Source organism: Enterococcus sp. S86.2, from assembly GCF_059834485.2.
Genome location: NZ_CM206813.1, coordinates 810,172 through 1,040,857 on the forward strand (window position 1 = coordinate 810,172; position 230,686 = coordinate 1,040,857).

General features: G+C 36.9%; 212 protein-coding genes, 2 tRNA genes, 2 pseudogenes and 4 other annotated features (2 of these 220 running past the window's edge). Of the genes and pseudogenes, 178 read left to right on the top strand and 38 right to left on the bottom strand.

The window, feature by feature from the left end; genetic code table 11:
* Window positions 1–305: the 5' portion of a MerR family DNA-binding transcriptional regulator gene (locus tag AC6R0T_RS03640; RefSeq protein WP_206903765.1), read on the bottom strand. The gene continues 529 nt to the left of window position 1, outside the view; 305 of the gene's 834 nt are visible here — the first part of the coding sequence; its start codon is at window positions 303–305; the stop codon falls past the left edge of the window.
* Between the two features lie 76 nt (window positions 306–381).
* On the opposite strand from AC6R0T_RS03640, the gene AC6R0T_RS03645 reads away from it, so the two are divergent.
* From AC6R0T_RS03645 to AC6R0T_RS03675, 7 genes are all read left to right on the top strand, one after another.
* Window positions 382–2,121, top strand: a complete 1,740-nt coding sequence (locus AC6R0T_RS03645) for an ABC transporter ATP-binding protein (RefSeq protein WP_303754517.1) — start codon at window positions 382–384, stop codon at window positions 2,119–2,121.
* Window positions 2,102–3,901, top strand: coding sequence for an ABC transporter ATP-binding protein (locus tag AC6R0T_RS03650; protein WP_303754516.1), 1,800 nt, complete (start codon window positions 2,102–2,104; stop codon window positions 3,899–3,901). Before AC6R0T_RS03645 ends, AC6R0T_RS03650 begins: the two co-directional genes overlap by 20 nt.
* 458 nt (window positions 3,902–4,359) lie before the next feature.
* Window positions 4,360–5,211: a BglG/SacY family antiterminator NagY gene (gene nagY / locus AC6R0T_RS03655; protein ID WP_016172674.1), complete on the top strand. Its 852-nt coding sequence runs from the start codon at window positions 4,360–4,362 to the stop codon at window positions 5,209–5,211.
* 2 nt (window positions 5,212–5,213) lie between these two features.
* Window positions 5,214–7,184 carry an N-acetylglucosamine-specific PTS transporter subunit IIBC gene (gene nagE, locus AC6R0T_RS03660; RefSeq protein WP_303754515.1) on the top strand — a complete coding sequence of 657 codons (1,971 nt, stop codon included), beginning with the start codon at window positions 5,214–5,216 and terminating at the stop codon, window positions 7,182–7,184.
* A 203-nt stretch (window positions 7,185–7,387) separates the two neighbouring features.
* Complete coding sequence (murA, locus tag AC6R0T_RS03665; protein WP_303754514.1) at window positions 7,388–8,665, top strand: UDP-N-acetylglucosamine 1-carboxyvinyltransferase; 1,278 nt, start codon at window positions 7,388–7,390, stop codon at window positions 8,663–8,665.
* On the top strand, window positions 8,662–9,960 hold the full coding sequence (gene rho / locus AC6R0T_RS03670) for a transcription termination factor Rho (protein ID WP_303754513.1): 1,299 nt from the start codon (window positions 8,662–8,664) through the stop codon (window positions 9,958–9,960). Before murA ends, rho begins: the two co-directional genes overlap by 4 nt.
* A 97-nt stretch (window positions 9,961–10,057) precedes the next feature.
* The gene (locus tag AC6R0T_RS03675) at window positions 10,058–10,321 is read left to right on the top strand and encodes a type B 50S ribosomal protein L31 (protein ID WP_071863514.1); all 264 of its coding nucleotides are present in this window, start codon (window positions 10,058–10,060) and stop codon (window positions 10,319–10,321) included.
* Window positions 10,322–10,352: 31 nt separating this feature from the next.
* Here the strand turns inward: AC6R0T_RS03675 and AC6R0T_RS03680 are convergent, their stop codons facing one another.
* The 4 genes from AC6R0T_RS03680 to AC6R0T_RS03695 form a co-directional block, all read right to left on the bottom strand.
* On the bottom strand, window positions 10,353–11,576 hold the full coding sequence (locus AC6R0T_RS03680; protein ID WP_303754512.1) for a site-specific integrase: 1,224 nt from the start codon (window positions 11,574–11,576) through the stop codon (window positions 10,353–10,355).
* A gap of 94 nt (window positions 11,577–11,670) precedes the next feature.
* Window positions 11,671–11,946 carry a DNA-binding protein gene (locus AC6R0T_RS03685; RefSeq protein WP_303754511.1) on the bottom strand — a complete coding sequence of 92 codons (276 nt, stop codon included), beginning with the start codon at window positions 11,944–11,946 and terminating at the stop codon, window positions 11,671–11,673.
* A 21-nt stretch (window positions 11,947–11,967) separates the two neighbouring features.
* Entirely contained in the window at window positions 11,968–12,813 is an 846-nt protein-coding gene (locus AC6R0T_RS03690) for a rolling circle replication-associated protein (protein ID WP_303754510.1), read from the bottom strand.
* Between the two features lie 205 nt (window positions 12,814–13,018).
* Entirely contained in the window at window positions 13,019–13,369 is a 351-nt protein-coding gene (locus AC6R0T_RS03695; protein WP_303754509.1) for a hypothetical protein, read from the bottom strand.
* A 178-nt stretch (window positions 13,370–13,547) separates the two neighbouring features.
* Between AC6R0T_RS03695 and AC6R0T_RS03700 the strand changes: the two are divergent.
* From AC6R0T_RS03700 to qatD, 16 genes and pseudogenes are all read left to right on the top strand, one after another.
* A pseudogene (locus AC6R0T_RS03700) lies at window positions 13,548–13,745 on the top strand (helix-turn-helix domain-containing protein); the annotation flags it as partial.
* Window positions 13,746–13,964: 219 nt separating this feature from the next.
* Window positions 13,965–14,333, top strand: a pseudogene (locus AC6R0T_RS03705) (Cro/Cl family transcriptional regulator); the annotation flags it as partial.
* 143 nt (window positions 14,334–14,476) lie between these two features.
* Window positions 14,477–15,694 carry a sensor histidine kinase gene (locus tag AC6R0T_RS03710; protein WP_526159707.1) on the top strand — a complete coding sequence of 406 codons (1,218 nt, stop codon included), beginning with the start codon at window positions 14,477–14,479 and terminating at the stop codon, window positions 15,692–15,694.
* A gap of 6 nt (window positions 15,695–15,700) precedes the next feature.
* Complete coding sequence (locus AC6R0T_RS03715) at window positions 15,701–16,441, top strand: LytR/AlgR family response regulator transcription factor (protein WP_303754507.1); 741 nt, start codon at window positions 15,701–15,703, stop codon at window positions 16,439–16,441.
* 60 nt (window positions 16,442–16,501) lie between these two features.
* A protein-coding gene (locus AC6R0T_RS03720; protein ID WP_303754506.1) for an IS3 family transposase occupies window positions 16,502–17,631 on the top strand; the annotation gives its coding sequence in 2 pieces (ribosomal slippage) (window positions 16,502–16,730 and window positions 16,730–17,631; 1,131 coding nt in all).
* A 313-nt stretch (window positions 17,632–17,944) separates the two neighbouring features.
* Window positions 17,945–18,538 (top strand): accessory gene regulator B family protein, encoded by a 594-nt coding sequence (locus AC6R0T_RS03725; protein ID WP_369598792.1) that lies wholly within the window; start codon window positions 17,945–17,947, stop codon window positions 18,536–18,538.
* Entirely contained in the window at window positions 18,535–18,690 is a 156-nt protein-coding gene (locus tag AC6R0T_RS03730) for a hypothetical protein (RefSeq protein WP_303754505.1), read from the top strand. The genes AC6R0T_RS03725 and AC6R0T_RS03730 overlap by 4 nt, the downstream gene beginning before the upstream one ends.
* The gene (locus tag AC6R0T_RS03735) at window positions 18,677–19,369 is read left to right on the top strand and encodes a cell division ATP-binding protein FtsE (protein WP_303754504.1); all 693 of its coding nucleotides are present in this window, start codon (window positions 18,677–18,679) and stop codon (window positions 19,367–19,369) included. Before AC6R0T_RS03730 ends, AC6R0T_RS03735 begins: the two co-directional genes overlap by 14 nt.
* A gap of 115 nt (window positions 19,370–19,484) precedes the next feature.
* Window positions 19,485–20,000 carry a hypothetical protein gene (locus AC6R0T_RS03740; protein ID WP_526159710.1) on the top strand — a complete coding sequence of 172 codons (516 nt, stop codon included), beginning with the start codon at window positions 19,485–19,487 and terminating at the stop codon, window positions 19,998–20,000.
* Window positions 20,001–20,070: 70 nt separating this feature from the next.
* Complete coding sequence (locus AC6R0T_RS03745) at window positions 20,071–20,220, top strand: hypothetical protein (protein ID WP_303754502.1); 150 nt, start codon at window positions 20,071–20,073, stop codon at window positions 20,218–20,220.
* A gap of 58 nt (window positions 20,221–20,278) precedes the next feature.
* On the top strand, window positions 20,279–22,447 hold the full coding sequence (locus tag AC6R0T_RS03750; protein WP_303754501.1) for a peptidase domain-containing ABC transporter: 2,169 nt from the start codon (window positions 20,279–20,281) through the stop codon (window positions 22,445–22,447).
* Complete coding sequence (locus tag AC6R0T_RS03755) at window positions 22,448–22,648, top strand: hypothetical protein (RefSeq protein WP_303754500.1); 201 nt, start codon at window positions 22,448–22,450, stop codon at window positions 22,646–22,648. It begins immediately after the preceding gene.
* 458 nt (window positions 22,649–23,106) lie between these two features.
* Window positions 23,107–24,942, top strand: coding sequence for a KAP family P-loop NTPase fold protein (locus AC6R0T_RS03760; RefSeq protein WP_303754499.1), 1,836 nt, complete (start codon window positions 23,107–23,109; stop codon window positions 24,940–24,942).
* Complete coding sequence (locus tag AC6R0T_RS03765) at window positions 24,943–25,665, top strand: Qat anti-phage system associated protein QatB (RefSeq protein ID WP_303754498.1); 723 nt, start codon at window positions 24,943–24,945, stop codon at window positions 25,663–25,665.
* Window positions 25,658–26,938, top strand: a complete 1,281-nt coding sequence (gene qatC, locus AC6R0T_RS03770; RefSeq protein ID WP_303754520.1) for a Qat anti-phage system QueC-like protein QatC — start codon at window positions 25,658–25,660, stop codon at window positions 26,936–26,938. The genes AC6R0T_RS03765 and qatC overlap by 8 nt, the downstream gene beginning before the upstream one ends.
* The gene (qatD, locus tag AC6R0T_RS03775) at window positions 26,925–27,656 is read left to right on the top strand and encodes a Qat anti-phage system TatD family nuclease QatD (RefSeq protein WP_303754497.1); all 732 of its coding nucleotides are present in this window, start codon (window positions 26,925–26,927) and stop codon (window positions 27,654–27,656) included. Before qatC ends, qatD begins: the two co-directional genes overlap by 14 nt.
* A 662-nt stretch (window positions 27,657–28,318) precedes the next feature.
* On the opposite strand, the gene AC6R0T_RS03780 is transcribed toward qatD, so the two are convergent.
* A complete protein-coding gene (locus AC6R0T_RS03780) occupies window positions 28,319–28,456 on the bottom strand; it encodes a hypothetical protein (RefSeq protein WP_526159714.1) in 138 nt (45 codons plus the stop codon).
* Window positions 28,457–28,608: 152 nt separating this feature from the next.
* On the opposite strand from AC6R0T_RS03780, the gene AC6R0T_RS03785 reads away from it, so the two are divergent.
* From AC6R0T_RS03785 to AC6R0T_RS03845, 13 genes are all read left to right on the top strand, one after another.
* Window positions 28,609–29,757 (top strand): cation:proton antiporter, encoded by a 1,149-nt coding sequence (locus AC6R0T_RS03785; protein ID WP_206903779.1) that lies wholly within the window; start codon window positions 28,609–28,611, stop codon window positions 29,755–29,757.
* 72 nt (window positions 29,758–29,829) lie between these two features.
* Window positions 29,830–30,147, top strand: a complete 318-nt coding sequence (locus AC6R0T_RS03790) for a DsrE family protein (protein WP_303754496.1) — start codon at window positions 29,830–29,832, stop codon at window positions 30,145–30,147.
* Window positions 30,148–30,352: 205 nt separating this feature from the next.
* On the top strand, window positions 30,353–31,384 hold the full coding sequence (locus AC6R0T_RS03795; RefSeq protein WP_407649799.1) for an SPFH domain-containing protein: 1,032 nt from the start codon (window positions 30,353–30,355) through the stop codon (window positions 31,382–31,384).
* A gap of 53 nt (window positions 31,385–31,437) precedes the next feature.
* Window positions 31,438–31,617: a type II toxin-antitoxin system antitoxin gene (locus AC6R0T_RS03800; protein WP_206903782.1), complete on the top strand. Its 180-nt coding sequence runs from the start codon at window positions 31,438–31,440 to the stop codon at window positions 31,615–31,617.
* Between the two features lie 171 nt (window positions 31,618–31,788).
* Window positions 31,789–32,775, top strand: coding sequence for a LacI family DNA-binding transcriptional regulator (locus AC6R0T_RS03805; RefSeq protein ID WP_303754495.1), 987 nt, complete (start codon window positions 31,789–31,791; stop codon window positions 32,773–32,775).
* 183 nt (window positions 32,776–32,958) lie between these two features.
* Entirely contained in the window at window positions 32,959–33,699 is a 741-nt protein-coding gene (locus AC6R0T_RS03810; RefSeq protein WP_303754494.1) for a sugar phosphate isomerase/epimerase family protein, read from the top strand.
* Window positions 33,696–33,941 (top strand): hypothetical protein, encoded by a 246-nt coding sequence (locus AC6R0T_RS03815; RefSeq protein ID WP_206903785.1) that lies wholly within the window; start codon window positions 33,696–33,698, stop codon window positions 33,939–33,941. Before AC6R0T_RS03810 ends, AC6R0T_RS03815 begins: the two co-directional genes overlap by 4 nt.
* Window positions 33,942–33,953: 12 nt before the next feature.
* Complete coding sequence (locus AC6R0T_RS03820) at window positions 33,954–35,225, top strand: gluconate:proton symporter (RefSeq protein WP_303754493.1); 1,272 nt, start codon at window positions 33,954–33,956, stop codon at window positions 35,223–35,225.
* Window positions 35,226–35,249: 24 nt separating this feature from the next.
* Window positions 35,250–36,209, top strand: coding sequence for a sugar kinase (locus AC6R0T_RS03825; RefSeq protein ID WP_303754492.1), 960 nt, complete (start codon window positions 35,250–35,252; stop codon window positions 36,207–36,209).
* Window positions 36,210–36,845 (top strand): orotidine 5'-phosphate decarboxylase / HUMPS family protein, encoded by a 636-nt coding sequence (locus tag AC6R0T_RS03830; protein WP_303754491.1) that lies wholly within the window; start codon window positions 36,210–36,212, stop codon window positions 36,843–36,845.
* The gene (hxlB, locus tag AC6R0T_RS03835; RefSeq protein ID WP_206903789.1) at window positions 36,832–37,374 is read left to right on the top strand and encodes a 6-phospho-3-hexuloisomerase; all 543 of its coding nucleotides are present in this window, start codon (window positions 36,832–36,834) and stop codon (window positions 37,372–37,374) included. Before AC6R0T_RS03830 ends, hxlB begins: the two co-directional genes overlap by 14 nt.
* 9 nt (window positions 37,375–37,383) lie before the next feature.
* Window positions 37,384–38,022: a bifunctional 2-keto-4-hydroxyglutarate aldolase/2-keto-3-deoxy-6-phosphogluconate aldolase gene (locus tag AC6R0T_RS03840; RefSeq protein WP_303754490.1), complete on the top strand. Its 639-nt coding sequence runs from the start codon at window positions 37,384–37,386 to the stop codon at window positions 38,020–38,022.
* Window positions 38,023–38,219: 197 nt separating this feature from the next.
* The gene (locus AC6R0T_RS03845) at window positions 38,220–38,690 is read left to right on the top strand and encodes a glutathione peroxidase (RefSeq protein ID WP_303754489.1); all 471 of its coding nucleotides are present in this window, start codon (window positions 38,220–38,222) and stop codon (window positions 38,688–38,690) included.
* A 203-nt stretch (window positions 38,691–38,893) separates the two neighbouring features.
* Here AC6R0T_RS03845 and AC6R0T_RS03850 read toward each other — a convergent pair whose 3' ends face one another.
* Complete coding sequence (locus AC6R0T_RS03850; protein ID WP_303754488.1) at window positions 38,894–40,399, bottom strand: helix-turn-helix domain-containing protein; 1,506 nt, start codon at window positions 40,397–40,399, stop codon at window positions 38,894–38,896.
* 175 nt (window positions 40,400–40,574) lie between these two features.
* On the opposite strand from AC6R0T_RS03850, the gene AC6R0T_RS03855 reads away from it, so the two are divergent.
* The 9 genes from AC6R0T_RS03855 to celB all read left to right on the top strand — a co-directional run bounded on the left by AC6R0T_RS03855 (window position 40,575) and on the right by celB (window position 51,383).
* On the top strand, window positions 40,575–41,624 hold the full coding sequence (locus tag AC6R0T_RS03855) for an LPXTG cell wall anchor domain-containing protein (protein ID WP_526159720.1): 1,050 nt from the start codon (window positions 40,575–40,577) through the stop codon (window positions 41,622–41,624).
* A gap of 500 nt (window positions 41,625–42,124) precedes the next feature.
* A complete protein-coding gene (locus AC6R0T_RS03860; protein WP_206903802.1) occupies window positions 42,125–43,447 on the top strand; it encodes a CHAP domain-containing protein in 1,323 nt (440 codons plus the stop codon).
* Window positions 43,448–43,677: 230 nt separating this feature from the next.
* The gene (locus AC6R0T_RS03865; RefSeq protein WP_303754486.1) at window positions 43,678–45,045 is read left to right on the top strand and encodes a gluconokinase; all 1,368 of its coding nucleotides are present in this window, start codon (window positions 43,678–43,680) and stop codon (window positions 45,043–45,045) included.
* Between the two features lie 321 nt (window positions 45,046–45,366).
* A complete protein-coding gene (locus tag AC6R0T_RS03870; protein WP_303754485.1) occupies window positions 45,367–46,800 on the top strand; it encodes a 6-phospho-beta-glucosidase in 1,434 nt (477 codons plus the stop codon).
* A gap of 23 nt (window positions 46,801–46,823) precedes the next feature.
* Window positions 46,824–47,138 carry a PTS cellobiose transporter subunit IIB gene (locus AC6R0T_RS03875; RefSeq protein WP_230708972.1) on the top strand — a complete coding sequence of 105 codons (315 nt, stop codon included), beginning with the start codon at window positions 46,824–46,826 and terminating at the stop codon, window positions 47,136–47,138.
* A 16-nt stretch (window positions 47,139–47,154) separates the two neighbouring features.
* Complete coding sequence (locus tag AC6R0T_RS03880; RefSeq protein WP_303754484.1) at window positions 47,155–49,137, top strand: BglG family transcription antiterminator; 1,983 nt, start codon at window positions 47,155–47,157, stop codon at window positions 49,135–49,137.
* Between the two features lie 19 nt (window positions 49,138–49,156).
* Window positions 49,157–49,510 carry a PTS cellobiose transporter subunit IIA gene (locus AC6R0T_RS03885; RefSeq protein ID WP_396139427.1) on the top strand — a complete coding sequence of 118 codons (354 nt, stop codon included), beginning with the start codon at window positions 49,157–49,159 and terminating at the stop codon, window positions 49,508–49,510.
* 14 nt (window positions 49,511–49,524) lie between these two features.
* Window positions 49,525–50,028, top strand: coding sequence for a hypothetical protein (locus tag AC6R0T_RS03890; protein ID WP_303754483.1), 504 nt, complete (start codon window positions 49,525–49,527; stop codon window positions 50,026–50,028).
* Between the two features lie 14 nt (window positions 50,029–50,042).
* Window positions 50,043–51,383: a PTS cellobiose transporter subunit IIC gene (celB, locus tag AC6R0T_RS03895; protein ID WP_303754482.1), complete on the top strand. Its 1,341-nt coding sequence runs from the start codon at window positions 50,043–50,045 to the stop codon at window positions 51,381–51,383.
* A 164-nt stretch (window positions 51,384–51,547) separates the two neighbouring features.
* On the opposite strand, the gene AC6R0T_RS03900 is transcribed toward celB, so the two are convergent.
* Window positions 51,548–52,657: an ABC transporter ATP-binding protein gene (locus AC6R0T_RS03900; protein WP_206903804.1), complete on the bottom strand. Its 1,110-nt coding sequence runs from the start codon at window positions 52,655–52,657 to the stop codon at window positions 51,548–51,550.
* Window positions 52,658–52,931: 274 nt separating this feature from the next.
* Window positions 52,932–53,174, top strand: a binding site (T-box leader).
* Between the two features lie 35 nt (window positions 53,175–53,209).
* Window positions 53,210–53,447, top strand: a binding site (T-box leader).
* A 132-nt stretch (window positions 53,448–53,579) separates the two neighbouring features.
* On the opposite strand from AC6R0T_RS03900, the gene AC6R0T_RS03905 reads away from it, so the two are divergent.
* From AC6R0T_RS03905 to AC6R0T_RS03920, 4 genes are all read left to right on the top strand, one after another.
* Entirely contained in the window at window positions 53,580–54,650 is a 1,071-nt protein-coding gene (locus AC6R0T_RS03905; protein WP_303754481.1) for a methionine ABC transporter ATP-binding protein, read from the top strand.
* A 1-nt stretch (window position 54,651) separates the two neighbouring features.
* Entirely contained in the window at window positions 54,652–55,332 is a 681-nt protein-coding gene (locus tag AC6R0T_RS03910) for a methionine ABC transporter permease (protein WP_303754480.1), read from the top strand.
* Window positions 55,333–55,360: 28 nt separating this feature from the next.
* On the top strand, window positions 55,361–56,203 hold the full coding sequence (locus tag AC6R0T_RS03915) for a MetQ/NlpA family ABC transporter substrate-binding protein (RefSeq protein ID WP_303754479.1): 843 nt from the start codon (window positions 55,361–55,363) through the stop codon (window positions 56,201–56,203).
* 84 nt (window positions 56,204–56,287) lie between these two features.
* Window positions 56,288–57,490, top strand: a complete 1,203-nt coding sequence (locus AC6R0T_RS03920) for a M20 family metallopeptidase (RefSeq protein ID WP_303754478.1) — start codon at window positions 56,288–56,290, stop codon at window positions 57,488–57,490.
* 59 nt (window positions 57,491–57,549) lie between these two features.
* Here the strand turns inward: AC6R0T_RS03920 and AC6R0T_RS03925 are convergent, their stop codons facing one another.
* Together AC6R0T_RS03925 and AC6R0T_RS03930 are read right to left on the bottom strand one after the other, a co-directional pair.
* Complete coding sequence (locus AC6R0T_RS03925) at window positions 57,550–58,419, bottom strand: helix-turn-helix domain-containing protein (RefSeq protein ID WP_303754477.1); 870 nt, start codon at window positions 58,417–58,419, stop codon at window positions 57,550–57,552.
* 55 nt (window positions 58,420–58,474) lie between these two features.
* Window positions 58,475–59,176, bottom strand: coding sequence for an MgtC/SapB family protein (locus AC6R0T_RS03930; RefSeq protein WP_230708951.1), 702 nt, complete (start codon window positions 59,174–59,176; stop codon window positions 58,475–58,477).
* Between the two features lie 394 nt (window positions 59,177–59,570).
* On the opposite strand from AC6R0T_RS03930, the gene ptcA reads away from it, so the two are divergent.
* The 7 genes from ptcA to AC6R0T_RS03965 all read left to right on the top strand — a co-directional run bounded on the left by ptcA (window position 59,571) and on the right by AC6R0T_RS03965 (window position 67,363).
* Entirely contained in the window at window positions 59,571–60,605 is a 1,035-nt protein-coding gene (ptcA, locus tag AC6R0T_RS03935; RefSeq protein ID WP_303754476.1) for a putrescine carbamoyltransferase, read from the top strand.
* 109 nt (window positions 60,606–60,714) lie between these two features.
* On the top strand, window positions 60,715–62,103 hold the full coding sequence (locus AC6R0T_RS03940) for an APC family permease (RefSeq protein WP_282461424.1): 1,389 nt from the start codon (window positions 60,715–60,717) through the stop codon (window positions 62,101–62,103).
* Window positions 62,090–63,190: an agmatine deiminase gene (gene aguA / locus AC6R0T_RS03945; protein ID WP_303754475.1), complete on the top strand. Its 1,101-nt coding sequence runs from the start codon at window positions 62,090–62,092 to the stop codon at window positions 63,188–63,190. Before AC6R0T_RS03940 ends, aguA (AC6R0T_RS03945) begins: the two co-directional genes overlap by 14 nt.
* A 2-nt stretch (window positions 63,191–63,192) precedes the next feature.
* Complete coding sequence (gene arcC / locus AC6R0T_RS03950; RefSeq protein ID WP_303754474.1) at window positions 63,193–64,179, top strand: carbamate kinase; 987 nt, start codon at window positions 63,193–63,195, stop codon at window positions 64,177–64,179.
* Between the two features lie 163 nt (window positions 64,180–64,342).
* Window positions 64,343–65,440 carry an agmatine deiminase gene (gene aguA / locus AC6R0T_RS03955; RefSeq protein ID WP_282461422.1) on the top strand — a complete coding sequence of 366 codons (1,098 nt, stop codon included), beginning with the start codon at window positions 64,343–64,345 and terminating at the stop codon, window positions 65,438–65,440.
* Between the two features lie 8 nt (window positions 65,441–65,448).
* A complete protein-coding gene (locus AC6R0T_RS03960) occupies window positions 65,449–66,246 on the top strand; it encodes a MurR/RpiR family transcriptional regulator (RefSeq protein ID WP_303754473.1) in 798 nt (265 codons plus the stop codon).
* 145 nt (window positions 66,247–66,391) lie between these two features.
* Complete coding sequence (locus AC6R0T_RS03965; protein ID WP_230708941.1) at window positions 66,392–67,363, top strand: pyridoxal-phosphate dependent enzyme; 972 nt, start codon at window positions 66,392–66,394, stop codon at window positions 67,361–67,363.
* 111 nt (window positions 67,364–67,474) lie between these two features.
* Here the strand turns inward: AC6R0T_RS03965 and AC6R0T_RS03970 are convergent, their stop codons facing one another.
* The 3 genes from AC6R0T_RS03970 to AC6R0T_RS03980 form a co-directional block, all read right to left on the bottom strand.
* Window positions 67,475–68,278 (bottom strand): TPM domain-containing protein, encoded by an 804-nt coding sequence (locus tag AC6R0T_RS03970; protein ID WP_303754472.1) that lies wholly within the window; start codon window positions 68,276–68,278, stop codon window positions 67,475–67,477.
* Complete coding sequence (locus AC6R0T_RS03975; protein ID WP_303754471.1) at window positions 68,275–69,423, bottom strand: TFIIB-type zinc ribbon-containing protein; 1,149 nt, start codon at window positions 69,421–69,423, stop codon at window positions 68,275–68,277. The genes AC6R0T_RS03970 and AC6R0T_RS03975 overlap by 4 nt, the downstream gene beginning before the upstream one ends.
* A 243-nt stretch (window positions 69,424–69,666) precedes the next feature.
* On the bottom strand, window positions 69,667–70,905 hold the full coding sequence (locus tag AC6R0T_RS03980) for a DUF7130 family rubredoxin-like protein (protein WP_303754470.1): 1,239 nt from the start codon (window positions 70,903–70,905) through the stop codon (window positions 69,667–69,669).
* 208 nt (window positions 70,906–71,113) lie between these two features.
* On the opposite strand from AC6R0T_RS03980, the gene dnaX reads away from it, so the two are divergent.
* The 10 genes from dnaX to dinB all read left to right on the top strand — a co-directional run bounded on the left by dnaX (window position 71,114) and on the right by dinB (window position 79,571).
* Complete coding sequence (gene dnaX / locus AC6R0T_RS03985) at window positions 71,114–72,988, top strand: DNA polymerase III subunit gamma/tau (RefSeq protein ID WP_206903822.1); 1,875 nt, start codon at window positions 71,114–71,116, stop codon at window positions 72,986–72,988.
* A 32-nt stretch (window positions 72,989–73,020) separates the two neighbouring features.
* Entirely contained in the window at window positions 73,021–73,335 is a 315-nt protein-coding gene (locus AC6R0T_RS03990) for a YbaB/EbfC family nucleoid-associated protein (RefSeq protein WP_206903823.1), read from the top strand.
* Window positions 73,336–73,376: 41 nt separating this feature from the next.
* Window positions 73,377–73,973 (top strand): recombination mediator RecR, encoded by a 597-nt coding sequence (gene recR, locus AC6R0T_RS03995; protein ID WP_206903824.1) that lies wholly within the window; start codon window positions 73,377–73,379, stop codon window positions 73,971–73,973.
* Between the two features lie 61 nt (window positions 73,974–74,034).
* Entirely contained in the window at window positions 74,035–74,673 is a 639-nt protein-coding gene (tmk, locus tag AC6R0T_RS04000) for a dTMP kinase (protein ID WP_206903825.1), read from the top strand.
* A gap of 150 nt (window positions 74,674–74,823) precedes the next feature.
* Entirely contained in the window at window positions 74,824–75,153 is a 330-nt protein-coding gene (gene darA, locus AC6R0T_RS04005; protein WP_206903826.1) for a cyclic di-AMP receptor DarA, read from the top strand.
* A gap of 12 nt (window positions 75,154–75,165) precedes the next feature.
* Entirely contained in the window at window positions 75,166–76,104 is a 939-nt protein-coding gene (gene holB / locus AC6R0T_RS04010; RefSeq protein ID WP_303754469.1) for a DNA polymerase III subunit delta', read from the top strand.
* Window positions 76,105–76,161: 57 nt separating this feature from the next.
* The gene (locus tag AC6R0T_RS04015; protein WP_206903828.1) at window positions 76,162–77,043 is read left to right on the top strand and encodes a PSP1 domain-containing protein; all 882 of its coding nucleotides are present in this window, start codon (window positions 76,162–76,164) and stop codon (window positions 77,041–77,043) included.
* Entirely contained in the window at window positions 77,030–77,371 is a 342-nt protein-coding gene (locus AC6R0T_RS04020) for a DNA replication initiation control protein YabA (RefSeq protein WP_034864815.1), read from the top strand. The genes AC6R0T_RS04015 and AC6R0T_RS04020 overlap by 14 nt, the downstream gene beginning before the upstream one ends.
* Before the next feature lie 77 nt (window positions 77,372–77,448).
* Window positions 77,449–78,336 carry a 16S rRNA (cytidine(1402)-2'-O)-methyltransferase gene (gene rsmI, locus AC6R0T_RS04025; protein ID WP_303754468.1) on the top strand — a complete coding sequence of 296 codons (888 nt, stop codon included), beginning with the start codon at window positions 77,449–77,451 and terminating at the stop codon, window positions 78,334–78,336.
* A 116-nt stretch (window positions 78,337–78,452) separates the two neighbouring features.
* Window positions 78,453–79,571, top strand: a complete 1,119-nt coding sequence (gene dinB / locus AC6R0T_RS04030) for a DNA polymerase IV (RefSeq protein WP_303754467.1) — start codon at window positions 78,453–78,455, stop codon at window positions 79,569–79,571.
* A 225-nt stretch (window positions 79,572–79,796) separates the two neighbouring features.
* Here the strand turns inward: dinB and nrdG are convergent, their stop codons facing one another.
* On the bottom strand, window positions 79,797–80,399 hold the full coding sequence (gene nrdG, locus AC6R0T_RS04035; protein WP_303754466.1) for an anaerobic ribonucleoside-triphosphate reductase activating protein: 603 nt from the start codon (window positions 80,397–80,399) through the stop codon (window positions 79,797–79,799).
* A gap of 121 nt (window positions 80,400–80,520) precedes the next feature.
* On the bottom strand, window positions 80,521–82,710 hold the full coding sequence (nrdD, locus tag AC6R0T_RS04040) for an anaerobic ribonucleoside-triphosphate reductase (protein ID WP_206903831.1): 2,190 nt from the start codon (window positions 82,708–82,710) through the stop codon (window positions 80,521–80,523).
* Between the two features lie 423 nt (window positions 82,711–83,133).
* Between nrdD and AC6R0T_RS04045 the strand changes: the two genes are divergently transcribed.
* The 10 genes from AC6R0T_RS04045 to lplA all read left to right on the top strand — a co-directional run bounded on the left by AC6R0T_RS04045 (window position 83,134) and on the right by lplA (window position 93,896).
* Window positions 83,134–83,901, top strand: a complete 768-nt coding sequence (locus AC6R0T_RS04045; protein ID WP_303754465.1) for an ABC transporter ATP-binding protein — start codon at window positions 83,134–83,136, stop codon at window positions 83,899–83,901.
* Window positions 83,891–85,939 (top strand): FtsX-like permease family protein, encoded by a 2,049-nt coding sequence (locus AC6R0T_RS04050; RefSeq protein WP_303754464.1) that lies wholly within the window; start codon window positions 83,891–83,893, stop codon window positions 85,937–85,939. Before AC6R0T_RS04045 ends, AC6R0T_RS04050 begins: the two co-directional genes overlap by 11 nt.
* A gap of 332 nt (window positions 85,940–86,271) precedes the next feature.
* The gene (dltX, locus tag AC6R0T_RS04055) at window positions 86,272–86,421 is read left to right on the top strand and encodes a teichoic acid D-Ala incorporation-associated protein DltX (protein ID WP_303754463.1); all 150 of its coding nucleotides are present in this window, start codon (window positions 86,272–86,274) and stop codon (window positions 86,419–86,421) included.
* A 13-nt stretch (window positions 86,422–86,434) separates the two neighbouring features.
* Window positions 86,435–87,946, top strand: coding sequence for a D-alanine--poly(phosphoribitol) ligase subunit DltA (gene dltA, locus AC6R0T_RS04060; protein WP_206903835.1), 1,512 nt, complete (start codon window positions 86,435–86,437; stop codon window positions 87,944–87,946).
* Window positions 87,946–89,142 carry a D-alanyl-lipoteichoic acid biosynthesis protein DltB gene (dltB, locus tag AC6R0T_RS04065; RefSeq protein ID WP_303754462.1) on the top strand — a complete coding sequence of 399 codons (1,197 nt, stop codon included), beginning with the start codon at window positions 87,946–87,948 and terminating at the stop codon, window positions 89,140–89,142. The genes dltA and dltB overlap by 1 nt, the downstream gene beginning before the upstream one ends.
* 16 nt (window positions 89,143–89,158) lie before the next feature.
* Window positions 89,159–89,395 carry a D-alanine--poly(phosphoribitol) ligase subunit DltC gene (gene dltC, locus AC6R0T_RS04070; protein WP_016172567.1) on the top strand — a complete coding sequence of 79 codons (237 nt, stop codon included), beginning with the start codon at window positions 89,159–89,161 and terminating at the stop codon, window positions 89,393–89,395.
* Between the two features lie 2 nt (window positions 89,396–89,397).
* Complete coding sequence (gene dltD, locus AC6R0T_RS04075) at window positions 89,398–90,657, top strand: D-alanyl-lipoteichoic acid biosynthesis protein DltD (RefSeq protein ID WP_303754461.1); 1,260 nt, start codon at window positions 89,398–89,400, stop codon at window positions 90,655–90,657.
* Window positions 90,658–90,807: 150 nt separating this feature from the next.
* Window positions 90,808–91,890 carry a M42 family metallopeptidase gene (locus tag AC6R0T_RS04080; protein ID WP_206903838.1) on the top strand — a complete coding sequence of 361 codons (1,083 nt, stop codon included), beginning with the start codon at window positions 90,808–90,810 and terminating at the stop codon, window positions 91,888–91,890.
* A gap of 212 nt (window positions 91,891–92,102) precedes the next feature.
* Complete coding sequence (locus AC6R0T_RS04085) at window positions 92,103–92,837, top strand: MBL fold metallo-hydrolase (protein ID WP_303754460.1); 735 nt, start codon at window positions 92,103–92,105, stop codon at window positions 92,835–92,837.
* Window positions 92,838–92,891: 54 nt separating this feature from the next.
* Window positions 92,892–93,896 (top strand): lipoate--protein ligase, encoded by a 1,005-nt coding sequence (lplA, locus tag AC6R0T_RS04090; protein WP_206903840.1) that lies wholly within the window; start codon window positions 92,892–92,894, stop codon window positions 93,894–93,896.
* 72 nt (window positions 93,897–93,968) lie between these two features.
* Here lplA and proS read toward each other — a convergent pair whose 3' ends face one another.
* Both proS and AC6R0T_RS04100 read right to left on the bottom strand, forming a co-directional pair.
* On the bottom strand, window positions 93,969–95,405 hold the full coding sequence (gene proS, locus AC6R0T_RS04095) for a proline--tRNA ligase (protein WP_303754459.1): 1,437 nt from the start codon (window positions 95,403–95,405) through the stop codon (window positions 93,969–93,971).
* Window positions 95,406–95,722: 317 nt separating this feature from the next.
* Window positions 95,723–97,570, bottom strand: coding sequence for an ATP-binding protein (locus AC6R0T_RS04100; protein ID WP_303754458.1), 1,848 nt, complete (start codon window positions 97,568–97,570; stop codon window positions 95,723–95,725).
* Between the two features lie 343 nt (window positions 97,571–97,913).
* Between AC6R0T_RS04100 and AC6R0T_RS04105 the strand changes: the two genes are divergently transcribed.
* The 4 genes from AC6R0T_RS04105 to AC6R0T_RS04120 all read left to right on the top strand — a co-directional run bounded on the left by AC6R0T_RS04105 (window position 97,914) and on the right by AC6R0T_RS04120 (window position 100,187).
* Window positions 97,914–98,423, top strand: a complete 510-nt coding sequence (locus tag AC6R0T_RS04105; protein ID WP_206903842.1) for a signal peptidase I — start codon at window positions 97,914–97,916, stop codon at window positions 98,421–98,423.
* 59 nt (window positions 98,424–98,482) lie between these two features.
* Window positions 98,483–99,163: an O-methyltransferase gene (locus AC6R0T_RS04110; protein WP_303754457.1), complete on the top strand. Its 681-nt coding sequence runs from the start codon at window positions 98,483–98,485 to the stop codon at window positions 99,161–99,163.
* A gap of 57 nt (window positions 99,164–99,220) precedes the next feature.
* Complete coding sequence (locus AC6R0T_RS04115) at window positions 99,221–100,048, top strand: alpha/beta hydrolase (RefSeq protein ID WP_303754456.1); 828 nt, start codon at window positions 99,221–99,223, stop codon at window positions 100,046–100,048.
* A 65-nt stretch (window positions 100,049–100,113) separates the two neighbouring features.
* Window positions 100,114–100,187, top strand: a tRNA-Arg gene (locus AC6R0T_RS04120).
* 107 nt (window positions 100,188–100,294) lie between these two features.
* Here AC6R0T_RS04120 and AC6R0T_RS04125 read toward each other — a convergent pair.
* The 3 genes from AC6R0T_RS04125 to AC6R0T_RS04135 form a co-directional block, all read right to left on the bottom strand.
* Window positions 100,295–100,447, bottom strand: coding sequence for a hypothetical protein (locus tag AC6R0T_RS04125; protein WP_206903844.1), 153 nt, complete (start codon window positions 100,445–100,447; stop codon window positions 100,295–100,297).
* Between the two features lie 164 nt (window positions 100,448–100,611).
* Entirely contained in the window at window positions 100,612–100,956 is a 345-nt protein-coding gene (locus tag AC6R0T_RS04130; protein ID WP_303754455.1) for an iron-sulfur cluster biosynthesis family protein, read from the bottom strand.
* Window positions 100,957–101,017: 61 nt separating this feature from the next.
* A complete protein-coding gene (locus AC6R0T_RS04135; protein ID WP_303754454.1) occupies window positions 101,018–101,665 on the bottom strand; it encodes a hypothetical protein in 648 nt (215 codons plus the stop codon).
* Window positions 101,666–101,943: 278 nt separating this feature from the next.
* On the opposite strand from AC6R0T_RS04135, the gene AC6R0T_RS04140 reads away from it, so the two are divergent.
* Entirely contained in the window at window positions 101,944–102,987 is a 1,044-nt protein-coding gene (locus AC6R0T_RS04140) for a glycosyltransferase family 4 protein (RefSeq protein ID WP_303754453.1), read from the top strand.
* A gap of 104 nt (window positions 102,988–103,091) precedes the next feature.
* Here the strand turns inward: AC6R0T_RS04140 and AC6R0T_RS04145 are convergent, their stop codons facing one another.
* Entirely contained in the window at window positions 103,092–103,742 is a 651-nt protein-coding gene (locus tag AC6R0T_RS04145; RefSeq protein WP_303754452.1) for a uracil-DNA glycosylase, read from the bottom strand.
* Between the two features lie 155 nt (window positions 103,743–103,897).
* Window positions 103,898–103,969: a sequence feature (ribosomal protein L21 leader region), on the top strand.
* Between the two features lie 19 nt (window positions 103,970–103,988).
* Between AC6R0T_RS04145 and rplU the strand changes: the two genes are divergently transcribed.
* From rplU to AC6R0T_RS04170, 5 genes are all read left to right on the top strand, one after another.
* Complete coding sequence (gene rplU / locus AC6R0T_RS04150) at window positions 103,989–104,297, top strand: 50S ribosomal protein L21 (RefSeq protein ID WP_016172553.1); 309 nt, start codon at window positions 103,989–103,991, stop codon at window positions 104,295–104,297.
* A 23-nt stretch (window positions 104,298–104,320) separates the two neighbouring features.
* Window positions 104,321–104,665 carry a ribosomal-processing cysteine protease Prp gene (locus AC6R0T_RS04155; RefSeq protein WP_303754451.1) on the top strand — a complete coding sequence of 115 codons (345 nt, stop codon included), beginning with the start codon at window positions 104,321–104,323 and terminating at the stop codon, window positions 104,663–104,665.
* 12 nt (window positions 104,666–104,677) lie between these two features.
* Window positions 104,678–104,971, top strand: coding sequence for a 50S ribosomal protein L27 (rpmA, locus tag AC6R0T_RS04160; RefSeq protein ID WP_016172551.1), 294 nt, complete (start codon window positions 104,678–104,680; stop codon window positions 104,969–104,971).
* A 99-nt stretch (window positions 104,972–105,070) separates the two neighbouring features.
* Window positions 105,071–105,274 (top strand): cold-shock protein, encoded by a 204-nt coding sequence (locus AC6R0T_RS04165; protein WP_206903849.1) that lies wholly within the window; start codon window positions 105,071–105,073, stop codon window positions 105,272–105,274.
* Window positions 105,275–105,352: 78 nt separating this feature from the next.
* Window positions 105,353–105,904 (top strand): GNAT family N-acetyltransferase, encoded by a 552-nt coding sequence (locus AC6R0T_RS04170; RefSeq protein WP_303754450.1) that lies wholly within the window; start codon window positions 105,353–105,355, stop codon window positions 105,902–105,904.
* Between the two features lie 22 nt (window positions 105,905–105,926).
* Here AC6R0T_RS04170 and AC6R0T_RS04175 read toward each other — a convergent pair.
* Window positions 105,927–105,999, bottom strand: a tRNA-Glu gene (locus AC6R0T_RS04175).
* Window positions 106,000–106,192: 193 nt separating this feature from the next.
* On the opposite strand from AC6R0T_RS04175, the gene AC6R0T_RS04180 reads away from it, so the two are divergent.
* The 26 genes from AC6R0T_RS04180 to recN all read left to right on the top strand — a co-directional run bounded on the left by AC6R0T_RS04180 (window position 106,193) and on the right by recN (window position 131,556).
* Window positions 106,193–106,366 (top strand): hypothetical protein, encoded by a 174-nt coding sequence (locus AC6R0T_RS04180; protein WP_206903851.1) that lies wholly within the window; start codon window positions 106,193–106,195, stop codon window positions 106,364–106,366.
* 138 nt (window positions 106,367–106,504) lie between these two features.
* Window positions 106,505–109,360, top strand: coding sequence for a sigma-54-dependent transcriptional regulator (locus AC6R0T_RS04185; protein WP_282461401.1), 2,856 nt, complete (start codon window positions 106,505–106,507; stop codon window positions 109,358–109,360).
* Between the two features lie 235 nt (window positions 109,361–109,595).
* A complete protein-coding gene (locus AC6R0T_RS04190; protein ID WP_206903913.1) occupies window positions 109,596–110,087 on the top strand; it encodes a mannose/fructose/sorbose PTS transporter subunit IIB in 492 nt (163 codons plus the stop codon).
* An 86-nt stretch (window positions 110,088–110,173) separates the two neighbouring features.
* A complete protein-coding gene (locus AC6R0T_RS04195) occupies window positions 110,174–111,166 on the top strand; it encodes a mannose/fructose/sorbose PTS transporter subunit IIB (protein WP_303754449.1) in 993 nt (330 codons plus the stop codon).
* 24 nt (window positions 111,167–111,190) lie between these two features.
* Window positions 111,191–112,000 carry a PTS mannose/fructose/sorbose transporter subunit IIC gene (locus tag AC6R0T_RS04200; RefSeq protein WP_303754448.1) on the top strand — a complete coding sequence of 270 codons (810 nt, stop codon included), beginning with the start codon at window positions 111,191–111,193 and terminating at the stop codon, window positions 111,998–112,000.
* A gap of 22 nt (window positions 112,001–112,022) precedes the next feature.
* On the top strand, window positions 112,023–112,934 hold the full coding sequence (locus AC6R0T_RS04205) for a PTS system mannose/fructose/sorbose family transporter subunit IID (RefSeq protein WP_206903855.1): 912 nt from the start codon (window positions 112,023–112,025) through the stop codon (window positions 112,932–112,934).
* Window positions 112,935–113,043: 109 nt separating this feature from the next.
* A complete protein-coding gene (locus AC6R0T_RS04210; protein ID WP_206903856.1) occupies window positions 113,044–113,433 on the top strand; it encodes a DUF956 family protein in 390 nt (129 codons plus the stop codon).
* 454 nt (window positions 113,434–113,887) lie between these two features.
* The gene (locus AC6R0T_RS04215) at window positions 113,888–114,121 is read left to right on the top strand and encodes a GlsB/YeaQ/YmgE family stress response membrane protein (protein ID WP_206903857.1); all 234 of its coding nucleotides are present in this window, start codon (window positions 113,888–113,890) and stop codon (window positions 114,119–114,121) included.
* A 177-nt stretch (window positions 114,122–114,298) separates the two neighbouring features.
* Entirely contained in the window at window positions 114,299–115,366 is a 1,068-nt protein-coding gene (locus tag AC6R0T_RS04220) for a M24 family metallopeptidase (RefSeq protein ID WP_206903914.1), read from the top strand.
* A gap of 170 nt (window positions 115,367–115,536) precedes the next feature.
* Window positions 115,537–116,340: a helix-turn-helix domain-containing protein gene (locus AC6R0T_RS04225; protein ID WP_282461398.1), complete on the top strand. Its 804-nt coding sequence runs from the start codon at window positions 115,537–115,539 to the stop codon at window positions 116,338–116,340.
* A gap of 122 nt (window positions 116,341–116,462) precedes the next feature.
* A complete protein-coding gene (locus AC6R0T_RS04230) occupies window positions 116,463–117,809 on the top strand; it encodes a carbohydrate ABC transporter substrate-binding protein (protein WP_303754447.1) in 1,347 nt (448 codons plus the stop codon).
* Between the two features lie 117 nt (window positions 117,810–117,926).
* The gene (locus tag AC6R0T_RS04235) at window positions 117,927–118,817 is read left to right on the top strand and encodes a carbohydrate ABC transporter permease (protein WP_303754446.1); all 891 of its coding nucleotides are present in this window, start codon (window positions 117,927–117,929) and stop codon (window positions 118,815–118,817) included.
* Window positions 118,818–118,829: 12 nt separating this feature from the next.
* Window positions 118,830–119,696, top strand: coding sequence for a carbohydrate ABC transporter permease (locus tag AC6R0T_RS04240; protein WP_206903861.1), 867 nt, complete (start codon window positions 118,830–118,832; stop codon window positions 119,694–119,696).
* 11 nt (window positions 119,697–119,707) lie between these two features.
* On the top strand, window positions 119,708–121,861 hold the full coding sequence (gene gnpA / locus AC6R0T_RS04245; RefSeq protein ID WP_303754445.1) for a 1,3-beta-galactosyl-N-acetylhexosamine phosphorylase: 2,154 nt from the start codon (window positions 119,708–119,710) through the stop codon (window positions 121,859–121,861).
* The gene (locus AC6R0T_RS04250) at window positions 121,854–122,018 is read left to right on the top strand and encodes a DUF6903 family protein (protein WP_282461396.1); all 165 of its coding nucleotides are present in this window, start codon (window positions 121,854–121,856) and stop codon (window positions 122,016–122,018) included. Before gnpA ends, AC6R0T_RS04250 begins: the two co-directional genes overlap by 8 nt.
* A gap of 11 nt (window positions 122,019–122,029) precedes the next feature.
* Window positions 122,030–122,923, top strand: a complete 894-nt coding sequence (locus AC6R0T_RS04255; protein WP_206903864.1) for an ROK family protein — start codon at window positions 122,030–122,032, stop codon at window positions 122,921–122,923.
* Window positions 122,924–123,122: 199 nt separating this feature from the next.
* A complete protein-coding gene (gene efp, locus AC6R0T_RS04260) occupies window positions 123,123–123,680 on the top strand; it encodes an elongation factor P (RefSeq protein ID WP_206903865.1) in 558 nt (185 codons plus the stop codon).
* A gap of 26 nt (window positions 123,681–123,706) precedes the next feature.
* Window positions 123,707–124,129, top strand: coding sequence for an Asp23/Gls24 family envelope stress response protein (locus AC6R0T_RS04265; protein WP_206903866.1), 423 nt, complete (start codon window positions 123,707–123,709; stop codon window positions 124,127–124,129).
* Window positions 124,122–124,589, top strand: coding sequence for a transcription antitermination factor NusB (gene nusB, locus AC6R0T_RS04270; protein WP_206903867.1), 468 nt, complete (start codon window positions 124,122–124,124; stop codon window positions 124,587–124,589). The genes AC6R0T_RS04265 and nusB overlap by 8 nt, the downstream gene beginning before the upstream one ends.
* Before the next feature lie 346 nt (window positions 124,590–124,935).
* A complete protein-coding gene (locus tag AC6R0T_RS04275) occupies window positions 124,936–125,793 on the top strand; it encodes a bifunctional methylenetetrahydrofolate dehydrogenase/methenyltetrahydrofolate cyclohydrolase (RefSeq protein ID WP_303754444.1) in 858 nt (285 codons plus the stop codon).
* Window positions 125,794–127,146: an exodeoxyribonuclease VII large subunit gene (gene xseA / locus AC6R0T_RS04280; RefSeq protein WP_303754443.1), complete on the top strand. Its 1,353-nt coding sequence runs from the start codon at window positions 125,794–125,796 to the stop codon at window positions 127,144–127,146.
* Between the two features lie 52 nt (window positions 127,147–127,198).
* The gene (locus AC6R0T_RS04285; RefSeq protein WP_206903870.1) at window positions 127,199–127,420 is read left to right on the top strand and encodes an exodeoxyribonuclease VII small subunit; all 222 of its coding nucleotides are present in this window, start codon (window positions 127,199–127,201) and stop codon (window positions 127,418–127,420) included.
* Window positions 127,417–128,313: a polyprenyl synthetase family protein gene (locus tag AC6R0T_RS04290; protein WP_303754442.1), complete on the top strand. Its 897-nt coding sequence runs from the start codon at window positions 127,417–127,419 to the stop codon at window positions 128,311–128,313. The genes AC6R0T_RS04285 and AC6R0T_RS04290 overlap by 4 nt, the downstream gene beginning before the upstream one ends.
* A gap of 1 nt (window position 128,314) precedes the next feature.
* Window positions 128,315–129,130, top strand: coding sequence for a TlyA family RNA methyltransferase (locus AC6R0T_RS04295; RefSeq protein ID WP_303754441.1), 816 nt, complete (start codon window positions 128,315–128,317; stop codon window positions 129,128–129,130).
* A gap of 281 nt (window positions 129,131–129,411) precedes the next feature.
* The gene (gene argR / locus AC6R0T_RS04300; RefSeq protein ID WP_206903873.1) at window positions 129,412–129,861 is read left to right on the top strand and encodes an arginine repressor; all 450 of its coding nucleotides are present in this window, start codon (window positions 129,412–129,414) and stop codon (window positions 129,859–129,861) included.
* Window positions 129,862–129,879: 18 nt separating this feature from the next.
* Window positions 129,880–131,556 (top strand): DNA repair protein RecN, encoded by a 1,677-nt coding sequence (recN, locus tag AC6R0T_RS04305; protein WP_206903874.1) that lies wholly within the window; start codon window positions 129,880–129,882, stop codon window positions 131,554–131,556.
* A gap of 190 nt (window positions 131,557–131,746) precedes the next feature.
* Here recN and AC6R0T_RS04310 read toward each other — a convergent pair whose 3' ends face one another.
* Together AC6R0T_RS04310 and AC6R0T_RS04315 are read right to left on the bottom strand one after the other, a co-directional pair.
* Complete coding sequence (locus AC6R0T_RS04310) at window positions 131,747–131,863, bottom strand: DUF4044 domain-containing protein (RefSeq protein ID WP_016172522.1); 117 nt, start codon at window positions 131,861–131,863, stop codon at window positions 131,747–131,749.
* Window positions 131,864–131,941: 78 nt separating this feature from the next.
* Window positions 131,942–132,895 carry a magnesium transporter CorA family protein gene (locus AC6R0T_RS04315; protein ID WP_206903876.1) on the bottom strand — a complete coding sequence of 318 codons (954 nt, stop codon included), beginning with the start codon at window positions 132,893–132,895 and terminating at the stop codon, window positions 131,942–131,944.
* Between the two features lie 173 nt (window positions 132,896–133,068).
* On the opposite strand from AC6R0T_RS04315, the gene AC6R0T_RS04320 reads away from it, so the two are divergent.
* From AC6R0T_RS04320 to gltD, 19 genes are all read left to right on the top strand, one after another.
* A complete protein-coding gene (locus AC6R0T_RS04320) occupies window positions 133,069–133,437 on the top strand; it encodes a DUF3397 domain-containing protein (protein ID WP_206903877.1) in 369 nt (122 codons plus the stop codon).
* 163 nt (window positions 133,438–133,600) lie between these two features.
* Window positions 133,601–134,032 carry a division/cell wall cluster transcriptional repressor MraZ gene (gene mraZ / locus AC6R0T_RS04325; RefSeq protein ID WP_206903878.1) on the top strand — a complete coding sequence of 144 codons (432 nt, stop codon included), beginning with the start codon at window positions 133,601–133,603 and terminating at the stop codon, window positions 134,030–134,032.
* 14 nt (window positions 134,033–134,046) lie between these two features.
* Window positions 134,047–135,000 (top strand): 16S rRNA (cytosine(1402)-N(4))-methyltransferase RsmH, encoded by a 954-nt coding sequence (rsmH, locus tag AC6R0T_RS04330; RefSeq protein ID WP_303754440.1) that lies wholly within the window; start codon window positions 134,047–134,049, stop codon window positions 134,998–135,000.
* 14 nt (window positions 135,001–135,014) lie between these two features.
* Window positions 135,015–135,425, top strand: a complete 411-nt coding sequence (ftsL, locus tag AC6R0T_RS04335; protein WP_206903880.1) for a cell division protein FtsL — start codon at window positions 135,015–135,017, stop codon at window positions 135,423–135,425.
* Window positions 135,426–137,630, top strand: a complete 2,205-nt coding sequence (locus tag AC6R0T_RS04340) for a penicillin-binding transpeptidase domain-containing protein (protein WP_303754439.1) — start codon at window positions 135,426–135,428, stop codon at window positions 137,628–137,630.
* Between the two features lie 216 nt (window positions 137,631–137,846).
* Window positions 137,847–138,809, top strand: a complete 963-nt coding sequence (gene mraY / locus AC6R0T_RS04345) for a phospho-N-acetylmuramoyl-pentapeptide-transferase (protein WP_206903882.1) — start codon at window positions 137,847–137,849, stop codon at window positions 138,807–138,809.
* Window positions 138,810–138,821: 12 nt separating this feature from the next.
* Window positions 138,822–140,186 (top strand): UDP-N-acetylmuramoyl-L-alanine--D-glutamate ligase, encoded by a 1,365-nt coding sequence (murD, locus tag AC6R0T_RS04350; RefSeq protein ID WP_303754438.1) that lies wholly within the window; start codon window positions 138,822–138,824, stop codon window positions 140,184–140,186.
* Window positions 140,187–140,201: 15 nt separating this feature from the next.
* Window positions 140,202–141,296, top strand: coding sequence for an undecaprenyldiphospho-muramoylpentapeptide beta-N-acetylglucosaminyltransferase (gene murG / locus AC6R0T_RS04355; protein ID WP_303754437.1), 1,095 nt, complete (start codon window positions 140,202–140,204; stop codon window positions 141,294–141,296).
* A 10-nt stretch (window positions 141,297–141,306) separates the two neighbouring features.
* Window positions 141,307–142,401, top strand: a complete 1,095-nt coding sequence (locus AC6R0T_RS04360; protein WP_347401461.1) for a cell division protein FtsQ/DivIB — start codon at window positions 141,307–141,309, stop codon at window positions 142,399–142,401.
* A gap of 148 nt (window positions 142,402–142,549) precedes the next feature.
* Complete coding sequence (gene ftsA, locus AC6R0T_RS04365) at window positions 142,550–143,878, top strand: cell division protein FtsA (RefSeq protein ID WP_206903886.1); 1,329 nt, start codon at window positions 142,550–142,552, stop codon at window positions 143,876–143,878.
* 24 nt (window positions 143,879–143,902) lie between these two features.
* Window positions 143,903–145,141: a cell division protein FtsZ gene (gene ftsZ, locus AC6R0T_RS04370; protein WP_206903887.1), complete on the top strand. Its 1,239-nt coding sequence runs from the start codon at window positions 143,903–143,905 to the stop codon at window positions 145,139–145,141.
* A 24-nt stretch (window positions 145,142–145,165) separates the two neighbouring features.
* On the top strand, window positions 145,166–145,843 hold the full coding sequence (locus AC6R0T_RS04375; RefSeq protein WP_303754434.1) for a YggS family pyridoxal phosphate-dependent enzyme: 678 nt from the start codon (window positions 145,166–145,168) through the stop codon (window positions 145,841–145,843).
* Between the two features lie 14 nt (window positions 145,844–145,857).
* On the top strand, window positions 145,858–146,394 hold the full coding sequence (locus tag AC6R0T_RS04380; RefSeq protein ID WP_303754432.1) for a cell division protein SepF: 537 nt from the start codon (window positions 145,858–145,860) through the stop codon (window positions 146,392–146,394).
* Between the two features lie 70 nt (window positions 146,395–146,464).
* On the top strand, window positions 146,465–146,674 hold the full coding sequence (locus AC6R0T_RS04385) for a YggT family protein (protein WP_051113726.1): 210 nt from the start codon (window positions 146,465–146,467) through the stop codon (window positions 146,672–146,674).
* 20 nt (window positions 146,675–146,694) lie between these two features.
* On the top strand, window positions 146,695–147,477 hold the full coding sequence (locus tag AC6R0T_RS04390; protein WP_230708891.1) for a YlmH family RNA-binding protein: 783 nt from the start codon (window positions 146,695–146,697) through the stop codon (window positions 147,475–147,477).
* A gap of 18 nt (window positions 147,478–147,495) precedes the next feature.
* Window positions 147,496–148,257 (top strand): DivIVA domain-containing protein, encoded by a 762-nt coding sequence (locus AC6R0T_RS04395; protein ID WP_206903892.1) that lies wholly within the window; start codon window positions 147,496–147,498, stop codon window positions 148,255–148,257.
* Window positions 148,241–148,451: a binding site (T-box leader), on the top strand. (Overlaps the previous gene by 17 nt.)
* Before the next feature lie 73 nt (window positions 148,452–148,524).
* On the top strand, window positions 148,525–151,317 hold the full coding sequence (ileS, locus tag AC6R0T_RS04400) for an isoleucine--tRNA ligase (protein ID WP_303754429.1): 2,793 nt from the start codon (window positions 148,525–148,527) through the stop codon (window positions 151,315–151,317).
* Between the two features lie 254 nt (window positions 151,318–151,571).
* Window positions 151,572–156,041: a glutamate synthase large subunit gene (gene gltB / locus AC6R0T_RS04405; RefSeq protein ID WP_303754519.1), complete on the top strand. Its 4,470-nt coding sequence runs from the start codon at window positions 151,572–151,574 to the stop codon at window positions 156,039–156,041.
* A gap of 1 nt (window position 156,042) precedes the next feature.
* Window positions 156,043–157,482, top strand: coding sequence for a glutamate synthase subunit beta (gene gltD / locus AC6R0T_RS04410; RefSeq protein WP_303754427.1), 1,440 nt, complete (start codon window positions 156,043–156,045; stop codon window positions 157,480–157,482).
* 86 nt (window positions 157,483–157,568) lie between these two features.
* Here the strand turns inward: gltD and zwf are convergent, their stop codons facing one another.
* The 3 genes from zwf to AC6R0T_RS04425 all read right to left on the bottom strand — a co-directional run bounded on the left by zwf (window position 157,569) and on the right by AC6R0T_RS04425 (window position 161,286).
* Window positions 157,569–159,092 carry a glucose-6-phosphate dehydrogenase gene (gene zwf, locus AC6R0T_RS04415; protein ID WP_206903895.1) on the bottom strand — a complete coding sequence of 508 codons (1,524 nt, stop codon included), beginning with the start codon at window positions 159,090–159,092 and terminating at the stop codon, window positions 157,569–157,571.
* 11 nt (window positions 159,093–159,103) lie between these two features.
* Window positions 159,104–159,751: a transcriptional regulator EfaR gene (gene efaR, locus AC6R0T_RS04420; protein ID WP_206903896.1), complete on the bottom strand. Its 648-nt coding sequence runs from the start codon at window positions 159,749–159,751 to the stop codon at window positions 159,104–159,106.
* Between the two features lie 305 nt (window positions 159,752–160,056).
* Window positions 160,057–161,286: an aminopeptidase gene (locus AC6R0T_RS04425; RefSeq protein WP_303754425.1), complete on the bottom strand. Its 1,230-nt coding sequence runs from the start codon at window positions 161,284–161,286 to the stop codon at window positions 160,057–160,059.
* A gap of 259 nt (window positions 161,287–161,545) precedes the next feature.
* Here AC6R0T_RS04425 and AC6R0T_RS04430 point away from each other — a divergent pair, with 259 nt between their 5' ends.
* Window positions 161,546–162,118, top strand: coding sequence for a TetR/AcrR family transcriptional regulator (locus AC6R0T_RS04430; protein WP_206903898.1), 573 nt, complete (start codon window positions 161,546–161,548; stop codon window positions 162,116–162,118).
* 266 nt (window positions 162,119–162,384) lie between these two features.
* On the opposite strand, the gene AC6R0T_RS04435 is transcribed toward AC6R0T_RS04430, so the two are convergent.
* Window positions 162,385–162,828, bottom strand: a complete 444-nt coding sequence (locus tag AC6R0T_RS04435; RefSeq protein ID WP_206903899.1) for a flavodoxin — start codon at window positions 162,826–162,828, stop codon at window positions 162,385–162,387.
* Between the two features lie 236 nt (window positions 162,829–163,064).
* On the opposite strand from AC6R0T_RS04435, the gene map reads away from it, so the two are divergent.
* The 5 genes from map to AC6R0T_RS04460 all read left to right on the top strand — a co-directional run bounded on the left by map (window position 163,065) and on the right by AC6R0T_RS04460 (window position 168,595).
* Window positions 163,065–163,829: a type I methionyl aminopeptidase gene (gene map / locus AC6R0T_RS04440; protein WP_303754421.1), complete on the top strand. Its 765-nt coding sequence runs from the start codon at window positions 163,065–163,067 to the stop codon at window positions 163,827–163,829.
* Between the two features lie 185 nt (window positions 163,830–164,014).
* Window positions 164,015–164,953, top strand: a complete 939-nt coding sequence (locus tag AC6R0T_RS04445; RefSeq protein ID WP_206903901.1) for a YihY/virulence factor BrkB family protein — start codon at window positions 164,015–164,017, stop codon at window positions 164,951–164,953.
* 18 nt (window positions 164,954–164,971) lie between these two features.
* Entirely contained in the window at window positions 164,972–166,102 is a 1,131-nt protein-coding gene (locus AC6R0T_RS04450) for a glycosyltransferase family 4 protein (protein ID WP_206903902.1), read from the top strand.
* 118 nt (window positions 166,103–166,220) lie between these two features.
* Window positions 166,221–168,305 (top strand): heavy metal translocating P-type ATPase, encoded by a 2,085-nt coding sequence (locus AC6R0T_RS04455; protein ID WP_303754420.1) that lies wholly within the window; start codon window positions 166,221–166,223, stop codon window positions 168,303–168,305.
* Window positions 168,306–168,427: 122 nt separating this feature from the next.
* Entirely contained in the window at window positions 168,428–168,595 is a 168-nt protein-coding gene (locus AC6R0T_RS04460) for a hypothetical protein (protein ID WP_303754419.1), read from the top strand.
* A gap of 68 nt (window positions 168,596–168,663) precedes the next feature.
* On the opposite strand, the gene AC6R0T_RS04465 is transcribed toward AC6R0T_RS04460, so the two are convergent.
* A complete protein-coding gene (locus AC6R0T_RS04465; RefSeq protein ID WP_303754417.1) occupies window positions 168,664–169,269 on the bottom strand; it encodes a TetR/AcrR family transcriptional regulator in 606 nt (201 codons plus the stop codon).
* A 173-nt stretch (window positions 169,270–169,442) separates the two neighbouring features.
* On the opposite strand from AC6R0T_RS04465, the gene AC6R0T_RS04470 reads away from it, so the two are divergent.
* On the top strand, window positions 169,443–173,687 hold the full coding sequence (locus AC6R0T_RS04470) for a 2-hydroxyacyl-CoA dehydratase (RefSeq protein ID WP_303754415.1): 4,245 nt from the start codon (window positions 169,443–169,445) through the stop codon (window positions 173,685–173,687).
* A 216-nt stretch (window positions 173,688–173,903) separates the two neighbouring features.
* Window positions 173,904–174,611 (top strand): GntR family transcriptional regulator, encoded by a 708-nt coding sequence (locus AC6R0T_RS04475; protein ID WP_303754414.1) that lies wholly within the window; start codon window positions 173,904–173,906, stop codon window positions 174,609–174,611.
* Between the two features lie 69 nt (window positions 174,612–174,680).
* Here AC6R0T_RS04475 and AC6R0T_RS04480 read toward each other — a convergent pair whose 3' ends face one another.
* Window positions 174,681–175,316: a YigZ family protein gene (locus tag AC6R0T_RS04480; RefSeq protein ID WP_303754413.1), complete on the bottom strand. Its 636-nt coding sequence runs from the start codon at window positions 175,314–175,316 to the stop codon at window positions 174,681–174,683.
* Window positions 175,317–175,434: 118 nt separating this feature from the next.
* Here AC6R0T_RS04480 and AC6R0T_RS04485 point away from each other — a divergent pair, with 118 nt between their 5' ends.
* The 5 genes from AC6R0T_RS04485 to hpf all read left to right on the top strand — a co-directional run bounded on the left by AC6R0T_RS04485 (window position 175,435) and on the right by hpf (window position 178,912).
* Window positions 175,435–175,722, top strand: a complete 288-nt coding sequence (locus AC6R0T_RS04485) for a DUF7662 domain-containing protein (RefSeq protein WP_230708874.1) — start codon at window positions 175,435–175,437, stop codon at window positions 175,720–175,722.
* Between the two features lie 82 nt (window positions 175,723–175,804).
* A complete protein-coding gene (locus AC6R0T_RS04490; RefSeq protein WP_230708872.1) occupies window positions 175,805–176,128 on the top strand; it encodes a PTS sugar transporter subunit IIB in 324 nt (107 codons plus the stop codon).
* Between the two features lie 90 nt (window positions 176,129–176,218).
* Window positions 176,219–177,529, top strand: a complete 1,311-nt coding sequence (locus AC6R0T_RS04495; RefSeq protein ID WP_303754412.1) for a DEAD/DEAH box helicase — start codon at window positions 176,219–176,221, stop codon at window positions 177,527–177,529.
* Window positions 177,519–178,199 (top strand): ComF family protein, encoded by a 681-nt coding sequence (locus tag AC6R0T_RS04500; protein ID WP_303754411.1) that lies wholly within the window; start codon window positions 177,519–177,521, stop codon window positions 178,197–178,199. The genes AC6R0T_RS04495 and AC6R0T_RS04500 overlap by 11 nt, the downstream gene beginning before the upstream one ends.
* A 158-nt stretch (window positions 178,200–178,357) precedes the next feature.
* Window positions 178,358–178,912, top strand: coding sequence for a ribosome hibernation-promoting factor, HPF/YfiA family (gene hpf, locus AC6R0T_RS04505; RefSeq protein WP_206903160.1), 555 nt, complete (start codon window positions 178,358–178,360; stop codon window positions 178,910–178,912).
* A 97-nt stretch (window positions 178,913–179,009) separates the two neighbouring features.
* Here the strand turns inward: hpf and AC6R0T_RS04510 are convergent, their stop codons facing one another.
* Window positions 179,010–179,507, bottom strand: coding sequence for a hypothetical protein (locus AC6R0T_RS04510; RefSeq protein WP_303754409.1), 498 nt, complete (start codon window positions 179,505–179,507; stop codon window positions 179,010–179,012).
* A 320-nt stretch (window positions 179,508–179,827) separates the two neighbouring features.
* Between AC6R0T_RS04510 and secA the strand changes: the two genes are divergently transcribed.
* The 11 genes from secA (at window position 179,828) to phoU (ending at window position 192,759) form a co-directional block, all read left to right on the top strand.
* Window positions 179,828–182,335, top strand: a complete 2,508-nt coding sequence (secA, locus tag AC6R0T_RS04515) for a preprotein translocase subunit SecA (protein ID WP_206903169.1) — start codon at window positions 179,828–179,830, stop codon at window positions 182,333–182,335.
* A gap of 133 nt (window positions 182,336–182,468) precedes the next feature.
* A protein-coding gene (prfB, locus tag AC6R0T_RS04520) for a peptide chain release factor 2 (protein WP_282461376.1) occupies window positions 182,469–183,582 on the top strand; the annotation gives its coding sequence in 2 pieces (ribosomal slippage) (window positions 182,469–182,540 and window positions 182,542–183,582; 1,113 coding nt in all).
* 102 nt (window positions 183,583–183,684) lie between these two features.
* Window positions 183,685–184,371, top strand: coding sequence for a cell division ATP-binding protein FtsE (gene ftsE, locus AC6R0T_RS04525; RefSeq protein ID WP_206903157.1), 687 nt, complete (start codon window positions 183,685–183,687; stop codon window positions 184,369–184,371).
* Entirely contained in the window at window positions 184,364–185,248 is an 885-nt protein-coding gene (gene ftsX, locus AC6R0T_RS04530) for a permease-like cell division protein FtsX (protein WP_206903156.1), read from the top strand. Before ftsE ends, ftsX begins: the two co-directional genes overlap by 8 nt.
* A gap of 168 nt (window positions 185,249–185,416) precedes the next feature.
* Window positions 185,417–186,868, top strand: coding sequence for a cardiolipin synthase (gene cls, locus AC6R0T_RS04535; protein ID WP_396139458.1), 1,452 nt, complete (start codon window positions 185,417–185,419; stop codon window positions 186,866–186,868).
* A gap of 497 nt (window positions 186,869–187,365) precedes the next feature.
* Complete coding sequence (locus AC6R0T_RS04540; RefSeq protein ID WP_206903155.1) at window positions 187,366–188,220, top strand: phosphate ABC transporter substrate-binding protein PstS; 855 nt, start codon at window positions 187,366–187,368, stop codon at window positions 188,218–188,220.
* Window positions 188,221–188,607: 387 nt separating this feature from the next.
* On the top strand, window positions 188,608–189,528 hold the full coding sequence (pstC, locus tag AC6R0T_RS04545; RefSeq protein WP_206903154.1) for a phosphate ABC transporter permease subunit PstC: 921 nt from the start codon (window positions 188,608–188,610) through the stop codon (window positions 189,526–189,528).
* On the top strand, window positions 189,528–190,412 hold the full coding sequence (gene pstA, locus AC6R0T_RS04550; RefSeq protein ID WP_206903153.1) for a phosphate ABC transporter permease PstA: 885 nt from the start codon (window positions 189,528–189,530) through the stop codon (window positions 190,410–190,412). Before pstC ends, pstA begins: the two co-directional genes overlap by 1 nt.
* 61 nt (window positions 190,413–190,473) lie before the next feature.
* Window positions 190,474–191,280, top strand: coding sequence for a phosphate ABC transporter ATP-binding protein PstB (pstB, locus tag AC6R0T_RS04555; protein ID WP_206903152.1), 807 nt, complete (start codon window positions 190,474–190,476; stop codon window positions 191,278–191,280).
* Window positions 191,281–191,312: 32 nt separating this feature from the next.
* Window positions 191,313–192,071: a phosphate ABC transporter ATP-binding protein PstB gene (pstB, locus tag AC6R0T_RS04560; RefSeq protein WP_206903151.1), complete on the top strand. Its 759-nt coding sequence runs from the start codon at window positions 191,313–191,315 to the stop codon at window positions 192,069–192,071.
* A 10-nt stretch (window positions 192,072–192,081) separates the two neighbouring features.
* Window positions 192,082–192,759: a phosphate signaling complex protein PhoU gene (gene phoU / locus AC6R0T_RS04565; RefSeq protein ID WP_206903150.1), complete on the top strand. Its 678-nt coding sequence runs from the start codon at window positions 192,082–192,084 to the stop codon at window positions 192,757–192,759.
* A gap of 186 nt (window positions 192,760–192,945) precedes the next feature.
* On the opposite strand, the gene AC6R0T_RS04570 is transcribed toward phoU, so the two are convergent.
* Window positions 192,946–194,232, bottom strand: coding sequence for an MFS transporter (locus AC6R0T_RS04570; protein WP_303754406.1), 1,287 nt, complete (start codon window positions 194,230–194,232; stop codon window positions 192,946–192,948).
* A 219-nt stretch (window positions 194,233–194,451) separates the two neighbouring features.
* On the opposite strand from AC6R0T_RS04570, the gene liaX reads away from it, so the two are divergent.
* Genes liaX through AC6R0T_RS04585 form a run of 3 tightly spaced genes read left to right on the top strand, consistent with a single transcriptional unit; the run spans window position 194,452 to window position 196,697 of the window.
* Complete coding sequence (gene liaX, locus AC6R0T_RS04575) at window positions 194,452–195,972, top strand: daptomycin-sensing surface protein LiaX (RefSeq protein WP_206903148.1); 1,521 nt, start codon at window positions 194,452–194,454, stop codon at window positions 195,970–195,972.
* Between the two features lie 57 nt (window positions 195,973–196,029).
* The gene (locus tag AC6R0T_RS04580; protein WP_206903147.1) at window positions 196,030–196,335 is read left to right on the top strand and encodes a PspC domain-containing protein; all 306 of its coding nucleotides are present in this window, start codon (window positions 196,030–196,032) and stop codon (window positions 196,333–196,335) included.
* Window positions 196,335–196,697 carry a phage holin family protein gene (locus AC6R0T_RS04585; RefSeq protein ID WP_206903146.1) on the top strand — a complete coding sequence of 121 codons (363 nt, stop codon included), beginning with the start codon at window positions 196,335–196,337 and terminating at the stop codon, window positions 196,695–196,697. Before AC6R0T_RS04580 ends, AC6R0T_RS04585 begins: the two co-directional genes overlap by 1 nt.
* Window positions 196,698–196,749: 52 nt before the next feature.
* Here AC6R0T_RS04585 and icd read toward each other — a convergent pair whose 3' ends face one another.
* Window positions 196,750–198,015 (bottom strand): NADP-dependent isocitrate dehydrogenase, encoded by a 1,266-nt coding sequence (icd, locus tag AC6R0T_RS04590; protein ID WP_303754402.1) that lies wholly within the window; start codon window positions 198,013–198,015, stop codon window positions 196,750–196,752.
* A gap of 21 nt (window positions 198,016–198,036) precedes the next feature.
* A complete protein-coding gene (acnA, locus tag AC6R0T_RS04595; RefSeq protein ID WP_303754401.1) occupies window positions 198,037–200,724 on the bottom strand; it encodes an aconitate hydratase AcnA in 2,688 nt (895 codons plus the stop codon).
* Window positions 200,725–200,877: 153 nt separating this feature from the next.
* Here acnA and AC6R0T_RS04600 point away from each other — a divergent pair, with 153 nt between their 5' ends.
* From AC6R0T_RS04600 to AC6R0T_RS04630, 7 genes are all read left to right on the top strand, one after another.
* Window positions 200,878–202,254 carry a citrate/2-methylcitrate synthase gene (locus tag AC6R0T_RS04600; protein WP_500559750.1) on the top strand — a complete coding sequence of 459 codons (1,377 nt, stop codon included), beginning with the start codon at window positions 200,878–200,880 and terminating at the stop codon, window positions 202,252–202,254.
* Window positions 202,255–202,426: 172 nt separating this feature from the next.
* Complete coding sequence (gene hprK, locus AC6R0T_RS04605; RefSeq protein ID WP_206903142.1) at window positions 202,427–203,362, top strand: HPr(Ser) kinase/phosphatase; 936 nt, start codon at window positions 202,427–202,429, stop codon at window positions 203,360–203,362.
* A 61-nt stretch (window positions 203,363–203,423) separates the two neighbouring features.
* Window positions 203,424–204,254 (top strand): prolipoprotein diacylglyceryl transferase, encoded by an 831-nt coding sequence (gene lgt, locus AC6R0T_RS04610; RefSeq protein ID WP_303754397.1) that lies wholly within the window; start codon window positions 203,424–203,426, stop codon window positions 204,252–204,254.
* Between the two features lie 119 nt (window positions 204,255–204,373).
* Window positions 204,374–205,393: an NAD(P)H-dependent glycerol-3-phosphate dehydrogenase gene (locus tag AC6R0T_RS04615; RefSeq protein WP_303754396.1), complete on the top strand. Its 1,020-nt coding sequence runs from the start codon at window positions 204,374–204,376 to the stop codon at window positions 205,391–205,393.
* 20 nt (window positions 205,394–205,413) lie between these two features.
* Window positions 205,414–206,304 (top strand): UTP--glucose-1-phosphate uridylyltransferase GalU, encoded by an 891-nt coding sequence (gene galU / locus AC6R0T_RS04620; RefSeq protein WP_230708852.1) that lies wholly within the window; start codon window positions 205,414–205,416, stop codon window positions 206,302–206,304.
* A 190-nt stretch (window positions 206,305–206,494) separates the two neighbouring features.
* Window positions 206,495–206,929 carry a DUF948 domain-containing protein gene (locus AC6R0T_RS04625; protein WP_206903138.1) on the top strand — a complete coding sequence of 145 codons (435 nt, stop codon included), beginning with the start codon at window positions 206,495–206,497 and terminating at the stop codon, window positions 206,927–206,929.
* A 24-nt stretch (window positions 206,930–206,953) separates the two neighbouring features.
* The gene (locus tag AC6R0T_RS04630) at window positions 206,954–207,631 is read left to right on the top strand and encodes a YtxH domain-containing protein (protein WP_230708850.1); all 678 of its coding nucleotides are present in this window, start codon (window positions 206,954–206,956) and stop codon (window positions 207,629–207,631) included.
* Between the two features lie 283 nt (window positions 207,632–207,914).
* On the opposite strand, the gene AC6R0T_RS04635 is transcribed toward AC6R0T_RS04630, so the two are convergent.
* On the bottom strand, window positions 207,915–209,021 hold the full coding sequence (locus tag AC6R0T_RS04635; RefSeq protein ID WP_230708849.1) for an aminopeptidase P family protein: 1,107 nt from the start codon (window positions 209,019–209,021) through the stop codon (window positions 207,915–207,917).
* Between the two features lie 198 nt (window positions 209,022–209,219).
* On the opposite strand from AC6R0T_RS04635, the gene ccpA reads away from it, so the two are divergent.
* Entirely contained in the window at window positions 209,220–210,221 is a 1,002-nt protein-coding gene (gene ccpA, locus AC6R0T_RS04640; protein ID WP_206903135.1) for a catabolite control protein A, read from the top strand.
* A 176-nt stretch (window positions 210,222–210,397) separates the two neighbouring features.
* On the opposite strand, the gene AC6R0T_RS04645 is transcribed toward ccpA, so the two are convergent.
* Window positions 210,398–212,899: a transglycosylase domain-containing protein gene (locus AC6R0T_RS04645; protein ID WP_303754393.1), complete on the bottom strand. Its 2,502-nt coding sequence runs from the start codon at window positions 212,897–212,899 to the stop codon at window positions 210,398–210,400.
* A 253-nt stretch (window positions 212,900–213,152) separates the two neighbouring features.
* Here AC6R0T_RS04645 and AC6R0T_RS04650 point away from each other — a divergent pair, with 253 nt between their 5' ends.
* Together AC6R0T_RS04650 and AC6R0T_RS04655 are read left to right on the top strand one after the other, a co-directional pair.
* The gene (locus AC6R0T_RS04650) at window positions 213,153–214,058 is read left to right on the top strand and encodes an AEC family transporter (protein WP_303754392.1); all 906 of its coding nucleotides are present in this window, start codon (window positions 213,153–213,155) and stop codon (window positions 214,056–214,058) included.
* Between the two features lie 75 nt (window positions 214,059–214,133).
* The gene (locus AC6R0T_RS04655; RefSeq protein ID WP_303754390.1) at window positions 214,134–215,024 is read left to right on the top strand and encodes a deoxyribonuclease IV; all 891 of its coding nucleotides are present in this window, start codon (window positions 214,134–214,136) and stop codon (window positions 215,022–215,024) included.
* A gap of 151 nt (window positions 215,025–215,175) precedes the next feature.
* Here AC6R0T_RS04655 and ndk read toward each other — a convergent pair whose 3' ends face one another.
* On the bottom strand, window positions 215,176–215,610 hold the full coding sequence (ndk, locus tag AC6R0T_RS04660) for a nucleoside-diphosphate kinase (protein ID WP_206903132.1): 435 nt from the start codon (window positions 215,608–215,610) through the stop codon (window positions 215,176–215,178).
* Between the two features lie 155 nt (window positions 215,611–215,765).
* Between ndk and AC6R0T_RS04665 the strand changes: the two genes are divergently transcribed.
* The 5 genes from AC6R0T_RS04665 (at window position 215,766) to AC6R0T_RS04685 (ending at window position 222,844) form a co-directional block, all read left to right on the top strand.
* A complete protein-coding gene (locus AC6R0T_RS04665) occupies window positions 215,766–215,987 on the top strand; it encodes a YneF family protein (protein WP_071863680.1) in 222 nt (73 codons plus the stop codon).
* Between the two features lie 145 nt (window positions 215,988–216,132).
* Complete coding sequence (locus AC6R0T_RS04670; RefSeq protein ID WP_303754387.1) at window positions 216,133–217,884, top strand: ABC transporter ATP-binding protein; 1,752 nt, start codon at window positions 216,133–216,135, stop codon at window positions 217,882–217,884.
* Window positions 217,884–219,659, top strand: coding sequence for an ABC transporter ATP-binding protein (locus tag AC6R0T_RS04675; protein WP_282461363.1), 1,776 nt, complete (start codon window positions 217,884–217,886; stop codon window positions 219,657–219,659). Before AC6R0T_RS04670 ends, AC6R0T_RS04675 begins: the two co-directional genes overlap by 1 nt.
* Before the next feature lie 390 nt (window positions 219,660–220,049).
* Entirely contained in the window at window positions 220,050–220,919 is an 870-nt protein-coding gene (gene licT / locus AC6R0T_RS04680; protein WP_303754385.1) for a BglG family transcription antiterminator LicT, read from the top strand.
* A 20-nt stretch (window positions 220,920–220,939) separates the two neighbouring features.
* On the top strand, window positions 220,940–222,844 hold the full coding sequence (locus AC6R0T_RS04685) for a beta-glucoside-specific PTS transporter subunit IIABC (RefSeq protein WP_303754383.1): 1,905 nt from the start codon (window positions 220,940–220,942) through the stop codon (window positions 222,842–222,844).
* 63 nt (window positions 222,845–222,907) lie between these two features.
* On the opposite strand, the gene AC6R0T_RS04690 is transcribed toward AC6R0T_RS04685, so the two are convergent.
* A complete protein-coding gene (locus AC6R0T_RS04690) occupies window positions 222,908–223,822 on the bottom strand; it encodes a MurR/RpiR family transcriptional regulator (protein ID WP_206903127.1) in 915 nt (304 codons plus the stop codon).
* 179 nt (window positions 223,823–224,001) lie between these two features.
* Between AC6R0T_RS04690 and AC6R0T_RS04695 the strand changes: the two genes are divergently transcribed.
* From AC6R0T_RS04695 to AC6R0T_RS04715, 5 genes are all read left to right on the top strand, one after another.
* Window positions 224,002–225,390: a 6-phospho-beta-glucosidase gene (locus AC6R0T_RS04695; RefSeq protein ID WP_206903126.1), complete on the top strand. Its 1,389-nt coding sequence runs from the start codon at window positions 224,002–224,004 to the stop codon at window positions 225,388–225,390.
* Between the two features lie 95 nt (window positions 225,391–225,485).
* Window positions 225,486–226,919 carry a 6-phospho-beta-glucosidase gene (locus AC6R0T_RS04700; RefSeq protein WP_206903125.1) on the top strand — a complete coding sequence of 478 codons (1,434 nt, stop codon included), beginning with the start codon at window positions 225,486–225,488 and terminating at the stop codon, window positions 226,917–226,919.
* A gap of 88 nt (window positions 226,920–227,007) precedes the next feature.
* Window positions 227,008–228,468, top strand: a complete 1,461-nt coding sequence (locus AC6R0T_RS04705) for a glycoside hydrolase family 1 protein (protein WP_282461361.1) — start codon at window positions 227,008–227,010, stop codon at window positions 228,466–228,468.
* Window positions 228,469–228,740: 272 nt separating this feature from the next.
* The gene (gene trxB, locus AC6R0T_RS04710; RefSeq protein ID WP_206903123.1) at window positions 228,741–229,676 is read left to right on the top strand and encodes a thioredoxin-disulfide reductase; all 936 of its coding nucleotides are present in this window, start codon (window positions 228,741–228,743) and stop codon (window positions 229,674–229,676) included.
* Between the two features lie 302 nt (window positions 229,677–229,978).
* Window positions 229,979–230,686: the 5' end (the start) of a phospho-sugar mutase gene (locus tag AC6R0T_RS04715; protein ID WP_206903122.1), read on the top strand. The gene runs 1,020 nt beyond the window's last position; 708 of the gene's 1,728 nt are visible here — the first part of the coding sequence; it begins with the start codon at window positions 229,979–229,981; its stop codon lies beyond the right edge, outside the window.

The window sequence follows — 230,686 nt, forward strand, 5'->3', positions numbered from 1 at the left end:
TTACGAATGCGTTTAAGTTTATTTATCTCTTCGTCGACTTTTTCTTTTTGGCGTTTGAAACCAGCTAAAACAGCAGTAACGTTTCTATTTTTCAAAAAAGTATCAATTTCATCAAGTGAAACGTCAAGATTTTTCAAAAGTAAGATAACGTCCAGTTCAAAATACTGTTCAATGCCGTAATAGCGATAGCCGTTTGGGCCAATTTTTGCAGGCTTGAAGAGATTTATTTGATCATAATAAATTAACGTTCGGCGGCTGATGCCGGCATAATTTGCCATTTCACTTACGGTTAAATATTTTTTCATCAAAAAGTTTCCTTTCCGTCTTGACTGTAACGTTACGTTACAGTTTATCCTACCATAGGAGAAGGAGGGAAAAAAGATGAAATTATTTAAAATCTTTTTTAAAGAGTATCACAAGATGTTCTTTGTCACCTTCATTTTAATGGTAGCACAAGCAGTTGGAACATTGTTGATTCCTTATTATGTCGCTGAAATTATTGATGAAGGTATTTTGACACAAAACCAAGGAGCAATTTGGAAAAACGGGCTGTTGATGTTAGCAATTGCCCTTATCACAGGCGTAGTTGCGATTGCCGCGAGTTATTACTCTGCTATTTTAGCTGGTCGATTTGGTTATTTTTTGAGAAAAAAATTAGTAGCTAAAACCCAGAAATTATCCTTAGCAGATTTGGATGCATTTGGGACGCCAACACTTTTGGCCAGAACCACAAGTGATATTACCAATATTCAACAAATTTTGATGATGGTTTTTCAAATGATTGTGCCAGCACCCCTTATTTGTTTGGCGTCAATTGTTTTGACAGGGATGATTTCATGGCAGTTTATTTGGATTCCCATTGCTTCGATCACTTTATTTTCACTTGTAGCACTGCTGGTTATTAAAAAAGCTATTCCTTTAGCAGATGTGATGCAGCAACGAATGGATAAAATGATGCAGATTTTGCGGGAATTTTATACCGGTGTTCGGGTGATTCGTGCGTTTAACAAAACAAATGATGAGAAAAAAAGAACGGATCAAACTTTTAGCAGTTATGCAGAAGTTATGATTGCGGTCAATAAACTTTTTGCAGTGTTAAATCCAACGGTAAATTTAGTGATGGGTTTAGGTATGACAGCTGTTTTAGCCTTTGGTGGTGTTTTTGTGATGCAAGGTATGGTGCCAATCGGCAGTTTAACTGCGATTAGTGAATATACGGTTTTAAGTTTATGGTTTTTGACTATGGCTGCAATGGTAATTGTGATGATACCAAAAGCACTCGCTTCATTAGAGCGGATTGGTGCAGTTTTAGCGGCAAATGAAGAAATCGTGGATGGTGATATAGCCGAATTTGTGCTGGCAGATAATAAACCGATTGTTTCTTTTAAACAGGTTGATTTCACATATAGAGGTGCACAAGAGCCGGTCTTATCTAATATTACCTTTGATATTTTTAAAGGCGTGACGGCAATTGTTGGTGGAACAGGCTCTGGTAAAAGTACAATTGCAAAAGCACTATTGCGCTTTAAAGATACGGCTGAAGGTGAAATCCTCTTTGGTGGAGTGCCGATTAAAAACGTCACGCAAGAAGCATTGCGACAAAAAATCAGTTATGTGCCACAAAAAGCTTTTCTATTTAGTGGTACGATTTTCGATAATTTCCTTTTTGGAAATCCTGCGGCAACAAAAGAGCAAGTGGCTAAAGCCGCTGAAGTTGCCCAAGCCGCTGACTTTATCACTTCTTTACCACAAAAGTATGAGGCCCCAATTGCTCAAAAAGGAAACAATTTTTCTGGTGGACAAAAACAACGCCTAAGTATTGCACGGGCATTGATTAAACCAGCAGCAGTATATTTCTTTGATGACAGTTTTTCAGCGCTGGATTATCAAACCGATGCTAAATTACGTCAAGCTTTAAAAACGTATTTAAAAGATGCAGCAATTGTGATCGTAGCACAACGCCTTTCGACTATTAAGGATGCGGACCAAATTATCGTATTAGATGAAGGAAAAATTGTGGGTCAAGGTACTCATGAGACGTTAATTACAACTTGCAGCGTTTATCAAGAATTTGCCAAATCCCAAGGAATGGAGGAAAAACATGAGCACAAAGCAGGTTGAGTTAAAGAATCGCGAAATGCCACAAGATTTCAAAAAAACGGCTCAGCGGCTATTTCGTTTATTATTAGAGCAAAAGCGCCGTTTTGTAGTGATTGTTATTTCTGCCATTTTCTTTGCAACATTAATGGCAATTACACCTTTAATTTTAGGCTGGGGGCTAGATGCCATTGTTGCTTTATTACGTGCGGGTGAAATAACAACAGCCAACTTAAGACGGGTATTGTGGCAGCCAGTCTTATTATTATTTTTAGCATGGGGGGGTATTGCGCTATTCTCGCTTTTGCAAGAATACACCATGGCAAGCGTAGCAGAAACATTAACATTACGCCTACGAAAACAATTGACACAAAAGATGAATCATTTACCAATCAAATTTTTTGACCAGTATAAAACAGGTGACATATTGACACGGACAACTCTTGATTTGGATAAAGTATCTGAAGTTTTACAAGTAGGACTGATGCAGATGATTTCAGCAATCTTATCTATTATCATCGGGGTGGGGTTAATGATTTATCTTAGTCCGTTACTGACCTTTGGTATCGTGATCATTTTGTTGTTTAGTTTAGCGCTAACGAATTTCTTAGCTCAGAAAAATCAAGATTATTTTTCGGAAAATCAGGCAGCTTTAGGTCACGTTGGAACAAAGGCCGAGGAAACATATTCAGGAAATTTGGTTATTAAAGCATATAACCGCCAGCAGCAAATAGAATCAGACTTAGACAAATTGAATGAAGCCCAATTTCAGGCTTTTAAAAAAGCTCAGTTTGTCAGTTTTGCTATTAATCCCTTGATTCGACTAATTAACCAGCTTGGCTTTGTGATTAGTGCAGTTGTCGGTGGGCTAATGGTTATTAACGGTCAGTTATCAATCGGTTTAGTTCAAGCTTATTTACAATATGTAAATCAAGTATCAGAACCGATTACACAAGTATCCTATGTAATCAACAGTTTGCAAAGTGCCTTTGCCGCTTTGGAGCGAATCTTTGAAATTCTTGATTTACCTTGCGAAAAGGAAAATGAACTAAATGCTACCCTACCATCCCAAATACGTGGAAAAGTAAGTTTCAAACACGTTTCTTTTGGCTATGAAAAAGACCAATTGTTAATGGAAGATGTCAATTTCACTGTAAAACCAAAGCAAATGGTAGCTATTGTAGGACCAACTGGTGCGGGTAAAACGACTATGATTAATTTATTGATGCGTTTTTACGAATTAAGTAAAGGACAAATTGAAGTTGACGGTAAAAATATTCGTCATTTTGCAAGGGGGGAGATTCGTCAAAAATTTGGTATGGTCTTGCAAGACACATGGCTCTTTGAAGGAACGGTGGCAGCTAATATTGCTTATGGACAACCAAATGCCAGTCGCACTGAAATTATTGCTGCGGCAAAAGCAGCGCAATGTCACCACTTTATTTTGACATTGCCAAAAGGCTATGACACGATAATTTCAACCGATGGCAGTCAAATTTCTCAAGGACAACAACAGCTTTTGACGATTGCGCGCGCAATTCTTGCCAATCCGCAACTGTTGATTTTGGACGAGGCAACTTCAAGCGTGGATACCCGTACCGAAGAAATGATTCAACAGGCAATGGATCGTTTAACGGCTGAGCGTACGAGTTTTGTGATTGCCCACCGCCTATCAACTATCAAAAATGCAGATTTGATTTTGGTGATGAAAGATGGTGCTATTATCGAGCAAGGCAGTCACGCTAGTCTAATGAAAAAAGGCGATTTTTACGCCAATCTTTATAATAGTCAGTTTGCAAGTTAATTATAATTACTACTAAAGAGCACAATCTGCTAAGGCTGTTGTGCTCTTTGGTGTAGTAAAAAAATTCTATTTTAACCCAAATAATGTAAATTATACTTACAACTTCTTTATACGCCAATGATTTATCCACTAACTTTTCTGAGAAATAAGCTGAGTAATTTTAACCTTAGAGTGCTTAAAAAAATACAAGAAAATAATAACATTTATGGAATTGTAATAGTTGTTTTTATCAGCTGCTTCATTTATTTTTTTAGGAATTGCGAATTTTTTTTAAAATTGGTATTGACCTTTGCGAACGTTTTCTTTATAATGACGAATGTAAATAATATTATTTCATGTGACTAGATAATACTAGGCGTGGAAAGACTTACTTCAAGCGATTGGTTGAAGTTGGTTTTTTCACGTCTATTTTATTTCTTTGGTTGCAAAATACTTTCTAAAATCTGCAGAGGTGAACCATGAAAGTTAAAAAATTATTGAATCAAAATGCAGTCTTAATCGATGACGACGGTCAGGAAAAAGTTGCAATTGGTAAAGGAATTGGCTTTAACAAAAAAAGGAATGATCTCATTTTTGCAAAAGAAGTCGAGCGGATGTTTGTCATGGAGCCAGACTCCCAGATGAAATTGCAAAATCTGCTAAATCAAATTGACGAGAAATTTTTATTTGCTGCAGAGCACATCGTCAATCATGCAGAAATGGTTTTAATGGAAAAATTAAATGAACACGTTTTAATTGCTTTAACAGATCATTTGGCATTTAGTGCAGAAAATATAAGTAACGGCATTATTGTACGCAATAAATTGCTAAAAGAAATTGAAGTACTCCACAAAGAAGAATTTGGGATTGCACAATGGGCAGTAGATTATTTAAATAGTGAGCTTAAAATTCCTTATAGTTATGATGAGGCAGGGTATATTGCTATCCATTTACACAGTGCGCGTAATGGCGAGCGGAATAACCATCGTAGCATTCGGGAAGTCACAATTGTTTCAGAAATTATGAATTTAATTGCCAAAGAGTTGCAAATTGATTTATATGCAGAAGCAATGGCACTGAACTACTCACGTTTGGCTAATCATTTGCGTTTGTTATTGCAACGTTATCAAAAACAGCAATATGCGGTTTTAGACGATGAAATTGTTGAAATGGTACGAGAAAAGTACCCGGAAAGTTATGAAATTGCCAAAAAAGTTCGGGTCATGCTGATTAAACAGTATCAATTGGCGACTTCCAGTGAAGAATTAGGCTATATTGCAATTCATATTGAAAGATTGAAGCGCGTAGCCCAAAAAGAAGAGGGGAATTAGAAATGAAAGCATATTTACAACGAATTGGTCGCTCTTTAATGTTGCCGGTCGCAACCTTACCAGTAGCAGCACTTTTTATGGGAATTGGTTATTGGATCGATCCGAGCGGTTGGGGTGGAAATAATATTTTGGCTGCTTTTTTAATTAAAGCAGGGGGCACAATTCTAGATAATCTAGGTATTTTGTTTGCCGTTGGCTTAGCTTATGGTATGTCAAAAGATAAAGATGGCGCTGCGGCATTAGCTGGTTTGGTAGCCTTTTTAACACCGATGACATTGGTAAATAGTCAAGCAGTTGCGCTATTTACCAAAGTAGACGTTGAAAAAGTCAACGTAGCTTTTGGTGCAATTAATAATAAAAATGTATTTATCGGGATTTTAGCCGGTTTAGTAGCTGCAGCGATGTATAACCGTTTTAGTGGCGTGAAATTGCCAATGGCGTTATCTTTTTTCAGTGGTAAACGAGCAGTTCCAATTGTGACTGCCGGTTTAATGGCAATTATTTCGGCATTATTAATTTTTATTTGGCCACCTGTTTATAACGCATTAGTAGCTTTTGGCGAAATGATTTCAAGCATGGGACCATTAGGAGCAGGATTATATGGCTTTTTCAATCGCTTGTTAATTCCAACAGGTTTACACCACGCGTTGAACAACGTATTCTGGTTTAACTTAGCTGGGATTGACGATATTGGTAAATTCTGGGCAAGTGAAGGAACAAAAGGAATTACAGGGATGTATCAAGCAGGATTCTTCCCGGTTATGATGTTTGGTTTACCAGCAGGAGCTTTAGCTATTTATCAATGTGCTAAACCGGAAAAGAAAAAAGTAACAGCTTCTTTAATGGTCGCTGCTGCTTTTGCCTCTTTTTTCACCGGGGTTACTGAACCATTAGAATTTTCATTTATGTTTGTTGCATGGCCTTTATATGTCGTTCATGCTGCTTTGACAGGAATTTCAATGTTTATAGCTGCGGCTTTCCATTGGACAGCTGGTTTTAACTTTAGTGCCGGTTTTATCGACTTCTTCTTGAGTTTGCGGGTGCCAATTGCAAACAAACCCTATATGTTAATTGTTTTAGGAATAATTATGGCTGTAATTTACTATGTAACGTTTATGTTTGTGATTAAGAAATTTAACTTAATGACGCCAGGTCGTGAAGAAGACGACGATGAAGCCACTGAGGATATTGATCAATTCGTTGCCTCTGGCGACGATAAGTTTGCTGCTATTGCCAATCAAATTTATAATGCATTGGGTGGGGCTGCAAATGTTACGGCAATTGATAATTGTACAACCCGCTTGCGTTTACAAGTAAAAGATACAGGATCTGTCGATCAAGGTAAGATTAAAAGAACAGGCATGCCAGGGGTCAAAGTTATTGATGGAAATAATATTCAAGTTATCGTGGGGACAGAAGTACAATTTGTTGCCGATGAAATGACACGCTTACATCACGGTGGAGCAAAACCAACCAATGCCGTAATAAAAGAAGCAGCCAGTGTAAAAACGGCTAGCAAAAAGCAAGATATTTTTGCAATTAGTGATGGAACAGTAAAAGATATTACTTTAGTAAGTGACGATGTTTTCTCGCAAAAGATGATGGGAGAAGGCTTTGCAGTTACACCGACTGATGATGCAGTATTTACACCAGTCGCTGGTGTTATCACTAGTGTTTTCCCAACAAAACATGCTGTAGGAATCAAAGCAGATAATGGCTTAGAAATTCTTGTTCATATGGGAATTGACACAGTCAGTCTAAAAGGAGAACCCTTCACTGTTTTTGTAACCGAAGGGCAACAAGTTGGCCATGGCCAAATGTTAGCTAAAATGGATCTCGCTAAAATAACAGCCAGCGGCAAAGATACAGATATCATGGTAGTTTGCACCAATAGTAATGAACTAGCTAAACTAGAAGTATCATCGCAAATTTCTAAAGCAAATGATGTGATTGGAACGATAACAAGTAAATAATTTTATTTAGGAGAAAAGACATATTCGGGTAATTGTAGTGATCTCAAAAGGTTGGATTTTTGATCTAACTTTTTGGGGATCGACACAAAAACCAGTATGTCTTTTTTGTAATTCTTTTAAGCTAGATGCCTCCGCTCTTTTGCAAAGACTGTCTCTGTGTTAAAATTAGCGAGTATGAATAAATTAGGAATAGGTGGCTTTTTATGAAAAAAATCATCATTAATGGGGGCCGTAAACTTCAAGGTGAAGTAACAATTAGCGGTGCCAAAAATAGTGCAGTTGCACTGATACCTGCTGCAATTTTAGCCGACTCCCCTGTTGTTTTAGAAGGTGTACCCGATATCAACGATGTTCATTCCTTGATGGAAATTTTAGAAATTATGGGCGTCAAAGTCCAATTTGAAAATAATACGATGACCATTGATCCAACTGGGATCATCTCCATTCCAATGCCAAGTGGTAAAATTAATAGCCTACGTGCTTCTTATTATTTTATGGGAGCTTTATTAGGTAAATTTGGGGAAGCCGTTGTCGGATTGCCTGGGGGCTGTTATCTAGGACCTCGGCCAATTGACCTTCACGTTAAAGGATTTGAAGCATTAGGTGCAAAAGTCACCAATGAACATGGCGCAATGTATTTAAGAACTGAAAATAAAGAATTAAAAGGTGAACGCATCTTTATGGATGTTGTCTCAATTGGTGCAACAATCAATGTGATGTTGGCAGCAGTGAAAGCTAAAGGGCGGACAATTATTGAAAATGCTGCACGAGAACCAGAAATTATTGATGTTGCAACTTTACTTAATAATATGGGGGCAAAAATTCGGGGTGCTGGCACCAACGAAATTAGAATTGATGGTGTAGAAAAATTACACGGCTGTCGTCATGCAATTATTCCTGATCGTATTGAAGCAGGAACTTATTTGGCTCTTGCAGCTGCTTGTGGTGATGGCATTAAAGTTCACAATGTTATCTACGAACATTTAGAAAGCTACATCGCCAAATTAGAAGAATTAGGTGTTCCAATGGAAATCAGTGAAGACACCATTGAAGTTTTCCCCGTTGAAAAATTAAATCCTGTCCACATTAAAACATATCCTTATCCAGGCTTTGCAACTGATTTGCAACAACCGATTACACCACTATTAATTAAAGCAAGTGGCACTTCAGAAATTATCGATACGATTTATTCCAAACGAATCAATCACATCCCTGAACTGGTCCGTATGGGTGCTGACGCCCAAATTGAAGGCAATATGATGATTTTAAATGGGCCCAAACAACTCCATGGCGCTGAAGTTATTGCTTCTGATCTAAGAGCAGGAGCTTGCTTAGTTATTGCAGGTTTAATGGCAGAAGGTACCACGACAATTACTAATGTTGAATATATTTTACGCGGCTATGACCATATTGTTGAAAAATTAACAGCGCTAGGTGCTGATGTTCAAATGGTAGAAACAGAACGTGAGGATCGGGCATGAAAAAAGATTATTTAACGATGGCGGAGCTAGAAAACAGCACGCTAAAAGATATTTACCAATATGCTAAACAGTTTAAAATTCCTTATTACAGCCAAATGAACAAAAAAGAATTGTCTTTAGCTGTCATTCGCGCACAAGCAGAGAAACAAGGTTTCTTTTACATGGAAGGTGTTTTGGACATCGTCGGTCAAGACGGCTATGGTTTTTTGCGCCCAATTAACTATGGCCCTAGTGCGGAAGATATTTATATTTCTTCTTCTCAAATTCGCCGTTTTGGCTTGCGTAATGGAGACAAAGTAGCTGGGAAAGCTAGACCACCAAAAGAATCCGAACGCTATTATGGTTTAATGCATGTGGAAAGTGTTAATGGCAAAGATCCTGAAGATGCAAAAGAGCGGCCACATTTTCCTGCGTTAACGCCACTTTATCCTGATCGCCAAGTGAAATTGGAAACAAAACCAGGGCGTTTGGCAACGCGGATGATTGATATTTTTGCCCCAGTAGGTTTTGGGCAACGTGGCTTGATTGTCGCGCCACCTAAAGCCGGTAAAACTAGTATTTTAAAAGAAATCGCCAATGGTATTACCGACAACTATCCAGAGGTGGAATTAATTGTTCTCTTAATTGATGAACGACCAGAAGAAGTAACCGATTTAGAACGTAGCGTAAAAGGCGATGTTGTTTCTTCAACTTTTGATTTACAACCACAAAACCATACCCGGGTTTCTGAGTTAGTTTTAGAACGGGCGATGCGTTTAGTAGAAGACAAACGGGATGTTGTAATTTTAATGGACTCCCTCACCCGTCTAGCTCGAGCGTATAATTTAGTCGTACCGCCAAGTGGCCGCACATTAAGTGGGGGGATTGATCCAGCCGCTTTATATAAGCCTAAAAAATTCTTTGGTGCTGCCCGTAACATCGAGGAGGGCGGTAGCTTAACGATTTTAGCAACTGCTTTAGTAGATACAGGCAGTCGCATGGACGATGTTATTTACGAAGAATTCAAAGGAACTGGCAATATGGAACTTCATCTTTCACGAGAATTAGCCGAACGCCGCATCTTCCCAGCGATTGATATTAAAAAATCAGGTACTCGTAAAGAAGAATTATTGATGGGGACGGAACAGTTAGAAGAAACATGGAAATTACGTAACAATATGGTCGGCGATTCCCTTGAATACACGGATCAGTTTGTTCAATTTCTAAAGAAAACAAAAAATAATCAAGCGCTTTTTGGCGCGTTTAAAGAAGTTTCCTTTGGTAAAAAAACACCCCGAAGAAATGTAAAAAGATAATTGCATCTATGTTTAAAACGTGATAGTATATTCTTGTTGTAAATTAGACAAATAACTCTGGCGCAGCAAATGAACCAGGGCAAAGGAGCGAAAGTAAATGAAAGCAGAAATCCATCCAGATTACCATCCAGTTGTATTCATGGACTCAACTACAGGTTTCAAATTCTTGTCAGGTTCTACTAAAACTTCACAAGAAACAGTTGAATGGGAAGATGGCAACACATACCCATTAATCCGGGTCGAAGTTACATCTGACTCACATCCATTTTATACTGGTCGTCAAAAATTCACGCAAGCCGACGGACGTGTGGACCGTTTCAACAAAAAATACGGTCTCAAAGACGCAAACGCTGCGGAATAGTAAAAACATTGATATATCAACGTTTTGCAGACTATCTAATAGGGATAGTCTGCTTTTTTTCGTTTTTGACCATACTTTTGACCTTCTGCAAACTTCCTTGTTTTTCCTCTGTAGAACTCATGAAATCAGCAAAACGATTTGCCGTTTCTTCTGTCTGTCGTTTCGTGACATGGGTGTAGATATCCATAGTCGTTTTAATATCTGTGTGACCTAACCGAACTTGAACTTCTTTCAGAGAAGCTCCGGATTCAAATAGCAGACTACAATGGGTATGACGAAAACCATGAGGTGTGATTCGTTTTAAGTTGTTCTCTTTTATAATGATTTTCAAGTTGTGATTTACATAGTCTAAATAAAGTGGTTTGTTCTCTTCTGATACAAATAAGAGTTGCGCACCATCTTTTGTAGGTTTAATTCCCATTTTTAGAAAATATTCTTTTTGCTTTAATTGCCATCGTTTGATTACTTGTAAGGTTTCAGAATCTATCGAGATTGTTCGAAGGCTCTTTTCTGTTTTGGGAACTTGAAATTTGATTTCCCATTTATCACATGTGGCTAACGTTTGTTTAACAGAGAGTGTACTTTTCTCAAAGTCAATATCTTTCCAACGTAAGGCTAGCAGTTCACCTTTCCGTAACCCAGTAAAAGCTAAGATTCGAAAAATCGGATAAATTGGATCAGGATAGTTTTTGGCAATTTCAAGCAATTCTAATAGTTCTTCTTTTTCATAGTAGGGGGCAGAATATCGTTCTTCGTCAATCCGTTTCTTGCGTTTAGGGCGAATCACAGCGTCCATGGGGTTACTTCGGATGAGCCGTAAACTCAAAGCATACTTGAAAACCGATGAAGTCAAACCGATTAGGTTGGAATATTTCTTGTAATAGCTATACCAGTGATTTACCTGTTTTTGACAATAAGGGATTGAAATTTTTGAGATTTTCAAATTTCCAAAAAGAGGTAAGATATGCTTTTTGTAAGCCAGTTTCTGGGCAACATACGTACTTTCGCGAACCGTATTTTTATATTGCTCAAACCATTCATCTGCCAATTCTGAAAAAAGACGTTGTGAATTTGTCACCACATCATTTTCTTCTACTTGTACCATCAAGCGATTATAAGCCTTCTTGGCTTCTTGTGGTGATTTAAAACCACGCTTGGTGGTATATTTCTTTTTTCCTGTAACAGGATCAATCCCAAGATATGCTTTAAACATATAGGCGACTGTGCCATTTTTCTTTTTATATTTTTTGATCATAATTCTCTCCTTTGATTCACTCGCCAGTATATCAAAGAGAAGATTTGCTCCTTTCTTATCGGTATCATAGTCAGCGAAAACAGGTAAGTCAAGGCTAGATTTTCAGACTATCTAAAAATAGTTTTACATCTTCACGATCAAAGCGAGTTTCTTTGCCAAAAGGAATGACTTTTAACCCATGATCAATCCAACTATTGAGGCGAGTATCCCCAATTTTTAGATGTTGCTTTAATTGTTTCCTTGTTGGATAGAGAGGTAACTCGTTTAAGTTTGGTTGTTGCGTTTGTTCTTCCTCAATTTTTTGCTTCGTTAATTGAACAAGTTCTTCAATTATTTCTTGATTAAATTCAATCGGTACAGTAACAGTCATATCTTTACCTACTTTCGAGATTTATTTTTTTATTTTTGTATAACGAACAATGCTTTCTTGAAAATCCATCACTTGTTCGGGATTTCCACCTTCATTTATCGCACTGTAAAATATCGGACGCCTTACAAGATACTCATTGGTATAAAGTACGTCTTGGTTTGTGGTATCAAAAGGTTGACCCACGAGTTGCTTCGTGACGTTGGGCACTTTGAGGTTGCGGGATTTGAAGAACGCCTTTTTCTTGTGTTCCTTCATGTTCAGGTCTTTGTCGAAGTATTTACTGATATAGCGCCCACGATTTTCGATGCTATCGACATCAATCTTGTTGATTTTGACAAATCCATGTCCCCAGATGGTAGTAAGGCGATTGACGGAGATAAAAGGAAAGTCAAACAGGATAATGTGATAATGGATAGCACCTCGTTCTTGTTTTTCCCACGTGGCAAGGTATTTTAGGTTTGCTTTTTTTGTATGGTAGAGTTCGTAGTTTAGTCGTTTGATAAATTTTTTAAATTCATTATTCGCATAGACAATGTCTTGAATGTTTTCTCTGAAAGTGAGGGTTAAAAATTTTGTCTGATTGTCAAAGTTCATATCTATGAGTCGTGCAATTTCAAAGCGCATATTTTGATAGTATTTTTGTTTTCGTTTTAAGCTGTCGTATTGTCCTTGAGCAGATAGTTCATCATAGTTTTTTCTTTTCTCGCAAGTTGGATTCTCTTCTTCATAAAGCCAAGCTAATTCTTTTTTTCGTTTTGGATTGGTTTCAATATTTCCTGTTTTTTGTTTAGGAGTAATGATTGCTTCATAATCATAAATTTCAAGGTATGTGGGAGTTTCAATGATTTTCTGATTATAAGCTTTCAAAAATCATCACTCCTTGGTGTGTATTCAGTTGTCAGAGAACCATCATTTTTCGCCTGATGTTGTTCTATAAATCAAGTTAAGGGGAAGTCCTGCTTCGCAGTCCTTCCAGCCTATGTGTTTATTGGGTGGTCTTAACGGACAAAAACGGCTCTGTGGGCGCTGCCCCGCCGTTTCGTCCTAACCACCCAACAAACCCATAGGGAAATTAGATTTGTGCAGTGTTACCTTGTTTTTTTGGAATCAAAGTTGCCGCATCTGCAGTGGCTGATAAGCCGTAGCTCACGAATTGACCGTTTGAACGTCCCCAAGGTGCAATTTCCAAATTGGTAAACGTAACCATGGCTAAACCTTGTTGGGTAAGCTCTTCTGGAGTAATTACAGGATGTTCAGATTTGACTTTGACACTGATTTTTTCATAGCGAAGTTTCGGTAGGATACATTCATAACTCCAGCCTAAAATTTCGCCCTCTTTTTGCCAGCGAGTGACATTAACAACTTGGTATTCTTTTTCGAGTTTTTCTTTTGGTAAAGTGAGATCATTGATTTTAATTGGCATAATAGCCCTCCTTTTTAATATACGATAATTTATACGTTTGGTTTAAAAAAATATAGATGGCCGTCTACAGGTTATATTATATACGAAAATTTATACAAGTCAAGGTTTTTTCGAAAAATATATACGAAAAATTATACGGATGGTATAATAGTAAAAAATGACAAGGAGGAAGCAAGGTATGTTTGGGATATTACAACCCGATAAAGTGAAAGTAGGGCAACGAATCAAGGAAATCAAAGAAAGTTTGAATCTGTCTTTTACAGAATTAGGCAATCGGCTAGGTTTAAAGAAACCTACTATTAGTTCTTACGTCCAAGGTTATGCATTAGCTCCGTTAACGGTTATTCAACAACTGGCTAGTTTCAGTGGAAAACCAGTGGGATGGTTTTATTTCGGGAGCGTAGAAGATTATATCCGAGACTATTTGGTTTTAACAGGACATAAACAACTAGTGGAGAATCATCCTGAAATTGCGGAGAAAATCAAACAAGAATTTTATACGGGTAATTTCAAAAATCCTGGTTGGGAAAACGAAGTGGGGTACCCAGTAGAAGAATTTATTCAAGATTGCTTTGCGGAGTATGCCGATGAAATAATGCGAGATTATGTAACAGATATAACGCAAGAAGTCATCAATCAATCCCCAGCATTAAAGGAACTCTCTGATAAAGCAAAAGAAGAAGCTGTTGCTATTATTTCATCTGGTATTAGTGACTACATTGATATAAGTGGTGAAATCAAGTATGGCGATAAAGATAAAATTGGACGCATGGTAAAAGCTGCGATCAAAACCTTTGATGTGAAGGAGGATCTCAAGTTTAACGAGACTTACCTAGTGGGAAAGTTAATTAATATTCTTGGGACAGAAGAAGATACGGAAACGTTTATTTCTTCTTTATCTTTGTTGTTTACAGATAAGCATTTTTCCACTCAGTTTGGTGGAGAAGAACTAGTGGAAATCTTTCAATCGATGCGCCCAGCGTTGATTAAACTCTATCGGAAGAAAACAACGGATGAATTTTATGAGTGGTTTAGAGAAGAGGTATAATTATGCACTTCGGGGTTGCTGTTCAACTTTTTATCATGTATCTAGCTAATATGTTTTTCATGGAAAGATTACGTAGTAGGCTTTTTATAATAGTAGCCTTATTATCAGTGGTTATATTTTCAATATTTTTTGAATTTATTCAAGTATATGTGACAGGTATGTTTTTTTTATTTTTATTTCTTGTGTCAATGAGTTTTACAAAAAAAATATTCTATACGCTCTATTATACTTTAATATCAGTAATGCTATATATATATTCTGATAATATTGTGATGGGTGCGGCCTCTTTCTTTCAAAAAGATTTTCCAAATATTTATAGATTTATTTATGGTACATTTGTATATATAGTATTGCTTTTTGTAGCTAAATATTTAACTATAAAAGTATTAAATTTTCTCGGGAATGAATCATCATTTTTTAAAGTCAGTTGTTTTATTATGATAGTAACTTTTCTGTTTTTCTACTTATCAATAATTTTTGAACGATCTGTTGATTTTGGACAATTACCTATTAAAACAATTAATAATATTTATGTCCTTTTCTATGGAGGAATCACAATCTTTACATGTGTTTTAATTGGATACTTATTTAGGAAAAAATCTCTTTTTGAAAAAAGTCAAAGAGAAATAGAATTTTTAGAAGAGTATACAAAAAATTTAGAAGAGAGATATGAAGAAATTAGGGGATTTAAACATGATTATCAAAATATCCTTTTATCGATTGAGAGTTTTATCAGAACAGATGACATGAGCTCATTGGAAAAATATTTTTATGAAGAACTAAGATTGCCCATGTTTACTACTAATGAGGAGTCTAGACTAGTTGATAGTTTAAGCAAAATCAATGATAGACCAATCAAAAGCCTGATTGCCCTAAAGATACTGTTAGCTCGAAATTTGAATATACAGGTGAATTTAGCGGTGCAGAATAATATTTCTATTCTGAATGTACATCAAGTAGTTTTAGTTAGAGTTTTGGGAATTATTTTAGATAATGCAATAGAAGAAGCAAAGACTATTTCCAATAGTTTAATTGATATAGATATTTACAGAGATAAAGAAAAGATTATTTTTACTATCTCAAATTCTACTAATCTAAAAAGAATTGACTGCTCGATGCTAAAACAAAAAGGATATACTACTAAAGGGGGGGAAGACAGAGGTCTGGGGCTAAGCAATATAGAAAAATTAATAAAGTCTAAACCTCAAAAAATTTTTATTGAAACTAAAGTTACTAAAGAGATATTTACTCAAATAATAACAATTAACATGAGGTGACTAATTATGGATATTTTGATTTGTGAAGATGATAAGAATCATAGGAATTTGATTGAACTAATAATCACGAAATATTTAACACACAATGATAGATCAATAAATTTAGCACTATCGGCAACTAATCCCTATCAATTAATTAAGTATCTTGAAAATAACAAGACTAGCCAGGCGTTGTATTTTTTAGATGTAGATTTAAAAAGTGATATGAATGGATTTGAACTAGCCAATAAGATACGAGATATCGATTTGGCAGCAAAAATCGTATTCATAACAAATCATGTGGAACTGACTTCTTTGACGTTTTCATATAAAGTTGAAGCTCTTGATTTTATTGTAAAAGACAAACTAGAACATATGAGTGTAAGGATAATTGACTGTATCATTGTTGCTTGCGAGCGGTATAAACTATCCTCACATTTAAAAGAAGTGATTCTTCTTGAAACTATTAATGAGACGTTAAGAGTAGACGCCGAAGATATCCTTTTTATTGAAACCTCTCCTACACCGCATAAAATCATTTATCATTTAAAAGATTCTAGTCTAGAAGTGTATGGGAAAATTAAAAATATTGAGTCTCTTAGTAATGATTTTTTGAGATGTCATCAATCTTTTGTTGTAAATATTAAAAATATTACATCAATAGACCGAAAGAATAAAATAGTTCATTTACGAGCTAATTCTAAGTGTTTTGTATCAAAAAGATATTTATCAAGACTGCTAGAGAAATGCTCGGTGGTGTTAGGATGATTTAGTGGACACATTTTGGGAGAGGACTATAATAGCCTCGAACGAAAGGAAGCTCACCAAATGAAAAAATACAGTCAAGAAAGAAAAGACATGATTCTTCAACTCGTCGCTACTGGAAAACCAGTCGCCGAAATTTCCCGTGAATATGGCATTGCAGAACAAGCGATTTACAAATGGAAGAAAAACAACACCCCTGTCGCTGGTAGTTCGATGACCCCGGCTCAGATTAAACAGATGGAAAAAGAAATGACTCGTCTGCGTCAGAAGAACGAAATCTTAAAAAAAGCAATGGCTATATTCACGAAGTAAACTTACACAGCAAAATCCTCTTCATCAAAAACGAAAGCGCTGAGTATCCAACTCGGATGCTTTTGCGCGTGATGAAAGTAGCGCCGAGCACCTATTACAAGGAGCTCAAACATAAACCCAGTCATCGCGAGCTTGAGAACGAACAAATCGATCAGGCAATCTTATCGATTTACACAGACAGCAAGAAACGTTATGGCGCATGGAAAATTCATCACCAGTTGATCGAACAAGGTTTTGATTTGTCGATCAAGCGTGTGCAAAAACGGATGCGTATCCTTGGCATCCATTCGATCACCGTAAAAAAATATCGACCAACCAAGGTTTCTAAAGAACGCGTTGAAGAGCGGACAAACCTGTTAAACCAAGATTTCTCCACAACCAGCATCAATCAGAAGTGGGCCGCTGATATCACGTACATCGCGACTGTAAAAGATGGTTGGACCTACTTAGCATCTGTGATTGATCTTTATTCGAAAAAAATTATCGGCTACACTTATGCCAAACAGATGACCACTGAAATCGTGATGAGCGCCCTAGATTCAGCGATTCAACATCAACAACCGACAGACGGACTGATCATCCAAACAGACCTTGGTTCGCAGTATACGAGCTCTGATTTTGAGGAAGCGTTGCGCACGAACAAGATGATGCATTCTTATAGTCGCAAGGGCACGCCTTATGACAATTCCTGTATCGAATCGTTTCACGCGGCATTAAAGAAAGAAGAAGTCTATCAAACGGCCTATCACTCCTTTGAAGAAGCCAGACTTGAACTGTTTCAATATATCGAAGGATGGTACAACCGCAAGCGGATACATGGCGCAATTGGCTATCTGACACCACAACAGGCAGAAGACCAAGCTCGGCAGCATGCGCAATAGCTACTCCTATTTTTTGAACGAATCCACGAGAATTTCTTTTCATGGTTTCAGAGAATGGTCAAACGGTTTTGGTTTGACGATTGTCTGAAATCATGAAACAACTCGAGAGTGGATTGGTTTCAAAAAACTCTCAAAAAATGTGTCCACTTTATTGACACAGATCCACGGTAATTTAGAGTTTCAAAAAGTAATTTCTGGTACTTAATGAGTCTTAATAGATAATATATTCCTAGTTATGATTGGTAAGCTACCATTTATGACTGGGATATTTTTTTGTGTATTTTCCAATGGTATACTTCACTCATAATTTTGAATGAGGTGTTTGGTTAAAGTGATTAATCAAAGAAAATCTTTTGAAGAAAAATTAGCTGAAAAGGTAGTTGAGTATATAGCATTAAATAATAATTTGACAAATATTGAGATCGTTAAAGCAAAATATGGATTATCAATTTTTTTTATTAACTTATTTAAAGTTTTGATAATCTATACGGTTAGCCTAGCATTGGGAGTTTTAATCGAAAGTATTTATCTACATATAACATTCGTAATGTTTCGAAAGTTTAGTTTCGGGTTTCATTTTAAAAAGAGCTTTGTCTGTACTATTATAAGTATATTTTTCTTTTCCATATTTCCACTAATTATAAAGAATCAAACATTTGATATTATCCCATTAATGTATGTACTAGTTGGATGTTTATTGCTAATAATTTCATTTATTAAAGCTCCTGCTATATCAAGATCTGTTTCACGACCAGTAATCAAAAGGAATATTTGTCTTACAATAATCTTTTTCTGCTATTTTATTTTAGGTTACAAATATAACTTTATTTATTGTAATTATATGTGTGTGGGTTTATTAATTGCTAATATTTTATTGTTACCCAAAATTGGAGGTTCAAACGTATGAAGGAAAAAAAGATATCAATAAATATGCTCTGTGGTTTCTTACTATATTTAGCAATTTGGATATGTGAAATTGCAATTCAGAGAGGCTGTTTGTGGGCAATTTACGAGCCTGACTTTCCTAAAGAACTAGAAGAGAAATATGATGAAAGATAGCTTTATTAAAGCAAGTAATCTTGGGATGGAGTATAAAAGTGACAAGATTTTGTCAAACATAGATGTTCAAATTAAATATGGAGAATTTGTCTTTTTGATAGGAAAGAGTGGTTCAGGGAAAACAGCATTTATTGAATTGATTCAAGGAAGACGTATGTATAATTCCGGTAATTTAGAAATCAATAATAAAGAATTAAGTCAATTCAATTATAAAGAGTTGCAAGCATTAAGAGGAAAAATGGGGATAGTTTTTCAAGAGACTAGGATGATTGAAGAATGGACTGTTTTTGAAAATATATCTTATAAATTAGAATATTTAGGTTATCAACGATTTCTGATACATCAAAGAGTGGAGGAAGTTACAACGGAATTAGGTATAAGTAAATATCTGAATGATTATCCTAGAAATTTATCTGGTGGTGAAAGGCAAAGGGTAAATATTGCAAGAGCTTTAATTACTAATCCGCAAATTATTATTGCAGATGAACCAACTTCAAATTTAGATAATGCTAATTCAAAAATAGTATTTGAGCTATTAAAAAAAATGAATCGTTGCGGAACTACAATTATTATGGCTACTCATAATCCTAAGTTTATAGAAGAATCCAACTTTAGAGTATTAAAGTTAGATGGAGGGGAGAAAATATATGACAAATATGAATCGAACTATTTTATCTAACCACTATCTAATACAAAGAACTATAAAAAGTATTTGTAGAACAGGCAAGAGGATAACTATGTCTGTTTGTCTTATTGTTAGTCTAATCTTAGAAGTTTTTTTTGTCCGAGAGTACTTGCAACGGTTTATTTCTACTATGGAACAAGAAATAATGAGTAGCGATTTAAGATCTGCACAAATAAATTTAGATGGAAATCAAATTTTGATTATGCAATTTTCTTTAGTAAGAGATATTTTATCTTTCTTAGTAATAATTATGGGCGCTTATTTGCTATTTGATTTCCGAAATAAATTTTCATTAATAAAAATAAGTAATAAGGAAGATGTTGAGACAAAAATATACTTAGGTGTATCACCTAAATATGTGTTACGAGAATTATTACTTAAAAATTTATTTAGCTATATGTTTGGATTATTTTTTAGTTATGTAGTGTGCGTCTGCATAAACATGAAGCTGTTTTCTTCGTTAAATTCTATTTTACCTTATATTGTTGGGGTGAGGGGGCGGACGTCAATTTTCTTTTCTATGTTATTGTTAATATTTTTCTTATTAATATTATTGATAATAGTTTCTGTGCTGATTGAGTTCAGCTCTATGCATAAATTTAGAAGAACTTTTTCATTCTACTAATATTAATATTTCTAGGTTGCAGAAATATTATATTATATTATATTTGATTCTTATATCGGAGGCGATTTTTATGAAATTAATGACTATTGAAGAAACAAAAAAAGTAAAAGCAGGTTGGACTTGCTGGTTTCCATTTTGCGGAAAAAAAGGTACGAATCCTGCTGATGGAATGAGACATGCACAGTTAAATCCATTCCACGCGCCATTTATTTCAATTTAATAAGTTACTTTAACTAGCATTGCAACCATGCTAGTTTTTTTAGAATAGGAGGATGGGGATGTTTCATTCAGGAATTATGCAGACAGACGAAAGAGATTGTGCGAGCGCTTGCCTTGCAACAATTTTTTTGGAATTTGGTCTGGTACTACCTAAACCGGAACTAAATGATTTAATAAAAATAGATCAAACAGGAGGAACTCTTTTTGGTCTGGTTGAAGCCTGTAATCAAATAGGGATTGACTCTATCCCTCTCAAAGGTTCATTTGAAGAGTTTCTAATGGGGGTTAATAATGACCAATTTAATCTACCTTGTATAGCAAATATTATAACGGATAATAATATGACACATTTTGTAGTTATAAATCAATTATATAAGGACTGTATAAAAATATTTGACCCTGCAAAAGGTGATCTTTCATTATCGCATGAACGTATTCTAAATATGTGGGGTGGAAGTATTCTTGTTATAAATAAGCCGAAGAATAATAGTGTGAAAAGAACTACATACAACCCATATTCAAAATATAAAAAGATACTTGCTAATAATAAAGGTCATCTGTTTTTACTATTTCTATTTTCTGTAGTTATATCTGCAATTACAATTTCTGTTTCTGTTTGTTATCAATATATTATTGACTATTTTACAAGTTCAAATATCCAACCGAATGATAGTTTTTCAAAAATTATATACCCATTCATTCAGAATTTTTGGTTAATATTTTTAAGTTTGAGTGCAATCTACCTTATACAAGCTGTATGTAATTACATTCGTGCACGATCTATTGCTAATTTTTCCAAAAAGATTTCATTAGACTTATTTAATCAATTTTGCAATTCTTTGTTGAAGTCGAAATATACTTTTTTAGAAAATAAGCAAATAGGGGAAATTTTAAGTAGAAGTCAAACCGTTATTGAATTGCAACAAAACTTCTCCAGTATTTTTTTAACTTTAGTTCTTGAAATTTTCTCATTAATAGTTTCAGGTGTAATATTGTTTTATATAAATTTGGAATTGTTCAAAATTGTAGTGATTATGGGAGTGTTATTATCAATACTTTCTTTATTATTTATTTCTCCGATTGACAAACTTAGTAAAATGAGAATCGAGCAAGGCGGTGAGCTTGTTACATCTATAAGTACAATTGTATCAAACAGCATAAACAGTCGTGTATATGAACAAGCTTATTTTTTTAGAACTTTCTTTTCTACTAAAGTTAAGCAACTGATTCAAACATTATATAGGGAAATTTTAATTAGAAATGTATCTCTTAGTATAAGTGCTACAATACAGAATATTTTTTTGTTATTGGTAGTTTTACGTGGTGGTTTTCTTGTTTTTGAAGGAGTTATTTCAATAGGACAATTAGTATCTTTTCAGATGATTATGCCATTTTTTATTTTGCCAATAAAAAATCTTTTATCTGTGCAAACAGATGTACAGAATCTTATTGTGGGTATGAACAAATTAAATGATATTTTAGATTGTCCGCCATCAAATCAAATAAGTAAAGAGTATCTAGATGAAGAACTCGTGTCACTAGAAAATGTAACTTATTCACATAATTATCAAACCACAGGTGTTGAAAAAATCACCTTGAAAATAAATCCAAATGAAAAAATATGCTTTTTTGGGGAGAATGGTTCTGGAAAGAGTACGTTATTAAAAATACTTATTGGTGCATACCCACCTGATTCCGGTAAAATATCGTTTAATAAAAAATTATTTACTGAAAAAATAAACATTAGCTTTGTTGAACAAGATCCGAATTTTTTTCCGGGTAGTCTGCTAGAAAATATTTGTTTTGATTCAAATAATTTTAATGAGCAACACTATAGTAATGTTTTATCAGAATGCGGTTTAATAGGATTTGCTGAGCAATTTTCCTTAGGCCTTAATACTCGAATTATTGAGAATGGAAATAATTTATCAGGGGGGCAAAAGCAACAATTATCCTTAATTAGAGCAATGTATAATCAACCGGACTTTCTGTTATTAGATGAACCAACGAGCAACATCGATAAGGTAAAAGAAAAACATATTTTTAGCAATTTGCTTATGAACTCTACAGAAAAATCTATAGTAGCAGTCATTCATAACAAAGAATTACTATCATATTTTGATAGAATAGTTTTTTTGAAGTCTGGAAAAATTGTCGCAGAGGGCAATTTGAAAGAATTGCTTTCTAATTGTAGTGAGTTTTCAGAATTATATTATGGAGGAGAATAGATGACGATTTTAGTAATAGTTTATAACTTAGCAAGCTTTTTATTATTATTGGGTATATTGATAGGAATATTTTCGTTTAGAAGAAAAATAGTAGCCCTTAGTTTAGGACAACGTATAAGTGTAGTGATGATTTTAATTGGGGTTTTTGTCCCCTATGTCATTAGTTTTATTACCGAGTTTTTTCTACCGCACGCTCATTGAGTAAAGTATAACTTTGAGCCTCTATAATTTAGTTAGAGATAGGAAATAAGTATGAATGGTGGTAACACGTATATACTAAAGTAGGATAATATTAATAAATATATATTATCTTGAAACATTGGTGAGTATGTTAACCATATTTCCAATCTACTCAATCAAATTTTACGAACAAGGAATTCTATTAATGGTTGAGCTAATCAGTCCTTAAAAAGTAGTGAATATAAGAAAAAGCCTTGTCAGTCGTTAATCTGACAAGGTTTTTTGGTAGGGAACCATCTTTATTTATCAATGAAAATCAAGCTCTTTAGTTATTGAAGAATGTTGATTTATAGGGATTCCCCCTCCATGTTATGTTGGCTCTTTATTCCCACTCAATAAATAAAATATTTTCTGTTATTCAATTATAACGAAAGTTCGTGATATAATTATTATTAATAATCAAGAAGGTGAGACATGCAATGTGGAAAGATAGTGAAACTGAAATTGACTATTTAAATTTTGGACACCTAACAAATTTATTAACGAATCTGATCGATAATGATAAATTACTTCCAGCGACAATTGGGGTATATGGTGACTGGGGTTCTGGGAAATCAAGTCTAATAAAAATGGCGATTAGAAATCTTAATGATCAAAATGATCAAGAAAAGATTGTAACCCTTAATTTTAATGGATGGATGTTTGAAGGGTATGAAGATGCTAAAACTGTATTACTAGAAAGTATTTTGGATACCATTGAGAAAAATGCAACATTAACTAGTAAAGGAAAACAAGTTTTAAAGGGATTATTTCGAAGTGTTGATAAGCTCAAACTAATGAGCAAAGGAATTAAATATTCTGTAGATTTAATAAATACTGGTGGAATAGGTATAATCGTTGATCAAGTTGCTTCCAAGTTTAAAGAAATTACGGGCGAAGAAATACCGGAATCTCAGATTGAAAAAACAGTGAATAGCATTCGTGAAGAGTTGAACCATACTGAGCTAAGGGAAGATCTAAAGTTATTTCAAGAGAATTTTGCAGAGTTATTAGAGGATAGCAAAATTGATAAATTAGTAATTTTTATTGATGAGTTGGATCGATGCAGTCCAGATACAATCATTGAAACTTTAGAAGCTATGAGACTTTTTGTGTTTACTGGAAATACTATTTTTATAATTGGAGCGGATGAGCGTCATATTTCTTATTCTGTAGAAAGAAAATTCTCCGAGATAAAAGGTAATCAGATAGATATTGGTAAAGAGTATCTAGAAAAACTTGTCCAATATCCAATTAAGATACCTCAACTAGACTCTAATGAAGTTGAATTTTACGTATTTTGCCTTTTATTGGAAGATACGTTTGATATTGGAGAGAGTATGTCTATTTTCGAAACCATTAATAAAAAACGAAGAAGCAATATACTTGATTTTACATTAAGTAATGCAATCAGTGAATTTTCAGAAAAAGATTACTATAACGTATTATCAGGGATTTATAGTACTGCTCAACAGCTTGCTGGATTGTTGGCCGTTGGGTTAAATGGTAATCCTCGACAATGTAAGAGATTTTTAAACTCTATGAGGATGCGTGAAATTATGGCCAAGTCTTATGGTATCGAATTAAATAGGAATGTATTGACAAAAATTATGCTGGTTGAGTATTTCAAGCCTGCCGCATATGAGCAAATCACAATTTTAGCAGGGAAATCATCAAATGGTATTGTTAATGAGTTTTCATTTTTGGAGAATGGTATGGGCAATGAAGATGAGAATGCATTGATGACCTTTTTCCAAGATGACTGGAGTGAAAAGTGGCTAAAAATAAATCCATCTTTAAATGATAAAGATTTGAGAGGATATCTATTTTTCACTAGAGATTCTCTTCGAAATCCTGTTAAACTTTCGTCTTTAAACTTAAGTAAAGACGCTCAAAAAACGTTACAAATGCTTACTTCAGGAGGCTCAGCAACTCTCGAAGCAGCTGTTAAAAGAAGAGATCAGTTATCTCTTTTTGATAGAGTTGAAATTTCAAAAATACTTTCTAGTGATATCAAAATAAATAATGGAAAATACAACTTTTCTCAATTTAAATCATTCTTTATTTGGATAACAAGCAATATTGATATTTTGGATGAAACAATTTTCTTCTTAAATAGCTTAGATGGAGAAAAGATAAATATCGGTGCTGGACCAGTGATTTTCCAGTATTTGTCGGAAAGTCATCCTGATAACCGAGTTATAAAAATAATTCAATCATGGAGAAATAAAAATGGAGAGCTTGATAAAGCAATTGAAAAATCGGAGGTGAAATAGATGGGAACATCTTCATCCTTTACTGGACCGGAAAAGAATCCGCTGTTACCAGAGGATTTCGATGATAATAGCTGGCAAAATACAAAAACAGAATTTGGAAAGTTTTTAAATAGTACTGGGGGAAATCCGTCAAGACTATTTGGAAAGTTTGTTAAGGCAAGCGGTGGACATGCTTCTCTTGCTAAATCAGCAACGGGGGGGAAGGCTGGCTTCATCGGATTAGTTGATTTGTTTAACCATATTAATACTGTGGGCCTCTTACAAACTTTGAGTGATTTTCGTATTTCATCTGAAGGAAAATCTTTAGTAGAGATTATCAGTGAGCTGGCAGGACAAATCTCTCCTAAGGGAAGTACAAAAGAAGAATCAGTTGCAAGACAAGCAACACTAGATACAATGTCCTCATTCTACATGGTTGTTGAGGAGTCGGGACTAGGTATAGAACAATTAGATAGTATATCTGGAGAAGTATTTGATGATTTACTATGTGAGTATTTCGTAAATTACATTACAGGCTTACTATTGAAGGATTTAGGATATGGTGTTGAAAAATTTGTAGATGATCCGTCAAAACTTGCAGCAAAAGAACAGGACTTACGAGATTATGTTGATGCTAAAATTTATGTACTATTGAAGAATTCAGAGTTAAATCAGGATCCAAGATCAATAGTGAACCAAGTTTTTAATGCAACGATGGAGATAGTAGGTGGAAATTATGAATGAGAATATTGGTTCGGTTTCGTCAAATAATTTTGAATTTGTGATAGATATGAACTCATCCGATTCTTATCGTGATACTTTTTTTGAAGGTATTTTACGCTTATCAAATGCGTCGGTTAATGAAATACGTTTGGACTTATTATATATTTCAGACTTTGTCTATGCCGCAGATAGACGTATCCCTAGAAATAGTGCCTTAGATTCATGGACGCGTAAAATTCAAATGAATATCCCAGTTCTACTTCCAGATTGTTGGAATAGTGTAAAGGCAACATTACAAGAAATTTTAGACTTCTTGACTGGCGACAAGTGGGATTTTGAATTCTCTCAAAGAGATTTAAATATTCAGGAGACTAAGTTACTTGAAAAAAATACAAAAGCTGAGAATACGCATGTATGTATGTTTTCCGGAGGGTTGGATTCATTTATAGGTGCTATTGATATTTTAAATTCTTCTAGAAACCCCCATCCTATTTTTGTGAGTCACTATGGAGGCGGTAGTAAAGGAACAAAAAGTTATCAAGAACTCTTAATTCATAATTTATGCGAGCGTTTTGAATCTCTGAGTACAGAGAATTTTGTTTCATTTTATTCAGCGGCACTTAAATCATTAACAGGAGAAGATGAACCAACCACGAGAAGTAGATCATTTATGTTTTTCTCGCATGCTATTGCATTAGTTCCAGAAGGGGGATGTCTGACAATACCAGAAAATGGTTTTGTATCCTTGAATGTCCCCTTATATTATTCTAGAAATGGAAGTAGCAGTACAAGAACGACTCATCCGCATTACATAAAATTATTTGGAGAACTTCTTTCTTTGATTGGGATAAATATAACGATTAATAATCCGTACCAATTCAGTACGAAAGGGGAAATGATTACTCATTGTAGTGATTTAGTTTTTTTAGAAAAAAATATTCAAAATACTATGTCGTGTTCGCATCCAGAACAAGGAAGATGGAGTGGTTTTTCTGAGCCCATTCATTGTGGGTATTGTGTTCCCTGCACTATAAGAAGAGCATCAATATTAGCGTCAGGGATACAGGATAGCACGCCGTACCGATACAAAAATTATGAAAATAAGGTTGGTAAAGAGACTTTCAATGCTTTGCGAATCTCAGAAAATAAATATAATAGTTCAAATTTATTGGCTAGAGTACAATATTCGGGACCGGTTGGATCTAACATCAAAGATTATGCTAGAGTCTATTCTGTTGGAATGAAAGAGATTCAACAATTGATATATGAGGTTGAAAAAAATGAAATATCTTGATACCCATTGTCATGTTGATTTAGCTAAAAATAGAAAAAATTTCATTAAAAATATTAATGAACAGCAAATTTATACAATCGCCGTTTCTAATTTACCTTCTCTATTCGAAAAAAATAGGGTAATAATTCCTGAATCAAAATACTTGAAACATGCTCTAGGATATCATCCCGAGTTAGTTGGGCAGTTCCCAAATCAACTGAATAAATTTGAAATCCAATTGACAAAAGCAAGGTATATAGGTGAGATAGGGATTGATGGAAGTAACCGATATAAGGCAAGTTTATCAAGACAAATAGAGATTTTTGAGAATATTTTATGGCTTTGTGATGAAATACCTAATAAAGTTTTAACTATCCATTCAAGAAAGTCAGAAAAATTGATTGCAGACATGATAATGAAGTATCCAAATAGCAAAAAAATATTGCATTGGTTTAATGGAGACATTAAGCAACTAGAAAAATTATTAGATTTAGGATGCTATTTTTCAATTAACAAGAGCATGCTCTCATCTTCAAATACTTTATCAGTTGTTCAGAAACTGCCTTTAGAAAGGATATTATTAGAATCTGATTTTCCATTTGCCTTTAGTAATGAGTCAATATATTTATCAGAGTATTTATTGGATGTTACAAAAACGATTGCATCAAAACTCCATGTAAATTTAGATGATTTTGTCAACCAATTAATGGTAAATCAAAGAAAATTACTGGAAGTATGAGTTTGCAATGAAATTGAAATGCTGGTAACTTCTAGCGAACATTGTTGAAGTCCAACTTTCAGAAAAACAAGAGGGATTTATTTCGAGAACTTATAAAAACGATTGCAATATATAACACTTTACCGATTCCTCTGAAATAGAAACTTATGGTATGAAATGATTCGAGCGTCAAAAGTATTTTCTATCTGTTATTGGTGAAAACGAAATAATTAGTTCCCAAAATATCGACCAATAGCTTAATAAAGTGGGCGCTACAGATGAATTATTGCTTGATTTTCACTGCTTAAATCCAAATGTTCAACTCGTAAAAAACTGAATTTCGAAGCCCCCCCTTTTTTTGACGCCCAAATCATGAAATATGGAGCTAACGATTTAGCAGATAATATTGCTAACCACACATTCAAAATTTTGAGCACAGCAACTGATAACTTAACAATGAAAAATAAACATAAAAGGAAAATTGAAATTGAATTTTGAAATCCGTCATTGAGTTATGAATAAAACTAAATACACTGGCGAGTATTTTTTGACCATACTTTTGACCTTCTCAATCAATTTTTACTGAGTTACATTAAATTTTCTAATTCCTTAATAATCCCGTATCTAAGCTTTTTTCTGCCTATCAGATACCACCAGAAAGCAATCCAGCTCTCAATACGGCCTCAAAGACGCAAACGCTGCGGAATAATTCTAACTTGGTTAGAACGTTGGCTTGCCAACGATTTAGAGATGTTTTCCTTTCTGGGGGACATCTCTTTTTTTGTGTTGGTTTCATTTTTAGTTGCGATATTTTTAATCATAAATTTAATAGTATCAAAAAAGTTAATTCGCAATAATTTGCTGCAAATAAGCACTAATATTTCTCATAATGCTTCTTTTTCGCTAGACTGATAGTGAATCCAATTGACATTTAATAAACCATATTGGATTTGGTAAAGAGAGGGTGGAAACGATGGAATTTATTGGGGTTTTATGTCTAATTTTAGCTAGTACAACAATTGCAAGTCATTTTTCAAGAAGAATTGGTATTCCAGCTGTAATTGGACAACTTCTAGTAGGAATTTTATTAGGCAATGCTGCTTTAAAATGGGTTCATCCAGATATTTTAGTAGAAGACTTTTCAGAAATTGGTGTCATACTGTTAATGTTTTTGGCTGGCATTGAAAGTGACTTATCTTTATTAAAAAAATATTTTAAACCGGGAATGTATGTGGCAATTTTAGGAATTTTATTACCTGTTATTTTAGGAACTGCTGGCGGAACACTTTTTCATATTTCCTTATCACAATCTTTTTTCTTAGGATTAATACTCGCTGCTACTTCTGTCAGCATCTCTGTCGAAGTATTAAAGGAATTAAATGTGATTAATACAAAAGAAGGTTCAACAATTTTGGGGGCTTCGGTAGTTGATGACATCTTAGTTGTACTGATTGTTAGCCTTAGTATGTCATTTGTTGGGACAAGTTCTAGCAGTAATACCTCGTTAGGTCTGATGTTATTAGAACAATTTCTATTTTTTATGGGAGTATTCTTTTTAATTCGTTGGGGTGCACCTTACTTAATGGAACTGAGTAAGAAATTAATGGCCGAGTCATCCATTATTATCGTTTCACTTGTTTTGTGTCTAGGAATGTCTTATTTAGCTGATTTTATTGGATTAAGCTCGGTCATTGGGGCTTTTTTTACGGGAGTAGCGATTGGACAGACAAAAGTTTGGCAAGAAGTTTCTCGTAATATTGAGGCAATTGGCTATGCCGTATTTATTCCAGTCTTTTTTGTTAGTATTGGTTTGGAGATATCTTTTGTTGGAATTGGATCACAGTTGACCTTGATCATAATTTTGACCGCGATTGCAATCTTTTCAAAACTTATTGGGGGCTTTCTTGGAAGCAAACTTGTAGGATTTGATAACAATAGTAGCCTCATGGTTGGCTCTGGCATGGTCTCAAGAGGTGAAATGGCATTGATTATCCTTCAATTAGGATTTCAAGCCAATATGGTAGCGGAAAATTATTATTCTGCATTTGTCTTAATAATTTTATTAACGACACTTTCTTCGCCATTTTTACTAAAATATTTTACAAAAAAGATTTATGACTAGAAGCTTTTTTACATGAGACAAGAAGATTTAATTAGTCTCACAAATTACATGAATAGCCAAGGAGGAATAAAAATGAAAGTAGTATTTCATGTTGATGAGATAAACAAATGGCAAGAGGCAACAAATAATATTTACAATTTACTAAAGTTACGCAGTGATGCCAAAATTGTCCTGCTCGTAAATGGAAGTGGCATTCAAAGCTATCAATTAAAACGTGCGCAAACTTTTATTGCTGAAAATCCTAATGTATCTTTTCATGCCTGTCAAAATGCTATGAATGCTTTTCATATGCTACAAGATGAATTGCCACTGGGAGTGGAAGTTGTTACTGCTGGTGTTTTAGATTTAATCGAACTTCAAGAGCAGGGCTACGCTTATATAAAACCATAAGAATTTGTAGCTTTCTGCCATAAGAATAGAATTTATAAAAAGATCAATTTTTTAAACCACAATTTTTGAAAAAAAGCGCCTTTTTAGGTGCTTTTTTGTTTGATTTTGTAAGCGACGTTACTTTAGTTTGCTCATTTTATCTTGTCATGATATTATTTGTATGAAGATTAAAGTGATATCAAAATGATATCAAAGGAGGAAGCAAATGAATAATGAAAAAGTAGCGTTAAAACAACCGACAGAAGAAAAGATTTTAAAAGCTCATAAGGGTATGCCGGTATTTTTAATGATGTTGTTGGGGATTGTTTTATCAATTGTTGCTTTTATTTGGGGGATTTTTATTTTAAGTGAAGGTAGTCAACCAGTTTTAGGTGGAATTTTACTGGGTTTAGGTATCTTCTATTGGGTATTACCTTTATGGTTACTTATAGCAGGATTAAAAGTTGTTCATCCCAATGAAGCTTTAGTAATGACCCTTTTTGGTAAATATGTGGGAACATTAAAAGGAGCAGGATTCTATTATGTTAATCCTTTTATGACAGCCGCACCCGTTGCTAAAAGTAGTTCACAAGAATTTACTACAGCAGATTCTGAAACGGATCCAGTTACAGGGGCGAAAAAAGCTGCTGGGAATTTACCAAAAAAACGTTTGTCATTAAAGACAATGGCTTTAAGTAACAATAAACAAAAAGTAAATGACAAGTTAGGAAATCCAATTATCATCTCCATCGTCGTTATCTGGCGGGTGCATGATACTGCCAAAGCCATGTTCGATGTGGATAATTTTGTTGATTATTTGTCTATTCAGTCTGATTCTGCTTTACGAAATATTGTGCGCCTATATCCTTATGATGCCACTGACGATGAAGATGCGAATGAAAAAAGTTTGAGAGGTTCAAGCTTAGAAGTTAGTGCTCGTCTGGCTGAAGAAATTCAAAGTAAAGTCAACGTTGCGGGAATAGAAATTTTAGAAGCCAAAATTACGCATTTAGCCTATGCCCCAGAAATCGCAGCCGCAATGTTACAACGTCAACAAGCAGCAGCGATTGTCGATGCGCGTCAGTTGATTGTTGAAGGAGCGGTTGGTATGGTAGAAATGGCAATAGAAAAATTAAATGAAAAAGACGTTGTTGACTTGGATGAAGAGCGAAAAGCAGCAATGGTAAGTAATTTAATGGTGGTCCTTTGCGGCAATCGTGATGCCCAGCCGATTGTAAATAGTGGTTCCTTATATTAGCAAGGTTCGCTATAATACTACTGGATAATAAAAATGAAAAAGGAGCGGTACTTGTGGATAATAAAAAAACAAAGGCAAAAAAACAAGTGCCGCTACGCCTTTCAGCAGATTTGTACGATGAATTAGCGAGTTGGGCAGAAGATGAATTTAGAAGTGTAAATGGGCAAATTGAGTATCTTTTAACGGCAGCAGTAAAAAAGCGCAAAAAAGGAAATAAGCAAGCAGAAAAATAATTTATATCGTAATCAAAGTAAGAGAGCAAAAGCGTTGGTTTACACCAGTGCTTTTTTGTTTAGACATTCATATGCAATGAAGCATAGCACAAGTGGAATTTAAATGAGTCTTTCTTTTCTTTATAAAAAAAGTTCGCTACAATAAGAAAAAAGACAGTTGGAGAAAGAAAAATGAAAAAAATTACCATTAATGATGTTGCCCAAGAAGCAGGGGTCTCAAAGACAACCATCTCACGTTTTTTAAATCATAATTATGGCAATATGTCCAAAGAAACAAAAGCCAGGATTAAAGAAGTCATTGAGCGCCTAGATTACAGGCCAAGTAAACAAGCACAAGCATTAAAATCAAAACACAGTTATTTGATAGGTGTTGTCGTTGCTGATATTTCCAATATGTATTCTTCATTGTTACTGAAAGGAATTGGCGAAATACTTGAAAAAAATGGCTATCAAATGATTATTATGGATGCAGGTAACTCGATTACCAGAGAAAAAGAGCTGTTACAACGGCTACTTGATCAGAGTGTTGAAGGCATTATTTTGCAGCCATCTTCACGGCAGTCAAAACAATATGAATTTATCAAGAAATCAAATATCCCACTACTATTAGTAGATCGCCAAACAGAACCAGAAGAATGGTCTTCTGTGTTAACCAATAATGTTGACGCCACAAAAGAAGTAGTAAAAAAGGCTTTACAAAAAGGATATGAAGATTTTTTTGTCCTAAGTGAACCAATTACCAATGTTAGTACCCGCGAATTGCGTTCGCAAACGGTTATTCAAAGTGTTTTAAAAGCTCGTAAACAAGGGCAAGTAATTGAAGTAAATAGTAAAGAAGAGTTGGAAAATGCGATTGCAACAATTCTTTTGAAACCACAAAAAAAATTACTATTTGCTTCAAATGGTCGTGTCTTAATGGATAGTTTGGCTATTTTAATTAATCAAAAAATTAATATGCCTGATACAATAGGAATTACAGGTTTTGATGATTGGAGTTTAACAGAACTTGTAGGACCTGGGATTACAAGCATTGAACAACCTTCGCAAAAAATTGGCGCAATTGCAGCAGAAAAATTGTTAAACGTATTACGCAATAAAAGTGACGATGTGGCAGAAATTATCGTGCCTTCGACAATTCGTTGGCGGAAATCTGTCTAGTTTAAGTTTTTTTTTAAAAAAATATATTCGTGAAAGCAGCCTTTGGAAATCGGTTTCTAAAGGCTGCTTTCATTTTTTTGATTGAAAGGGCTGTTCTTTTAAAATGTAACCGTTGACATTTTTTAGAAACCGGTTTACTATACGTGTATAGAAACCGGTTAACTAATTGAGAGGATGGGCTTTATGAAGAACAATCAAATCGTACTTAATTTTTTAGTTTTTGCAGAAAAAATTGAAAAAGGTATCCAACAAAATGAATTATTATCCCATATCGCTGCTTTAGGTTTTCAAGCTGTGGAAATCCGGCGCGAGTATTTTAAAGATGTAGCAAAAGAAATGCCGCTTATCAAAAAAGAGGCAGAACGTTTGCATCTTGATTTATTTTACAGTGTTCCAGATGAAGTCTATGTTAACGGTGAAGTTAATCCTAAATTAACAGAATATATTTCCGAAGCAAATCAAATGGGTGTGAAACAAATTAAATGGAATATTGGAGATTTTAAAGGAGAGCTTCATGTAGAAAAAATGAAAGCGCTTATTGAAGAAGGCGTAGTGATTACAATCGAAAATGATCAAACACAAACTTCTGGAACAATTGCAGCAATTAAAAAATATATGACGGCTGTTAAAGCTGCTGACTTAGCTATTGGCTATGTTTATGATTTAGGAAATTGGCGTTTTGTAGGAGCAGACGAACTAGAAGCTGCAAAAGAATTAGCAGAATATGTTCATTATATTCATGTCAAAGATGTCCTTTACAAAGAGGATAAACCACAAGCTACAGGCTTAGATCATGGTGTTATCAATTGGCGTAAAGTTTTATCTATTTTGCCAGATGATTGCCCCATCGCAATTGAATACCCAACAACAACCGATGAAGAAATTTTGGAAGCAAAAGCACTTTTAGAGGAGGAAGTAAAATGAGTGACCAACAAACAAAAATAGATGCCGAAAAATTTGCTTATCATTTCATGGATACGATTAATCGACCTGAAATTGATACAGAAAATATGCAAGATGCAGCCAAGGAAGCATTAGCTGCCTACTTAACAGCTTATTATTTAATTCAAAAATTTAATCATTTAGAAAATGACTTTTTCGTAGAAGATCATAAGAAACCTGTTTCCAATTATCAACGTATTTTGAGTGAGTTAAACAAATATTAGGAGGCGTAGAACATGGGTGGCGCAATAACTGGAATTTTACTTGCATTAACCTTTATCGTATTTGTCATTTACGCGATGAAAGGCGGAAACTTAACCGTCGGCTTCTTCGTTATGACAGTTTTATGGACGATTATTGGCTTGGTTCCTTTTAACCAAGCAATTAAAGAAATTTTTACTGAACCTGTTTTGAATTATGGGAAAACAGCAGCATATATTATTTTTGGTTCTTGGTTTGGACGTGTGCTAGTAGATACTGGTATTGCAGGAAGTATTAGTCGTCGGACTGAAAAAGTAGGAAAGAAAAGCCCGGTATTAGCGACAATTTTAATCGCTTTTGTAATCGCTTTAATATTTACCAGCTCTTACGGTGTAGGGTCTGCGATTGCTGTCGGCGTGATCTTGTTTCCAATTATGTTCTCCATTGGTGTACCACGAAATATTGCCGTTTCGGTTTTTACGATTGCAATTGGTGCAGCGATGTATGTGAACAATGTTTTGTTCGTTCAATTTCAAGTGTTCTTCCCTAAAGTTGCCTGGGGCCCACATTATCAACGTTTTGGTTTTGTTGCAATGGGCATTCAGATGGTTATTTTAGTGCTATTCATTTTATTTAATGCAAAAAAAATTCGCAATGGCAAACCTGAAATTATTGAAAGTGACAGTGAAGAAGAGATCGTGGAAGTACCAATTTGGACGTATGTTTTACCAGTATTACCAGTTGCTTTAAGCATTTTTGCTAAATGGGATGCCGTACCAGCTTTGCTGCTTTCAACGATTATTGCTTTTGCAGCAACTGGGAATATGAAGAAGTATACAAAGTTTGTCATGATGATGAATGAAACTGCAAAACATGCAATTAGTGATATTGCGGGATTGTTAATTATGTTGTTTGTCTTAACGATGTTCCAATCTGCAGCAGTTCATGCAATGTCTGGTTTTACGAGTGTGTTCCAACAAGTTATTCCAGATAGCAAACTAGCCTTAATCATCATTGTAGCGATTATTGCACCGCTTTCTTATTTCCGCGGTCCTTTGATGTTGTATGGTGCAGGTGCTGCTACGGCGGCAATTTTAGTAGGAACGGGAATGTTCGATCAATATTTCTTATACGGTTTACTGGTAGTTCCTTCTATGATGGGCGTTTCTGCCTGTATTACACAATCTTGGAACTTATGGTCAGTTCAATATGCAGGTTTGGATACAAAAACATTCTTATTAACGGGTCTGCCTTGGGCGTGGGCCGCAACAGTTTTGAATTTAATCGCAGCTTATATCTTACTTTAAAATAAAAGAAAAGAGGAATTTAACATGAGTGAATTTTTAACAATTGGTGAACCTATTGCATTATTTGGATCAGAAGAAGTAGATAAGTCTTTGAAAGATGCTCTGCATTTTCAAAAATTTTTAGCTGGAGCAGAAGTTAATGTAGCTGTTGGGGTGGCTCGTTTAGGTCATAGTAGTGAATATATTACACAAGTAGGAAAAGATCCGTTTGGCGAATTTATCATTGATCGACTACATGAAAATAAAATTGGGACTGATTATATTTCAGAGTCTGCAGATTTTTGGACAGCATTCCAATTAAAAGATAGAGTAAGTGATGGCGATCCAAGTATTTTCTATTTCCGTAAAGGTTCAGCAGCGGCCCATTTTGAAAAAGAGGTCCTAGATAAAATTGATTTTTCTGAAGTCAAAATGGCACACTTATCAGGTATTTTTCCAGCTATTTCACCAGAAGCACAAGAAGCATTTCGGTATTTAATTAAGCTTTTGGAAAAACATCAAATTCGGACAACCTTTGATCCAAATTTACGCCCACAATTATGGGCTAGCACTGAAGAAATGGTAAGTACAATCAATGACTTAGCTTCTCATGCGGAAATTGTTTTACCTGGTATTAATGAAGGTGAAATTTTAATGGGCAGTCGCGATCCCGAAAAAATTGCTGACTTTTACTTAAACAACGGCAACGCAACGAAAACAGTCATCGTGAAATTGGGAACAGAAGGTGCGTATGTCAAAGAAAAGAATGGTACAAGTTACACGGTTGCAGGCTTTAAGGTTGAAAAAGTAGTCGATACAGTTGGTGCAGGGGATGGCTTTGCCGTCGGATTAATCACTGCTTTAATTGAAGGCGAAGATCTAAAAGATGCAGTAGTCCGTGCCAATGCCATTGGTGCGATGGCTATTCAATCTCCTGGGGATAACGACGGCTATCCAACGCCAGAACAATTGCAGGAATTTTTACAAAATCAGAAGGTGAAATAAATGAAGTTACAAACCGCAATTGATCGTATTTCGATAGAAGAAGCAGAAAAATTAGCGCAACAGCTTAATGGGAAAACAGATATTTTAGAGATGGGCACTTCTTTAGTTAAAGATTATGGGAATGTTGCAATTTGGCGCATGCGCCAAAAATTGACTCAGACAACGTTATTAGTAGATAGTAAAACAATTGATGAAGGAGCCTATGAGTTTAATCAGGCTTTTCATTATGGTGGAGATATTGTCACGGTGATGGGGGCTGCGTCTTATGACACCCTTGTTGCTTGTTATAAGGTTGCACAAAAAGAAAACAAAACAATGATGATTGATTTATTAGAAGTAAGTGATGAAAAAATTGCAGCAATAAAAGATTTTCCCGAGGCAATTTATGCTTTGCATCATTCGATTGATCGCAAGGATAAATTGGATGCTGTGGCAACTGTAGCAGCATTCCACGAAAAATTTCCTACAATCAAACGCTTGGCTATTGCCGGAGGTATTGATTTAGAACAAACAAAAAAATTAGCGCAACAAGGATTATTGGAAGTGGTAATTGTAGGTTCAAAAATTGCCAAAGCACAAGATCCAATTAAGGCAGTAAATGAATTTATGGAGGCAATTCATTATGAAAACAATTGAAACAATTATGGCAGAAATTAATCACGTCATGGCATTAGTGGATGAAAAACAACTGGAAGATGCATTACCTTTGTTTCAAAAAAACAAACGTATCTTTGTTATTGGCGCAGGTCGAAGTGGCTTTCAAGCAAAAGGATTTGCTATGCGTCTAATGCATATTGGCTATACTGATTTTGTGATGGGAGAAACCATTACACCTTCAATTCAAAAAGGAGATACCTGGGTAGCTATTTCAGGTTCGGGGACCACCAAAGGAATTGTAGCAGATACACAAGCAGCTAAAAAGTTAGGTTTAGACATCGTTGTTTTGACTAGTGATTTGACATCTCCGCTGGCCGAATTAGCTGATAAAGTTATTGTTGTGCCTGGTGCAACTAAAACAGGTGCAGGGATTAAATCTGTTCAATTATTATCAAGTCTTTTTGACCAAACTGTGCATATTACATTAGATGCATTGACGTTGAAATTAGCCGCACGAGACGAAACTTCGAATGAAGATGCGCTACATGAACACGTCAATGTAGAGTAGAGGTTCGCGATGAAAAAAGGAGAAGTTTTAGCTCGCCTTGAAAAAACAGGAATTGTTGCAGTCATCAGAGAAGAAACGGCGCAACAGGCACTAAATGCGGCAAAAGCAGTTGTTGCAGGTGGAATTTTTGGATTAGAAGTGACGTTTTCTCTACCTAATGCTGCTGCTGTGATTACGCAGCTTAAAGAAATCTATCCTGTAAAAAGTGGTGTAGTCATTGGTGCAGGTACGGTACTTGATGCAACGACGGCGCGGTTGGCAATTATGGCAGGGGCTGAATTTATTGTGAGTCCTACTTTTAACAAAGAAACGGCTCAAATCTGTAACTTGTATCAGATTCCTTATTTGCCTGGATGTATGACAATAACAGAAATGCAGCAGGCGTTGATGAGTGGAGCAGAAATTGTAAAGTTGTTTCCTGCTAACAATTTTGAACCAACATTAATTAAGAGTATTAAAGCTCCGTTGCCGCAAATTAGCATTATGCCCACAGGTGGCATTAATCTAGATAACCTGGCAGCTTGGAAAAATGCTGGGGCTCTCTTGGTTGGGGTTGGTGGTAATCTTTTTCAAGGCGTTGCCGAAAATGACTACGCACAAGTAACCAAAACGGCCGCGCTCTATAGCAAAAAATGGCAGCAAATCTGATTTTGGAAACATGAATTTTTTTAACGAAATGAAGACTTGGGTATCGAGGTGCTTTTTAGTTGGATTTTTTCTGACGTATAAAAGCAACACTTATGGACCAAGTCTTTTTTTGCCGTCATGAAGTAAATCAACAAAATACACAAGAATAGAAAATTAACGTATAATGAGTGCATTGATAAGTAATTAGGAGGGATAAAATGTCAATTTATGATTATACAGTAAAAGATGTCACTGGAAAATCTGTGTCGATGAAAGATTATGCAGGGAAAGTTTTGCTCATTGTAAATACTGCTACAGGATGTGGTTTTACACCACAATATGAAGGACTGGAAAATTTATATCGACGCTTTCAGGCAGAAGGATTTGAAATATTGGATTTTCCTTGTAATCAGTTTGGTAATCAAGCTCCTGGTAGTAATGAAGAAATTCAGGAATTTTGCCAATTACGTTATCACACGACGTTTAAGACATTTGGAAAAATTGAAGTAAATGGTGAAAATGAGGCACCTTTATATCAATTCTTAAAAAAAGAACAAAAAGGATTAGGCGCGGCGATTAAATGGAACTTTACAAAATTTATTGTTGACCGTAACGGCAAAGTCGTAAAGCGCTTTGCATCTGCTACTCCACCTGAAAAAATTATCCCAACCATTGAACAATTACTTTAAAGAGCTGCAAAAAAACTTTTAGCCTTTTATCACTAGAAATTCAGTCAATAAAACAAAGGTCTTTATTGCTTATTTCTAAGTAAAGGGCTAAAAGTTTTTTTATCTCTAAGAAAGTATAAGTTTTTGATAAGTAAAAAGATTAGAGCAACAGTTTTAACAAGATCTGACTTCACATGTTGCGAGGATTTGCGAAGCTTTTTTATTTAAAAGCTATTTTTCGTTCTTAAAATAAAAATTTGGTTTGCTACTTTTTTGATTAAAGACTGCAATGCCGCTTGATCTAATTGGCTTTCAAGTAGATAAATAATTTTAGCTTCGTAACGGACATCTGTTAGAGGGCAATCTGTAATAATGATATCGCATTGGCTAAAAACACGTCTTTTAAATAGAAGCTGGTCTGCGCCAAAGATATGTTCTAATTGTGCACACAAATCATCGGCTACGTAATAGTCTCGGGTGTAATTGACTCCAATTTGTATTTTTGAAGTTGGTTTGAAGCGATCATAAAAATGCAGCAAATCTTCAATCATCCAATCTGAATCGTATTTTTTTATAACGTGATTTTGAGTATTTGCAAAGTCTTGGTAAAAGGCGGAAATTTTTTGTTGGATAATACCATGATTCAGTTCATTTTGTAGGCTAGAGCTGGGTAGGGTCGTGTTAGGTTGAGTAGGCACAAAGAGCTTGGCGTAAAGTTGATGCCGGATAAAGTTTAACGTATAAAGTTCGAGTTCTTCTAAAGGTACCAGCAAATTAAATTGTGAGATAAAATCAGCCAATAAATCTTTTGTTGCTAAAAAAACGGGTGCCTGTAAATTTTTTAGTTGAAGATATTGTTTGTGATTTAACGTAGGACTGTCAATTTTTGCAAGAGAAAGTCGCGCTAATAGATTAATGAGATAACGCTGATCTTGCGTCACAGGTGCCTGTTCTTTTACGATATCAAAAGATTGGATAAATAGACTAGAAAAATTTTCCAAATTTTTGAGACCAGCGCGAAATTCAGTTAAACTCGTGACGGGAAAATAAGTATGAACGGACTGAAAAATGACAAAAAGTTTGTCTAGCATACTAGAATTAAGCTCCAAAATAATTCTGTCTGTAAAATAAGTACGTAAAACTTGGTTTCTATTTGCGTTTTTTTGCGCATGAAAGATAGGACCTGTATTGGTATGGATATTCCAATAGATGTCTAACATACAGTATTGAATTTGAATTTCACTGCCACTAATTTTTTTGGTTCCATTGGCTGCAAAGTTTATTGTAATCCCATACAGTGCTAAAAAATTATTGATTTCTTTCATCTTAGAATAAACATGTGGTGCACTAAAATGAGTTGCTTGACTAATTTTAGTAATTGAAGTATTCGACTTGTCCAATAACGAAGTTAAGATAATATAATTTGTCGCAGCTTCGCAGTAATTTGTAAAAAGTTGATAGTACAGACGTGCGCAATCTTGGGAAGCAATATCTAAAAAAATGAATTTATTTTCTTTTTTGATGGCTTTAACTGGATAGTCAATCTGAAATAAATCTTTTTTTAGTTCTTGTAAATAGACTGTTAAATTCGCCTCAGAAATTTTAAAACGATTAGCAATGAAATGCGTTGTAATTGGAAAATCGAGGTCTGCCAAAAACTTGAAAATATTTAATTTGATTCTGTTTTTTTTCTTTAATAAATGATTTTGAATTGCGGCTTGCGTTTCCATAGTTTCACCTCACCTAGATAGTAGCACGCAATGCAATTTTATGAAAAAAATATCACTTTTCAAAAAAAATATATAATAAAACGACTGTTTTCAAACGTATACTCAGTGCAACATTTAATGAAACGGGGTATATAATTTGAAAAAGACGAAGAAAATCTTTATTGTTAGTATTTTTATGACATTTTTTATGACAACAACTGGTAGTATTGCTCATGGAAGCTCTTTAGACGAACAAAATCAAGCAACTGTTGCATCTAGTGGTTGGGCAAACGCCAATTGCATTACCTTTTCTGATGATTTTTACTTATTTAATTCTGGAGTAACGAAGATGCAAGTAGGTCAAAAAATTACCGTTTATGGTGAAATAGATTTCTCGGGAGATACGCTTCCAATTGGTCAAGCTCAAATTATTTTTTCCAATGTAGACCCTGCGTTAGCTGCATCTTATGATAATAATTTGACTTTTGACTTTACGAATAAAAAAGGATACTTCTCCTTTTCGATTGTTTTGCTGGATTCAATTGTTGGTCCTAAATTATTCACGGTGAAAGTTTTGGATAGTAATCCAGAAGATAAACAGCATTTGACTCCGTATAGCCAAACACAAACGATTATCCAAGATCCAAACGATCCATACTTAGATACGAAGAATGACGACCCAAGTGAGCCAAGTGAGCCAAGTGAGCCAAGTGATCCAAGTGATCCAAGTGATCCAAGTGAGCCAAGTGAGCCAAGTGACCCAAGTGACCCAAGTGAGCCAAGTGAGCCAAGTGAGCCAAGTGATCCAAGTGATCCAAGTGAGCCAAGTGAGCCAAGTGAGCCAAGTGAGCCAAGTGAGCCAAGTGACCCAAGTGAGCCAAGTGAGCCAAGTGACCCAAGTAAACCAAGTGATCCAAGTGAGCCAAGTGAGCCAAGTGAACCAAGTGAGCCAAGTGAGCCAAGTGAGCCAAGTGAGCCAAGTGAGCCAAGTGAGCCAAGTGAGCCAAGTGAGCCAAGTGAGCCAAGTGAGCCAAGTGAGCCAAGTGACCCAAGTGAACCAAGTGAACCAAGTGAACCAAGTAAACCAAAGCAGCAAGGTAACGTTGAGAAAGATGAAAGTTCAATTTTAGAAACGAAAAAGCAAAAACTATTACCTAAGATGGGTGAAAAAGAAAATGTTTGGCTAGTTATTTTGGGTGGAATTTTGTCATTATCTGCGCCAATCTTTTGGAAATTTCGTAAATAAATAGAATGATTTAAGTGCTAGCCGTTAAGTTGAAAGCTGTTAAAGTTAAATATTATGAAGTATTTTAGGTCATGCAAATCGTAATCTTCCCCTTATTATATTGTATAAAAAAGACGCTAGGGAAAAAGTCCACTCGACTTTTCTCCTAGCGTCTTTATAGTGTTCATTTCAGATTAAAAATTATTTTACAAAGAAAAAAATTTTTTGGCTTTCAATTAAAAAAAGGTTGGATAATTGAATAGTTTTCATCTTTTCTTGATTAAAAAGAACAAGAAATAATAAAAAGTATAGTTATTAATCACTATAAATAATGGAATAGTGCTTTTTTGACAATTGTAAAAAAAACATTGTGTTTTGAAATGTTTTTGTAACATAGCTATTATTTGTTTGACATATCACTGTGTTAAACTGCTCTTAGCGTTAAAAGAGAAGAGAAATTTTTAACCTGTAATTATTATTTATTAAATAAGAAAATAAGACGCCATTCGGAGGAATTTTACGTGAAGAAGAGTTTGTTATCAGCATTATTAGTTTGCTCATTAACACTTGCAGCCGTACCAAGTAATGTAGCCTTTGCAGATACTATTGATGAGAAAATTGAAGCACAGGATCAAAAAATTAACAGCTTACAAGGTCAACAGGCTGATGTTTCCAATCAAATTAGTTCATTAGAAGCTGAAATTGCCGCAGTTGCTGAAAAAGTCAGCGACTTAGAAAATAAACAAGCTAAATTAAATGAAGACACAATGAAATTGCAAGATAAAATCGCTACATTAAAAGTGCGAATTGCTAAACGCGAAGAAGCAATCAAAAAACAAGCTCGCGATGTTCAAGTGAACGGTCAAAGCACAAACTTTATCGATGCAGTTGTTGAGTCTGACTCTCTATCAGATGCTATTGGTCGCGTTCAAGCGATGACAACAATTGTTAAGGCCAACAACGACTTGGTTGCCCAACAAAAACGTGACAAACAAGCAGTTGAAACAAAAGTTAAAGAAAATGAAGAAAAAGTTAACGCACTAGCTGCTAACCAAAAAGAGTTAGAAACACAGAAAAATGCGATTGCCAATAAGCAAGCCGAATTAAATGTCTTAAAAGCTAACTTAGCTGCTGAAGAAGCAACTGCTAAAAGCGACAAAGATAAATTAAATAAACAAAAAGCTCAAGCAGAAGCAGAAGCAGCTCGTATCCGCAAAGAACAAGAAGCAAAAGCTGCAGCTGCTGCAAAAGAAGCAGCTCGTCAAGAAAAATTAGCAGCACAAGCACAACAAGAAACTACTACTCCTGCTAATAATGAATCTGGTTCAACTGCAGGATCAACTGAAACAAATAAACCTGCGCAAGATAACCAAACAGGTAATACTGGTAATAATAACAATAATAATAATTCAAATGATAACGATACAAACAATGATAATAACGACTCTGGTAATAATAACTGGGGTGGTTCAGGTAATGGAATCGATCATTCTGGCTCAGGTAATATGTATGCACAAGGACAATGTACTTGGTATGTAAAACAAGTTGCGCCTTGGGTAGGTACTTACTGGGGTAATGGTGCACAATGGGGTGGTTCAGCTGCTGCTGATGGTTACCGCGTTGATGGAACACCAGCTGCTGGAGCAGTTGTAGTATTTGCTGGTGGCCAAAGTGTTGGTAGTTGGAATGCTGATCCAGTTTATGGTCACGTAGCTTACGTTGAATCATACAATGCAGCCAACAACACAATTACAATTTCACAAGGTGGTATGGGCTTCTCTTCACCAACTGGTCCAAACATCGAAACATTAAGCGCATCTGGCTTAACTTATATTCACCGTTAATGTAATGAATCTTCAAGACGTCGATAATATTTCGACGTCTTTTTTTGTTCTGTAAAGGAAGTATAAACTTTCCACACGAAAAAAATTGATTTGACTGCAATAAAATCGTTATGACTAAAAGTTAGGAGGTATAGTTCGCATTTTTAACGTCACTTTATTTTAGAGAGAAACACTCTTATGCTAGAATAAGAAGAATAACATGAAGTGAGCTAAAATAGAGGTGGATAAATTTGGCTGTATTTTTAGGAATCGATATTGGAACCACAGCAATTAAGCTAGGGGTAATTTATGAGCAACAACTATTGTTTGAAACGAGTGTGAAATTAACGACTTATGAAGATAAAGCAGCAAGATACCAACGTGCCTCAGAAATTATCGCTTTGTTAGAAAAAGGGATTTTTCTAATTCCGAAAGATCTACGAAAAAAAATTTCAATAATGAGTTTTAGTACGGCAATGCACAGTTTACGGCCGGCTAATAGTCAAAGGGTCTTTTTGTGGTCAGACTTACAGGCAGGAGAAACGATTGCGGAATTTTCTAAAACAAAATTAGCGAAGGATTTTTATCAACTAACAGGCACACCAATTCATGCAATGTCGCCTTTTGCAAAACTACTTTATTTTAAAGAAACTAATAAATATCAAGAAGTGACACAATGGTCGGGGTTAAAAGAACTGGTCTTGGAATACTTTACTGGGGAATTTATCATTGATCGTGCTTGTGCTTCAGCTACAGGATATTATGATTTGGAAAAGAAAACCTGGAGTACAGAAATTCTATCTTATCTGGCAATTAAGCCAAATCAATTAGCTGAAATTGTCGACACGACGAAAACACTGGCTATGAAGACAGATAAAATTAAACACTTTGGTTTTGCACCAAGGATAAAAGTTGCAGTTGGTGCTAGCGATGGCACGCTGGCAGCTTATGCCAGTTTTTATCGCACGAAAAGAACAGCCAGCCTAACAATTGGAACGAGTGCAGCAGTCCGACAAATTGTTACCACTGCGCAATTAGAACCAAATACACAAAATTTTTGTTACTATTTGAATGAAAAATACTTTGTAATTGGTGCACCTTCTAATAACGGTGCGTCATTATTGGAGTGGTCAGCTGCGCAATTAGCAAAAGATTCCTCTTCATTTTTTACCCAATTACCAGAGCTACTAGAAAAAACGACAATCGGTGCGAAGGGATTACGCTTTTTGCCTTATCTAAATGGTGAAAGAGCACCACTTTGGGATGAAACAGTAAGGGGCGGGTTTTATAACTTAACTCTACAACATACACGTGAAGATTTATTACGCAGTGTCATTGAAGGAATGCTATTAAATATTAGGCGTTTAGTAAAATTGGTAGCACCAAAGCAAGTGTTATCAGTAAGCGGTGGCTTTTTTAAAACGACGGAACTTGCGCAGTTGGCTAGTACAATTTTGGGTGCCAAGTGTATTTATGCGCCAGAAAACGAGCCCATTTTTGGCTTGTACTATTTGTATTTCGAGCCAGAAATACCCGCACAAAGAGCAGAATACCAGTTTGTACCAAATCCAAAAGAACAAGTGATTTATGAAAAACTTGCGAAAGATTATTTTCGCTAGTGAAAAGACCATCGTAGTTAAAGTTCATCTTTAACCACGATGGTCTTTTGGTTTGTCAAAAGTTTTGTAATGTACAAATGGGTAAATAAGTAAATTTATTACCTAATAATTTGATATTATGATTAGATAACGTCGAACTTATTATTCGTTGTTTTTTTTATGAAATCATACGAAAATAGACTAATTTGATATTTTTACAAAATGCCGTTTTAAAAAGGATAATGGAATTTTTTTCCGGAGTACTAAGGAAATATTCCGTTTGTTTGGAAAGCGTTTCCAAAATATACTATGTATGTAAATAACAAATAAGGAGGAGAATAAATGACAACTAGTTTTCCAAAAGATTTTCTCTGGGGTGGGGCAGTTGCAGCTCACCAATTAGAAGGTGCGTGGCAAGCTGGTGGTAAAGGTGTCAGTGTTGCTGACGTTATGACTGTCGGTTCACCAACCCATTATCGCGCCATTACAGATGGTGTCTTACCCAATGAGTATTATCCAAATCATGAGGGAATAGATTTTTATCATCGTTATAAAGAAGATATTGCTCTTTTTGCAGAAATGGGTTTTAAATGCTTTCGAACATCAATTGCGTGGACGCGGATTTTTCCTAACGGAGACGAAGCTGAGCCTAACGAAGTGGGGTTGAAATTTTATGATGACTTATTTGATGAATGTTTGAAGCATAATATTGAACCGGTTGTAACGTTGTCTCACTTTGAACTGCCGTATCATTTGGTAACAGAGTATGGTGGCTTTCGTAATCGTAAGTTAATTGACTTTTTCCTCCGTTTTGCTGAAGTTTGCTTTAAACGATACCAAAACAAAGTGAAATATTGGATGACTTTTAATGAAATCAATAATCAAGCAAACTTCCATGAAGATTTTGCTCCATTTACAAACTCTGGTATTTTTTATCAAGAAGGAGAAGATAGAGAAGCCATTATGTATCAGGCTGCTCATTATGAGCTTGTTGCTAGTGCTAAGGCAGTAAAAATTGGGAAAGCTATTAATCCAGATTTTCAAATTGGCTGTATGATTGCTTTTGCGCCATTATATGCGGTAAATGACAAGCCTGAAAATGCGTTGATGTCAATAAAATCAATGGAGAAACGTTATTACTTTTGTGATGTCCATGTTCACGGTTTTTATCCAAATCACATCTTGAAGTATTGGGAACGTAAAGGAATTAAAATTGATTTTACACGTGAAGATGAAAAAGCATTGAAAGAAGGCACGGTTGATTATATTGGTTTTAGTTATTATATGTCGCATGCAGTTGTTCATCATGAAGAAAATGTTCACTACGATTATGATGAGACAAAAGATTTAGTACGTAATGAATTTGTTAAAGCCTCTGATTGGGGCTGGCAAATCGATCCGGTTGGGTTACGTTATTCGTTAAACTGGTTCACAGACATGTATCACGTGCCATTATTCATTGTCGAAAATGGGTTTGGTGCTTACGACAAAAAAGAAGCAGATGGCAGTGTCCATGATGAGTACCGCATTGATTATTTAAAAGCACATATTGAACAAATGAAGTTAGCCGTAATTGAAGATGGGGTTCACTTGATGGGATATACCCCTTGGGGCTGTATTGATTTAGTTTCGGCTGGAACCGGAGAAATGGAAAAACGTTATGGTTTTATCTACGTTGATAAAGATAATAAAGGAAACGGGACTTTAGCAAGAAGTAAAAAAGATTCATTTTATTGGTATCAAGAAGTAATTCAAACAAATGGTGAAAAAATTTAGAAAATTTTGAGGAGTGTATGGATATGAAAAAAGCTTTAATAATTTGTGCTGCGGGGATGTCATCTTCAATGATGGCTGCAAAAACAACGGAATATTTTAAAAACAAAGGAGAAGAAATTGTTGTCGATGCTGTCTCTGCGACAGAAGGGGACAAAATGATTAAAACCAGTGATTTTGATTTATTTTTAATTTCGCCACAAACAACTATGTTTTTAGATAAATTCAAAAAATTAGGGTCAGAAGTTGGGAAGCCTGTTGTTAGTATCCCATTTCAAGCTTACGTACCAATTCCAACTGGTATTCAAAAACTAAGTGAAGTTATTGAAGAAAATATTTAGAAAATGAGGGAAGATAATGAGACCAAAGGAAAGAGAACTGCTCTTGCACTTAATCCAGTATCAAGGTGATTTTGTCACTAGCCAACATTTGGCCTCTGAGTTGTCATTGTCTGACCGTACTGTCCGCACATATATCACGCGTCTAAAAGAACTTATTGCAGAAAATGGGGGTGTGATCACTGCTAAACAAGGTTATGGTTATTGTTTGACTATTGTAAATAAATTGAATTTCGATCTTTTTTTGGCAAAACAAGGCATTACCTTAAATAGTGAAGAAAAAGCACCCTTGATTTCTGATATTACAGATCGGGAAAATTATATTCTAAATAAGTTGCTACTAGAAGAGGCAACTATAAATTTAGATGACTTGGCTGAAGAATTATTTATTAGTCGTTCTTCTTTGAGCAAAGATATGCAAGAAATCAAAGAGAAACTAAAACCGTATACGTTAACACTCGCTTCAAAGCATGGCGTGGGTCTTTTTGTTAAAGGGGATGAACGGAGTAAACGCCATTTCATTTTAGATACTTTTTTTGGGAAAAATTATACCAATTCGCTTAAAAAGTATCTAGGTAATAGCCCGCTTTTTCAAGATATTAGTTTTGAAGAATTGACGATTATTATTTTGGATGAAATTAGAGAGGCAAAGTTAAAAATATCTGACATTATTATTCAAAATTTAGTTCTGCATCTTGCCTTAAGTATTAAGCGTTTAAAAGAAGGTTTTGAAATCAAGGAACTCGGAATAGCAGCTGACATTTCTGAAAAGATAGAGTATGAAGTTGCTAGAAAAATAGTCAGTCGGATCGAGGTGTTTTCTAAAATCGCTTTTCCCTCAGAAGAGATATCTTATCTTGCCTTACACTTAATGGCAAAATCAAATCATCCGGTTGTAGAAGAAAATCAAGAACTAACGGGAGCGCTAACTCAGGCTATAGCACTATTAAGTAACAGCCTAGGTTATTCTCTAAACGAAGATTATCAGTTGAAAAGTGGTCTATTGGATCATTTAAAGCCAATGCTAGTTCGGCTCGAAAGAAAAATTTCTTTAGATAATCCATTGACAAGTGAAATAAAAAGTAATTATCCCCAGGCCTTTGAGCTAACTAAAAACTATTTAGGTCAGATGCCAGTTCTAAAAGATTATCAAATTACCGATGATGAATGGGCGTATTTAACTTTACATGTAATGGCAGCGATGGAAAAAGCTAAAGACATGCAAAAAGTCCATGCTTTGATTATTTGTGCTACGGGTTATGGCAGCGCACAATTGTTAAAAAATCGTGTTGTTAACGAATTTGATAACCATATTACAATTACCAATGTTCAGGGGTATTACGAAATTAATGAGACTAGTTTAAATGATGCAGATTTAATCATTTCTTCGATTGATCTTTCGGCTATGGTTTTTCCCATTCCAGTTATTCATGTGAGTGTTTTTCTAAACGATGAGGATGTTGCAAGAATTCGGAAAACGATTCATAAAATTAGTACCAAAAATCGACAAATGATAAATCTTAAATTAAATGACGGAAAAGATCAGCGTAAACAAAATATGCTCACAGAACAGATGGGGGAAAAGTATTTTAAACTTTACGACATTGTGCCAACCAAGGAGCAGGTCTTACAAGAATTGGCAGAATTATTGCGTGTTAATGAAGCTGAAAATTATCCTAAAGAATTGTTAGAACAGATTAATCATCGTGAACAAATGGGACAGATTATTTTTAGTGAAAGCATTGTTGTCCCACATCCAGCACTACCGGTGGGAATTTCTACCAAAATTGCTGTGGCGCTGATTCCAAGGGGAATGAGCTGGGATGAAGAAAAGAAAATTCACTTTGTCTTTTTGATTTCGCCTTCTTATATCGAAAATAAAGGAATCACCGTTATGACTAAAGCGATTGTCAAATTAGTAGATTGCTTACCGTTCCAAGAAAAAATGTTAGCAGAACCAACTTTTACCAATTTTAGTCAACTATTTTTACAATTAATGTAAGAAAGGGAGGAGGAAAATTATGACACCAGCCAATGAAAATGTGATGAGTAGTGAAGAAATTCAAGTAGCGGCTTTTGAAATTATTTTAAATAGTGGAAATGCTCGTACTACTATTCATAAAGCCTTTGCTGCCATGAGGAAAAATGATTTTAGTAATGCAGAACAGCTTTTAAATGAGGCTAATGAAGAAATTTTACAAGCACATAAATCACAAACCGCGTTATTAAAAGATTATGCAGGTGGCAAAAAAATTGAAATGGAGATCATTATGGTTCATGCACAAGATCACTTGATGACTACGATGACGCTACTAGAAGTTGCCCAAGAAATGAAATATCTTTATGAGCAAAATGCACAAAATCAAAAAAATTAAAAGGAGGTAAAATCATGAAAGATGCCGATAAAAAAGCCCTCGATTTAGATCGTAAAAAGCTAAGTCTTAAAACAATGTATTTTAATCGTTATCTTTTCGTTCGGTATCTGAGCGCGGGCTTTTTCTTTATTAATTTATACTGGTTGATTGCACTGTTTTTAGTTCAGGAAAAAACGATCTTTATTCCAGCTCTTTTAATTCTTGGTATTTTACCAGCTGTCTTTGAACAAGCAAAGTTGTATAGTACACCAAAAAATGTAACACCGCGCACAACAGGTTATTACTGGTTGCAGTTAATCGTCAATGTTGGATTGTTACTCGCCACTTTTACGCCATTATTTCATAGATTATTTCCTTTTATGAAGCAAGGAATAAATGGCCGTGCTTTTATCGTGGCAGCTATTTTAATTGGTTGTTTCTTATGTTTATGGATTCAACATCGTTTACGTGATATCAGTAGTAATCATGACAAGCACTATCAACGGATTAAACAATATGAAAAATCGTTATACCTATGAAAGGGGAGTAAGATATGTTTAATTTTTTACAAAAATATTTAATGGGACCGATGGGGAAAGTCGCCCAAATGAAAATTGTTCGTGCGGTTATGGCAGCCGGGATGGCTTCCATTCCATTTACTATTGTTGGTTCAATGTTTTTGGTTTTAAATGTGTTACCAGTAGCATTTTCTGGATTAGAGGGAATATTTGAAGCTAGTTTTTTCAAGATCAGTGATTTATATATGGTAGCAAATACTATGACAATGGGTATTTTAGCTATTTATTTTGCAATCGTTTTCGCTTATGAATTGACATCCATTGAACGAGATGAACAAGGCTTAAATGTTAACCCATTAACGGGTGCACTTTTGGCAGTTTTTGCATTCTTTATGTGTATCCCTGAAATTGTCTGGGAAGGAGGTAAAATGACGTTAGTTAACTCAATTACCGATACTGAAAAAGTAGTAAATGGGATTCGTATGGGGTCTTTTGCTGATCGTCTAGGGACGTCTGGTATTTTTACTGGTATTATCATGTCCGTTATTGCAGTTGAATTATATTGCTTGTGTGTAAAACGTAATTTAGTAATTAAAATGCCAGATGTTGTGCCACCAGGTGTTTCACGTTCTTTTACCGCTTTAATCCCAACTTTTGTAATCGCTTTTGTTGTAATGATTATTAACGGCGTTTTGATTGCCCTTGGTACAGATATTTTTAAAGTCATCTACATTCCATTTAGTTTTGTGACGAATTTAACCAATACATGGCTAGGAATCATGGTGATTTACTTCTTAATCCATGCACTATGGATTGTCGGAATTCATGGAGCAAATATTATTACTTCTTTTCTAACTCCAATTGTACTAGCCAATATGGCTGCCAATGCGGCGGGAGCAAATTATCCACTAGCTGGTGAATTTAATAACTCTTATGTAACCGTTGGTGGTTCTGGTGCAACGTTAGGATTGATTATTTTTATTGCGTTCATGGCAAAATCAGATCAATTAAAAGTTTTAGGAAAAGCTTCGCTTGTGCCGGGCATTTTTAACATCAATGAACCAATTATTTTTGGTATGCCAATTGTTTACAATCCATTTTTGGCTTTACCATTTTTCTTAGCACCAATGGCTTCAGCATCTTTAGCCTATTTTGCTATTAAATTTGAAATTGTTAAACCAATGCTAGCGCAAATGCCTTGGCCATCTCCAGTAGGAATTGGTGCATTCATTGGTTCTGGTGGTGACTGGAAAGCAGCTGTTTTAGCTGTATTGTGTGCAATACTAGCTTTTGCAATCTGGTTTCCATTCATCAAATTCTATGACAATAAATTGTTGAAAGAAGAACAAGAAAAAGCCAAAGAATTAGCAGCTTAATTAAATAAGTGAACCGTCTCTTTTTAAGAGACGGTTTTTTTTTAGCCAATTATTTATAAAAACATAATTGTGAATAATTGGCTATTTATGTAAACGACAAAACAAAAAACGCTCGCATTTGCGAACGTTTTTTGCCTTTATGGGAAAATAAGAAATGAACAAGATTAAGGTAATTTAATAACATTTTCGCTATCTTTATCAAAGAAATGAGCTTTATTGATATTGAAAGCAAGGTCAATGAATTCACCTGGTTTATGGAAGTCACGGGCATCAACTTTTGATACAAATTCAGTTTCGCCAGTTTTTGTATACAACATGGATTCTGCTCCAAGTAATTCTGAAACAACGACTTCAGCGTTAACTGTTGCTTCTGGTGAAGCGTCAATTGCGACTTGTTCAGAGTGAATATCTTCCGGACGAATACCAAAGATAACTTCTTTTCCTTCGTAACCTTTTTCAACTAAAATTTTATTTTTTCCTTCTGGAATACGTAATTTTAAGCCATAGCCATCTGTGATTACTCCGTTATTTAATGTAACGTTGAAGAAGTTCATAGCAGGAGAGCCAATGAAACCTGCAACAAAGACATTTACCGGTGTATCGTATACTTGTTGCGGTGTGCCGATTTGTTGGATAAAACCATCTTTCATGATAACAATTCGGTCAGCCATTGTCATAGCTTCGGTTTGGTCATGGGTTACGTAAATTGTAGTTGTGTTTAAACGTTGGTGTAATTTCGCAATTTCAGCACGCATGGCAACACGTAATTTTGCATCTAAGTTTGACAAAGGTTCATCCATTAAGAAGACTTTTGCATCACGAACGATTGCACGACCTAACGCAACCCGTTGACGTTGTCCACCAGATAAAGCGGCAGGTTTACGGTCTAAATATTCTGTTAAGCCTAAAATTTCAGCCGCATTTTCAACCCGTGTTTTAATATCTGCTTTGTCATATTTACGTAATTTTAAACCAAAAGCCATGTTATCAAATACTGTCATATGTGGGTATAATGCGTAGTTTTGGAATACCATGGCGATGTCGCGATCTTTTGGTGCAACGTCATTCATGACTTTTTCGCCAATTGAAAGTTCGCCTTCTGTAATATCTTCAAGGCCAGCAATCATTCGTAAAGTTGTTGATTTACCACAACCTGAAGGACCAACGAAAACGATAAATTCGCGATCTGCGATATTCAAATTAAAATCTGTAACGGAATAGTTTTCCGCATTGTCGTATTTTTTATAGACATGATTTAATGCCATTTGTACCATAATGATTACCTCTTTTTCTTTTTATTGTTTTGCTATGAACTTAGTATATATGTAACCGTTTTTATTTGTTAGGTCAGAATGCACAAAATCAGTCATTTTTTTTGTGCACTTTTTTGAAAATGGTTTCATTTTTTGTAGCAGCAAAATTTTTTTGTTTATTAAAACTTGAATTGACCGACTTTTCAGCGCATATACAGACAATGAGCGAAAAAATTTTATTTTTTTTGTTGACAAAAAAATTTGACTAGCGTAAACTTCATTTCAACAAATAAATAAACTTTCGTTGATGAGGAAAGTAAGTTTGGCGGACATTTTAGAGAGACACTGGTTGGTGGAAAGTGTTATGGACAAAATACTGAAAATGGCCTTGGAGAAAAAGTATGTCGATAAGTAGGCAGCTTCGGAATGTTTCACCGTTAAAAGAAACACCAATACTTTACGGGATATTTGGTAAACGTTGGATAGAGGAAAGCATAGCTTTCAAACAAAGGTGGTAACACGATTATTCGTCCTTTTATAGATTATTTTCTATAAAAGGGCTTTTTTTATATATAAATTACGATGACCAGGTAAGTAGACAGTGAATTTTTTTAACAGAGAGCTTCGGTAGCTGAGAAGAAGTAAAAATGAAGTTGTTGAAAATGACCTGATAGTAAATTATTTTCGAGCTAAGAAGTAAGAAGATAACGGGGGCGCCCGCTACAGCGCTAGAGTATGCTAGTACTTGAAGAGGAATTTAGCGTGAGCTAAATTCAAAATGAGGTGGTAACACGCAAAAAGCGTCCTCAAGCAAAGAAAATTTCTTTGTTTGAGGATGCTTTTTTTGTATCAATGATTTTTTGAAAGGATGAAGATAATGGGGCAAAAACGAATGTGATGCTTTTGAAAAGACGGCATAAGACGGATTTTTAGGAGGAGAAACATGATTGATTTAAAAAATATTTCGGTGATATTTACCCAAGATAAAGATAAGGTGATTAATGCTGTTACCGATGTAGATTTGCATATCCAAAAAGGAGATGTATATGGAATTGTCGGGTATTCAGGAGCCGGTAAAAGTACATTAGTGCGTGTGATTAATTTATTGCAACGACCAACAAGGGGTACGGTGACGATTAATAATACAGAATTAACTGCCTTAAAGGATAAAAAACTACGAGAAAAACGCAAAGAAATTGGGATGATTTTCCAACATTTCAATTTGATGAATAGTCGAACGATTTTTGAAAACGTGGCATTTTCCCTTAAATACACAGGAAAATCCAAACAGGAGCGTCAACAAAAAGTCGATGAACTATTAGCGTTGGTGGGTATAAAAGATAAAGCAAATAGTTATCCCGCACAATTATCCGGTGGTCAAAAGCAGCGCGTGGCGATTGCGCGTGCTTTAGCGAATAATCCGAGTATTTTATTATGTGATGAAGCGACGAGTGCACTTGATCCTAAAACAACATCACAGATTTTAGCCCTTTTAAAAGATCTAAATAAGAAATTGGGCTTAACAATTATCATAATTACACATGAGATGCAGGTGGTAAAAGAAATTTGTAATAAAGTCGCTGTCATGGAAGCTGGCAAAATTATTGAAAAAGGTAGCAGTATTCAAGTTTTTAGCCAACCAAAGCAAGCATTAACCCGCGATTTTATTCGGACAGCAACCCATATTGATCAAGCCCTCGAGACTATTTTAACAAGCGAAAAATTTAGTCGCTTAGCAGAAAATGAATGGTTAGTGGAATTGGCGTATGTAGGCGATCAGACCAATGAACCTTTGATTGCACAGCTATATAGCCGCTATCAAGTTGTGACCAATATTTTATATGGCAACGTTGAAATTATTCAAGATGTGCCACTAGGAAGTTTAGTTGTGACATTGGCAGGAGAAGAAAATCAGCGACGCCAAGCCTTAAAACATTTACAAAAACTTGGCGTTTATACGAATGTTTTAAAATACTCGAAAGAAAGCGCCAAAGTTGTGAGTGGAGGTTTTTAGAATGCAGGCATTATTAGAAAAATATTTCCCCAATGTACTTGCAATACCAGACGAATTTATTGAAGCAACCAAACAAACATTGTACATGTCATTTTGGACCGCATTGTTTGGAGGCGTTTTGGGGATTTTATTAGGTGTTGTGTTAGTTGTAAGTCGTCCTGGTGGAATTTTACAAAATCGGCCATTATACAATGTTCTAGATAAATTAATTAATATTGTACGCTCGATTCCTTTTATTATTATGTTGTCGCTTTTAGCTTTAGTTACTCGCTTTATCGTGGGGACAACTATTGGGGAAAAAGCCGCTTTAGTACCTTTAGTGGTGGGGGTAGTGCCATTTTTTGCTCGTCAAATTGAAAATGCTCTGTTAGAAGTTGATTCAGGAGTAGTGGAGGCAGCGCAAGCAATGGGAACAAGTCCGGTGGGCATTATTTTTAGGGTGTATTTATTAGAAGGTTTGCCAGGAATCATCCGTGTTAGTGCTCTAACCATTATTAACGTTATTGGCTTAACCACAATGGCAGGAGCTGTCGGAGCTGGCGGCTTAGGAAATCTAGCTATTTCTAGGGGCTATAATCGTTTTCAAACCGACGTGACGATTGTTGCAACACTGTTGATATTAATTTTAGTCTTTATCAGTCAATTTATTAGCAATCAAATTATTAAAAAAATTAGTCATTAGAATACGAAATTATTTGGAGGAATAAAAAATGAAAAAATTAGTCAAATTAGGCTTTGTTGCTGTCGCGTTGTTGTTAGTTGCCACAGGATGTTCAAAAGGAAATGCCAAAGCAAAGGATGATACAAAAGAAACGACGGTTAAATTAGGTGTTATCGGTTCAGATACAGATGTTTGGGATAATGTAAAAGAACGTCTCAAAAAAGACGGCATTAATTTAGACTACGTAAAATTTACGGACTACAATCAGCCCAATGCGGCATTAGCGGATAAATCCATTGATTTGAATGCTTTTCAACATCAATTTTTCTTAGATAATTACAACAAAGAACATGGGACCAATCTTGTGTCAATTGGGAATACTGTTAATGCACCATTAGGAATTTATTCAGACAAACTAAAAGATGTGAAAGAATTAAAAGACGGTGCTAAGGTTGCGATTCCAAATGATGTGACAAATGGCGGACGGGCATTACTGCTTTTACAAACAGCCGGCTTAATTAAAGTAGATCCAGCTAAAAAGCAAACGCCCACAGTTTCTGACATTACAGAAAACAAAAAAGATTTGAAAATCACTGAATTAGATGCTGCGCAAACAGCGCGGGCTTTATCAGATGTTGCGATTTCTGTTATTAACAGTGGTGTTGCAGTTGATGCAGGATTTACACCTACTAAAGATGCAATCTTTTTAGAACCGGTGGATGATAACGCACGACCTTATGTCAATATTATCGTTGCACGTAAAGAAGATGAAAATAATAAAATTTATCAAAAAATTGTAACAGCCTACCAAACAAATGAAACAAAAAAAGTGATTGAAGAAACGTCAAAAGGTTCAAGTGTACCAGCGTGGGAAACTTTTGGTCGCAAGTGATTAACTAGCATTTCAATAATAGAAAAGAAAACTGCACGTTAAAACGATTCGGTTATATTTATAAAAAATTGAGGAGTGAACAGTATGCCAACAACAAGAAAACAACACATTGAAGAATTTATTACAACGAATTTACCAACCTATCAAGAAATTGCGTTAGATATTCATCAGCATCCCGAAGTCAGTAATTATGAATTTTATTCTTCAGATGTTTTAATTAGACAATTGGAAAAAGAAGGATTTTCTGTCAAAAAAGATGTCGCCGGACACCGAACAGGATTTGACGCCCGCTTTACTACAGGAAAACCTGGACCCGTGATTGTTTTTTTAGCTGAATTTGATGCATTGCCGGGAATTGGTCATGCTTGTGGACACAATCTTTTTGGAACCTATTCTGTTTTAGCTGCGAGTGCATTGAAAGATTTGATTGCAGATTTTGGTGGCGAAATTCGCGTTTATGGTACACCTGGTGAAGAAGGGGGCGAAAATGGTTCAGCAAAGGGAAGTTTTGTACGAGATGGTTTCTTTGCTGATGTTGATGCAGCTTTGTGTGTTCACCCAGCTTACCATTATGGCAAAACGACAGCTTCTTTAGCCAATGATCCTGTCGACATTAAATTTTATGGGCGTGCCTCCCATGCCGCCGGAGCACCAGAAAAAGGGATTAGTGCCTTAGAAGCATTATTACAAGTTTTCAATGGAATCAATGGTTTACGTTTGTATTTGCCAAAAGATGTAAACATTCATGGCATTATTACTGATGGTGGACTAGCAGCCAATGTAATTCCTGAATATGCGGCAGGCCGCTTTTATCTGCGGGCTAAAAATCGGAGTACTTTAAATGAAGTATATCAAAAGGTAGAAAATGTGGTAAAAGCCGCTGCATTAGCAACTGGAGCGCGCTATGAATTTGGTCTTTTCCAAAATTCAGTCGACGATGTGATTGTAACTCCAAGTTTTGACGAATTGTTTTTCAACCATTTAGCCCAATTGAATATTCCAACTGAGGAAATAGAAACAGAAATACGCACAAGTTTAGGCTCTTCTGATGTCGGAAATGTTAGTCAAGTTGTTCCAACAATTCAACCGACAGTTTCTATTTCAGATGATTATATCGCCGGACACTCTGAAGAATTTAAAGCAGCGGCTAAAAGTGAAAAGGGATTGGCATCTATTGCTATTGCAGCACAACTTCTAGCTCAAACAGCCTTAGATTTATTTGAACAGCCCGAATTATTGGCTAAAATTAAGGGCGATCATAAAGCAAGCTTGGCAAAGGGAAACTAATTTTTTAAAAATGCGTCAAAAAAAATCGCGCCCAAAACAACTGGGCACGATTTTTTTATTTATAATTCAGAAAAACAGGTGATTAGTAGATGACAAAACATCAGGTCATCCATTTTTTTTAAGTCTAAACCAGTTGCCTCTTGAAATTTATCAATCCGATAGCTAATGGTATTACGATGTAAGAATAACGTCTTAGCAGCTGAACTAACATTTCCTTGTGCCTGCCACAAGGCTTCCAAAATGGAAACCATCTCTGAGTCACTAAACCAGCGGTCATGTAAGTTTTTAAACAACGTAATTTCCCCCATGGTATCTCCAATCAGGTACATAATCGCTGAATTTGAAAGTGTAAAATTTTGTTGACTATTGTTCCGATGAGATTGTTGCAAAAAGATTTGGCGTTCGGTTTGAAAATCTATAGCCAATGCTTGGCTGATCTTGTGGAAGCTTCCGACAAAGACTTGACTGTAACAGTTGAAGTCGCTATCCAGCGCTTGGAAAATACCAAACAATTCATCGGTTGAAAAATTTCCAACGTCTTTATTTTCGACTAAAATAAAAGTGTCAAAACTAAGCCAAAAACTATCAGAAACAGTTTGGATTATTTCACTTGCTGCATGCTGCCAAGCGGCTTTTTCAAAAGATTTGCCGCTTTTTACTTTTATTTGCAAAATGCGTACGTATCCTGTGTGACTAGGAATTTCCCCTTTAAATAAGATGCGGTAAAAACGGTGGCTGACGACATCTTTTGGTTCACTAATAGTAGGTAAAAATAGCTGCAGCAATTTACGTTCATTTTCGTTTAATTGACTGGCAATGAGTAAGGCATATCCTTCTTCAAGGGGGATACAATAAAATTTTGGATCATCTAAGGCAATGTTACTAAAACGCGCATCGGGGTAGATTTGTTGGATTTTATCAAAGGTCATAATAGACTCCTTTAGTAGTTGGTACAAATTTTATCGGGAATACATAAAAAGCAATTTATTTGGCTAAAGCGCGAACTGCTATAATATTTTCATTTTGTGCTAAGCCATCGATAATTTCTGCCGATCTATCTGCACTAATAAAAGCAATGGCATAATTTTTTCTGAAAATTTTGATTTCGTCTTGGGTATCCACATAGTAATCGGTCGTAATAGCTTTTATCCCGCGACTTTTGAAAAATTCATGAATAAAAGGTTCAGCTTCATCTGGATGAATATATTTAATTTGAAAATTTTTGTTTGTTGGGACATGGACGATTTTTTTTAGCAATACCAAAACTGCAATGACCGCGATAAAACTAAGTAAGGCAATGGCATAATACCCCATGCCGATGGCAAGACCTAATCCTGCAGTCGCCCAAAGCGAGGCAGCAGTAGTTAACCCGCGAATGGAATGGTGGGTAACAACAATTGTCCCAGCTCCTAAAAACCCAATACCACTAACCACTTGCGCGATTAAACGCGCCTGGTCCGCCCGGATTACAGTTGCGATTTGCGGATTATTTTTAGCAAAGATAACGGCTTGGGCGGCAATTTCTTGCTGCATCATGGCAATGATACACGCCCCGATTCCAACTAAAATATGGGTCCGCATTCCCGCTGGCCGATTTTTTTGTTCGCGATCAAAACCAATAATGCCACTGGTTAAAATCACTAAAGCAAGACGACATAAAATTTCCCCCACACTAACACGAAACATGAGCTCTCCTCCTTTACAATAATGAGCAACTGCCAAAAGCAGTCTTTACAAGCTGAAATGAAAGAAATAAATGACAATAGCATTTTTTGGCTAAAACCTGCAGCAGCTTCTCTTCCACTATAATATTCTGGCAAAAATTCCGCAAATAAAATTCTGACCTTAGCAAAAAAAGAGTTTTTAGATAATTGAAAGTTTATACAAAAGCCTTTTGAATCTTATTATTTAATTGCTTGTAACATGTTACGGGAAATGTAACATGTTTTCTTTATCACAAGTTGCATTCTAAAGCTTTGAAAACCCTTTCTAAAATCTTGGTGTCACGCTATGCTGAGTATGTCAAAAGCATTACTCGAGTAAAGACAACTATATTAATTATCTAAAGGAGCGTTATACCATGCAAAAAAGAGATTTTATCGACACAAATGATTTTACTAAAGCAGAAATTGAATATTTAATCGCATTAGCCTTAAAAATTAAAGATAGTATCAAACATGGGCATTATCCTTTGCTACTTAAAAATAAAACATTGGGGATGATTTTTGAACAGTCTTCTACCCGTACGCGTGTATCTTTTGAAACTGCAATGACACAACTGGGGGGACATGCGCAATACTTAGCACCTGGTCAAATTCAATTAGGTGGACACGAAAGTCTAGCTGATACAGCTCGGGTATTATCTCGCTTAGTAGATATTTTAATGGCACGAGTAGAACGTCATGAATCTGTTGTTGCACTTGCCAAAGATGCGACAATTCCAGTTATTAATGGAATGAGTGATTACAACCACCCAACTCAAGAATTAGGCGACATTATCACGATGACAGAACATCTACCAGCTGGTAAAAAATTATCTGACTGTAAAATTGTTTTTGTTGGCGATGCAACGCAAGTTTGTGTTTCAACAATGTTTATGGCCACAAAAATGGGAATGGACTTTGTCCAATTTGGGCCTAAAGGGTTCCAAATTAAAGAAGAAACGTTGGCGATTGGCAAATCCAATGCCCAAAAATCTGGTGGTAGCGTCTTAATCACAGAAGATGCTGATGAAGCGTTAAAAGATGCTGATTTTGTTTACACCGATGTTTGGTATGGCTTGTATGAAGCAGAATTATCAGAAGAAGAGCGGATGAATGTTTTCTATCCTAAATATCAAGTCAATGATGAATTAATGGCTAAAGCTGCACCAGATGCTAAATTTTTACATTGCTTGCCTGCCACACGTGGTGAAGAGGTTACGGATGAAGTATTAGATGGCAGTCAATCGGTTGTTTTAGATGAAGCCGAAAATCGTTTGACAGCAATGCGGGCACTATTAGTTTATTTCTTAAATCCTTATTTGGATTATGCCGATGATGCATTGGCTACTAAATTTGATGGCGAATTGCAATACATGTTGCAACCAAAACGTCAATTAGAACGTAAAGACTAGCAAGTTTTCTGAAATTTGAAAAGCTGTGACAAACTTGACGTACTTTCATATAAACTGCGTCAAGTTTGCAGCAGTTTTTCATCTTTGGCTCATTGAAAGGAGCACGATTATGAAGGAAAAGAAAAAGTTTCGTCTTTTTGATGCGGTCTTAATGGCCGTAGTTGTTATTCTAGTAGTAGAGTCTGCCGCGCCGGCCGCTGCAATCGGTTCTTCGCAATTTTTCTGGTGGGGCTTATTGTTAATTTTATTTTTCCTACCCTATGGTTTAATCTCCGCAGAACTTGGTACCACTTATGATGACGAAGGCGGCATTTACGATTGGGTAAAAAAAGCCTATGGTCGTCGTTGGGGAGCTCGAGTAGCTTGGTTTTATTGGATTAACTTTCCAATTTGGATGGCAAGCCTTGCAGTTTTGTTCCAAGAAGTTTTAAGCCAAATTTTTCAGCTACAGTTAAGCACACCGGTTTTAATTTTAATTCAGTTGATTTTCATTTGGTTTGTAACGATTGTCAGCTGCTATCCTGTTAGTGATAGTAAATGGATTTTAAATTTAGCGGCTTTTGCTAAAGTGGCAATTATGGTTTGTTTGGGAATCTTAGGGATTTACCATGCCATGACTAAAGGGATGGCAAATGATTTTTCTGGTGCGGCTTTGTTACCAAAATTTGATATTCAAAATTTAAGCTTTTTATCCGTGATTTTATTTAACTTCTTGGGTTTTGAAGTAGTAACTACTTTAGCAAGTGATATGGATAATCCTAAAAAGCAAATTCCCCAAGCAATTATTTATGGCGGAATTCTAATTGCCTTTTTCTATTTGTTTGCCGCTTTTGGAATGGGGGCAGCTGTACCAGCAGATCAACTTTCCGCTTCCGGGGGATTAATTGATAGTTTTATTTTATTAGTTGGCGGATTAAATCCATTTGTAGTGATTATTGGCATCTTATTTATGTACACGCTTGCTGCTAATCTTATTTCATGGGCATTAGGGGTAAATTATGTTGCTTTATATGCGGCTAAAAATCAAGATATGCCAGCCATTTTTGCAAAAGAAAATCCTAAAAATGATATGCCAGTGGGAGCTTCAGTTGTCAATGGCGTCATTGCTTCGATTTTGGTTGTTGCCGCACCGTTTATTCCAAACGAAAATATTTTTTGGGCCTTCTTTTCATTAAATGTCGTAGCCTTATTACTTTCTTATATTATGATGTTTCCAGCCTTTTTAAAATTACGAAAAATTGATCCCGATGCTGTTCGTCCTTTTAAAGTCCCTGGACCAAACTGGTTAATGAAAATTATGACCTTTGTCCCAATGATTTTATTAATTATTACGTTAATTTTTTCTATCGTTCCCCTAGATGGTAGTGCCGCGGAAATGAATGCTAAAATACCTGTTTTAATCGGTACGATTTTGGCTTTTGTTATTGGGGAAATTGTAATCCGATATTCAGCAAAAGAAAAACATGGAAAAGGAGTCATTACAGATGAAAACAATTGATAGCTCACCACGTCAAGATGGATTTAAAATGCCTGGAGAATTTGCACCACATGAAGGAGTTTACATGTTATGGCCACAACGTCCGGATAACTGGCGTGATGGTGGCAAGCCTGCCCAACAGGCTTTTGTCGAAGTAGCCAAAGCAATTGCGGAATTTGAAGTTGTAACCATGGGAGTAAATTTCGATCAGTACAATAATGCACGGCATATGTTACCTGACAATATTCGCGTAGTAGAAATTGCAAGTGATGATTCTTGGGTAAGAGATTGCGGACCAACTTTTGTAACCAACGGCAAAGGCGAGACCCGTGGAGTAGATTGGACGTTTAACGCATGGGGTGGTTTAGTAGATGGACTGTATTTTCCATGGGATAAAGATGATCAAGTCGCTCAAAAAATTTGTGAGAATGAATGGAAAGATCACTATCGATTAAATGATTTCGTTTTAGAAGGTGGTTCAATCCATGTGGATGGTGAAGGTACGTTAATTACGACAGAAGAATGCTTGTTATCAGAAGGACGCAATCCACAATTGTCTAAAGAACAGATTGAGAATATTTTAAAAGAATATTTGAATATTGAAAAAGTGATTTGGTTAAAACGTGGTATTTATTTAGATGAAACAAATGGCCATGTTGATAATATTGCCAATTTTGTGGCACCTGGTGAAATTGCTTTGGCCTGGACAGATGATAAGAATGATCCACAATATGAAATTTCAAAAGAATGCTTGGATATTTTAGAAAATGAAACAGATGCCAAAGGACGTAAAATCAATGTGACCAAATTATATGTTCCAAAACCAATTTTAATTAATGAAGAAGAAAGTGGCGGTGTTGACGCGGTAGATGGCACTCTGCCACGACAAGTGGGCGATCGTCTAGCAGCTAGTTATGTGAATTACTATACTGCAAATGGCGGCATTATTTATCCGTTATTTGGAGATGCAATGGATGAAAAGGCCAAAGAAACTTTACAAGCATTATATCCAGATCGTAAAATCGTTGGTGTTTACGCCCGTGAAATCTTATTAGGTGGTGGGAATATCCACTGTATTACGCAACAAATTCCTAAAGGGGAGGCATAATAATGACAAAAACAGTTGTCGTCGCTTTAGGAGGCAATGCTATTTTAACTGACGATCCAACTGCAACGGGACAACAAAAAGCATTGGCAAAAACTGCAACTGCTTTGATTAGTTTAGTTGCAGCTGGCTACAAAGTAGTGATTTCTCATGGTAATGGTCCACAAGTAGGAAATTTATTACTACAGCAAAAAGCAGCCGCTTCCCCGGAAAATCCAGAAATGCCATTGGATACGAGTGTTGCCATGACACAAGGCAGCATTGGGTATTGGTTAACACAAGCTTTGGATAATGAATTAAAAAAAAGAGGACTAGAAAAGCCCGTTGCAGCACTTTTAACGCAAGTTATCGTAGCAGCGGAGGATCCGGGATTTGTTAATCCTACTAAACCAGTAGGCCCATTTTTGACAGCCGAAAAAGCGCAAGCTGAAATGAAAATCAGCGACGCCGTATACAAAGAAGATGCCGGTCGCGGTTGGCGTAAAGTTGTTGCTTCACCTAAACCGATTGGAATCGTTGAAGCTGAAACGATTAAAGCTTTGGTTGCAACGGATACTTTAGTTGTAGCAGGTGGTGGTGGCGGTATTCCCGTCATTACAACAGCTACGGGACTAGTTGGTGTAGAAGCAGTCATTGATAAAGATTTTGCCTCTGAAAAAATCGCCGAAATCGTTGCTGCTGATGAGCTAATCATTTTAACTGGTGTACCTAATGTTGCGGTTCACTTTAATACACCGGAGCAAAAAAATCTCGCAACGGTGGATATTGAAACTTTAGAAACGTATAAAAAAGCTGGCGAGTTTGCTCCAGGGAGTATGTTGCCAAAAGTGGAAGCCGCCTTAGCCTTTGTCAGAGCACAACCAAATGCCAGAGCCGTGATTACCTCTTTAGATAATTTAGATGCGTTATTAAATGAAGATGCCGGTACGATTATTTATGGCAATCAAAATTTAGAACAAAAAAGTCATTTAAAAGATTTCATCACCAATTAAACCGAAGAAAAAAGTCGAGCCAAAAGGGTCGGCTTTTTCTGACAAAAAATAAAAATCAGATTGTAGCTGTGGTATATTTAAAGTGCAGTGAAAAATCAGTTGTTTCAATAAATAAGGATAAAATTATTCAATTAAAGTAAGCAAAATAAAGGAGGAAGCTTTGATGTTAGTAGAAACTTCACCAAGGCGAGATGGTTTTCAAATAATACCGGAATGGTTACCCCATAATGAATGTTATCTGATTTGGCCAGAACGTACGGATAATTGGCGTTTAGGAGGAAAGCCAGCCCAAAAAATTTACCAACAGGTGGCAGAAGCGATTAGTCGTTTTGAAAATGTTACGGTATTGGTTTCAAAGCAACAATTTCTAAATGCCCGTCACCAGTTACCTAATCATATTCGCGTTGTCGAAATGAGTAATGATGATGCCTGGTTAAAAGATACAGGGCCCGTATTGGTTATGAATGCTGTAGGAAAACTACGCGGAGTTGATTTTCGTTTTAATGCGTGGGGCGGACTTTTAGATGGTTTATTCTTTCCTTGGGACCAAGATGATTTACTAGCGCGTAAACTTTGTGATTTAGAGCGAATTGATTATTATCAATTAAAAGACTTTGTTTTAGAAGGCTGTTCAATTCATACTGATGGAGAGGGCACGCTTTTTGCAACAGAAGAATGTTTATTATCAGAAGGGCGCAATCCTCAACTGAAAAAACAAGCAATTGAAGAAATTTTAAAAGAGTACTGTGGGATTGAAAAAGTCATCTGGTTTCCCAGAGGTTTTTTTCTAGATGAAACAAATGGCGATATCGATAATTTGTTAAATGTTGTGCGGCCGGGAGAAGTTGTTTTAACTTGGTGTGAAGACAAAAAAGATCCGATGTATGAAATCACCCGCGAAGCAGAAGCGGTGTTGCAAAGCCAAAGGGATGCACGGGGAAGAAAATTTACGATACATAAATTGGAATTGCCAAAATCTTTGTATATTACTAATGAAGAGGCTGCCGGTGTTGATCCGGTCAATGGCATGTTGCCCCGCTTTGCCGGCGATCGTTTAACGGCAACGTATGTTAGTTATTACACAGCCAATAATGGTATTGTTTTTCCTCTTTTTGATGATCCTAACGACCAAAAGGCCGAAAAATTATTACGAGAACTTTATCCAGGATATGAAATCATTGGCGTACAAGCACGGGAAATTTTACTTGGTGGTGGTAATATTCACTGTATTGCCCAGGGCATACCACAACATGAAAGGTGAGGGAAGCGATGGATTTTTTTGAAATAGTCAACAGTCATATTGCCGAATTGACTAAAAATGAACAAGTGCTGTTTGATTATGTCATTACAAATCTCGACAGCATCAAAAATAAAAGTATTCGCGAGGTTGCTGATGACTGTTTCGTTTCGACGACTACTTTTTTACGTTTTGTACGTAAGCTAGGTTTTTCTGGCTTTAGTGAATTTACGACAGTTATTAAGTATACGCTCTTAAATAAAAAGACGATTCCAGATTCCTCACCCTTTGTTGTGAGTCAAAAAGATTATCGAGAAGAATATTTGAAAAATATGGTGGAATCTGTTCGCGTTATGGACACGGATAAGGTAACGCAAATTGTAGCACAATTGCAAAAAAATCCTAAAATTTTTCTTTTTGCCAAAGGGTTAAGCAAAGAAATCATGCGTTACATTAAATATTTGTATAACACAGCAGGTTTTTTTGTCATTTTTCCAGAAGACCATCAGACTCGGGCGATTGCGCAACAACAAGCGCAACAAAATGATATTGTTTTTATTTTCAGTTATAAAGGAGAGGACTTAGAGTTAATTGAGGCTGTGCGTAAGATGAAAAATCAAAATCACCCGTTAATTGTTTCGATTACAGGTGCAGATAATAATCTGTTGCAAAACTCTAGTGATTTAAATCTTTATTTATTTACCGACGAAATTAGTTTAAACCATCTGGATATTACTTCACATATTTCGATGGTAGCTCTAATGGAATTGATTTTGTATCAATTTATTGAAACGAGTGGGAGCGATACGTATCACTTGGTGTTTCGTTGATCGTGGGTACATACACAGAAAAAATAGCAGGAGTGAAGTTGCTTAGTTCAACACTCTTGTTATTTTTATTTTTTTTAAAGACCATTGCTATTTGCCGTATTTCATGTTTTAATTTGCTTGTAAACGCTAACAAGAAGGTGAAAAAATGATTTCAGAAACACAGAACCAAGCACTCTACGGTATTTTAAAAGCCTATGAACGCTTAATGCCATTAATGATTCATACACCTTTGGCACCGAGTAATATTTTGGGCCAGGAAAAACAAGGTGAAATCTATTTAAAACTAGAAAATTTGCAACGCACTGGCTCTTTTAAAGCTAGAGGAGCTTATAATAAACTAGCAACCTTAACACCTGAAGAAAAAAGGCGCGGTGTTATTGCCTGTTCGGCGGGGAATCATGCCCAAGGTGTGGCGCTAGCAGCCTCACTGCTGAAGATTGATGCACGAATTTTTATGCCCAAAAGTGCACCCAAAACTAAGATTTCTGCTACAGAGAATTATGGTGCTAAAGTTGAATTAGTCGGAGAAACATTTGATGAAACAAAAGCAAAAACCCTAGAGAAAGCAGCAAAAAGTGGTGAAGTTTTTGTCTCGCCTTTTGATGATTGTGCAGTTATGGAAGGTCAGGGAACGATTGGAATTGAATTACTACAAGATTTGCCTGAAGTTGATAATGTTATCGTACCCATTGGCGGTGGAGGGTTAATTGCAGGAATAGCGTTAGCCATTAAATCTTATCGACCAGAAGTTAAAATTATTGGTGTGCAATCTTATCACGTTCATGGTATGATTTCGTCAATTTGGCAGCAAAAATTAATTGCCAATCGTAGTCATAAAACATTAGCTGATGGTTGTGATGTGGCTCTTGCCGGTGAATTAACTTATGAAATTTTGAAAGATCGAATCGATGAAACAGTGCTGGTAGAAGAAGAAGAGATTGAACAAGCGATCCATTATTTGGCCTTAAAAGAAAAAGTCATTGCAGAAGGTGCTGGTGCCTTAAGTACGGCGGCAATTTTAAGTGGTCATATTGATCACTTGCTTCATGGAAAAAAAACGATCGCAGTAGTCTCTGGTGGCAATATTGATTTTTCTGTTTTTAAAGAAATTATTTAAGTAAGTTTGGGGAAACGGCATTAAAATTTTTTTATTTGTTTATAAAAAAAACTAACTCTTAGCTAGCTGTCGTCACTTTTACGTGACGTGACTAAGAGTTAGTTTTTATTTTTAAAAGCCGCGACCACCGCCGCCAAAGGTACCGCCACCGCTAGAATTTGTAGTACTGCCGCCAGAGCCGCCACCACTTGAGTTGTTTTTAGGGATGCGCCTGGTGGTGACAAAAGAATTAATTAAGCGATTTTCATTTTCCGTTAGTTCCAGCTGTGTATTTTGACGGAAAGGATATTTATAAGTTCCTAATTTTAATTGATATCGCGATTTAACGATAATAAAAAAGGCAATACTTCCTACGAATGCCAAAGCAAAAGCAATGAGTCCTTCTAAAAGGGTGATTGTTTTGTAATAGGTAATTTTGCCACTCTCTTCATCAATGCGATAATGTCCACCAGGTACGCCAGCATTTACATAGGCGGTCATTTGCTCTAGAAAGATTATGCTAGCCCCGTAATAATCGCCATTACTCATTTCGGAACTAACCTTATCAAAAAAATCTTCCCGTCTGCTGTCTGTTAAATAATCAATCATATTTCCTGACGTGGCGATGTACATTTCCCGTTGGTTCAAATCGATTAAAAAGACGGCCCCATTTTGATTATTTCCGACCTTATCCCGCAAGTATTCATTGGCAAAAGTACGAGGCTCTTCTTCATTGGTTGTCGTTGTTACAATGTAGATGCCGCCTTTTATTTTTTGGCCGAGTTTTTTTGCGCCTTCATTTAATTGACTCAGTTGATTTGGTTCAAAAATATTAGCCGCATCTTCAACGTTACTTACTGCACCATGAGCAGGTAACGCAATTAAAGAAAAAAACAAGGTGACAATAAGAACTAAACTACCATAAAGTTTTCTCATAGGAAATAACCTCCTAGTAAAAACAATACGAACAGCCCTAAGAAAATACCTGCTGATACCAGTCCTAATTTTTTGTAGCTGATAGGCAAAACACCACTCACTTTTCCAGTTTGGCCATTCATCGCATAATAAAAAACTTTCTCATCATTAGTTGAACTGCGATAAGTAACGAGCCAGACGGGTAACAACAAATAAGAGGCTTTAGTTTCTGTTAAATTGAGATCTTGCTGAGTTTTGGTAAAGGTTGTGTAGCTTCCCACTGTTTCTCGCAACTTTTTTTCACCGTAATCAGCTAATTCGTTTGTTACTTCATCTTTTAAACTATCGTATTCAATATCGCGTTTTTCAGCTTGAAAGCCGGCGAGATATTGATTTTGAAATGTTACTGCTTTTTCTAGCGGAAAAGGCTGGACGCTTGTGACCATTTTTTGTGGCGTGTTTTTTGTTAAAGCATTTTTAACAAGTTCTTTAAAAATAAGGTTTCCTTTTCGACTGATAGCGTATTGTTTGGTTTCGGTATATTCAATATCACGGACAATCCAAACACGAATAGAAGTACCATTTCCCGTCAAACTGCCGCTGCCTTTAGCATCAACTTGCCAATAAGGAAAATACACTCCCGTCAGTTTTTCTACTTGGCTTTTGTTAAAGAAATCTTTTGGCACAAAAAATTTCTTCTGAGCCCAATTTAGAAAATCTGCGGTTGCTTTTTCTTTTCCAATTGCAAAGGGTAAGACTTTGTCTGGTAAAAATTCCCCCGATAAACGGCCCTTTAAGACGACGGGATTATGGCAATAATAACAATAAGTTGCCGCCGTGGTAGCATCTGTTACAATTTCAGCACCACAGTTGGGGCAGAGGTAGAGCTCCATTGTGCCTTCATCTGCCACGGTCGTATCTGCTAGTGAATTATCAAGTGTTGCATTTTCTTTTTTGCTTGTAGTTTCATCTGTGGTAGTGGGGGGCGTTATTGTTTTTGTGTTATCGATGGATATGTCTCGTGAACTAGCTTGTTTTACTTCAAATGCGCTTAACTCATCTACGGTAAAAATACTACCGCAATAAGGACAATGAAACTTTTGGTCATCGGGATCAAAAGTTAGCGCACCGTTACAATTGGGACATTTATGTGTTAAGGCGTCCATGGCGTCACTCCTTATTTTTTGTCAGGTGTTAGCGATATAACAAAAGTCTTGTCACAACTCTTTTTTTAAATAGTGGTGTTTTAAGGTTAACTTTTTTAAACCAAGCCGAACAATCATAAAAATATGAGTTGCTATTTTGGGATTTGCCGACTTATTGTTTTGACTAGCTGCAATAAGTCAGCTACGTTGATGTGAAATAGTAACTCATTGATTTTTTAAACGTAACAATTCTGTTACAACTGCTTAATCAATGGGGACGCCTTTAAATGGTTTGCCACATTCCGGACAGAATTTTGGAATTCCATTGGAAAGATCAATGATACTGCCACATTCGCTACATTTCATTTTTAAATCAACTTTTCCAGATGCAGCTGGTTTTGGTGTGCCACAATTGCTGCAGAATTTACCGGTATTTTCTGTGCCACATTGCGGACAAGTCCATGTATTGTCATCTGCTTTTTCATTTTGTTTTTGTTGTTGATTATTTAGCTGTTGTTGATTGTTTTGGCTAGCTTGGTTTAGGTAAGTCCCGCCTGTATTCATCCCCATTCCCATGCCAAAAAATCCCGTTGCTGCGCCGGCATCATTTTTGCCAGCAGCTTCCATGCCTCGTGCCACTGATCCTTGTACGTATCCTTCACGAATACTTGGATCGCCTAACATAGCACCTTCGTTACGCATATTAATTAATTTAGTCGAGTCATCGGTATAAGAAATACTTGCTAGTGCAACGGCTACAATTTCCATTCCTCGCAAAGTATTCCAATCACTATCCAAAACATTAGCCATATATTTACTTAATTCCATACTTTTTGACGGAACATAAGAGATACGGACGCCATCAGCTGACATTTGGTTAATAGCAGTCTGTAAAGCAGTCAAGAACTCATTTAAATACTGTTCATTAATGTCGTCAATTTCCACTTGCTCTTTATTTTTAGGGATTGCATTTGTATAAAATAAAATCGGATCGGTAATTTTAATTGAATAAGTTCCGTGGGCTCTTAAAAACAATTCCGCATTGTAAAAATTATCAAAATAATTTAACGGTGCAGGGGTGCCAAACTTGATGCCTTTAATTTCTTGTAAATTAATGTAGAAGACTTGTTGTTTTTGCGGTGTCGTTCCACCAAATTTAACGCGACTAAACGTTTCTTTAACGGCATCTTTTAAAGAGCCATTAAAAAGAGAAGGAGCGGTATCATTTTTGACTGTGTAATAACCTTCTTCGGCGGTATAGTCAATGATTTTCCCACTGTCAACTAAAAGCATCATCATATTTGGATAAACATGAATGACAGAACCATCTGTAATAACGTCGCTTGTTCCTTTTTTGTTGGCGTTACGCTTGGCATCTTTTCTAACTTGAATGCCTTTTGTTAAGACAGTGTTATCCCCCATATCAGCAGGTTCAATCACCTCAAGCCATTGATCGGCTAAACCGCCTGTCACAGCTCCGGCTGCAGCTTTAATAATTCCCATACTCAAAAATCCTCCTTTTTATTTCGTGGCACTTTTTTTAATAGTAGTAAAGCGCCTACTATAATAAAATTATAGCATAGGTGCAACAGACTGCCTGCTTTGTTTAAACAAGGTTTTAGAATTGATAAAAGAACAGAGCAAAACTAGTTTTTTTATCAGAAATTGCGTATAATAGAAAATAGTGAATTTAAAGGAAGTGAGGCAAAAAATGGCCTATCAAGCCCTATATCGTGTTTGGCGTTCACAACGTTTTGATGACGTAGTCGGACAAGACGCGATTACGCAAACCTTAAAAAATGCTATTAGCCAACAGAAGATTTCCCATGCGTATTTATTTACCGGACCACGAGGAACAGGGAAGACCAGTGCAGCCAAAATTTTTGCTAAAGCGATTAACTGTCCTAATAGTCATGATGGAGAGCCTTGTAATGAATGTGAAAATTGTCGCGGGATTACGAACGGCCAATTTGATGATGTTATTGAAATCGATGCAGCTAGTAATAATGGCGTTGACGAAATTCGCTTTTTAACCGAGCGTGCTAATTATTCCCCTACCAAGGGTAAATATAAAGTCTATATTATCGATGAAGTCCACATGCTTTCAACGGGGGCTTTTAACGCGTTATTAAAGACACTTGAAGAACCAAGAGAAAGTCTTGTCTTCATTTTAGCGACAACCGAGCCTCATAAAATTCCGGCGACAATCATTTCTCGAACGCAACGCTTTGATTTTAAACGCATCGACACCAAAGCAATCGTGGGACGAATGCAATATATTTTAGAAGAAAGTAATCAACCTTATGAAGAGCAAGCCCTAGAAATAATTGCACAATCAGCCGAAGGGGGTATGCGAGATGCCCTGTCGATGTTGGATCAAGCAATTTCATTTGCTGATGGGACCATTACTTTAGCTGATGTTATGGCAGTTACAGGCAGTCTAACGTATGAAATGATGGATCAACTTTTAGGCCATTGTTTAAGTCATGATGCCGGCGCAGCTTTAACGGATTTAGCAGCTATCTTAGCCGAAGGAAAAGAAGCGCAGCGGTTACTTGAAAATTTATTGGTTTATTGTCGCGATTTATTATTGTATCAAAAAGCGCCACAATTACTGCAACAAAAGGCAGGGCATTTAACTACTGCTTTTAAAAACTTGTCTGAGCAGTTAAGTAGCCAACAGATTTTTGATTGGATTAAAATTTTAAATGAGACACAAAATGAAGTCCGTTTTACAAATTCCCCCACAATTTATTTGGAAGTCTGTATTGTTAAATTAGCTGAAATTAAAACGACTACCGCCATAGCTTCAACTGAGGCCAACACGCCAGTTGCGCTATCAAATGCGGATAATTCAGTTGTTGCCTTAAAACAAAAAGTTGAACAATTGGAACAAGAGGTAAAACAACTCCAATCAACAGGTGTGGTGAAGCAGGAGCCAACCGTTTCAAAAGCTCCGGAAAAAAATCATAATCGGAAGCAAAATAATCTGCGCGTTCCCAGAAATCAAGTCTTTAACGTTTTGAAAGCAGCAACAAAAGATAATTTACATCAAACGCAAATCGTCTGGGAAGATTTATTGGCAAGTTTACCGATTACAAAAAAAGCAGTTTTACGGCAAGGGCAAGTGCGAGCTGCTAGTGCAAATGGAATTGTCGTGACCTTTGATTATGAAATTATCTGTCAAAAAGCTATTGCCGATGAGGAGATGAGTCAGCTCATTGGCAATAATTTGAGCAAAATGATCCCAGATTATGCGCCGCAGCCGGTCTATTTAACCAGTGCTGCTTGGCAAGAGTTAAGGCGCGAATTTGTGACAGCGCAAAAAAATGGCAGCCTATTAGCTGATGATGATTCACAAAAAGAAGAAAATAAAGCAAACAAGCAAGAAAAAGTAGTCGAAAATGCTGCAAATGAAAATAGGCAAGCGCAAAATAACGGGCTAGATTTAGTGGAAGCTGGTATTTTAGATGACGATTTATTAAATCATTTGCCACCAGATGCGACTGCTACAGAAGATGAAGATCCAGCCCAAAAAGCAGTCGCTTTATTTGGCTCAGATGTGGTCAAAGTAATCGACGATTAGTCTAAATTTTAAAAATTGAAGGAGTGGTTAATATGATGCGTGGCATGGGAAATATGCAAGGCATGATGAAACAAGTACAAAAAATGCAAAAGGAAATGACAAAAGCACAAGCGGCTTTAAATGAAAAAGAATTTGTTGGTGTTTCAACCAATGAATATGTAAAAGCGACGTTTACTGGCGATAAAAAAATGACTGGCTTAAGTGTTGTCTCTGATGTGATTGATCCAGAAGATAGTGAAATGCTACAAGACTTAGTCATGATGGCAGTCAATGATGCTTTAAGTAAAATCGAAAAAGAAACCGAACAAACGTTAGGAAAATATACAAAAGGTATGCCAGGATTTTAAAAAAGTGTCGCACAGCAGTTTTAGCTTAAGGAGAAATGTTTATGCAATACCCAGAACCAATTGCCAAATTAATTGACAGCTATATGAAACTGCCCGGAATTGGACAAAAAACCGCCACACGGTTAGCTTTTTATACAATCGATATGAAAGACGAGGTCGTCAATGAATTTGCCAAATCCCTTTTAAGTGTTAAACGGGACCTACATTTTTGTAGCATTTGCGGCAATATCACAGAAGAAGATCCCTGTCCAATTTGTGCCGATCAAACTCGGGATCGCAGTACAATTTTAGTTGTCGAAGAACCAAAAGATGTGATGGCTTTGGAAAAAATGCGGGAGTATCACGGTTTATACCACGTTTTACATGGCGTTTTATCGCCAATGGAAGGAACCGGACCAGAAGATATTAACGTGCCAACTCTTTTGAAAAGATTACATGATGATGAAGTAAAAGAAGTAATTTTGGCGACAAATGCTACGACCGAAGGAGAAGCGACCGCCATTTATTTGTCCCGCTTAATTAAACCAGCTGGAATTAAAGTAACCCGATTGGCTCACGGTCTATCTGTCGGCAGTGATATTGAATATGCCGATGAAGTAACCCTTTTAAAAGCAGTGGAAGGACGCCGTGAGTTGTAAAGTTTCAAAATTTATAATTTTTTTGTACAATAATGTTAATAGATAATTGGAGGACAAACTTGTGAACGGATTATTTATCACGATTGAAGGACCAGATGGCGCAGGAAAAACGAGCGTTGTTAATGAATTATTTCCTCGGATTCAGCTGATTGCCAAACGCGGCATCGTTAAAACGCGGGAACCCGGTGGTGTAAAAATCGCTGAAAAAATCAGAAAAATTATTTTAGACCCTCGTAATGAAGAAATGGATGATCGCACAGAAGCTTTATTATATGCAGCAGCCAGACGTCAACATTTAGTTGAAGTTATTATGCCTGCTTTAAACGCTGGTAAAATCGTGATTTGTGATCGTTTCGTAGATAGTTCTTTGGCCTATCAAGGAGCTGGACGCAGAATTGGTATTCCGGAAATTGCTAAAATTAATGAATTTGCAACAGAAGGTTTAAAGCCAGATTTCACTCTTTATCTTGATGTCGATTCAGACACAGGATTAAAACGGATCGAAAATTCCCGTCATGGTGAAGCGGATCGCTTGGAAATTGAGAGTTTGGAATTTCATCAACGGGTGCGTCATGCCTATTTGAAATTGGCCGAAGAAGATCCCATTCGGATTCACAAAGTTGATGCCAGAATGAGTTTACAAGATGTAGTGGATGCGAGTTTTACTGCCATCACTGAAGCATATCCTCAATTTTTCTAAAGAACAAAAGCATAGGATACAATGAAATGCGATTTACTGGAAAAGCGAGTATCCACAAAGGCAAGCCAGCTTTTCTTAGAATAATTTAGCTGAATACATTGCAGTCACGTCAGTTTGTGAAGTCTTTCCAATTAAAAGGAGGCAATTTTTATGAAATTAGTTATGGCAATTGTACAAGATAAAGATAGTAACCGTTTGGCTAACGAGTTTATTGACAATAATATTCGGGCCACAAAACTATCTTCAACCGGCGGCTTTTTAAAAGCTGGTAACAGTACGTTTATTATCGGGATTGAAGATGAACGGGTGCAAGAAGCACTTGAATTGATTAAAAAGACGTGTCAGTCACGAAAACAGTATGTTTCAACCCCCATGTCTTTAGATATTTCCCTAGACGGACAAGTACCCTATCCAGTCGAAGTTGAAGTCGGTGGCGCAACAGTTTTTGTTCTACCAGTCGAAGGTTTCCATCAATATTAAGGAGCAAGTAAAATGACGGAGCAAGAATTTTTATTAAAAAATGAGCCCCAGGTCTTTGCCCAAATAAAAAAAAGTATTGAGCATGAGCGTATGTCTCATGCTTATCTTTTTGAAGGGGAGAGTGGCACTGGTAAACATCAAATGAGTATGTGGCTGGCTAAACGTCTTTTTTGCACCAATGTAGTAGCTAACGAGCCTTGCAATGTGTGCAATAATTGCATCCGGATTCAGTTAAACGAGCACCCGAATGTTCAAGTTATAAAGCCTGAGGGGCAAACGATTAAAGTTGATCAGATACGACGACTCCAGGCTGAATTTAGTAAAAAAGGGTTTGAAGCAAAGCGACAAGTTTTCATTATTTCAGATGCGGACAAAATGAACGTTAGCGCAGCGAATAGTTTGTTAAAATTTTTAGAAGAACCCCAAGCAGGCCTTTTAGCAATTTTAGAGACCAGTGCGTTAGGACGCATTTTACCAACGATTCAATCCCGCTGTCAGCTTATCCACTTTACCCCCTTATCAAAGACACACCTTTTTGAAAGTTTGGTCGCTGAAGGGGTGGGGGAAAAAAGTGCAACTTTACTTGCAAGCCTTACCAATAGCTTTGAAAAAGCAATTGAATTCTCACAAGATGAATGGTTTAATAGTGCTAAGGATGCTGTTTTAACTTGGCATCGCTATCTTGAAAAAGCAGATTTACAAGCCTTTATTTTTGTTCAAAAGAAGTTGGCGCCTTTGGCAAAAGAAAAAGAGCAACAGTTTACATTATTACAAATGTTGTTGTTTTATTTTCGCCAACAACGAAAAAAAGAAGTGGCAAACTTGCCGCAGCTGCAAAAAGTTAACGATATTTTAGAATTGATCTTGCAAGCTGAACAAAAATTACGGGCCAATGTTGCCTTTCAAAATGTATGTGAACAATTGGTTTTGCGGATTGTTCGTCTTTCATAAAAAAGTTCAGGGAGTAGTTACCGAGCTTTTAAAATTTAAAGTAAGGGAGGGAATTAAATGGAAGTAGTGGGAGTCCGCTATAAAGAAGCAGGTCACGTTTATTATTATCGTCCTGGTAAAGATCAAGAGTATCGTTATGAAGAAAAAGTGATAGTTGAATCCCAACAAGTCAAATTAATGGCAGAAGTTGTCATTCCTAAAGTGGAAATTGACAGTGGGGATTTACCTGATGAAGTGCTGCCGATTTTACATATTGCAACGAGCGCAGAATTAAAACGAGCAGCCCAAAACAAAGAAGACGCAAAAGCGGCCTTTGTGATTGGAAAAAAGAAAATACGACAACATGAATTAGCGATGAAACTAGTCTCTGTTGAATATACTTTTGACCGGAGTAAAATGATTTTTTACTTCACAGCAGATGGTCGAATTGATTTTCGTGAGTTGGTAAAAGACTTAGCTAGTGAGTTTAGAACAAGAATTGAGTTGCGCCAAATCGGTGTACGGGATGAAGCAAAATTATTAGGCGGTATCGGGCCTTGCGGTAGACCGTTATGTTGTACGACTTTTTTAGGTGATTTTATTCCTGTTTCGATTAAAATGGCTAAAGATCAAGGCTTATCTTTAAACCCAACCAAAATTTCTGGTTTGTGTGGCCGTTTAATGTGCTGTTTGAAATATGAAAATGATGAATATGAAGCGGCAAAACGAGAATTACCAGATTATGGTAAAGAGATTGAGACACCAGATGGCAAGGGAAAAGTTATCGGTTTGAATTTATTAAGTCGGATTGTAAAAGTGCGGCTATTCCAAAAAGAAACGCCGGTGGAGTATCATTATGAGGAACTAAAAGACTTCAAGGCGCAACAAGTAGCCAGTCTAGCTGCCACAGCCGATGAAGCAAAAAAAGCAGGTGATGCCAGTGAGCATGGACAAACGTGATATTTATGATGGATTAAGTAAATTAGAGTTAGATTTAGAGAGTTCGTTACAGCAATTGACAGCAATGAAAGCGGCCCTGCAAGAAATTGTTGAGAAGAATACAACCTTAGAATTAGAAAATCAAAAACTACGGGAATACTTGCAAGAGTTAAAAGAAGAAAATGCCGCTGAAGAAGTTAAACAAGGTATGTCAAAATCCCGGATGAACTTGGAAAAGATTTATGAAGAAGGTTTTCATATTTGCCGTGAATCCTATGGTGCCAGAAGAGAAAACGACGAGCAATGCGTTTTTTGTTTGGAAGTATTATATCGTGAAAGTCAAAATTAAGTGACGAGGAATTGATTAAAAGGTAATTCTATCCTTTTCAATCAATTCTTTTTCACTTTATGAAAAGGTGATAACAAGTGCAAAAGCAAAGCAGTTTTAAAGGAAGTCCAATAAGCGGAACGCTTTATTTGGTACCTACACCAATTGGCAATTTACAAGACATGACGTATCGTGCCGTGGAGACGTTAAAAACGGTACAATTAATCGCCAGTGAAGATACTCGCAATACGCAAAAATTATTGAATCATTTTGAAATTAAAACACCACAAAAAAGTTTACATGAACATAATTTTAAAGAACGAGTGCCAGAATTAATTACTTTGTTACAGCAAGGAATAAATATTGCCCAAGTAAGCGACGCCGGCATGCCGTCAATTAGTGATCCCGGTCATGAATTAGTGGTGGCGTGTATTGCAGAGGAGATAAACGTTGTTGCGCTACCTGGTGCAACTGCTGGGTTAACGGCTTTAATTGCCTCCGGGCTAAACCCGCAACCTAATTATTTCTATGGCTTTTTGCCCCGCAAGAAAAGTGAACAGCTCACAGTTTTAAATACGTTGAAAAACGAGATGGCAACTTTAATTTTTTATGAATCACCTTATCGTTTAAAACAAACCGTTGCAAATTTAGCTGAAGTTTTTGGCAGTCGACAGGCAGTTATTTGCCGTGAGTTGACCAAAGTACATGAAGAGTATTTACGGGGCAATCTGGTGGAATTAGCTAGCTATTTGGCAGAAAATGCTGTAAAAGGTGAGTGCTGTTTAATGGTAGCAGGCTCTTCTGGTAGCAGAAAAGATGATGTATCTGCTGAGACGGCTATGTTATCTTTGAAAGAGCAGGTAGAAAATTTAGTTAAAACTGGGATGAAACCCAATCAAGCGATTAAAACAGTAGCACAAAATAATCAAGTTAAAAAGCAAGTTGTTTATAAAAAATATCATGAAATCTTCGAATCAGCCGATTAAAGCGGCTGATTTTTTTGTTAAAAACTAACGTATTATTAAAAAAATTTTTTATTAACGAGAAAACTTGCGAACGTTTGTTTGTGTTAGTATAATAAGTTAGAATGTGGGGTGAGGGTATGGGGGAGCTGCAATTTCCTTTAAAGAATGATACAAGTCGTAAAATTATTCATATTGATATGGACGCTTTTTTTGCTTCTGTTGAAGAACGAGACGATCCCGATTTAGCAAAGCATCCCTTAGTTATTGCACGCCATCCCAGCGATACTGGGGGTAAAGGAGTTGTGACGACTGCCAATTATGAGGCGCGCAAATATGGGATCCACTCTGCAATGAGTGCACAAAAAGCGTATGAATTGTGTCCCAAGGCTATTTTTGTACCGGGAAACCACGAGAAGTATCGAAAAGTTTCAGAAGAAGTTCGTCAGATTTTTACCCGTTATACCGATATTATTGAGCCAGTATCCATTGATGAAGCTTATTTAGATGTTACAGAAAATAAAGTGAACAGTACTTCAGCCGTGAAGGTCGCCCGTTTAATTCAAAAAGAAGTCTGGCAAAAAGTTCACCTTACTTGTTCAGCAGGAGTTAGCTATAATAAATTTTTAGCTAAGTTGGCCTCTGATTATATGAAGCCTCAGGGGATTACGGTTATTCCACCACGGGATGCGATTACTTTTTTAAAGGCTTTACCAATTGAAAAATTTCATGGAGTCGGAAAAAAGACAGTCCCCAAAATGAATGAAATGGGAATTTTTACCGGTGCGGACTTATACGAGAAAACAGAAATGGAGTTAATTCAAACCTTTGGTAAAATGGGCTACTCTTTGTATCGAAAAGTGCGGGGAATACACGATGCACCGGTTGCCGTGACAAGACAGCGAAAGTCAGTTGGAAAAGAACATACTTATGGCAACCCGCTTACTACAGAAGAAGAAGTGTTAACGCAGCTGAGACAATTGTCTGAAAAAGTTGCAGCATCTTTAAAAAGAGTGGGCAAACATGGTAAAACGATTGTTTTAAAAGTGCGCTATACTGGTTATGAAACGGTAACCAAAAGAAAGACACTGCCTACTTATTTAATTGATAAACAAATGATTTTTTCTCAAGCTAGTCTAATTTGGGAAGACGTTGCAGGCATTGAAAAGGGAATTCGCCTTTTAGGGGTGACGGTGACGAATTTGGATCCGGTGACTTTTGAAAATATGACCTTACCTTTGTGGGAAGATGAAAAGTAATGGAATGTAAATATACGTAAAAAGTGAGGCAGAATTTTTATTTTGCCTCACTTTTTGTACACTATTAGAAAAAGATAAAATTTTCACGAAAATAAATTACTTTACAAAAGTTTATATCGTTTGTTTCAGGTGCAGGCCTTTTAAGAAATAAGGCAAATTAGGAAAATCCTACTTTTTTGTGAGTGGGACAATTGTTTGATTTTTGTGAAGCTAAGCGATGGAGGGCTAGATTAAATCTTGTTTTTTTATTTGTTCAAAATTTTCTGTTGCATCGTGACATTTATCCCAAATAACCGCTTTTCCAAGCGCCAATGATTTTTTGACATCTAGGATTCGTTGATTGCTACTGCCACGAAATTGTAAATTTAAATTTCGTTTGTCTAGTTCAAAGCGCCCATCTACTAAGATGTCAATTTTATTTAGCAATTCCAATTTGTCGTCAGTCTCTTGCAATAGCTCTTCAAAAGTATATCCAGACCAACTCCAAATATCCTTTTTTTCACCAAATTCTTTTTTTACTCGATTAACTACTTGTAAACAAACACTTGTATTTAAAAAAGGTTCACCGCCTAATAGCGTTAAGCCTTGAACATAATCGTGAGATAAGTCTGTGATGATTTGATCTTCTAATTCTTTAGTGAAAGGAGTACCGTAGTTAAAGTTTTGGACAGCTTTATTAAAGCAGCCTTCACAGGCAAAAAGACAACCACTGACATATAAACTATTGCGGACACCTTCACCATCGACAAAATTAAATGCTTTATAGTCGGCAATATAATTTTTACTATATTTACTTGCTTGCCATTCTTTAGGCTTGGGGTTGCGCATAAAAAAAGCCTTCTTTCTGTTAATCGCTTATTTAGCTAAGCTGGTTTACTTTTTTGCAATAAGACCCGAGCATCAGTTGCCTGAGTTCGGGTCATTTTTTCTAACTTCCATAAAAGTGGCCTTATTTCATATGTTTTACGCGGGATGAAATTTCTTTATGACGACCATGTACCATGGGGCGCGCTTGGGGATTACCTAAATAACCACAAGTTCGTTTTACCACGTCACAGGTTTTAGGATCGTGATTGCCACATTGCGGACATTCAAAGCCGCGTTCTGTTGGGGTGAAGTCACCTTCAAAACCACATTCATAACAGTGATCAATTGGCGTATTTGTGCCTAAATAGCCAACTTTATCGTAAGAATAATCCCACACAGCTTCTAGAGCTTTTGGATTTTGTTGCAACATCGGATATTCGCAGTAGTGAATAAAGCCACCGGAACAATATTTTGGATAATCTTTTTCAAAGTCTAATTTTTCAAAAGGCGTTGGGTTTTTACGAACATCATAATGGAAGCTGTTGGTATAGTATTCTTTATCTGTGACGTTTTCAACGATACCAAATTTTTCAGTATCCAAACGACAAAAACGATCTGTCAAACTTTCGCTTGGCGTTGAATAAACGCTAAAGTGGTAACCATATTCATTACCCCAATCATCAGCGTGAGCTTTCAACGATTTGACAATACTTAAAGTAAAGTCTTTTGCAGTCGGATTATTTTCCCAAGCACCACCAAAGAAAGTAGAAGCAACTTCATATAAGCCAATATAACCTAATGAAACAGTTGCCCGCTTATTTTTAAATAATTCATTCACGGCATCGGTCCGGCTTAAACGTTTACCAAAGGCACCGTACATATATAAGATTGGGGCATTTGCAGGGATTGCTTCTTTACAACGCTCTACGCGATACACCAAAGCATCTTTTACAGTTGCTAAACGCTCTTCTAAAAGTGTCCAGAATTTATCTTGATCACCAGCAGCCTCTAATGCGATACGAGGTAAGTTTAACGTAACCACACCTAAATTCATCCGACCAACGTTTACTTCTTGCCCTGACTCATCTTGCCAACCTTGTAGAAAAGAACGGCAACCCATTGGTACTTTGAAACTGCCTGTCAATTCAACAATTTTATCGTAGTTTAAAATATCAGGATACATCCGTTTTGTCGCACATTCCAAAGCCAATTGTTTAATATCGTAGTTTGGATCAGTGGGGTTAGAATTAACGCCTTTTTTAATTGAAAAAATCAATTTTGGAAAAATAGCAGTTCGTCTCTCACTTCCTAGGCCATTAATACGAATTTGTAAAATAGCCCGTTGAATCTCTCTTTCAAACCAGTTTGTCCCAAGGCCAAAGCCAAGGGAAGTGAAAGGAGTTTGACCATTTGAAGTAAATAAAGTATTAATTTCATATTCCAAACTTTGCATCGCATCGAAAATATCTTTTTTGGTTTTTGCTTTGGCATATTCTTCACGACGTTTAGGATTTTCAATCCATTTTAGTGCATCTTGCATATGCTTTTGATAATTTAATTTTGCAAAAGGTGCTAATAACTCATCAGTTCTATCAGCAGAACAACCGCCATATTGGCTAGAAGCTACATTGGCGATAATTTGTGAGATTTGGGCAGTGGCAGTTTGAATTGATTTTGGTGATTCTACTTCTGCATTGCCAATTTTAAAACCATCATTTAGCATGCCCTTAAAATCAATTAAACAGCAGTTGGTCATAGGGGTATAGGGATGGTAATCCAAATCATGGTAATGAATATCACCTTTTTGATGTGCGTTTGCGACATGTGTCGGTAACATTTTTAAGCCAATCGATTTTCCAACGATGCCGGCTGTTAAATCCCGTTGTGTATTGAAGACATTACTGTCTTTATTGGCATTTTCATTGACGACACTTTGATCTTTGTTAATTAAACGCCCAATTGTAAAATTAATATCTGTTGCCTTACTACGGTCAAAATCGCGGCGGGTGCGATAATTAATATAAGCTTCTGCGATTTCATATTCGCCTTTTTCTAAAAGGATGTGTTCGACAATATTTTGGATTTCATAAATTTTGACATCGGTTGAAAAGCGTTGGCCAATTTCAGCATCAATCCGCTCAACAATTTCTAATAGACGTTCATGATCAATCGGGGATAATTCACCGTGAATTTGTTGTTTTGCCTTAACCAAAGCATCGTAAATTTTTTGGTCATCAAAATCCATTAGGCGTCCGTCTCGTTTAATGATTTTAATGGTTTGCAGTTGGGGATGCACCTCGCGTGCTAGCTGCTCATTTTTTAAATCCATCATTTTTGCTCACTCCTTTATTTCTTAAACCATGTCCTTTACTGTTAACTAGTTAGAAAAGACCAGCTTAATCAGCAGACTATTGTGTCTGAACTCACATAATATGATAGCCGAAAAGTAAGTCAGGTGCAACCAAAAACACAACTATATATAGTGCCATTGTTTTGATTTAATACTATTAAACACTATATCTAGTGTATAAAAAATATGTAAAAATGTTGAAAACAGATAGGGATAGGTTTTTGCTATTTATAAAAAACAGAAATTTGCATAAAAAGATGAATGGTGCACAAGAAAAAATTTTTGTTTAAATTTTTCCCTTGACTTACCTTAAAAACTGCGCATTTAAAACACCTTGTGCTACCATAAAGATAATAAGTAAGTTGTCTTAAATTATTTAACAAAAGGACTAAATGAGGTTGAAATATGAAAAAAATAATAGAAGTAAAACATTTGAGTAAAACATATGGAAATCGTTTTAATCAGACCAAGGTGCTAGATAATCTGTCCTTTAGTGTTGATGAAGGAGAATTTGTCGGCATCATGGGACCAAGCGGTGCGGGAAAAACGACTTTAATGAATATATTAGCTTCCATTGCCCTGCCGACTTTTGGAACAGTAAAAGTGGACGGACAAGATCTGACTGCACTAAAAGAAGATCAGTTAAGTGATTTTCGCCGTAAAGATTTGGGCTTTATTTTTCAAGAGTTTAATTTATTGCCTACGCTTACAGCCAAAGATAATATCAACTTGCCTTTGGCGATTGATTTTTTAAAAGTCGAAGAGATTGAAAGCCGCGTGACAGAAGCAGCTGACTTATTAGGAATTAAAGCTATTTTACATCGTTATCCAGAAGAGTTATCAGTAGGACAAAGACAACGGGTGGCAGCTGCCCGTGCTTTAGTCGTGCGACCACGGATTATTTTTGCCGATGAACCAACAGGTGCGCTTGATTCAAAATCTGCCACGGAGTTACTGTATTATTTAAGCGAATTAAATCAAAAGCAAAATAAAACCATTTTAATGGTAACCCACGACCCCTATACCGCAAGTTACTGCAATCGCATTTTATTTATTAAAGATGGTGTCTTTTTTTCTGAGGTTGTCAAAAGAGGTAGCAGGCAGAATTTCTTTGAACAGGTAATTGATATGCAGGCAACTTTAGGCGGCGGGGGACGACGAAATGCTTTATAAATTATCCTGGCGTAGTTTTTTAAAACAATTTCGCAATTACGGCGTTTATTTAATTAGTATCACGATGGCGGTGATGATTTATTATTCTTTTAATGCCATGACGCATGATCAGCCACTAACAAAACGGGCTAGCCAAGATATAAAAATTGAGAATATCTTAACGATTGGTAGTTTTTTTGTCATTGTGATGATGGTCTTTTTTGTATTAAGTGCCAATCGCTTTTTTATCGCAAAACGGCAGCAAGAAGTTGCACTTTACCAATTGTTTGGTTTAAAACGGCGGCGGATTATTTTACAATCGTTAGTCGAAATTTTTGCCTTGAACTTATTGGCATTTTTAGTGGGGATTAGTCTGGGTGTCATTTTTTCCAAACTTTTTTCCATGATTTTAGTAAAGGCAATGGCTTTAGATGTTACGAGTACCTTGTTTTTTTCATGGCAATCTGTTCAGGTTACTGCGGCTGTTTTTCTTTTTGTTTTTATTATCAGTGCATTTCAAAACATTATTGTTTTATCTAAAAAGCAAGTGGATGGTGTATTCTCGGTTAAGTCACAGTTTGACTTGCAAAAGTTAAAGACAAAGCCTTATGAAATTAAATTAGGTATTTTCAGTGTTTTGTTAATTAGCTGTGGCTATTTGGCTGCTGTATTTATTCGACCGCTAATTTTTCGCTTTTTCTTACTGACAAAAAGTTTTTCTATTTTAATTTGGCTACCGGGAGGTATTTTACTTGCTTGTATTATCGGCACGTATTTATTTTATCGCTATGGTTTAAAAACTATTTTTTATTTTCTTGATAAAAAGAAAAGTCGTTATCAAGGTCTAAACTATTACGAACGTAGTCGCAGTTTGGTCGCTATATTAAAAAATTGGCGTTCTTTGGCACTGCTTACTATTTTGACATCATTAGCCATTGCATTAATTGGCGGTGCAATTTCTCTTGTTAGTATTCAAAGTCGCGTCAGTCAAAATGAAACGCCAACTGATTTTCAAGTGCACAGCAGTGAACTGGGAAAGCTAGAAGCTATCGTTCGTGAAAATGATGCCAAGGTAACCACGACCCAAAATTTACAGTATAAAGTCACAGCAGGCCGCTTTGCACTCAAACTTTTTAGTAGTGAAGAAATGGAGCAATTTAATTTAATTAATATTTTACGCTTTAGTGACTATCAAAAATTTCAGGCACAGCATCCTGATTTGCCTAAAATTGAGCCATTACAGGTTAATCGTGGCATTTTATTTGATTATAATTATATGATGTTTAACAGTGTCAGCGAGCTTAGCCGCCAAGTGACGTTGCCAAATGGGCTAGATATTAAAGTAGAACATTTTTATTCGGATTTGCTGGGGGACGCTTTGTTGCGCTATGCTGCTGGGGTGTTGGTTTTACCAGATGAACAGTTTCAGAGTATTCAAGGGGTTGACTACACCATTGCTATGGTCAATGTAAAGACAAAAGATGAAGAACAACTAGCAACTTCAGTTGAAAAAGAGTTGAAATCTGATTGGGGAAATGATATTTACTATGACTTTACGTATAAAAATGACGAATTAAAAGGTGAAATTACCACCAAAGTATTGAAGAATGCTACTCCCCATGCTTTTACTGGAAACTATTCCCGGTTAAATCACACGAGTCGCTTTCCAATTGTACGCAGGGCCACAAGAGAAGCGGGAATTTTCATGTATGTGGCAACATTTTTAGGTATGATTGCTTCGATTACTACTGCTGCGATTGTCATGTTGCGGCAACTTTCAGAAGTTGAAAATGGTAAAAAAGACTTCTTGTTATTGCAAAAATTAGGGGTTAGTCGTAAACAAATGAAGCGCAACTTGTATTATCAAAATGCTTGGATTTTTGCTCCCCCAGTTTTATTGGTGTGTGGTCATGCCGGGTTTGCGATTTATACATGGTCCCAATTTGTCACCAACGGTAGTTATTGGCTCGCTTATTTATTTTGTGGTATCGTCGCAGTGATTTATTTAGTCGCCTATATTTTAACAGTCAAATTTTTCTTACACAGCTGGGAAAGCTGAGGATAATACCTGTGTGAAATACACCCTAATAAAATCTTTTTACTGCATCTTGCAGACTTGAAAAGATTTTGTTAGGGTGTATTTTGGCCTGTTTTCTAAAATAGCACGCTTCTTTAAAATAGAATTCATTTCAGGAAAATGCCGTGAGTATTAAAGGTGCATTACATATTAAAAAAATCAGTAACGATGGTACTTAGATAAAGCCTTTTAAGTGAGTAAATTGAAAGGGCTTAAGTGACGAAAGTGTTAGATTCTTCTTTTTACTGTAAGTTGAAAAAATGTTCTAATTTAAACAAATACTCTATACTTAAATTGAAAAGGAGAGAGTGATAATGAAAAATTGGTTGCAAAAAGAAAACACCTATTATTGGTTAACATTTATTGGCAAAACGCTCTTTTACTTCTGTGTCCTACTGATTCTGATTTATTTGTATCACTACAAGAACATTCAGGGCGGCACATTTATTTACAATGAATTTTAAGAGGTGAGAGCAGATGACTGTAACAAACATTATTGAACAAATTGATTCTTGGAGCGTAAAAGAACCAAATCGTATCGCCTATATTGATGAAAAAGAGTATACCTATGGTCAGTTAAAAAGATGGTCAGATCAGCTTGCTACCTTTTTAGCTGAAAAATTTGCTGATAGAAGACCTATTGTAGTTTACGGTGATTTAGAATTTGAAATGTTAGCCGCTTTTTTAGGTGCTAGTAAAGCAGGACATGCCTATATCCCCATCGAAGCTAATACGCCAAATGATCGGGTGGAGTTGATTTTAAATGTAGCGCAGCCTGCGTTAATCATTAGTGTGGAAGCGTGGCCTGATATTTCTTCTGACTGTGAAGTAATAACACCAAATGCATTAGCAGAAATTTTTGCTGCAAAACAAACTGTGGCGAAATTTGAAAGTGTTCAAAATGATGAAAATTATTATCTAATTTTCACCTCAGGTACCACAGGGGTTCCAAAAGGAGTACAAATTAGTCATAACAATTTATTATCCTTTGTAAATTGGACGCTAACTGATTTTGTTTTACCAGAGCAAAGTCGCTTTTTATCACAAGCCCCGTACTCATTTGATTTATCTGTCTTTGATGTTTATCCGGCATTGTGTTCAGGGGGCTCTTTAGTTCCTTTGAAAAAAGAAATTATCAACGATTTTAAGACCTTATTTGCCACATTACCAAAATTGGCATTGGAAGTTTGGGTTTCAACACCATCATTTATGGATATTTGCTTGATGGAAAAAGAATTCAACGCAAAAAACATTCCAAGTTTAACTACATTTATCTTTTGTGGTGAAGAGTTAACGAAAAAAACGGCTCAAAGTTTATTGGAACGTTTTCCTGCGGCTCATATTTACAATACCTATGGTCCTACAGAAGCGACAGTGGCGATTTCTGGTGTGGAAATTACTCCTGCATTATTAGAACAAGTTGACCGCTTACCAATTGGGTATGTAAAAGAGGATACAAAAGTAACCATTATGGATGAAATGAATGTATTAGCAGCCGGTGAGGTTGGTGAAATTGTCATTTCTGGACCAAGTGTTTCAAAAGGTTATTTGAATAATCCTGAAAAAACCGCTCAAGCTTTCTTTTTATTAGATGGTAACTGGGCTTATCGAACCGGAGATGCGGGGAGTTTACCAGCAGATGGATTATTACGTTACGAAGGCCGCATTGATTTTCAAGTGAAACTTCATGGCTATCGCATTGAATTAGAAGACGTAGATCATCATTTAAACCAAGTATCGCTAGTTAAACAAGCGACAGTGGTACCCAAGTATCAAGATCACAAGGTACAGCAATTGGTTGCTTTTGTAGTCGCCAATGAAAATGATTTTGCTAAAGAATTTCAATTAACCAAAGCCATTAAAGCTGAACTAGCTGAAGGTGTGATGGATTACATGATCCCACAACGCTTTGTTTATGTGGAACAATTACCTCGTAGTGCAAACGGTAAAATCGATCGTAAGGGTCTGATAAATGAGGTGAACGGCTAATGGTCTTTCCACATAGTATTCCCTATGCAGATCCTAAATACTTTTTATTATTGCTCGTTGCGTTTATTCCACTGATTTTAAGTATGTTGATTGCAGGTAAAAGGCCTTCTTTTTACCAAACCCTTGTGACGTTATTTTTCTTATACGTTAGTTTTGGCGGTGCAAGTTGGCATCAAGGGGTAGCGCTGATTGTCTATGTTGTTTGGCAAACGTTACTGGTTTACCTCTATTTTTTATATCGCCAGCAAAAAAATAGCAGTGGCGTCTTTTATACCGCCGTTGTCTTGGCAATTTTGCCTTTAGCCATTACCAAAGTCACACCTTTTTTCAATGGTGGTCATAGTTCTATATTAGGGTTTTTAGGGATTTCTTATTTGACCTTTAAATCGGTACAAATGATTATGGAAACTCGTGATGGCATGATTAAATCGTATAAAGTTTGGCATTACATCCAGTTTCTATTGTTTTTCCCAACGATTTCTTCTGGGCCAATTGATCGCTTCCGGCGGTTTGATAAGGACTTAGATAATCCTCCAACACCAGAAAAATATGTGGATCTTTTAGGTACTGGTATTCATCGCATTTTTGTCGGTTTCTTATATAAGTTTATTATCGGCTATTACTTTGGTTCAGTTTTGTTACCACCAATTGAGCGGGCTACTGTCGTCAATGGCGGTATCTCATGGGCCTTAGTTTTATATATGTATGTTTATAGTATGTATTTATTCTTTGATTTTGCAGGGTATAGTTTGTTTGCAGTTGGAACGAGTAATATTTTAGGTTACGAAACACCAATAAACTTTAATAAACCATTTTTAGCTTGGAACATCAAGGAGTTTTGGAATCGTTGGCATATGACGTTGTCTTTTTGGTTCCGTGATTACATTTACATGCGTTTAATGTTTACTTTATTGAAAAAGAAAGTATTCAAAAGTCGAATCGTTGCTTCAAATGTTGGTTACTTTGCCCTCTTTTTAATTATGGGGGTCTGGCACGGTTTGGCTTGGTATTATATCGTCTATGGTTTATACCATGCTACGTTGATTTGTTTAACCGATGCCTGGTTGCGTTATAAGAAAAAACATAAAAATTTACCGTCAAATAAGTTTACCCATGGATTGGCAATCTTCTTAAACTTTCAGGCAGTATGCTTTAGCTTTATGATTTTTTCAGGAATTTTAGATAAATTAATTTAAAAGAGGAGAATGAATAATGAAAGACACAGTATTAGACATTTTAGAAGAAATTACCGGAACAGATGAAGTAAAACAAAATTTAGATGTAAATTTATTTGATGAGGGCTTAATGGATTCTATGGCAACGGTTCAATTGCTAGTTGAATTAGAAGGACAACTAGATGTTCAAGTGCCTGTTTCAGAATTTGACCGCGAAGAATGGGATACACCAAATAAAATTATTGCTAAAGTTTCTGAATTAAAAGGAAATTAATTATGAAAAAAAAGCTTCTTGCTATTTTTGGGCCGGTAATAGCAGCTGTGGTCCTGCTAGCGCTGTTTTTCTTTTCACCTTTTAAGATTAATGACGAAGATAAAGGCTTATGGGAAAAAGCTAGCAGTTCCATGTCAGGAAATATTTTACGGGGGAATTCAATTAAAAATGAAGCCGTAAAATCAGGTGAATATGTACCGTTTTTTGGTTCTTCTGAACTAAGTCGTATCAGTCCTTTTCACCCGTCTGTTTTAGCCAAAAAATATAATCGAAATTACACTCCTTTTTTACTAGGGGCACCAGGGACGCAATCTTTAACGCAATACATGATGATGCAGTCATTTGGTAGTGATTTGAAAGATAAAAAAGTAGTCTTTATTCTTTCGCCGCAGTGGTTTGTCAAAGGCGGGATTAAACGTGCCTATTTTGATGCGTATTTTTCTGAATTACAAACTTATACTTGGGCGATTAAGCTAGACAAAGTTTCTGAAACTGACAAATACTTAGCTAAACGTCTGTTAGCTTATGGTAAAGTCAACCATGATGAAACCTTGAAGCTAATGTTAAGAGAAATTGCTAAAGGTAAAGTACCAACGACAAAACAAGTAGATGTGGCTAAATTCCATATCAACATGTTAAATCGAGAAGACGAACTCTTTAGTGAAATTGGCTTACTTTCAAAAAATTCACAAATTGCACAACAAGCAAAAAAATTGCCAGCTGCATACAATGAGCAAAAATTAGATGAACAAGCCAAAGAGATTGGTCAAAAAGCTACGACGAATAATTCTTTTGGCATTGAAAATAATTTTTATACGCATCGCATTAAACCACGGTTGGCTAAATTTAATGATTCACAGGTAAAATGGGATTATCGTTATTCAAAAGAATTTTCAGATTTCCAATTGGTTTTAGATCAACTTGCCAAAGAAAATACACAAGCCCTCTTTATTATTCCGCCAATTAACGGGAAATGGAGCGAATATACAGGCTTATCTCAAAATATGCTGCAAGAATTTAGCAAAAAAATCACGTATCAATTACGTTCTCAAGGCTTTAATCAAATTGCTGATTTCACCAATAAAGATCAGGAGCCTTATTTTATGACAGATACTATCCATTTAGGCTGGCGCGGATGGTTAGCAGCAGATCAATATATTCAACCGTTTTTGGAAGAAAAAACAGCCCAGCCAAGCTATCACTTGAATAATTATTTTTATTCACAAGATTGGCAAAATCAAAATCCAGAAACAATTAAATAATTTGTAACGGCAGTTGATGGCAAAGCTACATTTAGACCACCGCTTATTAAAAACAGTAGCTGGGACTATATTAATGTCCCGGCTACTGTTTTTATATGCCCCGTGTTATAATCAAGGACGTAATAAATAATGCTAGGAGTTGCAATTGAGATGGACAAAAGTGAAGAGCAGTTACTAATTGAATTAACCCAAGCTAGAGGTGTACCAGGCAATGAAGATGAAGTACGTGAAGTCTTTAAAAAATACGCTGCCCCGTTTGCCGAAGATATTTCTTTTGATGGTTTAGGTAGTGTTATTGCAAAACACGTAGGTGAAGGTGGTGGCCCGAAAATTTTTATTTCTGGTCATATGGACGAAGTTGGCTTTATGGTGACCAAAATCACCGAGCAAGGCTTTATTGAATTCCAAACATTAGGTGGTTGGTGGAGCCAAGTGATGTTGGCCCAACAAGTAGAAATTAAAACACAAGCGGGCAAATTAATTCGCGGTGTGATTGGTTGTAAACCACCCCATGTCCTAACTCCAGAAGCCCGAAAACAACCTTATGAAATTAAAGATATGTTCATTGATATTGGCGCAACAAGTCTCAAAGAAGCAAAAGATTGGGGCATTCGTCCAGGCGATATGATTACGCCATATATTGAATATGAGCGTTTAAACGGCGGTAAATTTTTACTAGCAAAAGCATGGGACAATCGTGTCGGTACGGCTGTTTCATTACGTGTTTTGGAAAACTTAGCAAAAGAAGGACACCCAAACTGTCTTTTTGCTGGTAGTGATGTCATGGAAGAAGTAGGTTTAAGAGGTGCAAGAACCAGCACACATTTAGTAAACCCAGATATTGCACTTGCACTAGATACCGGTACGGCTGGTGATACACCAGGTATGACGCCAAAAGAAGCCGATTCTAAATTGGGTGCAGGTCCGCAAGTTCTAATCTTTGATGCTTCGATGGTACCACATAAAAAATTATTGAACTTTGTTGTAAATGTTGCAGAAGAATTAGAAATTCCTTTCCAATATACGGTTATTACCGGTGGGGGAACAGACGCAGGGCAAATGCACTTAACTCGTGATGGCGTACCTTCTCTTGCCATTACAGTACCAGTGCGCTACTTGCATTCCCATACTTCAATTATTCACGAGGACGACTACTTAAACACAGTTAAATTAGTAACGGAAGTTGTTCGTCGTTTGGACGATGAGGCAGTTAAGGCCATTCGTAGTTATTAATTTATATCCTGTGGGATTGTTTCATTAGAATGTAAAAAGACTTTCCAGTCCTGTCATGTTTTTTTTAAGTTTACTTTTCGGTCAAACTTTTAAAAGAAGATGATTTGCTGGTAAAGTCTTTTTTATTGCTGAAAAAGGAGTCTTAAAACAGCTATTATTTCATGAAAAGAAAAGATTGTGCTAGCATAAAAGAAAAGAAAGGTGTGAAGAAAATGAAATTAACTGTCTTAGGCTGTCTAGGCGCCTATCCTTATAAAGGACAAGGAACTACAGGTTACTTGTTACAAACAAAGGATTTTAATTTATTGCTAGATTGTGGTAGCACTACTTTGGTGGAATTAGAAAAACACTTAGATCCACTAGCATTGGATGCTGTTATAATTTCTCACTATCATCACGACCACATTGCAGACTTGGGTGTTTTACAATATTATTTTCAACTATTTCCAGCGGAAAACAAGAAAATTTTGCCGATTTACGGTCATACTTTAGATGAATTTCATTTTAATGATTTAACAATGCCCAATGTATCAGAAGGTCGTCCTTATTGCGAATCAAAACAGTTGGAATTGGGACCGTTTTCTGTTACATTTATGAAGACGATTCATCCTGTAACTTGTTATGCAATGCGCTTTGTAGAAAATGATACAGGTAAAGTATTTGTATTCACTGGTGACTCGGGTTATTTAGCGGACTTCAATGAATTTGCGAAAAATGCGGACCTCTTTTTAGCCGACACGTATTTATTTAACGGCCACGAACATCACAAAGCTCACTTTACAGCGCAAGAATCAGGCACCTTTGCCAAAAATGCGAATGTTAAGAAATTGGTTTTAACACACTTGCCGCAATTTGGGGAATTACAATTATTAAAAGAGCAAGCCCAAGTTGCCTCAGGAGCAGTACCAGTTGAATTAGCAGCTATAGGTAAAGAATTTTTGATTTAAGGATGAAGCTGAAGTTCAAGAAAAATGTGTCGTCAACAACGAGGAGGATGTATTGTGATTTTCGTACCAAATGAAAACAATGACCCAAGAGTAAACTTAGCAATTGAACATTTTTTGGTTCAGGAGTATCCCTTAACCGAGCCAATTTTATTGTTTTATATTAATGAACCATCCATTATTATTGGACGCAATCAAAATACCATCGAAGAAATTAATCAAGAATACGTGGAGGAACACGGTATCCATGTAGTTCGTCGTTTAAGTGGTGGTGGGGCTGTTTATCATGATCTAGGGAATTTGAATTTTAGCTTCATTATGCCAGATGATGGAGATTCATTTAGAGACTTTGAAAAATTAACTAAACCAATTGTAGCTGCCTTACAAGAGATGGGGGTTAAAGGTGCCCAATTAAAAGGGCGCAATGATTTGGTGATTGATGATCAAAAATTCTCTGGTAATGCGATGTATGCGACAAACGGTAGAATGTTTGCTCATGGAACCATTATGTTTGATAGTGATATTAACGAAGTCGTTAATGCTTTAAAAGTTCGCAAAGATAAGATTGAATCAAAGGGAATTAAGTCGATTCGTTCTCGGGTAACCAATGTGAAACCTTTCTTGCCGGCAGATAAACAAAACATGACCACGAAAGATTTCCGGCAAGAAATTTTGTTGAAAGTCTTTGGTGTTACCGACCCAAGAGATGTTAAAACATATGAGTTGACTGCCGATGATTGGGAAAAAATCAATCAAATTTCAAAAGATTACTATCGCAATTGGGATTGGAATTACGGTCGCTCCCCAGAATTTGATTTGGAGCGCCGTAAACGTTTTGCCATCGGCTCAATTGAAGTACGTTTAAATGTTCAAAAAGGAATCATTACCGCGGCTAAAATTTATGGTGATTTCTTTGGTTTAGGTGATATTAAAGATGTTGAAACAGCACTCGTTGGTGTGAAATATGAAAAAGAAGCACTAACAAAAGCAGTTGAAAAAATTGACGTAAAAAAATACTTTGGGAATATTACACAAGAAGAATTTTTAGAATTACTTTATTAATAAAAATATAAAGGTTCTAGTAAAAAGTCGCGATGACTTCTTACTAGAACCTTTAGTTATCTAAACTATTTATTAATATGCGCGGGCAATCCATAAAGTGTGTTTTGCAGGTTTGCCACTCACTAAGTCAAACTCTTTTTCCATTGGAACTTCAAAGGGAATATTACGGGTTGTAAAACCTGTTTCTTCTTTGATTTTGGCTTCGGTTTCTTCGCTACCATCCCAACCAACTAAAACAAAACCAGGAACTGTACCGGCTTCATTACATTTTTCAATGTGAGCTTTTAATTCATCCAAGGTATTAATGTCATAATGTTCGTTTGCTTTATTGCGTGCTTTGGCTTTTTCTAATAAGCGTTTTGGCATAATAGCTAATTGGTCAGCCACGTAAGCATCTAATTCTTCAAAGGTGACCGTATTTTTTTCAGCTAAGTCGCGTACTTTTACCATTACGTGACCATTTTCCAAATCACGAGGACCGCATTCAATCCGCAAACAAGCGCCTTTTAATTCCCACTCGTTGAATTTATAACCTGGCGAATTATCCGTATCATCAAGACGAACGCGGTAACCAGCTTTTTTGAAGGTGGCAAATAATGTGTCTAATTTTTCCATAATGGCTGGATTTTTCTTCCAAGGACCAACTGGCATTAAAACAATCTGAGTTGGTGCAACTGTTGGTGGAAAGACTAAGCCATTTTCATCCCCGTGAGTCATAATTAATGAGCCCAACAAACGTGTTGACATACCCCAAGAGGTTGTGTGCACATGGGTGTGTTTGTTTTCTTTCGTCAAATACGTAATATCAAAGGCTTCAGCAAATTTTGTGCCTAAATAATGAGAGGTCCCTGCTTGAACAGCTTTACCATCTTGCATCATCGCTTCAATTGAAAACGTATCAACAGCACCGGCAAAACGTTCAGAAGGCGTTTTTTGCCCTTTATAAACCGGAATGGCTAAAAATTCTTCGGCTAAACGAGCGTATTCATCTAAAATAGCCATTGTCCGTTTTCTGGCATCAGCTTCATCTGCATGTGCAGTATGCCCTTCTTGCCATAAAAATTCCGATGTGCGTAAGAATGGCAATGTTTTTTTCTCCCAACGGAAAACGTTAGCCCACTGATTGATTTCATAAGGTAAATCGCGATAAGAGTTAATCCAATCAGAAAAAGCAGAACCGATCATTGTTTCAGAAGTAGGGCGTAGTGCCAAAGGTTCATCTAATTTTTCATCGCCAACTTCAGTTACCCAGGGTAACTCAGGGGCGAAGCCTTCAATGTGGTCTGCTTCTTTCATAAAGAAACTTTTTGGAATTAACATTGGGAAATAGGCATTACGAATATCTTGGGTTTTTAAAAACTGATTGAATTCTTCTTGAATGTGTTCCCACAATTCAAAGCCGTCAGGGCGAAAAATAATTGAGCCCCGAACAGGCGAGTAAGCCATTAATTCGGCTTGTTGAATGGTTTTTAAATACCATTCAGTAAAATCATTTTTTTGTTCAGACATAGTGTCTCCTCCTAAATAAGTTACTTTTTTGACCTTGGTTATAAAAAGGCAAAATAAAAACGCACTCCATCCTAAAAAAGGACGAAATGCGTGAATTTCGCGGTACCACCTTTATTGACTGTTTTACAGTCCAGCTCAAAAACAAGGATAAGGGCCTTAACCCGATTATTTTCATAATCATTGCCATCGGGAGGTTCACAAAATCAGTGGGTACCAAATTTTCAGCAAAACATTGGCTCTCTAAACCATGATTTCAATACTAATCCGACTGTCTCTATGCTAATGGCAAATGCCAAAAAATGCAAGTCAAAATTATTTTAAACATTAAGGGATAAGGATAAGCTGATTTTATCTTGATTGTCATCTTGTAGTTGTGTTAGCTGACCACGATATTTTTTGGCAACTTTCTCAATGGCAAACAAATCCAATGCCTCTTTTTGAGGAAAATCAGTGGTGATGCTGCGGTCAAAAATATTGGTATGGTAATGGGCAGTATGACTACAGTGAATTTGTAATGTCTCGTTTATACAGTGAATTTGCAAGTGAATCTGTCGTTCTTTTGGGTCGTGAATCGCATAGGTCTCCCGCGTTGCATGTTCTAAAAGGTGCACTAAAATTTGACTTAAATCATCATCAGCCACATTTAAATCTTGTGGTAAATCTGCACTAAAGGAAACGGTGATACTTTTTTTATCTGCATTTTTTTGATAGCGACTCAAGATTAAATTTGTTAAAGTATGCGCAGAAAAATCACCGATAATATTCAATTGATTGGTTTCATCTAGAAGCTTAGCTAAGTATTCATTGACGGCTGGTAAATTGCCGTCTTCGCCTAAATCGCTGATTAGCAGTAAATTTTGTTTGAACTCTTGACGGAGTTGTTCCAACTCTTGCAGGTGACCAACAACAGCTGTGTGATTGTCCTCCAAAAGCTCTGTTTTCAGTTCTAGAAAATGCATTTGGCGCTTGTTTTGTTCATTGGCGGTTAGACCTTCAACTAAGGTATAAATGAAAATGACCAATAGGATCACGGCAAATAAAAGACCTGAAATATTGACGAGATAAAAATTCGACTGTGCGACGCTGGTGATATAAATAAAACAATGGGCCATGGCAACTAAGACGATCCAAGGTGTGCAAATGACAAAAAAACGATTTTTTTGGTGGGCTTCAGTAATTGCAGCAATGGTAGTTGCTAAGGTGCCAAAAATATTAGCGGCATCAATGTAAAATTTTACTTCTGGCAAATCAATTTTAGTAAAAACAGCCCAAAGTAAAATTAATAAATCAAAGCTAATATGAAAAATTACCCATAGTCGGTAGTACTGTTGGCTTTTTTTCATTTTTAAACAATAATAAGAAATTAGAAATATTGGCGTAAAAATGGCCAGAAGTAATGCCATCGTTGAGTTCACTAATGGACTAAATAACAATCCCGCTAAAATATCTCCAGCGGCAGCCTCCAAGGCAATAGTGAGGGCAAAACAAGCTAACAAAATCAATTCCCAATTTAGCCGTTTTTGTTTAATTAATTCAGAACCAATAAAGACCATAATGGCTAGACTGATAAACGTGCAAACAATTAGAATTAGAATTTGGGGCAAGGAAACCGATACAACATAGGATAAAAGAGAATCTGCATCGCCAATAAATACACGGGCGGGGATACCGGCATAATTTTTATACGGGCTACTGACTTCAAGCCGCAATGTTTTACCAACATAGTTTTTAGGCAATTGCACTTCTGTCATGATATTGCCGGGATTTTTTTTGCCTAATAAAGTTGGGGTCACCGTTTTTTGGCTGTGTTCATAGACGGTTTTATCGTCGACTGTGACTTTTAACCATTGATGATTTCCTTGAATTAATAAGGTTGGATTAGAAACTTTACGAATCATCGTTCGTTCCATTACCATGGTTTCGTTGGGTGCAACACTATTTAACCGCTTGACATAACGACTTTTAAATAATGTGATGGGGTCATCTTTGGCGTAATAGACCCAAGTATCTTTTATTTCTGCCATCGCAGATTGTGAGAAGGGGGCATTTAGTGCTTGCACAAAAAAAATGCCCACTGCAACAAAAGTCATAATAACAAGAAAATAAGGAATCCAGATAATTTTTTTATTATACTTTTTTAAATTTTCATTATCTAATCTTTTCATAATGTTGAAATTCCTTTCAGATTATAAGGATAGTTGTCTAAAAATATCGTAGTTCTTTTTATGTTTTTATAAATGAATTTTACTATTCTGTTTAATAACGATGTTTTTTTTAATAAGTATAAAAGCCTTTAATTATATTTGTTATCGTTTATACCTCAGTTTAATTGTTATTTAAACTAGGGTCAACAAGCAGCGGAAATTATTTTTCATTTTATTTTAAAAAGAAAATAACTTTCTAACAAAAATGGATAAAATGAACAGGGATGCTTTTAAATAACGGACGATATGTGATATAATTTCGTTGGAATTAAAAATTAAAAAGAATTATATGAGGAGGTGTGGCATGACGAATTTCAAGCAGATGGGCCTATTGGGTTCAGTTATTGTGACAATTGTAATGGCACTGGCTTTGTTGATCACGTTATTGCCGCATCTTTTTGGGATGACAATTTCAATTGTAAAAGACAATGATATGCAACCAACGTATCCAAAAGGTAGTTTGATTTTTGTACGTCAAGTAGAACCAGAGAGTATTTATGTTGGAGAAGTTGTCACGTATTACGTGAACCAAGGAGAAAGCATCCAAACGCGTCGCGTAGTTGCCAAAGAAAAAAATCACGTTTTTTACACCAAAGGAGACGGCAACGAACAAATGGAAATCGGCTATGTAAGTAGCCGCAATTTAATTGGACAGCCAGTTATTCACTTACCTTACTTGGGGCATTTTGTTTCCCGGGAACTTTTGGATTTGGTACAACAAATATTTTGGCTAATTGCTGGCTTCATCACATTAACGACGATTTGGCATTTGGTCGAACACGTTATACATAATAGACAAGTTCGCGACTATTAATTTTAATGGTTGCGGACTTTTTTGTTCCTTCGTATAATGACAAAAGCGAGGTGGAGAATTTGTTAAATGAAATGATGGACAGACCGGTCGTGGATGCACGGCTCGTTGATTATATGCGAACCAAACAAAAGCCTTTGACGGGGCAATTGGGTGAATTAGAAGAAGATGCTCACAAAAGGCGGGTACCGATAATTCCCCATGAGACAGTTGTCTTTTTGCAATTTTTACTTGGACAAATAAAACCAAAAGAAATTTTAGAAATTGGTGCAGCTATTGGTTTTTCTTCTAGTCTGATGGCCCAATATGTGGGAGCAGGTCATGTAACGACGATTGACCGCTTTGATTTAATGATTAAAGAAGCAAAGGCAAATTATGAAAAATTAGGTTTAACAAAAAAAGTGACCTTAATAGAAGGCGATGCTGCTGAAGTTTTACCTACATTAACAGGCCCTTATGACTTTATGTTTATGGATAGCGCAAAGTCAAAATATATTGCATTTTTACCAGAATGTATACGTTTATTAAAAGTTGGCGGAGTATTGATGGTAGATGATGTTTTTCAAGGTGGCACGATTTTAGATCCAGTGGAAGATATTCCGCGGAAAAATCGCAGCATCCATCGTAAATTAAATCAATTTTTAGATGTCGTGATGACACACCCGGATTTAACTTCAAGTTTAGTGCCTTTAGGTGATGGAATTTTATTAATTACCAAAGAAAAAGAAATGATTTCTTTTTAGTTTAATTTCCATTTAAGTTAGACAGTCTATCTTAAACTAAAAAGAGGTAGTCTCGTCATGGCAAATAAATGGTTAAAAGGAGTTTTATGGTTGGGATTGTTGGCTTTTTTATTAAATACTTTTCACGTAAATGCTAAAGCAGAGGATAGAAAAGTACCGATTACATTGGAAAATGAAGCATTAGTAATGGTCCCAGGCACGGGTGCGACGGTGGACCGTTTTGATAAATTAATTGTCCAATTGCAAAAGACAACTGCATGCGAGGTTTTGAAAATCACGGTGCAGACAAATGGCCAATTAACGATTAAAGGTGAGTTATCACAAAAAGCCAGTCAGCCGATTATCGTCATTGGTTTTGCTGACAGCTCAGAAGAGACCGTCCCAAAACAAGCAGTATGGTATGAAAAAGCAATGACTTACGTTCAGCACCAATATGGTGTTGAACATTATAATTTTCTTGGCCACTCCAATGGCGGGTTGGTTTTGACGGATTATTTGGAGTATGTTTCTTTGTCAATTGATCCCAAGCCAAATAAAATTTTATTTTTAGGAACGCCATTTAACGATGTGGGATGGAAGTATAATGAAATGACACCGACTTTTAATGAAGTAAAAAAAGTCAGTGATGTTTTAAAACGCTATTTGGATAATAAACAGCGTTTGCCTAAGACAATTTCTGTCGTTAGTGTAGCTGGAAATGTTGCCGATGGGAATTCTGACGGGACTGTACCTGTTACAAGTCTTCTGGCTGGAGAACTAATTTATGGCGACAGTCAAAGTTATCAAACGTTTCTTGTGACCGAAAATGCGAAACATAGCCAGTTGGTTGTTCATCCTACGGTTATGCGATTAATTCAAACTTTTTTATGGTCGGCGAAAAAATAACGTATTTATTAAGAAAACTGATTGACATTAGGTGGTCAGTTTTCTATAATGAACTTTGTTGCTATGTCATAGTAGCTCAGCCGGATAGAGCATCCGCCTTCTAAGCGGACGGTCGGGGGTTCGAATCCCTCCTGTGACGCTAAAAAACCGCTAGAAATTAATATTTCTAGCGGTTTTTCTTTTTGGATTAAAAGTAGACTGATTAATAATTTGAAACCAAGGCGCCATGATTGCCGCGTTCTTTGTTTAGTGAGCTGTGTGGCGGACAAATTTAAAATGCAGCGATTTATTTTTTCTTTCTGGTGTCGTTTCTTGCAAAGCTTTTTTTATGATTTTTTCACGTGATTGCTTGTAAGCGTCTATTCGGCGGGCTAAAATTTCTTCTTTTGTCGTTTTCATAATAATCCCTCCTGTGTTTGATGTAATACAAGGGTAGCATCATCGCGGTCGCATTTCGAAGATATTGCTTGTAGTTTAGTGAACATACGTATGGCTTAAATGCAAAAAAAACAGATAAACACGAAAAGAATTTAATCCATGGTGTTTACCTGCCAGATAAGTTTTTATTCTGCTGTTTGAAAAGCTACATTTATATCTAATATTCCTTCATCAGAACGTAAAACGAAATTACCGTAACTACCACTACGATCTAATGTGATGTTATAGGGTAAAAAGTTTTTTTCATAATCGGATATATACACTTGATATTGCTCGTTTTGTAGCTGTTCACTAAAAGGCGCTATTTTTTCTTTAATGGGTTTAATCAAAAAACGATCCCCAATCATACAACATCCTTGGGCTGATGAAAATTGATTTGAACCGTCATTTAAAGCTAATATAAAAGATTTGCTGCCGGCTAATTTATCTGCTAAGTAAAAAGCAGCTTCATTGGTAATGTTTAGTTTCATACGATCATCTCCTAGCGGCAGTATAAGCCCAGTGGCCAAAAATGAAAAATATTCTGCTTTATTAACGGTTTTTACTTAAAATAAAGTCATAGTCATGTGTAGTTTCTTTTTCTGAAGACGCGACGTTGGCTTTTTTACCGGTAAATTTCAATTCAATAGTGGTAACGTCATCGGCGTCTGCCAATTTTTCTAGTGGATAAGCTGCTGTTCCGGTCACGGTTTTATTTGCAGGGATTTTTCCACCAAATTCGTCCATCGCTAAATTACCTGTCGTTTGCCCACTGGTATTGGTAGTTAAAACGCCTTTTTCAGGGGCGACATTTACCGCAGTATCGCCAGTTTCAATTGTAAAATGCATTAAAACGTAGCCTTCGTATTCCTTGTTTTGTTTATCTTTATAATCTTTGATTTTAATGATTTTACATTCATCGCTGGTAATCGTTACATTTTCCCAATTGGCATCTTTTAAAGTGACGTCGTATTCTTTAGTACCAACTAATTTAGCTTTGGTCGCACCTGTCTTTTCAGCTAGTTGTTGATATTGAGCCTGATTGATTAATAAGTCGGGATTTTTATCGATACTCGTGGCTGTTGTTTTTTTTGTATTGTTTGGACTTGTTGCTAGCGTTACGTCTGTTGTACTTTTTTCGCGACAGCCTGATAATAACAAAGCCGCAGTTAGTAGCAGGGGAAACAATATCTTTTTCATCGCCATCCTCTTTTCGTTAGAAAAATTATTCTTTAATTAAATTTTAACATTTGTATGGGATAGCGCAAGCGAGAAGTCGGGCTTTAGCCTGATTTTATTCCCAAGAAGCTTATGCTATAATTGTCGTTAGATTAAAAAGAAATTTTTGGATTTGAATTTTTTTATGAAATACGTTTTAATGTCGTATTTTATTTATTGCTTGTTCAGCTGATGTTTAACTAGGGTATAAGAGGAGTAATACAAGCAAGTTTATAAATTAGATTTGAAGGGATTTTATTATGATAAAAATTACCATGTTTTCTCGAGCCGACACGATTAAAGGCCAAGGGGTGGGAAGTGCTTATAATGAGTTAATCAAGCTATTAAAGGCGCGTTTTAGCAATGATTTTGACGTACAGATCAATACCTATAAAAAATCAGACATCTCCCATTACCACACAATTAACCCGGAGTTTTATTTGTCGACCTTTTTTAAGAGACGTCGTGGTATTACCGTGGGATACGTTCACTTTTTACCTGAAACACTGGAAGGAAGCATTCATTTAGCCAAGCCGATTCAAAAGATTTTTAATTGGTATGTGTTATCTTTTTATCGGCGGATGGACAAATTGGTAGTTGTAAATCCTAGCTTTATTCCTGAGTTGAAAAAAGCCGGAATACCCGCAGAAAAAATCAGTTATATTCCTAATTTTGTTTCAGCAGAAGAGTTCTACCAAATGTCCCCAGAAAAAAAATTAGCGCTCCGTCAAAGTCATAAGATAAAACCAGACAAATTTGTCGTTTTAGGTGTGGGGCAAATTCAAAAGCGTAAAGGTGTAGATGATTTTATTCGTTTAGCAAAAGAGAATCCTGAGGTTTCCTTTATTTGGGTGGGGGGATTTTCTTTTGGCAAAATAACGGATGGCTATGAAGAATATAAAGAGGTTTATGAAAATCCACCTGCTAATTTAACCTTTACAGGCATTATTGATCGCAGCGAGTTGGTTGATTATTATAATATGGCCAATATTTTCTTGCTACCTTCTTATAATGAATTATTTCCGATGAGTATTTTAGAATCTTTTAGCTGTCAAACGCCGGTAATGGTCCGCAATTTAGCGCTGTATGAATCCGTTATTTCCGGCTACTATCTTGGAGCAGATAATTTTGAAGAAATGAATCAGGATATTAAAGCATTGCAAAGAAACGAAGCGTTATTAAAAAAATATGCTTGTCTTGCTCATGATGCTTCCAATTATTATTCTGAATCCCATGTAGGAGAAATTTGGTATGACTTTTATACCGGTCTTTTAAAGAAAGAGGCAGAAGAAGTTAATATTTAAAAACGCAACTATCGTTTTTCTGACAGGTTAGCAATAGTCAGTTAAAAAGCGGTAGCTGCGTTTTTTACTTATTAAAGATAGTTTTATAGTCTTTATTTTTAAAATTAGTTATTATCGACTGTTTGTAACAATTGACCGATGACTTGCCAATCGGCTTTTATTAAAGGGGCTAATTTACGGTTATAAAAAATGGCTGCCGGGTGAAAGAGGGGAACGATTGTGTAATCTTTTTTAGACCAAACGTAGCTTTCCATTTTTTCATTTAGCATTTGAATCGGGTGTTTGATTATTTGACCATGGAATTTACTAACGGTGTAAGTATTTCCTAATAAACGTTTTAGGCCGATATTTCCTAGTGTTGCGATTAACTTTGGCTTTACTGCTTTGATTTCATAATCTAAAAGTGGGGCATGGGCAAAAACTTCTTTTTTTGAAGGCGTGCGATTTGGGTAAACAATCTCTTTGGCACCTGTCTTTTTATTGACTCGCTCGTTTATTTTATAAGGGCGACTTCTAAGCGCACTGGTAATATAAACATCTTCTCTTGTTAATCCAACACTTGCAAAACACGCCATTAATTCTTTTCCCGCTTGTCCGCTAAAGGGAATCAAATTTTCAATTTCTTTGCGGCCAGGAGCTTCACCAACAATCATTAATTTAGGATCTAGTGGACCACTGCCTGTAACAAAGCCTTCCAAGGCGTAATTTTTTGAACGCTCATTGACTATTTTAACCAGTTCTTTTGGATACTCCATCTTTATCCCTCCTATTTTTAGTATAACGCTACTCGTTTATAATAATGAAAAGTTATGTTTTTTATGAAGCTTAAAATTTACTTTTTCTTTTAGAAGAAAACTAATTGACGTCACGCTCATTTTTTGGTAAAGTGTAAATGTTGTAATTGTGGACTCCACAGCTACAACCGCTCAGAACAAGTATTAAGCACATTATGTCACTTGGGATGGCGAGTCTAAGTATATTATAAGGAGGTGCTTTAGAGCATGTACGCAATTATCAAAACTGGTGGTAAACAAGTTAAAGTTGAAGTTGGTCAAGCAATCTACGTTGAAAAATTAGACGTTGAAGCTGGCGGCAAAGTAACTTTTGACGAAGTTATCTTAGTAGGTGGCGAATCAACGAAAGTTGGCGCTCCAACTGTTGCAGGCGCAACTGTTGAAGGAACTGTTGAAAAACACGGTAAACAAAAGAAAGTTGTTACTTTCAAATACAAACCTAAAAAACACTCTCACCGCAAGCAAGGTCATCGTCAACCATATACTAAAGTGGTTATTGACGCTATTAACGCTTAATACTTGCGAGAAAGGTCGCACTAATGATCAAAGGGACATTCAAACGCAATGACTCTGGCCAGATTGTTACTTTCACATTGACAGGGCATGCCGAAGCTGGGCCATATGGTAGTGACATTGTTTGTGCTGGTGTTTCTGCGCTAGCAATCAGTACCATTAACGGCATTGATGCTTTAGCTGGGGTTGCACCTAAAGTTGAAGCAAACGGATCTGAAGGCGGCTATCTTAAAATGGATGTCGTGTCAGGTTTAACTCAAGAACAAACTAACATTGAACAAATTCTTTTAGAAAATTTGTTGTTAGGTTTACAGTCAATTGAAGCCGAAAACAGTGAGTTTATTCAAATTAATACGATTACAGAAAAATAGGAGGTGCATCTCATGTTGATGAAAATGAATTTGCAATTCTTCGCGCATAAAAAAGGTGGCGGTTCTACTTCTAACGGTCGTGACTCTGAATCTAAACGTTTAGGCGCTAAACGTGCGGACGGTCAAACTGTTACAGGTGGCTCAATCCTTTACCGCCAACGCGGTACTAAAATTTATCCAGGTGTAAACGTGGGTAAAGGTGGCGACGATACTTTATTTGCTAAAGTTGACGGCGTAGTACGTTTTGAACGTAAAGGCCGTGACAAAAAACAAGTGTCTGTCTATCCAGTAGCGAAAGAAGCTTAATTAAAAATGAAGTGTCGGTATTCGAATGAATGTCGACACTTTTTTTGTAGTTTTATAAGTTATGATTTGGAGTTTTTATGTTGAAAAGAGGTTAATCCATTGGAAGGAACTGTTAAATCTTTTAATGAAAAAGGCGGCTATGGTTTTTTAGTAAATGCCCATAAACAGGATATGTTTGTTTATCAAGATGATATTGTAATGCCTTCAGATAAGGTACTTTTCGCCGGCCAAAGAGTGACCTATGAGGTTGCTACCAATCAAAAGGGGCAGCAAAAAGCGATTAACGTAAAATTGATAAATTAGAAACTGACATGACATGTCAAAAACAACTTGCAGAAATAAAATATAATGTGCTACGCTCTGTAAAAAAAGAGGGTTCCTATGACAGAAAAAATTCGTATTGCATCAAAGCAAGATGCCGCAGCAATCCTAGCAATTTACGCGCCGTATGTAAAAGAAACGGCTATCACATTTGAATATGAAGTTCCTACTTTAGCAGATTTTGAAAAACGGATTGAGCAAACGCTAGCTCGTTATCCTTATCTAGTAGCAGAAAAAGAAGGGGTAATTGTAGGTTATGCATATGCTGGTGCTTATAAAGGGCGGTCTGCTTATGATTGGAGCTGTGAAGTAACAATCTATTTAGCCAAAGGTGAGAAGAGTCGGGGATTAGGGACACGTTTGTACCAAGCTCTAGAAGCGGAATTGTACAAACAAAATGTCGTACAATTACTAGCTTGTGTCACGGCGGGAAATAGTGCTAGTATCAAATTTCATGAAAAACTAGGGTATCAACAAGTCGGTAATTTTCCTAATGTGGGTTACAAATTTAATCAATGGTACGATATTTTATGGCTACAAAAAGCGTTACAAGAAGTACCTCGTCTACCTGCAGACTTTATTGCTTATCAAAAAACAAAAGACTTACGCTGAAAATTGCGTAAGTCTTTATTAATAGCCTGTACGGGATTCGAACCCGTGTCTCCGCGCTGAGAACGCAGCGTCTTAAACCCCTTGACTAACAGGTCAAATTACTACGCTATTTATCTTAGCACTTTTTTTCTTGCTGTAAAGGAAAAGCACTTGTGTCATCTTACAAAAATGTTCGACACTTGATAGTTTAAACGCCGGTTAAGTGACGGAATCTTTGTTAGACTAGGGTAAATTAGTAAGCCATTTGTTAATATATTAAAAATGGTATTGTTTTAAAGGAGTGGAGCAATGAGTTTAATTGGTGTTGGCAGTTTTATCTTTGGTTTTGTATTGTTTGGGGTTGCCCTGATAAAAAAACAAGTGACGAAACAAAAAATAGTGCAATCGGAAACATTTCAATTAGCGGCATTATTAATTTTTGTCGGTTCATTTATTTTAGCTATGCCCCATTTGGGTATTTAATTATTAGTAACATAATAGTAGAGAAGTCATTTAAGGTGCTTATAGCTTAAATGGCTTTTTAGTTTGCGCTTTAAAGGAAAAAAGTTATAATGAAACAACACAGATGACACACTAGCACAAATAAGGTGAGGAGATTCAATGACCAAGAGAATTGAACGTGTTTATCAGTTTGTTGCAACAAACGATCAGTTTCAAACGGGACTCACCACAAATGATGTGGCAGAAGGTCTTGTATTGCAGCGAACAAATGTAAGTAAGGATTTAAATAAATTAGTCCGTGCGCAACGCTTGCTTAAAATTGATGGCCGACCTGTTCGCTATACTGTTGCAAAATTAGATGATGCAATAGACGAAAATGAGATAAATCAAGCGTCTTATCCTAAAAATGAGCACGTGGCGAGTTATAAAGAATTTAGCATCCCTAAAAAAAAGCAAGGTATCCCTCAAGAATTACGGTTCGGTGATATTTTTTCACGAATTATTGGTTCTAATGGCAGTATGAAAAATGCTGTTGAACAAGCAAAAGCAGCAATTTTGTATCCGCCAAAAGGATTAAATTGTCTCATCACAGGCCCTACTGGTTCAGGTAAAACGTATTTTGCTCACGCGATGTTTCGTTTTGCTGTCACCAGTCAGGTAATTGACAAGGAAAAAGAATTAATTGTTTTTAACTGTGCTGACTACGCTAATAATCCTGAGCTTTTAATGAGCCATTTGTTTGGTTATGTAAAGGGTGCTTTTACTGGAGCAGAGCAAGATAAAACAGGGATTATTGACCAAGCAGATGGGGGAATGTTATTTCTTGATGAAATTCATCGCTTACCACCAGAAGGTCAAGAAATGGTCTTTTATTTTATGGACCATGGGACTTTTTCTCGTTTAGGTGAAAGTAGTAAAAATCATAAGGCTGACGTGCGCATTGTGGGCGCGACAACAGAAGACCCAAGTTCGTCTTTATTAGATACTTTTGTTCGTAGAATTCCGATTAATATTCAGTTGCCGGCATTTGATCAACGGCCAGCAAGTGAAAAAGTTGATTTAGTCAAGGTGATGGTCGCCCAGGAAGCAGGTCGGATTGATCGGCAAATTTCTCTATCAGAAGATGTGGTTAAGGCTTTAATTGGTAGCGTTAGTTACGGCAACATTGGACAATTGAAATCAAATGTCCAACTTGTTTGTGCCCGTGGTTTTTTAAATCATATGAACAGTGATGAAATGAATATCACGATTGAGGACTTGCCAGAAGGGATTCGTTCGGGATTACTATTATTGGCCAATAAACGAGAAATCTTAAATGAGCTATCCAAAATTTTAGATCCTCAAATTGTAATTACACCAAATGATCAAATGATTTTAATCCAGCAAGATACGTACGAATTACCGTATAATTTGTACGATATCATCGGAGATAAAGCTGCATTATTAAAAGCAGACGGACTAGATCAAGAAACGATTAATCACTTTATTTCGACAGATATCAATGTTCATTTGAAATCTTTTTATAAAAATCATGGTTTTGCTTTTAATGCAGATAATAAATTAGCTGAATTTGTTGATCAAAAAGTGATTGATACGACGAATCATATTTATGATATGGTACAGGAAAAATTAGGCTATGCTTTTCAGCAAAACTTTGTCTATGCTATGAGTTTGCACATTAGTTCTTTTTTGAAAAAATTAGAACACGGCGAAGAACGAAGTACAAATGACAATATTCGCCAAATGGTAGCCGGTTTTCCAGCTGAATTTCAAATTGCTCAAAAAATTCGTACCTATATTAGTGGAAGTTTTCATGTCGAAATTCCTGAAAGTGAAGATTATTACTTGGCAGTTTTGCTAATTTCTTTACGCGCAAACCAACAAGATGGCAAAATCGGAGTTGTTGTGGCGGCTCACGGCAATAGCACAGCTACGAGTATGGTGGAAGTGGTAACGCAATTATTAGATATTGATCAAGTGCAAGCTGTAGACATGCCTCTTGATATGCCGCCAAAAGTTGCCTTGGAAAAAGTTAGTCGCGCCGTTACCGAAGTTGATGATGGTTCTGGGGTCATGTTATTAGTGGATATGGGTTCATTGGCAACGTTTGGTAATGAAATTACCCAAAATACGGGTGTTGAAGTACGGACAATCGATATGGTGACAACGGCAATTGTTTTAGAAACAGTGCGAAAAGCTTCTGTTTTAGGAACGGATTTAGATAGTCTGTTTGAATCATTACATCGATTTAGTGGTTATACATTAATGTCACCACAACAAAATAATAATGTTACTACAGCAAAACCTACTGCTATTTTGGCAGTATGTGCTTCAGGAGAGGGTACCGCCCAGCGAATCAAAGAAATTATTCAACGTTCTTTAAGTGGTGAACAAAAGCAGTTGCAAGTAATTACGCAATCGGTAGTTACATTGCCAGAGCAATTACGGCAAATTCAAACAGACTATAATTTAATTGCGGCAACTGGAATTGTCGATCCAAAGATTAATGCGCCATTTATTCCTTTAGATCGTTTTATCAATCAAGATGTCAAAGCGATTTTAAATCGACTACTATTGGATAGTGAACAGCTGCTTTCATATCCAAATGAAGCAATGCAAGAAGAAAAGGCTGTAGAGTTGATCAAACGCTTTATTAGTGAGAATTTTACTTTTATTAATGGAGAAAAACTTGCTCAACCCATTTGGGATTTTGTTTCAAATCTGGTGGAAGATGTTGGATTAAGTGATCATGAATTTGGTTTAGAAGTCAACTTGGCTTTGCATACAGCGGGTTTGTTGGAACGAGTAGTATTAAAGCAGCCACTTGCCGTAACAAAAGAAGAAGAACAGCAACTAACTGCTGATCCAATTTACGAACAAGTGCATAATCATATTCAATCTTTTGGGCGAATGTTACGCTTAGGTGTTCCACCGGCAGAAGAATATTATGTTTTAGAAGTATTGAAGACGCGCATTGAAGAGTCAAAAGAAAAGACTGTATCACCAAAAACGTAATTAAAATACAATACACAAAAAACGACACACTTTAACACAGTGTGTCTTTTTTTGTGTATCGAAATTTTCATAGATTATTCTTTATAATTAAGGATTTTTAAAATTGTGTATCGTTTTTGAAGTTGGCACACATCTTGCTTATATATAGGTGACACAGGAGGTGAATACTCTGGCGTGAGCAGAGTTTAAAATTTTTGCTGCTCAGTTTTATTAAGTAGGAGGGTTGCTTGTGAGCATTGATATTGCCTTAGCGCGCATTGATGATCGTCTGATTCATGGACAAGTTGCGACGGCCTGGTCCAAACAAACCGGGATTGAACGCATTCTAGTTGTATCAGATGAGGTGGCCCAAGATCAGTTACGTCGGTTTTTGTTGCAAGAAGCTTCCCCACCAGGAATCAAGTCAAATGTGATTAGTGTTGATAAGATGATTACACTTTATCATGAAGATTTATTGGCTAATCAAAAGGTTATGTTGTTGTTTACCGATCCAAATGCTGTTGAACGTTTGGTTCGCGGCGGTGTTTTGTTGACTTCAATTAACATTGGTGGAATGCGATTTACTGTTGGAAAGAAGATGTTGACCAATTTTGTCTCTTTAGATCAAGCTGATATTGCCTCTTTTCAATTTCTTGCTTCACAAGGTATTGAATTAGAGTTGCGAAAGGTACCAGCAGATCGCAAAGTCTACTTAATGGAATTGTTGGAAAAGGAAAATTTTGTCTAGTTGGTTTTAATCGTCGCATTTTTGAGAAATTATTTATTTATCCCTTAGACGATTAGTAAAACAAAAATGTTATAGGAGGTATACAGATGGTAGGAATTATCCTGGCTAGTCACGGAGAATTCGCTGAAGGCATCTTGCAATCCGGCGCAATGATTTTCGGAGAACAAGAAAATGTTAAAGCAGTAACTTTAATGCCAAGCGAAGGTCCCGATGATGTAAGAGCCAAAATGGAAGCAGCGATTAGTTCTTTTGATGATCAAGATGAAGTATTATTCTTGGTCGATCTTTGGGGCGGAACACCATTCAACCAAGCGAATAACTTGTTTGAAGCCCACAAAGACAAATGGGCAATTGTTGCCGGCATGAACTTGCCAATGGTCATTGAAGCATACGCTTCACGCTTTTCAATGAACTCTGCACAAGAAATTGCAGCTCATATCATTGAAACTGCGAAGGAAGGTGTCCGGGTTAAACCAGAAGAATTAGAACCACAAATCGCGGCTCCAGCAGCAGCTGGAACAGGACAACCAACAGGTGCTATTCCTGAAGGTACAGTTTTAGGCGATGGTCATATCAAATTTGTTTTAGCACGAATTGACTCTCGTTTATTACACGGTCAAGTCGCAACAGCTTGGACAAAAGCAGTTGGTCCTAACCGCATCATTGTTGTTTCTGATGCAGTTGCCAAAGACGATTTACGTAAAAAATTAATCGAACAGGCTGCTCCTCCAGGTGTTAAAGCTAACGTTATTCCAATCTCTAAAATGATTGAAATAGCAAAAGACCCACGTTTTGGTAATACAAAAGCGTTATTGTTGTTTGAAAACCCAGAAGATTTGTTGAAAGCTGTTGAAGGTGGCGTTGATATTAAAGAAGTTAACGTTGGTTCTATGGCCCATTCAGTTGGTAAAGTTCAAGTCAACAAAGTGTTATCAATGAATAATGAAGACGTTCAAACTTTTGAAACATTAAAAGACAAAGGAATTACTTTTGACGTACGTAAAGTACCAGCTAACTCAAAAGAAAACTTTGACGAATTGTTGAAAAAAGCAAAAACTGAATTGGCAAACGCCAATTAGTCATAAGAAAGAGGAGGCTTAATCATGCACGATTTAAACATAATCCAAATGATTTTAGTGGTCATCGTTGCTTTCTTAGCTGGTATGGAAGGTATTTTGGACCAATGGCAATTCCACCAACCACTAGTAGCATGTACGTTGATCGGTTTAGTAACTGGTAACTTAGAAGTCGGAATCATCTTGGGTGGTTCACTACAAATGATCGCCCTAGGTTGGGCAAATATCGGTGCCGCAGTTGCACCAGATGCTGCTTTGGCAGCTGTCGCATCCGCAATTATTTTAGTTTTAGGTGGACAAGGAAAAGCTGGTGTTGCATCTGCTGTTGCCGTTGCTATCCCACTAGCTGTTGCTGGTTTGTTCTTAACAATGATCGCACGTACTTTAGCTGTGCCAATTATCCATATCATGGATAGCGCGGCTGAAGAAGGCAACTACCGTAAAATTGAACTATGGCAATGGATTGCAATTTGTATGCAAGGCTTACGTATTGCTATTCCTGCTGCCGCTTTACTATTGATTCCTGCTGACACAGTACGTGGCTTCTTAGAATCTATGCCTGCTTGGTTAACAGATGGTATGGCAATCGGTGGTGGTATGGTAGTAGCCGTTGGTTATGCAATGGTTATTAACATGATGGCAACTCGTGAAGTATGGCCATTCTTTGCTATCGGTTTTGTGGTAGCGGCTATTTCACAATTAACATTAATCGCATTAGGTGCTTTAGCTATTTCTATCGCTTTAATTTACCTACACTTAGAAGAAACTGGTGGTTCAGGTAATGGCGGTGGTGGTAACACAGGCGACCCATTAGGCGATATTTTGAACGACTATTAATCTTGAAGGAGGAGAACAAACAATGGCTGAAAAAATTCAATTAACAAAAGCAGACCGTAGAAGTGTCATGTTCCGCTCAATGTTCCTTCAAGGTTCATGGAACTATGAACGTATGCAAAACGGTGGTTGGGCATATGCAATGATCCCAGCAATTAAAAAATTATATACAACCAAAGAAGATCGTGCGGCAGCGTTAAAACGCCACTTGGAATTCTTTAATACTCACCCATATTTAGCAGCTCCAGTATTAGGGGTTACTTTAGCCCTTGAAGAAGAACGTGCGAATGGTGCACCTGTTGATGATGTAGCAATTCAAGGGGTTAAAGTTGGTATGATGGGACCTTTAGCTGGTGTCGGTGACCCAGTATTCTGGTTTACTGTACGTCCAATGTTAGGTGCCTTAGGTGCTTCTCTTGCAATGAGCGGCAGCATTATGGGTCCATTATTATTCTTCTTTGCTTGGAATATTATCCGGATTGCTTTCTTGTGGTACACACAAGAATTTGGTTACCAAGCTGGTTCAAAAATTACTGATGACTTATCAGGTGGTTTGTTACAAAAAGTTACAAAAGGTGCTTCTATCTTGGGTATGTTCGTTTTAGGTTCATTAGTACAACGTTGGGTAAGTGTTAAATTTACGCCGGTTGTTTCTGAAGTTCAATTAGACGACAAAGCATTTATTCACTGGGATAAATTACCTGACGGCTGGAAAGGTATTCAAGAAGCCTTCAGTCAAGTAGGTGCGGGTCTTTCCCAAACTCCTACAAAAGTAACTACCTTACAAGATAACTTGGATCAATTAATTCCAGGTCTTGCTGGTTTATTACTAACTTTACTTTGCATGTGGTTATTGAAGAAAAAAGTTTCTCCAATCGTTATCATCATTGGCTTATTCGTTGTCGGTGTTGGTTTACACGTATTAAACATCATGTAATCAAAATTTTTTACAAGGGCTCAGGGGTTGTTCCCTGGGCTTTTGTTTTACATCTGGTAGTTGTTATGGCTATAATACTTAATAAATATCCATAAAGGAAGTGTCTGTAATGGTTCAGTCGTTAAATAGCAAAGTTGATTTGACTATTGATGCAACATCTTATCTTGGCATTGGTGAGTATGGGAAGATTATGATTGGTGATAAGGCCTTTGAATTTTACAATGATCGTGATATTAATAAATTCATCCAAATTCCGTGGGAAGAAGTAGATTTTGTGGTAGCTTCTGTTTATTTCAAAGGAAAATGGATCCCACGCTATGCTATTCAAACAAAGAAAAATGGGATTTACTCGTTTTCTTCAAAACAACCGAAAAAGGTTTTACGTGCCATCAGAGAATATGTACCGGCAGACCACTTGGTACGTTCCCTAACTTTTTTCCAAGTTGTCAAACGCGGGTTAAAAAGTTGGCAAGTAAAATTAATGGGCAAAAAACAGTAACCGTAAAGGCATGTGCTTTTATGGTTATTTTTTATCTGACAGAAAGGAAGTATAAATTTTTCACAAAAAAATATTGATTTGATTGCGCTAGCACTGACTAGCTTCACGAATCACTTTTTTCAAAGCTAAAATTTATGAAAATAAAAAAAGTCGCTTTAATAATTTTTTTGCCTTAGGGGGTAGGATTTCGTTAGCTTTTCCTACTCTAGTGGGGTTGTTGAAAATTACGTTAAAACTTAGAAATTAGATGTAACTATTTGGTATAAGTTAGTGTCGTTAACAACTTTTGATGACCACAAAAGATTGAAAAAAAGGCGTTCTTTGAGTCAATATTTTCGTTATTATTTTGAAATATGTTACCATAAATTGAAGATAAATTTTAAATAGCTTATAGACAGCCTAGTTATTTGTTAGAAAATTTATTTTTGTAGTTTTTGTAAAAGGAGTGAAAAAAATGCTTTGGACATTAATTGTGGGTGCTGTGATTGGAGCAATTGCAGGAGCAATTACCGGTGAAAAACGGGGATGTTTGTTTAATATTATTGCCGGATTGGCAGGGGCTTCAGTCGGACAAGCGCTGTTTGGCAATATGGGACCTGATATTGCGGGCATGGCGATTATTCCATCAATTTTAGGTGCGGTAATCGTTGTAGCGGTAGTATCTTTCTTTTTTGGTAAAGCCAAATAATGATTAAAAGGTTGTGAAAAACTATGCTGTACGCAACTACTTTTTGTAGTTGTGACGGATATGAATGGGAAATAACATTTATATCCGTAAAGAAAGATGGTTTTGTCGCAATCTTTTTTATTTTCTCTTATATTTGCTATAATGATTGGGAAAGTCAAAAGAAAGAAGGAATTCAACATGATGTTACGAGTAGAAAAATTACGAGCAGCGATGCGCAAAGAACAAGTCGATGGCTTTTTAGTGACAAGTCCATATAATTTGCGTTACTTAACCAATTTTACTGGCACGACAGGTTTAGCTGTTATCACATTAAACAAAGCGTTTTTTGTGACGGATTTTCGCTATACAGAACAAGCTAGCGCACAAGCGCCTGATTTTGAAATTATTAAAAATGTAGGACCAATTTTTGACGAAGTAGCGGCATTATGTCAACAAGAAAATATCACTGCGCTAGCCTTTGAAGAAAACTATATTAGCTTTGCTGAATACTCTGTTTTAGAAGAAATCATAGAAGAAACACCGCTCATTCCTATTGCAGGAATGATTGAAACGCTACGGGAAGTAAAAGATGAAAATGAGATTGCACTTATCCAAAAAGCATGCCAAATTGCCGATCAAGGTTTTGAACATGTTTTAAAATTTATTCGTCCGGGTATGACTGAAATTGAGGTTGCCAATCAACTTGACTTTTATATGCGCTCTCTTGGCGCAACCAGCGTCTCTTTTGACACGATTGTAGCGAGTGGTCTTCGTTCTGCAATGCCTCATGGGGTTGCCAGTGATAAAATAATTGAACAAGGTGATTTAATTACGTTAGACTTTGGTTGTTATTATGAGGGATATGTTTCGGATATGACGAGAACATTTGCAATCGGCGACCCAGGCGAAAAGCTAAAAGAAATTTATCAAATTGTGTTAGAAGCACAATTAAAAGTAATTGAAGCAGCACAACCAGGTTTAACCGGTATTCAATTAGATGCCATTGCCAGAGACCACATTGCAGCGGCTGGATATGGCGAAGCATTCGGACATTCTACCGGTCATGGTATTGGTTTAGAAATTCATGAAGGACCAAATGTTTCCTTTAGAGCAGATAAACAGTTTGTTGTAAATAACGTCATTACAGATGAACCGGGAATTTATTTACCGGGAATCGGTGGTGTGAGAATTGAAGATGATTTATTAATTACAGCTTCTGGGAATGAAGTCTTAACTCGCTCACCAAAAGAGCTGATTATTTTATAAGCTACTAAGTAAAAAAATGCGTTACTACTTGTTGGTAACGCATTTTTTTATGGTTTTTTTCTAATTTGACCCGAATGTTAATAGTATTTTTTTTATTTGCAAAAAAAATGCGAGAATTATTTTGACCTAAATGAAAATAACGCTTACAATTCGAAGGAAGGAGGGAAATTATGGTAAAAGAAATTGATGCTGTTTTAAAGCAAGCTGAGCTAATATATGTACATCAATCTAAATTTAGTGAAGAAGATTGGCATAGTACTTTACATACCCATTATTTTACGGAAGTTATGTACGTATTAAGTGGTAGGGGGAGTTTTATTGTCGAAGGGAAAGAATATCCGATTGCAGCCCACGATATTGTCGTGGTTAATCCGTATGTACGCCATACTGAAAAATCATCAGGAGAATTTCCTTTATGGTATATCGTGATTGGAGTGAACAATATCCGTTTTGTTAAGCAAAACAAGCGGGAAAGCCACTATATTTTTCGCGATGTTTTAGACGAAATGGTGCCTTTATTAAAATTGATTATTGCTGAAATAAATGAAAAACAACAAGGGGCAAATGCTGTTTTGCAAAGATTGGCGGAAGTTGTTTTGGTGAAAGTTTTACGCAGTAATAATTTTAGTTTAATTGAGATTGAAAATAAAAATATTTCAAAAGATGGCGCGATTATTAAAGACTTTATTGATCAACATTATAAAGAAAATCTAACCTTAGATGTTTTATCCCGTCAACTGCATTTGGATAAATACTATATGATTCATATTTTTAAAGAGAACTTTGCTGAAACACCAATGAATTATATGATGCAAAAGCGTCTAGAAAACGCCCAAGAATTATTAATTAGTACCGACTATTCTGTTGGTCAAATTGCAGAAATTGCGGGTTTTACTTCGCAATCTTATTTTAACCAAGCCTTTAAAAAAGGAATTGGCACTTCTCCTAATCAATATCGTAAACGTCACCGTTAGTTTTAGTATATTTTACTAAATCGGGAATTTATAAATATTTCTAAAAAAACGACCAATATTTTAAAACTAAAGCGCTTACAATAAAGGTATACTTAAGCCATCAAATGAGGGAGGAATCCGACATGAAAAAAGCATTAGGATTGGTATTAGCTTTGGGGTTATCAGGTCTTTTACTAGCAGGTTGTGGCAGTGGTGGCAGTACTGACGGCAGCAACGGAGACAAAGCAGCAGGAGATAAAAAAGTTTTGAAAGTGGCGGCACTAGAATCTGCCTATGGCGCAGATATGTGGGATAAAGTAAAAGCTGCATATGAAAAAGACAATCCCGGCGTGACCGTAGAATTGACCGTTGACAAAAAATTAGAAGATGTCATTAGTCCAAATATGAAAGCAGGAAACTATCCAGATGTAATCTTACTTGCGACCGGGCGTGAAGCGGGGTTGACCGAAACCTTTATCAAAGACAAAAACTTGGAAGATTTAACAGATGTATTTGATATGAAAGTACCTGGTGAAGATAAGACTGTGAAAGATAAATTGATTCCAGGCTTTATTGATACACTAGCAACAAATCCTTACAATGACAAAAAGACGTACATGGCTCCGATGTTTTATTCACCAACTGGTTTATTCTATGATGCAAATCTTTTAAAAACTAAAGGTTGGGAAGTACCAAAAACTTGGGATGAGATGTGGGAATTAGGCGAAAAAGCGAAAAAAGAAGGAATTGCATTATTTACTTATCCAACAGCCGGTTACTTGGACTCATTTATGTATAGTTTGCTTTCTGTAACAGGTGGTCCAGAATTCTTTAATGAAGCGATGACCTATCAAAAAGGAGCTTGGTCTTCTAAAGAAGCGACAGAAGCATTTGATACAGTTGGTAAATTGGCAAAATATACGGCTACAACAACAGTTGCCAATGCCAATGACAATGACTTTACTAAAAATCAACAACTAATTTTAGATGATAAAGCGATCTTCATGCCAAATGGAACATGGGTACCTGGTGAGATGAAAGATGCACCACGAGCTGATGGTTTTGAATGGGGAATGACTGCTTTGCCTGCCTTTGAATCAGGTGGTGACAGCTATTCTTATACATTCTTTGAACAAATGTGGATGCCAACAGGTGCTGCAAATAAAAAAGAAGGTAAGAAATTCATTTCTTATATGTACTCAGATAAAGCAGCAGATATCTTTAAAGAAGCTGGCGCAATTCAACCAATCCAGGGGATGTCAGAAAAATTAGAGGGCGACAATAAATTATTCTACAGTATTTACGACAATGGTGCCAAAGCAGTAATGGGTGGCCTTGAAAATACTGTAACAGTTGAAGGCGTAAATATGCGGGATACATTATTTAGCGCAGTAGACAGTGTTGTTTCTGGCGATAAGACAGTAAAAGACTGGCAAGATAGCGTTGTAAGTGCGGCGGATAAAATTCGTGAAGCAGCAGATAAACAATAAGTAGCAGATAAAAGGCTGTGACAAAGGAATTTGTGGCAGCCTTTTATCATAAAGTAGTAAAAGTTATAAATAAAAAAATAATATCTGTTTATAAATAATACTAAAAAAGGTGATCCTATGAATGAAAAGAAACAAAAGAAGGTGTTTATCACTTTATGTCTGCTCCCAGCGACATTATTGGTATTGATTTTCATGGTGTATCCCACCATTAATGTTTTCTTTATGTCCTTATTTAAATGGGGCGGTTATTCTGCTGAAAAGACATTTGTTGGGTTAGATAATTTTAAGACCTTAATTAAAGACATGGCATTTTTCCGTTCTTTCCAGAACACAATTTTATTAATTGTTATCGTTACTATTTTTACGTTAGCTCTAGCCTTAATTTTTGCTTCAATTTTGACGCGGGAAAAATTCAAGGGTGTCAATTTATTCAGGATTATGTTTTACATCCCTAATATTTTATCAATCGTTGTTATTGCAGCCATTTTTTCTGCTATTTATGATCCCAGCAGCGGGTTATTGAATAATTTATTAAGTGCAGTGCGTCTTGAAAACTTACAACAGTTGTGGCTGGGTAATCAAAAAATTGTTATCTATTCAATTGGGGCGGCCTTAATTTGGCAGGCAATTGGGTATTACATGGTGATGTACATGGCTTCAATGGCTTCAATTCCAGAAAGCCTTTATGAAGCTTCGGCGCTAGAAGGGGCGAGTGCAATCCAGCAATTCTTCACGATAACATTGCCACTAACTTGGAGTACCATTCGAACAACCTTAACTTTTTTTGTGATTAGTACGATTAATTTAAGTTTCTTATTAGTCAAAGCAATGACCAATGGTGGTCCAGATGGCTCAACAGAAGTATTTTTAAGTTATATGTATAAACAAGCTTATACAAATTCTTCTTATGGCTATGGGATGGCAATCGGAGTGGTTGTCTTTACTTTTTCGTTTATCTTATCTGCAGTGTTAAACAAAATTACCAAACGTGACGTTTATGAATTTTAGGAGGGAAACAAGATGAAAAAATCTACAAAACTTTATAAAATCTTTGTCTATGTTGCCCTCATCACGTTGGCAATTTCGATTGTTGTACCGATTGCGTGGGTATTTTTAGCATCAATTAAAGAAAATTCAGAGTTTTACGGCGATCCGTGGGCACTACCAAAAGGCTTTTATTTCGACAATTTTGTAGCCGCCTTCCAAAAAGCTAACATGGGACTTTACATGTGGAATTCAGTCAAAGTAACAGCACTGGCATTAGTGATTTTAATTGTTGTGGCACTCCCAGCAGCATACGTTTTAGCCCGCTTCAAATTTAAAGGACGTGGGATTTTAAATACATTGTTTATGATGGGCTTGTTTATTAACTCCAATTATATTGTCGTACCGATTTTTCTAATGCTTTTGGACGGGGATAATGCATTGCGAAAAATCAGTGGTCAAGGTTTCTTTATTGATAATCTCTTTGTTTTAGCCCTTGTATATGCCGCTACAGCCTTACCTTTTACGATTTATTTATTATCAAATTATTTCCGTACGTTATCTTCTTCATATGAAGAAGCAGCTTATATTGATGGCGCTGGTTTTTTCAAAACGCTGGTGGTCGTCATGGCGCCTTTGGCAAAACCAAGTATTATTACGGTTATTTTGTTTAACTTCTTGAGTTTTTGGAATGAGTATATCATCGCCTTAACGTTGATTCCAGGTCCGAATAAGACGTTACCAGTCGGTTTAATTAATTTGATGGCCGGACAAAAAGCTGCTGCTAATTATGGGCAATTATACGCCGGTTTAGTAATCGTGATGTTACCTACACTAATTTTATATATTTTAGTTCAAAAACAATTGACCCAAGGAATGACAGTTGGCGGGAATAAGGAATAGGAGAGACGAAGATGGAAAAAGGAAGAGTAACCATTCCAAGTGAGAGTAACTTCTTGGCAGAAACCAAACGTTTAATGGCTTTGTGGGGGGCAGATGCCATTCGCGATAGCGATGGTACAAAACTTGATGAAGAGCTAAAACAAATTGGAGCAAAAATTTATACGACTTATTTTGTAGCAAGAGGACACAATGACTTTGCCCAAAAGCACTTAGAAGAAGTGCAACAAGCTTTTTTGTTAAGTGAGCGGGTCTGTGCCACAGAAGATGAGCCTAAAATTTGGTTTATGAAAGGTTATCTAGAAGAACAACTGCAACCAAATTACAGAGAAGATCCCAAAGAATTATGGGAAGTATACGATCGAACGACTGGTGAGAAGTTAGCCAATGAAGATTGGGAAGTGGATCAAAAACAAAATGTCGTTTCTTTAAAAAAATGGCAACCTTATCATGAGTACACAGTTTCCTTTTTAGCCAGTATGATTTGGGATCCAACCCAAATGTACAATCATATCACCAACGATTGGGGAGATAAACCCCATGAGATTCCTTTTGACATTAGACAGCCTGAGTCCAAAGCCTTTGTTCGTAATTTTTTGATCAACTGGCTAGCCGATAATCCAGATACTGATGTGGTGCGTTTTACGACCTTTTTTTATCATTTCACACTATTTTTCAATGATCAAAAAAAGGAAAAATTTGTCGATTGGTTTGGTTATGGTTCGACGGTATCTGTGCGAGCGTTAAAAGAATTTGAACAAGCCTATGGCTACAAATTACACGCCGAAGATTTTGTTGATGAAGGGTATTATAATTCACCATTTCGTGTTCCTTCCCAAGCCTTTTTGGATTATATTGATTTCATCCAACGCTTTGTTGCAAATGAAGCCAAAAAGCTAGTGGAAGTTGTACACGATGCTAAACGAGAAGCGATGATGTTTCTAGGAGATAACTGGATTGGAACAGAGCCTTATGGACCTTATTTTAAAGAAATTGGCTTGGATGCAGTTGTAGGAAGCGTAGGCAACGGAACAACTTTAAGAATGATTTCAGAAATTCCCCATGTGAAGTACACGGAAGGAAGATTTTTACCGTACTTTTTCCCAGATGTTTTTTATGAGGGAAATGATCCAACAATCGAAGCCAAAGAAAACTGGTTAACAGCGCGACGCGCTATTTTACGTAAACCTGTTGATCGCATTGGTTATGGCGGGTATTTATCCCTAGCCAATAAATTCCCTGAATTTGTTGATTACGTAAGTAGTGTCACTGCAGAATTTCGCGATTTGTATGAAAGAATAGCAGATGTCAAACCTTATGTAGGCATAAAAGTTGGTATTTTAAACTCTTGGGGAAAACTGCGTTCATGGCAGACTCATATGGTGGCCCACGCTTTGTGGTATCAACAAATTTATAGCTATCTTGGTGTCTTAGAGTCATTATCAGGACAAAAAATTGCCGTTGAATTTTTAAACTTTGCGGATATAAAAGCAGGTGTTCCAGGAGATATTGATGTTTTGATTAATGTAGGAGATGCGGGTACCGCGTTTTCTGGTGGCAAAAATTGGCAAGATACACAATTAATTGCAACTTTAACGAAATGGGTAGCAAACGGTGGTGGTTTAATTGGAATTGGAGAACCAACGGCTCATCTAGCGAATGGACGCTTCTTCCAATTGGCGCATATTTTAGGTGTCGACAAAGAATTAGGATTCAGCTTATCGACAGATAAATACTTTAAAGATGAAGTTTCAGCACATTTCATCACCGACAAAGCAACGCAGGTAGAATTTGGAGAAATGCAAAAAAATATTTATGCACTATCGGAAGAAACACAAATTTTACGCTATCTTGATGGTAGTGTACAATTGGCTACCCACGACTTTTCTAAAGGACGTGGTGTGTACTTTAGTGGCATGCCTTATTCACCAGAAAATGCACAAATCTTTTTACGGGCCATTTATTATGCAGCCCATAAAGAAGAAGAGTTAAACATTTGGTATGCAGAAAATCCCGATGTGGAAGTTCATGCGTATCCAGAAAAAAGACAATATGCGGTGGTAAATAATACAGACGAAAAACAAGTGTCAAAAATTTATACAGACAAAAAAAATTACGTGATTACATTGGCTCCTGGGGCAATCGAATGGAGGAATTATGATGAGTAAAGCGAAGTTTTGGCTGCAGGTAGCAGTCTTTATCGTCTGTTTTTTATTAATCGTTTATGGCCAAAAAAATATTGGCTATACAGGTTTAGCGTTACAAGTTGTAGGTCTTGCAGGGCTACTTAGTCTTTTGTGGGGCTATAACAAAAATTATCAGTAGGAGATGGCAAAATGAAATATGCAATCGGTATTGATATTGGGGGGACAAAAGTTGCTGGTGGTTTGGTGGATGAACTGGGAAATGTCACCCATATCACCCGTCTACTTTCAAGTGCTAGTGATCGTGAAGGAATGTTTGCTGTCGTTTGTCGCGTAATCGAACAAGTGTTAGTTGATAGTAAGTTATCCCCTCATGAAGTGTGTGTAGGACTAGGGGTTCCCGGTCTAGTGGATCGCAAAGCTGGTGTGGCAGTTTTTCAAAATAATTTAGCTTGGGAAAATTTTCCAGTTGTGGCGCGCTTAAGAGAAGCATTCCCAGCTGTGGGAAATATCGTGATCGACAATGATGTCTATCAAGCAACGCGAGCAGAATGGAATTATGCTGGTCTTAAAAATGAGGAATTACTCGTCTATGTCACCATTAGTACAGGATTGTCTTGTGCTATTATGACTAGAGGTGACTTTATTCGTGGCAATGGTTTTGCCGGAGAACTTGGTTTAATTCCATTAAAGAAAAGAAATGGTCAAATGTATTCTGTCGAGCAAAGTGCGGCAGGTCCTGCTTTAGCAGAACAAGGCAAAGAAGCCTATAATGATGGGACTGTAACACCAGAAGAAATTTTTCGCCGTTATCGCTTAGGAGAACCCTTAGCAAAAGATTTAGTGGAAGCTTGGGGCAAAGATGTTAGTCAGGCGATATACACCATCGTGTCATTGCTAGACCCACAAAAAATTGTTTTTGGCGGCAGTGTTATGACGCTAAATCCTGATTTACTTCCATTAATCAAAACAAAATTAGGAGAATGGATTGTTCCTGCGCAAAGTCATAGTATTAGTACATTAGCTATCTCTCCTTATCCAAACACTGGCGGAATTATTGGGGCTGGTTTACACGCCTTGCAGTAATTTTTTAAGCGCAATTTTTTATTTGGTTTTATCCGATAAAAAATTGCGTTTTTTTGTCGTGAACGCAAACTGTTTTACATAAGAGTTGCAGCTAACAAAGAGGGTTTTTATAGCCTTTGGATTAAAATAATGATAAACTATTAACGAATATGCTGGATTGCAGACAGCCTTTTGGTGCTAGTAAATAAGGAGGATAGCCATGATTTCAGTAAATGATTTTAAAACAGGTTTAACAATTGAAGTTGACGGTGATATTTGGCGTGTGGTAGATTTCCAACACGTAAAACCTGGTAAAGGGGCAGCTTTTGTCCGTTCAAAATTAAAAAATTTGCGGAATGGCGCCGTGCAAGAAAAAACTTTCCGAGCCGGTGAAAAAGTTGCGAAAGCGCAAATTGATAATCGTAAAATGCAATACTTGTATGAAAGTGGCGACAGCCATGTTTTTATGGACTTGGAAACTTATGAACAAATTGAGATTCCAACAGAACAAATTAAAGACGAATTGAAATATATGCTAGAGAACATGGAAATCACGGTTATTATGTATGGATCAGAGATTTTAGGTGTTGATTTACCAAATACTGTGGTTTTAGAAGTTGCTGAAACAGAACCCAATATCAAAGGAGATACTTCTTCTGGGGGCGGTAAACCAGCAACCATGGAAACTGGCGTGACCGTGAATGTACCGTTTTTTGTTAATCAAGGTGATAAATTGATTATTAATACAACTGACGGTTCATATGTTTCACGCGCATAATTGTAATTAGACTGGGGGACGTCATTGTGGCTGACGAAAAGAATTTAGTATTAGATGCAAATCAAGATTTAGGAGAAATTGTAATCGCTCCTGAAGTGATTGAGATTATTATTGGGATTGCCGCTTCCAAGGTTGACGGTGTCTATGACATGCAAGGAAGCTTTACGAGTAATGTGACCCAACTATTAGGTCGTTCAAACCATGGTAAAGGTGTTTCTTTAACTATTGACGAGACCGGGATTAAGGTTGACCTTTACTGCTATATGAAGTATGGTGTTTCTGTGCCAAAAACAGCGATGGAAATTCAAGAACGAGTGAAACAACAAGTACTCTTTATGACAGATGTTGAATTAACTGAGGTAAACGTTCATGTTGTTGCTGTCGTACCAGAAAAAATTGAAACACCAGATTTAGATGAATTATTTGAAAATGAGGAAGAAAATGAGTAAAGAATTATCTCGTCACGAGATCCGAAAAATGGCCTTACAAGCTTTATTTCCCTTAGATTTTAACCAGGATTTAGACAAAAAAGATGCCATTATGCAAGCAATCGAATTAGAGCACCACGAAATGGTGGACGCAGAACAAGAAAATTTTGTTCCTGCATATTTAGATCAATTAGTAGTAGGTGTGTGTGAACATAAAGTAGCCTTAGATGAATTGATTCAAAAACATTTAAAAAAAGGTTGGAGTATTAAACGTCTTTCTAAAATGGATTTGTGTATTTTACGCATTGCCAGCTACGAAATGATGTATGAAAAAGATGTTCCCAACAAAGTGGCCTTAAACGAAGCCTTGGAGCTGACCAAGACATTTAGCGATGATCAATCACGTAAATTCGTCAATGGGGTTTTATCCGCAATTAATACGGATTTGACTAAAGAAGTGGCTGATAAGGATAAACTGTAGTGAAGTAAATTAAGGCAGGTGAGAATCTTAAATGATTTTCGCCTGTTTTTTTAGTGATTAGAATTTTTATAAGACACGAGGGAATCTGCTTTTTAGTCAATTTTATTGGTAGTTTACTTCAAAAATCAACTTTAGTGGCAATCTGTAAAGTATTTCAAAAATTAAGAGAGCATTTTAAAAATATTTTGCCTGAATTACTCAAAAGTTAAGTGAATTTGCCAAGCCTTTATATGCTGTGAGTTGATTTTATTTTTCAATGGTAAATTCTTACAAAATATCGCGGGAACTTTCACAATAAAACTCCCCTGTGCTAGAATAGGTCTAAATGAATGAAAGAGGCGATTGTGTGGCCCAATTATTAGATGGAAAAAAATTAGCAACAACGATGCAGGCAAAAATGAAAGTTGAAGTTCAAAAGATTAAAGAAAATGATGGAACTGTGCCTGGTTTAGTCGTAATTTTAGTAGGCGAAGATGCTGCCAGCAAAATTTATGTTCGTAATAAAGAAACGGCAGCAGGTAAGATGGGAATTTATTCTAAAGTTGATCGGCGGGCAGCTGATATTACTGAAAAAGAATTATTGGCTTTAATCGAAACTTATAATCAAGATCCACGTTTTCATGGAATCTTAGTCCAATTGCCGCTTCCTGCCCATATTGATGAAGAAAAAGTCATCATGGCCATTGACCCCAAAAAAGATGTGGATGGCTTTCATCCTTTAAACATTGGCCGTTTGTTTGCTGGAGATCCCTTGATGGTTCCATGTACCCCTTATGGAATTATGAAACTTTTAGCAGCTTACGATATTTCAGTAGCTGGGAAAAATGCGGTAGTGATTGGTCGTAGTAATATTGTTGGTAAACCAATGGCTCATCTTTTGTTACAGGAAAATGCGACAGTAACGATTACTCATTCTAAAACCAAAAATTTACCAGAAATTGCTAGACAAGCTGATATTTTAGTTGCAGCAGTAGGTGTCGGACATTTAGTGGATGAAAGTTATGTAAAAAAAGGTGCCGTCGTAGTCGATGTGGGCATGAATCGCGATGCAAATAATAAGTTGATCGGTGACGTTGATTTTGCTGCGGTGGAGCCGATTGCCGATTTTATTACGCCAGTTCCTGGTGGTGTAGGGCCTATGACGATTACGATGTTGTTGTATCAAACAATCAAAGCTTATAATATGCAGAAATCAGGTGTTTAAATGGCGCAGGAGTATTTAACAGTCACGGCTTTAACCAAGTATTTGAAACGTAAATTTGATGCAGATCCGTATTTGGAAAAAGTGTACTTGACTGGTGAAATCTCAAATTTTCGCTTGCGACCTAATCATCAATATTTCTCTTTAAAAGATGATGGAGCTAAAATTTCTGCGGTAATGTTTAAAGGCGCATTTAGTAAACTAAAATTTCAGCCAGAAGAAGGAATGAAGGTTTTTATTGTAGGGCGTATTTCCCTTTATGAAGCAAGTGGAAATTATCAAATTTATGTTGAACAAATGGAACCTGATGGCGTCGGAGCTTTGTATCAAGCCTATGAACAATTAAAGGCAAAGCTGGAAAAAGAGGGCATGTTTTTAGCGCCAAAGAAAGCTTTACCCAAATATCCTAAAAAAATTGCCGTTTTAACCAGTCCTAGTGGAGCCGTCATTCGTGATATTATGACAACTGTGAAAAGACGGTATCCGATTGCTGAGATTACGTTGTTTCCAACTGTGGTACAAGGAGATAAAGCAGCCGGAGATGTCGTAGCTAATATTGAACGTGTAGAAGCCAGTGGAGATTTTGATACGATGATTATTGGCCGTGGGGGTGGCTCGATTGAGGATTTGTGGCCATTCAATGAAGAAAAAGTTGCACGGGCAATTTTTGCAGCTAAAACGCCGATTATTTCTTCGGTGGGACATGAAACAGATACAACGATTGCCGATTTAGTAGCGGATGTGAGAGCGGCAACACCGACTGCCGCAGCCGAATTGGCGGTACCGGTGTTAAGTGATGAGATTTTAAAAATTAAAGAACGACAAACGCGACTAGAACAAGCCTTTATGCATCAACTAGCCTTGAAAAAGGAACGTTATGAACGTCTAAGTGCTTCGTATGTCTTGCGCCAGCCGGAACGATTGTATGAAGCTCAAGCGATTAAATTGGATCAGTTGACACAACGGCTGCTGCAAAGTACGCAAAATCGTCTTTTTGAAGAAGAAAAAAAAGTTATGCAACTAGATCATAATTTGCGTCAATTTAATCCTAAAAATAAAGTAAATGAATTAATGCAACAACAAAACTATTTACAAGAACGTTTAGAAAAAAGTATTTATCACTTGTTACAACAAAAGCAACAAGTGTTTCAAAATACAGTGCAGTCTTTGGATTTATTAAGCCCGCTAAAAATTATGGGACGAGGCTATAGTTATACTACTAAAGACGATAGTGTGATTAAAAGTGTTACAGAAATTGCAGTGGACGATACATTAGTTGTTCACTATCAAGATGGTCTGGCCACAGCAAAAGTTAAAAGCATTGCTGAGACAGACAATAAGAAGATAAGCGAGTAAACTAAAAAAAGCTTTAATGTTAAAGCAGCGTCTTTATAAAATGGAGGAAATAATGGCTAAACAAACATTTGAAGAATCATTGCAAGAATTAGAAGTTATTGTAAAGCAGCTAGAACAAGGAGATGTTCCTTTGGAAGAAGCTTTGACTGCTTTTAAAAAAGGGATTACATTGAGCAAGCAATGTCAAGAAACTTTAACCAAAGCCGAAGATGCACTAACAAAGATTATGCAAGAAAACGGTGAGACTGTTGTATTTGAAGAGGAAGAAAAATGAGTTTATTAACGACTTTTAAAAACGATCAGCTCCCATTGGTTGAAGCTGAAATGCGCAATTTTCTAAGACAGCAGACAACAGAGGAAACACTCCTTAAAAGTATGCTCTATTCAATTGATGCTGGGGGCAAAAGAATACGCCCGCTATTATTATTAGCCACGATTGCCGGTTTTGAAAAAGAAATTGATTTAGGTGCCTATCAAGTAAGTGCAGCACTAGAGTTGATTCACACCTACTCGTTAATTCATGACGATTTACCGGCGATGGATAATGATCAACTGCGGCGCGGTTTACCAACAAACCACATGAAATTTGGTGCGGGAATGGCGACTTTAGCTGGTGATGGGCTTTTGACTGAAGCATTTCACCTTTTAAGTCGAGCTGATTTAGACGGTGAATTGCGTTTATTATTAGTTCAAAATCTAGCCAAAGCTAGCGGCAGTTTTGGGATGGTTGCCGGTCAAGCGGCAGATGTGCAAGCCGAAGGAAAGCTATTAAATTTACAAGAAATGGCTTATATACACCAACGCAAAACAGGGGCCTTGTTTACGTTTGCTTTGACAGCTGGAGGTTTGTTGGCTCAACAAGAGGAAAGTGTCATCACCTTATTAGCTGTTTTAGCGGAGCATTTAGGACTAGCTTTTCAAATTCGCGATGATTTATTAGACGTAACTGCGACTACTGCCCAATTAGGTAAAAATGTCGGTCATGACGCTGCGTTAAATAAAAGTACCTATCCAGCTTTACTGGGGGTAGAAAAAAGCTATCAATTATTAGCAGCTGAATTAGCAGCATCCAAAGAATCTCTTAAAAAATTACAGGAAATTTCACTGGTGAAACCAGAGTTGCTGCTTATGTTAACAGAAGAATTAACCTTGGAGGCGAAGTTGTAAGATGAAAAAAGAACGTGTAGATGTTTTAGCACACCAACAAGGTTTATTTGAAACCAGAGAGCAAGCTAAAAGAGGTGTGATGGCAGGGTTAGTCTACTTAGCTAAAAATAGCGAACGCTTGGATAAACCCGGTGAAAAGATTGCAGAAGATACCCTATTAGAACTAAAAGGCGCCAAATTACCCTATGTTTCTCGCGGCGGTTTAAAATTAGAAAAAGCTTTACAAGTTTTTGATTTGACGATGCAAGATAAAGTTTTGTTAGATATCGGCGCTTCTACAGGTGGCTTTACTGATGTGGCGTTGCAAAATGGTGCGAAGTTAAGCTATGCATTAGATGTCGGCTACAATCAATTGGCATGGAAACTACGCCAAGATTCCCGGGTAGTCGTGATGGAACGTACGAATTTTCGTTATAGTAAACCGGATGATTTTATCAATGGCTTGCCACAAATTGCCACAATTGATGTCTCCTTTATTTCACTAAGTTTAATTTTACCCCCGTTAGCTAAAATTCTAGTGGACAACGGAGATGTCATGGCCCTTATCAAGCCTCAATTTGAAGCTGGAAAAGAAGCAGTAGGAAAACACGGAATTGTAAGAGATCCTAAGGTCCATCAAGCGGTATTGGAAAAGACACTAAAAATGGCAGTAGACAGCGGATTTTCTGTGGTTGGGCTAGATTATTCACCAATTAAAGGTGGCGAAGGAAACATTGAGTTTATCACCCACCTGAAAAAAAGTGAAGTTCCAGTGCTGGCTTCAGATATTGTCATTTCCGATGTGGTGGATAGAGCCCATCTGCAATTAAAACAATGAAAGTTTTAGCTCCATCATCCAAATAGTAATTGTATTTTAATTTTACAACGTTTCTCCTTGTGCTAAAGCGTTGTGAAAATAGCTAAAGTACAGCTACTATTTGGATTTTTTTTATTTTTAAGGAAAGTAACAGGGCAATTTTAGTTTTACTCCTACCTTTATTTATACGCAAAAATACGTTATTATTAATAAGAATTCAAAGTAAAATAATTTTTAGAAAAAGGCGTGTGAATTGATTTATTTGATTTACTGCGGCTTTATTTTATGTGAAGGAGCAAGCTATGAGAAAGAAAGAGCGTCATCGTTTGATTACCCGCTTGTTAACAGAAAAGAATATCCAAAAACAAGAAGACTTTGTTGATTTGTTAAAAAGTCGCGGTGTTGTGGTTACACAAGCAACGATTTCTCGTGATATAAAAGAATTAAAATTAATCAAAGTACCATCCCAAGAAGGTGGCTATCGTTATAGTCTACCAGCTGAAACAGCAGAAGATGTAGGCGCCAAATTAGAAAAAATGTTAAAAGACGCCTTTGTTTCTGTCGATCAGATGGAAAAATTTGTGGTGTTAAAAACATTACCCGGAAACGCGTCTGCTATCGCCAATTTAATTGAAAAAAGATTTCAAGATAATCTTTTTTCGGTGTTAAATGATGATGATACGGTTTTAATGATTACCCGGACGGAAACGGCAGCGCAAGATTTACGTCGGGAATTTTTACGCTTTTTATAAAAGCAGGAGTTGAGGCAGATGTTAGTAGAATTAGCGATTAAAAATTTTGCCATTATTTCCAGCCTACGACTGCAGTTTCATGAAGGAATGACTGCCTTAACCGGGGAAACAGGAGCAGGCAAGTCGATTATTATTGATGCGATGGGCCTTTTGTGTGGTAGTCGTGGATCGAGTGATTATATTCGTGAAGGCAGCAGTAAATGTAGTCTAGAAGGCTTATTTGAATTGCCTAAAGACAGTCAATTTAGTGAACTATTACAAGAATTAGGCATTGAAACAGAAGAGGAATTATTAATAGTGCAGCGGGACATTAGCCAAAGTGGTAAAAATATTTGTCGCGTGAACGGGCGCACATTGACGTTGGCTAATTTGCGCCGGATTGGGGCGTTTTTAGTTGATATTCAAGGGCAAAATGAACATCAAGAACTTTTGCAGCCGGAACGTCATTTGCATTTATTGGATCAATTCGGTGGTAAAAAATTTCATGGGTTATTGGAAAAGTATCAACGAGCCTATGAAAAATTTACCCATTTGAACCAGCAGATGCGTAAAATTCAAGCCAATGAACAGTCCTATGTACAAAGAGTGGATATGTTGCATTTTCAGCAAGATGAAATTGCCAGCGCAAATTTAGTACCAAACGAAGAAGAAGAATTAGCAGAAGAACGAGCAAAATTGGGTAACTATCAAAAAATTGTCGATAGTTTGGCCCAAAGTTATGCGCTTTTAACCAATGATGAAGCAAATAGTTTAGATGGAATCGGTGCAGCTTTAACGAGTATGCAAGATATTGCGCATTTGGATAGTGAATACGAAACAGTCAGTGAAAATTTACAATCTGCTTTTTATCTGTTACAAGATGCTGCTGGGGATATTTCCCGGCAATTAGATAGTTTATCCTTTGATGAAGGTCGCCTAGAAGAGGTTAACCAACGTTTGGAATTAATTCGCCAATTAAAACGTAAATATGGTGAAACTATTTCAGAAATTTTAGTTTACTATGATGAAATAAAAAAAGAATTGGCAGAATCGGCTTTTTCTGAAGGACAGTTGGAACAATTAGCAAAAGAGGTCAGTGCTCAAGAAGAAATTACTTGGCACTTAGCTGAAGAATTACACCAAGAGCGCAAAGAAATTGCTAGAAAACTTGCCAAAGCAATTGTAACCGAGTTAAAAGAACTCTATATGGAACACAGTCAATTTGAAGTACGGTTTAAAAATGGTAAAAAAGTACTCCATGAAAATGGGTTTGATGAAGTTGAATTTTATTTGACTACAAATCCGGGAGAACCGTTAAAACCATTAGTCAAAGTCGCGTCTGGTGGGGAATTATCGCGGATGTTGTTAGCATTAAAAACCATTTTTTCTCAAAGTCAGGGCATTACAAGTATTGTTTTTGATGAAGTTGATACTGGCGTGAGTGGCAGGGTCGCACAAGCTATTGCCGAGAAAATCGCTAAAATTGCTGAAAACTCACAAGTTTTATGTATTACCCACTTGCCACAAGTGGCCGCCATTGCCGATTATCAATATTACATTAAAAAAGAAATTAGCCACGGACGGACCCAAACAATCGTCTCTGAATTAGCCCCGAATAAACGGGTGAATGAAATCGCCCGTATGTTAGCGGGTTCAGAAGTGACAGATTTAACGCTGGAACACGCCAAAGAACTTTTAGCTATGGCAGGTCATTAAAGTGTAAAAAAGCCGTGGAATGTAAATGTTTTTCTGTGATTAGATTGAAATTAAAAAGTAAAACAGAATTACCACTAAGACAAAAAGACCATAAAATTCAAAAGATAGCGCTCAAACTTTTGGATTTTATGGTCTTTTTGTTTATAACTGGACAATTTGTCTCCAGTTTTTGTTTAATCAGTATTCATTTTTACATGACGCTTAAAATGGCAGTCAAAAAGACAGAACCAACCGTTAAAATTAGCATCGTCCAGATGACGATTTTAGTTACTTTACTAAAAGTGCTGCTTGATTTTTTTTCGTTCATAGAGGCCACCCTTACATAGATTCTTCTCTTGGAGTTTACTCTCTTTTGCGCCTTACTTCAAGTAAACTGGCAATAAATTCACAAAAGATTCTTCTTTTTTAAATATTTAATTGCTAAATAGCAAAGAAGGATCGTAGCGCCAGTAATCAGTAAAAAAGCATTATCCGATTCGGCAAAAGGCAGTTTTACATTCATGCCATAGATACCACCTATAATAGTAGGAATTGTTAAAACGATCGTTAGGGAAGTCAAAATTTTCATCACGATATTCAAGTTGTTTGAAACAATGGCCGAAAAAGTTTCATTCATTTGACTAACGAGTTGTAAATTGATTTTAGCAGAGGTCATGGACTGCTTTGTTTCAACTAATATATCATGGAGATGATTATGATAAGCATGATGATCTTGAAACTCGGTTGTGCTGGCTAATTTAGTTAAGGTTTTAAAATTAGCTTTTGTAGCGGCTTCAAACAAAACCAGACTTTTTTGAATATCCATAAGTTGATAGAGGTGTTTATTTTCGGTGGAAACTTGGATTTGGCCTTCTAATTTGTCGACTTGCCGTTTTAAATCAGCCAGATTTTGATTATACGTTAATGCCAAATGCCATAAAATTTGTAAAACCAAGTTTAATTTGCTGCTCATATCATTTTTAGGTAACGGTTTTTCCAAAATAGCTTTAAAAAAAGGCATATGATAGTTGCAGACGGTAATCAGTTTTTTGTCAGGGGTGATAATTAAGGCTAAAGGGTAAGTATTAAATTGCAAATAACCACTAGGACTTGTTGAAACATAAGGAAACTGTAATAATAGCAACGCAGGAATTAAAAAGTTTTCTTGGTTAAGGCCTTCAGCACGCGCATTTTCTGCATCGTCTAAGACACTGGTTAAGTAATCTTTTGGCAATTCGTATTTTTTTGAAAGATGTTCGATTTCTTCATTGGTTGGTTTTTCAACATGAAGCCAAAGAGACTCTTTAATATCTTCTGTTACATTCAATTGATTATCTTTAAGAAAATAATGCGTAATCATGTAGTCACATCCTTTATGAAACATTATAATAGAAAAACGGTGTGATTTCTTTTGAAAGGGCATGAAAACTTAAGAAAAACTTAGGTGACTACAAGAACTTTTAAAAGAACTGTTACACGGATGTAAAGAAAATCAAGTATAGTTACCCTAGCGGTATGGAGAGGAAATGAAAAATGGAAAAGTTTACACCGTTATTAGCATTTTGGTACATTTTTCCGGTAATCGTTTTGGTTGCCTGTAACTTTTTAGTTACGACCTTTGCTTTAACGAAACGTTTCAAAATCAAAGCACCAGATTTGGCTGTTCCTTTTCTTTTTTTGGGAATCAACCAAGTATCACAAGCTACTTTTGCTTTTTCAGCATTACCGTATTTTATTATTGGTATGTTGGTTTTAGGGATTGGCTTGGCAATTTTCCACGCTTATTTTTATGGTGAACTGTCTTACGGACGTTACTTGAAAATGTTTTGGCGCTTGGTTTTTCTGTTAACAATGGTATTTTATATTTTTGTTATTGTGCTTAGCATCCTGCATTTTGTCTGATTTTCTAGCATTCAAAAGTGAAATGAATTTGTTATTGATTCTGTTGTCTTTCTTGGTGAATAAAAGTCAAAAAACTTCTCTGATTAGTATACATAATTGGTGGTAGAAAGTGGGGGATTGTGGTAGACTGTGTATATCAAGTGGTGACAGGGGGGCTTTTTCGATGTTTATGGGGGAATTTCAGCATTCAATCGATGCAAAAGGTCGTTTAATCGTCCCCGCGAAATTACGAGAAAAACTCGGCGAAAAGTTCATTGTCACAAGAGGACTTGATGGCTGTCTATTTGGTTATCCGATAGCAGAATGGGAAAAATTAGAAGAAAAGCTAAATGAAATGCCATTGGCTAAAAAAGATGCCCGTACCTTTGTCCGTTTTTTCTACTCCGCAGCAACTGAGTGTGAGATTGACAAACAAGGTCGGATTAATATTCCCCAGACTTTACGAAAGCACGCCAGTTTGACGAAAAATTGTGTGATTACCGGCGTTAGTAACCGTATTGAAATTTGGGATGAAGCAAAATGGCAGGCTTTCTCAGAAGAAGCCGAAGAGAATTTTGACGAAATTGCCGAAACAATGATTGATTTTGGCTTATAGAAAGAGGAACTTAAATGGCGGAGTCGTTTCAACATTACACCGTGATGCTTAAAGAAACAGTCGATGGACTAAATATTAAACCAGACGGTATTTATGTTGATTGTACCTTAGGCGGAGCCGGTCATAGTCAATATTTATTATCCCAATTGAATGAAAAAGGTCATCTTTATGCCTTTGATCAAGATCAAAAAGCAATTGATCATGCAAAAGATTTTTTAAAAGACGCGATTGCAGCTGGAAAAGTAACCTTTATAAAAAGTAATTTCCGCAATTTAGCTGCCGCATTAAAAGAGCAAGGAATAAATCAAGTTGATGGAGTTTTATATGACTTAGGTGTTTCATCGCCACAACTTGATGAAGCCAGTCGAGGCTTTAGTTACCATCAGGATGCGCCTTTAGATATGCGGATGGATCAAACGGCAGATTTTTCTGCTTATGATTTAGTTAATACTTATGATTATCATGAGTTAGTCAAAATCTTTTATCGCTACGGCGAGGAAAAATTTTCTAAACAAGTGGCCCGTAAAATCGAACGCGCACGTCAAATTGCACCAGTTGAAACTACCGGAGAATTGGTGGATTTAATTAAAGAGGCGATTCCTGCACCGGCAAGACGTAAGGGTGGTCATCCAGCGAAACGAATTTTCCAAGCGATTCGCATTGCAGTCAATGATGAGTTAGGTGCAATTGAAGAGTCTCTAGAACAAGCGATAGCACTTTTGAATGTTGGTGGTAGAGTGAGTGTGATTACCTTTCACTCGTTAGAAGATCGTTTGGTTAAAAACATTTTTAAAGAATACAGCAGTCCCAAAGATTTGCCACCAGGTTTACCAATCGTACCAGTGGAATATCAACCAGAATTAAAATTAATTAATCGCAGACCAATTGTTGCAACTACAAAAGAGCTTGATGAAAACAATCGCTCCCGTAGTGCAAAATTGCGAATTGCTGAAAGAATTAAAGAATAAAAAGGAGCGTCGAAATGGCAGAAGCGAAACGTGAATATCACTACGATATGAATCAAGCAGCACCACAAATTGAACAACCAAATCCGTCAGCGAAACCATCGACGCCACCTCGTCCTGAAATTATTCGCATCCCATCTTCACCCGCACGAAAATTAAAACGTATCAGTGGTTTGGAAAAAATTATTGGAATCTTTCTTTTGGCAGCAGTTATCGGATTAGCTGTTTTAACTGTCTATGTAAGGACTGATATCAGTCAACTAGAACGAGAAGTTTCCCAAATTGAAGCACAAACAACACAGCAAGCGGAAGAAAAAACGCGGCTAGAACAAGAAAAAAGCGAACTTTCGAAAACTGAGCGAATTAAAAAAATCGCAGAGAAAAAAGGACTTAAAATTAACGATGATAATTTAAGGAAAGTGAAGTAAATGCGTTTTAAACGAATTAGAAAGTATTTCCGCAAGAAAAATCAAAATCCAACGAACAACCGCAAAAAAGTAGGGATTATTCTCTTTGCTACGAGTATTGGGTTGTTCTTTTTGTTTGCCACTCGTTTGGGCTATTTAGTCGTAGTAGGAAACGTTGCTGGCACATCACTGGAGAAAAAGACAGCGGCATTATATGAAGGCAGCAAAGTAGTCAAGGCTAAAAGAGGAACGATTTACGACCGTAATGGTGTTGCAATTGCTGAAGATGCTACCTCTTATTCTTTAAAAGCTATTTTGTCAAAAAATTACAAAACCGGGGATAAAAAACTGTATGTCCAAAGTAAGGACTACGAAAAAGTTGCTACTATTTTGCATGATATTTTAGGCTTAGATGAAAAAGAAGTCATCGATCGCCTTAAAGACGGTGCCAAAAATGAACTGTATCAAGTGGAGTTTTCCGGTAAAGGAAAAAATATAACTTTAGAGAAAAAGAAAAAAATCGAAAAAGCGATGGAAGATGCAGGACTTTCGGGATTAGACTTTGATGAACATCCCAATCGTATTTATCCTAATGGTACATTTGCATCTCATTTTATTGGTTATGCCGAGCCTGAAGTAGATGACAAAGGAATTGATAAAGGCTTAGTTGGCAAGATGGGATTGGAGGCTGCTTATAACGATATTTTAAGCGGGACAGATGGCAAAATTGTTTATCAAAAAGATAACTACCAAAATCCATTGCCAGGAACTGTTGCTCAAAAAAAAGCAGCTAAAGATGGTCAAGATATTTACACAACACTTGATAGTGGGTTGCAAACTTATTTAGAATCCTTAATGGACACTGCTGTTAAAAAATACAAACCAGAAGATGCGACTGCTGTCTTGATGGAAGCTAAGACTGGCGAAATATTGGCCATGACACAACGTCCAACTTTTAACCCTGAAACAAAAAAAGAATTTTCTGATAAAAACTTCAATTGGATGAACCTGTTAGTTGAAGATCGCTACGAACCGGGTTCAACGATGAAAGTAATGACTACCGCAGCGGCAATTGAGTCCGGTGTCTTTAATGAAAACGAGACGTTTACTTCTGGTGAAATTAAAATTGCTGATGCCACAATTAACGACTGGGATTACCAAGAGCAACGCCGAACTTTGAATATGCGACAAGCGCTATCTTGGTCAAGTAATGTTGGAATGGTAAAACTCGAGCAAAAAATGGGAGATACTTGGCAACAGTATTTGAAGAAATTTGGTTTTGGTCAAAGTACTTACTCCGGTTTGCCAGGGGAAAATAGTGGTATTTTACCAACCAATAATATTGTGGATAAAGCCATGAGCTCATTTGGTCAAGGGGTTGGGGTAACGAATTTTCAAATGATGCGGGCATTTTCTGCAATTGCCAACAATGGTAAAATGTTAGAGCCACATTACATTAGTAAAGTTGTTAACAGTCAAAATGGTACAGAACGTGTAACCGAACCTGAAGTGGTGGGCAATCCTGTTAGTGCACAAACAACGGCAAAAGTACGCGAATATATGCGAGATGTAGTGGAAAGCAAAGACTATGGGAGTGCTTATGACGTGTATCATGTTCCAGGCTATAAAATCGCTGCTAAAACCGGTACTGCCCAAATTGCGGATGAAAAAAATGGCGGCTATTATCAAGGGGATACAGCTTATTTGTATTCTATTGTTGAAATGGTACCTGCAGAAGATCCAGAGTATGTGTTGTACATGACGATGAAGATGCCTGAACATTGGGAACAAAAAGCTTTAGGCGATATTGGGAATTCATTATTAAAACGTGCGATGGAATTTAAAGATGAACAGACAGATCCCGCTAGTGAGAATACAGAAAAAATTGAAATTGCCGACTATCGTAATTTAGGAACAGACTCTGCTGCAGCTGATGCCAGCAAAAATGGTTTAGTTCCTGTCGTGCTTGGCACAGGTAGCAAAATTAAAGAACAAGGAACTTCCCATGGAACAAAAGTATTAGCCGGAGAAAAATTATTGCTGCTAACGACTGGTTCAGAATATTATATGCCAGACGTAACTAGTTGGTCTAAAGCTGACTTAGTTAAATTAGGCGACTTGTTGGGGGTAAAAGTCACTTTTAAAGGCGATGGCTACTGCACAGCACAAAGCCTAGCTCCTTACGAACGCATCGGTGATAAGGCAATAGAATTCACCATGGAATAATTTTTCTAAGCGATTTCTGCTGTAGAAAAATGATATACGTAGTAAAAATAAAGCTCATTTTTTAGAAAAAATGAATACAATGAATACATTAAAAAGAACTAGGATGTCAGTTTTTCTAAGTGATTTCCACTGTAGAAAAATGATATACGCAGTGAAAATAAAACTCATTTTTTAGAAAAAAATGAATACATTAAAAAGAACTAGGAGAATTAAAAAATGGAATGGACAAAGATGATTTTACCGATTGTGAGTAGTTTTGCGATGACCTATGCCGTCATGCCACTTTTTATTGGTTATTTTAGAGTCAAACAATTTGGACAAGAAATTCGTGATGAAGGACCAATGTGGCATAATGCTAAGGCTGGTACACCAACAATGGGTGGCGTTGTCTTTTTAATTGCCTCGGTTTTAACAGGCCTTTGGGTAGGTGCGTGGCAAAATTTACTAACACCATCGTTGTTCATTCTTTTATTTATTCTATTTTTATATGGTTTATTGGGTTTTTTAGATGATTTTATTAAAATCTTTAAAAAACGCAATATGGGGTTGAATTCTCTACAAAAATTAATTGGTCAAATTTTAGGCGCAATTATTTTTTATGTTGTTTTTTTACATGAGGGAAATGCGAACACATTAAATATTTTTGGTTTAGAAGTTAACTTAGGAATTATTTATGGACTTTTTGTCATTTTCTGGTTAGTTGGTTTTTCCAATGCTGTTAATCTAACGGACGGTATTGACGGATTGGTATCCGGATTGGGGGTTATTTCCTTTGCAACTTATGGTATGATAGCTTGGAAGCAAAACCAATTTGATGTCTTGATCATCTGTTTAAGTGTGATTGGTGGACTATTGGGTTTTTTCCCTTACAACCACAAACCAGCAAAGATTTTTATGGGAGATGTAGGATCGCTTGCCCTTGGCGGTTTGCTTGCGGCAACGTCAATCCTTTTACATCAAGAGTGGACGTTGTTATTGGTTGGTTTAATTTATGTGATTGAAACAGCCAGTGTTATGTTACAAGTCACTTCCTTTAAATTAACCGGTAAACGCCTGTTTAAAATGTCACCTATCCATCATCATTTTGAGATGAGCGGTTGGACTGAATGGAAAATCGATCTGGTTTTTTGGGGGATCGCGGTAGTCTGTTCTGCACTTACGCTTTTGATTATTTGGTAGGAGATGGAAAAAATGAAGCAAATTAATGAATATCAAAATAAAAAAGTTCTTGTGCTGGGATTAGCAAAGAGTGGATTCAGTGCGGCCAAATTGTTACATGATTTGGGCGCACTTGTTACCGTTAACGACGGTAAACCCTTTGAAGAAAACCCGGAAGCACAAGATCTTTTAGCGTTAGGGGTAAAAGTTGTTACGGGAAGTCATCCAATTGAATTGTTAGATGAAGATTTTGCCTTGATGGTGAAAAATCCGGGGATACCTTATAGCCAGCCGTTAGTTAAAAAGGCTTTAGAAAAAGGTCTGCCAATTATTACAGAAGTTGAGTTAGCTTATAAAATTGCTGAATGTCCGCTAATTGGGATTACAGGGACAAATGGTAAAACGACCACGACTACTATGATTGGTGAAATTTTAAATGCGGGTATGCGGGAAGGTAAAGCGCTACTAGCTGGCAACATTGGCTATCCTGCTAGTACAGTCGCCCAACATGCGCAAAAAAAAGACGTTATGGTGACTGAACTATCAAGTTTTCAATTGATGGGAATTCAGACTTTTCATCCTGAAATTGCGGTTATCACCAATATTTTTTCGGCACATTTGGATTATCATGGTTCACAAGCTGAATACGAAAAAGCCAAATGGCATATCCAAGAAAATATGACGCCAAATGATCATCTAATTTTAAATTGGGATCAAGCAGTATTACAAAATTTAGCGAAAAAAACCAAGGCAGAAGTTATTCCCTTTTCTAGCACACAAGTTGTTTTTGGTGCCTATCAAAAAGCCGGTAAGCTGTACTTTAAAGATGAATTTATCATGGATTCAGACACATTAGGTGTTCCCGGAAATCATAATGTGGAAAATGCCTTGGCCGCAATTGCAGTAGCAAAACTTAAAGGCATTTCAAATGAAGACATCAAAGAAACACTACAAAGTTTCAGTGGTGTGCCGCATCGAACACAATTTGTCGGTATTGTTAATGAACGACGCTTTTTTAATGATTCCAAGGCTACCAATATTTTAGCTACTGAAATGGCTTTAAGTGGTTTTGACCATGAAAAATTAATTTTATTAGCGGGTGGATTAGATCGTGGTAATAGTTTTGATGAATTGGTTCCATCTTTAGTCGGTCTGAAGGCTGTAATTGTTTTTGGTGAAACCAAAGATAAGCTCGCACAAGCCGCACGAGATGCAAAAGTACCACGGGTTGAATTTAGTGAAAATGCTGAAACCGCAGTTGAAAAAGCCTATGGAATTAGTGAAGTCGGCGATACGATTTTATTATCTCCGGCAAATGCTAGCTGGGATCAGTACAAAAACTTTGAAATTAGAGGAGATCGCTTTATTGCGGCGGTCAATAACTTGAATAAACAATAGAAATGAGCGAAGCACGTGAAAATACTAGTAACCGGTGGCGGAACAGGGGGACACATCTACCCAGCCTTAGCCTTTGTGAATTATGTTAAACAACAAGAACCGGCTTCTGAGTTTATGTATGTTGGTGGAAAAAAAGGATTAGAAAATAAAATTCTACCAAAAACGGATATTCCTTTTAAAACGTTAGAAATACAAGGATTTAAGCGCAAGTTGTCTTTTGATAATGTTAAAACACTGCAACTTTTTTTTAAGAGCATCAAAGAAGCAAAACAAATTTTAAAAAACTTTAAACCTGATGTTGTAATTGGAACAGGAGGCTATGTTTCTGGTGCGGTAGTTTATGCTGCTGCCAAGATGAAGATTCCCACAATTGTTCACGAACAAAACAGTATTCCAGGGATAACCAATAAATTTTTAAGTCGTTATGCGACAAAAATTGGGATTTGTTTTAAAGATGCTGCCCAGTTTTTTCCTGCAGAAAAAACGGTATTGGTAGGGAATCCTCGTGCCAGTGAAGTTAGCAATACGCAAAAATCGGATATTTTAACAACGTTTGGTCTAGCAAAAGAAAAGCCTACCGTTTTAATTTTTGGTGGTAGTCAAGGGGCATTAAAAATCAATCAAGCTGTTACAGCTGCGCTCCCGATTTTTGCTAGTCGAGATTATCAGGTTTTATACGCTTCTGGTGAACGCTACTTTAATGAAATTAAAGATGTAGCAAAGATTGATTTAAGCCAGTTGACAAATGTCAGGGTTGCCCCCTATATTGATAAAATGGCGGCAGTGATGGTTTGCTGTGACTTATTGGTGGGACGTGCTGGTGCAACATCTATTGCCGAATTTACGGCTTTAGGCTTGCCAGCAGTTTTAGTTCCAAGTCCTTACGTGACCGCAGATCATCAAACAAAAAATGCGCAAAGCTTAGTCGATGCTAAGGCAGCACTAATGATTAAAGATGATGCGCTAACAGCTGAAACATTAGTTCGTGCTGTTGACGAAATTATGCAAGATCAAGCAAAACGCCAACAGATGGCTAAGGCCTCTAAGGCTGAGGGAATTCCAGATGCTAGTGAGCGTTTATATCAATTAGTTAAAGAAATTACAGTGTAAGTTAAAGGTGGTGACGCATATCAGTAAAAAAGACCAGTCCAAGCAAAAAGGTGAGAATTCTGATGTTCATGCAGTGGATCTGACGCCCTGGCAAAAGGCCAACTTGGAGTATCGGAAAAAAAATGGTCAAGATGCGCCGTGGTCGCCAACAGTCATTGATGGGCAAGAAAAAGAAGAAGTGCAGTTACCCGAAAATGCGAGCGACTTACCAGCTGAGGGAGGATCGTTAAATCCTAATGGTTCTTTTGCCGATCGGCTGCCAAAATTGAAATATGAGCGCAATTCGGTTCTTTATCGCCGCTTAGCAATTATCATCACGCTGTTTTTGATTCCGTTGTTATTTGCTCTTTATTATGTTTCACCATTAAGTAAATTATCCGCACTTCATGTGGTGAAAAATGATGCCGTCTCAAAGGCTGCTGTGACAAAAGCGGCAGACTTTAAACTGAGTCAAGGCCTGTGGTCGCAATATTTTCAGCGTAGTAGTAATGAAGAGAAGATAAAAAAAGCACTACCACGTGTTAAAAATGTGGCAATCTCAATTGAACATTTCAACGAATTTAAACTAGCGATTACCGAATATCAAGAAGTGGCTATTTTAGAAAAAGGCGACAGTTATGCCCCTGTCATTGAAAATGGGAAAGTTTTAGCAGAGACAGTCAAAGAACCAGCTAAAAACTTACCAATTTTAGAAGATTTTAAATCGCAAAAACGAATTCTAGCTGTTTTAACGCAATATCAAAAACTTTCGCAAGAATTACGTTCTAGCGTGTCACAAATTAAATACACGCCAACTAGCGCTAATCAAGAATTGCTAAATCTATTAATGAATGATGGCAATACGGTGATTATTAATATCTCGAATTTAGCAGAACAATTAAAATACTATCCTCAAGTTGCTAAAGAATTAAAAGGCAAAGGGGTAGTGGATATGGAAGTGGGGATTTTCACTTATCCTTATCCCAAAGAAGAAAAAAAAGCTACTACAAAAACCAATGAAACAACAACCGCAAATGATACTACCAATCAAAATGAAACTAATGAAAATACAGCAGAAAATGAAAGCCAAAGTGAAACAAATAATAACAGTCAAATAGGCCAATAAAAATTTCAAATATTTTTCATAACGTATTTCTAAAAAGTCGATTTTTGTGGTATTATTGTTAGCAGTGAACAAAATATTAAACTGATAGATAAAAACGAACCTTTACTGTTCGATCTATATGGAAATTTAGTAGGAGGGAATCCCATTCATGGCAAAAACGGGAATGTATGTCGGCCTTGACATTGGAACGACTTCAGTCAAAGTTGTCGTTGCAGAGTATGTCGAAAACCAAATGAATATCATTGGTGTAGGCAACGCCAAATCTGAAGGTATTAACAGAGGGATTATTGTCGATATTGAAAAGTCGGTTCAAGCAATTCAACGGGCCGTCAAGCAAGCAGAAGAAAAAGCAGGTATCCAAATTCGCAGTGTGAGCGTTGGTGTTCCAGCAAACTTATTAGAAGTAGAAAACTGTCAAGGAATGATTGCTGTTAACAGCGAATCAAAAGAAATTACAGATGAAGATGTACGTAATGTTGCTTCAGCTGCTTTAGTACGTTCAGTTCCTCCTGAAAGACAAATCATTACGATTTTGCCGCAAGAATTTACTGTGGATGGCTTTGAAGGTATTAAAGATCCACGGGGGATGATTGGTGTACGTCTAGAAATGTTCGGCGTTGTTTTCACCGGCCCTAAAACAATTTTACACAACATTCGTAAATGTGTTGAAAAAGCAGGACTTCATTTAAATGAAATGGTGATTACACCACTTGCTTTAACAGAGTCTATTTTATCTGATGGTGAAAAAGATTTTGGTACGACTGTGATTGATATTGGTGGCGGTCAAACGACAACTTCAGTTATGCATGATAAACAATTGAAATTCACCCACGTTAACCAAGAAGGCGGGGAATATGTTACAAAAGATATTTCAACTGTTTTAAATACTTCATTTAACAACGCTGAAGCACTAAAAATCAATTATGGGGATGCTTATCCAGAGCGTACTTCTGCTAGCGAAGAGTTTCCAGTAGATGTCATTGGTAAATCTGAACCGGTTAAAATTGATGAACGCTATTTAGCAGAAATTATTGAAGCGCGGATGGAACAAATCTTCAACAAGTCTAAAGAAGTACTAGACGAAATTGATGCGTTAAGTTTACCAGGAGGTGTCGTTTTAACAGGCGGCGCTGCAAGCTTACCTGGTGTGGTAGACTTAGCCCAAGAAATTTTTGGCACAAATGTGAAATTGTACGTGCCAAATCACATGGGATTACGTAACCCAGTCTTTACTAATGTGATTTCAATCGTAGACTATTCTGCTAACTTAAGTGAAGTTTATCAATTAGCTAAAACGGCTGTAACAGGGGAAAAAACACAACCTGCAACAAGCCATGAAGCACCAGTTCCTGTTACACAAGAGCAAGCCTATGATGAATATGACGGCCAAGAAGATACTTATGAAGAAACAAATGAATCTACTGGCGAAAGCGTTAAAGATAAAGTAAAAGATTTCTTTTCGAATATTTTCGACTAAACCCAAGCAGGAGGAATAAACATTATGGAATTTTCAATTGACAATACCGTAAATGACGGCGCAGTCATTAAAGTTATCGGCGTCGGCGGTGGCGGTGGCAACGCAGTCAACCGAATGATCGAAGAAAACGTTAAAGGTGTAGAGTTCATCGCAGCTAATACGGATGTGCAAGCCTTAAAAAATTCAAAAGCAGAAACAGTTATTCAATTAGGTCCTAAATATACACGTGGTCTTGGTGCTGGTTCACAACCTGAAGTTGGCCAAAAAGCCGCTGAAGAAAGTGAAGAATCAATTCGCGAAGCCTTAGATGGTGCAGACATGATCTTCATCACCGCTGGTATGGGTGGCGGTACTGGTACTGGTGCTGCTCCAATCGTAGCAAAAATCGCCAAAGAACTTGGCGCATTAACTGTAGGTGTTGTGACACGTCCTTTTACTTTTGAAGGACCAAAACGCGGCCGCTTTGCAGCTGAAGGTATCGCACAATTAAAAGAAAATGTGGATACATTATTAATTATTTCAAACAACCGTCTATTAGAAGTTGTTGATAAGAAAACGCCAATGTTAGAAGCTTTCCGTGAAGCTGATAATGTTTTACGCCAAGGTGTACAAGGCATTTCTGATTTGATTACAGCTCCGGGTTACGTGAACTTGGACTTTGCTGATGTGAAAACAGTTATGGAAAACCAAGGTACTGCTTTAATGGGGATCGGGGTTGCCTCTGGTGAAGATCGCGTAATCGAAGCGACGAAAAAAGCTATTTCTTCGCCATTGTTAGAAACTTCAATCGATGGTGCTGAACAAGTCTTATTAAATATCACAGGCGGCTTGGATATGACTTTATTTGAAGCACAAGATGCTTCTGATATTGTTGCAAATGCTGCAACTGGCGATGTAAACATTATCTTAGGTACTTCAATTAATGAAGAATTAGGTGATGAGATTCGCGTAACAGTAATTGCAACAGGAATTGATCCAACAAAAAAAGAAAATAAAGGCCGCACTTCAAGACAAAATCAAATCCACAGCATCCCACAAAAACCGGTTTTAGATATGGAACAAGCAAAACCAACACAACCTGAAGATGATAATGCTTTTGGTGATTGGGATATTCGCAAGGAGCAAACAGTGCGTCCTAAAGTTGATGATACACAATTTGAAAATATCGAAAAGAAAGAATTCGATACATTTAATCGTGACGATGTAAAATCTGGTGATGATGACGAATTAAGTACACCACCATTCTTCCGTCGCAAACGTTAATTAAAGCTTTGGAGGTAAGAGCACATGATTGCTGAGAACTTGCGGGAGGTCCGACAAGAGATACAGGAGTCATGTGCTCTTGTTGGTCGTGATGAAAAAAGTGTCCGGTTGGTTGCCGTGACGAAAACTGTCTCCAGCCAGGTAATGCGCCAGTTAATTGCGCAAAATGTTTTGGATCTAGCAGAAAACCGGACAGATGTTTTCTTAGAAAAAAAACAAGAATTAGCCGATATTAACACGATTTGCTGGCATTTTATTGGCAATTTACAGCGGAGAAAGGTAAAATTAATTATAAATAAAATAGACTATTTCCATGCTTTAGATAACTTAAGCTTGGCGGCTGAAATTCAAAAAAGAGCGGAGCATGTAATTAAATGCTTCGTAGAAGTTAACGTTTCTGGTGAAGCGTCAAAACATGGCGTCACACCGGCAGAACTTCCTGAATTTATTGCTGCTCTTTGTGCTTATGATAAAATCCAAGTCGTAGGTCTGATGACAATGGCACCATTTGGAGCTAAGGTAGAAGAACAACGCGCTATATTTGGAAAGCTACGGCAGCTGCAACAAGAAATTGAAGCAGCCAATTTAGTCTATGCTCCCTGTCATGAATTAAGTATGGGAATGAGTAATGACTTTCCAGCAGCTATTTATGAAGGGGCAACATTTATTCGTGTCGGTACGGCTTTAGTCAAAGATGCCTAAAAGGAGGAGTTATCATGTCGATCTTTAGTAAAGCGGCAGATTTTTTCGGTCTATCAGAAGATAGCTATGAAGAATATGAAGTGGCCCCTGCGGTCAATGGTTATGAAGAAGCAGTTGTTGAAGAACTTCCGGTTGAAAAATCAAATCCTGTAACAAATCATGAACCTGTCTATGAAACACCCAAATCAGATAAAAAAGTTGTTTCGTTACGGCAAAATATGAAGACACCTGTAACGCCTAAACGGCAACAGCCGGTAAATACAAGTAAAAATACGGCTGGAAAAATTACGATTTTAGAGCCGCGTAATTACCATGAAGTAAAAAAGATTGCCCAACATATTTTAAATGGAGAAGCAGTCTTAGTTAATTTTCAATCAGTTGAAGAAGATCAAGCAAGACGAATCGTAGATTTTCTAACCGGAACAGTCTATGCTCAAGATGGCGACATTAAACGCGTGGGGGACGAAATTTTCTTATGTACGCCCTATGATGTTGAAATTGACGGTCAAGGAACTTTTCCAACTGAAACGGATTTATACGATTTAAATTGAGGAGGCAATTGCCATTTTTAGGTTATTGAGTTTATTTAGAGATGCCGTTTATTTATATTCGGTTTTACTAATGATTTATGCTTTACTGTCTTGGTTTCCAGGCGGTTATCAATCAGCGATTGGTCGCTTTTTGCGGAAAATTTGTGAACCATATTTAAGTTTATTCGATCGTCTTAATTTAACAATTGGGCCGATTGACTTAACGATTGCTGTTGCAATTATCGTGTTAAATTTGGCCAGCCAAGGCCTAACGACTATATTAGTCAATATTATGTATTAAGAAATGAGGGGTGGGAGTCAATGAACGTAAATGTCTATCAACATTTTCGGGCTGATGAACGCCCTTTTATTGACGCTGTAACCGATTGGATTGAACAAGTGCAAATGCAATATGCACCGTATTTAACCGACTTTTTAGATCCGCGTCAAGCGTATATCGCGCAAACGTTGATTCGTCAGGAAACAGAATTGAAATTTATGTTTTATGGCGGTTATGAACAAGCTGAAAGACGGCGTTTATTAATTTATCCGGATTATTACGAACCCTCTTTAGACGAATTTGATATTGCCGTTTATCAAGTGCACTATCCTGTTAAATTTGCCAATTTAAGTCACGGTAAATTATTAGGTACTTTAATGGGTACTGGAATTAAGCGGGAATATTTCGGTGATATTATTAGTGATGGTACAGCCTGGCAAATCTTCATTGCAAAAGAAGTTGCTAGTTTTGTTGCCTTACAACTTACTAAAGTCGGTAATGTAACAACTCGCCTAGAAGAAGTGCGTTATACAGAGATTTTAAAACCCAAAGACAGTTGGGAAGAAGAAAAAACCACGGTTTCTTCTTTACGTTTAGACACAGTAATCTCTACTGTTTTCAACATTTCCCGCCAACGGGCCAAACAATTGGTGGAAAGCGGGAAAATCAAAGTCAACTGGACAGAAACGCTGCGACCAGATTTTATGTTAGATTTACTAGACATTATTTCAGTACGAGGCTTTGGTCGTATTCAGCTGCAAGGAATTGAAGGTAAAACCAAAAAAGATAAAATACGCTTAACATTAGGTGTTTTAAGAAAATAAGTAAAGGTGGTAGAAAAAATGGCATTAACTCCATTAGACATTAATAATAAGACCTTCGCAGTAAAAATGCGGGGATATAATCAAGATGAAGTAGACGACTTCTTGGATTTAGTTGGTCGTGATTATGAAGAATTACTTCAAAAGAATCGTGAAATGGAAAAAGCTTTAAAACATGCAGAAGAAAAACTGGAATATTTCAATGAATTAAAAGACGCCTTAAACCAGTCTATCATTGTAGCCCAAGATACTGCTGATAAAGTAAAAACGAGTGCCAGCAAAGAATCTGAAGTAATTGTTACCTCAGCGCAAAATCGTGCCGATGAGTTAGTTTCAAGTGCTGAAAAACACGCCCATGAATTAACCACCGCTGCAGAACAAAAAGCTAAAGAAATTTTAAATGATGCTAGCGAAAGTGCGCGTCAACTTGCAACAGAAACCAATGATTTGAAAACCAAAACACGCGTTTTCCACCAAAACTTAACATTAATGTTGCAATCTCAATTAGAACAAGTGAAAAGTCCAGAATGGGATGAAATTTTGAAGCCATTTGCAAGCTACGTTCAAGATGGCCACGAAGCTTTCCAACAACTAATGGAAAAAGAACTTGACAAAGAAAATCCAGATGAAGTAAACTCAAACAGTGATATGACTGAAAATCAAGTCGATATCGTAGAAGCTAGTGAAAAAATCATTACACCAAGTCAAGAAATTCCTGCGGTCAACACATTAGACGATGCCAAAGAATTATTAAATAAAATTGAAGAAAAAGACCAAAAATAGAACAGAAAAGTTTTTAGCATTTCTAAAGCGAGTCGGTGACAGTGAAAGACCGATGAACCCTACTAAAAAAAAGATCCTCTATTGGTTTTAATGTTGAATGAAGTAAACATTGACGTGTGATTCACGTTAACAATCACAAAGAAGTACAGTTTTGTACAAATTTGGGTGGTACCACGACAACGTTCGTCCCTTTTTGGGGATGAGCGTTTTTTTATACACTTTTTCACAGTTGCTAACTGTAAAAATAAAGGACAGGAGCGGATATTCATGAAGATGAAAGAAACATTACATCTAGGTAAAACCGGTTTTCCAATGCGAGGCAATTTGCCAAACCGGGAAAAAGAATGGCAAAAAAATTGGGAAGAAGCTGACTTGTATGGGCAACGCCAAAAATTAAACGAAGGTAAACCTTCTTTTGTTTTACACGACGGTCCGCCATATGCCAATGGGAATATTCATATTGGTCATTCATTAAATAAAATTAGTAAAGATATTATCGTCCGCTTCAAATCAATGTCTGGTTTTCGGGCGCCATATGTTCCTGGTTGGGATACACATGGTTTACCAATCGAACAAGTTCTAACCAATAAAGGGATTAAACGTAAAGAAATGACAATGGCAGAGTACCGGGAAAAATGTCGGGAATATGCGATATCACAAGTTGATAAACAACGTAATGACTTCAAACGACTAGGTGTTGCTGGTGATTGGGATAACCCCTATGTTACCTTAGACCCAGCCTATGAAGCAGCCGAAATTCGCGTTTTTGGTAAAATGGCAGAAAAAGGCTATATCTATAAAGGTTTAAAACCAATTTACTGGTCACCATCAAGTGAATCTTCTTTAGCTGAAGCCGAAATTGAATATAAAGATGTGAAATCACCATCAATTTATGTTGCCTTTAAAGTAGTAGATGGCAAAGATTTGCTAGATACGGACACTTCATTTGTAATTTGGACAACAACCCCTTGGACCTTACCAGCAAATCTTGGTATTTCTGTTAATCCAACCTATACTTACGTACAAATTGAAGCCGATGGAAAAAAATATGTCGTTGCCAAAGACCTATTAGATACCGTTAAAGATCAAATTGGTTGGGAAAATGTCAAAGTTTTACAGGAATTTCCAGGTACAGCAATGGAATATATGACGGCAAAACATCCATTTTACGATCGGACCTCACTTGTAATGTGTGGAGATCATGTTACGCTAGATGCCGGAACTGGTTTAGTTCACACTGCTCCAGGACATGGTGAAGATGACTACATCGTTGGTAAAAAATATGGACTAGAAGTTTTATCACCAGTTGATAATCGTGGTATGTTTACGGCTGAAGCACCTGGTTTTGAAGGGATGTTTTACGACAAAGCAAACCCAGAAGTTACCAAGTTATTAGATGATAAAGGTGCATTATTAAAACTAGACTTCTTTACCCATAGCTATCCTCATGACTGGCGAACAAAAAAACCAGTTATTTATCGCGCAACACCACAATGGTTTGCTTCAATTGATAAATTTAGAAGCGATATTTTAACTGAAATCGAAAAAGTGGATTGGATTATTCCTTGGGGAAAAACACGTCTTTACAACATGATTCGCGACCGTGGTGATTGGGTGATTTCCCGTCAACGAGCGTGGGGTGTACCATTGCCAATTTTTTATGCGGAAAATGGGGAAGCAATCATCACACCGGAAACAATTGAACATGTTGCTGAATTATTTGCCGCTCATGGTTCAAATATCTGGTTTGAAAAAGAAGCCAAGGAATTATTACCTGCAGGCTTTACACATCCTGGTTCACCAAACGGAGAATTTACGAAAGAAAATGATATTATGGATGTTTGGTTTGACTCAGGTTCATCCCATGAAGCAGTCTTACGTCAACGGCCCGAATTAAGCTTTCCTGCGGATATGTATTTGGAAGGCTCTGACCAATACCGTGGCTGGTTTAACTCAAGTATCACTACCAGTGTTGCCATCAATGGCGTAGCACCTTATAAAGCCGTCTTATCACAGGGCTTCACGTTAGATGGCGAAGGTCGGAAGATGAGTAAATCTTTAGGCAATACCATCGCTCCTGAAAAAGTTATCAATCAAATGGGCGCAGATATTTTACGCCTGTGGGTAGCAAGTGTGGATTATGAAGCTGATGTACGGGTCTCAATGGATATTTTGAATCAAGTTTCAGAAGTTTACCGTAAAATCCGTAACACGATGCGCTTCTTGTTAGCTAATACAAATGACTTTGATCCAAAAGCTGACGCTGTGCCTTTTGAAGAATTACGCTCGGTTGATAAATATATGACAGTACGGTTAAACCAAGTTATAAAGACAATCTTAGAAGATGGCTATGAAAAATATAATTTCTTACACATCTATCGTACCGTGATGAATTTCTTAACAGTAGACTTATCTTCTTTCTATTTAGACTTTGCCAAAGATGTCGTCTATATTGAAGCTGAAAATGACCATGCGCGTCGCGCGATGCAGACAGTCTTTTATCAAGCAGTCGTTGCTTTGACAAAACTTTTGACACCAATCATCCCGCACACAGCTGAAGAGATCTGGTCTTACTTACCAGAAGAAGAAGATTACGTTCAATTAGCAGAAATGCCCGGCTATAAAGAATTTGCCAACCAAGATGAATTACTTGATCTGTGGAGTGCCTTTTTAGACTTTAGAGATAGTGTATTAAAAGCTTTAGAGCAAGCCCGAAATGAAAAATTAATTGGTAAACCACTAGAAGCAAAAGTAACGATTTATCCCAATGAACAAGTTGCTGCCCTTTTAACTGCAGTCGATAGCAATTTGGCGCAATTACTAATTGTCGCAGAAGATTACTTTAAAGTTGAACAAGTTGGTAGCCTTGTTCCAGAAAATGCTATGAAATTTGAAGACGTTGCGATTTTAGTTGAAAAAGCAGATGGTCATGTCTGTGATCGTTGCCGTCAAGTTAGAAAAGAAGTCGGCAGTGATAGTGCCTTACCAACCTTATGTCACCACTGTACACAAATCGTCAAAGAAAATTACCCTAATGAAGTAGCTGAAGGAATCGAATAAAAATTTAAAGTCGCCAATCCCGGCTTTTCATGTTATAAATAAGGACCTGGAATGTCTTACATTTCAAGTCCTTATTTCGTCTCTGTTTTTTTAAGCGGATGTTATATTTTACGAACGTTTCTAAAAAAAAACGATGAAAATTTTTGAAAGTAATTGCAGTGTTGTGAAAAACAATGTAAACTAGTAAAAATTAGAATTTTCAGAAAATAAAAAAAGTAGGTGCTTGCGTGGAAAAAATTGCAGAAAAAAACTTGATGTACGACCCCAAGTTTGAAAAAGATGCGTGTGGGATGGGCTTTATCGCACAAAAAGATGGCAAGCCCTCTCACCAATTAGTTGAACATGCCTTAACGATGTTAGAGCGAATGAATCACCGTGGTGGGACTGGTGCTGAACCAGACACTGGTGATGGTGCAGGCATTTTAATGGCTTTACCAGATCGTTTCTTTCAAAAAAAAGCCCAAGAAGCTGGAGTAACATTGCCTAAAAAAGGCGAGTACGCAGTAGCAATGTTATTTTTACCTAAGGATAAAATACAAAAAGAACAAATGACTAATGTTTTAATACAGGACATTTTACAAGCGGGGTATGATGTTTTGTGGGCGCGGGATGTACCCTTTAACTTTTATGAATGTGGCCCTGGCGCTCAAGCTGTTATGCCGAATTTTTTACAATTATTTATTGAAAAACCGATGGATGTGAAAAGCGGCCGCGCTTTTGAAGACCAACTATTTCGTTTGCGCCGGAAAATTGAAAAATCATACAATCCAGATGAGCTGGTCATTTGTAGTTTGTCTGCCAAAACAATTGTTTATAAAGGGATGTTACATGCTTACCAAGTAGGCCTTTTTTACCCAGATTTAAAAGATGCGTCAATGGAGACGAGCATTGCCTTGACTCATTCTCGTTTTTCTACCAACACATTTCCAAGTTGGGACCGCGCACAGCCTTTTCGTTTTTTGGCCCACAATGGGGAAATCAACACACTTCGAGGTGCAGAAAATTGGATGCATAGCCATAAAATTGAAGTCTACAACAAAGACAATTCAGATTCGGCAAAACTAGAGAACTGTTTAGAATATTTGTATCGTAACGGCCGCGATATTCCCCATGCATTAATGATGATGGTACCAGAAGCCTGGTCAAAAGAAGCCAATTTAACCAAGGAACTACAAGCCTTTAATGAATACAATGCGAGCTTTATGGCGCCTTGGGATGGACCGGCTGCATTATGTTTTACCGATGGTGAAATTGTTGGGGCAGCTTTAGATCGAAATGGATTACGGCCTTCTCGTTACTCCATTACAAAAGATGGGTTAATTGTGGTTGCTTCAGAATCCGGGGTAGTCGATTTAGCCCCAGAAGATGTACTTGAAAAAGGTGTTTTAGGACCGGCTAATCTGTTTTTAGTCGATACAAAACAAGGAAAAATTTATCGTAACGAAGAAATTCGTCAAAAATATGCTACGGCTAAGCCTTATGAAACATGGCTAAAAGAAAAGCGAATCAATTTAAACGAAATAAAAACACCAAAGAAAAAAAGCAACCCCTTGTCAGAAAAAGAAATCCGACAATTGTGGCAACTCAATGGGTATACTGACGAAATTTTACGTACCGTCATTGTACCAATGGCTGAAAATGGAGAAGAACCTGTTATTTCGATGGGATTTGACTCACCGCTAGCAGTTTTAAGTGAAAAACCACAATCTTTATTCACATACTTCAAACAACAATTTGCCCAAGTGACCAATCCGCCTATTGATGCTATTCGTGAAAAAATGGTAATTGGGACAGAACTTTTCCTCGGTAGAGATAGCGATATTCGCAAAGATCAGGCTGAAAATTGTAGTAAAGTAAAAATTGACAGTCCAATTTTAAGTACAGCAGACTTTGAAAAGTTATTAACGGTCGATCAAGATCAACAAAAAACCGTGGTTCAATCTATTTTGTATCCAGTAAATGAAGATGATCCCAACAGTTTGCAGCAAGCTTTAGAACATGTCTTTAAAGAAGCGGAAACAAAAATCGATAATGGCGGAACGATTATCGTTTTAAGTGATCGCAATCGCCAAAAAGGGGAAATGGCAATCCCAATTTTATTAGCAGTTTCTGGGTTGCATAACTATTTAGTTTCTCGTGGAAAAGGATCACTGGCTTCAATTGTGGCTGATACTGCTGAGGTTTGTGAAGTACATCACTGTGGCATGTTAGTCGGTTATGGTGCTAGTGGTGTACATCCTTATTTAGCCTATGCTTCTTTACTAGCTTATAATTTAAGTGATAAAGTGGAAAATTTTCGCAAGGCTTGTGAAAAAGGTCTCATTAAAGTGATGTCGCGGATGGGTATTTCCACTGTCGCAGGCTATCACGGGGCACAGTTATTTGAAGCAGTAGGAATTTCCAGTACAGTAGTAGAACAATATTTTACTGGTACGGCTAGCCGGATTGGTGGCTTAAGTTTGGCCCAAATTGAAGCAGAATATTATGCTTGTTATCAACAAGCTTTTGGTGCTAATGCCAATGATTATTTATCTTCTGGTGGTAGTTATCAGTACAAAGCTGATGGCGAACATCACTTGTTTAATCCCAAAACGATTTATAATTTCCAAAAAGCAGTTCGTAGTGGGCGTTATGAACTCTATCAAGAATACGCCAAAGCTATGAATGAAGAAGCATTAGCAACACCTGCGACTTTGCGTTCGATGTGGGAGTTTAAAAATGTCCGACCGTCAGTAGACTTGGCTGAAGTGGAACCAGCTGCTGATATCGTGAAGCGATTTAAAGTTGGTGCTATGTCCTATGGTTCTTTAAGTGAAGAAGCCCATAAATGTTTAGCAGAAGCTATGAACGCTATTGGTGCGAAATCTAATAGCGGTGAAGGTGGCGAACATCGCGATCGTTTCAAACCACTGCCAGATGGACGAAACTTTAATAGTAAAATTAAACAAGTCGCCTCTGGCCGTTTTGGTGTGAATGCCGAATACTTAATGAGCGCTGAAGAATTACAGATTAAAGTGGCACAAGGGGCTAAACCCGGCGAAGGCGGACAATTGCCAGGCAATAAAGTTTTTCCTTGGGTTGCAGAAATTCGCGGTTCTACTCCAGGGGTTAGGCTCATTTCACCACCACCGCACCACGATATTTATTCCATTGAAGATTTGGCGCAATTAATTTATGACTTAAAAGCGATTAATCCTTACGCCAAAATCAATGTTAAGCTGGTCTCTTCGACTGGTGTGGGTACTATTGCAACCGGAGTGGTAAAGGCTGGAGCAGATGTTGTGGTAATCTCTGGCTATGATGGCGGAACCGGCGCATCTCCTAGAAACTCAGTGCGAGATGCTGGTCTGCCTTGGGAAATGGGTTTAACTGAAGCCCATCAAACATTGGCGCTAAATCAGTTGCGCCAACGGGTTATTTTAGAAACTGATGGCAAACTTATGACAGGAAAAGACATTGCCGTTGCCGCCTTATTAGGAGCGGAAGAATACAGTTTTGCTTCTTTAGCATTAGTGGCAGTTGGCTGTGTCATGATGCGGGTATGTAGTTTAAATACCTGTCCTGTCGGTGTCGCCACCCAAAATCCTGCCCTCCGACAATTCTTTGCGGGCAAACCTGAACACGTGATAAATGCAATGATGTTCTTAGCCGAAGATTTAAGGGAGATTATGGCGCAATTAGGTTTTAAAACGATTGATGAAATGATTGGTCACACCGAAGTGATTAAACCGCGTTATGTAGCAAAAGGTAAAGCAAAATCCCTTGATTTTTCTAAAATGTTAGCTACAACTGCCGGTATTGAACGAAAAGTAAGTGATCCTTTCTTGGAAAAACGGCAATGGCCATTGCTAGATGATTATGCTAAAGCGGCAATTGAAGCCAAACAAACCGTAACAGTAAAAGAAAATATCAACAATGTGAAACGCTCTGTGGGCGCGCGCATGGGAGGCTGGATTGCTGAACGTTTTGGCAATTACGCCTTAACGCCAGGTTTATTGAAATACGAGTACGAAGGAATTGCGGGTCAAAGTTTTGGTGCCTTTACAACCCAAGGGATGGAGTTAAAATTAATCGGAGAAGCTAACGACTACGTAGCAAAAGGATTAAGTGGTGGACGCTTGATTATTGTTCCTCCCCAAAAAGCAGCATATGATACAAAAAATTCACCAATTGTTGGAAACGTTGCGTGTTTTGGCGCTAATAAAGGAGAAGCTTATTTCCGTGGTTTAGCGGGCGAACGTTTTTGTGTCCGCAATAGCGGTGCCAAAGTAGTGGTTGAAGGTGTAGGTGATAATGGCTGTGAGTATATGACTGGTGGTATTGCAGTTATTCTAGGAAAAACTGGTCGTAACTTTGCTGCGGGTATGTCAGGTGGCTTAGCTTACATTTACGATTCAGATAAGAGTTTTCCTGCTTGCTGCAATATGGAAATGGTAGAGCTGTATCCAGTTGACGAACAAGACCATATCTTAAAAGAATTGATTGAAAATCATTTTGAATATACTGCTTCACCAAAAGCAGCCGAAATTTTAGCAAATTGGGAAACAGCAAAAACAGATTTCATTAAAGTTTATCCAAAGGAATTTCACGCTGTCAACGATGCCTTAAAAGAATTTCAAGCACAAGGACTGGCAGGCGATAAATTGCTACATGCCGCTTTTGAAAAAGTAATCGGCACAAAAAAAGAAGTAACAATTTCAGTTGCAGGAAAGGAGCGTGGCTAATTTGGCAGATCCATTTGGCTTTTTAAAATATCAACGTCAAGATAATCCTTTTCGCCCCGTATCAGAGCGAACTGCCGACTGGTATGAACTGCAAGAACCGCTTGCTGAGAAACAAAGAACAGAGCAAGCAGCCCGCTGTATGAATTGCGGTATTCCTTTTTGTCATTCAGGAACATTTTACGGTACACAAAAAGTTGCCTCTGGTTGTCCCAATGATAACTTAATTCCAGAGTGGAATGATCTCCTTTACCAAGGGCGATTTAAGGCAGCTTTTGAACGTCTTGCCAAAACTAATCCACTACCGGAAATGACCGGTCGCGTTTGTCCAGCTCCATGTGAAAAAGGGTGCACAGAATCATTAAATGGTGATGGTGTAACGATTCATGATAATGAACGTTTTATTATTGATAAAGCCTTTGAAGAAGGCTGGGTAAAAGAAAGTGGTCTCTTTGTTACACGTACAAAATTTAAGGTTGCCATTGTTGGCAGTGGTCCGGCTGGGTTAGCGGCGGCTTGGCGTTTAAACCAATTGGGACATAATGTAACGATTTATGAACGTAGTGATCGTTTTGGTGGTTTATTGATGTATGGCATTCCGAATATGAAATTAGACAAAGATATCGTTATGCGCCGCATTAATCTGATGCAAGAGCTAGGAGTTAAATTTATTGCAAATACCGAGATTGGGGTAGATATTACCGCTGCTGATTTAGAAAAAAAATACGATCGCGTGATTTTAGCGACAGGAGCCAGTGTGCCGCGAGACTTAAATGTAACTGGACGACATTTTCAAGGAATTCAATTTGCAGTAGATTATTTAACCGAAGCGACCAAGGATGTTTTAAAGCATGGCAAAGATGCGACCAGCAAAAAATTAGCTGGAAAACATGTGGTGGTGATTGGTGGTGGTGATACTGGAAATGACTGTATTGGTGCAGCCATTCGACAAGGAGCCGCTTCTGTCAAACAATTAGAAATCACACCGGCATTGCCAACACAACGTGCAAACAATAACCCGTGGCCAGAATACCCATTAACTGGAAAAATCGGCTATGGTCAAGAAGAAGCCTTGCAAACTTTTGGGGAAACGATTACGACTTATAGCACTTCGACTACAGGTTTTATTGGCGCTGAAAGAGGACAAGTGATTGGGGTTGAAACAGTTGCTGTTGATCAAAACTTCCAGCCAATTCCTGAAACCAATCAAGTAGTTCGAGCAGATTTGGTTTTACTTGCGATGGGCTTTTTAGGGGCAGAAAAAAGTTTATTGGAACAGTTTTCAGTTGCTGAAGTTTACGATGATTATACGACCAATAACGAACGTGTTTTAGTAGCCGGGGATGCAAAACGTGGGCCAAGTTTAGTTATTTGGGCGATTTTTGAAGGCCGTAAAACAGCGGAAAAAGTTGATGAAGCTTTGCGCGCATTAGTTTACCAGTAAATAAAATAGAAAACTCCAGTACAAAGGTTCAACATGACCTTTGTACTGGAGATTTTTTTGGTGTTAAAACGATAAAGATTTGAATTTTAGTCTAATAAATTCCGTTCTTTATACCATTCATCTGGTTGCCAGATCCATGTAAAACCGTCTTTTGCCAGTAAATCAAAAGCAGCTTGTGGCCCCATTGTACCAGCAGCATAATTAGGAAAATCAGGTTTTTGTTTATCCCAAGCAGCGCGAATGCGGTCCACGATGCGCCAAGATTGTGCCACTTCATCCCAATGGGTAAAATTGGTACTATCGCCATTTAAAGCGTCAAAGATCAAACGTTCGTAAGCTTCTGGTGAGTTTTCTACCATTTCAGCAGTATTGCGGTAGTCCAATTTTACGGGTTTTGTAGAATAACCTTGACCGATTTCTTTTCCATTCAACGTCATACTAAAACCTTCTGTTGGTTGAATATAAATTGTCAAAACATTTGGCGGTAATTCGCTTTGGGTATTAACTTCAGTCGTGCTAGAACGAAAGACATTAATTGGTACTTGTTTAAAGACGATATTAATCCGTGTGCCTTTTTCCGTTAGGCGTTTACCTGTACGGACATAAAAAGGTACTCCAGACCAACGGAAGTTATCGATTAAAAATTTGCCTGCAACAAAAGTTTCGGTAGTAGAATCTTTTGCGACATTTGGCTCATGACGATAATCGATAAATTCTTTATCCCCAAGTTTACCCGTTGTGTATTGTCCTCTGATGAAATTTGTATAAACTTCTTCTTCTGAATAAAGGCGTACGGCATTTAAGGCCTTTATTTTTTCGCTGCGGATTGCTTCTTCTGTGAAAGCTACCGGTGGCTCCATCGCAAGTAAAGATAAAACTTGCAGGATGTGGTTTTGTACCATATCTTTTAATGCCCCACTTTGATCGTAGTAGCCGCCGCGATCTTCAACACCTAAATTTTCTGCTAAACTAATTTGAACATTGTCAATGTAGCGTTGATTCCACATAGATTCAAACAAATTGTTGGCAAAACGAATAGCTGAGATATTTTGTACCATTTCTTTACCTAAATAGTGATCAATTCGATAAATATCTTTTTCGGCAAAAACTTCATTAATTTCATTATTCAAATCATTGGCAGAAGTAAAGTCAGAACCAAATGGTTTTTCAATGATAACGCGATGGTAGCCATCGGTAGCTAACATACCACTTGTCTTTAATTGGGTAACGATAGTCCCAAAAAAGCGGGGAGACATAGCCAGATAGTATAAGCGATTGCCGCCAAGTTGATATTTTTCATTTAAAGTATCCGTCAATTCTTTTAAAACCGAATAGTGACTAGTATCAGAAACATCGTGAGACTGATAATAAAAATGACTAGCAAATTTGTCTGCTTCTTCTTTTGTTGGTTCTAAAGAAGCAATAGACTCTTTAACGACTTCATGATAATGTGCATCACTCCAAGGTCTGCGGGCAGTGCCAATTACTGCAAAGCATTCGCTTAACTCTCCTTTTTTATATAAGCGGAATAAAGATGGGTAAAGCTTTCGTTTGGCAAGGTCTCCGGTAGCACCGAAGATGGTAAACAATACATTAGTATTTTCAGTCATGTGATCTCTCCTTACAATTTATCGACAAAAATCGTGTTGGCAGCTTTATAACTGACCGCCATATTTTTTTCTTTATTGGCAATTGTGATTGGACCTTCATAAGGCGCAATAGCAGTAATGGTGTATTCTTCGTGGATGGCTAAGTCAATACTAACGAGATAATCCAGTAACTCTCGCTCGTCTAATACTCGGGCGATTTTAATTTTTGTCCCGACTGGAAAATCTGCTAATGTTTGCCGTTTTTTCTCTGTAACCAAGGCGTTTTCAGCCGGAATTTGTCCTCCGTGGGGGCAATATGGCGGATGGTTTAAATAATCTTCTAAACGTTTGGCTAATTTGCTAGATGTAACGTGCTCTAAAACTTCGGCATCATCATGGACCTCATTCCAAGAGTAGTGGAGGTGTTCCACGAGAAAAACTTCCCATAAGCGATGTTTACGAACTAAATCACTCGCACTTTTTTTACCAGTTTCAGTCAATTGCACGCCTTGGTAGGCAGTATGTTCGACTAAACCTTCTTTTACCAGCTTAGATAGCATTTCGCTAACAGAAGCAGGTGAAACACTTAGTCCGGCGACAATCTGCTTATTGCTGATTTTTTCTTCGTCGCCACCAAGTTCTAAAATTAATTTTAAATAATCTTCACGATTAGGTGTCACAGGAGTCAATCCTTTCTGGTGAATGTCTCATTCACAATGGCTCGCTAACTGTTAGTCAGTAGGCTATCACTATAAATTTTACCAAAAAACGGCTTGATTTACTATGTTTTCAGCTTGAAGTTAGTACAGATAGACAAATGTTTCGTATGATTTTTTTTAAAGCTAAAATTGAGTAAATAAAAAGACCTTTTTCGGCCTTTTTATTTACTCAATTTGGTTAAAGTCTTTTTTTATGACGGTTCATCGCGATTGCAGGATAATTTTGCCAGTGTCAGTTCTTAGTTATTAAACTAAAATTACAAAATTTAAGCCCAGTCACCATTGCGGAAAATAGGAACTTTGCTGCCATCTTTTTTTATCCCGTCGATATTCATTTTATCAGAGCCTACCATAAAGTCTACGTGAGTTTGACTACGATTTAAACCATGAGCTGCTAATTCCTCTTCGCTCATTTCAGTTCCGCCCTGTAAACTAAAGGCATAAGCTGAGCCCAAGGCTAGGTGGTTGGAGGCATTTTCATCAAAAAGTGTATTGAAGAAAATAATACCCGATTGTGAAATCGGCGATGGATCCGGCACTAATGCAACTTCCCCTAAACTTTTAGCCCCTTCATCGGTAGCTAGTAATTTAGCTAAAACTTCTTGACCTTCTTCGGCGGAAAAATCAACGACTTTCCCATCTTTAAAGGTGAATTTCATCCCAGAAATAATTGAACCAGCGTAACTTAATGGTTTCGTACTGGAGATTATACCGTCAATACGGCGGAAATCTGGGGCAGTGAAAACTTCCTCAGTCGGCATGTTGGCCATAAATTCTTCTCCACGAGCGTTAAAGCTACCTGCACCTTCCCAAAGGTGATTTTCTGGCAGACCGATAATTAGATCCGTACCAGGCGCTGTATAATGCAAGGCAGAAAATTGCTCTTTGTTTAGTTCTTCTGCTTTATTGCGCAATGTTTCATCGTGTTTTTTCCAAGCAGCAATGGGATCTTTTGTATCAATTCGCGTTGTTTTAAAGATTTCATCCCATAATTTTGCTTGCGCTTTTTCAGCTTCAAGTTCAGGAAAGACTTTTTGCGCCCATTCTTTTCCAGCGGCTGCGACAACTGTCCAACTAACTTTATTGGCTTGTGTTGCTTTTCGTAGGCCCATCATTGCTTTGCCACTAGCAGCTTGATAAGTTGCTACGCGATTGGCGTCGACACCAGCTAATGCCCCTGGATCAGAAGAAACAACACTAATGCGGCTTGCTCCTTTTTTTAGCCAGTCTTCTGTTTGCTCGACTTTATAAGCAGGAATATTTTCTAAACGTTCTTCATCAGCATGAAGTAAGAATTCCCGTTGAATTTGATCATCTGTCCACTGGACTAAAACTTCTGCTGCACCTAACGCGTAAGCTTTTTGCGTGATTAGGCGAGCTAAAGGCGCTTGGTCGACACTAATTTGTAAAACGACGGTATGGCCTTTTGAAACATTCACGCCCACTGCCACAATTAGCTCAGCGTATTTTGCTAAATTGGTATTAAAATCTGTCATAAAAAAACCTCCAAATTCTTTTAAGAAGTGACAAAATATAGCTCTAATTGTCAATTTTCAAACTATTTAAATAATATCATTTTACAAAATTAAAGACAATGAAAGGGCTTGTTTTCCGTTTTATCGTCTTTTTTAAAAAATATTTTTTTATAAAGCAAAAATAGTTGTCGTTTTCTTTTTTGCAAAGACAAAAAAACATGGTACAATATTAATATAACAAAAAAACGATAAGACTAAAGGAAAAGGGAGTTAAAAAATAATGGCAAGAAAGAAAACAATCACCCGTGATCAGATTTTGAATGCGGCCTATGATGTCGTTGCTACTGATGGTTTTTCCCGTTTCACTGCCCGAAATATTGCGGCAAAAATGAAGTGTTCAACACAGCCAATTTATTTGGAATTTAAAAACATGGAAGATCTTAAAATGGCGTTGATCAAAAAACTACACGATTATTTAGCAACTGAGATTTTTCCAGTAGAACACACTGGGGAAAATATTGTTGATTTAGCTTTGAATTATATTGGTTTTGCGACAGAACATAAGCGCTTGTATCGGGCGATGTATCTAGAAGAGTACGGTGGTGGAAAAGAGATGCAGGAATTTTCTTTCCAATATTTTTCTAATGCGGTAAAAGCTGATTTGGCCTTTAAAGATTTGGCAGACAGTGAAATTGAATCGTTGCATACTGGTTGTTGGATTGTCGCAACTGGAATTGCGGCCTTGAAATCATCCGGAATTATTAACCCAACAGAAGAGCAAATTATTGCCTTAATGCGGGACACAATCAAACAAATTGTGGAAAGAAAAGAGCCACTAGAAATTAATTATTAATTAGAGCGTAAAAATAAAAAAACCAAAAGATTAGCTCCTCATGCAAGTTGTGTTCTTTGTAACCTAGTATTTGGTTAGAACACGAGCAAATCTTTTGGTTCTTTTTTGACGAAATCAAGCAAATATCATCTTGGTGTGTAGCTTTAAAAAATAGTTCGTCAAAGTATGCGAAATTTTCAAAAATACAAGAAACAATTTCAAAAAATCCTATGCTAATTTTTTGAGAACTGAGGGCAGTTTGTAGGCTTTTCTAATAATAGAGCTAGTTATCCCAAAGCTGTGACGAGTTTTTTAGCGAAGTCTTCTAAATTGTCGATATCTTCTGCTTCAACATTTAGGTCCACTTTAATTGAGTCAGCGCCTTTTGTTGCACCGCTTTTTTCAAAAGCTTGCTCAAAATCATCAACTGACTTGGCAAAGTCGTCATAAAAAGTATCCCCAGAACCGCAGACACCATAAATTTTTCCAGCTAAGTCCAATTCTTGCAGTTCTTCGTAGAAATCAACAATCTCATCAGGAAGTTCGCCATCGCCATAAGTATAAGTTGCGACAACACAAATATCTGCTTCTTCAAACTCGGTTGCGTCAACTTGCGTACACTCATCAACTGTAACATCAATATTTAAATTTTCTAATGCTTCTGCCACAACATCGGCAATCTCTTCGGTATTGCCGGTTAAACTGGCGTAGACAATTTTTGCTAAGGCCATTTCAGCCACTCCTTTAAGTAAAAATTAAACTATCGTTTCTCATGATTTTCCTGAAGTTCGTAACGATTATAACAAAAGTAAGGTACCTTGCCTACTATTGTGTTATTTGAATATTTGGCGAAAACCGGTGCCTGTGGTAGAATAATAAAGGTTTAAAGATAAAAAAATCTTTTTTTATCATCTTTTATTTGTACGATTAGTTTAAAAGGAATCTTTATTTAAAAGGAGACGACAGTATGATTACATTAAAATCTGCTAGAGAAATTGAAGCAATGCGAGAATCTGGTGCGTTGTTGGCAGATGTTCACAAACATTTACGTGATTTTATTAAACCAGGTATCACAAGTTGGGATATTGAGGTTTTTGTTCGTAATTTTATTGAAAGCCATGGTGGCGTAGCCGCGCAAATTGGTTTTGAAGGCTACAAGTACGCAACTTGTGTCAGCATTAACTCAGAAATTTGTCATGGTTTCCCTCGTAAGAAGCCTTTACACACAGGAGATTTAGTTAAGGTAGATATGTGTGTGGACTTAAAAGGCGCAATGTCAGACTCTTGTTGGGCTTATGTGGTTGGCAGTGCAACGCCAGAAGTTGAAAAATTAATGGCTGTTACGAAAAAGGCTTTGTATTTAGGCATTGACCAAGCACAAGTAGGAAATCGGATTGGCGATATCGGCCATGCTATTCAAACCTATGTAGAAAAAGAAGGCTTCGGTGTTGTGCGAGACTTTATCGGTCATGGCATTGGGCCAACCATTCATGAAGCACCAGCTGTTCCTCATTTTGGTGAAGCCGGTAAAGGGTTGCGCTTAAAAGAAGGAATGGTGATTACCATTGAACCAATGGTAAATACTGGTACTTGGAAAATGAAAATGGACCCGAATGGCTGGACGGCTTATACATTAGACGGTGGTTTGAGTTGTCAGTATGAACATACAATTGCCATCACAAAAGCAGGACCACAAATTTTGACTTCCCAAGGCGAAGAAGGTACGTATTAATTTGAGTAACGGAGTAGGCAAGTGCCCTTTGGTGCTTGCTTATTCTGAAATTTAATTTAAGAAAATAATTAACAATCTCGATAAGCGATAGGTTTGTCGTGATTGTTAATTACTTTCTTACTACCAAGTGTTTCATTTACCTAGTTAGCGACATTTCTTTTGCAAAAAAATTAAAGGAGTGCCAGATGAAGTTTGTTGAAAAAATAAAGAACAACGAAAAATTAATGCGGTTTTTCACTATTGTAAAAAATCGGTTTAGTGATGCTCAAATCGGAAATAACGCAGTCATTGTTGCGTATTATTTACTATTGTCACTTTTTCCCCTCTTAATTGCGGTGGGAAATTTATTACCTTTTCTAAAAATTGATCCAAATTCTATCTTGCCTTATGTTAAAGATATTATTCCCCAAGAGGTTTATACTTTTATTGGTCCAGCAATCAAAAGCCTTTTGACCCAAGGTTCTGGTGGTGTCTTGTCGATTTCAGCACTAGCTGCCTTATGGTCAGCTAGTAAAAGTATTAATGGTCTGCAAACGGCTATGAACAGTGCCTATGGCGTGAATGATCGTAAAAATTTTATTGCTGTACGAATTGTTTCTGTAATTGTAATTGTCTTACTTTTAGTCGCCATGGTTGGTGTAACAGTCGTATTAGGTCTTGGTCGCATGTTGTTAGATGGCTTACAACCAATACTTGGTTTTTCAGGCCAGATTATCGACACCTTCCAGCGCTTCAAGTGGCCCCTAACAATTGTTGCTTTACTAGCGATTATGATGATTATTTATTGGATTGTACCAAACGCTAAAGTCAAGTTAATGACCACTTGGCCAGGAGCTGTGGTGGCGACGATTGGCTGGATGGTCTTGGGACAAGCATTTGGTTTGTATGCGCAATTTTTCGCTGCCAAAGTCAGCGGTTATCAAATTATTGGTAGCTTTATCGTCTTAATGTTGTGGTTGAATATGGCTGCAACGATAATTATTTTAGGTGGTATTACCAATGCAATTATTGCAGAGTATATTACCGGACAAGAAGTTCAAGATCGGAAAGGACCATTAACCAAGCTTAGCAAAAAAATTGAAGCTAAAATTGGCAAAGATGATTCCAAGAACTCTTCTAAGTAAAGAAAGCGAGAAAACACGATGACCTTTACCTTTCGTTTTATTATAAGGCTCTTTTTAACAATGATTATCTCTTTGGTTTTGACACCTATTATTAAACTTTTGGCTTTTAAAATTGGGGCAGTGGATAAACCTGGGGCTAGAAGAATTAACACCAAAACGATGCCAACAGCTGGTGGCTTGAGTATTTTTATTTCATTTTCGATTGCGGTGCTTTGGGAATTTAATGATACGTTACCGATTGGAAAAGTTTGGCCAATGATTTTAGGTGCATTGATCATTGTTATTACCGGCTTAATTGATGATGTTTTTGAATTAACCCCACTGCAAAAGACACTAGGGATAACGTTAGCCGCTTTGGAGGCTTACTTCATTGGGGGCATTGAAATTAATACCTTTAGTTTGCCGTTTTTTGGTCGCTTTGAATTAGGATGGTTGAGTTTACCGGTAACATTATTGTGGATTTTAGCAATAACCAATGCTGTCAATCTTATTGATGGTTTGGATGGTTTAGCGGCTGGGATTTCCATTATTGGATTAACGACAATCGGGTTGATTAGTTACTTTTTCTTACCGCGTACGGGTGTTTTTTTGGCAATTATTATCTTTAGCCTAGTAGCTGCTATCCTTGGTTTTTTTCCGTATAATTTTCATCCAGCGACAATTTATCTAGGCGATACAGGAGCACTTTTTTTAGGTTATATGATTGCGATTTTATCTTTGCAAGGATTGAAAAATGCCACATTTATCACGATTTTAACACCAATGTTTATTTTGGGCGTGCCAATTACAGACACTGTTTACGCGATGATTCGCCGTAAGTTTAATAAACAACCTATTTCTTCGGCTGATAAAATGCATTTACATCATCGCCTACTTTCTTTAGGTTTTACCCATCGCGGGGCAGTGCTGACAATTTATGCGTTAGCCTTAGTTTTTTCTTTTATTGCTTTATTAATGAATTATGCGAGTACCTGGGCGACGGTTTTGCTAATTCTCTTTACTGCTATTGGTTTAGAATTATTTATTGAATTAATTGGTTTGGTGGGAGAAAATCGACAACCGTTAATGTGTGCTTTGAAATTTTTAGGCAATCGCCGTTTTCGGCAAGATGTTTTAAACAAACATCCAGAAGATAAAGAGGATAAATAATAAGGAGTTTTGCTTAGTTGCGAAACTTCTTTTTTTTACGCTTGACATATGAATTGGTATTCATTTATAATACATATGAAAAGATATTCATGTAAACGGTTGTAAAGGAGTGTTTAAAATGGAATTAAAATATCAATTAAATGGTTTGGATTGTGCAAATTGTGCCACTAAAATCGAACGCGCAATAGCAAAAGTTGATGGAGTGAGTAAGGCACAAGTGGATTTTATGCAGGCAAGCTTAGCGATTGATTGCGATGAAAAAAATGCAGAAGCCATTGAGATAACAAGTAAGCAACTTATAAAAAAAATTGAGCCAGATGTAACGATGATAAAAAAAGATACAGTTAGCCAAAAACATCATCACGATCATGGAAACAAAAACGCAAAAGTATTAGTGACAAGAATTTTACTTACAACGCTAGCACTGTCATTACTACTTTTTTTGCAACTTACAGATCCTTGGAATACAATTTTGTATGCAGCCGTCTATCTTTTAATCGGCTATGACATTGTTAAAACGGCAGTTACAAATTTATTTTCTGGTCAAGTCTTTGATGAAAACTTTTTGATGACCATTGCAACAATTGGCGCTTTTTTTATTGGAGATCACACAGAAGCGGTATTGGTTATGCTTTTATATCAAATCGGTGAGTGTTTCCAAGACTATGCGGTGGGGAAATCTCGCAAAAATATTAAAGCCTTAATGGATGTACGTCCAGACGTTGCACGTTTAGTTACAAAAAATGAGTCGGTAATGGTGAAACCTGAAACAGTTAAGATAGGAGAGCTAGTTCAGGTAAATCCTGGTGAGAAGATTCCTTTGGATGGGATTGTAAAAACAGGGAGTGGCTATTTGGATACTTCTGCTTTGACAGGTGAGTCCATGCCACAAGCCGTAGCCGTCGGTGATCAGGTGTTGAGTGGTTGTATTAACAAAGATACTACTTTAATCGTGGAAGTAACGAAAAATTTTGGTCAATCAACGGTCAGCAAAATTTTAGATTTAGTAGAGAATGCCAGTAGTCAAAAAGCACCAGCAGAACGATTTATTACAAAATTTGCACGTGTCTACACGCCAATTGTTGTAGTTTTAGCGCTCCTATTAGCCATAGTTCCAACGCTATTTGTCGGTGATTTTCAAGAATGGTTGTACCGAGCCTTAACTTTCTTAGTTATTTCTTGTCCCTGTGCGCTGGTTATTTCAGTGCCGCTCAGTTTCTTTGGTGGTATCGGAGGTGCTAGCCGTGCCGGAATTTTAATCAAAGGATCAAATTATTTAGAAACCTTAGCAAAAGTTAACACAGTTGTTTTTGATAAAACAGGTACTTTAACTAAAGGTGAATTTGCTGTTGCTAAAGTCGTGGTTGAAAAAAGTGAAATTCCTGTTTTAGCCTATGCCAGTGCTTTAGAACAAAATTCAAGTCATCCTATTGCACGTTCAATAGTTTTAGCGGCAAAAGATGAAAAAATACCTGCTGTAAGTGCAAGTAAAGAGATTGCCGGCTTTGGTGTCAGCGGCATAATTGAGGGAAAAGAAGTTTTTGCTGGAAATGATAAATATTTAAAAGAGCATCATATTGCTTTACCCAAAGTAAGCAGTTTAGGCACCGTTGTTTACTTAGTAGTCAACGGTCAATTGGCTGGCTATTTGGTAGTAAACGATCAGATTAAACCAGAAGCTAAAGGTGCAGTCAACAAATTAAAAGCACTTGGGGTCAAACAAACAGTTATGTTAACCGGTGATCGCAAAGCAGTTGCCGCAAGTGTAGGCGAAACATTAGGTTTAGATCAAGTTTATGCCCGTCTTTTACCACAAGATAAAGTTAGCCATGTAGAAAAATTGCGTGAAAATGATAATAAGGTTGCCTTTGTGGGAGATGGAATTAATGATGCGCCGGTTTTAGCAACAGCTGATATTGGGATTGCAATGGGTGGCTTAGGAAGTGATGCAGCCATCGAAGCGGCAGATGCTGTAATCATGGATGATAACCCGGTTAAAATTGCTACGGCAATCACAATAGCCCGTAAAACATTAAAAATTGTAAAGCAAAATATTATTTTTGCCCTCACTATCAAAATTTTCTTTTTGATTTTAGGTGCTGCCGGTTTTGTTGCAATGGGATGGGCTGTCTTTGCTGATGTGGGGGTCACTTTAATTGCAGTTTTAAATGCGATGCGCTGTTTAAAAACACCAAAGCTTTAAAATAAGTTATGGGCTCGTTTCATTTGCTCTTAGTCCTACATTCATCTAAAATAAAAAAGAAGATCGCCTATTTTCATTATTGTTTTGTACAATGAAAATAGGTATAAGTAGGAGGAGTTCATATGAAAATCAAAGAAAAGATTGCTGAAACTGTAACTGAAACAGCTGAAAAAGTTCGTTATATGTTAAAAAATGATGATTACTTTATCAACGTTTCTAAAAAGGGACTAGACTTAAAAAAAGCACGTCCAACCAAGCACACAATTAAATGGCGGGCTAAAAACTATTAAAAAAATGAAAAGTATCTGATTAAAAAAGGCTCTGGCGAAAAAGTTGTAAAAACTTTCTCCAGAGCCTTTTATTTCTCAATTTCAATACCTAAAACAGTTAAATGGCCGTTACCAACTAGTTTAATAACCAATTTGGCCAGATGTTCTGGTGTCATTTGTGAATCTGTTGTTAGCCACCAATGTAAAGTGCCGATAAAAATGGAGGTCATATATTCGATAATAAAGTCCATGGGCACTTCAATTTCATTTTCGGTAATTTTTAAACGGTTAAAGACGTCGGCATATTGTTCATTTAATATGTCGGCAATTTTTTTACGTAAAATTTCATTTGCCGAAGCGTCCATAATCGTCAGATAGAATTTGCGATTTTCATGGATATTCCGATAAATTTTAGTCATAACGACTTCGATTTGTCTGACTTTAATCCGATTGCCTTTTACCAATTCGGCAGGGTTTAAAACTGAGGTAAAGGCGGTTAGCGCATAATCGAAAATTGTTTCGTACAGGTCTTGCTTGTCTTTGTAGTGAGCATAAAAAGTCGCACGGTTGATCATTGCCTGATCGGCAATATCTTGTACGGTAACTTGTTCATACCCATTTTTTTCCACCAAATGAATAAACGCTTCAATAATCATTTTATTTGTGCGTTTAACGCGTAAGTCAGTTTTTCTCATTGAAATTTCCTTTCTAGATAAGCAACAAAAAACGTAAGTTTGTTGCTTATGTCACAAACTGCTTTTGTTTGTGTATTGTCAAAAAGTGAGCAAGAATTTAAAATAGACATGAGTATTATATCAGACGGGTTGTAAGTTAATCAACAAGCTGTTGTATAAAAAGGGTGATACATATGAAATTAAAAGCAGGTATTGATGTCGGTTCTACGACGGTTAAATTAGTCATTTTAAATGAAAAAAATGAAACAATTTTCGCAAAATACGAACGTCACTTTTCGGATGTGAAAAAAGCGACAAATAAAATTTTGTCTGAAGGTCAAGCAGTAATCAAAGATACTCCCGTATCTTTACAAATTACCGGTTCTGGTGGGATGGGTCTGGCAGAAGTTTTAGAAATTCCCTTCGTGCAAGAAGTAATTGCTTGTACCAAAACGGTTGAAACAATTATCCCTCAAACAGATGTCGTCATTGAATTAGGTGGTGAGGATGCTAAAATCACCTTTTTTGAAGGGGCATTAGAGCAACGCATGAATGGTAGTTGTGCCGGTGGTACCGGTGCTTTTATCGATCAGATGGCGGTACTTTTAAAAACGGATGCCAATGGGGTTAATGAATTGGCAAAAAATTATCAAACAATTTATCCTATTGCTTCTCGGTGTGGTGTCTTTGCTAAAACCGATGTTCAGCCTTTAATTAATGAAGGCGCTGATAAAGCAGATATTGCAGCGAGTATTTTTCAAGCGGTGGTTAATCAGACAATTGCAGGCCTTGCTGCAGGACGAAAAATCAAAGGAAAAGTTGCCTTTTTAGGTGGTCCTTTGTATTTTATGTCTGAACTAAGAAAACGGTTTGTTGAGACGTTAAATATCGCCCCAGAAGATATTGTTTTTCCTGAAAATCCACAACTATTTGTGGCGATGGGGGCAGCTTTGTTTGCTAAAGAAGGTGAGGCTACCACGTTAGCAAATTTATTGGACCGCTTAGAAAATGGACAACAAGACCAATTAAAGCCTACCGATACATTACAACCCTTATTTAGTAGTGATGCGGAGTTAACAGAATTTAGAACACGTCACGGCCAAGCAACAGCAGAAGAAAAAGATTTGACTACGCATCAAGGCGCAGCATTTTTAGGAATCGATGCAGGTTCAACCACAACAAAAGTGGTGTTAATTGATGATGCGGGTCGGATATTATTTTCTTTTTACGGTAACAATGAAGGCCAGCCACTCGAAACAACCATGGCAGTTTTAACCGATCTTTATCAGAAAATGCCAGCTGATGTTTTTGTCGGAAAAGCAGCAGTAACAGGTTACGGAGAACATCTCATCAAAAATGCGTTGAAAGTCGATATTGGCGAAGTCGAAACCATGGCTCACTACAAAGCAGCCAATCATTTTCAACCAGGTGTAGACTTTATCTTGGATATTGGTGGCCAAGATATGAAAGCTATGACGATTAAAGATGGTGTTTTATCTTCCATTCAGTTAAATGAAGCGTGCTCATCTGGTTGCGGTTCTTTCATCGAAACATTTGCTAAATCGCTAAATTACGATGTAAAAGATTTTGCCCTTGCAGCCACACAATCACAAGCGCCGGTAGATTTAGGTTCTCGTTGTACGGTTTTCATGAATTCAAAGGTAAAACAAGTCCAAAAAGAAGGTGCCAGTGTTGGCGATATTTCAGCAGGACTTTCTTATTCGGTCATCAAAAATGCCATTTATAAAGTAATTAAGATTCGTCGTCCTGAAGAATTGGGAGAAAAAATTGTCTGCCAAGGAGGAACATTTTATAACGAAGCGGTTTTACGTGCTTTTGAAGAAATTTCTGGGCGTCAAGTTGTCAGACCTTCTATTGCAGGGTTAATGGGTGCTTATGGTGCCGCATTAATCGCATTAGAAAATTATGATATTGCTGAAGAAAGCACGATTTTAGATGCCGAAGAATTAGCGACGTTTACTGCTGAAAAAGAATTCACCCATTGCAATTTGTGTGAAAATAAATGTCAATTAACGGTCACAATTTTTTCTGATGGACGTCAATTTATAACAGGAAATCGCTGTGAACGCGGAGCAAAAATCAAAATTAAAAAAGAAGATCGTCGCGTCAATTTAATAGATTATAAATACAAACGTCTTTTCAAATACCGTCCATTGCGGAAAAAAGATGCGCTAAGAGGTGTGGTGGGGATTCCTCGAGTCTTGAATATGTATGAAAATTATCCTCTATGGCATACGTTATTTACAGATTTAGGTTTTAGAGTCCAACTTTCACCCCGATCAAATAAAGCGTTGTATGAACAAGGAATGGAGACGATTCCAAGTGATACCGCTTGTTATCCAGCTAAAATTACTCACGGTCATATTCAAGCTTTGATTGACAAAGAAGTACCACTGATTTTTTACCCTGGTGTGGTTTTTGAACGGCAAGAAAGTCCAGAAGCAGACAATCATTTTAATTGTCCCATTGTGCAAAGTTATCCCGATGTTATTCGCAACAATGTTGATGATATTCGCGAAGGTAAAGTTGATTACCGCAATCCTTTCTTGAACTTAGCAAATGAGGCTGCGGTAATTGAGGTCTTGAGCAAAACCTTTGCAGATTTGGGAATCACAAAAGAAGAAATGGCTGCTGCTGTTCACCATGGTTTTGCAGAATTGGAAAACTTTAAACAAGACATTCGCAATAAAGGTGAAGAAACTTTGGCCATGTTACAAGCCAAAGGAGAACGTGGTATCGTTATTTCTGGCCGTCCGTATCATTTGGATCCTGAAATTAATCATGGTATCAGTGAAGTTATTACCCAAGAAGGTTTCCATGTTTTAACCGAAGATAGTATTTCTCATTTAAGTGATGTTGGTAATTTGCGCGTGGTAAATCAATGGGTTTATCATTCCCGCCTCTATGCGGCAGCACGTGTGGTGGCAAAATCTAAAAATCTTGAATTAGTGCAATTGAATTCCTTTGGCTGTGGTTTGGATGCAGTGACAACTGACCAAGTCGAAGAAATCATGGACCAGTATGGGAAAATTTACACGGTGCTAAAAATTGATGAAGGCTCGAATTTAGGTGCGATTCGGATTCGCTTGCGTTCATTAAAAGCAGCAGTGAAGGAACGGGATAAACAAGACTTCACGCCAACAAAACGCTACGATGAGCCAGAAAAAATCGTCTTTACTAAAGATATGCGTAAAAAACATACTTTACTATTGCCGATGCTTAGTCCGATTCATCAAGATGGACTAGTTGATGAAGCCTTAAAAGCTTCGGGGTATAATGTGGTTTGTTTACCTGCAGAAGATAAAGATGCTGTAAATGTTGGCTTGAAATACGTGAATAACGATGCATGTTACCCTGCCATTATCTCAATTGGTCAATTAGTGGAGGCATTAGAAAGCGGTGCTTACGATTTAAACAATACCAGTGTGATGATGACACAAACTGGTGGGGGATGTCGTGCGACAAATTATATTCCGCTCTTACGCAAAGCTTTAAATGATGCTGGCTTCCCACAAGTGCCAGTCGTTTCAGTATCGATGGGAAATAAAGGAGTCGAATCAAATCCAGGTTTCAAATTTACCCTGCCGATGTTAAAACGAATTGTAGTTGCCTTTTTATATGGTGATTTATTTGAACGGGTGGTTTATCGCACTCGTCCTTACGAACTTAAAAAAGGTCAAATTGATCAAATGCATGCAGATTGGTTGAAAAAAGTAGCTAAAAATGTACGCAATGGTTCATTGACCCAGTTTAATCGCAATATGAAAAAAATTATCGCTGATTTTGATACTGTCCCTTTGTCTGATGCAGTGAAACCCAAAGTCGGTGTAGTTGGGGAAATCTTAGTGAAATATTCACCAACGGCCAATAATGATATTGTGCGCTTACTAGAAGCAGAAGGGGCTGAAGCCGTAGTTCCAGATATTATTGGTTTTATGAATTATTCTTTATACAATCAAATTTGGAAGTATGAGAATTTGGGAATGGCCAAAAAAGGGAAAGTTTTAGCTGAATTTGGGATTCGTTTAATCGAAATGGTTGAACGTCCGATGGATAAAGCACTGCGAGCTTCAGAGCGCTTTGATGGTATTCAGTCTATTTACGATTTAGCAGCAGATGCCAGCAAAGTTTTATCCATTGGAAATCACACGGGTGAGGGCTGGTTTTTAACTGGGGAAATGATTGAGTTGTTAAAAACGGGTGTTAATAATATTGTTTGTATGCAACCTTTTGGCTGTTTGCCAAACCATGTAGTTGGTAAAGGCGTTATTAAAGAATTGCGTCATCAATATCCAAAAGCTAACATCGCTGCGATTGATTATGATCCAGGTGTGTCTTTAGTAAATCAATTAAATCGAATTCGTTTAATGATGGCCACAGCCAATAAAATGTTAACTGAAGAAGAACTTTCGGTTTAAAAATGACAGTAAATATCTGTACCAAAATGAAAGTGTAAAAGTAAATAGTGAAAAAAGTCTTGGGAAGATAGCTAATTTCCAAGGCTTTTTTTGTGATGAAGGAGAAGAAAAGCAGCTGAAAAGTTTGCTAATTAGGTATATACCAGTTATAATGATGATACGATTTGAGTGGAAATATTACATCAAATGTGATCTTAATTGAAGGAGAAATAATGAATGTCTGATAGTTTACCAATTTATATTCAGATTCACGACCAAATCAAAACTAAAATTGAAAAAGGGGTCTGGCAAATCGGAGACCGCTTGCCATCAGAACGGGAGTTGGCTACTCAATTTAGTGTTAGTCGGATGACCTTGCGCCAAGCAATCCAAACTTTGGCAGATGAAGGGATTTTGGAAAGAAAAATCGGATCTGGAACTTATGTGGCACGACAAAAAGTCCAAGAAAAAATGACTGGCACGACTAGTTTTACTGAAATTATGCTATCTCAAGGCAGAGAGCCTTCTAGTAAAGTAGTTTCTTATTTTATGACGGCGCCAAGTTCTTCAGAAATGGAGAAATTAAAATTGGCCCCAGAAGAAGGTATTTTACGAATGGAGAGAATTCGTTATGCTGATGATGTTCCAATCTGTTTTGAAGTTGCCAGCATTCCAGAGCATTTAATTAAAGAATATAGTAAAGCCGAAATTACGACTTCTTTTTATAAAACTTTAGAAGAAAAAGGCGGTTTAAAAATTGGCGGTGCAAATCAAACAGTTTCTGCCATGTTAGCTTCAGAGCAAATTGCCGAATTTTTGAAGATTAAACGGGGAGATGCAATTTTGCGGATGCGTCAAGTTTCGTATCTAGATGACGGTGTTCCTTTTGAATATGTGAGAACCCAGTACGTTGGCAACCGATTTGAATTTTATTTAGAAAAATAAAAGCCTAAGTTTGTAGCCAAAAAGTATAGCTGTTTTTACAGCGTACTTTTTGGCATAAACGAAGGCTTTTTATGCTAGCAAAATTTCGTTATAAGTTTTTTGACCATAAAAAAACTGTACTTGACCGCTTAACAGTTCAGTGATACTTGCTTCAAAGGCGGCTATACTTTCTTCATCGATTGAGCAGACAACCACTACCTCATCGGTAAATAGTGTCTCTTTTATCGCTAGCTGGTTGTTTTCCAAGTAGTTTTGCAACTTTCCTAGTAAGGGATAAGCAATTGTTAGTGAAACTTCTTGTTGGAGTTTTCCTTCAACGATACCAATTTCATCGATTCCATGGGAAACAGCATGAGAATAAGCGCGAATTAATCCCCCCACTCCTAATTTTGTCCCGCCAAAGTAGCGAGTAACAACCGCTGCAACGTTGATTAAATCTTTTTTGACTAACACTTCTAACATGGGGATGCCAGCAGTTCCACTAGGTTCACCATCGTCACTACTACGTTTGATTTCACTTTTGTCCCCGACTACAAAAGCGCTGCAATTATGGGTAGCTTTCCAATGTTCTTTTTTTACACGTTGAATAAATAGTTTAGCTTCATCTTCTGTTTCCACTCGTTTTAATGAGCAAATAAAACGAGATTTTTTAATTTCAATTTCGGCTACCCCGTCTTTTTGAATCGTTAAATAGTGATCTATCATGAAGGTACTCCTTAGCTTGACTTTTATTTTTAGTATAAAAAAAATACCAACAAGTTGCAAATAGCTATTGGTTGCACTTTTAACCTTATTTAAGCGATAATTAGGAGAGGTGATCAGCATGGCACGAAAATATGACGTTATTACACATTATTTGAAAACAAATGGCGGGTCGCAAGTAACACTGACCTTTACTCAATTTGATGAACTATTATTTCCTGCTAGTGGTCTGCCCAAAAGTGCTCGTAAAACCAAAGAATGGTGGGCCAATGATTATCATTACCCTGAAAAAGGGGCGTATGCATGGTTAAATGCCGGCTATGAAGTCGTTTATGTTAATTTGGATAAAGAATTTAGCGTTTTTAATAAACTCGTCAAAGCCAAGTGGTTGCTGGCGGAAGACAAGTAGTAAGCGTTGACAAAAAATATTGTTATCTTATAATTGACGTAAGCCTAAGTTAAGCTTAAAGATTACATAAGGAGGAAATAAAATGGCTAAAAAAACAATTATGTTAGTTTGTTCGGCTGGGATGAGTACCAGTTTATTAGTTACAAAAATGCAAAAAGCAGCAGAAGCACAAGGTGTTGAAGCAGATGTCTTTGCGGTATCTGCCTCAGATGCGGATAATTCAATTGAAAGCAAACCCGTTGACGTTATGTTATTAGGACCACAAGTTCGCTTTATGAAAGGCGACTTTGAAAAACGCTTAGCACCAAAAGGAATTCCACTTGATGTCATCAATATGGCCGATTATGGCATGATGAATGGCGAAAATGTTTTAAAACAAGCCATGACGTTAATCGAAAATAAATAATAGTACAAAAAGGTGAACCAAACGTTAAATTTAACGTTTGGTTCACCTTTTTTTATCCTTTCTGCGTACCTATTTTTGAGGTGAAAAAAAATGGAATTTTATCCTGGCTATCAGTACTTGGTAACAAAAGCAGAAGTAAGAAAAAAATCAGCACTGTCTTTTCAAAAGGCGATTACAGTTGATGGAGTTTTTTTACGTTGTCGTCGCTGCAATACTAAATTTTTAAAATCAGAAAATCAATTGCCCGATGGCCGTCATTACTGCCGTGCGTGTATGGCATTTGGTCGCGTTACTTCTAGCCATTATTTAGGTGTGCTGCCACTAGCAAACCCGAAAAAAAAGACAGTAGACTTGATTTTTTGCGGACAACTGACTGCTGCGCAGAAAAAAATCAGTCAAGGATTAGTAGAAAATTTTAAACAACAGCGAGCCAGTTTAGTTTATGCAGTCACTGGAGCCGGTAAAACCGAAATGTTGTTTGAATTACTTCATTATTGTTTAGCTAAAGGCCTGAGTGTGGCATTTTGTAGTCCACGTGTTGATGTCTGTTGTGAAATTCAGCCTCGTTTGCAAGCTGTATTTCCAAAGCTTGAAATCGGGTTGCGTCATTATGGTGCTAAACCCTATCAGCCAACTTCGCTTTTGGTTTGTACGACCCACCAATTACTCTATTTTAAAGCAGCATTTCATTTGATTGTCGTTGATGAAATTGATGCCTTTCCTTACGCTGGTGATCAGAGACTACATTTTGCTGTAAACAATGCCTTACACAAAACAGGTTCTTGTGTCTTTTTAAGTGCGACCCCTAGTGAAACTGAAATTAAAGCTGCTCAAAAGACAGGGGGATTATTTTGTCTACCTGCACGATTTCATCGTCGCCAGTTACCTCTTCCAAAACTAATAAGAATCAAGACACAAAAATTACCACTATCCTACCGAATTAAAAAGAAGTTTTTAAGTCAAGTGATGCAATTATTACAACACAATCACTTACTCTTATTTTGCGCCACAGTACAGCAAGTGTTGGCCATGGAAAAATTTCTCAAAATGGAATTAGGGGACGTCGCTGTTGGCAGTGTGCATGCGGCAGATTGTGAGCGCCAAACAAAAGTAAAACGTATGCGACAAAATAAATTTCAAATTTTTTGCTGTTCGACTGTCATGGAACGCGGTGTGACCTTTGCCAATGTTTCTGTTTTGGTTTTTGGTGCAGATCATCTAATTTTTACCCAAGCTACCCTCTTACAGATTGCTGGAAGAGCGGATCGTAAAGGTGATTTTTCAAATAGCGAGGTCGTTTTTTATTTTACGCAAATGACAAACGCAATAAGAAAAACGCTTCAAACAACTAAAAACTTGAATCAGCAAGCAAAAAAGGCAGGGTTGCTTAATGAAATGTAGTAATTGTCAGCAAAAAATTAGCCGTAATCTTTTGATACAAGAAATCATCTTTCCTTGGTTACTTGCAAATGAAGAATTATGTGTAGACTGTCTGGCTCGCTTTCAAAAAATTGAAGCCAAGTGCGCCTGTGAAGGGTGCATGCGTCCAAATTGCGATAAACTTTGCCAAGATTGTCAAAAATGGCGAAAAATGTATCCTGACTTTGTTCTTTATCACCAAGCACTTTATCACTATAATGATGCTTTTAAAGACTGGTTGTATCGCTATAAATTTGAAGGGGATTATCCATTGTGTCACACGTTTTCTTTATCGGTAAAGCAAGCACTAAAGAGGTATCGTGACTTTATTATTGTTCCGTTGCCGTTATCAAAAGAACGTCAAAAAGAACGTGGCTTTAATCAAGCAGAAGAACTATTGAAAGCTGCTGGTATTACTTATGAAAATATTTTAATTCGTAAACAACACGATCGTCCGCAAGCAAGTAAAAAAAGAACGGAACGGCTGGGTTTAAAACAACCTTACATTATCAAAAAAAATGTGATAATTTCAGGACGTAAATTTTTGTTAGTAGACGATGTTTATACGACAGGACGTACGCTTTACCATGGCGTAGCACTTTTATACGCCCACAATGCAAAGGCCGTTGCAACTTTTACATTGGCACGTTAAAACCTTATGTTAGGCGTCATGAATAGATTTGAGAAATTCATGAATTTGTTAGCGTTTAACTTTGCAAATAGGTTAGAGTTCGCTATAATAATAGTAAGAAGAAGGCAAAAGAGTGGTCCTTTTACCTTCTTTAGTGGTAGACGAAAGGGGCAATTGTTATGTTTAGATACAATGTACGCGGAGAAAATATTGAAGTTACAGAAGCTATTCGCGATTATGTAGAGAAAAAAGTCGGTAAGTTGGAGCGTTACTTTACAGATGCGCCCGATGCAACGGCTCATGTGAACTTAAAGGTTTATACTGAAAAAACAGCGAAAGTGGAAGTGACAATCCCACTACCATATTTGGTATTGCGCGCAGAAGAAACTTCACCAGATTTATATGCAAGTATCGATTTGGTCGTTGATAAACTAGAACGTCAAATTCGTAAATTCAAAACAAAAATCAATCGTAAATCTCGTGAAACAGCAGTTCCTGCAGCAGAAGCAGCGGTTTTATTTAACAATGAAGCAGGTGACGATGAAACAGAAGCAGCATTAGATATCGTCCGCACCAAACGCTTATCATTAAAACCAATGGACAGTGAAGAAGCTGTTTTACAAATGAATATGTTGGGACATAACTTCTTTATTTTTGAAGATGCTGAAACCAATGGCACTAGCATCGTTTACCGCCGTAAAGATGGTAAATACGGTTTAATTGAAACAAACTAAAAAAAGATAAAAAGGTTCAAGCCAGGCGTCTTAAGTCGTCTAGCTTGAACCTTTTTTTATTTTTGTTTTTTTTGGAGAAATTTCGTTACTCGCTTTTTTATTCGTTATATTTTTCACTTTGAAAAATTTTGGTTAATAGCCGATTTTTCCGGGCATCATTTAAACGATAATGAACATGGTAAAGACCTGCTAAAATTAAAATACAGTCAAAGACAATCATGGAGATGAAATGCTCTTGTAAAGAAAACATAGCGAATAGTTCATGGGTCGCAACAATACCATTTAGCACCCCAGCAATAGCGATGTAATACCAAGCTACCGCCTTGTTGAAATAACGAAAAAGTCGATCCATTTCTTTTTTGCTGCTGATATTATCCCGCAACATTTTTATGCCTCGGATTTTTTCTTTGTGAATTTTTAAAGGGGGAAAAAGCCAATACCAAGGGGATACTTTGGGATATTTATGCCCGCTTTTTTGAAATCTCTTTAGCATTTTGTTAGGTTCAGATAACTCTAAGGCTCCTTGGTACAAAGGAAAAACATAAAGTAACCAAACTCCGCAAAACGTTAAGACAGCGTAAATTTTTTCAGCCACAACAATTCACTCCTTTTGGTTTGGTTTTAGCATGTAAGCTTATTTTTGTAAAATAAGCAAAATGGGCTTTCACAAACTTTATTATAGCGTGAAATAAAAATGAATTTCACCTAAAAGCTTGATTACGAAAAATAAAAGGTTAAATATCTTCTCATATTTTGTCTTATTTCCCTTATTTAAAAAAGATAAAATAATAAATTAGAGTAAAGCTTCTTGATTCTAATGCTAAGTATTTCATTTGTTTCAACTTAATGCTAAAATATATGGGAGAGTTTCTAATTGAAACGAGAATTGATGCAAAGAAGGGGAATTATTCACTAATGGCCAACTTTATACGTAAGTTAATTGAAAATGATAAAAAAGAATTAAAACGGTTGGATAAAATTGCCAATGAGGTCGAAACGTTTGCTGAAAAAATGGCGGCATTATCTGATCTTCAGTTAAAAGAAAAAACCGATGAATTTCGCGGACGCTATCAAAAAGGTGAAACGCTAGATCAGCTATTACCAGAGGCGTTTGCAGTTGTACGTGAAGCTGCAAAACGGGTCTTGGGGCTTTATCCTTACCATGTTCAATTAATGGGGGGGATTGTTTTACACGATGGTAATATTTCTGAAATGCGAACTGGTGAAGGGAAAACATTGACTGCAACAATGCCCGTCTACCTAAACGCCCTAAGCGGCGAAGGGGTACATGTGGTAACAGTTAACGAATACTTAGCCACTCGTGACTCGCAAGAAATGGGCGAATTGTACAATTTTCTTGGGATGACGGTTGGTTTAAACATCAACTCTAAAACACCAGAGGAAAAACGGGCTGCCTATGCTTGTGATATCACGTACTCAACGAATAATGAATTAGGTTTTGACTATTTGCGAGACAACATGGTAGTTTATCGCAATCAAATGGTGCAACGACCACTAAATTATGCTGTTGTCGATGAAGTGGACTCGATTTTAGTCGATGAAGCTAGAACACCGTTGATTATTTCTGGACAAGCTGAAAAATCAACCGCACTTTATACGCGCGCTGATAACTTTGTCAAACGCTTGAAAGAAGAGGAAGATTATAAGATTGATATTCAGTCTAAGACAATTGGGTTAACAGAAGCTGGGATTGAAAAAGCTGAAGAAAACTTTGGTCTAAAAAATCTTTATGATATTGAAAATACAGCGTTAACACATCACTTAGATAATGCATTACGCGCTAATTTCATTATGATTCGCGACTTTGATTATGTGGTACAAGAAGGAAAAGTTTTAATCGTTGACCAATTTACAGGACGGATTATGGATGGACGTCGGTATTCTGATGGCTTACACCAAGCGATTGAAGCTAAAGAAGGCGTTGAAATTGAAGATGAAACAAAAACAATGGCAACCATTACCTTCCAAAACTATTTCCGGATGTATAAAAAATTAGCCGGGATGACAGGTACAGCCAAAACCGAAGAAGAAGAATTCCGGGAAATCTACAACATGCAAGTTATCCAAATTCCAACTAACCAACCGGTAATTCGTGATGATCGAGCTGATTTGCTTTATCCAACGCTACATTCTAAATTCGATGCAGTTGTTAAAGACATTAAAGAACGTTACCGTAAGGGACAACCTGTATTAGTTGGTACCGTTGCCGTTGAAACATCAGAATTGTTATCTAACATGTTAGATAAAGAAAAAGTTCCTCATGAAGTCTTGAATGCTAAGAACCACTTTAAAGAAGCGGAAATTATTTTAAATGCCGGACAAAAAGGTGCCGTCACAATTGCAACTAACATGGCTGGTCGTGGTACGGATATTAAATTAGGTTTAGGTGTGGCAGAATTAGGCGGTTTAGCTGTTGTCGGTACTGAACGCCATGAATCACGCCGGATTGATAACCAATTACGTGGCCGTTCAGGTCGTCAAGGGGATCCAGGGGTTTCACAATTTTATTTATCCCTTGAAGATGATTTGATGAAACGTTTTGGTTCTGAACGAATTAAGGCCTTTATGGAACGTATGAACTTGGATGAAGAAGATCAAGTTATTCAAAGTAAAATGTTGACTAAACAAGTGGAATCAGCACAAAAACGGGTTGAAGGTAATAACTACGATACTCGTAAAAATGTCTTGCAATATGACGATGTAATGCGGGAACAACGTGAAGTTATTTACGGTCAACGACAAGAAGTAATTATGGAAGAAAAGGACTTGTCACAAACGCTGATGAACATGGTGAAACGTACGATTAGCCGTGTCGTAGATGCGCATACTCAAGTTGAAGATAAGAGTCAATGGAATTTAGCTGGGATTGTTGATTTTGCAGGTAACGCCATTGTTCACGAAGATAGTATCGCAGTGGCTGATCTGGAAAATAAATCACCCGAAGAAATGAAAACTTTCTTAATGGAGAAAGCACAAGCTATTTTTGATCAAAAGAAAGAGCAATTAAATAGTCAAGAACAATTATTGGAGTTTGAAAAAGTTGTTATCTTGCGGGTAGTTGACTCTAAATGGACAGACCATATCGATGCGATGGATCAATTGCGTCAATCAATTGGCCTGCGGGCTTACGGACAAAACAATCCACTCGTAGAATATCAAACTGAAGGCTATACGATGTTTGAAGATATGGTGGGGGCAATTGAATACGAAGTGACACGTCTGTTTATGAAGGCTGAGATTCGTCAAAATGTGCAACGAGAGCAAGTTGCACAAGGTCAAGCGGAACAAGAAGAAGAAGTAAAACCGCAAAAACCACAACAAGTTAAAAAAGTTGGACGTAACGATCCATGTCCTTGTGGTAGCGGTAAAAAGTATAAAAATTGCCACGGCAAAAACGCATAGTTAAAATCATTCATAGACTAAGGCTGGTACGCGACTTGTACCAGCCTTATCTTTTGGTTATGATAGAACCATAAAAATATCTCTACTATAAAAAGAAAAAGCAAAAAGCTGTTTTTAACAGGAGGAATCTTCAATGGAATTAAGTGAGATGAAACAACAGTTAAGTACCATGAAAGACCAAATTCAATCATTTAGGAGGTCTCTTTGACTTAGACGAGTTGGAAGAGGCTATTGCTCAAGCTGAACATCAAATGGCTGAGCCAGGTTTTTGGGATAATACAAAAAAAGCGCAAAAAGTTATTAATGAAAATAATGCTAATAAAGCAACTTATGATCAGTTTAATCAATTAGCAGCAGAAGAAGAAGAATTAGCGGTAATGGTAGAAATGTTAGAAGAAGAAGACGATTCAGAAATGAACGCAGAACTGGCAACCAGATTACCTGCGCTAAAAGAAAAATTACAAACTTATGAACTTTCTTTACTATTAGATGAACCTTATGATCATAATAATGCAATTTTAGAACTACACCCTGGTGCTGGCGGGACAGAATCCCAAGACTGGGGAAGTATGCTTTTAAGAATGTACACCCGCTGGGCAGAAAAGCATGGTTATCAGGTAGAGACATTGGATTACCAAGCCGGTGATGAAGCAGGAATTAAAAGTGTAACCTTGTTAATTAAAGGCCATAATGCTTTTGGTTATTTAAAATCAGAGCGTGGCGTACATCGCCTAGTTCGGATTTCACCTTTTGACTCAAATGCAAGACGACATACTTCTTTTTGTTCGGTGGATGTAATGCCGGAATTAGATGATACGATTGATATCGCAATTAATCCCGATGATTTAAAAATTGACACGTATCGGGCTAGCGGTGCTGGTGGACAGCATATCAATAAAACTGAATCTGCTGTACGTATTACCCATATTCCAACAGGTGTTGTAGTGGCTAGTCAAGCGCAACGTTCCCAGTTAAAAAATAGAGAACAAGCAATGGGCATGTTAAAAGCAAAATTGTATCAACTAGAAGTTGAGAAAAAAGAACAAGAAGCAGCTGCATTAAGAGGCGAACAATTAGAAATTGGCTGGGGTTCGCAAATTCGTTCTTATGTTTTTCATCCTTATTCAATGGTTAAAGATCACCGTAATAATTACGAAACCGGAAATGTCACAGCTGTAATGGATGGTGATTTGGATGGTTTCATTGATGCCTTCTTGAAAATGAAACTACGTCAAGGTGAGGATTAATTTTCTTTTAAATGAAATCAAAATGTAAACTTGTGAAAGATTACTGCAATATTGACATGTTATAATGAGCGGGTATGAAAAAAATGAGATGGAGAGATAGCCATGATTGAAATGAAGGATGTAATGAAGAAGTACTCCAACGGTACGACTGCCATCCGTAATATCACTATCGATATTGATCAAGGTGAATTTGTCTATGTGGTCGGACCTTCCGGCGCTGGGAAATCAACCTTTATTAAATTGATGTATCGGGAAGAAAAAGCTACCAAGGGCGTTTTAAACGTTGCTGGTTATGATTTATTAAACATCAAAAACAAAGAAGTTCCTTTGTTGCGCCGAGAAATCGGAGTAGTTTTCCAAGATTATAAATTATTGCCAAAAAAAACAGTCTATGAAAATGTTGCCTATGCAATGCAAGTAATTGGACGTAAGCCACGAGATATCAAAAAACGGGTAATGGAAGTTTTGGATTTAGTTGGTTTAAAACATAAAGTCCGTGTTTTCCCAAGTGAGTTATCTGGTGGGGAACAACAACGGGTTTCCATCGCGCGGGCAATTGTGAATACACCTAAAGTATTAATCGCCGATGAACCAACTGGTAACTTGGATCCAGAAAATTCATGGGAAATTATGAAACTATTGGATCGGATTAATGGACAAGGAACGACAATTGTAATGGCTACCCATAATAGTACAATTGTAAATACGATTAGACATCGGGTTATTGCAATTGAAAATGGACGCATTATTCGCGACCAAGCGGAAGGAGAATACGGCTACGATGATTAGAACTTTTTTCCGCCACTTATTGGAAAGTATTAAAAGCTTAAAACGTAACGGCTGGATGACAATTGCTTCTGTCAGTGCGGTTACCATTACCCTGACCTTAGTTGGTGTCTTTATGGGTGTTATTATGAATGCTACGAAATTGGCACAAGATATTGAAAAAAATGTGGACGTTTCAGTCTTTGTTGATATTGGAACCAAACAACCTGATATGGACAAATTAAAAACCGAACTAGAAGGATTGGATCATGTTAAAGGGGTGCATTTTTCTAGTAAAGCTGATGAATTGAAAAAAATTCAAGACGCGATGGGGGATGCGTGGCAACAATTTGAAGGGGATAGTAATCCGCTTTATGATGTTTATGTTGTGAGTGCAGAAAATCCTAAATATACAAAGACAATTTCAAAAGAAGCTGGAAATTTAAGCAATGTTTTCCGGGCAGATTATGGTGGTACCAACTCAGATCGAATCTTTAAAATTGCCGATGCAATTAAAACATGGGGCTTGGCTGCAGCTGTCTTGCTAGTTTTTGTCGCAATGTTCTTAATTTCCAATACGATTCGAATTACCATTTTATCCCGTCAAAGAGAAATTCAAATTATGCGTCTAGTAGGCGCCAAAAACGGTTATATCCGTTGGCCATTCTTTTTAGAAGGTGGTTGGATTGGCTTACTTGGTTCAGTCGTACCCGTATTGATTATGGTATTTGGTTACAATCAAGTTTACCGTTGGGTTAACCCGTCTTTATTACGTTCAAACTATAGTTTATTAGCACCGGACACTTTTACTTGGCAAATTTGTCTTTTAATGGTGGTTGTCGGTGTGGTTATTGGTTCAATTGGTTCGGTGATGTCTATGCGCCGTTTCCTAAAAGTTTAAAAACTCTTTACGACCGGTTTTTAGCCGGTCGTTTTTTTTTGACCATAAGGCAAGTATAAAATTTTCAGATAAGGTATAAAAATCAGTTGTATTGTGTTGTTCTTTACTTTGTTTGCTAAGTCCGCTATCCTTTATAAGGAGAATTCAAATGAAGTAAGGAGAAAAAAGGTGTTGGATTATCTTACCCAAAACATATCGACTATTTTAGTAATCGCCAATATGCTTTTGTCTTTTATTATCATTTTTCGAGAACGAAAACAAACAGCGCAAACATGGGCATGGCTTTTGGTTTTGATGTTTATTCCCGTGTTAGGTTTCATTTTGTATATTTTCTTTGGGCGGGGAATTTCCAAAGAGAAAATCTTTGACTTGAAAATGCAAGGAAAAGTTGGGATGAATGTTGAAATTGAGGAGCAGCGACAAGCCTTAATGCGGAACTTATTTCCCCATCCTAATACTGCGCAAGTGGATGTTAAGCAAATTGTTTATATGCTCACTGTTTTTGAACGGTCTTTATATACAACAACGAATGATGTACAATTATTTACCGATGGACGTCAGAAATTTGATCGTTTGATTCAAGATATCGATGCGGCTAAAAATCATATTCATATGCAATACTACATTTATCGAAGTGATAATCTCGGCGTAGAAGTTCGAGATGCACTAACGCGGGCAGCCAAAAGAGGAGTAAAAGTAAGAGTTTTGTTGGATGCATGGGGGTCTACCCAAGTCAGCTTGAATTTTTTTAGTGAGTTAAAAGAAGTCGGAGGCGAGGTCTCTTTATTCTTTCCTCTTTTTGTCCCCTACATCAATCCCCGTATTAATTACCGAAATCACCGCAAAATTGTGGTGATAGATGGAACGATCGGCTATACAGGTGGCTTTAATGTGGGAGATGAATATTTAGGGATTGTAGAGAAATTTGGCTATTGGCGGGATAATCATTTGCGCATCTTTGGTCCAGCGGTCTATTCTTTGCAAAACCGATTTTTAATGGATTGGAACTCACAACATAAAAATGAAGTGTTATTTGCAGAAGATTATTTTCCTGTAGTTGAAGCCAGTGGAAACGTGCCAATTCAAATTATTACCAGTGGTCCTGACTCAGAATATGAGCAAATCAAAATGACATATTTGAAAATGATTGGTATGGCAAAAAAAGAAATTCTTATTCAAACACCGTATTATATTCCCGACGAATCTATTCACGAGGCCTTAAAATTAGCGTTGTTATCTGGGGTTCATGTGCAAATTCAAATTCCCAATAAACCAGATCATCCCCTCGTGTATTGGGCAACTTATTCTTTTGCTGCGGAATTATTGGAATATGGGGCGGTGATTGAAACTTATGAAAATGGTTTTATGCACGCTAAAACAATGATTATTGATGCTGGAATTGTTTCAGTTGGGTCAGCCAATATTGATGTGCGTTCTTTTCGACTGGATTTTGAAGTGAACGCTTTATTATATGATGAGAAAATGGCGGCTAAAGTACGACAGGCTTTCTATAATGATTCCTTAAAATCCAAGCTTGTGACAAAAGAATTGTACAACAAACGAAGCGTGATAGTGAAATTTAAAGAAGGTTTGGCACGCTTGATTTCCCCCTTGCTATAAAAAGCTGAGGAATCATTTAGCCTTGAGCCGTAAAACCAGGATTTGCTGGAATTTTTTTTCATTTGCGCAATTTTTGATTTATGGCTCAGGGAGTTAGTTAGAAAAGCTGGACCGGGCTAAAGCAGCCAACCAATTTTTTCTTGTAAAAATTTATCCTTTTTTTCTAGATAAAAAAAAGACCGGCAGTCGGCCAGTCTTTGCTTTCATTTCACTGCATATGGGGAGAATGCTGTTGAAATGGTGAAAAGTGAAGTTAATCTTGATTTGGGGTATTTCTTATTTTGGGGAAGTAAGAAAGAATCAATTATCAAATGACACTTTTCACAAAATAGTATAGCATAGTAAAAAATAACTGGGTAGTATTTTTGTAACCCTTGCCAAGGGCAGCTAAAAATTTTTCATTTAAATGGCTGTCACTTAATGTTAAAATAATGACTATCGATAAAAGACTTGAATACGTAATGTAAATTACAAGGATGAAAGACAAGGAGCAGATGATGAAAAAAGCATTATTATTTGTAGCATCTTGTAGCCTATTATTGGCTCTGACGGGTTGTGCAAAATGGATTGATCGTGGTGAGTCAATTACCGCCGTAGGATCATCGGCGTTACAACCTTTAGTGGAAACGGTCGCCGAAGAATATCAAAATAAATATCCAGGTAAATTTGTAAACGTTCAAGGGGGCGGCAGCGGGACTGGTTTAAGTCAAGTACAATCAGGTGCCGTTGAAATTGGGAATTCAGATTTATTCGCTGAAGAAAAATCCGGCATTAAAGCCAAAGATTTAGTTGACCACAAAGTTGCAGTAGTGGGAATTACACCGATTGTAAATAAAGGTGTGGGCGTTGATGCGTTGACGATGACACAATTGCGGGATATCTTTTTAGGGAAAATTACCAATTGGCAAGAAGTTGGCGGTAAAAATCAAAAGATTGTCATTTTAAACCGAGCTGCTGGTAGTGGCACGCGGGGAACTTTTGAAAAGTGGGTGTTGGATGGAAAAACCGCTATTCGCGCTCAAGAACAAGACTCTAGCGGAATGGTACGTCAAATTGTTGCCGATACTCCGGGGGCAATTAGCTATGTGGCCTTTTCTTATGTAACAAAAGATGTGGCGACTATAAAAATTGACGGTATCACACCAACTGATGAAAATGTTACAACCAATGATTGGAAAATTTGGGCCTATGAACACATGTATACAAAAGGAAAACCAACCAAGTTAACCGAGGACTTTTTAGCTTATATTTTATCAGATGATGTCCAAAAAAATATTGTCGGAAAATTAGGCTATCTTCCTGTTTCAGGTATGAAAGTTGAACGAGACTGGGAAGGTAATGTGATTAATTAAGGAGTTTTTACAAAACACTTTGTCTATGAGACAAGGTGTTTTTTTTATAGGGATAGGATAACATTTTCCTAAGAATAAATCGCTTTACAGCAGACTACTTCAAGCAGGATTTAGCTACAAACTTTTGTCGATTGTAAGTAAGAGCCTGCGAAGCTTTTTATCAATTTGTCAGCATATTTGCCTATTTGGAAGAATGAAAAAGAAAAGGATTTTTTTGACTCAAAAAATTTAAAAAGCCAAAATCGTAAAGTTTACACAAAATTTACAATAAGTTAAAAGCAAATTGACTTTGACGAGGTAGACTGTACAAGTGTGAAAGTATGTCACAAAACCTCTAACAAAAAAATAAATGAGTATAATACGTGAAGTATTAAGGAGGAATTCTTTTTGGAAGATGTAAAAAAAGCACTACTAACCAAATCGAAACGGGCCAAAATGGAAACGCGAGGTAAAATAATTAGTTTTTTATGTATCGCTTTAATTGTTCTAGTGGTTTTATCAATTTTTTATTTTGTCGCCAGTAAAGGTTTGGCAACTTTTTTCACCGATAAAATTAATCTATTTGACTTTTTATTTGGAACCCAGTGGAATCCAAGTCAATTAGGGGCAGATGGAAAACCAATGGTAGGAGCACTTCCAATGATTGCAGGCTCTTTTATCGTTACTTTTTTATCCGCAATTGTTGCAACGCCTTTTGCCATTGGGGCAGCAGTTTTTATGACTGAAATTTCTCCAAAGCAAGGACAAAAGATATTACAGCCAGTTATTGAATTACTTGTCGGGATTCCTTCGGTTGTTTATGGTTTTATCGGCTTGTCTGTCATCGTACCGGCCGTCCGTTCGGTCTTTGGTGGCACAGGTTTTGGTATTTTGGCGGGAACATTTGTCTTATTTATTATGATTTTACCGACCGTAACAACGATGACCGTTGATGCGTTAAAAGCAGTCCCAAGACATTATCGGGAAGCATCTTTGGCATTAGGGGCAACGCGTTGGCAAACGATTTATAAAGTGGTTTTACGTGCAGCTGTGCCGGGAATTTTAACGGCCGTAGTTTTTGGTATGGCGCGAGCTTTTGGAGAAGCATTAGCCATTCAAATGGTAATTGGTAATGCGGCTTTAATGCCAAACAGCTTAGTAACGCCTGCTTCCACTTTGACATCGATTTTAACGATGGGAATTGGGAATACGATTATGGGAACAGTGGAAAATAACGTCTTATGGTCATTAGCACTCATCTTATTATTAATGTCATTAATCTTTAATATTGTTATTCGCTTAATCGGGAAGAAAGGGGCCTTGAAATAATGAATGCAAAACGTTCTGATAAAATTGCAACTGGCGTTTTATACGCAATTTCTGGTATTATCGTTTTGATTTTAGCCTCTTTACTTTTATATATTTTAGTCAGGGGCGTCCCCCATATTTCATGGGATTTTTTAACACAACCTTCTAAAGCCTACCAAGTTGGTGGTGGGATTGGTATTCAGTTGTTTAACTCGTTTTATTTACTTTTTATTACGATGCTGATTAGTTTTCCGATTTCTCTTGGCGCAGGAATTTATTTATCTGAATATGCCCAAAAAAATTGGATTACAGATGTGATTCGGACGTCAATTGAGATTTTAAGTTCACTACCTTCAGTTGTAGTTGGTTTATTTGGCTTCTTAGTTTTTGTTATTCAGTTTGAATATGGCTTTTCGATTTTATCAGGTGCTTTGGCATTAACTTTCTTTAACTTGCCACTTTTAACCAGAAACGTCGAAGAATCTTTACAAGCGGTTCATTATACGCAACGAGAAGCAGGGCTAGCTTTAGGTCTGTCTCGTTGGGAAACCGTGACACGTATTGTTGTACCTGAGGCAACACCGGGAATTTTAACTGGGGTGATTTTGAGCTCAGGCAGAATCTTTGGCGAAGCGGCGGCTTTGATTTACACAGCTGGACAAAGCGCCCCTGCCCTTGACTTTACCAACTGGAATCCTTTAAGTGTTTCCAGTCCGATTAGTATTTTCCGGCAAGCTGAAACATTGGCTGTCCATATTTGGAAAATCAATACAGAAGGTACTATGCCTGACGGCGCGGCCGTTTCGGCGGGAGCTTCTGCGGTATTAATTATCGCGGTATTGCTCTTTAACTTCGGCGCGCGGGCAGCGGGTAAACGACTATACAAAAAAATGACTTCAGCATAAAATGTGTCCAATTAACAATAAGACAGAAAAAATCCTTACATTTTAAACAAGGAGAAATGTTATGAGTGCCTATAATTTAGAAGATCGCCACATTATTACATTAAATGAAAACCAAGAAAAAGCTTTATATACAGATGACTTACATGTTTGGTATGGTCAAAACGAAGCGATTAAAGGTGTCGATTTAGAATTTGAAAAAAATAAGATTACTGCTTTAATCGGACCTTCTGGTTGCGGTAAATCAACCTATCTACGCTCATTAAATCGGATGAATGACGGTATTGCCAATACGAAAGTTACCGGTAAAATTATGTATAAAGGCGTAGATGTTAATCAACCAAACGTTGATGTGTATGAAATGCGTAAAAGGATTGGCATGGTATTTCAACGTCCCAACCCTTTTTCAAAATCTATTTATGAAAATATTACCTTTGCCTTAAAGCGTCATGGTGAAAAAGACAAGAAAAAATTAGATGAAATTGTAGAAACTAGTTTGAAACAAGCCGCTTTATGGGATCAAGTTAAGGATAGTTTGAATAAAAGTGCCTTGGCGTTATCTGGGGGCCAACAACAACGTTTGTGTATTGCAAGAGCGATTGCGATGAAACCAGACATTTTATTGTTGGATGAACCTGCCAGTGCCCTAGATCCAATTTCAACCGGTACGGTTGAAGAAACGCTAGTAAACTTAAAAGAAAACTATACGATTATTATCGTGACACACAATATGCAACAAGCTGCCCGAATTAGTGATTACACATCATTTTTCTACTTGGGCAAAGCGATTGAATACGATGAAACCCGTAAAATCTTTACGCGGCCGAAAATTAAAGCCACCGAAGATTATGTTTCCGGGCACTTTGGTTAACAACAAGTTTAATAGGATTATGGAGGAATAAAATGTCAGATGTAATAATCCAGTCAAAAGATTTACACTTGTACTACGGTGAAAAAGAAGCTTTAAAAGGGATATCCCTTGCAATTAATAAAGGTGAAATTACTGCGATGATCGGACCTTCTGGTTGCGGCAAGTCAACATATCTGCGTTCTTTAAACCGGATGAATGATCTAATTCCAAACGTGACGATTACTGGTAATGTCATCTATAAAGGAAAAGATATTTATGCGCCAAAACAAGATACGGTTGAATTGAGAAAAGAAATCGGCATGGTTTTCCAACAACCCAATCCTTTTCCTTTTTCGATTTACGAAAACGTTATTTATGGGTTAAAATTAAAGGGTGAAAAAGATAAACAAAAACTCGATCAAGTAGTTGAGGAAAGTTTAAAAGCAGCTTCTGTATGGGATGATGTCAAAGATAAACTACATACCAGTGCTTTATCTTTATCTGGCGGTCAACAACAACGGGTTTGTATCGCCCGCGTATTAGCTGTAAATCCTGAAATTATTTTATTGGATGAGCCTACTAGTGCACTAGATCCAATTTCTTCAGGGAAGATTGAAAATACGTTGTTAGAACTAAAAGAAAACTATACTATGATTATGGTTACTCATAACATGTCACAGGCATCGCGAATTTCAGATAAGACAGCCTTTTTCTTAGATGGTAATTTAATCGAATTTGACGATACAAAGAAAATCTTTTTACAACCGGGTAAAAAAGAAACAGAAGACTATATCTCAGGAAGATTTGGCTAGGAGGGAAAACATGTTACGGACACAATTTGAAGAAGAATTATTAAACTTGCATAACCAGTTTTATGAAATGGGGATGATGGTGAGTTCTGCTGTTCATAAATCCGTGCGAGCTTTTATTAAGCACGATAAAGAGCTGGCAAATGAAGTAATCGACAATGATGAAGCCATCAACGACATGGAAGTAAAACTAGAGAAAAAAAGTTTTGAAATGATTGCCTTACAACAACCAGTAACTACCGATTTGCGTATGATCATTACGGTCATGAAAGCAAGTTCTGATTTAGAAAGAATGGCTGACCATGCTGTTTCAATTGCAAAATCAACGATTCGCGTAAAAGGTGAAACACGGATTGCGGAAATTGAAAAAGATATTTCTGACATGTCTGACTACGTCAAGAAAATGGTAGATAATGTTTTAGTTGCCTACGTTAAAACCAATGAAAAAGATGCCCGTATGATTGCACAAATGGATCAGCGGATCAACGATTACTATGCTTCGATTTATGAAAAAACCATCATCAGCATGAAAGAAAATCCTGAAACTGTCATCAGTGGTACCGACTATTTGTCAGTTGCCCAATATTTGGAACGAATTGGGGATTATGTAACCAATATTTGTGAATGGATTGTTTATCTTGCGACCGGGAAAATCACCGAATTAAATTCCAATCATGATGAGAGCTTCTAAATAAAAATACTAAGCTAAACTTTTCTTGCTGTCATGACGTCAGTTTTAGAATTTTTTGATTTTAGTAACTTGAATTTCTAACCATACTAAAAACACCACAATTCAGCTTTGCAAATAATTTTGCTTGGCGATGATTTGTTGGTGTTTTTATTTTGTAAGTATGAAAGCTAAGTAGCGGTGCTTGTTTTAATCACCGTCAACTTCTGGCTGTTTTTCATTAGCAAGGGCGGCCTTTAAAGTCTGATCATAATTGCGGGCTACAGGTAAAAACAAGTTTATCAAACCACACAGCACCGTACCAACTCCAGCGATTAAAAATAATTTTTCAACGCCCAATTGATCGGCTAAAGGGCCAGCAAAAATTAAACCCACCGGTCCAGTGATACTCATAATGGCGTTTAGCACGCCTAAAACCCGACCTAAATATTGCGGTTTATAACTTTGTTGAATCATGGCCATTAATAAAGTGTTGAAAAAAGGTGTGGCTAGACCACAAAGAGCGTTTAATAAAATGAAGTAAAAGAAGCCCTTTTGATTTCCTGGGAGATAACCACAGATAATGTAGCTAATTCCGATAATAAAATAAGCTAGTAAGATTGGCTTCATGCGATCTTGCCATTTGCCAAAAATCCCGATTACAATCCCACCAGCTAACATTCCGACAGAATAAATGACTTCAATTAAACCAGCTTGTTGAATTGTTCCTTGAAAATAGGTTAACGTCATGAGAGGATACATACTTACAGCCGGCATAAAAAGCAGAGTAAAAAATGTACCGATTAAAGTAATGGCCCACAAACCTTTATTTTCAATTAAAAGTTTAAACCCCAACTTACTGTCAGTTAAAAGATGGACCGCTTCTCCTTGCGTTTTAATTTTAGGAATTGTAACTTGTAACAGTAGACTAATCCCTAAAACAGCACCTAAAACATCCAATAAAATTAGAACATTCATTGGGATAACAGCAAATAAATAAGCGCCTAAGGCAGGGGCAATAATCATATTAGCTGAACTGACCATCCCAAGTTGCCCGTTGACTCGGGTAAGCTCTGTGTTAGGTACCATAGTTGGTAAAATGGATTGAATTGTAGGCATTTGAAAGGTTTGTGCGACAGAACGGATAAATAAAGAAACAAAAACCAGCCACAGAGGAAACTCTTTGGTAAAGGTACCAACAAAAGATAAAAGTAAGGCAAACATGGCTACGATTAAGTCGGTTACAATGAGTAATTTTTTCTTATTTAAGCGATCGACAAAAGGGCCGACAAAAGGACTTAATAAAACCATTGGTAGCATCCCTAGTAAAGTCGCAAAACTTAATACTGTTGCGGAACCGGTTTTTTCAGTTAAATACCAGATAATGGCGTATTGTACGACCATACTGGTAATGCCTGATAAAAATTGCCCAGATAAAAAGAAGATAATGTTTTTTTGCCAGTTTAAACTGGCGTTTGGTGATGATTTATTAGCCATTAAAATTCCCTCGTTTTCTTTGTTTACCGTTATTTTATCTTGTTTGAATCCCAGTTACAATCTTTTGATAGCTTTTTTCAAGTGTTTTTAGTAGTGTAAGAAACTTTGGCTTGAGGTGGAGAAAAAGTTACGTCTTAAGTCCTATGACAAGTTGACGTAAAGAAGGCATAATATACGTGTAAGGAAAACTTGCAAATAATAATTAAGGAGGCAATTTCCATGAATGAAAGAGAACGAATTTTGGATTTAGTGAAAAAAGGTGTGCTTTCAACGGAAGAAGCCTTGGATTTGCTGGAAAGCATGGCAACTGCCAGAGACGAAAAACAAATCAAGCAGGCTAGTAAAACAATTCATGCCGATAATGCCAATACTGTAGAAGATAACCATGATACTGCTGATGAAAAATCAGCTGCCGAAAAAGAAGTTGAAGATATTTTAGATAATTTAGCCACAGAAGCGGGCAAAGCTTCGGCTGAACTAGATGAACTAAATGTAGAAATTGCGGGTGTCAAAGACCAACTAACCGAAGTTCGCCACGCTTTAATGGAGTACAACACAAAAGAAGAGTTGGAAATATTAAGTGAGGCAGAAGTAGCCGAACGTCAATTGCTAGAAGAAGATATTAAAGATTTAGAATCTTCTTTAGATGATTTGATTGCGGAAAAAGTTGCGTTAGAAGCACAATTAAAAGACATTAAAAAAGATCAATGGCAAGAAGCCAAAGATAAGATTTCGGCTAAAATTGATTTACCAGATGATTGGAAAGAACAAGCAACTGATGCAATCAATCAAGCTGGAGAAAAAATGGCTGAAGCAGGAACCCACTTAGGTCGCTTTTTAAAGCAAACTTTCCAAACCGTTTCAGAAACTGTGAATGATAACGTGGAGTGGAAAGATATCAATTTAAAAGTTCCTGGTGTGGCGACTACAAAATTTGAACACACATTTGAATACCCTGAAACAGCAGCTAGCATTTTGGATGTTAAAGTTGCAAACGGAAATATTCGTTTTGAAATGTGGGAAGAAGACAGCGTCAAAGTAGATGCTAAAATTAAACTCTACGGCAAAATGAATGAAGCAACTCCTTTTGAAGCGTTTGAAGCTCGCAGTAAAATTGATGTGGATGATGAACATATCTCTTTTCAAGTGCCCAATAAACGAGTACGGGCTGATTTAGTCTTCTATTTACCAAAACGAATTTACGATCATGTTTCAATCCGTTTATTAAATGGGGATGTGACCGTTAAAGAATTGGATGCAAAAGATGTTTATACGAAATCAACTAACGGAAACATCGAATTTCAAACGGTTAATGCCACAATGCTGGAAATTGAAGGCGTCAATGGCGCAATTGATGTATTTAAAGGTAGCATTCTAGATAGTATTATTGAAACAGTCAACGGGACTGTAACGATGACGACTACACCGCAAACATTAGGAGTCTCCTTGGTTAATGGTGATGTTCGCTTAACTTTTAAAGAAAATAATTTGAAAAAAGCGAATGCCAGCTCTGTAAATGGCAATGTTAAAATTGCTTTACCACCAACACTGGGTGTGGAAGGAAATGCCAGAACAAGTTTGGGGAGTATTAATTCACGAATGTCAGCTTATGATGTTGTCAGAGAGAAAAAAGAAAAAATGAATCAAATGCTACAATTTCGTCGTATCAGTGAAGATGAAGTTGCCCATGTAGAATTAACGACTACAACTGGTAATATCTTCTTGAAAGATGCCGATTAAAACAAAAGACAAATCAAAACATGCTAGTGTATTATATAGAGGATAGAGGTGAGAATGATGAAAAAAAGACTGACAAAATCAAGTAATAATGTTGTGTTGACAGGAACTTTGGGAGGAATTGCTGAATTCTTCGGCATTGATCCAACCATCGTACGTGTAATCTTTGTGTTCTTCACTTTGTTTGGTGTTGGCTCAACAATTCCTTTATATATTATCCTGGCGATTATCATGCCTTCTGGGCGTAGTAATCAAAGTGGTTATGGACAATCAAAACGCAACTATCATCCAAATTACAGTGAACCTAAAGAACGTCCAAGAAAACCAGCTGAAAAAATTGACGATGACGATTGGAGTGATTTCTAATGACTTACTTCCAACGTTTAGTAGTGAATACATTGACGTTTATTGCCCTGGCAGTTTTACTGCCAGGGATGGTTCATGTTAGTAGTTGGCTCATGGCTTTAGTCGCGAGTTTCGTTTTGTCCATTTTAAATGGCTTTGTAAAGCCGATTCTTTCGCTATTGTCACTACCTTTGACGTTTTTGACACTGGGCCTTTTCAGTTTTGTCATAAATGCAGCAATGTTAAAGTTAACGTCAACTTTTGTTGGTGAAATGAACTTTGGTTTTTCATCTTTTGGCGCTGCGATTATGGTGGCTGTAATTATGTCGTTGGTAAATATGATCGTAACGGAACACAATATGCAAAAATATCAAGATGATTAAAAAATCCCGACCTTTTTGGTCGGGGTTTTTGTTTTATCAAAATTTTGCTGTATTATGCTTCTTCAATAAGCTTTTGCAAATGAGCACCGAATTGTGCTGTCGTTTGTAAAGTTGCTGCAGGTAACATCGCAGCAAAATCAGCAGTTACGTAACCTTGTGCCAGAGCTTTTTCAATGGCAGCTGTGATTAAAGCACCCGCTTTAGAGCAGTCTAAATAATCGAGCAGCATGACAGCAGAAAGTAATAATGAACAAGGATTGGCTTTTCCTAAGCCCGCAATATCTGGCGCAGTCCCGTGGGTCGCTTCAAAAATAGCATGACCGGTATTGTAGTTAATGTTAGCACCTGGGGCAATTCCAATCCCGCCCACTTGCGCTGCTAGTGCGTCAGAAATGTAGTCACCATTTAAATTGCAGGTAGCGATAACAGAAAAATTAGCAGGATTTAGTAAAATTTGTTGTAAAAAATTATCAGCGATAACATCGTTGACAATAATTTTATGTGTCATCGCTTCATTCAACGCATTTGTGGCTGCTTCTTTGCCATCTTTTAATAAGATACTTTGGTATTGATTCATTGTAAAACAATAATCAGCATAGTTTGTTTCCGCTAGTTCGTAGCCCCATTTTTTAAAACCGCCTTCGGTAAATTTCATGATGTTTCCTTTATGAACTAAAGTAACGGTTGGTAATTTTTGTGTGATAGCATACTCAATTGCTGCACCAATTAACCGTTGACTGCCTTCTTTTGAAATTGGTTTAATTCCAATCGCACTGGTTTTGGGAAAACGAATTTTTGTTACACCAAATTGGTTTGTTAAAATTTCAATTAATTCTTTAATCTCAGGGCTATCTTTTTCAAATTCAATTCCAGCATACACATCTTCGGTATTTTCACGAAAAATCACCATGTCTGTTTTTTCTGGTTCTTTCAGCGGGCTTGGTATGCCTGTAAAGTAGCGAACTGGCCGCACACAAGCAAATAAATCCAGTTCTTGGCGTAAAGCAACATTTAAAGAGCGGATGCCGCCTCCCACGGGTGTTGTTAAGGGACCTTTTAGTGCAACTTTTGCTTCATAAATTGCGTGTAATGTTTCTTTTGGTAACCATTCACCGGTTTTTTCAAAGGCTTTCTCACCAGCTAAAACTTCTTGCCAAATAATTTTTTTGCGCCCTTGATAGGCCTTATTGACTGCGGCATCTATGACAGGGTACGTTGCCTGCCAGATCTCTTTACCAATGCCATCACCTTCTATAAAGGGAATAACAACATGATTTGGAATTTGTAATTTTTTGTTTACTACTGAAATTTTTTCCATGAATACCTCCTATGAAATGTTTTAAGCGTCTAATTTTTTACGAATCACCATAGGTAAAATTCCTTGGTTTTGCCAATAACGAATATCAGCTGGTGCATCAAAACGTAATTTAGCAGAAAAATTGATTGTGCTACCATCACTTTTTTTAGCGACTATTGGAACAATAGCGCCAACTTGTGGTGTTTTGTTTAATAAAATACTGAAATTCTCACTACCGTCTAGTCCCAGACTACAAGCATTTTGATTGGCAAGATATTCGAGTGGAATAATTCCCATCATCACTAAGTTGCTGCGATGAATCCGTTCAAAACTTTCGGCTAAAACAGCTTTAACTCCTAATAGTTGTGGTCCTTTAGCCGCCCAATCACGAGAAGAGCCCATTCCGTAATCTTTTCCTGCTAAAACAATGGTACCTTGATTTTTGCCCTGGTAATACATGGCAGCATCATAAATAGACATCGCTTCACCTGTGGGGTGCAATCGCGTGTAACCACCACTTTTTTCTGGTATTAATTGGTTTTGCAAACGAATATTTGCAAATGTTCCCCGCATCATAATTTCATGATTGCCACGACGCGCACCATAAGAATTAAAATCAGCGACACCAACGCCAAGCGTCTGTAAGTAACGACCCGCTGGAGTATCCAGTGCTATGGCACCAGCAGGAGAAATATGATCGGTTGTAACCGAATCCCCCAGTTTTGCCAAAACGGCTAAATTGGTTAAGCTGCTAACATCAGATAACTCTTTTTTGAGATTGTCAAAAAATGGTGGATTTGCGATATAAGTTGAGTCATCCTCCCACGTGTAACAATCACTAACAGAGGTTTTAATAGCGTTCCAACGCTCGTTTGCATCAAAAAGATTGCCATAGGCTGCCTTGAAAGTTTTAGGACTGATAAAATCAGCAATCGCTTGATTAATTTCTGCACTTGTTGGCCAAATATCTTTTAACATAATATTTTTACCACAGGCGTCATAGCCTAATGGTTCGCACGTCAAATCTTTTTGCATTGTTCCTGCAAGTGCATAGGCTACGACAAGTGGCGGAGAGGCCAGATAATTTGCTTTGATTAGTGGGTGAATACGTCCTTCAAAATTACGATTTCCCGATAAGACCGAAGCTGTCAAAAGATCATTTTCCTCAATGGCGCGACTAACATTTTCTTGTAAAGGTCCTGAATTTCCGATGCAAGTTGTACAGCCATAACCTACTAAGTGAAAGCCTAACTTTTCCAAATAAGGTAAGAGACCACTTTTAGTTAAATAGGCTGTTACAATTTTTGAACCTGGGGCAAGAGAGGTTTTGACATAGTCTGGTACTGTTAAACCCTTTTCAACTGCTTTTTTAGCTAACAAGCCAGCTGCTAACATGACGGAGGGATTACTCGTATTGGTACAACTAGTAATAGCAGCTAATACGACTGCCCCAGTTTGCAAAGATTTTGTTTGATTGTCACAGGTCATAAGTGGCACTGATTTTTTTAATGTAATTTCTGGCAGACCAAAGCCTTTAGGTCCAATTGTACTACTAACGCTTTCTTTAAAATCTGTGGCCGCTTTAGATAGGACAATGCGGTCTTGCGGTCGTTTAGGTCCGGCTAATGATGGCTCAACTTGGCTTAAATCTAAGTCAACTACTTTGGTGTAGTTTATTTTATCTGCATCGTTTAAAAAAAGTCCGTTAGCTATGGCATAGTCTTTTACTAGCGCAATTAAATTCTCGTTACGACCGGTTAGAGCTAAATAAGCTAAAGTTTCTTCATCAATGGGGCAATAGCCACAAGTGGCACCGTATTCTGGCGCCATGTTGGCAATGGTCGCGCGATCGGATAAACTTAGCGTTTTGTAACCACTGCCAAAAAATTCAACAAATTTTCCGACCACATTTTCTTTTCGTAGTTTTTCTGTAACTGTCAATGCTAAATCAGTTGCAGTTGTTCCGGCTGCTAAAGTGCCAGAAAGATTTACACCAATAACTTCTGGGGTTGGAAAATAAGAAGCTTCTCCTAAGATTGCTGCTTCTGCTTCAATTCCCCCCACGCCCCAACCTAAAACACCTAATCCGTTGATCATGGTGGTGTGGGAATCTGTCCCTTGTAGTGTGTCAGGAAAAATAAGCGCATCTTCAGCATCATTTTCTTTTTTTACCAAAACAACATTCGACAAGGCTTCGATGTTGACTTGATGAATAATACCAGTTTCTGGCGGAACTACTTCGAAATTTTGAAAAGAACTTTGTGCCCATTTCAAAAATTGATAGCGTTCAGTGTTACGTTCAAATTCTTTTGCAGTGTTATAACTCAGTGCTTCTGCAGATTTTGCGCAATCTACTTGAAGGGAATGATCCACTACAAGAGAAACAGGAATGGCTGGATTAATTTGATTTGCATCGCCACCAAGAGCTACCAGTGCATCTCGCATTGCGGCCAAGTCTACGACAGCTGGAACGCCGGTAAAATCTTGTAAAATGACGCGGGCAGCTTTGAAGGGGATTACTCCTGTTGGTTTTTCTGCTTGCCAATTGGCTAAAGCAGCTACATCTGTTTGTGTAATATCTTCGTCTACATTACGGGCAACACTTTCTAAAAGGATGCGAATTGCATAAGGTAGTTTTTTTAGGTCGCTATTAAATGTTGCACAAACCTTTTTCAAATCACAATAACGATACGTTTTCTCTGCTACCTTTAGCTGATTTTTCCAGTTCATAAAAACACCCCATTCACGATAATTGGTATAATTATACGTTTTTCTGAAAAGAAAGTAAATATAAAATTATTTATGTTTTTTTCAATAAAAGCGTGTTATAATCATTTTTAACGATTTTTTAGCAGATAATCGCAATAAATTTTATAGGATGTGATGTTATTTATGGAAAAAGAGGATTTTAAAAATGACGATTACCAAAAGTTAGCAAAGCAATGTCAGGATATTTATAAAATCGATATGTATAATTATACTAAACATAACATTAAAATCGGGTTGCGAGATGTCGATGGAAAAGGTGTCTTAGCTGGTTTAACAACAGTCTCTACGATTTATCCAGAAAAAAAAGTCGCTGGTAAAATAGTTCCTGGTATTGGTGAATTACGCTATCGGGGAATTGATATTAATCGGCTCGTGTCAGGTTTTGTTTCAGAAGGTCGCTTTGGTTTTGAAGAAGTGACATACTTATTATTATTTGGAACGCTGCCAAATGAACAAGAATTAGCAGAATTTCAACAATTGCTTGCAGATAAACGTACATTGCCAACAAATTTTGTCCGTGACGTGGTGATGAAAGCACCATCATGTGATTTGATGAACAACTTATCCCGCAGTATTTTGACCTTAGCGTGTTATGATGAACAGCCAGATGATACCTCGATAGAAAATGTTTTAAAACAAAGTATTATGTTAATCAGTGTCTTTCCATTGTTAGCCGTTTATGCCTACCATGCCTATAATCATTATACTCTGGGAGAAAGCATGTACATTCATCGTCCTGCAGCTAATTTAAGTACAGCAGAAACGATTTTAACGATGCTGCGACCAAATAAAAAGTACACCAAGCAAGAAGCTCAGACTTTAGATATGTCTTTAGTTTTACACATGGAACATGGTGGCGGGAACAATTCGACTTTCACCACAAGGGTCGTGACTTCTAGTGGGACCGATACGTATTCCACGATTGCAGCTGCGCTTGGTTCATTAAAAGGACCAAAACATGGCGGTGCGAATATTAAAGTTACCAACATGATGGAAGACTTAAAAGCAAATGTTGCAGATTTAACAAACGAAGCTTGTGTAAAAGCTTATTTAGAAGCTGTTATAGAAAAAGAAGCCTTTGATCAAAAGGGATTAATTTATGGCTTTGGTCATGCGGTGTATGGTGACAATGATCCCCGTGCTTCCATTTTTAAAGGATATGTAGAAAAGCTAGCCGAAGAAAAAGGGCCAGAAGAAAAAGCAGAATTTGATTTGTATGCACTAGTGGAGCGTCTAGCACCAGAAGTTATCGCTAAAAAGCGAAAAATATATAAAGGCGTGAGTGCCAATATTGATTTCTTTAGTGGGTTTGTCTACAACATGTTGGGGCTACCAAAAGAATTGTATACCCCGATGTTTGCAGTTGCCAGAATTGTAGGTTGGTCAGCTCACCGGCTAGAAGAGTTGATTAATTCGAGTAAAATTATGCGTCCGGCTTATATGGAAATTACCGAAGACAAAAATTATACGCCTCTTTTTAACCGAGAGTAAAAAAGTAAGCAGTGGCAAGTTAGATTATCTATTACAAAGTCGTCTTTTTTTAGACTTTATAATAGAAGTAAAAATCGACTTGTCACTGTTTTTTTCGTGCGCCTATCCTAGTAACTTTAGGGATACAATGGTAAAATGAGGCAGATTATACTTTTAGAAATGAGGGAATTATATGGCAGAAGTTGTCAAAGTCATCCAAATGGTTGAAAAATTAAATTTGGAAGTAGTGACAGGTTCGGAAAAAGCGTTAAATCGATTAATTAAAACTGCTGATATATCACGCCCCGGTTTAGAATTAACGGGCTATTTTAATTATTATTCTTATGATCGGTTGCAATTATTTGGAAGTAAGGAAATTACTTTTGCAGAGCGGATGATGCCAGAAGAACGTTTAATGGTATTACGTCGCATGTGTAATGAAGAAACACCAGCTTTTATCGTTTCAAGGGGATTGCCAATACCAAAGGAAATGACTGATGCCTGTGAAGAATTTGATATTGCGATTTTACGTTCACCAATTTCAACATCCCGACTTCTAGGCGAAATGTCGACCTACTTAAGTAGTCTATTAGCCCCACGAACTAGTGTCCATGGTGTATTAGTCGATGTTTATGGTTTAGGTGTTTTAATTCAAGGTGATAGTGGTATCGGGAAAAGTGAAACCGCATTAGAATTAATTAAAAGAGGACATCGGCTAATCGCAGATGATCGCGTTGATGTTTATCAGCAAGATGAATTGACCCTTGTGGGAGAACCACCAAGAATTTTACAACATTTAATTGAAATTCGCGGCATTGGGATTATCGATGTCATGAATTTATTCGGTGCGAGTGCGGTTCGCGGAAGTATGCAAGTACAATTGGCTGTTTATTTAGAAGGTTGGTCAAAAGAAAAAACTTATGATCGCCTTGGTTCAGCATCTACAACTATTCAAATTGCTGAAGTAGATGTACCTCAAATTAAAATCCCAGTAAAAACAGGACGAAATGTGGCGATTATTGTAGAAGTAGCAGCGATGAATTTTCGGGCGAAGGCGATGGGGTATGATGCAACGAAAACTTTTGAACAACGCTTAAGTCAGCTGATTGAAGAAAATTCTGATAGTTAATGAGACTGGGGAAAACAAGTCGTTTACAGTAGTAATAATTTAATTGAATAGGAGTTTTTTCATGTTAGCAGTAGTTGATCGCGTCGCTTTTGAATTTTTTGGGATAGCCATTTATTGGTATGCCATTATTATTGTTACTGGCGTCATTATTGCGATGTTTTTAAGTTCACGAGAAGCTGTCCGGGTCGGTTTAAAGGCTGATGACGTGACAGATTTCATGTTAGTTGGGTTGCCCGTTGCATTAATTGGTGCCAGACTTTACTATGTATTGTTTGATTTGCCGACTTATTTAAACGATCCCCTGCAAATTTTTAACGTGCGTTCTGGCGGACTTGCAATATATGGCGGCTTAATTGCTGGTGGGATTTGGCTGGTTATTTTTTGTCGGCATCACTTTATTCCAATTTGGAAATTTTTAGATATTGCAGCACCAAGTATTATCTTAGCGCAAGGCATTGGCCGTTGGGGAAACTTCATGAACCATGAAGCATATGGTGCTGTTACTACTAAAGATTTTTTGCAAAATTTACATTTGCCACAATTTATTATTGATAACATGTACATTGAAGGCCATTTCCGACAACCAACCTTTTTATATGAATCTGTTTGGAATGTATTGGGCTTTTTAATCTTAATTATTTTAAGAAATAAAAATGTCTTTAAAGAAGGCGAAGTTTTCTTAAGTTATATCATCTGGTATAGTTTAGGCCGTTTCTTTATTGAAGGCATGCGCAGTGATAGTCTTTATCTATTTGGTTCGATTCGCATTTCGCAGGCGTTATCCTTTATCTTGTTCTTTGGTGCCTGGGGGATTTTAATTTATCGGCGTAAAAATAACCAAAAGTTAAAAGATTATGACCGCAGTCACGGCAGTAACCGCTTTTTAATTTAACTAACAGCTGTTAGTCAAATTGTGCTAAAATGAAGTTTGTGCAGTACCTTTCCATTATGGAAAAATAGTTTTTTATGACGTTTTGTTATAGAGAACTTTACAATCAAGGAGGGTTTATTTTGAAACAAAAAATTGCTGTCTTAGGACCGGGTTCATGGGGAACGGCGTTAGCGCAAGTTTTATCTGAAAATGGTCACGAAGTAAGAATTTGGGGGAACAATCCGGCACAAATTGATGAGATTAACACTTATCACACCAATCGTCATTATTTGCCTGATGTGAAGTTACCGGAAAATATTGTCGCAGTAAAAGATATTAATGAAGCAATAGACAACTGTGACGCAGCCCTTTTTGTCGTACCAACCAAAGCAATGCGAATTGTTGCAAAAGAGTTTGCTAAAAATGTAAAACATCAACCTGTTATTATTCACGCTTCTAAAGGTTTAGAACAAGAAAGTCACAAGCGCATTTCTGAAATTTTAACCGAAGAAATTCCTGCTGAAAATCGCAAAGCAGTTGTCGTTTTATCTGGCCCAAGTCACGCTGAAGAAGTGGTGCGTCACGATATTACAACAATTACGGCTGCTAGTGTGGATCAAGCAGCAGCCCAATATGTTCAAGATTTATTTATGAATGATTATTTTAGAATTTATACCAATGATGATGTTATTGGGGTAGAAACTGGAGCTGCGTTGAAAAATATTATTGCCATTGGAGCTGGCGCAATTCATGGTCTAGGCTATGGTGATGATGCAAAAGCTGCAATTATGACCCGCGGTTTAGCTGAAATTAGTCGATTAGGAGTCGCAATGGGAGCTAATCCATTAACTTTCATCGGTTTAAGTGGTGTAGGTGATTTAATTGTAACCTGTACAAGTGTTCACTCCCGTAACTGGCGTGCGGGTAATTTATTTGGTAAGGGTCATTCACTAGATGAAGTTTTAGACAATATGGGCATGATTGTTGAAGGTGTTGCCACAACGAAAGCCGCAATGGAATTGGCTCAAACGTTAAAAATTGAAATGCCAATTACAGAAACTATCTATAGTGTTTTATACGATAATAAACCAATTAAAGATGCTGCTCGGGACATCATGTTGCGGGATGGTCGCAAAGAAAACGAGTTTACTTTAAAATAAAAATTGAGGAGTCTTGGAAAATGAAAGTTAAAAAAGCTGTTATTCCCGCTGCTGGACTTGGTACCCGTTTTTTACCGGCAACAAAAGCGATGGCAAAAGAAATGTTGCCGATTGTGGACAAGCCAACAATCCAATTTATCGTTGAAGAAGCGCTAAAATCAGGAATTGAAGATATCTTAATTGTGACCGGTAAAGCAAAACGTCCTATTGAAGATCATTTTGATGCGAATATTGAATTAGAAACCAATTTAAAAGAAAAAGGTAAGACAGAATTATTAAAATTGGTGGAAGAAACCACAGACGTTAATTTACATTTTATTCGGCAATCACATCCAAAAGGATTGGGACACGCCGTTTTACAAGCTAAAGCCTTTGTTGGTAATGAACCATTTGTTGTTATGCTAGGCGATGATTTGATGGAAGACAAGGTGCCGCTAACAAAACAACTCATCAACGATTACGAAAAAACCCATGCTTCTACAATTGCAGTTATGAAAGTACCACATGAAGATACATCTAAATATGGTATTATCAATCCGGGTGAACAAGTTCAGCCTGGTTTGTACAACGTTAAAAACTTTGTAGAAAAACCAGCGCCAGAAAAAGCGCCAAGTGATTTAGCGATTATTGGTCGTTATTTACTAACACCAGAGATTTTTAATGTTTTGGAAGTACAAAAACCCGGTGCAGGTAACGAAATCCAATTAACCGATGCCATTGATGAATTAAATAAAACACAACGGGTCTTTGCTCGGGAATTTAAGGGCCAACGTTATGATGTTGGCGATAAATTAGGTTTTATGAAAACAAGCATTGACTATGGCTTGAAACATCCTGAAGTTAAAGATGGCTTAAAAGATTATATTTTAGAATTAGCTGATGAATTTAAAAAAGATACAAAAACAAAATAAGCGAACAGAAAAACTTGCGTAAGATTTTTTCTTACGTAGGTTTTTTGTTTTTGGAAGCGGCTTACAAATAGATTGCAATAGGAAAATAGAAAAATTCATTTGTTCTTTTTATTTGTTTCAAAAGTTACCTCGTGATATGCTTAGTATGACGGAATTTAAAAAAATTTCAGTGTTGGAAAGGAGTTTTGGCATGAGTGGAGGAGAAATTGCAGCATTAATTGCAGCGATTGCCTTTGCTGTTTTAGTGGTATTTGTTATTCGTTTACTAGCCCAAGTGCAAAAAACAGTAGCAAGCGTCAGTACAACTGTGGAGGAAGCAAACAAAACAATTCGTGTTGTTACCAAAGATGTGGATGTTTTAACTAGTGAGGTAGAAGGGTTATTGGTTAAAACCAATACTTTACTTAATGATGTCAATGGAAAAGTTGCTACCATTGACCCGTTATTTACAGCAGTTGCTGATTTAAGTGAAAGTATTTCAGATTTAAATCGCTCTGGTAAAAATGCCGTAGCCAAACTAGGTGCGGTGGGTAAAACGACTGCTCAAGCAACAGTAGCAGGAAAAGTTGGTCAAACAGCATTAAAATTTTTCAATAAACAACGCGCAAACTCAAAAAGCGAATAGATAAAAATAAATGGAGGGATTCAAGTGGGAAAAACAAGTGGATTTTTATTAGGCGCAGTAGTAGGTGGTGCGGCAGCTGCAGCAGCGGTGATGCTGCTGGCACCAGAATCTGGTCAAGAATTACGTAAAAAAATAGCAGCACATACTGATGATTTATTGGACTTTGCTAGCGATTATGCAGATATGGCAAAAGAAAAAAGCCAAGATTTAACGGACATTGCCAAAGATAAGGCGGCCAAATTATCACAACAAGCAGAAGAAACAGCAGATAGCTTGAAAAATAAAACAAGTGATTCTTTGGAGGATTTACAAGACTCATCAGCAGACTTGATTGCCAATTTGAAAAAACAAACCGGAGATCTGTCTGAAAAATTTAAAAAATCAGCTGCAGAAGTAAAAGAACAAGGTCAAGACATCGCAGAAGAGAAAAAAGATGATATGCAAGACATTATCATTGATGCAACAAAGAGTGCCAAAGATATGCAAGAAACAGTTGAAGAAGGTGTATCAGAAGCCAAACCGGTGGCAGAATCCTTAAAAGAAAATACAAAAGCGGCTGCAAAAGAAGCAAGTGTAGCAGCCAAAGATGCTGCTGACAAAACAAAAGATGCGACAGCTGAAGAAACCAACATGGCAGCACAAGATTTTAAAGCGGCTGAAAAAGAATTAAAAGAAAAAGTGGAAGAAAATAATCCTGAATAATAAAGAAGCACCTCTGCCAAATAATTAGCAGAGGTGTTTTTAATGTATCAAACAAATGTAAGCTAAAAGGCATCTACTCGCCTACTGGACTTAAATTTCCAGTTAAAAATAAATTATGCGTAAAACAGATTATTCTCTTTAAATCAATAAGTGACACTAAAAATAAAATAAACTGGATAGTCCCACAACAGCAGTAGCTATTTTTGAAATTATCCAGTTTCTTATTTGCAATAAAAGATGCCAGTTTTAGCTTCGATAGTTCGATAAAAGGGCAATTAAAAAATTATTTTGTGATGATTTGCAATTCTTTTGGTGTTTTGGTAAAGGCTGCACATCCTTTTTGGGTCACGTGGATGCAATCTTCAATACGTACACCAACTTCACCTGGTAAATAAATACCAGGTTCAATTGAAAAGCACATTCCTTCTTCAATCACTAAATCGTTACCTTCAACAAGGGATGGGAATTCATGGACAGTAGTGCCGATGCCATGTCCCAGACGGTGGTTGAAATATTTCCCATAACCGGCTTTTTCAATTACATCGCGGGCAACTTGATCAATTTGAGCCGCAGTCACACCGGGGCGAACAAAATCTTGTGCGGCTAATTGTGCTTCTAAGACAATTTGGTAAATTTTTTCTTGTAACGCTGTGGGTTTTTGAAATGCAACAGTGCGTGTTGCATCACTGCAATAGCCTTTCCAGATAACACCTAAATCAAAAAGAACTAACTCATTTGGAACAATTTTACGTGCTCCAGGGGTACCATGGGGATTTGCAGCATTATCACCAGCCAAAACGATGGTGTCAAAGCTCATTTGGCTAACGCCACGTCGTTTTAATTGATATTCAATTTCTGCGGTGATTTCTGCTTCAGATGCACCTGCTTTGATAGCGGCAAAACCGATTTTAAATGCTTCATCTGCCCAGTCACCAGCTTCTTCTAACAGTTTAATTTCACTAGCTGTCTTACGTAATTGACTTTGTTGAATGACAGAGGTTAAATCAAAATTAAAATCAGTGTGGAGTAAAAGAGATCGGAGTATCTCAAGCCGATCAACGGTTAAATGATTCTTTTCAATAGCCATTTTTTTGGGTTCATCAAAACGTGCTTTAATAGCGGCTACAATTAATTGCCAAGGGTTTTCATTATCCGCATAACCTAAAACATCAAATTGCCAGCTGCTGTTTTTGGCTGTTTCAACCTCTAAAGCTGGGGTAAATAAAAATGGATCGGCAGTAGCCGAAATAAACAGCGCCAAAACACGTTCATGGGGATCACTTTTATAACCGGAATAATAGGCAATGTGATCTGGATTGGAAATATAGGCCAAAGGAATATCGTGAGATTTTAACCAAGTCTTTAACTCTTCAATTTTTGCTAAATTCATAAGGAAACCTTCTTTCAAAATAGTCACTTTCATTTTAGCATACTTCTTTCAAAAAAGAATTTTTGAAAAATGATAAAAATTTTCAGGAAAGGAAAGTAAAACGGTTGCATTCTGATTCTTTCCATGCTATTCTAACAAAGAAATGTAAATGGTATTTTCAGAAAATACAAATCACGCTATCAAATAAGGAGATATGAAATGGACAAACAAACAATTACAATTTATGACGTTGCCCGTGAAGCCAATGTTTCAATGGCTACTGTTTCGCGTGTTGTCAATGGCAATCCCAATGTGAAGCCTGCTACTCGCAAAAAAGTCTTAGAGGTTATCGATCGCCTAGACTATCGGCCTAACGCAGTTGCCCGTGGCTTAGCAAGTAAAAAAACGACAACGGTAGGGGTTATCATTCCTGATGTTAGCAACATGTATTTTGCTTCATTAGCTCGCGGGATTGATGATGTAGCGACAATGTACAAATACAATATTATTTTAGCTAACTCAGATGGTGATACACAAAAAGAAGTGAACGTTTTAAACAATTTATTAGCTAAACAAGTGGATGGCGTTATTTTTATGGGACACCGTATTACCGATGAAATTCGTGGTGAATTTTCCCGTTCTAAGACACCAGTTGTGTTAGCAGGCTCAATTGACCCAGATGAACAAGTAGGTAGTGTAAACATTGATTATACAAATGCAACAAAAGATGCTGTTAATTTATTAGCAAAAAACGGCAATGAAAAAATTGCTTTTGTCAGTGGTGCATTGATTGATCCAATTAATGGTCAAAACCGTTTACAAGGTTATAAAGAAGCGCTAAAAGAAAATAATTTAACCTACAATGAAGGGTTAATTTTTGAAGCAAAATACAACTTTAAAGATGGTATTTCTTTAGTTTCACGTCTTAAAAACAGTGGTGCTACAGCAGCTTTTGTTACAGATGATGAACTGGCAATTGGTATTTTAGATGGTTTAGTTGATGAAGGTGTTAATGTACCAGAGGATTTTGAAATTCTGACAAGTAATAATTCATTACTAACAGACGTTGCCCGTCCACGTCTATCTAGTATTACCCAACCATTGTATGATATCGGGGCAGTTTCAATGCGTTTGTTGACCAAAATGATGAATAAAGAAGATGTCGAAGAAAAGACAATTATCTTACCTTATGGTATTGATGAAAAAGGCTCAACAAAATAATCGAATAAGCTAAATAAGCGTCCGTGCTATTTTATGGACGCTTATTTTAATAATTGGGATAAAGAAAAAGAAAAAATTTCGTAAAGAATTTGGCTTATTTACTTTTTAGCATGTGTTTTACTGATCGGTATTAATAATAGAAGATAAAAAAGCAGGCGAATTTTCGCCTGCTTTTATTATTGTCCTGTATTATTGTTGGTAGTCCCGTTGCTATTTGCATTGTTATTTGTAGTACTACCATTGTTGCTTGTTGAATTATTGTTATTATTTGTATTGCTGTTGCTATTGCTATTGCTATTTGAATTATTATTGGTACTATTTCCGTTAGTTGTCGTGTTGTTTTTTTGTTGATTATTATTGGTCTTTGGTTTTGCATAAATTTTATTCCAATAATCAGCGTAATTAGCATCTGTGCCACCAATACCAAAGCGGTAATTACTTTCACCTGGTCCATTTTTTGCCCACAGAGAAGTTGTGGTATCGTTTGGAACTTGCATTGTAGCTCCGTTGTAGCTGATGCTTCCTGGTAATTCACCGGTAGCTTTGGCAACTGTTTCTTGTTTTACCGAACCATCTAATTTGAATTTTTGATCTGTGCCAAAAATATCAGGATTAGCCATATAAATTCGATTAATCAAATATGCCATGTAATTTCCGGTTCTACTGCCGGCGCCATCATCATTTTTTTCTTTTTGACTATCCATCCCAGACCAGCTACCAATCGTAACTTTTGGTGTCGAGACAATTAACCATGAATCACGGTAATAATCAGAAGACCCAGTCTTACCAACCCAGTCTGCTTGACCTAGGTACCAGTTCAAATTACTAATCGTCGATTTAAACGGGGTAGTGATTCCTTGGCTTAAGACATTACGCATCAAATTGTTCATGATGGAAGCTGTTGCCTTAGAAAAGACGCGAACGGGTTTGTTTTCATGTTGATAAATAGCTTTACCTTGGCTGTCAGTAATCGATTCAATCAAGTAACCTTGTTGGTAGACGCCGCCGTTGGCTAAAGCTTGGAAACCATTTGTTTGTTGAACCGTTGTCACATCCATTGGTCCAAGCGGAGCAGATTCAACATTCCAAGAATTGTTGGCTGGGAAATTCATTTTAGCCAAATAATTGTCATAGACGAAATCCGCAGATTTTTTTTCTTGTAATTCTTGATACACATGGTAGGCTGTAATGTTGGTTGATTCAGCTAATGCATCTTCAACGGTTTGGAAAGTTTTGGATCCTTTATTGGTTGCATTGACGATTTCTTTACCGGCATCTTCGCCAGCTTTCCATTTCGCTGGATAATCTGAGATGCGACTTTGGCTGCCAATTAGACCTTGGTCAATGGCTGGGCCATATACTAAAATCGGTTTAATCGTTGAACCGGCAGCCCGTGAAGTATCAAAGGCGTGATTGTTTTGGTTATCGCTGAAATCGCGACTTCCGATAAAACCTAAGATTTTGCCGGTGGCATTATCCATCATGACATTTCCGACTTCGATTTTATCACCACTGTAATTATCTAACATGTAGCCGTATTCTGCGACACCTTTTTGCATGGCGTCATAAATCTTTTTATCAATAGTTGATTTAACCGTGTAACCACCATTAACTAACTCATTTTGTGCTTTTTCAAGATAAGCTTCTTTTGTTTTTTTCTTTTCGTAATCTTGTGTTGAAACGCCGTCATCTTTGGCTAACTTTTGTGCGACGATACTTTTAGCTTCGTTCATAACGGTATAATATAAGAAACCGTGGTCGTCATTATTTTGCGTTTGTTGTTTTAAGAAATCTTTTTTCAAATCATACTTTTTCGCTGCTTCGTATTCTTTTTTACTAATGTCGTGGTTGCGATACATACTAAATAGAACAAAATCTTTTCGTTCTAGGCCGGCAGTGACGTTTTCTTTTAATTTGCCAGTATTATCAAAGGGACTGTAAACGATAGGACTTTGCGGTAGACCCGCAATAAAAGCTGCTTGCGGTAAGTTGACGTCTTTGGCATCTTTGCCAAAAATACCTTTTGCTGCTTCTTGAACACCCGCGATATTTTGCCCCTTATTATTTCGCCCAAAAGGAGAGACATTCAAATACATTGTCACAATTTCGTCTTTACTAAAGAACTTCTCAACTTCCATGGCCAAAAGAATTTCATTGGCTTTGCGCTTGAAGGTGGTTTCGCTAGTTAAAACCTGCTGCTTGACTAATTGTTGGGTTAAAGTAGAACCACCCCCACCGCCAAAACCAGTTGCTTCTGATAACAGCGCACGGACAACAGCTTTTGGTACAACGCCATTATGTTCATAAAAATATTCATCTTCGGTGGCAATAATAGCTTTTTTTAGTAGGTCAGAAACTTGATCTGACTTTACTGATGTTCGAAATAAATCAGAACGGATAGTAGCGATCGAACTGTTATCGGCGTATGTTAATTTGGAAGTTTGCGAAACATCTCCCAGTTCTTTTTGCATTGTGGTTTTATTAGGAGCAGGTGTGTCTTCGACTAAGTAAGCGAAATAACCGGCACCAATCCCTAGCGCTAATGCACCACCAATAATCAGACACGAAATTCCAACTAAAATTAAGGAATGTAAGACCCGTAATGAAATATTAAAGTAAAACCAACCCTTTTTTCGATCAGAAAAAGGCTCATCATGATGTTTTTGCTTTTTAGGCAATGACTTTCACCTCAGTTTTAAATTTACCGTGTCATTATAGCAAAAAAGTTCTTAAATAGATAGATTTCTACTATTATGGTGGGGAAATACTAAGAAAAAACCAAACTTTTAAGGATTGAAATGGGGGTAAAATACTTTTTTGCAGCAGTTTTGGACTTGTTAAAAGAGTTGAAAAAGAAAAATGTTAAAATAATTAATAGGGAAAACAGTGCAAAATCCAAATAAAGAATTGAATTTTTAAGGAGAAATAGAAATGAAAGAGATTTTAATCAGTGCGTTTAGTTTATTATTTATTATTTTTTTAGGGTATCTGTTTAAACGCTTCGGGATTTTTAGTAAAGCCGATGGCAATCGTCTTTCACAGATCATTTTAAATTTAACGCTCCCGGCGGCGATTGTGGTGAACTTAGCGCAACTGAATGTTTCTTTTAACATCACAGCATTAATCGCAATTGCAGTTTTCTTTACATTAGTTCAATTGCTTTTTTTACGCATTTTTAAAGGGCGACAAAGCCAAAGAGAACTTTCCTTTAGCCTTTACATGGGATCTGGTTTTAACATTGGTAATTTCACTTTACCTTTTGCGCAAAGCTTTATCCCGCAAGCCATTCCCTTGATTTCACTTTTTGATATTGGCAACTCGATAATGTTAGCAGGGGGAACAGGTTTAGTAGTTGAGGCGTTGACTGGGGAAAATTATGTCTTTAATTTAAAAGCATTCCTGCAAAAACTAGGGCGCAGTGTCCCTTTTATGTGTTACCTTGTGCTGCTTTTGTTACGGACAGCCAGTATTGCAATCCCTGAAATGCTGATAACGGTGGTAGCACCTATCGCTAGCGCCAATACTTTTTTATCAATGTTCATGATTGGGCTGTATTTGGAGTTTAAGCTGCCTCACTATGCTTGGTTATTAGTTTTAAAAACACTTCTTTTAAGATATACAATCGGTCTTATTTTAGTTGTAATTGTCTATTTTACACCAATAAATCAATTAATGAAGTTAGTATTGAGCATTTTAGCAGTTACGCCCATTCCAATTTTTAATGTCATGAATGCCGTATTATCTGGAAGTGATGAAGAAAGTGTGGGCTTTTGTTCTTCGCTTAGTTTTTTAATTAGTTTACCACTTATGACGGCTTTGATTTTTATTTATCGCTAAAATTGAGCGTAAAGATTTCTTTTTGCTAGAAGCTTGCTTACAATAATAAAAAATAGTTATGAAAGAAGTGAAGATATGTTAATCGGTTCTCATGTTTCCTTTAAAGCTAGTCAGGCCTTAGCTTCTTCGGTTGAAGAAGCATTAAGTTATGAAGCGAATACGTTTATGCTTTATACTGGCGCTCCCCAAAATACACGTCGTAGTGAGATGGACCAAGCTAGTATTGCCGCGGGTAAAAAAATGATGGTAGAAAACGAGATGCACGAATTTGTCGTTCATGCACCTTATATCGTCAACTTAGGGAATACAATTAAGCCTCAGAATTTTGGATTTGCCATTGAATTTTTACGTTCAGAAATTATGCGCGCTCAAGAACTTGGTGCCAAACAAATTACCTTACATCCTGGTGCCCACGTTGGCGCAGGGCCACAAGCGGGGATTGCCCAAATTGTTAAAGGATTAAATGAAGTTTTAACAAAAGACCAAATTCCTCAAATTGCGTTAGAAACGATGGCAGGAAAAGGCACAGAAATCGGCCGTAGTTTTGAAGAATTAGCAGCAATCATTGACGGCGTCACGCTAAATGATAAACTGTCCGTTACCTTTGACACGTGTCACACTAACGATGCTGGTTATAATGTGAAAGACGATTTCGATGGCGTGTTAGCGGAATTTGACCGCGTGATCGGGTTAGAACGTTTAAAAGTCGTTCATTTAAACGACTCTAAAAATATACGCGGTGCAAAAAAAGACCGGCATGCCAATTTAGGTTTTGGAACAATTGGATTTAATGCACTACATTATATTGCCAATCACGAAAAATTAGCAACATTGCCTAAAATCCTTGAAACGCCATATGTTGGAGAAGATAAAAAAAATAAAAAGCCTCCTTATAAATTTGAAATTGCTATGTTGCGTAGCGGTGTTTTTGATCCAGATTTATTAGAAAAAATTATGGCGCAATAAATTTAAATTTCTAAAATAAAAAAGTCAAATACCGCCACAACTAAGCGTGGGGCAGCATTTGACTTTTTTGTAGATTATAAGGAAAGTATAAAATTTTCAAAGCTTCACAAACTAGTTCTTAGTGACTAAAAGCTAGTTTGTGAAGTCTTTTTTAAGAGGAATGTTTGGCTGTCGCCAACTGCGCTTTGCTAAAGAAGCGTTTTATTTCCACGTCTGCTGCAGCAGCGCAGTCAGAAGCGTGAATAACATTTTGCGACTTATTGGTGGCAAAATCGCCGCGAATTGTGCCAGGTGCAGCTTCTAAGGCATTAGTCGATCCAATCATTTTACGCACCATTTCAATTGCATTTTCACCTTTTAAAACGATAAAAACAACAGGACCTGATGTCATGTAGTCAATAATATCTTGAAAAAAAGGCTTATCAGCAAGATGAGCATAGTGGGCTTTGGCGGTTTCTTTAGTTAACAAACCGTAGCGCATTGCTTCAATTGTCAGCATGCGTTCTTCAAAGCGACTGATAATACGACCGACTAAATGACGTTTGACGCCATCTGGTTTAATAATAATTAAAGTTTTTTCTTCCATTGCACTCACCTCAAAAAAATTTATAAATTTAGCATAGCATGTTTTTTATAATTTGAAAACGCTTACTTTGTTTTGCCTTGCGAAAAGCTCTTTTCATTTGCTTGCTTTTCTAGTAAAATGACACAGTGAGACTATAGAAGAAAGGAGAGATTTTCATGTCAACATCAATCGTAGTACTTATTGCAATTATTGCAGCTTTACTAGGTGCAGTCGGTGGCTTTTTCTTAGCCCGTAAATATATGAAAGACTATTTGGAAAAAAATCCTCCCGTTAACGAGGAAATGTTACGTTCAATGATGATGTCGATGGGCCAAAAACCATCAGAGAAAAAAATTCGTCAAATGATGCAGCAAATGAAAAACCAAGGGAAAAAATAATCTTTTGGTTTTCTGTCGTGACGGGCTGAATTTTTCAGTCCGTCTTTTTTGTGCCCTTTATTTAAAGGTACAAAAAAATTTAAACAGAATTTTCAAATTATTCTTGTAATAGTTAAAGATAGCAGGAATTTAAAAGGAGGTACTTATGTCAATTTTTAAAAAGTTAGGTTGGTTTTTTAAACAGGAAAAAAGGCACTACATTATCGGTGTAACATCTTTAATTTTAGTGGCCATTTTTCAATTAATACCCCCAAAAGTAATTGGAATTATTATTGATGAAATTGCTGAAGATAATATTCACTTAAAGATTATTTTAGGTTGGGTTGTAGTATTGGTTTTAGCTGCTGTCGCACAATATATTTTTCGCTATATTTGGCGCACTAATATCTGGGGCAGTGCTGCTCGCTTGGAAAAAGATCTTAGACGCCAGCTTTTTGATCATTTTACGAAGATGGATCAAATCTTTTATCAGAAACACCGTACAGGAGATCTAATGGCCCATGCAACCAATGATTTAAACGCCATTCAAAATGTTGCTGGCGCAGGAATATTAACCTTTGCTGACTCATTTATCACCGGTGGAATAACTATTATTGCCATGATTTTATTTATCGATTGGCGGCTAACGCTGATTGCATTATTACCATTACCTTTGTTAGCAGTGACCTCACGTGTACTAGGCACAAAACTCCATGATGCTTTTCGGGATGCACAGGAGGCTTTTTCAAATATTAACGATAAGGCACAAGAAAGCATTACCGGGATGAAGGTTTTAAAAACTTTTGGTCAAGAGCAAGAAGATATTGCTGATTTTTCAAGGAAGATTGATGATGCAATCGTCAAAAATAAACGAGTCAATTTTTTAGACGCCTTATTTGATCCTTTTATCACATTAATTATTGGGCTTTCTTACGTTGTAACAATTATCATAGGTGGGAATTTTATTTTGAATGATACGATTACAATTGGACAGTTGGTATCATTTATAAGCTATATCGGGATGTTAGTTTGGCCGATGTTTGCGATTGGTCGACTCTTTAATGTTTTAGAAAGAGGCAACGCCAGTTACGATCGGGTAGCGGAGTTATTAAGCAACAAGACACATATTATTGAAAAAGAAAATGCAATTCATGAGGCGCCAAAAGGAACTTTGGAATTTTCAATTCGCAGTTTTTATTATCCCAATAGCAAAGAAGAAACACTAAAGAATTTGCAGTTTGTCGTAAATGAAGGTGAAACATTAGGCATTGTAGGGAAAACCGGTAGTGGCAAGACCACGATTATGAAATTATTACTGCGGGAATTTGATGATTACGCAGGTCAAATTACATTTGGTAGCCGTAATATTAAAGACTACACCTTAGATGCTTTGCTGGGCTCGTTAGGCTACGTTCCACAAGATCATTTTTTGTTTTCGACTACGATTCGCGACAATATCCGTTTTATCGACCCAACCCTGCCACAAAGTGAAGTTGAGCAGGCAGCGCAATTGGCCGACATTGCCACGGATATTGAAGAAATGCCAGCAGGTTATGATACCTTAGTAGGAGAACGAGGTGTTTCGTTGTCCGGTGGGCAAAAACAACGATTATCCATCGCGCGTGCGTTAATTGCCAAACCAGAAATTTTAATTTTAGATGATGCACTTTCTGCGGTTGATGCGAAAACAGAAGAAGCGATTTTAAGCAACTTAAAAGCCGCACGGCAAAATAAAACGACCATTATTGCTGCACATCGTTTGAGTAGTGTTATGCATGCTAAAGAAATCATCGTAATTGAAGAAGGGCAAATAATAGAACGGGGAACGCATCAAGAATTACTAGCCTTAGGTGGTTGGTATGCTAAGATGTGGGCCAAACAGCAACTTGAAGCCAAGATTACTAGGGGGGATATTTAATGGAAGAATCTGCATGGTCCAAATCACTTTCATTTAAAGAGCAAAAACAAATTGTAAAACGAATGTTTAAATTTGCGAAGCCTTTTGCTAAAACATTTATTGTAGCGATCGTTTTTGCCTTGGCCTTAGCAGTTGTCAATATTTTACTACCACGTATTATTCAAACCTATATGGATGATTACTTAACCACTAAAACTGCTACACAAAAAATTATTTATTTTTTTGCTGCTCTGTATTTTTTTGGTGTCCTGTTAAAAGCGACAATTTGGTTTTTCCAATGGTTTTTATACTCCATGGCATCACTGAAAACATTTCAGTATATCCGTGTAAAACTTTTTGAAAAATTGCATACGCTAGGAATGCGCTATTTTGATCAAACACCAGCTGGTTCTATCGTTTCTCGGGTGACCAATGACACGGAGACATTGTTTGAATTTTGGTATGTTTTTTTGATGGTGCTTACCGGTATTTTTGCGATAATTTCATCTTTTGTGGCGATGTTTTCAATCAATCGAAAAATTGCTTTGATTAATTTAATCTTTTTACCAATTTTAGTAATCGTCATTTGGTATTATCAAAAATTCAGTTCAAAAATTTATCGACAAATGCGGGAAAAATTAAGTCAATTAAATACCAAGCTAAATGAATCTATTTCAGGAATGCAAATTATCCAACAATTTCGTCAAGAAGCGCGACTGAAAAGTGAATTTGAAACAATCAATGATGACTATTTAAAAACACGCTTTGCCATGATTAAAACAAATTCACTGCTTTTAGCACCAATTATTAATTTGTTATATGCTTTAGCAATTGCGTTATCTTTATCTTTATTTGGCTTTGATGCGCTTGATTCTCCAGTGGAAGTGGGGATGATATACGCTTTTACCACGTATGTGCAGGGATTTTTTAATCCTATGACGCAAATGATGGACTTTTTGAGTGTTTTCACCGACGGAATTGTAGCGGCTAGCCGTATTTTGAAGATCATGGACACAACAGAAGCAACGCCAGCTCAAAACCCTAAGGCCAATGCTAAAATTGGCGCTGGGAAAATTGAATTTCGTCATGTTAGCTTTTCTTATGATGGTAAGCATGATGTGTTAAAAGATATTTCCTTTGTTGCTAATCCCGGTCAAACAATTGCACTCGTAGGGCATACTGGTAGTGGGAAAAGTTCGATCATTAATGTTCTCATGCGTTTTTATGAATTTCACGCGGGGGAAGTTTTGATCGATGATAAAAATATTAAAGACTACCCTATGAGTGAACTACGAGAAAAAATGGGTCTAGTTTTACAAGACGCCTTCATGTTTTATGGCGATATTGCGACAAATATTCGTTTGTTAAATACAAATATCAGTGACGCTGAAATTAAAGCAGCGGCAGAATTTGTCCAAGCAGATAAATTCATTAATCAACTGCCAGGAAACTATCACGCTAAAGTAATTGAAAGAGGAGCGAGTTATTCGAGTGGCCAGCGCCAACTTTTATCTTTTGCCCGGACGATGGTTACAAATCCTAAAATCTTAGTATTGGACGAGGCAACTGCAAACATTGATACTGAGACAGAAAGTTTGATTCAAGCTAGTTTGGCCAAAATGCGTAAAGGTAGAACGACCATTGCCATTGCGCACCGCCTCTCTACAATTAAAGATGCTGATTTAATTTTAGTATTAGACAAAGGTGAAATTGTTGAAACTGGAAATCATGCTACCTTGTTGGCAGAAGATGGATTATATGCTGCAATGTATAAATTGCAAAGTAGTGAAGTTTAATTAAAAATAAAATGGCAGGATTTCCGGTGATAAAGAAATTCCTGCCATTTTCTATTTTTTTGAATTAAAATGAATAAAATTTGCAATAGCCATTGACAGCGCTTTCTAACGTCTGTTACAATAACTTTAAATTAAATAGACCAAACAAATGGATAGTGATTGTTTAAATACAAGCTAAACCTAATGAGATGATGCCTTTATTTTGTGCGCTCTCATTAGGTTTTTTGTTTGTCCATTTTTTGAAGGGAGGAATAAAAATAGAATTAAGAAACAAAAAAGTTTATGTAAGCGTTGACAAAGATAACGCTTATTAGTATCATCAAATTATAATCTAAATGAGTCGAAGATTAATTTTAGATTAGTTAAAGCGTGACGTGGAGGCCGACACTGATGCAAATCAAAAAAATCTTAAATAACAACGTAATTATTACGACTGACAAGCGAAATAACGAGCTTGTCGTGATGGGAAAGGGGATAGCATTTCAAAAAAAGATTGGTGATGAAGTAGTTGAAGGACAAGTGGATAAAACTTACCGACTGTCTAATACAGATTTAAATGCCAAGTTACAAGAACTATTAGAAGATGTACCAATTGGTTATTTAGAACTGGCAACAGAAATAATTGATTGTGGTAAAGAAAAATTGAATGCACCATTAAATGATTCCATTTATATCTCTTTAACAGATCACTTGCATACTGCTGTCGAGCGGGTAAAAAAGAAAATACGAGTACCCAATTTATTACTTTGGGATATCAAACGCTTTTTTACGGCAGAATATAGCATTGGTAAAGATGCTGTGACGATGATTCAAAAACGTTTTAAAGTTGATTTGGGCGTTGATGAGGCTGGATTTATTGCCTTACATCTCGTGAATGCCCAAACTGAAATTGATAATGATAATGTTTATGAAATGACCGAATTGATGCAAGAAATTATTCGGATTGTCAGCTATTATTTTAAAGTTCAATTTGATGAAGAATCTGTTTATTATTATCGTTTCACTACCCATTTACGTTTTTTTGCATCCCGAATTATGAACCATCGTCAAAATGAAGGTGAAACAGACGAAGAGTTGCTTTTGATTATTCAAAAAAAATATCACAACGCCTATAACTGTGTAGAAAAAGTTAATGAATACGTTACAAAAAAATATAACTACCTCATGTCAAATGATGAGAAATTATATTTGACCATTCACGTGGCACGACTAGTACAAAAATTGGGTCAAGATGAAGGTGGCACAGCCACCAAAAAATAAAAATAACTGGAGGAATTAGTGTGGGTAAATATCACGATTTAGCCGAAAAAATTGTTGAAAATGTAGGCGGAAAAGAAAATATCAATAGTTTGACACATTGTATTACGCGGTTGCGCTTCAAGTTAAAAGATGAAGGCAAAGCAAACGATGATATCCTAAAAAATATGGACGGCGTCGTAACTGTAATGAAAAGTGGCGGTCAATATCAAGTTGTAATCGGAAATCATGTTCCAGATGTCTATGCAGACGTTTTAGAAGTAGCGGGAATTTCAGGTGAGACAGAAGAAGCAAGCGGTGACGGCAATATCTTTAACCGCTTAATTGATATCTTAAGTGGTTGTTTCCAACCATTCTTAGGCGCATTAGCTGCAGCCGGTATGATTAAAGGGCTAAATGCATTACTAGTTTTCTTAGGAACGTTAGGTTGGTTTACCTACACGGCGCAATCTGGCACTTATATGATGCTAAATGCAATTGGGGATTCGATTTTTTACTTTATGCCAGTTATCTTAGGTTATACAGCTTCAAAAAAATTCAATTTAAATCCAATGATCGGGATTACAATTGGTGCGGCGTTAGTTTATCCAACGATTCAAGGATCTGCATTACAAGCCTTGGTCGAAGAAGGCGCTGCTGCTCCTTATAGTATCTTTGGTTTGCCAGCATTTACTACTTTCTTAGGTATTCCTTGGGTAGGGGCAAATTATACAAGTAGTGTTGTACCGGTAATTTTCATCATCGCCTTTGCTGCACAAGTACAAAAATTGATGAAACGTGTCATTCCTTCTGTTGTTCAAACATTCTTAGTACCATTTTTTGTACTATTAATTTCATTGCCAGTTGGCTTTTTAGTTATTGGCCCAATCATTGGCATGCTAACTGATTTATTAAGTGCTGGTTTCCAAGCGTTAATGACATTCTCACCAGCTTTATATGGTGCAATTTTAGGTTTCTTCTGGCAAGTGTTGGTAATCTTTGGATTACACTGGTCAGTTGTACCATTGGCAATTATGCAAGTAACACAAGAAGGTTTCTCACAAGTGTTAACAGGTTCATTTGCTGCTAGCTTCTCACAAACAGCAGTTGTCTTAGCAATGTTCTTCAAACTTCGCGACAAAAAATTAAAAGCACTATGTCCACCAGCAATCATCTCAGGTATTTTTGGGGTAACAGAACCAGCTATTTACGGGATTACATTACCGAAAAAGACGCCGTTTATTTTCTCTATGATTGGTGGGGCAATCGGCGGATTGATTTTAATGTTAAATGATGTCACTTCTTACACAATGGGTGGTTTAGGAATCTTTGGTTTCTTTAACTTCATTACCCCAGAAGGTAATGCGTCTACTGTTATCCCAGCAGTAATTGCAGTCTTAGTAGCCTGCGGTGTCAGCTTCTCACTAACTTTCTTCTTCTGGAAAGATGAAACAGTCGAAGTTGAAGAAGGACAAGCCGCAATGGAAGTTAGAAAAGAAATTGTTACAGCGCCAATTAACGGTGCCATCATGCCACTAAGCACATCAAAAGATGAAGCATTTGCTCAAGGTATTTTAGGTAAAGGTGTATTGATCCAACCAGAAAGTGGTGAAGTTGTTGCACCATTTGACGGTACAGTAATGACACTGTTTCCGACAAAACATGCAATTGGCTTGGTTTCTGATAATGGTTTAGAATTATTAATTCACATTGGAATTGACACTGTACAACTAGACGGCAAATTCTTCACACCCCATGTTAAGCAAGGGGATAAAGTAAAACGCGGTCAAAAATTAATGAGCTTTGATATTAAAGCAATCCAAGCTGCAGGTTACAGTGTTGAAACACCAGTCATCGTAACCAATTCAGCAGACTATTTGGATATTTTAGAAAGTGATAAACCAAATGTTGCCAGTGGTAGTGATGAATTAATCACAGCTTTAGCATAAGAAAATAAGACGAGCTGACTATTTCGTCAGCTCGCCTTTTTCACCTGAAACTTATTTGAGTCGTTAGTTTGGGGTAAAGGAATCGTGGATTTGAACCGGAACTTGATTTTTTTCGGACATAATGGTGGAACTAATCTTACGATGATCAATTTGTTGCCCGATTTTAATTAGATGTTCTAATTCTTGCTGGTAATTTTCAGCAAAAACAACACTGTATAAGACATCGAGTAAATACGTGATCGATAGATTAGTTGTGAAATTACCAATCTTTGAATAGAGGCGTTCTCTTGTTGTCATTTGTAAGGTGCAAGTTGCTATTTCCATTAAAGAATTATCGCCAATACTGGTAATTGCAATAAAAGGTACTTCTTGTGCAGCTAAAATTTTGGCAGTCTGTAAGATAGTGCTATTTTCGCCAGTATAAGAAATTAAGATTGCCGTATCATTTTTTGTTAAATTATAGGCCTCATAAGCCGTTTCCCCTTGGATTTGACTGGTAGTAACGATTTTTCCAATGCGATTCATTTTCACAGCAAAGTCTTGCGCGATTAATGTATTGGCGTTGTTACCAAAAATTCTTGTGATACGCGCCTTTAGTAAAAGATCTTTTGCCATTTTTAAGGTGTCGTGTTGTATTAAAGATAATGTATCGCTAATGGTCGTTTGTTCTAATTGAGCCAATTTACTGGCGATGCGCAATAAACCGTCATTTGGCGTGAAAGGAAGATTAGCATCGACTGTTTGAAAGTGATGGGTTAAATAGTCTTGCTCTTTTAAAAACGCATTTTTAAATTCGACCCAACCCTTAAAATCCAGTTTTTTGGCAATACGAATTAAGGTAGAAGGATGAACAAAAGTCGCTTCTGCCACTTCTTTAATGGTTAAGTTCAAACTTTGGGGCCGCTTTAAAATGAAGGCGACAACATTTTGTTCAGCATCAGAAAAACTTGTTTGGCGAATTTTTTCTTGAATCAGCATAAATACCCTCTTTTAACTTTATTTACAATTATTATATCGTATTTGTAAATTTTATTTACAAAAAATAAAATGAATTTTCTTTAATTTGTAAACGTTTTAGCAACTCGTTGTTATTCTATTGTTTTTAGACTAAAACTCATCAATAATTAAATTATCAAGTAAACAAAGGAGCTGTCGGTATGAAAAAAGGCGTAAAAATTGCGACAATTGGTGGCGGAAGTAGTTATACACCAGAATTAATGGAAGGCTTTATTAAACGGTATGATGAACTACCAATTTCTGAAATTTGGTTAGTGGATATCGAAGCCGGAAAAGAAAAATTAGAAATTGTAGGGGCGATGGCACAACGAATGTGGGATGCTTCACCATATGATGTGAAAATCCATTTAACCTTAGATCGCAAAGAGGCATTAAAAGATGCAGACTTTGTCACAACGCAATTTCGTGTCGGTCTATTAGATGCTCGTGTTAAAGATGAGCGCATTCCAGCGTATTACGGTATGTTAGGGCAAGAAACAAATGGCGCTGGTGGTATGTTCAAAGCTTTTCGGACAGTTCCGGTTATTTTAGATATCGTTGAAGACATGAAACGCCTGTGTCCAAATGCTTGGTTAGTCAATTTTGCAAATCCAAGTGGCATGGTAACTGAAGCAGTCGTACGCTATGGCAAATGGGATAAAGTAATTGGTCTTTGTAATGTACCCGTAATGGCAACCATGCTTGAACCAGGTTTGATTGGCAAACAAACGGATGAATTAATTTACAAATTTGCCGGTTTAAATCACTTCCACTGGCATAAAGTTGCCGCTAATAATGGTCAGGATGTAACGATGGAACTGATTGATAAAATGTATGAAGAAGATAATGGTTTACCAAAAAATATTTATGACATTCCTTTTGAACGGGATTTATTAGAGCAAATGAAAATGATTCCTTGTGCGTATCATCGTTATTATTATCAAGAAGAAGAGATGTTAGAACATGCGTTAGAGGAATATCGCACAATCGGAACGAGAGCACAGCAGGTGAAACGCACGGAACATGAATTATTTGAACTTTACAAAGATGAAAACTTAGATCATAAACCAGAACAATTGCAACAACGTGGTGGTGCTTATTATTCTGATGCTGCTTGTGAAACAATTGCTTCGATTTATGCGAATAAAGAAACACAAATTGTCGTGTCAACTAAAAATAATGGTGCTGTACCGGATTTACCAGCAGATTGCGTTGTTGAAGTAACTGCTTACGTAGGGGCACAAGGAGCTCGGAATGTAGCCTTTGGTGAATTGCCAACTGCAGAAAAAGGCTGGTTACAAGTAATGAAAGCAATGGAATTATTGACTATTGAAGCTGCGGTAACAGGAGATTACGGGACAGCGTTACAAGCTTTCACATTAAATCCATTAGTGACTTCAGGAAAAACAGCGAAACGCGTGATGGATGAGTTATTCATTGCCCACAAAGAGTATTTACCAAATTTCAAAGAAACAATTGAACGTTTGGAAAAAGAAGGCGTTGAAGTGCAAGATGAAGTTGTTCGATCGTTAGATTTAGTAAACGTATAAAGCGATAAATAGACATTTTCTAAGAAAATAGTGTAATGAACTTGGCATAATAATGACTTGAATTTGAGAAATTAAGAAAAATTGGAGGCTTTACAATGGGATTTAGAAAAGACTTTTTATGGGGCGGCGCAACAGCAGCCAATCAATGTGAAGGCGGTTATAACGAAGGTGGGCGTGGTTTAGCCAACGTAGATGTGGTGCCAATTGGCCCAGATCGCTTTCCCGTTATTACCGGCGAAATGAAAATGTTTGATTTTGATGAGGAACATTTTTATCCGGCCAAAGAAGCAATTGACATGTATCACCGTTGGCAAGATGATATCGCGTTATTTGCGGAAATGGGCTTTAAAACATATCGCTTATCCATTGCCTGGAGTCGTATTTTTCCAAATGGTGATGAAAAAGAACCTAATGAAGAAGGTTTGAAATTTTACGAAGATATTTTTAAAGAGTGCAAAAAATATGGGATCGAGCCTTTAGTTACAATTACTCATTTTGATTGTCCCATGCATTTGATTAAAGAATACGGTGCTTGGCGTAGTCGCAAGCTCGTTGATTTTTACGAAAATTTATGTCGCGTGATTTTTAATCGCTATAAAGGCTTAGTAAAATATTGGTTGACTTTTAATGAAATTAATATGATTTTACATGCACCGTTTATGGGGGCGGGCCTTTACTTTGAACCAGGAGAAAACAAAGAACAAGTGAAGTATCAAGCGGCGCACCACGAATTAATCGCTTCTGCTATTGCTACCAAGATCGCCCATGAAGTGGACCCTGAAAATAAAGTAGGCTGTATGTTAGCCGCTGGAGCCTACTACCCTTATTCATGTAAACCAGAAGATGTTTTTGCATCTCGAAATGACGATCGCGAAAACTACTTCTTTATTGATGTTCAGTCTCGCGGTGAATATCCTGCGTATGCGCTAAAAGATCTAGAACGCAAAGGTATTGAACTGAAAATGGAAGATGGCGATTTGGAACTATTAAAAGAAAATACTGTCGACTTTATTTCATTTTCTTACTACTCCTCACGCGTTGCAACAACTGACCCAGAATTATTGGAACAAACAGCTGGCAATATCTTTGCTTCAGTTAAAAATCCATATTTGAAAGCTAGCGAATGGGGTTGGCAAATTGATCCACTAGGTTTACGGATCACATTAAATGATATTTATGATCGCTATCAAAAACCATTATTCATCGTAGAAAATGGCTTAGGAGCAGTGGATACTCCAGATTCAGATGGTTATGTTGTGGATGATTACCGAATTGAGTATTTAGCTGCTCATATTGCGGCTATGAAAGATGCTGTGGAATTAGACGGTGTTGACTTGTTAGGTTACACCACTTGGGGTTGTATCGATTTGGTTTCTGCTGGAACCGGTGAAATGAAAAAACGTTACGGCTTTATCTATGTTGATCGGGATAATGAAGGCAATGGCACTTTAGCTCGGACTAAGAAAAAATCATTTGACTGGTATAAACAAGTGATTGCGACAAATGGCGAAGATTTAAGTGCAGAATAAACAAGTAAATTTTGCTACTACTTTTACAAAATAAATGAAAAGCCAGCTCACTTGGGCTGGCTTTAAAAAAGTTGCAGGAGGAAAATATATGGCATTTAGTAAAGATTTTTTGTGGGGTGGCGCAACGGCAGCCAATCAATATGAAGGCGGCTATTTATCTGGTGGAAAGGGCCTGGCGACTTTAGATGCTATCACAGGTGGCAGTAAAGATAATCCCCGTATGATTACCTTTAAAACAGAAGATGGAAAAATTCATGAGGTAACAAGAGAAGAAGGTCTACCAAAAGGCGCGACAGGGTATATTGACCCAGATAAATACTATCCTAGCCACGTTGCAACTGACTTTTATCATCATTATAAAGAAGATATTGCCTTATTTGCAGAGATGGGTTTTAAGTGTTTCCGACTATCATTGTCTTGGGCGCGTATTTGTCCGAAAGGAACTGATGAAATCAATGAAGAAGGTTTAGCTTTTTATGATGCAGTTTTTGATGAGTTATTAAAATATGGTATTGAACCGGTTGTCACCATTAATCATTTTGATATTCCAATGTATTTAGCGGATAAATTGGATGGCTGGAATAATCGTAAAACAGTTGATTACTTTGTCTTCTTTTGTGAAACAGTCTTTAAACGATACAAAGATAAAGTGAAATATTGGATGACCTTTAATGAAATTAACTTTTTGAGAAGCTGGACCCAAATTGGTATTCATCAAAATGACAATCAGCATCGCTATCAAGCTATTCATCATTTGTTTGTAGCTAGTGCTAAGGCAGTAATATTGGGTCACAAAATTAATCCAGCTTTTAAAATCGGCATGATGGTGGCTTATATTCCAAGCTATCCGATGACAAGTAATCCTGAAGATGTGATGGCAGCTTTAGAATTTAATCGTGGTCAAGAATTTTTCATTGATGTTCAAGTGAAGGGGACTTATCCTGCTCACAAATTAAAATGGTTTGAGCGGGAAAATATCACCATCAAAAAAGAGGCTGGTGATGATGAGCTGATTAAAGAAGGCACCGTGGACTATATTGGCTTTAGTTACTACATGTCAACGGCCTCTTCTGCTAATCCAGAAAATGTGAAATATGTTGGCGGTAACCAGCAGCCAGCAGTGAAAAATCCTTATTTAGCTGAATCTGAATGGGGCTGGGCAGTTGATCCATTAGGACTTAGAATTTCTTTATGTAACTTGTATGATCGTTATCAAGTACCATTATTTATTGTTGAAAATGGTTTTGGTGCAGTAGATGTTGTGAAAGAAGATGGTAGTATTGAAGATGATTACCGCATCGACTACTTCAAGAAACATATTGCCGCTATGAAAGATGCTGTGGAATTAGACGGGGTTGATTTAATGGGGTACACGCCTTGGGGCTGTATTGATTTGGTTTCAGCCGGAACTGGTGAGATGAAAAAACGCTATGGCTTCATTTATGTCGATTTAGATGATCACGGTAAAGGGTCACTGGCGCGTTCTCGCAAAAAATCTTTCCATTGGTATAAAGAAGTAATTGCTTCAAATGGAGAAAAACTAGCTTAATTAATCATGTGATATAAGCACTTTTTTGTAATCATCAGATTATAAAAGGTGTTTTATATCACATTTTTTTATTGGGAGGAATGCGTGCTACAAGCTTGTTTAAAAAAAGTCACGAAATGTGAAAAAAATTGCGAGCTAGGGATTTAAATTGTAAGAAAAAAGTAATATAGTTTTAGGTAATATGATTTTTCTTATAAGCAGATTATTAGACAGCTAAGTTTATTTCAACTAGAGTTAGCTTACTAATAGAAAGTAAGTGGAGGTAAAAAATAATGTATGATGTAATCGTAATCGGCGCCGGCCCCGCCGGTATGACAGCGGCTTTATATGCGTCTCGGTCGAATTTATCCGTTTTAATGATTGAAAGAGGTGCTCCGGGGGGGCAAATGAATAACACTGCCGAAATTGAGAATTATCCAGGCTTTGATTCCATTATGGGACCAGAACTTTCTATGAAAATGTATCAAAATGTTGAGAAATTTGGAACTAAAAATGAATACGGCATTGTACAAGATGTGGTAGATCATGGTAGTTATAAAGAAGTTATCACCGAAGAAAATAGTTACAAAGGCAAAAGTGTCATTATTGCAACTGGCTGTGTTCACCGTAAATTAGGTGCCCCTGGTGAAGAAGAGTATGCTGGTCGTGGGGTTTCTTATTGTGCAGTTTGTGATGGAGCCTTTTTCCGGAATAAAAAACTAATTGTTGTAGGCGGCGGCGATTCTGCTGTAGAAGAAGCAATTTATCTGACACAATTTGCAAGTGAAGTTGTCATTGTTCATCGCCGGGATGAATTACGGGCACAAAAAATTATCCAAGATCGCGCTTTTGCAAATGAAAAAATTAGTTTTATCTGGGACTCGGTAGTAGAAGAGATAACAGGTAACGACATGGTAGTAACCGGGGTTAATATTCGCAATGTTAAAACAGATGAAGTTTATGAAACAACAGCGGATGGTGTCTTTATCTATGTTGGTTTAGAACCTCTATCAGCACCTTTTACTAAATTGGATATTTTAGATGAGGCTGGGTGGTTATTGACAGACAGCTTTATGAAGACTGCTATTCCAGGTATTTTTGCAATTGGCGATGGCCGGGCAAAAGATTTACGTCAAATTACCACCGCTGTTGGTGAAGGTGGTATTGCAGGACAACAGGTCTTTCAATATTTAGAAAACTTAAAGGATAGCCAAAGTGTTGGTCAATAAAAATTTTTAAAGTCGATGCTAAAATAATTTGAAAATCCAGCTGAGATGAATGCAAGCGATAAGGCAATCATTTCTCTGGATTTTTTTGTGATCTTTAAAAACAATTATTTAAAAAAGACAGCTACATTATTGACTCAGCTTTTTCTAATTTTTATCAACAAAAGCACTTTTTTATCAGTACGTGTTTTGTTTGGATAAATTGCCAATATTTTAAAAACATTGTTATGAAAGATTGTTGGCGTTATCAAGGTGAAATGATATACTTAAAAAGTAATTAGAAAAATTGAAAGAGGTGTTATTTCATGTCTTGGGAACAAGTCTATGAACAATGGGTAAACGATGGAAATTTAGAAGAAAATTTAAAGCAACAATTAGCTGATCTAAAAGAAGATCCTGAGAAACTAGAAGACGCGTTTTACGCACCTCTGGAATTTGGTACTGCTGGTATGCGAGGAATTTTAGGCCCGGGTATTAATCGTATGAATATCTATACTATCCGACAAGCCACAGAAGGTTTAGCTCGCTTTATGGATGAACAAGATGACAACACAAGAAGACGCGGTGTAGCCATTGCCTACGATTCTCGCCATATGTCGCCAGAATTTGCAATGGAAGCGGCCAAAACATTAGCAAAACACGATATTCCTTCCTACGTTTTTGAAAGTCTTCGTCCAACGCCAGAATTATCTTTTGCGGTGCGTTACTTAAAAGCTTTTACCGGTATTATGATCACAGCTTCTCATAATCCTGCTGCATACAATGGTTATAAAGTCTACGGACAAGACGGTGGTCAAATGCCACCTGCTGATGCGGATGCTTTAACTACGTTCGTGCGCTCAATTGATAATCCATTAGAAATTCAAGTTTTATCTGATGAAGAAGTAGAGCACAGTGGCTTGATTAATATTATTGGTGAAGAAATCGATACCGCATATCTAAAAGAAATTAAAACAGTCACTATTAATCAAGATTTAATTGATGAAATGGGCAAAGACTTAAAATTAGTCTAT

Bases quoted from the DNA above. Each gene is read 5' to 3' on its own strand.
- AC6R0T_RS03645 (WP_303754517.1), top strand. From the start codon at position 382: ATGAAATTATTTAAAATCTTTTTTAAAGAGTATCACAAGATGTTCTTT.
- AC6R0T_RS03650 (WP_303754516.1), top strand. From the start codon at position 2,102: ATGAGCACAAAGCAGGTTGAGTTAAAGAATCGCGAAATGCCACAAGAT.
- nagY (WP_016172674.1), top strand. From the start codon at position 4,360: ATGAAAGTTAAAAAATTATTGAATCAAAATGCAGTCTTAATCGATGAC.
- nagE (WP_303754515.1), top strand. From the start codon at position 5,214: ATGAAAGCATATTTACAACGAATTGGTCGCTCTTTAATGTTGCCGGTC.
- murA (WP_303754514.1), top strand. From the start codon at position 7,388: ATGAAAAAAATCATCATTAATGGGGGCCGTAAACTTCAAGGTGAAGTA.
- rho (WP_303754513.1), top strand. From the start codon at position 8,662: ATGAAAAAAGATTATTTAACGATGGCGGAGCTAGAAAACAGCACGCTA.
- AC6R0T_RS03675 (WP_071863514.1), top strand. From the start codon at position 10,058: ATGAAAGCAGAAATCCATCCAGATTACCATCCAGTTGTATTCATGGAC.
- AC6R0T_RS03680 (WP_303754512.1), bottom strand. From the start codon at position 11,576: ATGATCAAAAAATATAAAAAGAAAAATGGCACAGTCGCCTATATGTTT.
- AC6R0T_RS03685 (WP_303754511.1), bottom strand. From the start codon at position 11,946: ATGACTGTTACTGTACCGATTGAATTTAATCAAGAAATAATTGAAGAA.
- AC6R0T_RS03695 (WP_303754509.1), bottom strand. From the start codon at position 13,369: ATGCCAATTAAAATCAATGATCTCACTTTACCAAAAGAAAAACTCGAA.
- AC6R0T_RS03710 (WP_526159707.1), top strand. From the start codon at position 14,477: ATGGAAAGATTACGTAGTAGGCTTTTTATAATAGTAGCCTTATTATCA.
- AC6R0T_RS03715 (WP_303754507.1), top strand. From the start codon at position 15,701: ATGGATATTTTGATTTGTGAAGATGATAAGAATCATAGGAATTTGATT.
- AC6R0T_RS03725 (WP_369598792.1), top strand. From the start codon at position 17,945: ATGAGGTGTTTGGTTAAAGTGATTAATCAAAGAAAATCTTTTGAAGAA.
- AC6R0T_RS03730 (WP_303754505.1), top strand. From the start codon at position 18,535: ATGAAGGAAAAAAAGATATCAATAAATATGCTCTGTGGTTTCTTACTA.
- AC6R0T_RS03735 (WP_303754504.1), top strand. From the start codon at position 18,677: ATGATGAAAGATAGCTTTATTAAAGCAAGTAATCTTGGGATGGAGTAT.
- AC6R0T_RS03745 (WP_303754502.1), top strand. From the start codon at position 20,071: ATGAAATTAATGACTATTGAAGAAACAAAAAAAGTAAAAGCAGGTTGG.
- AC6R0T_RS03750 (WP_303754501.1), top strand. From the start codon at position 20,279: ATGTTTCATTCAGGAATTATGCAGACAGACGAAAGAGATTGTGCGAGC.
- AC6R0T_RS03755 (WP_303754500.1), top strand. From the start codon at position 22,448: ATGACGATTTTAGTAATAGTTTATAACTTAGCAAGCTTTTTATTATTA.
- AC6R0T_RS03760 (WP_303754499.1), top strand. From the start codon at position 23,107: ATGTGGAAAGATAGTGAAACTGAAATTGACTATTTAAATTTTGGACAC.
- AC6R0T_RS03765 (WP_303754498.1), top strand. From the start codon at position 24,943: ATGGGAACATCTTCATCCTTTACTGGACCGGAAAAGAATCCGCTGTTA.
- qatC (WP_303754520.1), top strand. From the start codon at position 25,658: ATGAATGAGAATATTGGTTCGGTTTCGTCAAATAATTTTGAATTTGTG.
- qatD (WP_303754497.1), top strand. From the start codon at position 26,925: ATGAAATATCTTGATACCCATTGTCATGTTGATTTAGCTAAAAATAGA.
- AC6R0T_RS03780 (WP_526159714.1), bottom strand. From the start codon at position 28,456: ATGATTAAAAATATCGCAACTAAAAATGAAACCAACACAAAAAAAGAG.
- AC6R0T_RS03785 (WP_206903779.1), top strand. From the start codon at position 28,609: ATGGAATTTATTGGGGTTTTATGTCTAATTTTAGCTAGTACAACAATT.
- AC6R0T_RS03790 (WP_303754496.1), top strand. From the start codon at position 29,830: ATGAAAGTAGTATTTCATGTTGATGAGATAAACAAATGGCAAGAGGCA.
- AC6R0T_RS03795 (WP_407649799.1), top strand. From the start codon at position 30,353: ATGAATAATGAAAAAGTAGCGTTAAAACAACCGACAGAAGAAAAGATT.
- AC6R0T_RS03805 (WP_303754495.1), top strand. From the start codon at position 31,789: ATGAAAAAAATTACCATTAATGATGTTGCCCAAGAAGCAGGGGTCTCA.
- AC6R0T_RS03810 (WP_303754494.1), top strand. From the start codon at position 32,959: ATGAAGAACAATCAAATCGTACTTAATTTTTTAGTTTTTGCAGAAAAA.
- AC6R0T_RS03815 (WP_206903785.1), top strand. From the start codon at position 33,696: ATGAGTGACCAACAAACAAAAATAGATGCCGAAAAATTTGCTTATCAT.
- AC6R0T_RS03820 (WP_303754493.1), top strand. From the start codon at position 33,954: ATGGGTGGCGCAATAACTGGAATTTTACTTGCATTAACCTTTATCGTA.
- AC6R0T_RS03825 (WP_303754492.1), top strand. From the start codon at position 35,250: ATGAGTGAATTTTTAACAATTGGTGAACCTATTGCATTATTTGGATCA.
- AC6R0T_RS03830 (WP_303754491.1), top strand. From the start codon at position 36,210: ATGAAGTTACAAACCGCAATTGATCGTATTTCGATAGAAGAAGCAGAA.
- hxlB (WP_206903789.1), top strand. From the start codon at position 36,832: ATGAAAACAATTGAAACAATTATGGCAGAAATTAATCACGTCATGGCA.
- AC6R0T_RS03840 (WP_303754490.1), top strand. From the start codon at position 37,384: ATGAAAAAAGGAGAAGTTTTAGCTCGCCTTGAAAAAACAGGAATTGTT.
- AC6R0T_RS03845 (WP_303754489.1), top strand. From the start codon at position 38,220: ATGTCAATTTATGATTATACAGTAAAAGATGTCACTGGAAAATCTGTG.
- AC6R0T_RS03850 (WP_303754488.1), bottom strand. From the start codon at position 40,399: ATGGAAACGCAAGCCGCAATTCAAAATCATTTATTAAAGAAAAAAAAC.
- AC6R0T_RS03855 (WP_526159720.1), top strand. From the start codon at position 40,575: ATGACATTTTTTATGACAACAACTGGTAGTATTGCTCATGGAAGCTCT.
- AC6R0T_RS03870 (WP_303754485.1), top strand. From the start codon at position 45,367: ATGACAACTAGTTTTCCAAAAGATTTTCTCTGGGGTGGGGCAGTTGCA.
- AC6R0T_RS03875 (WP_230708972.1), top strand. From the start codon at position 46,824: ATGAAAAAAGCTTTAATAATTTGTGCTGCGGGGATGTCATCTTCAATG.
- AC6R0T_RS03880 (WP_303754484.1), top strand. From the start codon at position 47,155: ATGAGACCAAAGGAAAGAGAACTGCTCTTGCACTTAATCCAGTATCAA.
- AC6R0T_RS03885 (WP_396139427.1), top strand. From the start codon at position 49,157: ATGACACCAGCCAATGAAAATGTGATGAGTAGTGAAGAAATTCAAGTA.
- AC6R0T_RS03890 (WP_303754483.1), top strand. From the start codon at position 49,525: ATGAAAGATGCCGATAAAAAAGCCCTCGATTTAGATCGTAAAAAGCTA.
- celB (WP_303754482.1), top strand. From the start codon at position 50,043: ATGTTTAATTTTTTACAAAAATATTTAATGGGACCGATGGGGAAAGTC.
- AC6R0T_RS03900 (WP_206903804.1), bottom strand. From the start codon at position 52,657: ATGGTACAAATGGCATTAAATCATGTCTATAAAAAATACGACAATGCG.
- AC6R0T_RS03905 (WP_303754481.1), top strand. From the start codon at position 53,580: ATGATTGATTTAAAAAATATTTCGGTGATATTTACCCAAGATAAAGAT.
- AC6R0T_RS03910 (WP_303754480.1), top strand. From the start codon at position 54,652: ATGCAGGCATTATTAGAAAAATATTTCCCCAATGTACTTGCAATACCA.
- AC6R0T_RS03915 (WP_303754479.1), top strand. From the start codon at position 55,361: ATGAAAAAATTAGTCAAATTAGGCTTTGTTGCTGTCGCGTTGTTGTTA.
- AC6R0T_RS03920 (WP_303754478.1), top strand. From the start codon at position 56,288: ATGCCAACAACAAGAAAACAACACATTGAAGAATTTATTACAACGAAT.
- AC6R0T_RS03925 (WP_303754477.1), bottom strand. From the start codon at position 58,419: ATGACCTTTGATAAAATCCAACAAATCTACCCCGATGCGCGTTTTAGT.
- AC6R0T_RS03930 (WP_230708951.1), bottom strand. From the start codon at position 59,176: ATGTTTCGTGTTAGTGTGGGGGAAATTTTATGTCGTCTTGCTTTAGTG.
- ptcA (WP_303754476.1), top strand. From the start codon at position 59,571: ATGCAAAAAAGAGATTTTATCGACACAAATGATTTTACTAAAGCAGAA.
- AC6R0T_RS03940 (WP_282461424.1), top strand. From the start codon at position 60,715: ATGAAGGAAAAGAAAAAGTTTCGTCTTTTTGATGCGGTCTTAATGGCC.
- aguA (WP_303754475.1), top strand. From the start codon at position 62,090: ATGAAAACAATTGATAGCTCACCACGTCAAGATGGATTTAAAATGCCT.
- arcC (WP_303754474.1), top strand. From the start codon at position 63,193: ATGACAAAAACAGTTGTCGTCGCTTTAGGAGGCAATGCTATTTTAACT.
- aguA (WP_282461422.1), top strand. From the start codon at position 64,343: ATGTTAGTAGAAACTTCACCAAGGCGAGATGGTTTTCAAATAATACCG.
- AC6R0T_RS03960 (WP_303754473.1), top strand. From the start codon at position 65,449: ATGGATTTTTTTGAAATAGTCAACAGTCATATTGCCGAATTGACTAAA.
- AC6R0T_RS03965 (WP_230708941.1), top strand. From the start codon at position 66,392: ATGATTTCAGAAACACAGAACCAAGCACTCTACGGTATTTTAAAAGCC.
- AC6R0T_RS03970 (WP_303754472.1), bottom strand. From the start codon at position 68,278: ATGAGAAAACTTTATGGTAGTTTAGTTCTTATTGTCACCTTGTTTTTT.
- AC6R0T_RS03975 (WP_303754471.1), bottom strand. From the start codon at position 69,423: ATGGACGCCTTAACACATAAATGTCCCAATTGTAACGGTGCGCTAACT.
- AC6R0T_RS03980 (WP_303754470.1), bottom strand. From the start codon at position 70,905: ATGGGAATTATTAAAGCTGCAGCCGGAGCTGTGACAGGCGGTTTAGCC.
- dnaX (WP_206903822.1), top strand. From the start codon at position 71,114: ATGGCCTATCAAGCCCTATATCGTGTTTGGCGTTCACAACGTTTTGAT.
- AC6R0T_RS03990 (WP_206903823.1), top strand. From the start codon at position 73,021: ATGATGCGTGGCATGGGAAATATGCAAGGCATGATGAAACAAGTACAA.
- recR (WP_206903824.1), top strand. From the start codon at position 73,377: ATGCAATACCCAGAACCAATTGCCAAATTAATTGACAGCTATATGAAA.
- darA (WP_206903826.1), top strand. From the start codon at position 74,824: ATGAAATTAGTTATGGCAATTGTACAAGATAAAGATAGTAACCGTTTG.
- holB (WP_303754469.1), top strand. From the start codon at position 75,166: ATGACGGAGCAAGAATTTTTATTAAAAAATGAGCCCCAGGTCTTTGCC.
- AC6R0T_RS04015 (WP_206903828.1), top strand. From the start codon at position 76,162: ATGGAAGTAGTGGGAGTCCGCTATAAAGAAGCAGGTCACGTTTATTAT.
- AC6R0T_RS04020 (WP_034864815.1), top strand. From the start codon at position 77,030: ATGGACAAACGTGATATTTATGATGGATTAAGTAAATTAGAGTTAGAT.
- dinB (WP_303754467.1), top strand. From the start codon at position 78,453: ATGGGGGAGCTGCAATTTCCTTTAAAGAATGATACAAGTCGTAAAATT.
- nrdG (WP_303754466.1), bottom strand. From the start codon at position 80,399: ATGCGCAACCCCAAGCCTAAAGAATGGCAAGCAAGTAAATATAGTAAA.
- nrdD (WP_206903831.1), bottom strand. From the start codon at position 82,710: ATGATGGATTTAAAAAATGAGCAGCTAGCACGCGAGGTGCATCCCCAA.
- AC6R0T_RS04045 (WP_303754465.1), top strand. From the start codon at position 83,134: ATGAAAAAAATAATAGAAGTAAAACATTTGAGTAAAACATATGGAAAT.
- AC6R0T_RS04050 (WP_303754464.1), top strand. From the start codon at position 83,891: ATGCTTTATAAATTATCCTGGCGTAGTTTTTTAAAACAATTTCGCAAT.
- dltX (WP_303754463.1), top strand. From the start codon at position 86,272: ATGAAAAATTGGTTGCAAAAAGAAAACACCTATTATTGGTTAACATTT.
- dltA (WP_206903835.1), top strand. From the start codon at position 86,435: ATGACTGTAACAAACATTATTGAACAAATTGATTCTTGGAGCGTAAAA.
- dltB (WP_303754462.1), top strand. From the start codon at position 87,946: ATGGTCTTTCCACATAGTATTCCCTATGCAGATCCTAAATACTTTTTA.
- dltC (WP_016172567.1), top strand. From the start codon at position 89,159: ATGAAAGACACAGTATTAGACATTTTAGAAGAAATTACCGGAACAGAT.
- dltD (WP_303754461.1), top strand. From the start codon at position 89,398: ATGAAAAAAAAGCTTCTTGCTATTTTTGGGCCGGTAATAGCAGCTGTG.
- AC6R0T_RS04080 (WP_206903838.1), top strand. From the start codon at position 90,808: ATGGACAAAAGTGAAGAGCAGTTACTAATTGAATTAACCCAAGCTAGA.
- AC6R0T_RS04085 (WP_303754460.1), top strand. From the start codon at position 92,103: ATGAAATTAACTGTCTTAGGCTGTCTAGGCGCCTATCCTTATAAAGGA.
- proS (WP_303754459.1), bottom strand. From the start codon at position 95,405: ATGTCTGAACAAAAAAATGATTTTACTGAATGGTATTTAAAAACCATT.
- AC6R0T_RS04100 (WP_303754458.1), bottom strand. From the start codon at position 97,570: ATGAAAAGATTAGATAATGAAAATTTAAAAAAGTATAATAAAAAAATT.
- AC6R0T_RS04105 (WP_206903842.1), top strand. From the start codon at position 97,914: ATGACGAATTTCAAGCAGATGGGCCTATTGGGTTCAGTTATTGTGACA.
- AC6R0T_RS04115 (WP_303754456.1), top strand. From the start codon at position 99,221: ATGGCAAATAAATGGTTAAAAGGAGTTTTATGGTTGGGATTGTTGGCT.
- AC6R0T_RS04125 (WP_206903844.1), bottom strand. From the start codon at position 100,447: ATGAAAACGACAAAAGAAGAAATTTTAGCCCGCCGAATAGACGCTTAC.
- AC6R0T_RS04130 (WP_303754455.1), bottom strand. From the start codon at position 100,956: ATGAAACTAAACATTACCAATGAAGCTGCTTTTTACTTAGCAGATAAA.
- AC6R0T_RS04135 (WP_303754454.1), bottom strand. From the start codon at position 101,665: ATGAAAAAGATATTGTTTCCCCTGCTACTAACTGCGGCTTTGTTATTA.
- AC6R0T_RS04140 (WP_303754453.1), top strand. From the start codon at position 101,944: ATGATAAAAATTACCATGTTTTCTCGAGCCGACACGATTAAAGGCCAA.
- AC6R0T_RS04145 (WP_303754452.1), bottom strand. From the start codon at position 103,742: ATGGAGTATCCAAAAGAACTGGTTAAAATAGTCAATGAGCGTTCAAAA.
- rplU (WP_016172553.1), top strand. From the start codon at position 103,989: ATGTACGCAATTATCAAAACTGGTGGTAAACAAGTTAAAGTTGAAGTT.
- AC6R0T_RS04155 (WP_303754451.1), top strand. From the start codon at position 104,321: ATGATCAAAGGGACATTCAAACGCAATGACTCTGGCCAGATTGTTACT.
- rpmA (WP_016172551.1), top strand. From the start codon at position 104,678: ATGTTGATGAAAATGAATTTGCAATTCTTCGCGCATAAAAAAGGTGGC.
- AC6R0T_RS04170 (WP_303754450.1), top strand. From the start codon at position 105,353: ATGACAGAAAAAATTCGTATTGCATCAAAGCAAGATGCCGCAGCAATC.
- AC6R0T_RS04180 (WP_206903851.1), top strand. From the start codon at position 106,193: ATGAGTTTAATTGGTGTTGGCAGTTTTATCTTTGGTTTTGTATTGTTT.
- AC6R0T_RS04185 (WP_282461401.1), top strand. From the start codon at position 106,505: ATGACCAAGAGAATTGAACGTGTTTATCAGTTTGTTGCAACAAACGAT.
- AC6R0T_RS04195 (WP_303754449.1), top strand. From the start codon at position 110,174: ATGGTAGGAATTATCCTGGCTAGTCACGGAGAATTCGCTGAAGGCATC.
- AC6R0T_RS04200 (WP_303754448.1), top strand. From the start codon at position 111,191: ATGCACGATTTAAACATAATCCAAATGATTTTAGTGGTCATCGTTGCT.
- AC6R0T_RS04205 (WP_206903855.1), top strand. From the start codon at position 112,023: ATGGCTGAAAAAATTCAATTAACAAAAGCAGACCGTAGAAGTGTCATG.
- AC6R0T_RS04210 (WP_206903856.1), top strand. From the start codon at position 113,044: ATGGTTCAGTCGTTAAATAGCAAAGTTGATTTGACTATTGATGCAACA.
- AC6R0T_RS04215 (WP_206903857.1), top strand. From the start codon at position 113,888: ATGCTTTGGACATTAATTGTGGGTGCTGTGATTGGAGCAATTGCAGGA.
- AC6R0T_RS04220 (WP_206903914.1), top strand. From the start codon at position 114,299: ATGATGTTACGAGTAGAAAAATTACGAGCAGCGATGCGCAAAGAACAA.
- AC6R0T_RS04225 (WP_282461398.1), top strand. From the start codon at position 115,537: ATGGTAAAAGAAATTGATGCTGTTTTAAAGCAAGCTGAGCTAATATAT.
- AC6R0T_RS04230 (WP_303754447.1), top strand. From the start codon at position 116,463: ATGAAAAAAGCATTAGGATTGGTATTAGCTTTGGGGTTATCAGGTCTT.
- AC6R0T_RS04235 (WP_303754446.1), top strand. From the start codon at position 117,927: ATGAATGAAAAGAAACAAAAGAAGGTGTTTATCACTTTATGTCTGCTC.
- AC6R0T_RS04240 (WP_206903861.1), top strand. From the start codon at position 118,830: ATGAAAAAATCTACAAAACTTTATAAAATCTTTGTCTATGTTGCCCTC.
- gnpA (WP_303754445.1), top strand. From the start codon at position 119,708: ATGGAAAAAGGAAGAGTAACCATTCCAAGTGAGAGTAACTTCTTGGCA.
- AC6R0T_RS04250 (WP_282461396.1), top strand. From the start codon at position 121,854: ATGAGTAAAGCGAAGTTTTGGCTGCAGGTAGCAGTCTTTATCGTCTGT.
- AC6R0T_RS04255 (WP_206903864.1), top strand. From the start codon at position 122,030: ATGAAATATGCAATCGGTATTGATATTGGGGGGACAAAAGTTGCTGGT.
- efp (WP_206903865.1), top strand. From the start codon at position 123,123: ATGATTTCAGTAAATGATTTTAAAACAGGTTTAACAATTGAAGTTGAC.
- nusB (WP_206903867.1), top strand. From the start codon at position 124,122: ATGAGTAAAGAATTATCTCGTCACGAGATCCGAAAAATGGCCTTACAA.
- xseA (WP_303754443.1), top strand. From the start codon at position 125,794: ATGGCGCAGGAGTATTTAACAGTCACGGCTTTAACCAAGTATTTGAAA.
- AC6R0T_RS04285 (WP_206903870.1), top strand. From the start codon at position 127,199: ATGGCTAAACAAACATTTGAAGAATCATTGCAAGAATTAGAAGTTATT.
- AC6R0T_RS04290 (WP_303754442.1), top strand. From the start codon at position 127,417: ATGAGTTTATTAACGACTTTTAAAAACGATCAGCTCCCATTGGTTGAA.
- AC6R0T_RS04295 (WP_303754441.1), top strand. From the start codon at position 128,315: ATGAAAAAAGAACGTGTAGATGTTTTAGCACACCAACAAGGTTTATTT.
- argR (WP_206903873.1), top strand. From the start codon at position 129,412: ATGAGAAAGAAAGAGCGTCATCGTTTGATTACCCGCTTGTTAACAGAA.
- recN (WP_206903874.1), top strand. From the start codon at position 129,880: ATGTTAGTAGAATTAGCGATTAAAAATTTTGCCATTATTTCCAGCCTA.
- AC6R0T_RS04310 (WP_016172522.1), bottom strand. From the start codon at position 131,863: ATGAACGAAAAAAAATCAAGCAGCACTTTTAGTAAAGTAACTAAAATC.
- AC6R0T_RS04315 (WP_206903876.1), bottom strand. From the start codon at position 132,895: ATGATTACGCATTATTTTCTTAAAGATAATCAATTGAATGTAACAGAA.
- AC6R0T_RS04320 (WP_206903877.1), top strand. From the start codon at position 133,069: ATGGAAAAGTTTACACCGTTATTAGCATTTTGGTACATTTTTCCGGTA.
- mraZ (WP_206903878.1), top strand. From the start codon at position 133,601: ATGTTTATGGGGGAATTTCAGCATTCAATCGATGCAAAAGGTCGTTTA.
- rsmH (WP_303754440.1), top strand. From the start codon at position 134,047: ATGGCGGAGTCGTTTCAACATTACACCGTGATGCTTAAAGAAACAGTC.
- ftsL (WP_206903880.1), top strand. From the start codon at position 135,015: ATGGCAGAAGCGAAACGTGAATATCACTACGATATGAATCAAGCAGCA.
- AC6R0T_RS04340 (WP_303754439.1), top strand. From the start codon at position 135,426: ATGCGTTTTAAACGAATTAGAAAGTATTTCCGCAAGAAAAATCAAAAT.
- mraY (WP_206903882.1), top strand. From the start codon at position 137,847: ATGGAATGGACAAAGATGATTTTACCGATTGTGAGTAGTTTTGCGATG.
- murD (WP_303754438.1), top strand. From the start codon at position 138,822: ATGAAGCAAATTAATGAATATCAAAATAAAAAAGTTCTTGTGCTGGGA.
- ftsA (WP_206903886.1), top strand. From the start codon at position 142,550: ATGGCAAAAACGGGAATGTATGTCGGCCTTGACATTGGAACGACTTCA.
- ftsZ (WP_206903887.1), top strand. From the start codon at position 143,903: ATGGAATTTTCAATTGACAATACCGTAAATGACGGCGCAGTCATTAAA.
- AC6R0T_RS04375 (WP_303754434.1), top strand. From the start codon at position 145,166: ATGATTGCTGAGAACTTGCGGGAGGTCCGACAAGAGATACAGGAGTCA.
- AC6R0T_RS04380 (WP_303754432.1), top strand. From the start codon at position 145,858: ATGTCGATCTTTAGTAAAGCGGCAGATTTTTTCGGTCTATCAGAAGAT.
- AC6R0T_RS04385 (WP_051113726.1), top strand. From the start codon at position 146,465: ATGATTTATGCTTTACTGTCTTGGTTTCCAGGCGGTTATCAATCAGCG.
- AC6R0T_RS04390 (WP_230708891.1), top strand. From the start codon at position 146,695: ATGAACGTAAATGTCTATCAACATTTTCGGGCTGATGAACGCCCTTTT.
- AC6R0T_RS04395 (WP_206903892.1), top strand. From the start codon at position 147,496: ATGGCATTAACTCCATTAGACATTAATAATAAGACCTTCGCAGTAAAA.
- ileS (WP_303754429.1), top strand. From the start codon at position 148,525: ATGAAGATGAAAGAAACATTACATCTAGGTAAAACCGGTTTTCCAATG.
- gltB (WP_303754519.1), top strand. From the start codon at position 151,572: ATGTACGACCCCAAGTTTGAAAAAGATGCGTGTGGGATGGGCTTTATC.
- zwf (WP_206903895.1), bottom strand. From the start codon at position 159,092: ATGACTGAAAATACTAATGTATTGTTTACCATCTTCGGTGCTACCGGA.
- AC6R0T_RS04425 (WP_303754425.1), bottom strand. From the start codon at position 161,286: ATGACAGATTTTAATACCAATTTAGCAAAATACGCTGAGCTAATTGTG.
- AC6R0T_RS04430 (WP_206903898.1), top strand. From the start codon at position 161,546: ATGGCAAGAAAGAAAACAATCACCCGTGATCAGATTTTGAATGCGGCC.
- AC6R0T_RS04435 (WP_206903899.1), bottom strand. From the start codon at position 162,828: ATGGCCTTAGCAAAAATTGTCTACGCCAGTTTAACCGGCAATACCGAA.
- map (WP_303754421.1), top strand. From the start codon at position 163,065: ATGATTACATTAAAATCTGCTAGAGAAATTGAAGCAATGCGAGAATCT.
- AC6R0T_RS04445 (WP_206903901.1), top strand. From the start codon at position 164,015: ATGAAGTTTGTTGAAAAAATAAAGAACAACGAAAAATTAATGCGGTTT.
- AC6R0T_RS04450 (WP_206903902.1), top strand. From the start codon at position 164,972: ATGACCTTTACCTTTCGTTTTATTATAAGGCTCTTTTTAACAATGATT.
- AC6R0T_RS04455 (WP_303754420.1), top strand. From the start codon at position 166,221: ATGGAATTAAAATATCAATTAAATGGTTTGGATTGTGCAAATTGTGCC.
- AC6R0T_RS04460 (WP_303754419.1), top strand. From the start codon at position 168,428: ATGAAAATCAAAGAAAAGATTGCTGAAACTGTAACTGAAACAGCTGAA.
- AC6R0T_RS04465 (WP_303754417.1), bottom strand. From the start codon at position 169,269: ATGAGAAAAACTGACTTACGCGTTAAACGCACAAATAAAATGATTATT.
- AC6R0T_RS04470 (WP_303754415.1), top strand. From the start codon at position 169,443: ATGAAATTAAAAGCAGGTATTGATGTCGGTTCTACGACGGTTAAATTA.
- AC6R0T_RS04475 (WP_303754414.1), top strand. From the start codon at position 173,904: ATGTCTGATAGTTTACCAATTTATATTCAGATTCACGACCAAATCAAA.
- AC6R0T_RS04480 (WP_303754413.1), bottom strand. From the start codon at position 175,316: ATGATAGATCACTATTTAACGATTCAAAAAGACGGGGTAGCCGAAATT.
- AC6R0T_RS04485 (WP_230708874.1), top strand. From the start codon at position 175,435: ATGGCACGAAAATATGACGTTATTACACATTATTTGAAAACAAATGGC.
- AC6R0T_RS04490 (WP_230708872.1), top strand. From the start codon at position 175,805: ATGGCTAAAAAAACAATTATGTTAGTTTGTTCGGCTGGGATGAGTACC.
- AC6R0T_RS04495 (WP_303754412.1), top strand. From the start codon at position 176,219: ATGGAATTTTATCCTGGCTATCAGTACTTGGTAACAAAAGCAGAAGTA.
- AC6R0T_RS04500 (WP_303754411.1), top strand. From the start codon at position 177,519: ATGAAATGTAGTAATTGTCAGCAAAAAATTAGCCGTAATCTTTTGATA.
- hpf (WP_206903160.1), top strand. From the start codon at position 178,358: ATGTTTAGATACAATGTACGCGGAGAAAATATTGAAGTTACAGAAGCT.
- secA (WP_206903169.1), top strand. From the start codon at position 179,828: ATGGCCAACTTTATACGTAAGTTAATTGAAAATGATAAAAAAGAATTA.
- ftsE (WP_206903157.1), top strand. From the start codon at position 183,685: ATGATTGAAATGAAGGATGTAATGAAGAAGTACTCCAACGGTACGACT.
- ftsX (WP_206903156.1), top strand. From the start codon at position 184,364: ATGATTAGAACTTTTTTCCGCCACTTATTGGAAAGTATTAAAAGCTTA.
- AC6R0T_RS04540 (WP_206903155.1), top strand. From the start codon at position 187,366: ATGAAAAAAGCATTATTATTTGTAGCATCTTGTAGCCTATTATTGGCT.
- pstA (WP_206903153.1), top strand. From the start codon at position 189,528: ATGAATGCAAAACGTTCTGATAAAATTGCAACTGGCGTTTTATACGCA.
- pstB (WP_206903152.1), top strand. From the start codon at position 190,474: ATGAGTGCCTATAATTTAGAAGATCGCCACATTATTACATTAAATGAA.
- pstB (WP_206903151.1), top strand. From the start codon at position 191,313: ATGTCAGATGTAATAATCCAGTCAAAAGATTTACACTTGTACTACGGT.
- phoU (WP_206903150.1), top strand. From the start codon at position 192,082: ATGTTACGGACACAATTTGAAGAAGAATTATTAAACTTGCATAACCAG.
- AC6R0T_RS04570 (WP_303754406.1), bottom strand. From the start codon at position 194,232: ATGGCTAATAAATCATCACCAAACGCCAGTTTAAACTGGCAAAAAAAC.
- liaX (WP_206903148.1), top strand. From the start codon at position 194,452: ATGAATGAAAGAGAACGAATTTTGGATTTAGTGAAAAAAGGTGTGCTT.
- AC6R0T_RS04580 (WP_206903147.1), top strand. From the start codon at position 196,030: ATGAAAAAAAGACTGACAAAATCAAGTAATAATGTTGTGTTGACAGGA.
- AC6R0T_RS04585 (WP_206903146.1), top strand. From the start codon at position 196,335: ATGACTTACTTCCAACGTTTAGTAGTGAATACATTGACGTTTATTGCC.
- icd (WP_303754402.1), bottom strand. From the start codon at position 198,015: ATGGAAAAAATTTCAGTAGTAAACAAAAAATTACAAATTCCAAATCAT.
- acnA (WP_303754401.1), bottom strand. From the start codon at position 200,724: ATGAACTGGAAAAATCAGCTAAAGGTAGCAGAGAAAACGTATCGTTAT.
- AC6R0T_RS04600 (WP_500559750.1), top strand. From the start codon at position 200,878: ATGTTATTTATGGAAAAAGAGGATTTTAAAAATGACGATTACCAAAAG.
- hprK (WP_206903142.1), top strand. From the start codon at position 202,427: ATGGCAGAAGTTGTCAAAGTCATCCAAATGGTTGAAAAATTAAATTTG.
- lgt (WP_303754397.1), top strand. From the start codon at position 203,424: ATGTTAGCAGTAGTTGATCGCGTCGCTTTTGAATTTTTTGGGATAGCC.
- galU (WP_230708852.1), top strand. From the start codon at position 205,414: ATGAAAGTTAAAAAAGCTGTTATTCCCGCTGCTGGACTTGGTACCCGT.
- AC6R0T_RS04625 (WP_206903138.1), top strand. From the start codon at position 206,495: ATGAGTGGAGGAGAAATTGCAGCATTAATTGCAGCGATTGCCTTTGCT.
- AC6R0T_RS04635 (WP_230708849.1), bottom strand. From the start codon at position 209,021: ATGAATTTAGCAAAAATTGAAGAGTTAAAGACTTGGTTAAAATCTCAC.
- ccpA (WP_206903135.1), top strand. From the start codon at position 209,220: ATGGACAAACAAACAATTACAATTTATGACGTTGCCCGTGAAGCCAAT.
- AC6R0T_RS04650 (WP_303754392.1), top strand. From the start codon at position 213,153: ATGAAAGAGATTTTAATCAGTGCGTTTAGTTTATTATTTATTATTTTT.
- AC6R0T_RS04655 (WP_303754390.1), top strand. From the start codon at position 214,134: ATGTTAATCGGTTCTCATGTTTCCTTTAAAGCTAGTCAGGCCTTAGCT.
- ndk (WP_206903132.1), bottom strand. From the start codon at position 215,610: ATGGAAGAAAAAACTTTAATTATTATTAAACCAGATGGCGTCAAACGT.
- AC6R0T_RS04665 (WP_071863680.1), top strand. From the start codon at position 215,766: ATGTCAACATCAATCGTAGTACTTATTGCAATTATTGCAGCTTTACTA.
- AC6R0T_RS04670 (WP_303754387.1), top strand. From the start codon at position 216,133: ATGTCAATTTTTAAAAAGTTAGGTTGGTTTTTTAAACAGGAAAAAAGG.
- AC6R0T_RS04675 (WP_282461363.1), top strand. From the start codon at position 217,884: ATGGAAGAATCTGCATGGTCCAAATCACTTTCATTTAAAGAGCAAAAA.
- licT (WP_303754385.1), top strand. From the start codon at position 220,050: ATGCAAATCAAAAAAATCTTAAATAACAACGTAATTATTACGACTGAC.
- AC6R0T_RS04690 (WP_206903127.1), bottom strand. From the start codon at position 223,822: ATGCTGATTCAAGAAAAAATTCGCCAAACAAGTTTTTCTGATGCTGAA.
- AC6R0T_RS04695 (WP_206903126.1), top strand. From the start codon at position 224,002: ATGAAAAAAGGCGTAAAAATTGCGACAATTGGTGGCGGAAGTAGTTAT.
- AC6R0T_RS04700 (WP_206903125.1), top strand. From the start codon at position 225,486: ATGGGATTTAGAAAAGACTTTTTATGGGGCGGCGCAACAGCAGCCAAT.
- AC6R0T_RS04705 (WP_282461361.1), top strand. From the start codon at position 227,008: ATGGCATTTAGTAAAGATTTTTTGTGGGGTGGCGCAACGGCAGCCAAT.
- trxB (WP_206903123.1), top strand. From the start codon at position 228,741: ATGTATGATGTAATCGTAATCGGCGCCGGCCCCGCCGGTATGACAGCG.